The 226,189-nt window shown below is 73.5% G+C and carries 205 protein-coding genes and 1 riboswitch (2 of these 206 only partly in view); of the genes, 82 read left to right on the top strand and 123 right to left on the bottom strand.

Translation table 11 applies throughout. The features are described 5' to 3' along the window. Together ACH4OW_RS05510 and ACH4OW_RS05505 are read left to right on the top strand one after the other, a co-directional pair. Positions 1–26, top strand: partial view of a hypothetical protein gene (locus ACH4OW_RS05510; protein ID WP_360138262.1) — the 3' portion only. The gene continues 415 nt to the left of window position 1, outside the view; 26 of the gene's 441 nt are visible here — the last part of the coding sequence; the start codon falls outside the window, past its left edge; its stop codon occupies positions 24–26. After that, positions 19–1,083 carry a bile acid:sodium symporter family protein gene (locus ACH4OW_RS05505; RefSeq protein ID WP_398025156.1) on the top strand — a complete coding sequence of 355 codons (1,065 nt, stop codon included), beginning with the start codon at positions 19–21 and terminating at the stop codon, positions 1,081–1,083. The genes ACH4OW_RS05510 and ACH4OW_RS05505 overlap by 8 nt, the downstream gene beginning before the upstream one ends. On the opposite strand, the gene ACH4OW_RS05500 is transcribed toward ACH4OW_RS05505, so the two are convergent. Beyond that, positions 965–1,930 (bottom strand): LysR family transcriptional regulator, encoded by a 966-nt coding sequence (locus tag ACH4OW_RS05500; protein ID WP_398025155.1) that lies wholly within the window; start codon positions 1,928–1,930, stop codon positions 965–967. The genes ACH4OW_RS05505 and ACH4OW_RS05500 overlap by 119 nt on opposite strands. A 143-nt stretch (positions 1,931–2,073) precedes the next feature. Between ACH4OW_RS05500 and ACH4OW_RS05495 the strand changes: the two genes are divergently transcribed. Next, positions 2,074–3,318, top strand: coding sequence for an MFS transporter (locus ACH4OW_RS05495; RefSeq protein ID WP_398025153.1), 1,245 nt, complete (start codon positions 2,074–2,076; stop codon positions 3,316–3,318). A 21-nt stretch (positions 3,319–3,339) separates the two neighbouring features. On the opposite strand, the gene ACH4OW_RS05490 is transcribed toward ACH4OW_RS05495, so the two are convergent. From ACH4OW_RS05490 to ACH4OW_RS05480, 3 genes are all read right to left on the bottom strand, one after another. Continuing rightward, positions 3,340–4,581, bottom strand: a complete 1,242-nt coding sequence (locus ACH4OW_RS05490; RefSeq protein ID WP_398025151.1) for a glycosyltransferase — start codon at positions 4,579–4,581, stop codon at positions 3,340–3,342. After that, positions 4,578–5,705: a glycosyltransferase family 1 protein gene (locus tag ACH4OW_RS05485; protein ID WP_360138246.1), complete on the bottom strand. Its 1,128-nt coding sequence runs from the start codon at positions 5,703–5,705 to the stop codon at positions 4,578–4,580. Before ACH4OW_RS05485 ends, ACH4OW_RS05490 begins: the two co-directional genes overlap by 4 nt. Positions 5,706–5,837: 132 nt before the next feature. Beyond that, a complete protein-coding gene (locus ACH4OW_RS05480) occupies positions 5,838–7,262 on the bottom strand; it encodes a HEAT repeat domain-containing protein (RefSeq protein WP_398025149.1) in 1,425 nt (474 codons plus the stop codon). A gap of 323 nt (positions 7,263–7,585) precedes the next feature. Between ACH4OW_RS05480 and ACH4OW_RS05475 the strand changes: the two genes are divergently transcribed. Next, entirely contained in the window at positions 7,586–9,067 is a 1,482-nt protein-coding gene (locus ACH4OW_RS05475) for a SpoIIE family protein phosphatase (RefSeq protein WP_360137930.1), read from the top strand. An 89-nt stretch (positions 9,068–9,156) separates the two neighbouring features. Here the strand turns inward: ACH4OW_RS05475 and ACH4OW_RS05470 are convergent, their stop codons facing one another. Further along, positions 9,157–10,665: a hypothetical protein gene (locus tag ACH4OW_RS05470; protein ID WP_360137927.1), complete on the bottom strand. Its 1,509-nt coding sequence runs from the start codon at positions 10,663–10,665 to the stop codon at positions 9,157–9,159. Between the two features lie 260 nt (positions 10,666–10,925). Between ACH4OW_RS05470 and ACH4OW_RS05465 the strand changes: the two genes are divergently transcribed. Continuing rightward, a complete protein-coding gene (locus tag ACH4OW_RS05465; RefSeq protein ID WP_398025146.1) occupies positions 10,926–12,059 on the top strand; it encodes an aminoglycoside phosphotransferase family protein in 1,134 nt (377 codons plus the stop codon). A gap of 247 nt (positions 12,060–12,306) precedes the next feature. After that, the gene (locus ACH4OW_RS05460; protein ID WP_398025144.1) at positions 12,307–14,310 is read left to right on the top strand and encodes an N-acetylmuramoyl-L-alanine amidase; all 2,004 of its coding nucleotides are present in this window, start codon (positions 12,307–12,309) and stop codon (positions 14,308–14,310) included. A gap of 52 nt (positions 14,311–14,362) precedes the next feature. Here the strand turns inward: ACH4OW_RS05460 and ACH4OW_RS05455 are convergent, their stop codons facing one another. From ACH4OW_RS05455 to ACH4OW_RS05435, 5 genes are all read right to left on the bottom strand, one after another. Continuing rightward, positions 14,363–14,863 carry a hypothetical protein gene (locus ACH4OW_RS05455; RefSeq protein ID WP_360137918.1) on the bottom strand — a complete coding sequence of 167 codons (501 nt, stop codon included), beginning with the start codon at positions 14,861–14,863 and terminating at the stop codon, positions 14,363–14,365. Positions 14,864–14,905: 42 nt separating this feature from the next. Beyond that, positions 14,906–17,830 carry an AAA family ATPase gene (locus tag ACH4OW_RS05450; protein WP_360137915.1) on the bottom strand — a complete coding sequence of 975 codons (2,925 nt, stop codon included), beginning with the start codon at positions 17,828–17,830 and terminating at the stop codon, positions 14,906–14,908. Between the two features lie 264 nt (positions 17,831–18,094). After that, the gene (locus tag ACH4OW_RS05445) at positions 18,095–19,471 is read right to left on the bottom strand and encodes an NAD(P)/FAD-dependent oxidoreductase (protein WP_360137912.1); all 1,377 of its coding nucleotides are present in this window, start codon (positions 19,469–19,471) and stop codon (positions 18,095–18,097) included. A gap of 148 nt (positions 19,472–19,619) precedes the next feature. Further along, on the bottom strand, positions 19,620–20,804 hold the full coding sequence (locus tag ACH4OW_RS05440; protein ID WP_398025141.1) for a terpene synthase family protein: 1,185 nt from the start codon (positions 20,802–20,804) through the stop codon (positions 19,620–19,622). A 16-nt stretch (positions 20,805–20,820) separates the two neighbouring features. Next, complete coding sequence (locus ACH4OW_RS05435) at positions 20,821–22,362, bottom strand: cytochrome P450 (RefSeq protein WP_398025139.1); 1,542 nt, start codon at positions 22,360–22,362, stop codon at positions 20,821–20,823. A 485-nt stretch (positions 22,363–22,847) separates the two neighbouring features. Between ACH4OW_RS05435 and ACH4OW_RS05430 the strand changes: the two genes are divergently transcribed. The 5 genes from ACH4OW_RS05430 to ACH4OW_RS05410 all read left to right on the top strand — a co-directional run bounded on the left by ACH4OW_RS05430 (position 22,848) and on the right by ACH4OW_RS05410 (position 27,302). After that, entirely contained in the window at positions 22,848–23,102 is a 255-nt protein-coding gene (locus tag ACH4OW_RS05430; protein WP_398025137.1) for a hypothetical protein, read from the top strand. A gap of 94 nt (positions 23,103–23,196) precedes the next feature. Then, positions 23,197–23,958 carry a DUF2637 domain-containing protein gene (locus ACH4OW_RS05425; RefSeq protein ID WP_360137900.1) on the top strand — a complete coding sequence of 254 codons (762 nt, stop codon included), beginning with the start codon at positions 23,197–23,199 and terminating at the stop codon, positions 23,956–23,958. A gap of 380 nt (positions 23,959–24,338) precedes the next feature. Beyond that, positions 24,339–25,022, top strand: a complete 684-nt coding sequence (locus ACH4OW_RS05420; protein WP_398025134.1) for a hypothetical protein — start codon at positions 24,339–24,341, stop codon at positions 25,020–25,022. A 236-nt stretch (positions 25,023–25,258) separates the two neighbouring features. Next, positions 25,259–26,473 carry an RICIN domain-containing protein gene (locus ACH4OW_RS05415; RefSeq protein ID WP_360137894.1) on the top strand — a complete coding sequence of 405 codons (1,215 nt, stop codon included), beginning with the start codon at positions 25,259–25,261 and terminating at the stop codon, positions 26,471–26,473. A gap of 91 nt (positions 26,474–26,564) precedes the next feature. Next, a complete protein-coding gene (locus tag ACH4OW_RS05410) occupies positions 26,565–27,302 on the top strand; it encodes a leucine-rich repeat domain-containing protein (protein WP_360137891.1) in 738 nt (245 codons plus the stop codon). A 27-nt stretch (positions 27,303–27,329) separates the two neighbouring features. On the opposite strand, the gene ACH4OW_RS05405 is transcribed toward ACH4OW_RS05410, so the two are convergent. The 5 genes from ACH4OW_RS05405 to ACH4OW_RS05385 all read right to left on the bottom strand — a co-directional run bounded on the left by ACH4OW_RS05405 (position 27,330) and on the right by ACH4OW_RS05385 (position 31,676). Next, entirely contained in the window at positions 27,330–27,569 is a 240-nt protein-coding gene (locus ACH4OW_RS05405) for a DUF397 domain-containing protein (RefSeq protein ID WP_360137888.1), read from the bottom strand. 81 nt (positions 27,570–27,650) lie between these two features. Then, positions 27,651–28,832, bottom strand: coding sequence for a thiolase domain-containing protein (locus ACH4OW_RS05400; protein WP_360137885.1), 1,182 nt, complete (start codon positions 28,830–28,832; stop codon positions 27,651–27,653). Beyond that, positions 28,829–29,875 carry a thiolase domain-containing protein gene (locus ACH4OW_RS05395; protein ID WP_398025131.1) on the bottom strand — a complete coding sequence of 349 codons (1,047 nt, stop codon included), beginning with the start codon at positions 29,873–29,875 and terminating at the stop codon, positions 28,829–28,831. The genes ACH4OW_RS05400 and ACH4OW_RS05395 overlap by 4 nt, the downstream gene beginning before the upstream one ends. Further along, positions 29,875–30,849 carry a Zn-ribbon domain-containing OB-fold protein gene (locus tag ACH4OW_RS05390; RefSeq protein ID WP_398025129.1) on the bottom strand — a complete coding sequence of 325 codons (975 nt, stop codon included), beginning with the start codon at positions 30,847–30,849 and terminating at the stop codon, positions 29,875–29,877. Before ACH4OW_RS05390 ends, ACH4OW_RS05395 begins: the two co-directional genes overlap by 1 nt. Before the next feature lie 26 nt (positions 30,850–30,875). Continuing rightward, positions 30,876–31,676 carry a crotonase/enoyl-CoA hydratase family protein gene (locus tag ACH4OW_RS05385; protein WP_360137876.1) on the bottom strand — a complete coding sequence of 267 codons (801 nt, stop codon included), beginning with the start codon at positions 31,674–31,676 and terminating at the stop codon, positions 30,876–30,878. A 214-nt stretch (positions 31,677–31,890) separates the two neighbouring features. On the opposite strand from ACH4OW_RS05385, the gene ACH4OW_RS05380 reads away from it, so the two are divergent. Further along, entirely contained in the window at positions 31,891–33,522 is a 1,632-nt protein-coding gene (locus ACH4OW_RS05380) for an acyl-CoA synthetase (RefSeq protein WP_398025126.1), read from the top strand. Between the two features lie 353 nt (positions 33,523–33,875). Continuing rightward, positions 33,876–35,144, top strand: coding sequence for a cytochrome P450 (locus ACH4OW_RS05375; RefSeq protein ID WP_398025124.1), 1,269 nt, complete (start codon positions 33,876–33,878; stop codon positions 35,142–35,144). Positions 35,145–35,201: 57 nt separating this feature from the next. On the opposite strand, the gene ACH4OW_RS05370 is transcribed toward ACH4OW_RS05375, so the two are convergent. The 5 genes from ACH4OW_RS05370 to ACH4OW_RS05350 form a co-directional block, all read right to left on the bottom strand. Continuing rightward, positions 35,202–36,815, bottom strand: coding sequence for an adenosine deaminase (locus ACH4OW_RS05370; protein WP_398025242.1), 1,614 nt, complete (start codon positions 36,813–36,815; stop codon positions 35,202–35,204). Between the two features lie 144 nt (positions 36,816–36,959). Then, complete coding sequence (locus ACH4OW_RS05365) at positions 36,960–37,409, bottom strand: hypothetical protein (protein WP_398025122.1); 450 nt, start codon at positions 37,407–37,409, stop codon at positions 36,960–36,962. Positions 37,410–37,496: 87 nt separating this feature from the next. Next, positions 37,497–38,561 carry an RNA polymerase subunit sigma-70 gene (locus ACH4OW_RS05360; protein ID WP_398025120.1) on the bottom strand — a complete coding sequence of 355 codons (1,065 nt, stop codon included), beginning with the start codon at positions 38,559–38,561 and terminating at the stop codon, positions 37,497–37,499. 103 nt (positions 38,562–38,664) lie between these two features. After that, positions 38,665–38,901 (bottom strand): hypothetical protein, encoded by a 237-nt coding sequence (locus tag ACH4OW_RS05355; RefSeq protein ID WP_360137858.1) that lies wholly within the window; start codon positions 38,899–38,901, stop codon positions 38,665–38,667. 158 nt (positions 38,902–39,059) lie between these two features. Then, a complete protein-coding gene (locus ACH4OW_RS05350) occupies positions 39,060–39,758 on the bottom strand; it encodes an alpha/beta fold hydrolase (RefSeq protein WP_398025118.1) in 699 nt (232 codons plus the stop codon). A gap of 119 nt (positions 39,759–39,877) precedes the next feature. On the opposite strand from ACH4OW_RS05350, the gene paaK reads away from it, so the two are divergent. Next, a complete protein-coding gene (gene paaK, locus ACH4OW_RS05345) occupies positions 39,878–41,236 on the top strand; it encodes a phenylacetate--CoA ligase PaaK (RefSeq protein WP_398025115.1) in 1,359 nt (452 codons plus the stop codon). Between the two features lie 159 nt (positions 41,237–41,395). On the opposite strand, the gene ACH4OW_RS05340 is transcribed toward paaK, so the two are convergent. The 5 genes from ACH4OW_RS05340 to ACH4OW_RS05320 all read right to left on the bottom strand — a co-directional run bounded on the left by ACH4OW_RS05340 (position 41,396) and on the right by ACH4OW_RS05320 (position 48,328). Next, a complete protein-coding gene (locus ACH4OW_RS05340) occupies positions 41,396–42,190 on the bottom strand; it encodes a VOC family protein (protein WP_398025113.1) in 795 nt (264 codons plus the stop codon). Positions 42,191–42,358: 168 nt separating this feature from the next. Continuing rightward, positions 42,359–43,903, bottom strand: a complete 1,545-nt coding sequence (locus ACH4OW_RS05335) for a fatty acyl-CoA synthetase (protein WP_398025111.1) — start codon at positions 43,901–43,903, stop codon at positions 42,359–42,361. Positions 43,904–43,968: 65 nt separating this feature from the next. Beyond that, complete coding sequence (locus ACH4OW_RS05330) at positions 43,969–45,534, bottom strand: acyl-CoA synthetase (RefSeq protein WP_398025108.1); 1,566 nt, start codon at positions 45,532–45,534, stop codon at positions 43,969–43,971. Between the two features lie 16 nt (positions 45,535–45,550). Beyond that, positions 45,551–46,654, bottom strand: a complete 1,104-nt coding sequence (locus tag ACH4OW_RS05325) for a nitronate monooxygenase family protein (protein ID WP_360137843.1) — start codon at positions 46,652–46,654, stop codon at positions 45,551–45,553. Positions 46,655–46,771: 117 nt separating this feature from the next. Next, complete coding sequence (locus ACH4OW_RS05320; protein ID WP_398025105.1) at positions 46,772–48,328, bottom strand: phytoene desaturase family protein; 1,557 nt, start codon at positions 48,326–48,328, stop codon at positions 46,772–46,774. 168 nt (positions 48,329–48,496) lie between these two features. Here ACH4OW_RS05320 and ACH4OW_RS05315 point away from each other — a divergent pair, with 168 nt between their 5' ends. Beyond that, positions 48,497–49,807 (top strand): glycoside hydrolase family 27 protein, encoded by a 1,311-nt coding sequence (locus ACH4OW_RS05315; RefSeq protein WP_398025103.1) that lies wholly within the window; start codon positions 48,497–48,499, stop codon positions 49,805–49,807. A gap of 12 nt (positions 49,808–49,819) precedes the next feature. Here ACH4OW_RS05315 and ACH4OW_RS05310 read toward each other — a convergent pair whose 3' ends face one another. The 9 genes from ACH4OW_RS05310 to ACH4OW_RS05270 all read right to left on the bottom strand — a co-directional run bounded on the left by ACH4OW_RS05310 (position 49,820) and on the right by ACH4OW_RS05270 (position 62,058). Then, complete coding sequence (locus ACH4OW_RS05310) at positions 49,820–52,072, bottom strand: tetratricopeptide repeat protein (RefSeq protein ID WP_398025100.1); 2,253 nt, start codon at positions 52,070–52,072, stop codon at positions 49,820–49,822. 120 nt (positions 52,073–52,192) lie between these two features. Beyond that, complete coding sequence (locus ACH4OW_RS05305; protein ID WP_398025098.1) at positions 52,193–53,404, bottom strand: acyl-CoA dehydrogenase family protein; 1,212 nt, start codon at positions 53,402–53,404, stop codon at positions 52,193–52,195. 174 nt (positions 53,405–53,578) lie between these two features. Beyond that, on the bottom strand, positions 53,579–54,730 hold the full coding sequence (locus ACH4OW_RS05300; RefSeq protein WP_398025096.1) for an FAD-dependent monooxygenase: 1,152 nt from the start codon (positions 54,728–54,730) through the stop codon (positions 53,579–53,581). Between the two features lie 172 nt (positions 54,731–54,902). Next, positions 54,903–55,334, bottom strand: a complete 432-nt coding sequence (locus tag ACH4OW_RS05295; RefSeq protein ID WP_398025093.1) for a MarR family winged helix-turn-helix transcriptional regulator — start codon at positions 55,332–55,334, stop codon at positions 54,903–54,905. A 29-nt stretch (positions 55,335–55,363) separates the two neighbouring features. Then, a complete protein-coding gene (gene asnB / locus ACH4OW_RS05290) occupies positions 55,364–57,208 on the bottom strand; it encodes an asparagine synthase (glutamine-hydrolyzing) (RefSeq protein ID WP_398025091.1) in 1,845 nt (614 codons plus the stop codon). Between the two features lie 380 nt (positions 57,209–57,588). After that, entirely contained in the window at positions 57,589–58,350 is a 762-nt protein-coding gene (locus tag ACH4OW_RS05285) for a hypothetical protein (protein ID WP_398025089.1), read from the bottom strand. A gap of 126 nt (positions 58,351–58,476) precedes the next feature. Further along, on the bottom strand, positions 58,477–58,995 hold the full coding sequence (locus ACH4OW_RS05280) for a DinB family protein (RefSeq protein ID WP_398025086.1): 519 nt from the start codon (positions 58,993–58,995) through the stop codon (positions 58,477–58,479). Between the two features lie 104 nt (positions 58,996–59,099). Continuing rightward, positions 59,100–61,541: a SpoIIE family protein phosphatase gene (locus ACH4OW_RS05275; protein ID WP_398025084.1), complete on the bottom strand. Its 2,442-nt coding sequence runs from the start codon at positions 61,539–61,541 to the stop codon at positions 59,100–59,102. Positions 61,542–61,884: 343 nt separating this feature from the next. Further along, positions 61,885–62,058, bottom strand: coding sequence for a CsbD family protein (locus ACH4OW_RS05270; RefSeq protein WP_360137810.1), 174 nt, complete (start codon positions 62,056–62,058; stop codon positions 61,885–61,887). A gap of 156 nt (positions 62,059–62,214) precedes the next feature. Here ACH4OW_RS05270 and ACH4OW_RS05265 point away from each other — a divergent pair, with 156 nt between their 5' ends. After that, positions 62,215–62,385: a hydrophobic protein gene (locus tag ACH4OW_RS05265; protein WP_360137807.1), complete on the top strand. Its 171-nt coding sequence runs from the start codon at positions 62,215–62,217 to the stop codon at positions 62,383–62,385. A gap of 204 nt (positions 62,386–62,589) precedes the next feature. Here ACH4OW_RS05265 and ACH4OW_RS05260 read toward each other — a convergent pair whose 3' ends face one another. The 3 genes from ACH4OW_RS05260 to ACH4OW_RS05250 form a co-directional block, all read right to left on the bottom strand. After that, positions 62,590–63,843 carry an aromatic acid exporter family protein gene (locus ACH4OW_RS05260; protein ID WP_360138090.1) on the bottom strand — a complete coding sequence of 418 codons (1,254 nt, stop codon included), beginning with the start codon at positions 63,841–63,843 and terminating at the stop codon, positions 62,590–62,592. Positions 63,844–63,966: 123 nt separating this feature from the next. Beyond that, positions 63,967–64,794 carry a SigB/SigF/SigG family RNA polymerase sigma factor gene (locus ACH4OW_RS05255; protein WP_398025081.1) on the bottom strand — a complete coding sequence of 276 codons (828 nt, stop codon included), beginning with the start codon at positions 64,792–64,794 and terminating at the stop codon, positions 63,967–63,969. 187 nt (positions 64,795–64,981) lie between these two features. Then, positions 64,982–66,370, bottom strand: a complete 1,389-nt coding sequence (locus ACH4OW_RS05250; RefSeq protein WP_398025079.1) for a glycosyltransferase — start codon at positions 66,368–66,370, stop codon at positions 64,982–64,984. Between the two features lie 784 nt (positions 66,371–67,154). Here ACH4OW_RS05250 and wecB point away from each other — a divergent pair. From wecB to ACH4OW_RS05215, 7 genes are all read left to right on the top strand, one after another. After that, positions 67,155–68,351 carry a non-hydrolyzing UDP-N-acetylglucosamine 2-epimerase gene (wecB, locus tag ACH4OW_RS05245; RefSeq protein WP_398025077.1) on the top strand — a complete coding sequence of 399 codons (1,197 nt, stop codon included), beginning with the start codon at positions 67,155–67,157 and terminating at the stop codon, positions 68,349–68,351. Then, positions 68,348–70,615, top strand: a complete 2,268-nt coding sequence (locus tag ACH4OW_RS05240; RefSeq protein WP_398025075.1) for an NHL repeat-containing protein — start codon at positions 68,348–68,350, stop codon at positions 70,613–70,615. The genes wecB and ACH4OW_RS05240 overlap by 4 nt, the downstream gene beginning before the upstream one ends. A gap of 21 nt (positions 70,616–70,636) precedes the next feature. Further along, positions 70,637–72,943 carry an NHL repeat-containing protein gene (locus tag ACH4OW_RS05235; protein ID WP_398025072.1) on the top strand — a complete coding sequence of 769 codons (2,307 nt, stop codon included), beginning with the start codon at positions 70,637–70,639 and terminating at the stop codon, positions 72,941–72,943. A 17-nt stretch (positions 72,944–72,960) separates the two neighbouring features. Then, complete coding sequence (locus ACH4OW_RS05230) at positions 72,961–75,267, top strand: hypothetical protein (RefSeq protein ID WP_398025070.1); 2,307 nt, start codon at positions 72,961–72,963, stop codon at positions 75,265–75,267. Between the two features lie 224 nt (positions 75,268–75,491). Further along, entirely contained in the window at positions 75,492–76,484 is a 993-nt protein-coding gene (gene dhaK / locus ACH4OW_RS05225; protein ID WP_398025068.1) for a dihydroxyacetone kinase subunit DhaK, read from the top strand. 62 nt (positions 76,485–76,546) lie between these two features. Then, positions 76,547–77,170, top strand: a complete 624-nt coding sequence (dhaL, locus tag ACH4OW_RS05220) for a dihydroxyacetone kinase subunit DhaL (protein WP_398025066.1) — start codon at positions 76,547–76,549, stop codon at positions 77,168–77,170. Next, on the top strand, positions 77,167–77,580 hold the full coding sequence (locus tag ACH4OW_RS05215; RefSeq protein WP_398025064.1) for a PTS-dependent dihydroxyacetone kinase phosphotransferase subunit DhaM: 414 nt from the start codon (positions 77,167–77,169) through the stop codon (positions 77,578–77,580). Before dhaL ends, ACH4OW_RS05215 begins: the two co-directional genes overlap by 4 nt. A gap of 41 nt (positions 77,581–77,621) precedes the next feature. On the opposite strand, the gene ACH4OW_RS05210 is transcribed toward ACH4OW_RS05215, so the two are convergent. From ACH4OW_RS05210 to ACH4OW_RS05180, 7 genes are all read right to left on the bottom strand, one after another. Continuing rightward, a complete protein-coding gene (locus tag ACH4OW_RS05210; RefSeq protein WP_398025240.1) occupies positions 77,622–79,466 on the bottom strand; it encodes a complex I subunit 5 family protein in 1,845 nt (614 codons plus the stop codon). A gap of 38 nt (positions 79,467–79,504) precedes the next feature. After that, positions 79,505–79,852, bottom strand: a complete 348-nt coding sequence (locus ACH4OW_RS05205; protein WP_360138123.1) for a cation:proton antiporter subunit C — start codon at positions 79,850–79,852, stop codon at positions 79,505–79,507. Next, positions 79,849–80,625, bottom strand: coding sequence for a hydrogen gas-evolving membrane-bound hydrogenase subunit E (mbhE, locus tag ACH4OW_RS05200; RefSeq protein WP_398025062.1), 777 nt, complete (start codon positions 80,623–80,625; stop codon positions 79,849–79,851). The genes ACH4OW_RS05205 and mbhE overlap by 4 nt, the downstream gene beginning before the upstream one ends. Further along, positions 80,622–80,915, bottom strand: a complete 294-nt coding sequence (locus ACH4OW_RS05195; RefSeq protein ID WP_360138129.1) for a DUF4040 domain-containing protein — start codon at positions 80,913–80,915, stop codon at positions 80,622–80,624. Before ACH4OW_RS05195 ends, mbhE begins: the two co-directional genes overlap by 4 nt. Then, entirely contained in the window at positions 80,908–81,381 is a 474-nt protein-coding gene (locus tag ACH4OW_RS05190; RefSeq protein WP_398025058.1) for an MrpF/PhaF family protein, read from the bottom strand. The genes ACH4OW_RS05195 and ACH4OW_RS05190 overlap by 8 nt, the downstream gene beginning before the upstream one ends. Next, positions 81,378–81,623: a hypothetical protein gene (locus tag ACH4OW_RS05185; RefSeq protein ID WP_398025056.1), complete on the bottom strand. Its 246-nt coding sequence runs from the start codon at positions 81,621–81,623 to the stop codon at positions 81,378–81,380. The genes ACH4OW_RS05190 and ACH4OW_RS05185 overlap by 4 nt, the downstream gene beginning before the upstream one ends. A 101-nt stretch (positions 81,624–81,724) precedes the next feature. Then, the gene (locus ACH4OW_RS05180) at positions 81,725–82,072 is read right to left on the bottom strand and encodes an ArsR/SmtB family transcription factor (RefSeq protein ID WP_398025054.1); all 348 of its coding nucleotides are present in this window, start codon (positions 82,070–82,072) and stop codon (positions 81,725–81,727) included. Between the two features lie 158 nt (positions 82,073–82,230). Between ACH4OW_RS05180 and ACH4OW_RS05175 the strand changes: the two genes are divergently transcribed. Continuing rightward, positions 82,231–82,617, top strand: coding sequence for a nuclear transport factor 2 family protein (locus tag ACH4OW_RS05175; RefSeq protein ID WP_360138138.1), 387 nt, complete (start codon positions 82,231–82,233; stop codon positions 82,615–82,617). Here ACH4OW_RS05175 and ACH4OW_RS05170 read toward each other — a convergent pair. After that, complete coding sequence (locus ACH4OW_RS05170; RefSeq protein ID WP_398025052.1) at positions 82,575–84,254, bottom strand: CocE/NonD family hydrolase; 1,680 nt, start codon at positions 84,252–84,254, stop codon at positions 82,575–82,577. The genes ACH4OW_RS05175 and ACH4OW_RS05170 overlap by 43 nt on opposite strands. 97 nt (positions 84,255–84,351) lie before the next feature. Between ACH4OW_RS05170 and ACH4OW_RS05165 the strand changes: the two genes are divergently transcribed. The 8 genes from ACH4OW_RS05165 to ACH4OW_RS05130 all read left to right on the top strand — a co-directional run bounded on the left by ACH4OW_RS05165 (position 84,352) and on the right by ACH4OW_RS05130 (position 90,519). Then, positions 84,352–85,080: a TetR/AcrR family transcriptional regulator gene (locus ACH4OW_RS05165; protein ID WP_398025049.1), complete on the top strand. Its 729-nt coding sequence runs from the start codon at positions 84,352–84,354 to the stop codon at positions 85,078–85,080. Positions 85,081–85,163: 83 nt separating this feature from the next. Next, complete coding sequence (locus ACH4OW_RS05160; protein WP_398025046.1) at positions 85,164–85,589, top strand: DUF4118 domain-containing protein; 426 nt, start codon at positions 85,164–85,166, stop codon at positions 85,587–85,589. 466 nt (positions 85,590–86,055) lie between these two features. After that, complete coding sequence (locus tag ACH4OW_RS05155) at positions 86,056–87,324, top strand: MFS transporter (protein WP_398025044.1); 1,269 nt, start codon at positions 86,056–86,058, stop codon at positions 87,322–87,324. 203 nt (positions 87,325–87,527) lie between these two features. Next, positions 87,528–88,148 (top strand): hypothetical protein, encoded by a 621-nt coding sequence (locus tag ACH4OW_RS05150; RefSeq protein ID WP_398025042.1) that lies wholly within the window; start codon positions 87,528–87,530, stop codon positions 88,146–88,148. A 206-nt stretch (positions 88,149–88,354) separates the two neighbouring features. Beyond that, a complete protein-coding gene (locus ACH4OW_RS05145) occupies positions 88,355–88,942 on the top strand; it encodes an AAA family ATPase (protein ID WP_398025040.1) in 588 nt (195 codons plus the stop codon). 191 nt (positions 88,943–89,133) lie between these two features. Next, positions 89,134–89,646 carry a DUF5949 family protein gene (locus ACH4OW_RS05140; RefSeq protein WP_360138152.1) on the top strand — a complete coding sequence of 171 codons (513 nt, stop codon included), beginning with the start codon at positions 89,134–89,136 and terminating at the stop codon, positions 89,644–89,646. Positions 89,647–89,742: 96 nt separating this feature from the next. Beyond that, positions 89,743–89,937: an antitoxin gene (locus ACH4OW_RS05135; RefSeq protein WP_360138155.1), complete on the top strand. Its 195-nt coding sequence runs from the start codon at positions 89,743–89,745 to the stop codon at positions 89,935–89,937. A gap of 228 nt (positions 89,938–90,165) precedes the next feature. Beyond that, positions 90,166–90,519 carry an STAS domain-containing protein gene (locus tag ACH4OW_RS05130; RefSeq protein ID WP_360138158.1) on the top strand — a complete coding sequence of 118 codons (354 nt, stop codon included), beginning with the start codon at positions 90,166–90,168 and terminating at the stop codon, positions 90,517–90,519. A gap of 39 nt (positions 90,520–90,558) precedes the next feature. Here the strand turns inward: ACH4OW_RS05130 and ACH4OW_RS05125 are convergent, their stop codons facing one another. The 5 genes from ACH4OW_RS05125 to ACH4OW_RS05105 are packed head-to-tail and all read right to left on the bottom strand — an operon-like array spanning position 90,559 to position 96,139. After that, complete coding sequence (locus tag ACH4OW_RS05125; protein WP_398025038.1) at positions 90,559–92,094, bottom strand: aldehyde dehydrogenase family protein; 1,536 nt, start codon at positions 92,092–92,094, stop codon at positions 90,559–90,561. Beyond that, complete coding sequence (locus ACH4OW_RS05120; protein WP_398025035.1) at positions 92,091–93,545, bottom strand: 2-oxoadipate dioxygenase/decarboxylase family protein; 1,455 nt, start codon at positions 93,543–93,545, stop codon at positions 92,091–92,093. Before ACH4OW_RS05120 ends, ACH4OW_RS05125 begins: the two co-directional genes overlap by 4 nt. 36 nt (positions 93,546–93,581) lie before the next feature. After that, positions 93,582–94,793, bottom strand: coding sequence for an NAD(P)/FAD-dependent oxidoreductase (locus ACH4OW_RS05115; protein ID WP_398025033.1), 1,212 nt, complete (start codon positions 94,791–94,793; stop codon positions 93,582–93,584). 41 nt (positions 94,794–94,834) lie between these two features. After that, positions 94,835–95,557, bottom strand: a complete 723-nt coding sequence (locus ACH4OW_RS05110) for a hypothetical protein (RefSeq protein WP_360138170.1) — start codon at positions 95,555–95,557, stop codon at positions 94,835–94,837. Between the two features lie 3 nt (positions 95,558–95,560). Further along, the gene (locus ACH4OW_RS05105) at positions 95,561–96,139 is read right to left on the bottom strand and encodes an RNA polymerase sigma factor (RefSeq protein WP_360138173.1); all 579 of its coding nucleotides are present in this window, start codon (positions 96,137–96,139) and stop codon (positions 95,561–95,563) included. A 349-nt stretch (positions 96,140–96,488) separates the two neighbouring features. Between ACH4OW_RS05105 and ACH4OW_RS05100 the strand changes: the two genes are divergently transcribed. Next, the gene (locus ACH4OW_RS05100; protein WP_360138176.1) at positions 96,489–97,313 is read left to right on the top strand and encodes an SAM-dependent methyltransferase; all 825 of its coding nucleotides are present in this window, start codon (positions 96,489–96,491) and stop codon (positions 97,311–97,313) included. 11 nt (positions 97,314–97,324) lie between these two features. Here ACH4OW_RS05100 and ACH4OW_RS05095 read toward each other — a convergent pair whose 3' ends face one another. Together ACH4OW_RS05095 and ACH4OW_RS05090 are read right to left on the bottom strand one after the other, a co-directional pair. Next, positions 97,325–97,525, bottom strand: coding sequence for a hypothetical protein (locus tag ACH4OW_RS05095; protein WP_360138179.1), 201 nt, complete (start codon positions 97,523–97,525; stop codon positions 97,325–97,327). 114 nt (positions 97,526–97,639) lie between these two features. Then, positions 97,640–97,837 carry a CsbD family protein gene (locus tag ACH4OW_RS05090; RefSeq protein WP_360138181.1) on the bottom strand — a complete coding sequence of 66 codons (198 nt, stop codon included), beginning with the start codon at positions 97,835–97,837 and terminating at the stop codon, positions 97,640–97,642. Between the two features lie 218 nt (positions 97,838–98,055). Here ACH4OW_RS05090 and ACH4OW_RS05085 point away from each other — a divergent pair, with 218 nt between their 5' ends. Then, on the top strand, positions 98,056–98,667 hold the full coding sequence (locus ACH4OW_RS05085) for a hypothetical protein (RefSeq protein WP_360138183.1): 612 nt from the start codon (positions 98,056–98,058) through the stop codon (positions 98,665–98,667). 33 nt (positions 98,668–98,700) lie between these two features. Here ACH4OW_RS05085 and ACH4OW_RS05080 read toward each other — a convergent pair whose 3' ends face one another. From ACH4OW_RS05080 to ACH4OW_RS05070, 3 genes are all read right to left on the bottom strand, one after another. Continuing rightward, entirely contained in the window at positions 98,701–99,180 is a 480-nt protein-coding gene (locus ACH4OW_RS05080) for an NUDIX domain-containing protein (protein WP_360138186.1), read from the bottom strand. Positions 99,181–99,253: 73 nt separating this feature from the next. Further along, a complete protein-coding gene (locus ACH4OW_RS05075; RefSeq protein WP_360138189.1) occupies positions 99,254–99,883 on the bottom strand; it encodes a hypothetical protein in 630 nt (209 codons plus the stop codon). A 59-nt stretch (positions 99,884–99,942) separates the two neighbouring features. Next, the gene (locus tag ACH4OW_RS05070) at positions 99,943–100,731 is read right to left on the bottom strand and encodes a glutamate racemase (protein WP_398025029.1); all 789 of its coding nucleotides are present in this window, start codon (positions 100,729–100,731) and stop codon (positions 99,943–99,945) included. A gap of 121 nt (positions 100,732–100,852) precedes the next feature. Here ACH4OW_RS05070 and ACH4OW_RS05065 point away from each other — a divergent pair, with 121 nt between their 5' ends. Then, on the top strand, positions 100,853–102,019 hold the full coding sequence (locus tag ACH4OW_RS05065; RefSeq protein WP_398025027.1) for a glycosyltransferase: 1,167 nt from the start codon (positions 100,853–100,855) through the stop codon (positions 102,017–102,019). Positions 102,020–102,026: 7 nt separating this feature from the next. On the opposite strand, the gene ACH4OW_RS05060 is transcribed toward ACH4OW_RS05065, so the two are convergent. Continuing rightward, positions 102,027–103,325, bottom strand: a complete 1,299-nt coding sequence (locus ACH4OW_RS05060; protein ID WP_398025025.1) for a TerD family protein — start codon at positions 103,323–103,325, stop codon at positions 102,027–102,029. 258 nt (positions 103,326–103,583) lie between these two features. Here ACH4OW_RS05060 and ACH4OW_RS05055 point away from each other — a divergent pair, with 258 nt between their 5' ends. The 4 genes from ACH4OW_RS05055 to ACH4OW_RS05040 all read left to right on the top strand — a co-directional run bounded on the left by ACH4OW_RS05055 (position 103,584) and on the right by ACH4OW_RS05040 (position 106,477). Further along, complete coding sequence (locus tag ACH4OW_RS05055) at positions 103,584–104,042, top strand: DUF6643 family protein (RefSeq protein ID WP_360138200.1); 459 nt, start codon at positions 103,584–103,586, stop codon at positions 104,040–104,042. A 96-nt stretch (positions 104,043–104,138) separates the two neighbouring features. Further along, positions 104,139–104,978 (top strand): MOSC N-terminal beta barrel domain-containing protein, encoded by an 840-nt coding sequence (locus ACH4OW_RS05050; protein ID WP_360138203.1) that lies wholly within the window; start codon positions 104,139–104,141, stop codon positions 104,976–104,978. Between the two features lie 225 nt (positions 104,979–105,203). Next, positions 105,204–106,022 (top strand): MEDS domain-containing protein, encoded by an 819-nt coding sequence (locus ACH4OW_RS05045; RefSeq protein ID WP_360138206.1) that lies wholly within the window; start codon positions 105,204–105,206, stop codon positions 106,020–106,022. Next, the gene (locus ACH4OW_RS05040; protein ID WP_398025021.1) at positions 106,016–106,477 is read left to right on the top strand and encodes an ATP-binding protein; all 462 of its coding nucleotides are present in this window, start codon (positions 106,016–106,018) and stop codon (positions 106,475–106,477) included. The genes ACH4OW_RS05045 and ACH4OW_RS05040 overlap by 7 nt, the downstream gene beginning before the upstream one ends. A 48-nt stretch (positions 106,478–106,525) precedes the next feature. On the opposite strand, the gene ACH4OW_RS05035 is transcribed toward ACH4OW_RS05040, so the two are convergent. After that, positions 106,526–107,251, bottom strand: coding sequence for a CBS domain-containing protein (locus tag ACH4OW_RS05035; protein ID WP_398025019.1), 726 nt, complete (start codon positions 107,249–107,251; stop codon positions 106,526–106,528). A 250-nt stretch (positions 107,252–107,501) separates the two neighbouring features. Here ACH4OW_RS05035 and ACH4OW_RS05030 point away from each other — a divergent pair, with 250 nt between their 5' ends. Both ACH4OW_RS05030 and ACH4OW_RS05025 read left to right on the top strand, forming a co-directional pair. After that, complete coding sequence (locus ACH4OW_RS05030) at positions 107,502–108,107, top strand: hypothetical protein (RefSeq protein ID WP_360138212.1); 606 nt, start codon at positions 107,502–107,504, stop codon at positions 108,105–108,107. Between the two features lie 193 nt (positions 108,108–108,300). Next, positions 108,301–110,751 carry a right-handed parallel beta-helix repeat-containing protein gene (locus ACH4OW_RS05025; RefSeq protein ID WP_360138215.1) on the top strand — a complete coding sequence of 817 codons (2,451 nt, stop codon included), beginning with the start codon at positions 108,301–108,303 and terminating at the stop codon, positions 110,749–110,751. A gap of 7 nt (positions 110,752–110,758) precedes the next feature. On the opposite strand, the gene ACH4OW_RS05020 is transcribed toward ACH4OW_RS05025, so the two are convergent. After that, positions 110,759–113,200, bottom strand: a complete 2,442-nt coding sequence (locus ACH4OW_RS05020; protein ID WP_398025017.1) for a hypothetical protein — start codon at positions 113,198–113,200, stop codon at positions 110,759–110,761. Between the two features lie 241 nt (positions 113,201–113,441). Between ACH4OW_RS05020 and ACH4OW_RS05015 the strand changes: the two genes are divergently transcribed. Further along, on the top strand, positions 113,442–114,287 hold the full coding sequence (locus tag ACH4OW_RS05015; protein WP_360138218.1) for a DeoR/GlpR family DNA-binding transcription regulator: 846 nt from the start codon (positions 113,442–113,444) through the stop codon (positions 114,285–114,287). A gap of 33 nt (positions 114,288–114,320) precedes the next feature. Here the strand turns inward: ACH4OW_RS05015 and ACH4OW_RS05010 are convergent, their stop codons facing one another. Next, positions 114,321–115,418, bottom strand: coding sequence for a PLP-dependent cysteine synthase family protein (locus ACH4OW_RS05010; protein ID WP_398025239.1), 1,098 nt, complete (start codon positions 115,416–115,418; stop codon positions 114,321–114,323). Between the two features lie 305 nt (positions 115,419–115,723). Between ACH4OW_RS05010 and ACH4OW_RS05005 the strand changes: the two genes are divergently transcribed. After that, positions 115,724–116,014 carry a hypothetical protein gene (locus tag ACH4OW_RS05005; RefSeq protein WP_360138221.1) on the top strand — a complete coding sequence of 97 codons (291 nt, stop codon included), beginning with the start codon at positions 115,724–115,726 and terminating at the stop codon, positions 116,012–116,014. Between the two features lie 171 nt (positions 116,015–116,185). Further along, entirely contained in the window at positions 116,186–116,722 is a 537-nt protein-coding gene (locus ACH4OW_RS05000; RefSeq protein ID WP_398025014.1) for an ATP-binding protein, read from the top strand. A gap of 100 nt (positions 116,723–116,822) precedes the next feature. On the opposite strand, the gene ACH4OW_RS04995 is transcribed toward ACH4OW_RS05000, so the two are convergent. After that, the gene (locus ACH4OW_RS04995) at positions 116,823–117,140 is read right to left on the bottom strand and encodes an SHOCT domain-containing protein (RefSeq protein WP_398025012.1); all 318 of its coding nucleotides are present in this window, start codon (positions 117,138–117,140) and stop codon (positions 116,823–116,825) included. A gap of 263 nt (positions 117,141–117,403) precedes the next feature. Between ACH4OW_RS04995 and ACH4OW_RS04990 the strand changes: the two genes are divergently transcribed. Genes ACH4OW_RS04990 through ACH4OW_RS04970 form a run of 5 tightly spaced genes read left to right on the top strand, consistent with a single transcriptional unit; the run spans position 117,404 to position 120,842 of the window. Then, a complete protein-coding gene (locus ACH4OW_RS04990; RefSeq protein ID WP_398025011.1) occupies positions 117,404–117,985 on the top strand; it encodes a TetR/AcrR family transcriptional regulator in 582 nt (193 codons plus the stop codon). A 48-nt stretch (positions 117,986–118,033) separates the two neighbouring features. Continuing rightward, positions 118,034–118,429, top strand: coding sequence for a cupin domain-containing protein (locus ACH4OW_RS04985; RefSeq protein ID WP_398025009.1), 396 nt, complete (start codon positions 118,034–118,036; stop codon positions 118,427–118,429). A 32-nt stretch (positions 118,430–118,461) separates the two neighbouring features. Then, positions 118,462–119,046, top strand: a complete 585-nt coding sequence (locus ACH4OW_RS04980; RefSeq protein ID WP_398025007.1) for a DUF4865 family protein — start codon at positions 118,462–118,464, stop codon at positions 119,044–119,046. Then, positions 119,043–120,056, top strand: coding sequence for a phosphotriesterase (locus ACH4OW_RS04975; protein WP_398025005.1), 1,014 nt, complete (start codon positions 119,043–119,045; stop codon positions 120,054–120,056). Before ACH4OW_RS04980 ends, ACH4OW_RS04975 begins: the two co-directional genes overlap by 4 nt. A gap of 57 nt (positions 120,057–120,113) precedes the next feature. After that, entirely contained in the window at positions 120,114–120,842 is a 729-nt protein-coding gene (locus ACH4OW_RS04970; RefSeq protein WP_360132698.1) for an amino acid racemase, read from the top strand. Positions 120,843–120,863: 21 nt separating this feature from the next. Here ACH4OW_RS04970 and ACH4OW_RS04965 read toward each other — a convergent pair whose 3' ends face one another. Then, complete coding sequence (locus tag ACH4OW_RS04965; protein WP_398025003.1) at positions 120,864–122,084, bottom strand: ROK family protein; 1,221 nt, start codon at positions 122,082–122,084, stop codon at positions 120,864–120,866. Positions 122,085–122,439: 355 nt separating this feature from the next. Between ACH4OW_RS04965 and ACH4OW_RS04960 the strand changes: the two genes are divergently transcribed. The 4 genes from ACH4OW_RS04960 (at position 122,440) to ACH4OW_RS04945 (ending at position 124,262) form a co-directional block, all read left to right on the top strand. After that, entirely contained in the window at positions 122,440–122,823 is a 384-nt protein-coding gene (locus ACH4OW_RS04960; protein WP_398025001.1) for an SCO4225 family membrane protein, read from the top strand. Then, positions 122,810–123,565 carry a maleylpyruvate isomerase family mycothiol-dependent enzyme gene (locus ACH4OW_RS04955; protein WP_398024998.1) on the top strand — a complete coding sequence of 252 codons (756 nt, stop codon included), beginning with the start codon at positions 122,810–122,812 and terminating at the stop codon, positions 123,563–123,565. Before ACH4OW_RS04960 ends, ACH4OW_RS04955 begins: the two co-directional genes overlap by 14 nt. A 73-nt stretch (positions 123,566–123,638) precedes the next feature. Then, positions 123,639–123,884, top strand: coding sequence for a DUF6332 family protein (locus ACH4OW_RS04950; protein WP_360132709.1), 246 nt, complete (start codon positions 123,639–123,641; stop codon positions 123,882–123,884). 30 nt (positions 123,885–123,914) lie between these two features. Then, positions 123,915–124,262 carry a VOC family protein gene (locus tag ACH4OW_RS04945; RefSeq protein ID WP_360132712.1) on the top strand — a complete coding sequence of 116 codons (348 nt, stop codon included), beginning with the start codon at positions 123,915–123,917 and terminating at the stop codon, positions 124,260–124,262. 84 nt (positions 124,263–124,346) lie between these two features. On the opposite strand, the gene ACH4OW_RS04940 is transcribed toward ACH4OW_RS04945, so the two are convergent. The 3 genes from ACH4OW_RS04940 to ACH4OW_RS04930 form a co-directional block, all read right to left on the bottom strand. Then, the gene (locus tag ACH4OW_RS04940; RefSeq protein ID WP_360132715.1) at positions 124,347–125,012 is read right to left on the bottom strand and encodes a response regulator transcription factor; all 666 of its coding nucleotides are present in this window, start codon (positions 125,010–125,012) and stop codon (positions 124,347–124,349) included. Next, positions 125,009–126,334, bottom strand: coding sequence for a sensor histidine kinase (locus ACH4OW_RS04935; protein WP_360132718.1), 1,326 nt, complete (start codon positions 126,332–126,334; stop codon positions 125,009–125,011). The genes ACH4OW_RS04940 and ACH4OW_RS04935 overlap by 4 nt, the downstream gene beginning before the upstream one ends. Before the next feature lie 164 nt (positions 126,335–126,498). Then, the gene (locus tag ACH4OW_RS04930) at positions 126,499–127,704 is read right to left on the bottom strand and encodes a geranylgeranyl reductase family protein (RefSeq protein ID WP_398024994.1); all 1,206 of its coding nucleotides are present in this window, start codon (positions 127,702–127,704) and stop codon (positions 126,499–126,501) included. Positions 127,705–127,894: 190 nt separating this feature from the next. On the opposite strand from ACH4OW_RS04930, the gene ACH4OW_RS04925 reads away from it, so the two are divergent. After that, a complete protein-coding gene (locus tag ACH4OW_RS04925; RefSeq protein ID WP_360132723.1) occupies positions 127,895–129,268 on the top strand; it encodes a dipeptidase in 1,374 nt (457 codons plus the stop codon). 56 nt (positions 129,269–129,324) lie between these two features. On the opposite strand, the gene ACH4OW_RS04920 is transcribed toward ACH4OW_RS04925, so the two are convergent. The 5 genes from ACH4OW_RS04920 to ACH4OW_RS04900 form a co-directional block, all read right to left on the bottom strand. Continuing rightward, positions 129,325–130,338, bottom strand: a complete 1,014-nt coding sequence (locus ACH4OW_RS04920; protein ID WP_360132726.1) for an NUDIX domain-containing protein — start codon at positions 130,336–130,338, stop codon at positions 129,325–129,327. A 72-nt stretch (positions 130,339–130,410) separates the two neighbouring features. Continuing rightward, a complete protein-coding gene (locus ACH4OW_RS04915; RefSeq protein WP_360132729.1) occupies positions 130,411–130,704 on the bottom strand; it encodes a hypothetical protein in 294 nt (97 codons plus the stop codon). A 113-nt stretch (positions 130,705–130,817) separates the two neighbouring features. After that, positions 130,818–131,747 (bottom strand): carbohydrate ABC transporter permease, encoded by a 930-nt coding sequence (locus ACH4OW_RS04910; RefSeq protein ID WP_398024991.1) that lies wholly within the window; start codon positions 131,745–131,747, stop codon positions 130,818–130,820. Beyond that, a complete protein-coding gene (locus ACH4OW_RS04905) occupies positions 131,744–132,658 on the bottom strand; it encodes a carbohydrate ABC transporter permease (RefSeq protein WP_398024989.1) in 915 nt (304 codons plus the stop codon). The genes ACH4OW_RS04910 and ACH4OW_RS04905 overlap by 4 nt, the downstream gene beginning before the upstream one ends. Before the next feature lie 59 nt (positions 132,659–132,717). Then, positions 132,718–134,034 carry an ABC transporter substrate-binding protein gene (locus ACH4OW_RS04900; RefSeq protein ID WP_398024987.1) on the bottom strand — a complete coding sequence of 439 codons (1,317 nt, stop codon included), beginning with the start codon at positions 134,032–134,034 and terminating at the stop codon, positions 132,718–132,720. Positions 134,035–134,247: 213 nt separating this feature from the next. Between ACH4OW_RS04900 and ACH4OW_RS04895 the strand changes: the two genes are divergently transcribed. After that, the gene (locus ACH4OW_RS04895) at positions 134,248–136,329 is read left to right on the top strand and encodes an NPCBM/NEW2 domain-containing protein (protein ID WP_398024985.1); all 2,082 of its coding nucleotides are present in this window, start codon (positions 134,248–134,250) and stop codon (positions 136,327–136,329) included. Between the two features lie 9 nt (positions 136,330–136,338). On the opposite strand, the gene ACH4OW_RS04890 is transcribed toward ACH4OW_RS04895, so the two are convergent. Both ACH4OW_RS04890 and ACH4OW_RS04885 read right to left on the bottom strand, forming a co-directional pair. After that, positions 136,339–138,216 (bottom strand): serine/threonine-protein kinase, encoded by a 1,878-nt coding sequence (locus ACH4OW_RS04890; protein WP_398024983.1) that lies wholly within the window; start codon positions 138,214–138,216, stop codon positions 136,339–136,341. 79 nt (positions 138,217–138,295) lie between these two features. After that, positions 138,296–139,249, bottom strand: coding sequence for an ROK family protein (locus tag ACH4OW_RS04885; protein ID WP_360132744.1), 954 nt, complete (start codon positions 139,247–139,249; stop codon positions 138,296–138,298). A gap of 313 nt (positions 139,250–139,562) precedes the next feature. Here ACH4OW_RS04885 and ACH4OW_RS04880 point away from each other — a divergent pair, with 313 nt between their 5' ends. Further along, complete coding sequence (locus tag ACH4OW_RS04880; protein ID WP_398024981.1) at positions 139,563–140,606, top strand: LacI family DNA-binding transcriptional regulator; 1,044 nt, start codon at positions 139,563–139,565, stop codon at positions 140,604–140,606. Positions 140,607–140,629: 23 nt separating this feature from the next. On the opposite strand, the gene ACH4OW_RS04875 is transcribed toward ACH4OW_RS04880, so the two are convergent. Further along, positions 140,630–141,907 (bottom strand): DUF6986 family protein, encoded by a 1,278-nt coding sequence (locus ACH4OW_RS04875; protein ID WP_398024980.1) that lies wholly within the window; start codon positions 141,905–141,907, stop codon positions 140,630–140,632. Between the two features lie 320 nt (positions 141,908–142,227). Here ACH4OW_RS04875 and ACH4OW_RS04870 point away from each other — a divergent pair, with 320 nt between their 5' ends. The 3 genes from ACH4OW_RS04870 to ACH4OW_RS04860 all read left to right on the top strand — a co-directional run bounded on the left by ACH4OW_RS04870 (position 142,228) and on the right by ACH4OW_RS04860 (position 147,012). Next, complete coding sequence (locus ACH4OW_RS04870) at positions 142,228–146,034, top strand: helix-turn-helix domain-containing protein (RefSeq protein ID WP_398024978.1); 3,807 nt, start codon at positions 142,228–142,230, stop codon at positions 146,032–146,034. Positions 146,035–146,115: 81 nt separating this feature from the next. Then, complete coding sequence (locus ACH4OW_RS04865; protein WP_360132756.1) at positions 146,116–146,634, top strand: DinB family protein; 519 nt, start codon at positions 146,116–146,118, stop codon at positions 146,632–146,634. 156 nt (positions 146,635–146,790) lie between these two features. Then, positions 146,791–147,012, top strand: coding sequence for a DUF5133 domain-containing protein (locus ACH4OW_RS04860; protein WP_398024976.1), 222 nt, complete (start codon positions 146,791–146,793; stop codon positions 147,010–147,012). Between the two features lie 76 nt (positions 147,013–147,088). Here the strand turns inward: ACH4OW_RS04860 and ACH4OW_RS04855 are convergent, their stop codons facing one another. The 5 genes from ACH4OW_RS04855 to ACH4OW_RS04835 form a co-directional block, all read right to left on the bottom strand. Continuing rightward, positions 147,089–147,958, bottom strand: a complete 870-nt coding sequence (locus ACH4OW_RS04855; protein ID WP_398024974.1) for a SigB/SigF/SigG family RNA polymerase sigma factor — start codon at positions 147,956–147,958, stop codon at positions 147,089–147,091. Positions 147,959–148,145: 187 nt separating this feature from the next. Further along, positions 148,146–149,108, bottom strand: coding sequence for an electron transfer flavoprotein subunit alpha/FixB family protein (locus tag ACH4OW_RS04850; protein ID WP_360132765.1), 963 nt, complete (start codon positions 149,106–149,108; stop codon positions 148,146–148,148). A gap of 57 nt (positions 149,109–149,165) precedes the next feature. Further along, on the bottom strand, positions 149,166–149,951 hold the full coding sequence (locus ACH4OW_RS04845) for an electron transfer flavoprotein subunit beta/FixA family protein (RefSeq protein WP_360132768.1): 786 nt from the start codon (positions 149,949–149,951) through the stop codon (positions 149,166–149,168). Positions 149,952–150,211: 260 nt separating this feature from the next. Then, positions 150,212–150,736: a flavin reductase family protein gene (locus ACH4OW_RS04840; protein WP_398025237.1), complete on the bottom strand. Its 525-nt coding sequence runs from the start codon at positions 150,734–150,736 to the stop codon at positions 150,212–150,214. Positions 150,737–150,946: 210 nt separating this feature from the next. After that, positions 150,947–151,312, bottom strand: coding sequence for a thioredoxin family protein (locus ACH4OW_RS04835; protein ID WP_398024971.1), 366 nt, complete (start codon positions 151,310–151,312; stop codon positions 150,947–150,949). 298 nt (positions 151,313–151,610) lie between these two features. On the opposite strand from ACH4OW_RS04835, the gene ACH4OW_RS04830 reads away from it, so the two are divergent. Continuing rightward, the gene (locus ACH4OW_RS04830; protein ID WP_398024969.1) at positions 151,611–152,324 is read left to right on the top strand and encodes a lysophospholipid acyltransferase family protein; all 714 of its coding nucleotides are present in this window, start codon (positions 151,611–151,613) and stop codon (positions 152,322–152,324) included. A 19-nt stretch (positions 152,325–152,343) separates the two neighbouring features. Here the strand turns inward: ACH4OW_RS04830 and ACH4OW_RS04825 are convergent, their stop codons facing one another. The 4 genes from ACH4OW_RS04825 to ACH4OW_RS04810 all read right to left on the bottom strand — a co-directional run bounded on the left by ACH4OW_RS04825 (position 152,344) and on the right by ACH4OW_RS04810 (position 156,610). Further along, complete coding sequence (locus tag ACH4OW_RS04825) at positions 152,344–153,045, bottom strand: B3/4 domain-containing protein (RefSeq protein ID WP_398024966.1); 702 nt, start codon at positions 153,043–153,045, stop codon at positions 152,344–152,346. 291 nt (positions 153,046–153,336) lie between these two features. Beyond that, a complete protein-coding gene (locus ACH4OW_RS04820; protein ID WP_398024964.1) occupies positions 153,337–154,407 on the bottom strand; it encodes a threonine aldolase family protein in 1,071 nt (356 codons plus the stop codon). Next, on the bottom strand, positions 154,404–155,165 hold the full coding sequence (locus ACH4OW_RS04815; RefSeq protein ID WP_398024962.1) for an SDR family NAD(P)-dependent oxidoreductase: 762 nt from the start codon (positions 155,163–155,165) through the stop codon (positions 154,404–154,406). Before ACH4OW_RS04815 ends, ACH4OW_RS04820 begins: the two co-directional genes overlap by 4 nt. 47 nt (positions 155,166–155,212) lie before the next feature. Beyond that, positions 155,213–156,610, bottom strand: coding sequence for a DUF6421 family protein (locus ACH4OW_RS04810; RefSeq protein WP_360132783.1), 1,398 nt, complete (start codon positions 156,608–156,610; stop codon positions 155,213–155,215). Positions 156,611–157,208: 598 nt separating this feature from the next. On the opposite strand from ACH4OW_RS04810, the gene ACH4OW_RS04805 reads away from it, so the two are divergent. After that, on the top strand, positions 157,209–157,892 hold the full coding sequence (locus tag ACH4OW_RS04805) for a glycerophosphodiester phosphodiesterase family protein (RefSeq protein WP_360132786.1): 684 nt from the start codon (positions 157,209–157,211) through the stop codon (positions 157,890–157,892). A 49-nt stretch (positions 157,893–157,941) separates the two neighbouring features. On the opposite strand, the gene ACH4OW_RS04800 is transcribed toward ACH4OW_RS04805, so the two are convergent. Further along, entirely contained in the window at positions 157,942–158,475 is a 534-nt protein-coding gene (locus ACH4OW_RS04800; RefSeq protein ID WP_398024959.1) for a GNAT family N-acetyltransferase, read from the bottom strand. 131 nt (positions 158,476–158,606) lie between these two features. Between ACH4OW_RS04800 and ACH4OW_RS04795 the strand changes: the two genes are divergently transcribed. From ACH4OW_RS04795 to ACH4OW_RS04775, 5 genes are all read left to right on the top strand, one after another. After that, positions 158,607–158,999 carry a glyoxalase superfamily protein gene (locus ACH4OW_RS04795; protein ID WP_398024957.1) on the top strand — a complete coding sequence of 131 codons (393 nt, stop codon included), beginning with the start codon at positions 158,607–158,609 and terminating at the stop codon, positions 158,997–158,999. Positions 159,000–159,163: 164 nt separating this feature from the next. Then, the gene (locus ACH4OW_RS04790) at positions 159,164–159,724 is read left to right on the top strand and encodes a DUF5134 domain-containing protein (protein ID WP_398024955.1); all 561 of its coding nucleotides are present in this window, start codon (positions 159,164–159,166) and stop codon (positions 159,722–159,724) included. Between the two features lie 172 nt (positions 159,725–159,896). Beyond that, positions 159,897–160,835: a M56 family metallopeptidase gene (locus ACH4OW_RS04785; protein ID WP_398024953.1), complete on the top strand. Its 939-nt coding sequence runs from the start codon at positions 159,897–159,899 to the stop codon at positions 160,833–160,835. A 185-nt stretch (positions 160,836–161,020) separates the two neighbouring features. Further along, positions 161,021–161,731, top strand: a complete 711-nt coding sequence (locus ACH4OW_RS04780; RefSeq protein ID WP_398024951.1) for a phosphatase PAP2 family protein — start codon at positions 161,021–161,023, stop codon at positions 161,729–161,731. Positions 161,732–161,832: 101 nt separating this feature from the next. Further along, entirely contained in the window at positions 161,833–162,528 is a 696-nt protein-coding gene (locus tag ACH4OW_RS04775) for an HAD-IA family hydrolase (RefSeq protein WP_360132804.1), read from the top strand. 34 nt (positions 162,529–162,562) lie between these two features. Here ACH4OW_RS04775 and ACH4OW_RS04770 read toward each other — a convergent pair whose 3' ends face one another. After that, on the bottom strand, positions 162,563–163,921 hold the full coding sequence (locus tag ACH4OW_RS04770; RefSeq protein ID WP_360132807.1) for a peptidase C39 family protein: 1,359 nt from the start codon (positions 163,919–163,921) through the stop codon (positions 162,563–162,565). 225 nt (positions 163,922–164,146) lie between these two features. On the opposite strand from ACH4OW_RS04770, the gene ACH4OW_RS04765 reads away from it, so the two are divergent. The 3 genes from ACH4OW_RS04765 to ACH4OW_RS04755 all read left to right on the top strand — a co-directional run bounded on the left by ACH4OW_RS04765 (position 164,147) and on the right by ACH4OW_RS04755 (position 168,710). Beyond that, complete coding sequence (locus tag ACH4OW_RS04765; protein WP_398024948.1) at positions 164,147–165,661, top strand: flavin-containing monooxygenase; 1,515 nt, start codon at positions 164,147–164,149, stop codon at positions 165,659–165,661. Positions 165,662–165,755: 94 nt separating this feature from the next. Beyond that, positions 165,756–166,364, top strand: a complete 609-nt coding sequence (locus ACH4OW_RS04760) for a uridine kinase (RefSeq protein WP_398024947.1) — start codon at positions 165,756–165,758, stop codon at positions 166,362–166,364. A gap of 438 nt (positions 166,365–166,802) precedes the next feature. Beyond that, complete coding sequence (locus ACH4OW_RS04755) at positions 166,803–168,710, top strand: AAA family ATPase (RefSeq protein WP_360132813.1); 1,908 nt, start codon at positions 166,803–166,805, stop codon at positions 168,708–168,710. 58 nt (positions 168,711–168,768) lie between these two features. Here the strand turns inward: ACH4OW_RS04755 and ACH4OW_RS04750 are convergent, their stop codons facing one another. From ACH4OW_RS04750 to ribD, 11 genes are all read right to left on the bottom strand, one after another. Continuing rightward, positions 168,769–169,428, bottom strand: coding sequence for a TetR/AcrR family transcriptional regulator C-terminal domain-containing protein (locus tag ACH4OW_RS04750; RefSeq protein WP_398024945.1), 660 nt, complete (start codon positions 169,426–169,428; stop codon positions 168,769–168,771). After that, positions 169,428–170,573: a hemolysin family protein gene (locus ACH4OW_RS04745; protein ID WP_398024943.1), complete on the bottom strand. Its 1,146-nt coding sequence runs from the start codon at positions 170,571–170,573 to the stop codon at positions 169,428–169,430. The genes ACH4OW_RS04750 and ACH4OW_RS04745 overlap by 1 nt, the downstream gene beginning before the upstream one ends. Beyond that, the gene (locus ACH4OW_RS04740; protein ID WP_360132823.1) at positions 170,570–171,916 is read right to left on the bottom strand and encodes a hemolysin family protein; all 1,347 of its coding nucleotides are present in this window, start codon (positions 171,914–171,916) and stop codon (positions 170,570–170,572) included. Before ACH4OW_RS04740 ends, ACH4OW_RS04745 begins: the two co-directional genes overlap by 4 nt. A 229-nt stretch (positions 171,917–172,145) precedes the next feature. Continuing rightward, positions 172,146–172,610 carry a PH domain-containing protein gene (locus ACH4OW_RS04735; protein ID WP_360132826.1) on the bottom strand — a complete coding sequence of 155 codons (465 nt, stop codon included), beginning with the start codon at positions 172,608–172,610 and terminating at the stop codon, positions 172,146–172,148. A gap of 85 nt (positions 172,611–172,695) precedes the next feature. Further along, positions 172,696–173,544: an ATP phosphoribosyltransferase gene (gene hisG / locus ACH4OW_RS04730; protein WP_360132829.1), complete on the bottom strand. Its 849-nt coding sequence runs from the start codon at positions 173,542–173,544 to the stop codon at positions 172,696–172,698. 81 nt (positions 173,545–173,625) lie between these two features. Then, entirely contained in the window at positions 173,626–173,898 is a 273-nt protein-coding gene (locus tag ACH4OW_RS04725) for a phosphoribosyl-ATP diphosphatase (RefSeq protein ID WP_360132832.1), read from the bottom strand. 35 nt (positions 173,899–173,933) lie between these two features. Then, positions 173,934–174,419: a 6,7-dimethyl-8-ribityllumazine synthase gene (ribH, locus tag ACH4OW_RS04720; RefSeq protein WP_003986918.1), complete on the bottom strand. Its 486-nt coding sequence runs from the start codon at positions 174,417–174,419 to the stop codon at positions 173,934–173,936. Between the two features lie 60 nt (positions 174,420–174,479). Continuing rightward, entirely contained in the window at positions 174,480–175,781 is a 1,302-nt protein-coding gene (locus tag ACH4OW_RS04715; protein ID WP_398024939.1) for a bifunctional 3,4-dihydroxy-2-butanone-4-phosphate synthase/GTP cyclohydrolase II, read from the bottom strand. Beyond that, positions 175,778–176,431 (bottom strand): nicotinamide riboside transporter PnuC, encoded by a 654-nt coding sequence (locus tag ACH4OW_RS04710; RefSeq protein WP_398024937.1) that lies wholly within the window; start codon positions 176,429–176,431, stop codon positions 175,778–175,780. Before ACH4OW_RS04710 ends, ACH4OW_RS04715 begins: the two co-directional genes overlap by 4 nt. Next, on the bottom strand, positions 176,428–177,063 hold the full coding sequence (locus tag ACH4OW_RS04705; RefSeq protein WP_398024935.1) for a riboflavin synthase: 636 nt from the start codon (positions 177,061–177,063) through the stop codon (positions 176,428–176,430). The genes ACH4OW_RS04710 and ACH4OW_RS04705 overlap by 4 nt, the downstream gene beginning before the upstream one ends. Before the next feature lies 1 nt (position 177,064). Next, positions 177,065–178,192, bottom strand: coding sequence for a bifunctional diaminohydroxyphosphoribosylaminopyrimidine deaminase/5-amino-6-(5-phosphoribosylamino)uracil reductase RibD (gene ribD / locus ACH4OW_RS04700; RefSeq protein ID WP_398024934.1), 1,128 nt, complete (start codon positions 178,190–178,192; stop codon positions 177,065–177,067). Positions 178,193–178,344: 152 nt separating this feature from the next. Then, positions 178,345–178,475, bottom strand: a riboswitch (FMN riboswitch). 190 nt (positions 178,476–178,665) lie between these two features. On the opposite strand from ribD, the gene ACH4OW_RS04695 reads away from it, so the two are divergent. Beyond that, positions 178,666–179,448 carry an SDR family oxidoreductase gene (locus ACH4OW_RS04695; protein WP_398024932.1) on the top strand — a complete coding sequence of 261 codons (783 nt, stop codon included), beginning with the start codon at positions 178,666–178,668 and terminating at the stop codon, positions 179,446–179,448. 4 nt (positions 179,449–179,452) lie between these two features. Here the strand turns inward: ACH4OW_RS04695 and ACH4OW_RS04690 are convergent, their stop codons facing one another. Then, positions 179,453–180,718: an ROK family transcriptional regulator gene (locus tag ACH4OW_RS04690; protein WP_398024930.1), complete on the bottom strand. Its 1,266-nt coding sequence runs from the start codon at positions 180,716–180,718 to the stop codon at positions 179,453–179,455. Between the two features lie 94 nt (positions 180,719–180,812). On the opposite strand from ACH4OW_RS04690, the gene ACH4OW_RS04685 reads away from it, so the two are divergent. Next, positions 180,813–182,069, top strand: coding sequence for an MFS transporter (locus tag ACH4OW_RS04685; RefSeq protein WP_360135889.1), 1,257 nt, complete (start codon positions 180,813–180,815; stop codon positions 182,067–182,069). A gap of 25 nt (positions 182,070–182,094) precedes the next feature. Here the strand turns inward: ACH4OW_RS04685 and ACH4OW_RS04680 are convergent, their stop codons facing one another. Beyond that, the gene (locus tag ACH4OW_RS04680) at positions 182,095–182,565 is read right to left on the bottom strand and encodes a hotdog domain-containing protein (RefSeq protein ID WP_360135887.1); all 471 of its coding nucleotides are present in this window, start codon (positions 182,563–182,565) and stop codon (positions 182,095–182,097) included. 215 nt (positions 182,566–182,780) lie between these two features. Here ACH4OW_RS04680 and ACH4OW_RS04675 point away from each other — a divergent pair, with 215 nt between their 5' ends. Next, positions 182,781–184,199: a uracil-xanthine permease family protein gene (locus ACH4OW_RS04675; protein ID WP_398024927.1), complete on the top strand. Its 1,419-nt coding sequence runs from the start codon at positions 182,781–182,783 to the stop codon at positions 184,197–184,199. A 10-nt stretch (positions 184,200–184,209) separates the two neighbouring features. On the opposite strand, the gene ACH4OW_RS04670 is transcribed toward ACH4OW_RS04675, so the two are convergent. Next, positions 184,210–184,662 carry a phospholipase gene (locus ACH4OW_RS04670; protein ID WP_398024925.1) on the bottom strand — a complete coding sequence of 151 codons (453 nt, stop codon included), beginning with the start codon at positions 184,660–184,662 and terminating at the stop codon, positions 184,210–184,212. Positions 184,663–184,880: 218 nt separating this feature from the next. On the opposite strand from ACH4OW_RS04670, the gene ACH4OW_RS04665 reads away from it, so the two are divergent. After that, a complete protein-coding gene (locus ACH4OW_RS04665; RefSeq protein ID WP_360135883.1) occupies positions 184,881–185,579 on the top strand; it encodes a DUF5995 family protein in 699 nt (232 codons plus the stop codon). A 115-nt stretch (positions 185,580–185,694) separates the two neighbouring features. On the opposite strand, the gene ACH4OW_RS04660 is transcribed toward ACH4OW_RS04665, so the two are convergent. After that, positions 185,695–187,380, bottom strand: a complete 1,686-nt coding sequence (locus ACH4OW_RS04660) for an NAD(P)/FAD-dependent oxidoreductase (protein ID WP_360135881.1) — start codon at positions 187,378–187,380, stop codon at positions 185,695–185,697. A 135-nt stretch (positions 187,381–187,515) separates the two neighbouring features. Further along, positions 187,516–188,313 carry a carbon-nitrogen hydrolase family protein gene (locus ACH4OW_RS04655; protein WP_398024923.1) on the bottom strand — a complete coding sequence of 266 codons (798 nt, stop codon included), beginning with the start codon at positions 188,311–188,313 and terminating at the stop codon, positions 187,516–187,518. Between the two features lie 407 nt (positions 188,314–188,720). Here ACH4OW_RS04655 and ACH4OW_RS04650 point away from each other — a divergent pair, with 407 nt between their 5' ends. Together ACH4OW_RS04650 and ACH4OW_RS04645 are read left to right on the top strand one after the other, a co-directional pair. Next, positions 188,721–189,341 (top strand): hypothetical protein, encoded by a 621-nt coding sequence (locus tag ACH4OW_RS04650; protein WP_398024920.1) that lies wholly within the window; start codon positions 188,721–188,723, stop codon positions 189,339–189,341. A gap of 113 nt (positions 189,342–189,454) precedes the next feature. Continuing rightward, positions 189,455–190,459 (top strand): YdcF family protein, encoded by a 1,005-nt coding sequence (locus ACH4OW_RS04645; RefSeq protein WP_360135875.1) that lies wholly within the window; start codon positions 189,455–189,457, stop codon positions 190,457–190,459. Between the two features lie 40 nt (positions 190,460–190,499). Here the strand turns inward: ACH4OW_RS04645 and ACH4OW_RS04640 are convergent, their stop codons facing one another. The 3 genes from ACH4OW_RS04640 to ACH4OW_RS04630 form a co-directional block, all read right to left on the bottom strand. Then, complete coding sequence (locus ACH4OW_RS04640; RefSeq protein WP_398024918.1) at positions 190,500–190,949, bottom strand: Lrp/AsnC family transcriptional regulator; 450 nt, start codon at positions 190,947–190,949, stop codon at positions 190,500–190,502. 19 nt (positions 190,950–190,968) lie between these two features. Beyond that, positions 190,969–192,444 carry an amino acid permease gene (locus ACH4OW_RS04635; protein ID WP_398024915.1) on the bottom strand — a complete coding sequence of 492 codons (1,476 nt, stop codon included), beginning with the start codon at positions 192,442–192,444 and terminating at the stop codon, positions 190,969–190,971. Between the two features lie 357 nt (positions 192,445–192,801). After that, complete coding sequence (locus tag ACH4OW_RS04630; RefSeq protein WP_360135869.1) at positions 192,802–194,241, bottom strand: GuaB1 family IMP dehydrogenase-related protein; 1,440 nt, start codon at positions 194,239–194,241, stop codon at positions 192,802–192,804. 460 nt (positions 194,242–194,701) lie between these two features. Here ACH4OW_RS04630 and ACH4OW_RS04625 point away from each other — a divergent pair, with 460 nt between their 5' ends. Next, positions 194,702–195,844 (top strand): PP2C family protein-serine/threonine phosphatase, encoded by a 1,143-nt coding sequence (locus ACH4OW_RS04625; RefSeq protein WP_398024912.1) that lies wholly within the window; start codon positions 194,702–194,704, stop codon positions 195,842–195,844. A gap of 18 nt (positions 195,845–195,862) precedes the next feature. Further along, entirely contained in the window at positions 195,863–197,437 is a 1,575-nt protein-coding gene (locus tag ACH4OW_RS04620; RefSeq protein ID WP_398025235.1) for an FMN-binding glutamate synthase family protein, read from the top strand. Here ACH4OW_RS04620 and ACH4OW_RS04615 read toward each other — a convergent pair. The 10 genes from ACH4OW_RS04615 to fmt all read right to left on the bottom strand — a co-directional run bounded on the left by ACH4OW_RS04615 (position 197,427) and on the right by fmt (position 206,381). Next, positions 197,427–198,506 carry a hemolysin family protein gene (locus tag ACH4OW_RS04615; RefSeq protein ID WP_398024910.1) on the bottom strand — a complete coding sequence of 360 codons (1,080 nt, stop codon included), beginning with the start codon at positions 198,504–198,506 and terminating at the stop codon, positions 197,427–197,429. The genes ACH4OW_RS04620 and ACH4OW_RS04615 overlap by 11 nt on opposite strands. After that, the gene (locus ACH4OW_RS04610) at positions 198,503–199,843 is read right to left on the bottom strand and encodes a hemolysin family protein (RefSeq protein ID WP_398024908.1); all 1,341 of its coding nucleotides are present in this window, start codon (positions 199,841–199,843) and stop codon (positions 198,503–198,505) included. Before ACH4OW_RS04610 ends, ACH4OW_RS04615 begins: the two co-directional genes overlap by 4 nt. An 87-nt stretch (positions 199,844–199,930) precedes the next feature. Further along, positions 199,931–200,356: a DUF2809 domain-containing protein gene (locus tag ACH4OW_RS04605; protein WP_398024906.1), complete on the bottom strand. Its 426-nt coding sequence runs from the start codon at positions 200,354–200,356 to the stop codon at positions 199,931–199,933. After that, a complete protein-coding gene (locus ACH4OW_RS04600) occupies positions 200,353–200,808 on the bottom strand; it encodes a barstar family protein (RefSeq protein WP_398024904.1) in 456 nt (151 codons plus the stop codon). The genes ACH4OW_RS04605 and ACH4OW_RS04600 overlap by 4 nt, the downstream gene beginning before the upstream one ends. Then, positions 200,805–201,251: a ribonuclease domain-containing protein gene (locus ACH4OW_RS04595; RefSeq protein WP_398024902.1), complete on the bottom strand. Its 447-nt coding sequence runs from the start codon at positions 201,249–201,251 to the stop codon at positions 200,805–200,807. Before ACH4OW_RS04595 ends, ACH4OW_RS04600 begins: the two co-directional genes overlap by 4 nt. A 78-nt stretch (positions 201,252–201,329) precedes the next feature. Further along, positions 201,330–202,319, bottom strand: coding sequence for a sugar-binding transcriptional regulator (locus tag ACH4OW_RS04590; protein ID WP_398025234.1), 990 nt, complete (start codon positions 202,317–202,319; stop codon positions 201,330–201,332). Between the two features lie 237 nt (positions 202,320–202,556). After that, positions 202,557–203,240, bottom strand: a complete 684-nt coding sequence (gene rpe / locus ACH4OW_RS04585) for a ribulose-phosphate 3-epimerase (RefSeq protein WP_360135855.1) — start codon at positions 203,238–203,240, stop codon at positions 202,557–202,559. A gap of 70 nt (positions 203,241–203,310) precedes the next feature. Further along, a complete protein-coding gene (locus tag ACH4OW_RS04580; RefSeq protein WP_398024899.1) occupies positions 203,311–203,892 on the bottom strand; it encodes a hypothetical protein in 582 nt (193 codons plus the stop codon). A gap of 10 nt (positions 203,893–203,902) precedes the next feature. Then, positions 203,903–205,333, bottom strand: coding sequence for a transcription antitermination factor NusB (locus ACH4OW_RS04575; RefSeq protein ID WP_360135851.1), 1,431 nt, complete (start codon positions 205,331–205,333; stop codon positions 203,903–203,905). Between the two features lie 115 nt (positions 205,334–205,448). Continuing rightward, positions 205,449–206,381, bottom strand: coding sequence for a methionyl-tRNA formyltransferase (fmt, locus tag ACH4OW_RS04570; protein WP_398024896.1), 933 nt, complete (start codon positions 206,379–206,381; stop codon positions 205,449–205,451). Positions 206,382–206,627: 246 nt separating this feature from the next. Between fmt and ACH4OW_RS04565 the strand changes: the two genes are divergently transcribed. Beyond that, a complete protein-coding gene (locus ACH4OW_RS04565) occupies positions 206,628–207,170 on the top strand; it encodes a hypothetical protein (RefSeq protein ID WP_398024894.1) in 543 nt (180 codons plus the stop codon). Positions 207,171–207,271: 101 nt separating this feature from the next. Here the strand turns inward: ACH4OW_RS04565 and ACH4OW_RS04560 are convergent, their stop codons facing one another. Next, positions 207,272–209,395, bottom strand: coding sequence for a primosomal protein N' (locus ACH4OW_RS04560; RefSeq protein WP_398024893.1), 2,124 nt, complete (start codon positions 209,393–209,395; stop codon positions 207,272–207,274). 202 nt (positions 209,396–209,597) lie between these two features. On the opposite strand from ACH4OW_RS04560, the gene ACH4OW_RS04555 reads away from it, so the two are divergent. From ACH4OW_RS04555 to ACH4OW_RS04540, 4 genes are all read left to right on the top strand, one after another. Next, a complete protein-coding gene (locus ACH4OW_RS04555; protein WP_398024891.1) occupies positions 209,598–210,887 on the top strand; it encodes a helix-turn-helix domain-containing protein in 1,290 nt (429 codons plus the stop codon). A gap of 76 nt (positions 210,888–210,963) precedes the next feature. After that, complete coding sequence (locus ACH4OW_RS04550) at positions 210,964–211,740, top strand: toll/interleukin-1 receptor domain-containing protein (protein WP_398024889.1); 777 nt, start codon at positions 210,964–210,966, stop codon at positions 211,738–211,740. Beyond that, a complete protein-coding gene (locus ACH4OW_RS04545; protein ID WP_398024887.1) occupies positions 211,737–213,695 on the top strand; it encodes an ABC transporter substrate-binding protein in 1,959 nt (652 codons plus the stop codon). The genes ACH4OW_RS04550 and ACH4OW_RS04545 overlap by 4 nt, the downstream gene beginning before the upstream one ends. A gap of 19 nt (positions 213,696–213,714) precedes the next feature. Further along, complete coding sequence (locus ACH4OW_RS04540; RefSeq protein WP_398024885.1) at positions 213,715–214,896, top strand: hypothetical protein; 1,182 nt, start codon at positions 213,715–213,717, stop codon at positions 214,894–214,896. Between the two features lie 111 nt (positions 214,897–215,007). Here the strand turns inward: ACH4OW_RS04540 and metK are convergent, their stop codons facing one another. From metK to ACH4OW_RS04490, 10 genes are all read right to left on the bottom strand, one after another. Continuing rightward, positions 215,008–216,216, bottom strand: a complete 1,209-nt coding sequence (gene metK / locus ACH4OW_RS04535; RefSeq protein WP_360135835.1) for a methionine adenosyltransferase — start codon at positions 216,214–216,216, stop codon at positions 215,008–215,010. Positions 216,217–216,446: 230 nt separating this feature from the next. Continuing rightward, positions 216,447–217,700 carry a bifunctional phosphopantothenoylcysteine decarboxylase/phosphopantothenate--cysteine ligase CoaBC gene (gene coaBC / locus ACH4OW_RS04530; protein ID WP_398024883.1) on the bottom strand — a complete coding sequence of 418 codons (1,254 nt, stop codon included), beginning with the start codon at positions 217,698–217,700 and terminating at the stop codon, positions 216,447–216,449. Positions 217,701–217,863: 163 nt separating this feature from the next. Then, a complete protein-coding gene (rpoZ, locus tag ACH4OW_RS04525; RefSeq protein ID WP_003982715.1) occupies positions 217,864–218,136 on the bottom strand; it encodes a DNA-directed RNA polymerase subunit omega in 273 nt (90 codons plus the stop codon). 38 nt (positions 218,137–218,174) lie between these two features. Continuing rightward, on the bottom strand, positions 218,175–218,768 hold the full coding sequence (gene gmk / locus ACH4OW_RS04520) for a guanylate kinase (protein ID WP_398024880.1): 594 nt from the start codon (positions 218,766–218,768) through the stop codon (positions 218,175–218,177). Positions 218,769–218,806: 38 nt separating this feature from the next. Next, the gene (locus ACH4OW_RS04515) at positions 218,807–219,130 is read right to left on the bottom strand and encodes an integration host factor (protein ID WP_030999380.1); all 324 of its coding nucleotides are present in this window, start codon (positions 219,128–219,130) and stop codon (positions 218,807–218,809) included. A gap of 192 nt (positions 219,131–219,322) precedes the next feature. Further along, the gene (gene pyrF / locus ACH4OW_RS04510; RefSeq protein ID WP_398024878.1) at positions 219,323–220,180 is read right to left on the bottom strand and encodes an orotidine-5'-phosphate decarboxylase; all 858 of its coding nucleotides are present in this window, start codon (positions 220,178–220,180) and stop codon (positions 219,323–219,325) included. Beyond that, on the bottom strand, positions 220,177–221,289 hold the full coding sequence (locus ACH4OW_RS04505) for a quinone-dependent dihydroorotate dehydrogenase (RefSeq protein ID WP_398024876.1): 1,113 nt from the start codon (positions 221,287–221,289) through the stop codon (positions 220,177–220,179). The genes pyrF and ACH4OW_RS04505 overlap by 4 nt, the downstream gene beginning before the upstream one ends. Before the next feature lie 89 nt (positions 221,290–221,378). After that, the gene (gene carB, locus ACH4OW_RS04500; RefSeq protein ID WP_360135825.1) at positions 221,379–224,690 is read right to left on the bottom strand and encodes a carbamoyl-phosphate synthase large subunit; all 3,312 of its coding nucleotides are present in this window, start codon (positions 224,688–224,690) and stop codon (positions 221,379–221,381) included. Next, positions 224,683–225,864 carry a glutamine-hydrolyzing carbamoyl-phosphate synthase small subunit gene (gene carA / locus ACH4OW_RS04495; RefSeq protein ID WP_398024874.1) on the bottom strand — a complete coding sequence of 394 codons (1,182 nt, stop codon included), beginning with the start codon at positions 225,862–225,864 and terminating at the stop codon, positions 224,683–224,685. The genes carB and carA overlap by 8 nt, the downstream gene beginning before the upstream one ends. Continuing rightward, positions 225,861–226,189 carry the 3' portion of a hypothetical protein gene (locus tag ACH4OW_RS04490; RefSeq protein WP_398024872.1) on the bottom strand. It continues 253 nt past the right edge of the window, so the window shows 329 of its 582 coding nt (coding positions 254–582); its start codon lies beyond the right edge, outside the window; its stop codon occupies positions 225,861–225,863. Before ACH4OW_RS04490 ends, carA begins: the two co-directional genes overlap by 4 nt.

Raw genomic sequence — 226,189 nt, 5'->3', positions numbered from 1 at the left:
CCTGGCAGACCGGCGACGATGAGTGACACGGCGCCGGGCACCCGGCCGGCGAGCCGGCCGAACCGGCTGAGGCGGGCGGCCGACCCCTACGTCGCCGCCCTCCTCGGCACGGTCCTGCTCGCCACTCTGCTGCCCGCCACCGGACGGGGCGCCGCGGCCGCGGGCCGTGCCGCCGACCTCGCCATCGGCCTGCTGTTCCTCCTGTACGGCGCGCGACTGTCCACCCGCGAAGCGGTGCACGGGCTACGGCAGTGGAAGCTGCACCTGCTGACCGGCGCGAGCACCTTCGTGCTCTTCCCGCTCCTGGGCCTGGCCGCCGGCTGCCTCGCCCCGCTCCTGCTCACCGACCGGCTCTACACCGGCCTCCTGTTCCTGTGCGTCGTCCCCTCGACCGTGCAGTCGTCCATCGCCCTGACCTCCACGGCCCGCGGCAACGTACCGGCCGCGATCTGCGCCGGCACGTACTCCAGCCTGGCGGGCATGGCGGCCACCCCGCTGCTCGCGGCCTGGCTGATCGGCTCCGCCCCCGGCTTCTCGGTGACCGGCCTGCTGTCCATCGCCACCCACCTGCTGCTGCCCTTCGCCGCGGGCCAGTTCCTGCGCCCCTGGACCGGCGCCTTCCTCACCCGCCACAAGAAACCGCTCGGCCTCCTGGACCGCGCCTCCATCCTCCTCGTCGTCTACACCGCTTTCAGCAAGGGCATGAACGAAGGGATCTGGCACCAGGTCACCCCGGCCCGGCTGCTCGCCCTGCTGTCCCTGACCGCGGCCCTGCTGGCCCTGGCCCTCGCCGCGACCTCACTGGCGGCGCGGCGGCTGGGGTTCGGCGAGGCGGACCGCATCACCATCGTCTTCTGCGGCTCCAACAAGAGCCTCGCCACGGGACTGCCCATGGCGTCGGTCCTCTTCGGCAGTTCGGCCGGCCTGGTCGTCCTGCCGCTGATGCTCTACCACCAACTCCAGCTCATGGTCTGCGCGGTCCTCGCGGCCCGCTGGGCCCGCCGGCCGCCCACCGCGGTACCCACGTCCCGGCGTCCGGACCGCCGGCCCGCGGGGTGCCGAGATGGGCGCGGAGCGCGGTGAGCGCCGGGTGCGGGTTGCCGGCTTGCCAGACCAGCGAGTGCGGGTAGACCGGGGTCGGTCCGTGCACGGTGATGCGCCGCAGGTCGTGTCCCGCCGGCCAGACGAGCCGGGTCTGCTCGCCGACGAAGGTCGCCAACTCGGTCGAGTCGGCGATCGCGTCCAGCAGGGGTTCGATGCCGAAGTCCGGGCCGATCGTGTCGATGGTGAGCCCGAAGGTCTCGGCGAGGTCTTCGTAGTACGCGCCCCACTCGGTTCCGGTGACGACACCGGGCATCCAGATGCGGTGCCCGGCGAGCCGGTCGAGGGTGACCGCGCGCGCGTTGGCGAACGCGTGGGCCGGCCCGGTGAGGAGTTGGAGAGGCTCGTCGAACACCCGGGCGGCCTCGACGCCGTCGGGGAGCTGCCGCGCGGGCAGGGTGAGGGCACGGAAGGACGCGTCGATCGTGCCGGACCGGACTGCGGCGATGGCCTCGTCGGCGTCGAAGAGCGTCACGACGTCCAGCTCGGTGTGCGGGTGCGCGCGGTGGAAGTCGCGCAGCAGGCCCGCCGGTGCGAGCTGCCGGCCGATCACGTCGACGCGCAGCGCGCGGCTGCCGGGCCGTACGGAGGCGGCGGCCCGCTCCTCGGCCTGGAGGAGGGCGCGGGCGTGCGGCAGGAACGCCTGACCGTCGACGGTGAGCCGGGCGCCGCGTGCCGTACGGGCGAACAGCAGCACGCCGAGTTCCTGCTCCAGCCCGGCGATGCGCTTGGAGACCGCCTGCTGGGTGACCGACAGCTCGGCTGCGGCGTCCTGGAACCGGCCCGCGTCGGCGGCGGTGACGAAAGTACGCACGGCATCGAGATTCACGTCGGCCGACTCTAGCCGCACCCCGCACAACGGATCGTTGAGCCCGTACGCCCGGCGGTTGTTTGACCTGCCGAGGAGCTGCCCGCTTTGATCTCGTCGGTCAACAGGGGGATGTCCGGCAGGGAAGCGGGGGTGCGCAGCGCGTGGTGGCGGGGCGGTCGCTGGGGCGGCGGTTCGGGTGGCTGTGGGCGGCGTACGGGGTCAGCGCGTTCGGCACCCGGCTCGCGTTCGACGCGTTTCCCTTGATCGCGGTCCTCGTGCTGCACGCCGGGACGACCGAGGTGGCGCTGCTGGCGGCGGCGGGGACGGCGGTCGGCGCGGTGGTGGCGGTGCCGCTCGGCCCGTGGGTGGAGTTCCGCCGCAAGCGGCCGGTGATGATCGCCATGGACCTGGTGCGGTGCGCCGCGCTGCTGACCGTGCCCGTCGCGTTCGCGCTCGGCCGGCTCGGCTTCGCCCACCTCCTGGTGGTGTCCGTCGTCGTGGCCGCGGCCGACATCGCCTTCACCGCGGCCAGCGGCGCGCACTTGAAGGCGCTCGTACCGCCGGAGGACCTGCTCGCCGCCAACGGGCGCTTCGAGTCCACCACGTGGACCGCCACCATCCTCGGACCGCCGCTCGGCGGCGCCGCGGTCGGGCTGTTCGGCCCGGTGCTGACCGTGGCGGCCGACGCGGTCAGCTATCTGCTCTCGGCAGCGGGGATCCGCGCGATCGGCGGCGGCGAGCCGCGCCCGGTGCGCACCGGCGCACCGCGGCTGCGGGCCCGTGACCTGCTCGCCGGGTGGCGGTACGTGCTGGCCCACCCGGCGCTGCGCCTGCTGTTGCTGAACAGCGTCCTGGTCAACGCCCTGATCATGGCGGCCTCGCCGCTGCTCGTCGTCCTGATGGTCGACCGGCTCGGGTTCGCGCCCTGGCAGTACGGCCTCGCCTTCGCGGTGCCCTGCCTCGGCGGCCTCGTCGGCTCGCGGCTGGCCCGCCCGCTCGTCGCGCGGTTCGGCCGGCACACGGTCCTGCGCACCGCGGGGGCGCTGCGCGCGTGCTGGTCGGTGGGGCTGGCCTGCGTCCCTTCCGGCACCGCCGGGCTGGTGCTCGTCATGGCCGTCGAGTTCGGGCTGATCACGTGCATGGGCGTGTTCACGCCGGTGCTCGCCACCTGCCGGCTCGACCTGGCCGACACGGACCTGGTCGCCCGCACCCTGGCCGCGTGGTCGGTCACCGGCAAGGTCACCACTGCCGCCGTGACCGCCCTGTGGGGTCTGCTGGCCGGCTTCACGGGGCCGCGCACCGCGATCGCGCTGGCCGGTGTCCTCCTGCTGGCCACACCGCTCCTGCTTCCCCGGCGCGCCCGTCTGCCACGGCGCGGACGGGAGCCGGAGCCGAGCGGCGTGTGACGCGGGGGCCCGGCCGCCGCTTCACCTCCCGGCCTGCCCCGCCCCGTACGGCTGTTCCGTGGCCTGGTTCGTGGGCAAGGGCGTGGCGACGGCGTCGTGGGCGGCCAGGAACGCGGCGACGGCGGGCTGCCATCCGTAGCGTTCCGCGCGGCGCCGGGCGGCGGAGCGGCGGTGGGCTTCGGGGCGGGCGAGGACGCGCAGGACCGCGTCGGCGTAGGAGGCGCCGTCGTCCAGGGCGGTGTCGCCGCCGGTGCCGACCAGGCCGGCGAGGGCCGATGCCGCGTCGGCGACGACCGGGGTGCCGCAGGCGAGGGCTTCCACGGCCGCCAGACCGAACGTTTCCGCGGGGCCGGGGGCCACGGCCACGTCCGCGGCGGCCTGGAGGGCGGCCAGTTCGGTCTGGTCGGCGACGTGCCCCAGGAAGGCCACCGGCAGCCGCTCGGCCCGCGCGCGGGCCGTCAGGCGGGCCCGTAGCGGCCCGTCCCCCGCCACCACCAGCGCCGCGTCGACGCCCCGCCACCGCAGCTCCGCCAGCGCGTCCAGCGCGCGTCCAGGCCGCTTCTCCGGTGACAGCCGCGAGCAGAGGAGCAGCAGCACATCGGCGCCGCCCGCGCACCGCCGCCGCAGCTCCGGACTGCGCGCGGCCGGGTGCCGCGCCGTGAGATCGACGCCCAGCGGCGCGCGCACGACGTTGCGCGCGCCGGTCCGCAGGAACTCGGCCGCCGCCCATTCCGTCGTGCAGACCACCTTGCTGTACGCGTGCGCGGTCCGCGCGTTGGCCCGGTCGGCCGCGCCGCGCGCCAGGCCGCACGGTACGCCCCAGGTCCGCAGCACACCGTCCACGCTCTCGTGCGACACCATCACCGCCGGGACGCGGGCCCGCCGCGCCCACTCGCCCGTCCACCGCAGCGTCGTACGGTCCGAGACCTCCAGCCGGTCGGGGGCCAGCGCCTCCAGGAGGCGGCGGACGCGGCGCCGGTCGGCCAGCACCCGGTAGCCGCCCGTGCCCGGCAGGACCGGACCCGGCAGGGTGATCACCCGCCCCTGGTCGGTGGCCTCGTCCCGCGCGGCGGGTCCGGGCACGATCAGGACCGGTTCGTGCCCCGCGGCCCGGTACCCGGCGCCGAGCGCGCGCAGCGCGGTGCGCAGTCCGCCCGACTGAGGGGTGACGAAGTTCGCGAGCCGTACGATGCGCAGCCCGGCGCCCTCGTACCTGGTCTCGTCGAGGACGTACCGCCCCGAAGTGCATGTTTCCGCCGTCATGCCGCCACCGCCGTCCGGTCCGTGAGCACGTCCTCGTAATGGCCCAGCAGTTCGTCGCCGACGACCTCCCAGGTCCGGTGTTCGACCGCCCTGCGGCCTGCCGCGCCCAGCCGGGCACGCAGGGCCCGGTCCCCGGCCAGCAGCCCCACCGCGTCGCGCACCGCCGCCCCGTCCCCCGGCGGCACCAGCAGCCCGGTACGGCCGTGTGCCACGAGATCCAGCGGGCCGCCCGCCGCGGGCGCCACGACCGGCACGCCGCCCGCCATCGCCTCCTGGACGGCCTGGCAGAAGGTGTCGTAGCGGCCCGTGTGCACGAACACGTCCAACGACGCCACCAGGCGCGCCAGTTCGTCGCCCGTACGGCGTCCCAGGAAGCGCACTCCGGGGAGCGCCGCGCGCAGGCCGGGGGCGCTCGGGCCGTCCCCGATCACCACGGTCCGCACGCCGGGCAGCCGCGAGGCCGCGGCGAGCAGCCGCACCTCCTTGTCGGGCGCCAGCCGCCCCACGTACCCCACCAGCAGCTCCCGGCCCGCCGCGAGCGAGCTGCGCAGCACCTCGTCACGCCGGGCGGGGTGGAACCGTGCGGAGTCGACGCCGCGCGGCCACAGGCGCACCCTGGGCACGCCGTGCGCGGCCAGGTCCCGCAGGGCGGAACGGGACGGCGCGAGGGTGCGGTCGGCCGCGGCGTGCACCGCCCGGATGCGCCGCCAGGCCGTGCCGCCGCCGGCTCCCAGGTAGGCGCGGGCGTAGCGGCCCAGGTCGGTCTGGTAGACCGCGACGACGGGCACGCGGCGCCGCGCGGCGGCCGTCATACCGCGCGCGCCGAGGACGAAAGGGCTGGCCAGGTGTACGACGTCGGGGCGGTGGCCGTCCAGCGCCGCGGCCAGCCTGCGGCCGGGCAGAGCCAGCCGGACCTGCGGGTAGCCCGGCAGCGGCACGGAGGGCACGCGGACGACGGGGCAGGGCCCGGCGCGCCCGCCGTCCGGGCTCCCGTCGGCACCGAGCGGGGCGACGACGAGCGCGTCGTGACCGCGGCGTACCAGGTGCCGGGCGGTTTCGAGGGCGCAGTGGGCGACGCCGTTGACGTCGGGCGGGAAGGACTCGGTGACGATGACAACACGCATACGGCTGTTGTCGGCCCACCGGACGTGGCCCCGGCCACGTGGATCTTTCCAGCCGGGAAACGTCCCATGAGCGTTGGCGGCGGCGCCGGGAGCCCGGCCCGGCGGGCCGGTCCCGGCGCCGCACGCCGCGGATCAGACGGCCGAGGCGTCCGGCCCGAAGCGGCTGCGCACCGCCGTCTGCACCTCGGCCTCCTCGGCCGGGTCGGCGGCCAGCCGGCGCAGCTGCTCCACGACGCGCGCGTCACCCGTGGCAGCGTGCCGGGCGGCCAGTTCCCTGGTGGTCTCCTCGCAGTCCCACAGGCACTCGACGGCGAAGCCCGCCGGGAAGCCGGGGTCGGTGACGGCCAGCGCTCCCGCGGCGCGGCCTCTGAGGTGGGAGGAGGAGGTCTCGCGGTAGATGTGGCGCAAAACGGGTGCCGCGCAGGCCACGCCGAGGCGTCCCGCCCCGTCGACCAGCTCCCACAGCCCGCAGGCGTCCGGGCCCTCGGTCCGCACCGTGCGGCGCAGCGCGGCCAGTACCAGGTCGGCGTCGGAGCGGCTGCCGCGGCGGGCCAGCATCGTGGCGCCGGCCGCGCCCAGGCCGTCCGGGCGCGGGGCCCACTGCCGGGCCCGCTCGATCGCGGCCACACTGCGCATGCGTTCGAAGGCGGCGAGCGCGGCCTCGGCGAGCGGCCGGCTGGAGAAGGGGTCGGCGGCCGCGGCCTCGATGAGGTCGAGGGCGTCCGGGTCGTCGCGTTCGGCGAGGTGGCGCAGCGCGGCGGCGCGGGCCGCTTCCGGTCCGGTGCGCGCGGCGCGCAGCAGCTCGGGGCGGTCCTCCGGGCCCGCGACGGCCGCGAGGCAACGCGCGGCCGGGACTTGCCGCCACTCTTCCGGGTGAAGTTCCAGGCCCTGCTGGGCCCAGGCCAGTACCTCGGTGACGCTCCAGCCGGGGCGCGGCCCGCTGGGCCGCAGCTGGCGCTGCCAGCGGTCGAAGCAGCCCTGTTCCTGCGCGGCGCGGATGCGCTCGCCGTAGCGGGGGTCGTCGGCCCACAGCCGCCACGGGCGGGGCTCGAAGGCGTCCCGGACGGCGGTGGCCAGCTCGGCGTCGCCCTCGCGGGTACGGGGGAAGCGGGCCAGGACGGCGGGGGCGAGGGTGGCCAGGCCCGCGTCGTCGTCGCGCAGCGCGAGCTCGTCGAGGGCCCAGCGCCAGTTGCTGCCGGCGGCGGCGTAGCTGCGCAGCAGCAGGAGGGCGGCGTCCCTGCCGTACGCGGCGAGGTGGCCGAGTACGGCGAGGGCGAGGCCGGTGCGCTCCTCACCGGGGTCGGTGAGGTCGTCGGGGTGGAAGAGGTGCCGTTCGATCTCTTCGAGTCCGCCGTCGAGCTGTATGTACAGCCGCGCGTAGTACAGGGAGCGGTTCTCGACCTGCCAGTCGCGGCGGGGGTCGCGCAGCACGCTGTCGTTGAGTGCCGCGAGCGCCTCGGCCCGCGGCGCCGCGAGGGCATGCAGGGTCCCGTCGCCGCGGCCTCGCTGCAGGAGGCCGAGCAGGGTGCCACTGGGCGCTATGTCTGGATCGAACATGAGGTCAGCATCCGGTGCGGGGGACAGGCTGGCAACGGGATTTCCGCTGACCGGCATTCTTGCCGGTGTCCACGGGTCGTATGCGTCGTTCCCACCATGGATCGGTGGGGGCGTGCGCGCTACGGCGGCCGCAGCCTAGCCTGGAACGCTCCATTCCGCCGATTCGGCCGAGGGTTGCGCCAGGGAGGCCAGGGGCATATGCCGAATGCACCACCGTATCGGGTAATGCCAAATCCCTTACGGGCGGTCGCAGCCTGTGCAACAGTCGTTACCGGCCCTTCCATCAGACCTGGCCCCGGCGCCGCCTGATAACGGAGTACGTCATGCCGTCCCCCCTCTTCGCGGACCGACCAGCCGCCCAGCCCCCCGAGCGCGACGTGGTCGAGGCGCTGATCACGCAGGCCCGCCGGCTGCGGGGCGGCCTCGACGCCGTACGCCGCGAGACCTCGGCAGCCGACGACGAACCCGCCGACGCCCGGCTGCGCTGGCAGCGCGCGCTGTGCGACCTCGCCGTCCACCACCTCGACGACCTCGGCGGACACCTGGACCAGCTCCGGGACGGCCTGCCCGCCGACCCCGAGACGGCCGCGGACGCGCCGGACGACGGCCTCCCGCATGCCGGGCTGCCCGTGGCACCGCCCGAGGACGCGCCCCCGGCCGGCTCGCTGCTCAGCCGGGTCGGCAGCGCCGAGTGGAACCTGCTCACCGACGAGGTGAGCTGGTCGGAGGAGCTGTTCGGGATCTTCGGCCGGGAGCCGGCGGACGGGCCGCTGACCCTGGACGAGCTGCCCTCCCTGGTTTTCAGCGAGGACCAGCAGCTGCTGACCACGATGGTCACGGACTGCCTGGTCGACGGCCGTCCGATCGACGGCGAATTCCGCATCGTGCGCACCGACCAGAGCGTGCGCACGGTGCACATGGTGGGCGAGCCGGTGCTCGAAGCCGACGGAAGCACCGCATGCATGTGGGCCGTGCTGCGGGACGTCAGCGAGCTGCGTCGCAGCCAGCGGGCGGTGCGCGAGACCCGTGACTCGCTGCAGCGCCAACGGCATCAGGCGCGGACCGAGCACCGGCTTGCGGTCGAACTGCAGGAAGCCGTGCTGCCGCCGTGGCGCGGCTCCCTGCGGTTCCCGCAAGGCGGGCCCGTCGCACTCGACCTCGCCGCGCGCTACCTCCCTTCCGGCACCAGCGCCCTGATCGGCGGCGACTGGTACGACGCCCTGCAACTCCCGGACGGCAGAACACTGTTGAGCGTCGGCGACCTCACCGGCCACGGCGCCACCGCCACCTCGGCCATGGCCATGGTGCTCGGCGCGCTGCGCGGCATGGCGGTGTCGGGGCAGGACCCGGGCCCGCTGATGGGCCACCTCAACCAGCTGCTCGACGTCTCCGCGCAGCCCGCCCTCGGCAGCGCGGTGTGCTGCCGCTTCGACCCCGCCACCCGCCGGCTGGTCTGGGCCCAGGCCGGGCATCCCGCCCCGCTGCTGTTCCGCGGCGGCACGGGAAGCCCGCTGTCCCCACCGGAGGGCGTCCTGCTCGGCGCCACCACCGGCGCCCGTTACACCCAGCGCACGGAGCAGTTGGCGCCGGGCGACCTGCTGGTGCTGCACACCGACGGACTGGTGCCGCGCCGGTCGCACGGCACGCTCGCGCCCCACGAGGGGACCGAGCGCCTCCTGTCGCTGGCACCGCGGTTCGCCGCGGCCCGTAACGCGCAGGACTGTGTCCGCGTCGTCGCCGAGGAGTTCGGCAGCGCCGAACGCGAGGACGACGCGTGTGTGCTGATCGCCAGGGTGAGCGGGTGACGGAGAGCGGCGTGGTCCGGGCCGCCCGTTGGTCTGCCGTCTTCCGGTTTCCGTCGTAGGGAACCTGCGTACGCCGTCGTACGCGGGTGTCAGATCCGCAGGCTCTTGCCCACCGGGCCCAGCCCGGGACCGAGCCCCTTGGACTTGGCCTTCGGCATGACGCGCTGGATCTCCTCCCGCAGGTCCTGGATCTGGCCGTAGTCCGAGTACTGGCCGGTGAGCCGGTACATCTCACGCAGCCGATCCCAGGTGCGGTGCGAGGAGTTCTCCTTGATGGACACCAGTGCCAGCCGGGCGTACCGGTCGGCCTGTTCGGGGTCGTTGCCGATGAAGCACGCCGAGGCCAGGGAGAGGTAGTCGAAGATCTGCGACCGCTGCCGGCCGTTGTCGCGCAGCCGCAGCGCCTCCTTGGCGTGGAGCTGGGCGACCTTCGCCGCCCGCGGGTCGTGCTCGGCGAGCGTGCGGAAGGCCAGGGCCTGCATGCCGTGCATGTCCGCCTCGTCGAACATCTGCATCCAGCTCGGCGGTGGCACGTCGCCCCGGTCGGAGACGAACAGCTCCTCCGCCTCGCCGAGGGTCCGGCGCATGGCCTGGCCGTTGCCCTTGGTCGCCTGGGCCCACGCCTCGATGGTGAACAGCATCGCGCGGGTCCGCGGCAGGGTCTCGCCCCCGGAGCCGGACTTGGCCAGCTTCATCAGGTCCAGGGCGTCGTCGGGGCGGCCCAGGTGCACCATCTGGCGGGCCGCCCTGGACAGCGCCTCGCCCGCGCGCGGGCGGTCGCCGCCCTCGCGCGCCGCGTGGGCCGCGATGACGAAGTACTTCTGGGCGGTGGGCTCCAGCCCCACGTCGTGGGACATCCAGCCCGCCAGGACGGCGAGGTTGGCCGCCACCCCCCACAGTCTGCGCTGGAGGTGCTCGGGGTGGCGGTAGGCGAGCATCCCGCCCACCTCGTTGAGCTGGCCCACCACGGCCTTGCGCTGGAGCCCGCCGCCGCGGGCCGCGTCCCAGGCGCGGAAGACCTCGACCGAACGCTCCAGGGCGTCGATCTCCTGCGACCCCACGGGGGCCGCCTCGTAGCGGTCGAAACCGATCTGGTCGATGGTGTTGTCGGCAAACGGGTCGTCGAATCGGGGGGCGTCGGCTGCCAGCGCCGGATCGGTGTGCAGCCAGTCGTGCATGGCGCTGCTGAGCGCTGAGCCGGCGGCGAGTGCCGCGCCCGCGCCCACCAAGCCGCGTCGGTTGAGCATGAGGTCCATTCCCGTGAATTCCGTGAGGACCGCCGCCGTCCGCTCGGGCGGCCACGGGAGACCGTCCGTGGCCTGCTTCTTCCCCGCGCGCCCGGAACGACCGAACCCGAGGTCCTCGATGGTTACGACACGGCCGAGACGCTCGGTGAACAGGGCTGCCAGCACCTTGGGAACCGGGTCGCGCGGGGTCTCCCCCGTGTCGATCCAGCGCCGGACCCGCGAGGTGTCGGTCGCCAGCTGCGGATGCCCCATGGCGGCCGCCTGCCGGTTGACCAGTCTCGCGAGTTCTCCCTTGGACCAGCCGGCCAGGCCGAAAAGGTCCGCGAGACGGGTGTTCGGCTCCCTGTCCACGTCAAGCCCCCAGGTTCCTCGACTGACTTGACAGTAACGGCCCGTCCCGGACGCTTGCGAGCATTCGCCAGGGTTCGCCAGGGTCCGCCAGATGGTCTGCCACCCGCGCCCGCGTGTTCTGTAGAAGTGCAGCCCCCGGCCCGGTGTCGGTACCGCATTCCCCAGGGTGCGGACACCGGAATCGGGCCCTTTCGGGGACCCGTTCATCGGGCCGGGAGCCGCTCGCAACTCGTCGGCGCACGAAGGGATCTGTCTCACCCATGTACGCAGCATCGTCCGCCGTGAGCGCCCCGAACCGGCCGTACCGTCCGCAGCCTCCGGGAAGCGGACCGTATCTCGACCCCTCCCAGTCTCCGGGGGCGGTCTCCGGCCTCTCCGGCGGCCGCAACCGGCGGGCGCAAGGGGGGGGTGCCCAACCGCTCAGCGGGAGACTCGACTTGTCCGGCCCCCAGGGCGCCCAGCTGCGCGCCGCGGTCGCCTCCGTGCACCGCATCTGCCCCGAGTTCCATCCGGTCCAGGTGCTGCGCCGGAGCGGCAAGTCGGTCCTCCTGGTGGGCACCACCGGCCGCACGACCGCGGTCGCCAAGTGTTTACTGGACCACTCCTCCGCATGGGCCGAGCGGTTCCGGCACGAAATAGCTGCTTATCGGGCCTTCGTACGCCACCGCCCCCCGGTGCGCGTACCCAGGCTGGTCGCCGCGGATCCCGAGAACTGCACCCTGGTCGTCGAGCGGATGCCCGGCCGGGTCGCCTCCCTCCAACGGCATCCGACCGAAGCACCACCGCGCGCGGACGTACGGGCCGCGCTCGGCGCGATCTGCCGGGTCAACCTCTGGCGGCCGCCCGCCGGGATGTTCGACGCGCCGCTGGACTACGCGGGCCGCATCGGGCGCTTCCACGACCTCGGCCTGCTGACCGACCGGGACCTGGGCGACCTGCAGAAGCTGCTGCACGGCCTCGCCCACACCCAGGGCCAGTTCTGCCACGGCGACGCGCTGCTGAACAACGTCCTGCTCTCCCCCGCCGGTCCGGTGCTGCTCGACTGGGACCACGCCGGCTGGTACCTGCCGGGCTACGACCTCGCCACGCTGTGGTCGGTGCTCGGCGACGCCCCCGTGGCGCGCCGTCAGATCAGCCAGCTCGCGCAGGCCGCCGGGCCGGCCGCGCGGGACGCCTTCCTGGTCAATCTGATGCTGGTGCTCACCCGCGAAATACGGCGTTACGAGACCGCCGTACAGCGCACCATGCGCGAGCCCACGCCGACGGGCACGCCGGGTCCGGGACAGCCCGGTGCGCTGGCGGCGGGCGAGGAGCAGCGGCTGCTCCTGCGCCGGCTGCACGACGACTGCCAGATGGCACGCCGTGCGGTGCGGGCGGCGGTCGGCACCCGCTGATCCGCCAAGGGGGGTATGAGCGGCGCGTCCGGATGCGGGCGCGCCGCTCACGTGTGCCCGCGTGCGACCGCTCCTCGAATGCGGCTCCGGTACGCGTGCTGACATGCGAAACCCTTGTGGCGCACGGTGATTGACGGATCGTCGGCCAGGCGATAGCTGTATTCGACAAGTCCGGTCCCGCGCACGGCCGTATGCACACCATCCGTCACACGCCCCGGCTCGGCCCGGTCGGCCAGAGGAGGCTGCATTGCGAGGATCCGCCCCGGAAGACGAGAAGAGAACCTCCCGTTCCAGAGCGCGCAGGGCCGCCACCGCCACCGCGGCGGCGGCCCTGTTGCTGCCCCTGGTCTCGGCCGCGCCGTCCGCCGACACGGGGCCGCCCCGCGCCACGGCGCGGCAGCAGGACGCCGGCGCCCTCCAGCGGGCGTTCGCCGACGCCTCCGCGCGCTACGGCGTGCCGGAGGGCGTCCTGCTGGCCGTCGCGTACATGGAGTCGCGCTGGGACGGGCACGGCGGCGCGCCCAGCGTGACCGGCGGCTACGGCCCCATGCACCTGACCGACGCCCGTACGGCGCTGGCCGAGCGGCCGCACCACGGCGAGGGCGGCGAGGACCCGCGCGGCGACGGCTCGCGCCCCCGCAAGCAGGTCAGCGCCCAGCCGCCGGCCACCACCCCGCTCCCGGCGCGCCTGCGGACCCTGGACCGGGCGGCCGCGCTGACCGGGCTGCCGGCCGAGCGGCTGCGCGAGGACCCGGCGGCCAACATCGGCGGCGGAGCGGCGCTGCTCGCCGCCGAACAGCGCCGCCTCGGGCTGCGCACCGCCGACCCCGCCCGCTGGTACGGCGCCGTCGCGCGCTATTCGGGCGCGGACGACGCCCGGACCGCGGCGGGTTTCGCCGACGACGTGTACGACGTGCTCCGGCACGGCGAGTCCCGTACGACCGACTCGGGCCAGCGGGTGACGCTGCCCGCCGCGCCCGGGGTGACGGCCGACCGGGCGCAGGCCGGGCGCCTGGGCCTGCGGGCCGCCGCGCCGGCCGGGGCCCGCCTGGAATGCCCGCGTACGGTCTCCTGCATCTCCGTGCCGGCGCCGTACGAGGAGTTCGGCGACGGCGACTACGGCAACCACGACAAGGCGGACCGGCCCGAGGACCAGAGTGTCGACGCCATCGTCGTCCACGACACCGAGGGGTCGTGGGAGACGACGCTCAAGCTCATCAAGGACCCGACGTACGTGTCGTGGCACTACACGATCCGGTCGGCGGACGGGCTGATCGCCCAGCACGTGCCGACGAAGGACGTCGCCTGGCACGCGGGCAACTGGTACGTCAACGCGCACTCCGTGGGCATCGAGCACGAAGGGTTCCTCGCGGCTCCGGACGCCTGGTACACGGAAGCGATGTACCGGGCCTCGGCACGGCTGGTGCGGTACCTGGCACACAAGTACGACCTGCCGCTGGACCGGCAGCACATCATCGGCCACGACAACGTGCCGGGCACGACGCCCGCCACGATCAAGGGGATGCACACCGACCCGGGCCCCTACTGGGACTGGGCGCACTACTTCCGGCTGCTGGGCAAGCCGTTCGTGCGTACGGCGGGCCCCAAGGGCGGCCTGGTGACCATCCGCCCCGACTACGACCGGCACCGGCCCGTCTACACGGACTGCGTCAAGCCGGGCGAGCCGTGCGCGCCGCACGGCTCCACCGCCGTCCGGCTGCACACCGCGCCCGATGTGAGCGCGCCGCTGGTCAAGGACATCGGGCTGCGCCCCGACGGCAGCCCCTCGACGACCGGCGTCAACGACACCGGTGCCCGCGCCACCACCGGCCAGCGGTACGCGGTCGCGGAGCGCCGGGGCGAGTGGACCGCCATCTGGTACCTCGGCCAGAAAGCGTGGTTCCACAATCCGGCGGCGCAGCCGACGGCGGTCGACGCGGAGGGCCCGGTGGCCACGCCGAAGGCCGGCCGCGCGGACATCCCGGTGTACGGACGGGCGTACCCGGAGCCGGCGGCCTACCCGCCCGGGGTGCCGGTGCAGGCCGTCACGCCGCTGCCGTACAAGCTCCTGGCCGGGCAGCGGTACGCCGTCGGCAACCGGGTGCACGGCGAGTACTTCTACGCGCCGACGTTCGACGTCTCCGGGCACACGGTCGTGCGCGGCGAGGACGTCTACTACGAGATCCAGGTGGGGCACCGGGTGGGGTACGTACGGGCAGCGGACGTCGACGTCCGCCCGTCGCACCGGTAAGCGGCATGCCGCGCCCGGCCGCCGGCCGGGCGCGGTCCTTCCGGCGCGGGCCTCAGCCCTGCTGGAACATCTCCGCGGGCAGCGGCTTCAGCAGGGCGTACAGGTCGTCGGTGATCGGCCGGTCCCAGCTGGCGATGGTCACCAGCACGCCGTCGCTGCGGTCGAACTGCGCGCAGGAGATCCGGCCCTCCGAGCACTTGATGCGCTTGACGATCAGCAGGTTGTCGTCGTGCATGACCGGGGTGTCCTCGGTCTCGACGACGGTGACCGGCTCGTCGTTGCCGAGGGCGGCGAGCAGCTGCGCCACCTCGAACGGCACCTCGCCCTCGCCCGGCTCGCGCGCCGGGGAGCCTTCCGGGAGGTTGCCGATGACCATCGCGGGTCCGCGGCCGCCGAACAGGTCGTAGCGGAGGAAGACCCCCTGGCAGCTGCCGTCGGGGGCGGGCAGCAGCCCCGCTCCGAGGTTGCCGGGCCAGTCCCCGGGGTCCATGGCGAGGACGTCGAAGTCAGGCCCGGCGGGCGTGGCTGCGCTGCGGCGGCGGAGGAAGGACATACCGCCATCGTACGTGGCTGCCGCCGGCCGGCGGGCCCCGCGTCAACCCCGCGGCGGCCCGGCCGGTCCGGTGGCCGCCGCCGAGGTTTCCAGCAGCCGGGGCAGCCCGGCGTAGTCCGTGCCCATTTTGCGGCAGACGCTGGACAGCAGGCGCGTCACGACGGCCTCCGGGGCGGCCAGCTCCTCGGCGATGCGGCGGGTGGACCAGCCGAGGGCGAGCCGTTCGGCCGCCGCCCGCTCCTGCGCGGTGAGCGCGTCGGTGCCGGTGGTGTGGAGCTGGCGGGGGCGCAGCCCGGCGGCGGACAGCTCGTCGCGGGCGCGGGACGCCAGGCCGTCGGCCCCGCAGTGCACGGCGCCTTCCAGGCCGCGGTAGAGGTGCTCGGCGGCGTCGTGGGGCAGTCCGGCGCGGCGCAGGGCGGCGCCGTGGTCGACCAGGGCCTCGGCCAGCGCGTATCCGGCGGGTGAGTGCTCCAGCTCCCGTACGGCTTCGGCGAGCAGCTTGAGTGCCTGCCCGCCGCCGATCACGGTGGCGGCGCAGTGCAGTGCCTCGCCGATCGCCGTCGGGGTGCCGAACCTGCGGGCCCGCCGTACGCCTTCCTCGGCCAGTTCGACGGCGCGCGGGCTGTCGGTGAGCGCCGTGGCGCGGGCGAGGTGCAGCTGCCAGGGGCACCAGGCCGGGTTGCGCATGCCGCGCGCCTCCAGCCGCCGGCCGACCGCCTTGAGGTGGTGCTCGGCGTGCCGGTGCAGGCCGCGGGCCAGCAGCAGCTCGCTGTAGACGGTGCGGGAGTCGGGGTAGACGACGGCGTTGGGCACCAGGTCGCCGTAGCCGAAGCGGTCGGCGAGGTCCTGCGCGTCCTGGACGCGGCCGCGGGCGAGCAGGATCTCGATGAGGATGCCGATGGCGTACCACTGGGCGGGCACCGCGCCGCCGACGCGTTCGGCGATCCGCAGCCCCTCGCGCACCAGTGCCTCGGCTTCGGCCAGCGCGCCGCGGCGGTAGCGGATGTAGCCGAGCAGGGCGTGGCCGAAGGCCAGGTGGGCGCCGCGCCAGCCCTTGCGCTCGCACTCGGCCATGCCGCGGTTGAACAGTTCCTCGGCGCGGCCCGGCTGGTCGCAGTACATGAACGTCATGGCGACGGCGACCGGTACCTCGAAGCCGCGGTTGTCCTCGGTCCAGCTCAGCCCGCCGACCAGCGCGGCTTCGGCGTAGCGCAGGGCGGTGGCCGCGGGCTCGCCGTGCACCACGCAGTCCCAGGCGCGCAGGCCCAGGATGCAGCGCTCGGCGAGGCCGTCGCCGGCCAGGTGGTCGGCGAGCCTGGCCAGCCTGCGGGAGCGGGCGGCCGAGTCCGGTTCGTCGGCCCGGAAGGCGCTCCAGACGAAGTTCTCGGCCTGCATCCGCAGCCGGGTGCCGGGCACGCTGGTGCGCCGGGCCTCCTCGGCGGCGACCGCCGCGGCCTCGGCTACCTGGTCGGTGTGGGCGAGCGCCTGGGCCAGCCGGTAGGTGACGGCCTCGCGCAGCCCGGGGTCGATGTCCGGTTCGTCGAGGGCTTCGCGCAGGTAGTTGACGGTGACGTCGGGTGCGGTGAGGAAGGTGGCGGCGCCCAGCTCGAAGAGGACGGCGGCGCGGTGTTCGGGCGAGGGGGGCTCCCGCAGGGCGCGGGCCAGGAAGCGGCGGGCGGCGTCGGGCGCCCCGGCCCGTACGTATTCGCGTGCGGCCTGGCGCAGCCGCTGGACGACCCAGTCGTCGCCCTGGCAGGGCACCTCCAGCAGGTGCCGGGCGGCGACCGTCGGCCCGAGTCCGGCCTCCACGACGGCTTCGGCGGCCATGTTGTGCATGCCGACGCGCAGCGCGGTGGGGATGGCCCGGTGGACGGCGGTGGCGATCAGCGGGTGGACGAACTGCAGGGTGCCGTCCGGTCCTTCGGCCGGGGCGAGGATGCGGGCCTCGCGCAGCTGGGCGACGATGTCGACCGCCGACTCGCTGCCCAGTGCGGCGACGCCGGCGGTCACGTCGAGGGTGGCCGAGGTGCCCAGTACGGCGGTGGCCCAGGCGAGCCGTACGGCCGCGCCGCCGAGCCGGTCCAGCCGGTCGACCAGGCCCTTTCCCTTGACCGCGGAGGCCAGTTCGCGCAGTGCGGGCAGGTCGTCGCGGCTGCCCTTGACGCCGCGTTCGCTCAGTCCTGCGGCGAGTTCGACGGTCTCGAAGGGGTTGCCGTCGGTGACCGTCCAGCATTCGGTGCAGAACTTGTCCTCGACCTCGTCGCCGAGTGCCTCGCGCACGATGCTGGCGACCGCGTCGCAGGTGAGCGGGGTGAGGGGGAAGGGCCGGGAGGCGTGGCGCTCGGCCAGCCGCCGGAAGGGGCCGGCGCCGCGGGTCAGTTCCTCGGGCCGGTAGGCGACCACCACGAGCATGGGGAGGTCCTCGGCCCGCGGCGCGAAGGCGGTCAGCCAGCTCAGGGATTCCTGGTCGGCCCAGTGGGCGTCGTCCAGGACGAGCACGGTGGGCGCCTGCTGTACGGCGAAGCGGGTCAGCAGCCAGTCCAGGCCGTCGCGGACGCCGGTGGGGTCGGGGATGCTGCCGCCCGCGTCGGCGACGAGGCCGACGGCGGGTGCGACGATGTCGTACCAACTGCCCAGTACGGTGCGGTAGTCGTCGTCGTAGGCGGCCAGTACCGGCTGCACGAGCTGGCGCACGACGTGGAACGCCATGCCCTGTTCCTGCTCGCCGCCGCGTGCCGAGAGCACGGTGCAGCCGTAGGCCGTGGCGCGGGCGCGCACCTCGGCGAGCAGCGCGGTCTTGCCCATGCCGGCCGGTCCCGCGAAGGAGAGCAGGCCGCCGCGCCGGGCGGCGGCCGGTCCGTCCCCCGGCCCGCAGAGCCGGGTCAGGGCCGCGTCCAGGGCGCCGAGTTCGGTGTTCCTTTCGAGCAGACCCCGCCGTACGTCCCGCACGTGTTCCCACCCAGCCATGACCGAATCCGTTCGCCTCGCCGGCTTGTCCCGCCCGCCGTGAGCGCGGGCCGCTTGGGTCGCACTCTGCCTGCGGATAGCGCAGAGCGTACGCCGATACGGACCCGCGGTAACCAGGATGGGCGACATGCGGCACATCGGGGTGCCGGCCGTGCTATGCGCGCCCGCACGTACCGTTTCGCGCACGCTCGATCCACCCGCGAGGTGTCACTCTCACGGGTGAATCGGGGTGGCGTGGGGCCGGTTCAGGCCACCTCGGGCGGGTCAGCGGCGCGTCGGCGTGAGCGCCCCTTCCGTACGCAGCCGGTCCAGGAGGTTCCTGGCGGCCTGTTCCCCGGAACACACGCTGCTGTTGGTGGTCGAGTGGCCCAGGTAGTCGCCGCCCGCGAGCTGGACGCGGCCGTCGGCGCCGAACCCCGCCGCGAACCGGGCGATGGCCCGGTAGTCCCCCGGCCGGCGTCCGATGAGGCACGGCGAGACGCGCCAGATGTGCGTCATCGTGGTGTGGCGTTCCAGCTCGGGCAGGATGCCGAGCCGCCGGACGCCCGCCAGGACGTGGTCGACCACCTTGTCGTCCCCCAGGTCCCAGTTGCGGTCCGACCACGCGCCGCGCAGGTGGGTCATGACCAGCCCGGTCCCCTCCGGCACGCGCCGCGGGGAGAGGTTGTGCTCCAGCACGAAGGCGCAGAGGTCGGGGTGTTCGACGCGGGACGCCTGCACCAGCATCGCCCGTTCCGCCGTGGGCCGGTCCAGTCCGAAGGCGACGTGGACGCTGCGCGCGTACGGGGCGTCTGCCAGGAACTCGCGTTGTTCGGCGGTGAGTTGTGCGTACAGCTGCGGTACCTGCGGCGGCGGTACGGCCAGCACGCAGGCGGCCGCGGTCTCCAGGTGCTCCGGCTCGCCCGGCCGGTGCCAGGTGACGGCCACCTCGTCGCCGCGGTCCTCGACCGAGGTGACCCGCGCGCGGTACTCGACGGTGAGCTGCCTGGCCAGGCCCTTGGGCAGGAAGCCCACGCCCTCGCGCGAGGTGAAGAAGCCGCCGCCGCACAGGATGACGTCGATGAAGACGAACGGCATCGCGGCCGAGACCTCTTCGGGCTCGCCCAGGCACAGGCCCGAGACCAGCGGGTCGAGCAGGTACTCCAGCGTCTCGGGGCGCAGGCCGCGGCGGGTCGCGTACTGGTGTACGGACTCGAAGTCGGCCGCGGCCATCGCGGACATGTCGTGCGGCGTCAGCAAGGGGCGGACGCGGCGGTAGTCCCGCAGCAGCTTGGCGACGTCGCCCAGGGGGAAGCTGGTCAGCAGCCCGCCGGTGGCGAGCTGCCGGCGGGAGCCGAGGCGGACCCGGTCCACCCGGCCGCCGCGCACCAGGCCGAACAGGTCGGCCCCCGGCACCACCTCGCCCGCCAGGCCGGCCGCCGCGATCAGGCGTATCAGCTCGCGGTAGCTGTTGATGAGGATGGTCGCCGCCCGGTTGACGGCGAACCCCGAGACGTCGACGGTGGCCATCCGGCCGCCGACCGCCTCGGGTCCCGCGCTCTCCAGGACGACGGCTTCACATCCGGCCCGCTGGAGCCGGAAGGCCGCGGACAGGCCGGCGATACCGCCGCCCACCACGACGACACGGGGCTTTGCACTCACACCGGTTCACCCTTCCTGCCGGTACGGGCGCCGGGCCCGCGAGGGGACGCCGGCGCCGCGGGTACCAAAGAGGTTCGACGGGCCGCGGGGGCCGGGAAGACCCGCCGGGGCCCTGGGGGCCACGGCGACGGCGGATGCCGCCGGCGCCTCACACCGCGGGGCTCAGCTGGTCCCACCACCACGCGACGGGGCGCAGCGGCAGCGGTTCGAGGCTCCCATCACAGGGCGAGTCCGCCCATACACCGAAGGCGGGCGCCGGGTCGGGGACGGCGCTCGGGTCGGTCCGGTAGCGCGGGGTGACGGCGCTGTAGTCCAGGTTGCCGCGGATGAAGTGGTCCAGCTGCCCCAGGTAGCAGCGGATTTCGGGGGCGGCGCGGCAGGCGGTCCGGTCCCGCAGGGTGACGTACAGGCACATCAGCCGGTCGTGCAGCGCCGCGGCCCTGGCCATGGCGTCCTGGGGCGGCACGCGCAGCTCGTGCTCCAGGACGCCGACGAGGTTGGACTCCAGCGACTGCTCCTTGACCTCGCGGTGGTAGGAGTAGACGTCGTTGGCGAAGGTCACCAGGGCCGACGCGATCTGGGTCAGGGCCCGTATCCGCGGTGTCTCCGCCGCCTCGTTGGGCAGTGAGGTGCCCTCCGCCATCTCGATGACGGCGATGGACGCCTTGGTGCCGCGGTCCCGCGGCCCGATGACGAAGTACTCCGCCAGGGTCGGCACGGTGCCCGAAGCCCGCTGGGCCAGGCCCACCGACGCCGCCAGAAACCATTCGGCAACGCCGTCGATCCACCGTCGTACGACCGTGCCGGAGGCGTGCCTGCGGTAGCGGTGCGAGACCTCGCCGAAAGCCGCGGTGTACGGGTCGGCCGTCTTGTCGTCGGTGGTCTCGGGGTGGTCGGCGCCGTGGATGACCTGGACGGCCATCGGGAGGAACCGTTCCGGGTGCCGGCTGTAGAGGCCGCCGTCCAGGTACACGTCGTCCAGCAGCAGGCCCAGACAGGACCAGTCGGCGCCGATCTGCAGCGGGTCGGCCGTGCCGCCGGGGGCGATCCGGCACGCCCACTCGGCGGTGCGGTTGGCGATGACCTGGGCGTGGTGGAAGTCGTCGTCGCAGAATCCGAACTGCGCCATCCAGTCCACCACGCGCCGTTCGATCGCGGCGGTCTCGTGGTGCGGTGCTGCCGGGATGGGGCAGAACAGCGGGGGGATCTCGACGGCGGAACGCGCCGCCGTGCCGTCCGGTTCGCCGTCCGCCCGGTCTCGCGCCAGTCGGACCTGGCCCCACCCGGCGGCGGGCAGGTCGAATTCCGGGACGCCGTAGCCTGTTGCCTGCATGGTTCTCTCTCCATGTTCACGGTGCTTCAGTTGGCGCGGCCGGCGCTCCGGCACCCGGGCGGCTGCCGCGTGGCTCGCAGACCATGGGCAGCGGGCCCGGGCTCAGCACGGCCGCCGGGACCGGTCGTACGGTCCCGGCGGACAGCGGGCGCAGACGCCAGCGCGCGGCGATGGCGGCAAGGGCGAGCACGGCTTCGGTCATCGCGAAGTGGTCGCCGATGCACTTGCGGTTGCCTGCGGCGAACGGGAGCATCGCACCGCTCGGAACGCTTCCTGCCCGTTCCGGCAACCATCGGTCGGGGTCGAACAGTTGGGGGTCGGGGAAGGCGACCGGGTCCTGGTGCAGCACGTAGGCGCTGTACAGGACCGTGCTTCCCCGGGCCAGCCGCCGGCCGGCCAGGGTGGTCTCGGTGGTGGTCACGCGGGTCAGGGCCCAGCCGGGGGGATACATGCGCAGGGCTTCGGTGACCACGCGCCGGGCGTGGCCGAGCCTGGGCAGGTCGCCGGGGCCCGGCGGGCGGCCGGCGAGCACGCTGTCGGCCTCGGCGTGCAGCCGGCGTTCTTCCTCGGGGTGCCGCGACAGGAGGTGAAACGTCCATGCGAGCGCCAGCGCGGTGGTCTCGATCCCGGCCACCAGGAAGGTCATCAGCTGGTCGTGGGCCTCTTGGTCGGTGAGCGGTTCCTTGGCGTCGGTGGCCTCCTTGGCGGTGGGTGGTGGTGCGGGGCGGTCGCGGGTGTGGTCCACCGGGCAGCGGCCGCCGGCGCTCCGGCCGGCGTCGTCGTCCTCCCGGCCGTCGTCGGTGGCCGCCAGGAGGGTGGCCAGCAGGTCGTCGTGCGCGTCCGGGGCGGCGCGGCGCTCGGCGATGATGGCGTCGATGATGCCGTGCAGCCTGGCCAGCGCCCGGTCGAAGCGGCGGTTGCCCGGGGTGGGGAGCTTGTAGAGGGGGCCGAGGGGGACGACGGCGCGGAGCAGCACGCCGCGCATGACGGTGCCCAGGCAGCCGCGTACGTCGGCCGCGAGGCCCGGGTCGAGGGAGGTGGACATGAGCACGCCGGTGGTCACCCGGGCCGAGAGGTCCATCATCGCGTCGGTGACGTCCAGGGTCTGCCCGGGCCGCCACTCCCCGACGGCGGCGCCTATCTCGGCGCTCATCACTTCCGCGTAGTCGGCGATCCGGGACGGGCGGAAGCAGGGCTGGGCGAGCCGGCGCTGCCTGCGGTGTACGCCCTGGGTGCAGGTGACCAGCCCGTTGCCGAGCACCATGCGCATCGTGTCGTACAGCGGTCCGCCCTTGTCGTACGTGCGCGGGTCCATGAGGATCTGCTGCACCAGGGCCGGGTCGCAGGCCAGCCAGACGCGTTGCGGCCCGAGGCGGATCGCCACCAGGTCGCCGTGGTCGGGCAGTGCGGCGAGGAAGTCGAGGGGGCGCCGCCACAGCGGGAGCGCGTGCCCCAGCAGGGGTATGCCGCCGGGCGCCGCCGACACGGTCCAGGCGTTCTGCGTGTGCGCCGCGCCGCGCGGTGTGCGGACGCCGGTCTCGCCGTGGATTGCCTTCACGGGGCACCTCGCTCGGCTGGTGTCCCGGGCTGCCGCGAACGGCTGCCCGGTCGGGGGCGGTTGGGGGAGTCGCCCCATTACCTACCCGGGCCGACCGGCCGGTCTCCTGGTCATACTTTCTTCGGGGGGCGCGTCGGAGTGGGGGTCGGCTCACCGGTGCGGCCTACGCTGAAACGGTCCGCCGCGCGCCGGAGCCGCCCCCGTGTCGGCAGTAACGTTCCGCTGTCGAGGTGAGCGCGTCGGGGCGGACAACCGTTCGCGGCGGCGGGACGACGCGCCGGGGCCGCCGGCGGTAAACGCGCAGCCGAATGCCCTGATGACGCGGGGCGGGGCCCGGTGGTATAGGGACCGGCCGCGGCCGATCCGGAACCCGCGGGAAACAACCATTCTTTCCGATCACCCCCTCTTCGCACCCTCCACGTCTACTTGAGTTCAGTAGGGCCGCATACCCGTCCCTTCGAGTCGGCCCTATTCGTTCCGCATGTATGCCTGACACTCCTCTCCCCCTCCAGCAGCCGGCACGGCGTATCGGACGGCGGTTCTTCAAGCCCGAGTGTGTCCCCGCCCCTGCCGCCGGCGACCGTGCGCAGGCCGAGCCGGAAAGCGAAAGGGAATACGTACGCCCGCAGCACTCCGACGATCTGCTGGAACGCCTCGGCGCGGAACTCGACCGGATCAGGACCGCGTTGTGGTCACAGCAGGCCGAAGCCGAATACGGCCCGGAACCCCGCCGGTGCTGAGAGCGGACCGCACCACCTGACCGACCGGGACCACCGCCGCCGCACCGCCCGCAGGGAAGTTGCCGTGTACGATCCCCCCAGTCTTCATCTCCTGATGCCGTCCACCGCCGACGGGTACCGGATCCCCGCCCAAGCCACCCACGAGCCCGACCTCTCCTACGCGTTCGGGCTCGCCGACGGCCCCCTCTTCCGCGACCAGCCCGCCCACGAGAGCCTGGCCGACGCCTACGCCTACGACGCGGCCCGGCTGGTGCCCGACGACCTCGACGCCGAGCTGGCCCAGCTCCTGGACACCGCCGAACAGCCCCGCGTGGGCGACGCGTTGCCGGCGACCGAGCCCCACAGCCACCGCAAGCCGTCCTTCGTGCGCGCCGCCCGCAACCCGGCGCGCGGCGGCACCCGGTCCTGGCGCCGCACGCTCAGCGTGGTCACCGTGGTCCTGACGGCCGTGATCGTGGTGGCGGTCGGGCTGCTGGCCGCGGTGGCTTCCTACCCGCCGCTGCGTGCGCTGGCCGGCGAGGCCACCTCACCGCACATCGCCCAGGTGTGGCCGCTCCTGGTCTACGGCCCGTGGGTCGCGGCCATCCTGTCCATCCTGCGGGCCCGCGCCCACCGGCGCCGCACCGCCCACTCGTGGTGCGTGGTCATCTTCTTCGCCGCCGTCGCCACGGTGCTGTGCATCGCCAAGGCCCCCACGACGCCGGCCGGCATCACCGTCGCGGGGCTGCCGCCGGTCACCGTGCTGCTCTGCTTCCACCAGCTCATCCGCCAGCTCGAACCGGGCCCGGCGCCGGCGCCCGCGACGCGGCACGCGCAGACGAAGAGCGGCGCCCGCCGCCACCGCTCCGCCCGCTGACCTCCCGGCGGCCGCCGCGGGTCCCGGGCGGCCGCCGCACATCGCGTCCGGGACGCGGCGGTCAACGGCCGTACGCTGCCCGGTATTGCCCAAGCCCCGGCCCTCGCCCTACGTTTCGGGAAACTTCGCTCGCGTTTCCTCGGCCGAGCCGGAAATCGGGTGTACGGTCCGTCGTACGGAAAATACCCGAAACCGGCCGACCGCTCCTTTTTTATGTGCCCGGGAGGGCGCAATACGCCCCCCGAATGCGCCCGGCTGTCCGGAGGAAACAGCGCAGCAGAAACGGTTGCTTGACCAGAGCGAGCGTATCCGTGATTTCCGTGATTCGTTGGTGGGGATGTGAGCCGTTGCGTCAGCAGCCGATAGAGGAGTGAGTATTGATGGCCGTGAGCTGGGCGAAAAGGATCGCCGTCACGGAACCCGCACCAAAACCCGTCCGCTACGCCCGTTACCTGGCGCCCCATTGGCAAGGGCTCCTCCGGGTGGACAGCGAGAACGGGATCGGCATCGTTCCGGCCTGCGCGTTCTTCGGCGTAATCGCTTCGGTCCTCTTCGGTGCGGGCGGCGCGGGCGTGGCCCTGCTCGTCGACGTGGTCATCGACCGCGACCAACTGGCACGCGTCTGGATGGCGTTCGACCTCACGATGGCCGTGGCCCTGTCCGTCTCCTACTGGCTCGTCGCCCGGTACGGTCTGCGGTTCTACGACACCGACCCGGCCACCAACGACCTGTGGCGGCTGATCACCGTCGCCAACACCGCCTGGCGGTCGCTGCCCCGGGCCCACCGGACGGCCCAGAGGCCCCGGCTGCGCGCGGTCAACACCGCCGCCCGCATCCTGCTCGCGGACCCCGAGGACACCAGGACCCACCAGATGCTCCACGCGCACGCCGACGTGCTGCGGCACCTGGCGACCACCGTCCTCGCCGACACCCAGCAGACCCAGTCCCCGGAGCCCGCCACCGCGTACGCGACGCGCGCCGCCGAACTCGGTCCCCGCGGCGACCACGGCCCCGTACCGCCGACCTCGCTCGAAGCGGCGCCCACCATCCCCGCGCAGCAGTGACCCCAGCCTCCCGCGCCCGGTCCTGCGTGCTGTTCCGGTCGTTGCTGACGCGTGGAGCCGGAACGGCGGGACCGCGGGCGGCGGGAATCCGGCCTTGTGGACGGTGCGTACGCGGGCCGGAACCGGCACGTGACCTTGGCCGGGTCTGATGGCCGTACCGTCGCGCCCCGGGGTCCTGGCTCCTAGGGTGGAGCGCCGGAATCGGAAATATTTCCGTCCGCTCCCAGGAGGTTCCCGTGAGCGTCAGCGCCAAGGGCACGTACCTGATCAAGAACGCGAGCAGCGGTCTCTACCTGACCGCCAAGGGCAACAGCAAACAGGTTCCCACGGACATCGTCCAGGAGAGGCTGCACGACTGGCCGCAGCGGGCGGCGCAGGCGTGGCGGCTGGAGTCCGCGCCGGGAGGCGAGAACACCTTCCGGCTGCAGAACCAGAACAGCGGCGGGTACCTCCAGGTCCGCAGGTGCAGCAAGGACAAGGGCGCGCCCCTGGTCCAGGAGCACTTGGAGGAGAACACTCCCGCCTACCGCAGCCAGTCCTGGCAGCTCGTCGACGAGGACCCGTACCGGATCTCCAACCTGCACAGCGGCCTGTGGGCGAACGTCCGCGACAACGCCGCCGCCGTGGGCGCGGCCGTCGACCAGTCCACGGAGAACACCGGCGCCTACCGCGGCGCCCAGCAGTGGAGCTTCGAGCCGGTCGAAGCGCTCGGCGGCGACACGGTGTTCGACGCGCTGTCCGGTCTGCTGGTGGAGCCGGGCGGCGGCATCGTCTCCACCGTCGCGCACGTCTTCAAGGCATCCCTGGAGGCCGCCGGCGGGGTCTTCGGCACCGTCGCCAAGTACGTGCCGGGCGACACCACGCCGTTCGTCCGCTTCGACGGCTTCCGCGGCGACGAGGTCGTCCGGTTCTCCTCGCGCAACCGCGTCGAGGCGGGACCGCGCAAGATCAGCACCCAGTTCCCGCACCTGCCCAAGGAGTTCCACGGCGGCTTCGACTTCGTCACCCGGGCACCGCGGCACAGCGACCGGACGTACCTGGGCGTCAAGGGCGATCTGACCGTCGCCTTCTCCGACAAGGGCAACGACGGCATCGACCGGAGCGAGGAGTACTTCCCGTCCCGGGAGCTGGAGCCGTACGGGCGGGTCCTGGAGGCGGCGCCGGCCAGGCCCGACGACTCCCAGTACCTGCTCTTCTGCGAGCAGGGCACGGCGCTGATCGACGGCCGGTTCCGCGCGCCGGACATCCGCGAGGTGCAGCCGATACGGCTGGGCCAGCTGCCCAAGGGCTGGGAGAAGCCGGACGCGGTCGCCTCCGCCACCGTCGGCGACGAGGTCCACTTCTTCGCCGCCAAGGGCACCGAATACGCCGTCTTCACCCTGCGCGACCTCATCCAGGGGCCCGCGCCGGTGCTGAACGCCTACCCCTTCCTGCTGGGGCTCTGGGCATAGCGGTGCCCGCCCGCGTGACCGGGTGGCCGTCTCCGTCCGGCCGCCCGGCTCCGCGCGCCCCGGTCCGCGAGGCGTCCTTTAACCTGCGTGCATGACCACTGCTCCCGGCTCCGCGCAGGTGCTCGACCACTGGAAGGCGGGCCTGCGTTCGGTGCCCGCCGAGGTCTGGGCGCGTACCGGGCTGCGGGTGCTGATCCTCGCCGGCAACGAGCTGACCGCGCTCCCGCCCGAACTCGGCCGGCTGCGGGCGCTGCACACGCTCGACCTCGGCCACAACGCCCTGACGGATCTTCCCGAACAGATCGGGGACCTGACCGGCCTCACCCGCTTTCTCTACCTGCACGACAACCGGCTCACCGCGCTGCCCGCCGCCCTCGGCAAGCTGGAGCGGCTCGGCTATCTCAACGTCGGGGAGAACCCGCTCGGCCTGCTGCCCGCGTCGCTCGGCGACATGGCGGGGCTGCACGAACTCCGCGCGCAGCACGCGTCCCTCACGGACCTGCCGGCCTCCCTCGGCCGCCTCGCGCGCCTGCGGGAGCTGTGGCTGCGCGGCAACCACCTGAGGGGGCTGCCCGCCGCCCTGAGCGGCCTCCAGGCGCTGCGCGAGCTGGAGCTGCGGGAGAACGCCCTGCCCGAGGTCCCGGAGGCCCTGCGCGGGCTTCCGTTGCTGCGCCGGCTCGACCTGCGCGGCAACGCCCTGCGCGGCGTGCCGGATTGGCTGGCCGACTTGCCCCGTCTGGAGAAGCTGGACCTGCGCTGGAACTTTGTGGACCACGACGCGGCGCCGCTGCGCGCGCTGCGCGAACGCGGCTGCTTCGTCCTGGTCTGACGCCTCGGGGCCCGGCTCCGTGGGACGTCAGGTGAGGTCGAATTCCCCGTGCCGGGCGCCGAGGACGAAGCCGCGCCACTCGGCCGGTGTGAAGACCAGCGCGGGCACGTCCGGTGTGCGCCGGTTGCGCATCGCGATGTACCCCTCGACGAAGGCGACCTGGACGTCGCCCACCCCCTGGCTGCTCGACTGCCAGGCGGCGCCGGTCAGATCCAGCTCCGGTACGGCCCCGTTCGCGAGCCGCTGCTCGGTGATGCCCTCGGCCACGTCGCTGCTCCTCCCGGTTCGGCGGTGCGGTCAGCCTAGCCATCGCGCCCGGTGACCGACAGACCACGGTGCACGCCCGTGTCACGTGGTGGGCGGTTCCGCGCCCACCAGCCACATCGAGAAGAACTGGGAGCCGCCCCCGTACGCGTGCCCCAGGGCGCGCCGCGCGCCGGGGACCTGGTGCTCGCCCGCCTGCCCGCGCACCTGGAGTGCCGCCTCGGCGAAGCGGATCATGCCGGAGGCGCCGATGGGGTTGGCGGACAGCACCCCGCCGGACGGGTTGACGGGCAGGTCGCCGTCGAGTTCCGTCACCCCGGCCTCGGTGAGCTGCCAGCCCTCGCCGGGCGCGGCGAAGCCCAGGTTCTCCAGCCACATCGGCTCGTACCAGCTGAACGGTACGTACATTTCGACCGCGTCGGTCTCCCGGCGCGGGTCGGTGATCCCGGCCCGCCGGTACACCGCGGCGGCGCAGTCCTTGCCCGCCTGCGGGGAGACGAAGTCCTTGCCGGCGAAGAGGGTCGGTTCGCTGCGCATCGCCCCGCCGTGCACCCAGGCCGCCGGGCGCGGCGCCCGCCGCGCGCCCGCGCGGTCGGTGAGGACCATCGCGCAGGCGCCGTCGGAGGACGGGCAGGTCTCGGAGAAGCGGATCGGGTCCCAGAGCATCGGGGACGCCTGCACCTTCTCCAGGGTGATGTCGTGCTCGTGGAGGTGGGCGTAGGGGTTTTTCAGCGCGTTGCGGCGGTCCTTGTACGCGACGAGGGAGCCGACCGTGGCGGGGGCGCCCGTACGCCGGATGTACGCGCGCACGTGCGGGGCGAAGAAGCCGCCCGCCCCGGCGAGCAGCGGCTGCTGGAACGGGACCGGGAGCGACAGGCCCCACATGGCGTTGGACTCGGACTGCTTTTCGAAGGCGAGGGTCAGCACGGTGCGGTGTACGCGGGCGGCGACGAGGTCGGCCGCGACCAGGGCGGTCGAGCCGCCGACCGAGCCGGCGGTGTGCACGCGCAGCATCGGTTTGCCGACGGCGCCGAGCGCGTCGGCGAGGTACAGCTCGGGCATCATGACGCCCTCGAAGAAGTCGGGGGCCTTGCCGATGACGACGGCGTCGACGTCCTGCCAGCCCAGCCCGGCGTCCTCCAGCGCCCGCAGCGCGGCCTCGCGCACGAGTCCGGCGATGGAGACGTCGCGGCGGGCCGCGACGTGCCGGGTCTGCCCGACGCCGGTGACGGCGACGGGCTCCTTCGCGACTGCGGCCCCGCTCATCGCGGCTCCCCTTCCAGTACGGCGACCAGGTTGTGCTGGAGGCAGGGCCCGGAGGTGGCGTGGGCCAGCGCCCGCCGCGACTCCCCGCGCCGTATCCGGTCCGCCGCCTCGCCGATCCGGACGAGTCCCGCGGCCATCACGGGGTTGGCGGCGAGCGCCCCGCCGGACGGGTTGACCCGTACCGCGTCGTCCAGCCGGAGCGCCTTGCGGAGCACGACCTCCTGCGCGGTGAAGGGCGCGTGCAGTTCGGCGGTGTCCACCGGCTGTTCGAAGGCGCCGGCGCGCTCGGCGGCCAGCCGGGCGGACGGCGAGTCGGTGAGGTCCCGTACGCCGAGTGCGTGTGCCTCGATGCGGTGGTCGATGCCGCGGATCCAGGCGGGGCGCTCGCACAGCCGCCGCGCGGTGTCCCCGGCCGCGAGGACGACGGCGGCGGCGCCGTCGGTCACGGGCGGGCAGTCGCCGGTCCGGAGCGGCCGTACGACGTAGGAGCCGCGCGGCACGGGGCCGCTGAGCTGCGCGTGCGGGTTGGCCACCGCGTCGGCGCGGCTGCGGGCCGCGATGCCGGCGAGCGCCCGTTCGTCCGTGTCGCCGGCGTCGATCAGGGCCTGGGCCTGGAGGGCCGCCAGGGAGACGGAGTCGGGCCACAGCGGCGCGAGGTAGTAGGGGTCCAGCTGGCGGGTGAGCACGTCGCGCACCTCGCCGGGCGAGGTCTTGCCGTACGCGTACACGAGCGCGGTTTCGGCCTCGCCGGTCAGCAGCTTGACCCACGCCTCGTACAGCGCCCAGGCGCCGTCCGCCTCCACGTGCGACTCGGCGATGGGCGGCCAGGCGCCGACGCTGTCGAGTGCCATGGTGAAGGAGAAGGCCCGCCCGGCCAGGTAGTCCGACGACCCCGAGCAGGTGAAGTCGATCTCGCCGGTCCGCAGCCCCGCCTGGGCCAGTGCGTCCTGGAGGACCGGCAGCAGCAGTTCGGCCTCGGAGACCTCGGAGGTGTCGCGGGTGTGGTCGCTCTGTGCGAAGGCGACGACCGCGATCTCACGCATCAGACCAGCTCCTTGTAGCTGTCGTAGCCGGCGTCGGGTTCGCCGGACGGCCGGTAGTGGTCGGGGAAGCGGCCGTCGTCGCTCCACACCGGCTCCACCCGCAGCCCCATGCGTACCTGGTCGTACGGGATGCCGCCGATGCGCGCGTGCAGGGCCAGGTCGGCGCCGTCCAGGGCGATGTGCGCGTAGACGTACGGCACCTCGATGTCGAGGTTCTTGGCCTTGATGTTCACGATGCAGAAGGTGGTGACCGTGCCTCCGGGGCCGACCTCGACCTGCTCCCGAGTGGCGACGCCGCAGGTGGGGCAGGCACCGCGGGGCGGCACGTAGACCTTGCGGCAGGACGGGCAGCGTTCGCCGACGGTGCGGCGGCCGGCGAGGGCGGTCAAGTAGCGGGTCTGGGCGCGCCCCGGCGAGTAGGTGTAGTCGAGGCGGGCGGGGGTGGTGATGCCGGTGACGGGGTCGGCGAACCCGCCGCTGTGCGGGACGGCTTCCCCTGCCGCGCCGCCCCCTGCGTACGGTTCGAAGCACGCGATGTCGGTGATCGCGCCGGTACGCTCCCGCGCCCACCGCACGCGCACCCGCATCCCGGTGCGCACGGCCTCGGGCCCTGGCGCGTCCAGGGCGTGCAGCAGGGCCGTGTCGGCGCCGTCGAGGCGGACCAGCACCCAGGCGAACGGCGTGTCCAGCGGCTGGCAGCGGCGCGGGGCCGGGTTCCAGGCCCAGGTGGTGACCGCACCGGTGCTGCCGACCTCGACGAGGTCGCGCAGCTCCTCGGCGGTGCCGGGGTCGTACTCGACGGGCGGCACCAGCACCCGGCCCTCGCCGGTGCGTACGCCGAGGACGACGCGCTCGCGCAGCCCGGTGAGGAAGGCGCTCTGCACGGGGCCGAGCGACCGGGTGAAGGGGAACTCCACGACGAGCGGCGCGGTGAGCGCTTCGGGTGTGCCGGCGGTGCGGGAGGTCTGGGACATACGGGCTCCTCGCTCGCGTACGGGGGTCAGGCGCGCCGGAAGACGGGCGGGCGCTTCTCCGCGAAGGCCCGGGAGCCCTCTTTCGCGTCGGCGGTGGCGAAGACGGGCCAACCGCGTTCCATTTCCGCTTTCAGCCCGTCCTCCTCGGTCATGGAGGCGGTCTCGTAGACGGACGCCTTGACGGCCTCGACGGCGAGCGGGCCGCACGCGTTGATCTGCCCGGCGATCTCCAGCGCCTTGGCGAGCGCGCCGCCGTCCGGCACGACGTGCCCGATCAGCCCGATCCGCTCGGCTTCCTCCGCGGTGTACGGACGGCCGGTGAGCAGCATTTCCAGTGCGTGGGTGCGCGGGATCTGGCGGGCGAGGCGGACGGTGGAGCCGCCGATGGGGAAGAGCCCGCGCCGTACCTCGAAGAGGCCGAAGGTGGCGCTGCGGGCGGCCACCCTGATGTCCGTGCCCTGGAGGATCTCCGTGCCGCCCGCGACGCAGGGGCCTTCGACGGCGGCGACGACCGGCTTGCGGGGGCGGTACTGGCGCAGCATCGCCTTCCAGTGGAGCTCGGGGTCGGCTTCGAGGCGGTCGCGGTACCGCTCGCCCGCCATGCCCTGGCCGGCCAGCGCCTTGAGGTCCATGCCCGCGCAGAACGCGCCGCCGGCCCCGGTGAGCACGACCGAGCGGACGGCGTCGTCCTCGTCGGCCGCGGTCCAGCCGTCGTACAGGCCCACCAGCATCGGCAGGGAGAGCGCGTTCCTCGCCTCCGGCCGGTTGAGGGTGAGCACCAGGGTCGCGCCCTCGCGTGTCACGGTCAGATGTTCGGTCCCGCCCATGCGTCCTCCTGTCCGTACGGCCGCGTGCCGTGCCCGCCGCCGTCCGTGAGCCGCCCGTACGCCCCGGAACGTAGAACAGGTTGCAGTAGCGGGGGGCCGACTTCAAGGGTTTTCTGACAGGCAGTCAGATTCCGTGGTCGCGCCCCTTCCCCCGTCCGCCGCGCGGCGCTCTAATGACCGCCAGACCGACGCCGCCGCCCGCCCTGGAGGAGACGTGGAATACAACCTCGCCGATCTGTTCGAGTCGGTCGTCGACACGGTTCCCGGGCGCGAGGCGCTGGTCCACCTCGACCACCCGGGCACGGGCGCGGCGCGCCGGCTGACCTACGCGGAGCTGGACCGGGCCGCCAACCGGCTCGCCCACCACCTGCGCGCCCGCGGAGTCGCCCCCGGCGCACACGTCGGCCTGCACCTCTACAACGGCGTCGAGTACCTCCAGACCGTCTACGCCTGCCTGAAGATCCGCGCCGTCCCGGTCAACGTCAACTACCGCTACGTCGAGGACGAGCTGGCGTACCTCTACCGGGACGCCGACCTCGCCGCGCTGGTCTTCGACGCGGAGTTCACCGGCCGAGTCGCGGCCGCGCTGCCGCGCACCGGCGGGCCACACCACCTGATACGGGTCGGCACGCCGCCACCGCACGCCCCCGAGCCCGCCGTCCGGCCCGTGCCGTTCGTGGACGCCGAGGCGTCCGGCTCGCCCGAGCGCGGCTTCGGGCCGCGCTCCCCCGACGACCAGTTCATCATCTACACCGGCGGCACCACCGGCATGCCCAAGGGCGTGATGTGGCGCCACGAGGACCTGTTCTTCTCCGGCATGGGCGGCGGGGCGCCGACCGGCGAGCCCGTACGGCGCCCGGAGGAGCTGGCCGAACGCGTCGCCGCCGGCGGGGAAGGGCTGGTCTTCTTCCCCACTCCCCCGCTGATGCACGGCACGTCCACCCTCACCGCCTTCATCGCGTTCCACTTCGGCCAGAAAGTGGTCCTGCACCGCAAGTTCGTACCGGAGGAGGTGCTGCGCACCGTCGAACGCGAGCGGGTCACCAGCATCTCGCTGGTCGGCGACGCGATGCTCCGCCCGCTCGCGGACGCGCTGGCGGGCCCGCTCAAGGGCACCGACTGCTCCTCGCTGTTCAGCGTCAGCAGCTCGGGCGCGATCCTCTCGGAGACCGTACGGGCCCAGTTCGCGGCCCTCGTGCCGGACGCCTTGCTGCTCAACAACTTCGGCTCATCCGAGTCGGGCTTCAACGGCACCGCCACCGAGGACTCAGGGCCGGACAAGGGCTTCCGGCTACGCGTCAACGCGCACACGGCGGTGGTCGACGCGGCCTCCCCCGCGCACCGGCCGGTGGCGGCCGGCGAGGTGGGCCGGCTCGCGCTGCGCGGGCACGTACCGCTCGGCTACTACAACGACCCGCGCAAGACCGCCGAGACGTTCTTCGAGGCGAACGGCGACCGGTGGGTGCTGCTCGGCGACATGGCCACCGTCGACGAGGAGGGCGTCGTCACCGTCCTCGGGCGGGGCTCGCAGTGCATCAACTCCGGCGGCGAGAAGGTCTACCCGGAGGAGGTCGAGCAGGCGCTGAAAGCACATCCCGACGTGTACGACGCGCTGGTGGCCGGCGTACCTGACCAGCGGTGGGGCAGCCGGGTCGCCGCCGTCGTCCAGCTGCGCGACGGCGCGTCCCCGGTGGACGCGGCCGACTTGCAGGCCCACTGCCGGGCGCGGCTGGCCGGCTACAAGGTTCCCCGTTCGGTCGTCTTCACCGACCGCATCCAGCGCTCCCCGAGCGGCAAGGCGGACTACCGGTGGGCGAAGACGGTGGTCTCCGGGGCCGCCCCGTAGGGGCCGTCCGCGCAGGGCCCCGGTCACCGGCCGGGCTCCGGCCGCCGCCCCGACGGCGGCCGGAGTCCCTGACCGGCAGTTCAGGTGGTGCGGCGCTGGCGGCGGCGCGGCCGACACACCCGCGAGGGGGTGTGCGCCGCGCCGGGCCGGGCTATGACGGCGAGGATCTCGGACATACGGTTCTCCTGTGTGGGAGGAAGGGGACACCCGCACGGTTGCCCCGCGCCTCCAGGTGGGTCAACTTCCTGTTACGGCGCTTCACCCGCTTGGCACACGCCGCGCCGCCCGAATGCAGCAAGCCGTGGCCCGCGCCAAGGGTGGGAAGCGGCCCGGCAACGGCTCTACGCTGAAGCATGGACTTCGACAGCGTGGGGTTCGAAGGCACCCGTTCCGGTTCGCACGACCTCCGGGTCAGGCTCGACCCCGCGGAGCACGACCCGCGCTCGGACACGGCCGCGCTCTGCGCCGCGGGGCCGGTCGTCCCCGTCGTGCTGCCCGGCGGGGTGGCGGCCTGGCTGGTGACCCGCCATCAGGCCGGACGGGCGGTGCTGGCCGACAGCCGCTTCGTCAAGGACATCGGCGCGTGGCGTGCCTGGCGCAGCGGGGAGGTCCCGCGCTCCTGGCCGCTGGCGCCGCTGCTGACCGTCGCCAACATGACCACCGCGACGGCGGGCGACCACACCCGGCTGCGCGCGCCGCTGGCCCGGGCGTTCACCGTGTGCCGCGTGGAGCGGCTGCGGCCGCGCGTCGAGGAGCTGACCGGCCTGCTGCTGGACGGCCTCGCCGCCGGCCCGGCCACGGAGCCGGTCGAGCTGCGGGAGCGGTTCGCGCACCCGCTGCCGGTCAACGTGATCTGCGAGCTGTTCGGCGTGCCCGGCGGCCGCCGCGACCGGCTGCGGTCGCTGTGCGCCGCCCTGTTCGGCACCCCGGCCGCCCCGGTCGGCCCGGCCGAGATCCTGGCCACCCACCGGGCGCTGCGCGCCGCGCTCGGCGGGCTGCTCGAAGAGAAACGGGCCAGGCCGGGGGACGATCTCACGAGCGCGCTGGTGGCCTCCGGAGAGGGGGCGCTGAGCCCGACCGAGCTGGTCGACACGCTGCTCCTGATGATCGTCGCAGGCCATGAGACGACCGTGAACCTCCTGGTCAACGCCGTGTACGCGCTGCTCGCCCATCCGCGTCAGCTGGCGCTCGCCCGCAGCGGGCAGGTCGCGTGGAACGCGGTGGTCGAGGAGGTGCTGCGCTGGGACCCGCCGGTCGCCAACTTCCCGTTCCGCTACGCGCTGTGCGACGTGGACCTGGCCGGCCACACCATCCGCGCCGGCGACCCGGTGATGCTCTCGTACACCGCGTTCGGCCGCGATCCCGAGCAGCACGGGCCCGGCGCGGCGAGCTTCGACATCACCCGGGAGCCCACCCGCCACCTCGCCTTCGGCCACGGCATCCACCACTGCCTCGGCGCTCCGCTCGCCCGGCTCGAAGCGGCCGTCGCCCTGCCCGCCCTCTTCGAGCGCTTTACCGAACTGGCCCTGTACGAGCCGGAACGGCCGCCGCAGCGCCGTCCCGGCCTGGTCTTCAACGGCCTGCGGGAACTGCCGGTCGTCCTGGCCCCGCGCGGCGCCTGACGACGCCCGGCCCGGCGGACTCCCGGGCCGGAGCGGGCGCCTGTCGTCAGGCCCCGTTCAGAGCCGCGTGTGCAGAACGCGGTGCTCGAAGCGGGCGAAGGCGACCTCCTGGCGCCATTCCAGAGCCGCCTTCTGGTTCCCGGCGAGGAATCGTGCGCACGCCGCGCGCGGTGGGCGGCCCTGGCCGGGACGTTCGAATCGGCAGGGGCGCGAAAGCCCGTACACACGGCGCCCGTTGCCCCGCTCGCCCCACAGGCCGCGCCCGGGCAGGAAGGCGTGCTCCAGCGAGGCGCGGGCCAGGTTCTTCAACTCCCCGTACCGCAGACCGTAGGCGGCGGCCGCGTACTGGTAGTCGCGGCTGATGTCGCTGCGCGAGATCCCCGGGTCGTCGGTGGCCAGCACGACCGGCACGCCGTAGCGCCGGTAGAGCGGGAAGGGGTGGTCGGCGGCGGTGACGCCGAGGATCTGCCGGTTACTGGTGAACGGCACCTCCACGGCGGTGTTCCGCCGGGCCATGGTGCGCAGGAGCGCGGGCGCGCCGTCCTCGTGCGCCACGTCCACGCCGTGGCCGATACGCTCCGCGTGCCCGGTGCGCACCGCCTCGTCGATGTGGAAGCGGAGGTGCTCGGGCTTGACGAGACCGGGGACGAGTTCACCGGCGTGCAGGGTGATGTGGGCGCGCGGGTAGACGCCGTGCAGGTAGTCCAGCATCCGCATGTGGAGCCGGTAGTTGCGCAGCGCGTTCTCCTCGTCCTCCGGCTGCACGAGGTTCACCGCGACGAACCGGCGGTCGCGCTCGGCGAGCCGCATGCCGACGGCCATCTGCGTGAAGACCCGCGCGGGCGAAGCGCCGCGCGACACCTGGGAGATGTACCGGACCGGCAGCCGGCAGCCGGGCTCCGGACGGGCGGTGCCGCAGCCCGCCGCCTTGCGGAACTGCGCCTGGCTCGCGTCCGTGTCGCGTCCGGCCTCGCGTACGAGCTTGCCCAGCCTGCCGCCGGACGCCAGCAGCCGGTGCATCCTGCGCAGGTCCGCGTGGTAGCCGATCCGGTCCGCCAGCTTCTTGCCGCTCTCGGAGGCGGGCGTCAGCATCGTCTCCAGGTAGAACTGGTTCTGCCGGGCTGCGGAGTTGGCCACTTCGGCCAGCAGCTTGCCGTTGTTGGGCCAGGTGACCGCACCGAACTTGCCGAAGGCCGCGAAGAAATGATCGTGCCCGGACTCGCCGGACGCCGACGAGAAGTCCTGCATCGACCAGGCCCGCAGGATCCGCCGGTGGAAGGCGCGGTCGGTGCGGGCCTGCACCGCCGGCCGCGTGCCGGGGCCGCACGGCCCCGGCTTGGCCGTCGTCGTCCTGTTGTCGATGCACAGCCCGCCGTCGCCCGCCAGCTTGATCAGCAGTTCGGTCGAAGCCGCGCCCGAGAGGTGGTTGTGCAGGTCGGCGCCCTTGGGCAGCGCACGGAAGAAGGCGCGTAGCGCCGCCGGCCGGTTCTTGATCCTGGCGAGGTGGGCGGCGACCCGCTGCTCGGTGTCGGCGGGGGCGGCGGCCACGCCCGGCTCCGGCGGCGCGGCGAGCGCCGAGGAGGGCAGCAGCGACAGTACGGCGGTACAGCTCACGCCGAGGACGAGCGGGGCGGACCGGCGGTGCCGCCGGCGACGGTGGGGGAAGGTGATCACTCGCTCATCTTGGCGAGTCCGGCGGGCGGGACGGCAACGGCAGGCGGGGCTGCGTCCTCTCGGGTGAACAAAAATCCACCCGAACTACGCGGCAGCGGTGCGCCGGAACCGGCGCACCGCTGCCGCCGCACCTGCCGCCGCTCAGCCGACCCGGGTCATCGTGGACTCGTAGCCCCCGCCGCCCGGATAGACCCACGCGCCGGCGAGACTGTCCCCGTCCGCGGCGAAGGTGCCCCGGAAATACGCGGGCGAGCCCTTCTCGCCGCCCCAGATCGTCAGGACGTCCCCTTCCAGTTCGTACACGTAGTCGAGGGTGTGCCCCTCGTTGCCGTAGAAACGGGACCTGATGTCCTCCCCCGGCTCCTCAGCGCCGAAGGGCTTCTCCCGGCCGACCACCTCCATGCCGGTGACCGGCCGCCCGTGCTGCTCCAACTCGACGTCCTGCACCAGGAAGAAACCCCCGTCGAGCAACCGGAAGGTGACCGTGCCCGTCGCCCCGCCGTCGACCCGCCAGCGGCCCACGAGCCGCCCCAGCCCCCCGACCGCCTCGTCCGGCCGCGCCGCCACCTCGTTCTCCGCCCGCTGCGTCATGCCCGTTCCTCCCTTTCCTGTGACGTCCTGTCGCTCATACGACCGGCGGGCCCGCGGAAAGGAATCGACGGCCGGGAGTGACCCGCGTCACTCCTCGTCCGCGCCGCCCCGCACGTCGGCGGGCGTCAGGACGGAGGCGAGGCCGAGGGCGGGCAGGATCTCCGGCGCGAAGGTGGTGATCTCCGCGATCCGGCCGTCCTCGACGCGGAGCACGTCGATGTTGACCGCCGTGTACACCGGGGAACCGGGGCGCCGTACGTAGTTCACGGCGGCCGGCTGCCGGTTCACGGCGACCGGTACGGCGTGCCAGTCGCCCCACACCTGGTCGCCTTCCAGGACCGGCGCCCACATGCCCAGGACGGCCGCGCGCCCCTCGAACACCAGGTGGGCGGGCGGCATGGTCTGCCGGACGTCCTCGCGCAGCAAGGCGGCCAGCGCGGGCACGTCGGCCGCCCGGGAGGCGGCGGTGAAGCGCTGGAGGAGGGCACGTTCGGCGTCGCTCGGGCCCGTCGCCCGCGCCCAGTCGGCGCGCCGCTCGGGCAGTTGCTCGCGCAGGGTGGCGCGGGCGCGTTGCAGCGCGCTCTTGACCGCGGCCACGGTCAGCTCAAGCGCCTCGGCCGTCTCGGCGGCGGGCAGGCCGACGACGTCGCGCAGGACCAGCACGGCCCGCTGCCGCGGCGGCAGGTGCTGGACGGCCGCCAGGAAGGCCAGTTCGACGGTTTCCCTGGCGATCGCCACCGCTTCCGGGCCGCCGTCGGCCGGTGCCGCCAGGTCCAGCAGGGTGTCCGGGTAAGGCTGTAGCCAGGTCACCTCGGCCGGCGCGGAACGCACCGTGCCGCCCGCGCTGTCGACCGCCACCGCGATCTCCCGGCTGCGGGCGGGGCCGGCCAGCGCGTCCAGACAGGCGTTGGTGGCGATCCGGTACAGCCAGGCCCGGAAGGTCGCCCGCCCCTCGAAGGTCGCCCTCTTGCGCCAGGCCCGCAGCAGCGCTTCCTGTACGAGGTCCTCCGCGTCGTCGAAGGAGCCGAGCATCCGGTAGCAGTGCACCCGTAATTCGTGGCGGTAGCGCTCGGCGAGCCGCGCGAACGCCCGCTCGTCCCCCTCCCGGACCGCGGCTTCCGCCCGCTCGTCCGCCCCTCCCTGCCCCCGCATGCCCTCAACCGCCCCCTCGCGCACGCCGGGGACCCGGCCGCGTCACGGCCGGGTCGGCAACGTTGCCGGTGGCACCTGCGGGTGTGCAGGCACCACCGGGAGACTAGTCTCGGTCGGAGACGCTGGTGACACCCACGTTGGCGTTGTCGGCGAGCCCGGTCAGCCCGAGGGGGTACGGCGTCCCGGTCTTGGACGGGGAGTCGGCTCTGCCGGTACGGCCTGCGGTGGCCTGGGAGGCGGAGTCGTCGTCCGAGTCGGCTCGGGCCACGGCGGGCAGGGCGGCGCTGAGCAGCGCGGCCGCGGCGAGGAGACCGGCGGTGGTACGGAAAGACGCACGCATGATGATCCTTTCTACGGTTGCGCGGTCAGCGCACCACGGAACGCGGGCAGGACCCCGGCATTGGGCCGGACGTGGGCCGGGCCCCGGCATCGGGCCGGACGTGGGCGGGCCCGCGCGGCCCCTCGGCGGGGGCCGGCGGGCCCCGGAACCGCCGGCGCTCAGGGCCGGGGGACGAGGAACGCCCGGACCGCGTCGAGGAACTCCAAGGGGCGCTCCTCGTGGACGAGGTGGCCGGCGCCCTCGACGGTGACGAGCCGGCAGTCCGGGATGCGCTCGGCCATGTCCTGGAGTTGCTGCTGCGGGATGTGGCTGGTGGGGCCGCCGGCGATCACCAGGGTCGGCGCGGTGATCTTGGCCAGGCCGTCCCACCACCCGGGGTCCGGCGCGTTGCGCTGCGCCACCACGGCCACCTTGGCCTGCCAGTCGAACCCCAGCGGGCCCGGCGGCGGGTCGGTGACCTCCTGTGGCGGATCGCCCTGGACGGGCGGTGCCGCCTCCTCCAGCACCAGCCGTTCCACCAGCTCCGGCCGGTCGGCGGCCAGCAGCAGCGCGGCGATCGCGCCGACGGAGTGGCCGATGAGCGCCACGGGCCCCAGCCGCAGCTCCCGGAGGAACCCGGCCACGTCGTCACGCCAGCGCTCGAAGCCGTACTCGCCCGGCCAGTCGCTGCGGCCGTGGCCCCTCAGGTCCAGCGCGTACACCCGGTGGGTGGTGGCGAGTTGGCCGACCACGCCGCGCCAGTCCTCGCCGTCCTCGCCGAGGCAGTGGAGCAGCACCGCAGGGGGCGCGTCCGCCTCGCCCCAGCACCGGTATGCCAGTTGGACGTCACCGACCTGGACCTTCTGTACGTCGCTCATGCGCTCGAAGCTACCCACGCGGGACCCGGTCACGCCCCTTGACGCGTTCGCCACCCGCTGATTACTTGGACCGCGTTCAGCAACCGAATGATCGGTCGGCACACGGAACGGTGAAGCAGATGCCGGATGCACGCAGCAGGAGCGGGGAGCCGGGCGCGGGTACGGGCACGGGGGCCGGTGCGGGCGCCTCGGTGGCGGACGCGGCCGACGCGGTACGGCGGCTCACCGCCGAGGAGCTGCGGTCGCGGCAACTGGAACGGCTGCGTGCCTCGTTGCGGCACGCGTACGAGAACGTCCCGTTCTACCGGCAGTCCTTCGACCGGGCCGGAGTGCGCCCGGAGGACTGCCGGTCGCTCGCCGACCTGGCCCGCTTCCCCTTCACCGCCAAGGACGACCTGCGGGCCAACTACCCCTTCGGCATGTTCGCCGTGCCGCAGGACGAGATCCGCCGCATCCACGCCTCCAGCGGCACGACGGGCCGCCCGACGGTCGTCGGCTACACCGAGCGCGACCTGTCCGTCTGGGCCGACGTCGTCGCCCGTTCGATCCACGCGGCGGGCGGCCGCCCCGGCCACAAGGTCCACATCGCCTACGGCTACGGCCTGTTCACCGGCGGCCTCGGCGCGCACTACGGCGCCGAACGCCTCGGCTGCACGGTCGTCCCCGCCTCCGGCGGCATGACCGCCCGGCAGGTGCAGATCATCCGGGACTTCCGGCCCGAGGTCATCATGGTGACGCCGACCTACATGCTCACCCTCCTCGACGAGTTCGAACGGCAGGGCGTCGATCCGCGTACCACCTCCCTCAAGGTCGGTATTTTCGGCGCGGAGCCGTGGACGGAGGAAATGCGCCGGGAGATCGAGGAGCGCTTCGCGATCGACGCGGTCGACATATACGGCCTTTCTGAGGTGATGGGCCCCGGCGTGGCCCAGGAGTGCGTGGAGACGAAGGACGGGCTGCACATCTGGGAGGACCACTTCTATCCGGAGGTGGTCGACCCGATCACCGGCGCCCCGCTGCCGGACGGTGCGCACGGGGAGCTGGTGTTCACCTCGCTGACCAAGGAGGCCATGCCGGTGGTGCGGTACCGGACGCGGGACCTGACCCGGCTGCTGCCCGGCACCGCCTGCCCGGCCTTCCGCCGCATGGAGAAGGTCACCGGGCGCTGCGACGACATGATCATCCTGCGCGGGGTGAACCTCTTCCCCGCCCAGGTCGAGGAGATCGTGCTGCGCACGCCCGGCGTCGCGCCGCACTTTCAGTTGCGGCTGACCCGCGAGGGCCGGATGGACCACCTGACCGTACGGGCGGAGGCCCGGCCGGACGCGACTCCGGAGGCGCGGACGGCGGCCGTCGGCCTGATCGCCCGTGGGGTCAAGGACGGCATCGGCGTCTCGGTCGCGGTGGAGATCGTCGATCCGGAGTCGCTGGAACGCTCCGTCGGCAAACTCAAGCGCATCGTCGACGCCCGTGGCTGACCGCCCCGCCCGCCCCGCCGCGCATCATCGACGCCCGCGGCTGACCGCCCCCGCCCGCCCCTCCGGTGTTCCTCCCGTGTCCCTCCCGGGTTCCTCCGATGCCCCTCCCGTCGTCCTCCGGCACTCCCCTGCTACTTGGGGCCTGCTACCCGCGCCCTGCTACCTGGGGCTCGGCGTGATCAACGCGAACGGGGCGCCGAACGGGTCCAGGAGCTTGGCCAGCCTGCCTATGCCCTCGGCGTCCTCGGGAGGAATGACGACCGTCGCCCCGCGCTCGGTGGCCGCGGCGACCGTCGCGTCGCAGTCGGCCACGCCGAAGTACGGGTGCCACTCCGACGCCGAGCCCGCCGCGCGCGCCTCCTCGGGAAGCTGCATGAGGCCGCTGTGCCCGGCGTCGCCCGCCGGGTCGGTGCCGGCCGGCGAGGCGACCGTGTAGACGAAGTCGTCGCCCATCTCGTTGTCCACGGTCTCCCAGCCGAAGACCGAGCGGTAGAACGTCTTCGCGGCGGCAGCGTCGGTGGTGTACAGCTCGGTCCAGGCGAGCGAGCCGGGCCCGGCGACGACTTCCAGGCCGGGCGTCTCGCGGGGCTGCCAGACGGCGAACTCGGCGCCGGTCGGGTCGGTGAACCCGGCCAGCCGGCCGGCGGTGAAGACGTCGCACGGGCCGAAGCGGACCACGCCGCCGGCCTGCTCCACCGCTTTGGCCAGGGCGTCCACGTCCGTGCTGTGGAAGTGGACCGTCCAGGCCGCGCTTGCCCCCTCCTCCGTCAGCGGGCCCACCCCGGCGACGGTCTTGCCGCCGAGCTGGAAGAAGCCGTACCCGCCGGCGTCGGGCCCGGCCGACTCGGCGGTCCAGCCGAACACGCCGCCGTAGAAAGCGGCGGCCGCTTCGGTGTCGGTGACCCCGAGGTCGAGCCAGTTCGGCGCGCCCGGGACGTACTGGGTCGTCAGCATGATCTTCTCCTCCGGCGTCCTGTCGGGTCACGACGCGGGCGGCCGCAGAACGAGCACGAACGCCCTCGCCACCGGGAATTCGCGGTGCTTTTCCCCGGCACTTTCAGCATGGCAGGGGGGTCTGACAATCTCCCCCCGCCGGTGCCCCACCCGCCCTGTGTGCGCAGTTCACGGCAGGTCCCGGCCGTAGCGCTCGCGGAGTTCGCGCTTGAGGATCTTGCCGCTGGCGTTGCGCGGCAGCGCGTCGGCGAACAGCACGCGCTTGGGCACCTGGAACCCGGCCAGCCGCTCCCGGGCGACCGCGATCAGCTCCGCCTCGTCCGGCGCCGCCCCCGCCCGCGGCACGACGACGGCGGTCACCGCCTCGATCCAGCGCTCGTCCGGCAGCCCGATCACCGCGGCCTCGGCGACCCCCGGGTGCGCGTACAGCGCGTCCTCCACCCGGCGCGAGGTCACCAGCACGCCACCGGAGTTGATGACGTCCTTGACCCGGTCCACGATCGTGAAGTACCCGTCCGCGTCCCGGACCGCCAGGTCGCCGGAGCGGAACCAGCCGCGGTCGAACGCCGCCGCGGTCTCCTCCGGCTTGTCCCAGTAGCCCGAGCACAGCTGGGGCGAGCGGTAGACGATCTCCCCCGGCGAGCCGTCGGGCACGTCGATGCCCTTCCCGTCCACCACCCGGGCCTCCACGAACAGCACCGGCCGGCCGCAGGAGTCCATCCGGCCTTCGTGCTCGTCCGGCCCCAGGACCGTGGCCAGCGGGCCGATTTCGCTCTGCCCGAAGCAGTTGTAGAAGGCCAGTCCCGGCAGCCGGGCGCGCAGCTTTTCCAGTACGGGTACCGGCATGACGGACGCGCCGTAGTACGCCTTGCGCAGGCCGCCGAGGTCGCGGTTGGCGAATCCGGGGTGCCGTGTGAGGCCGATCCAGACGGTGGGCGGGGCGAAGAGGCTGTCGGCCCTGCCCGCCTCCACCAGGTCGAAGATCCGGTACGGGTCGGGGGCGTCGAGGATGACGTTCTCGGCGCCCACGGCGAGGTAGGGCATCAGGAAGACGTGCAGCTGCGCCGAGTGGTAGAGCGGCAGGCTGTGCACGGGCCGGTCGGTCTCCTTGAGGTCCAGCGCGGCGATGGCGGACGCGTACGCGTGGACCAGCGCGCCGTGCGTCATCATCGCGCCCTTGGGCAGCCCGGTGGTGCCGGACGTGTAGAGGAGCTGGACCAGTTCGTCGGACCGCGAGCCGTACGGGCCGCCCGTACCGCCCGTCACGAGGCGAAACGTCCCCTGGGGCAGTCCCTCTCTCGCACGTTCCAGCAGCGAGCCGGTGGCGTCGCGCAGCGGCATGGTGCGGACGGTGTCCGGCAGCCGGTGCTCCAGGGCCGGGTCGGTGAGGACGAGCGTGCTGCCCGACTGCTCGATGACGTACCGCAGTTCGTCGCCGGCGAGGTTGTGGTTGACGGGCACGTGCACCAGCCCGGCCCGCGCGCAGGCCAGGAAGGCGATCAGGTACGCGTCGGAGTTGTGCCCGTACGCGGCGACCCGGTCGCCCGGCGCCGGCCCGGCGTCCAGCAGGGCCGTCACGGCGGCCGTCACCGCGTCGTCCAGCTCGCGGTAGGTCCAGGCCCGGTCCCCGTACCGTACCGCCGTACGCCCTGGCACCCGCCCCGCGCTGCGCCGCAGGACTCCGTCGACCGTGTTCGCGCGCACTCCCGTCATGGCGCGATCCTGTGCCCCGGCTCCACCCGGGTCAAGGGCGCGGCGCGGCCCCGGAGGCGGCATCGCTACACGGCGCGCTCCCGCCCCTGCCAGTAGGGATCGCGGAGGCGCCGCTTGTAGAGCTTGCCGTTGGGGTCGCGCGGCATGGCCGCGACGAAGTCGACCGTTCTCGGGCGCTTGTAGCCGGCCAGCCGTTCGGCGCAGTGGGCCAGGATCGCGTCGGCGAGGGCCGGTCCCGGCGGGTACCCCGCCGCGGGTTCGACGACGGCCTTGACCTCCTCGCCCCAGTCGTCGTGCGGGATGCCGAAGGCCGCGGCGTCGGCGACGGCGGGGTGGGCGAGCAGGGCGGACTCGATCTCGGCGGGGTAGATGTTGACCCCGCCCGAGATGATCATGTCGATCTTGCGGTCGCGGAGGAAGAGGTAGCCGTCCTCGTCGAGGTGGCCGAGGTCGCCGACGGTGAAGAAGTCGCCGATGCGGTTCTTCCGCGTCTTGGTCTCGTCCTTGTGGTAGCTGAAGCCGCCGGTGGTCATCTTCATGTAGACGGTGCCGAGTTCGCCGGGCGGCAGGCGGTTCCCGTCGTCGTCGAAGACCGCCAGTTCGCTGATCGGCCAGGCCCTGCCCACCGTCCCCGGCTTCTTGAGCCAGTCCTCGGCCGTGGCGAAGGCGCCGCCGCCCTCGCTCGCCGCGTAGTACTCCTCGACGCAGCTCCCCCACCAGTCGATCATCGACCGTTTGACGTGGTCGGGGCAGGGCGCGGCGCCGTGGACGGCGTGCCGCATCGACGACACGTCGTAGCGCGCCCGCACCTCGGCGGGCAGGGCGAGCAGGCGGTGGAACTGCGTGGGCACCATGTGTGTGTGGGTGCAGCGGTAGGTGTCGATCAGGCGCAGCATCTCCTCGGGCGTCCACTTGTCCATCAGGACGATCCGGTGCCCGAGGTGCAGGGAAGCGCCCGCGAACTGGAGTACGGCGGTGTGGTAGAGCGGCGAGCACACCAGGTGCACGTTGCCGTCGAAGGGCCGGATGCCGAAGATGCCGAGGAAGCCGCCGAGATGGGACTCCTCGGGGAGCCGCCCGGTCAGCGGGCGGCGGATGCCGCGGGGCCGCCCGGTGGTACCCGAGGTGTAGTTCATGACCCAGCCGAGCGTGCGTCCTTCGGGCGGGGCCTCCGGCTGCCCGTCCAGGAGCGCGTCGTACGGCCGGAACCCGTCCACCGCGCCGACGGCGTAGCGCCGCTCCGGCGGCAGCCCGGCCTCGTCGGCGGCGGCCCTGGCGGCGTCGGCGAACCGTTCGTGCGCGATCAGCACCTTCGCGCCCGAGTCGGCGGCGATCCAGGCGATCTCCGGGCCGACGAGGTGGTGGTTGACCGGTACGAGGTACAGGCCCGCCTGCGCGGCGGCCAGGTAGGCGGTGAAGAACTCGACGCCGTTCGGAAGGACGACCGCGAAGGCGTCGCCACGCTCCACGCCCGCGGCGCGCAGCCCGTGCACCAGGCGGTTGCAGGCGGCGTGCAGCCGGGCGGCGGTCCACTCCGCGCCGTCCGGGGCGACCAGGACCGTACGCGCCGGATCGGCGGCGGCCTGCGCCCAGAAGCCGTTGGGGGTCGATGACGCCATGGATGCCGACATGCTGGTCCTCCTCGGCTCAGCCGCGCCCGGCGATACGGTTGACACGGTCGACGGCCCGCTCGAACCCGCGGGTCAGTTCGTCGAAGACCGCCTGCACACTGCGCTCGGAGTTCATCTGCCCGACGATCTGGCCGACCGGCGTGCCGAGCAGCGGCTCGATCTCGTATTTCTGGATACGGGAGACGGCGTCGGCGACCAGCAGCCCCTGGAGGGGCATGGGCAGCGGCCCGGGGCCCGCCGGGTCGTCCCAGGCGTCGGTCCACGCCGTGCGCAGCTGGCGGGCGGGCTTCCCGGTCAGGGCGCGGGACCGTACGGTGTCGCCGCAGCCCGCCGCGAGCAGCTTCTCGGTGAGCCGCCGGGAGTGCAGCGCCGCCTCCTCGGTGGTCAGCCAGACGGAGCCGAGCCAGACGCCCTGCGCGCCCAGCGCCAGCCCGGCGGCGATCTGCTCGCCGGTGCCGATGCCGCCGGCCGCGAGCACCGGCAGCGGGTCCACCGCGCGGACGACCTCGGGTGTCAGCACCATGGTGGCGATCTCGCCGGTGTGGCCGCCGGCCTCGTAGCCCTGGGCGACGACGACGTCGATCCCGGCGTCCCGGTGGTGCCGGGCGTGCCGTGGGCTGCCGGCCAGGGCCGCGACGAGGATGCCGCGCGCGTGGGCGCGTTCGACGACGTCGGGGGGTGGTGAGCCGAGCGCGTTGGCCAGCAGCTTCACGGGGTAGTCGAAGGCGACGTCGAGCTGCGAGCGGGCGACCTGCTCCAGCCAGCCCGTGATCCGCCAGCCGGACGCCTCGCCCGCGGGCAGTTCGGGCACGCCGTGCTTGGCGAGGGTCTCCTCGACGAAGCGCCGGTGCTCGGGTGGGATCATCGCCTCGATGTCGGCCTCCGTGACGCCCGCGACCTGCCGGGCGGGCATGACCACGTCGAGGCCGTACGGTTTGCCGTCGGTGTGCTGCTGCATCCAGTCGAGGTCGCGGGCGAGGTCACCGGCCGCCGCGTAGCGGACCGCGCCCAGCACGCCGAAGCCCCCGGCCCGGGTGATCGCGGCGGCCACGGCCGGGAACGGGGTGAACCCGAAGACGGCGTGCTCGACTCCCAGTTGGTTGCTCAGCTCCGTCTGCATGGGCGCAGGATGCCGCAGGGCGCCGCCCGAGGGAAGAGACTTTCTGATGCAGCGTCAGCAAAAGCGTTGACGCACATCCCGCTTTCCGGCGGTGCCGATCGGCCGCCCGGGGCGGCCTCAGCTCTGTTCGAGCACCGCCATGGCCGCGTTGTGGCCGGCGATGCCGCTCACTCCGCCGCCCCGGACCGCGCCCGCTCCGCATAGCAGCACGTTGGCGTGGGCGGTCCGCACGCCCCACCGGGCCGCGGCGTCGTCCTCGTCCGCCTCTTCGGCGTACGGGAAGGCCAGGTCGCGGTGGAAGATGTGGCCGCCCGGCAGGCCCAGGTCGCGTTCGAGGTCGAGCGGGCTTCTGGCCTCGATGCACGGCCGGCCGTCCGCGTCGGCCGCCAGGCAGTCGGTGAGCGGCTCGGCCAGCACCGCGTCCACCTGGGCGAGCGTGGCCGCGAGGAGGCGTTCGCGGGTGGCGTCGTGGTCCTCGGCGAAGAGTCGGGCGGGGGCGTGCAGGCCGAAGAGGGTGAGCGTCTGGTAGCCCTGGCGTACGAGGTCGGGGCCGAGGATGGAGGGGTCCGTGAGGGAGTGGCAGTAGATCTCCGAGGGCGGCGCCGCGGGCAGTCCGCCGGCGGCCGCCTGCCGGTGTGCGGCCGCCAACTGTTCGTAGCCCTCGGCGACGTGGAAGGTTCCGGAGAAGGCCAGGCGCGGGTCGACGCCGGTGTCGCGCAGCCACGGCAGCCGGGTGAGCAGCATGTTGACCTTGAGCTGGGCGCCCTCGGCGGGTTCCGGGGGCTGTTCTCCGAGGAGTCCGGCGAGGGTGTGCGGGGCCGCGTTGACGAGGACGTGGCGGGCCCCGAACGTCCCCTTCGAGCAGGTGACCTCGGCCGTGCGGCCGTCCGTGGCGATGCCGGTCACCGGGCAGCCGGTGACGATCTCGGCGCCGGCCTTGCGGGCGGCGTCGGCCAGTTCGTCGGTCAGTGCGCCCATGCCGCCGATCGGCACGTCCCAGTCCCCGGTGCCGCCGCCGATGACGTGATAGAGGAAGCAACGATTCTGCACCAGCGTCGGGTCGTGGGAGTCCGCGAACGTGCCGATCAGCCCGTCCGTGAGCACCACACCGCGTACGAGGTCGTCGGCGAACGCCGCCTCCACCGCCTCGCCGAGCGGGCGCTCGAACAAGGCTTCCCAGGCGACTTCGTCGTCGACGCGGGCGCGCAGCGCGGCGCGCGTCGGCAGCGGTTCCGTGAGCGTGGGGAAGACCCGCTCGGCGACCCGCCGGGTCATCCCGTGGAAGCGGCGCCAGGACGCGTACTCCCGGTCCGAGCCGGTGATCCGGGCGAACGAGGCGCGGGTGACGGCCTCGTCCGAGCCGACGAACAGCCCGGTGGCGCGGCCGCCGCGCACCGCCGGCGTGTAGGAGGAGACCGAGCGCTTGCGCACCGCGAAGCGCAGGCCGAGGTCGCGTACGATCCGCGGCGGCAGCAGGCTGACGAGGTAGGAGTAGCGGGACAGCCGCGCGTCCACGCCACGGAAGGCACGGGCGGAGACCGCGGCGCCGCCGGTGTGGTCCAGCCGCTCCAGCACCAGCACGCTGCGCCCGGCCCGCGCGAGATAGGCGGCGGCGACCAGACCGTTGTGCCCGCCGCCGACGATGACCGCGTCGTACGAAGTCCGTTCCGGCATGCCTCTTGGTAGCACGAGGTGATCGCCGCCGCCAGGTACGGACGGCTGAATTCCGGGAAGCGGACCGCGCGGCTCCTTGCTCTCTTCCTCCTACGTTCCTACCGTCCGACGATGCGTCAGATCGGCCTGCCCCGTCCCCCCGTGAGGTGCCCTTTGCGCGTTTCGCCGGTGCCGCGTCCCCCGAGGCGCGTCCTGATCGTCCTGAGCGCCGCCGCCCTGTGTGCGACCGGCGCTCTTTCCGCCTCCGCCGCGGCCCCGGCGGCGGCCCTGCCTACCGCGCCGGGCCCGGCGGAACCCCCCGGGGGCGCGCGCACCGCGGCGGCCTACCCGAACCTCACCCCGAAACCCCCGATGGGCTGGAACAACTGGTCGTACTACATGTGCGACATCAACGAAAAGGTCGTCCTCGGCAACGCGCGGGCCCTGGTGAGGTCGGGCCTCGCGGCCAAGGGCTACGACACGGTGACCGTCGACGACTGCTGGATGCTCAAGAAGCGCGACGCCAAGGGCAACCTCGTACCCGACCCGGCCAGGTTCCCGCACGGCATGGAACACGTGGGCCGCCAACTGCACCGGATGGGACTCAAGTTCGGTATCTACGAGGATGTCGGCAACCTGACCTGCGAGAAGTACCCGGGCAGCCTCGGCCACTACCAGCAGGACGCCGACCTCTTCGCGAAGTGGAAGGTCGACTACCTCAAGATGGACGGGTGCAACCTGCCCACCACGCCCGGCAAGACCAAGGAGCGCACCTACCACGACGCCTACCGGGCGGTCGGCCGGGCGCTCGTGAAGACCGGCCGGCCCATCGTCTTCTCGGTCTCGGCGCCCGCCTACTTCCAGTACGACGGCGACCGCGTCTGGCACCAGGTGATCCGCTGGTCCTCCGAGGCCGGCAACCTGTGGCGGGAGGGCCGGGACATCGCGGTGGAGAAGCACGGCGGCGCCAAGAAGTGGGCCTCGATCACGTACAACTACGCGTACAACGCCAAGCTGGCGCACTTCCAGCGCCCGGGCCGGTGGAACGACCCCGACTTCCTGCTCGCCGGCGACTCGGGCCTGTCGGCGCAGGAGATCCAGAGCCAGATGTCGCTGTGGGCCGTGATGGCCGCGCCGCTGATCTCCAGCACCGACCTGACGAAGCTCTCGCCGGCCGCGCTCAAGGTGCTCGGCAACCGCGACGTCATCGCGGTGGACCAGGACGCCAAGGGCGTACAGGGCCGCGTCGTGCAGCAGGGCGCGGGGTACGACGTGCTCTCCAAGCCGCTGGAGAACGGCGACCGGGCGGTCGCGCTCTTCAACGCGGGCGACTCCGCACGGACGCTGACCACCACCGCCAGGACGGCCGGGCTGCCGAAGGCCCGCTCGTACGAACTGCGCGACCTGGTCACCAAGCGCGTCTCCCGCACCACGGGGAAGATCTCGGCACGCGTGCCGGCCCACGGGACGGTGCTGTACCGGGTGCGTCCGCGGCGGTGACGGGCGGCGGCCTCAGCGGCCGGGCCCCGCGCGCCGCTGCCGCAGCGCGGCGACCCGCCGGTACAGCGCCACCGCCTCGGCCGAGCGCCCGAGCTGTTCCAGGCACTGGGCCTCGTCGCCGCGGCTGGCGAGGGTGTCGGGGTGGTCGGCGCCCAGCACCCGTTCGCGGGCCGCGGCGACCTGCCGGTAGACGGCCAGCGCGTCGGGCCAGCGGCCCAGCCAGCCCAGCGCGACCGCGATCTCCCGGCGGCTGACCAGCGTGTCGGGGTGGTCGGCGCCCAGCACCTGTTCGCGGAGCGCGGCCACCGAACGGGCCTCGGCCAGTGCCTCTTCCCAGCGGCCGAGGCGGCCGAGGTTGACGCCGAGGCCGTGCCGGGCGCGCAGCGTCTCCGGGTCGGCGGGGCCCTGCGCGGCCGTACGGGCGTCGACGAGGTCCCGGTACAGCTCCAGCGCTTCGGCGCTGCACCCGAGCCGGCCCAGGCTTATCCCCACCTCGTAGCGGGCCGCGAGGGTGTCGGGGTGGCCGGGCCCGAGCGCCTGGACCCGGTCGGCGGCCACCTGCCGGTAGGTCTGCAACGCCTCCGTCCACTTGCCCAACTGGCCCAGCAGGTAGGCGACCTCGTACCGGGTGACGAGGGTGTCCGGGTGCTGCGGGCCGAGCACCCGGGCGCGCGCCGAGGCCACGTCGCGCGCCATCCGGTACGCGTCCTCCAGGCGGCCGAGGCGGCTGAGGTTGAAGGCGAGGTTGTGCCGGCAGCGCAGCGCGTCGGGGTGCTCGGGCCCCATGGTGCGCTCCCGGGCCGCGAGGACGGCCACGTACACCTGGTGGGCCTCGAAGTGCCGGCCGAGCCTGCCCAGCGCGTAGGCCGTCTCCTGGCGGGCGGCGAGGGTGTCCACGTGGTCGGCGCCCAGCGCCCGTTCCCGCCCGGCGGCCACCGCCTCGTATTCGCGCAGCGCGTCGGCGGGCCGCCCGGATCTGGCGAGGGTGAAGGCCACTTCGAAGCGGCTGGCGAGGGTGTCGGGGTGGTCGGGGCCCAGCGCGTGTTCCCGTTCCGCGGCGACCGCGCGGTGCACCTCCCCCGCCTCCGTCCAGCGGCCGAGCCGCCCCAGGCTGAGCCCGGCGTTGTGCCGGGCGGCCAGCGCGGCGAGGTGTTCCGGCGAGGGCACGGGCCGCCCGCTGTGGGCGGGTTCGGTGGTGTCGCGGCTCAGCGGCGGCAGGCCGCTCGTCCACGCGCCGGTGAGCCCGGCGGCACGGTCACTGCCGCCACCCCGCGGCGGGCGGGGCCCGGCGGCCGGGAATCCGCTGGTCATCCCCTGCGTCCAGGCCGGCATCCGGTGTGCGGGGCGGGTGGCCGCCGCACCGTTTCGGCCCGCCGGGGGCGCGGGCCCGCAGGGCTGCGTGGGCCCCTCCTGGGCCCGGCGGGCCGAGACGAGGCGTTTCACCAGCTCGGCGGCGTCGCGCGGCCGGTCCTCCGGGGCCTTGGCCAGCAGGTCCAGCACGATCTGCTCGTACGCCCCCGGCAGGTCGGGCCGGTGGCCGCGCGGCGGCTCCGGCGCGGTGTCGCGGTGGCCGACGAGGACCGCCCAGGCGTCGTCGAGGTCGAACGGCGGCACCCCGGTCGCCAGTTCGTACAGGACGCACCCGAGTGAATACAGGTCGCTCCGGTGGTCGACCGTACCGGCGCCGATCTGTTCGGGCGACATGTAGTGCGGCGTGCCCATCGCTATGCCGGTGCCCGTCAGCCGGGCGGTGAAGCCGATGTCGTGGCCCAGCCTGGCGATGCCGAAGTCGCAGATCTTGACCGTGCCGTCGGCGAGCCGCACGATGTTCGCCGGCTTGAGGTCGCGGTGCACGACGGACTGCTCGTGGGTGTACGCGAGGGCCGCCGCGACCTGCTCGGCGATGTCCGCGAAGTCCGGTACGGGCAGCGGGTCGTGCCGGTTGTCCTCCAGCAGCTGGCTGAGATTGCGGCCGTCCAGCAGCTCCATCACCAGGAAGAGGACGCCGTCGTCCTCGCCGAAGTCGTGGACCACCGTGATGCCGCGGTGCTGGAGCGCCGCGGCCACCCGCGCCTCGCGCCGGAAGCGCTCGCGCAGCACGCGCGTGAAGGACGGGTCGTGCTGCGGCCCGAGCGGCTTGAGGCACTTGACGGCGACCTGCCGCCCGAGGGACTCGTCGCGCGCCCGCCACACCTCCCCCATGCCGCCCCGCCCGATCAGGTCGAGCATGCGGTAACGCCCCTGTACCAGCCTGCTCTCCGCCATCGCCCGCCCGCGCCCCCGTCCCGCGGTTCCCCTGAGTGCTCCGCCCGCCCAGTATGGCGGCGCGACGGCGCACCTTGTAGGGCGCTGAGGGGGCACCGCGGGGGCGGTCCGGGAGGCGGCCTACCGCCGCACCCGTGGCATTCCGAGGCCGATCCAGGAGATGATCTCGCGCTGGATCTCGTTGTTGCCGCCGCCGAAGGTGAAGATGACCGCGGAGCGGTAGCCGCGTTCGAGTTCGCCGTTCAGGACTGCGCCTGCCGAGCCGTCCTTCAAGGGGCCGGCCGCCGCGACGATCTCCATCAGCCAGGCGTACGCGTCGCGCCGCGCCTCCGAGCCGTAGACCTTGGCCGCGGAGGCGTCCTGTGGGGTGAGCGTGCCGCGCTGGAGGGCGTCCACCATCTGCCAGTTCAGCAGTTTCATCGCGTCGAGCCTGGCGTGTGTACGGGCCAGCCGGCCGCGTACCCAGCCGAGGTCGGCGACGCGCCGGCCGTCGGCCAGCTTGGTGCCGGCGGCCCAGCGCTGGACGTCGTGCAGGGCGCGGACGGCCATGGTGCCGTGTGCCGCGAGGGTGACCCGTTCGTGATTGAGCTGGTTGGTGATGATCCGCCAGCCCTGGTTCTCCTCGCCGACGCGGCGGGTGAGGGGGACGCGGATGTTCTCGTAGTGGCTGGCGGTGGTGTCGTGCGAGGCGAGGGTGTTGATGCGGGTGCAGGAGTAGCCGGGGTCGGAGGTCGGCACCAGGAGGAGGCTGATGCCCTTGTGGGGTGGCACGCCGTCCTCCACGGGGGCGGTGCGTACGGCGAGCCACACCCAGTCGGCCGTGTCGCCGTTGGTGGTCCAGATCTTCTGCCCGTTGACGAGGTAGGCGTCGCCGTCGCGTACGGCCCGGGTCTTCAGCGACGCGAGGTCCGTGCCGGCCTCCGGTTCGCTGTACCCGATCGCGAAGTCGATCTCCCCGGAGAGGATCTTGGGCAGGAAGTACTCCTTCTGCTCGTCCGTGCCGTACCGCATGATCGTCGGCCCCACGGTGTTCAGTGCCATCAGCGGCAGCGGGACGCCCGCCTGCGCCGCCTCGTCGAAGAAGACGAACTGCTCCATCGGCGTCATGCCCCGGCCGCCGTACTCCTCGGGCCAGCCGACCCCCAGCCAGCCGTCCCCGCCGAGCCGCCGGACGGTCGCGCGGTAGAACCGCTTCTGCGCGGTGGGCCCGGCACCGGACGGCCCGCCGGGTTCCCGGAAGCGGGTGTACGCGCCGTCCGGCACCAAGGCGGCGAAGTACTCCCGCAGTTCGGACCGCAGCCGCTGCTGTTCGGGGGTGTATTCGAGGTGCACGGCCCCTCCTGGTCTGACGGGCCCGGCTCGCGCGTGGCGCGTGCGCTCCCCGACGCGCCGGTGGCGCGGCCGGCAGCGTTTCTGACGGGCCGTCGGGTAACGGGTCGAGGGCACACTAGAACGTGTTCCATTGATACGGAAGGGCGCGGACCCGGGCCGCCCGCGCGCGGTGCGCTACAGCGGCAGCGGCAGGAGCCGCAGGGACAGCGGGCGGGTGAGGGGGTTGCGGGACAGGCGGATCGCCGCGCGGCGGGCGCGGGCCGCCGCGGGGCCGGCGGGCAGGAACAGGTGCCGCATGCGGCACGCCTGGTCGGCGTGGTAGCCGGCCGTGGGGCGCGTCCGCCGTTCCCACTGGGCGACGGCCCGGTCGAGCGGGCGGCCGGTCCGGATCGCGTCCGCGAGGCCCGCCGCGGCCTCGACCGCGAGACAGGCGCCGTACGCGGAGTACAGGCTCAGGCTCCACGCCGCGTCGCCCATCAGGACGACGCGGCGGTTGGTCCACCGGGGCATGCGGATCTGGCCGACCCGGTCGAAGCGGACGGTGCCGGCGCGGTCGGCCGCGTCGAGGAGTCCGGGCATCAGCGGGCCCGGACAGTCGCCGAAGACCCGGCGCAGGGCGGCACCCGCCGGCTCGCGCGGCTCCGCCGCGGGGTCGTCGCCGCGGTACAGGAAGTACGCCACGGGCCCGCGGTCGCGGAAGCCCGCCACCCACGCGGCGCGCCCCGCGTCGGCCATGACGGCGGTGTCGCCCGCTGCCAGCCCCGCCAAGGGGGTGCCGAGCAGGCACGCGGCGGCGACGTGCCCGAAGTCGTGACGGAAGTGCCCGTCAGGACCGAAGGCCAGGCGGCGTACGGCCGAGTGGCTGCCGTCCGCGCCGATGAGCAGGTCGGAGCGGATCTCGGTGGCGTCGTCGAGGGTGGTCAGCACGTGGTGCGGGGTCTGGGTGACGGCCACCGGCGAGCGGCCGTACCGTACGGCGACGTCGTCGGGCAGGCAGTGGTGGAGCGCGGTCTCGACGTCGCTGCGCAGCAGCGCCAGGGGGCGGCGCGCACCGGCCGGGAGGCGCAGGCCGGGGAGCGTGCGCCCGCGTGCGTCGATCTCGAACCACCGGCCGTCCGGGCCCAGCCGGTCGCTCAGGTGGTCGGCGAGCCCGAGCCGGCGGGCCGCGCGGTAGCCGTCGCCGCGGAGGAAGACCAGGTGATCGCCCGTACGGCGGGCCGGGGCCCGCTCGACGACCGTCGCGTCCCAGCCGGCGGCGCGCAGGGCCAGGGCCGCCGCCAGGCCCGCGATACCGGCACCGGCGACGAGAGCGTGGGGACGTGCCATGGAAACGGGCATCGGCTAACGGTCCTTGAGAGGCGGCCAGGGGGACCTGTGTACCCGGCCGGATCGCGTCCATGCGCCGCGGTCCGGAAGGGGGCGCGTGTGGCGGGGCGGGAGGGCCGGCGGTGGCGCCCGTTGCTCAGCCCGCCCCCGCCGCTCAGCCCGCCCCCGCCGCTCAGTCCCCCGCCTCCGCGAGGCGGCGCAGCAGCGGCGCCGCCTCGGCGAGCAGGCGGACCTCGTGGGGCCGCAGCGAGGCGAGGCGCTTGGAGAGCACCTCGGCCTCGCCGCGCGCGAGGTCGGCGAACGCGGCCCTGCCCCGCTCGGTGGCCAGGACCCGGCTGGCCCGCCCGTCCGTGGGGTCGGGCTCGCGGCGGACCATGCCCGCCGACTCCAGCCCCAGTACGGCGGCGGTGGCGGTCGGCTGCGAGCAGGGCACCCAGGCCGCGATCTCACCGATCCTGGACGGGCCCTGCTGCCGGCTCAGCAGGGCCAGGACGGCGAGCTGCGTCGGCTGGATGCCGCCCGCCGAGGCAGCCCTGCGCAGGCTGCGGGTGAGCCGGTTCAAGGAGATCACCAGTTGCAGTGCCGCGTCGTCGCCGATTGTCATCGCTCGCCCATCGTGCCGCCCGGTCCGGGTCAGGAAAGCGTAAGGCGGGGGCGGTACATGTCCAACCACAGGGCCAGGTCCAGCGTCTTCTCGAGGCCGCGCCGGGACGCCTGGGTGATCTGCGGCGCGTCGTGGTCGGCCGCCTGCTTGAGCCAGTTGCGGTCCACGATGTCGAAGATCTGGTGCGAGGAGCGCGCGAGCAGGTCCTTGGCGTGCTGCTGGAGCGCGACCGCGTACTTGGGGTCCTGCGTCGACGGGTACGGGCTCTTGACCCTGTCGTACACGGACTTCGGCAGGACGTCGGCGGTGGCCTCGCGCAGCAGGCTCTTCTCGCGCCCGTCGAAGGACTTCAGCGCCCACGGCGTGTTGTAGACGTACTCGACCAGCCGGTGGTCGCAGAACGGCACCCGCACCTCCAGGCCGACGGCCATGCTCGCGCGGTCCTTGCGGTCGAGCAGGATGCGGACGAACCGGGTCAGGTGCAGATAGCAGACCTTGCGCATCCGGAACTCGAAGTCGCTCTCCCCCTCCAGCCGCTGTACGTCCTTGATCGCGGCCCGGTAGCCGTCCCGGACGTAGGAGTCCAGGGCGAGGGCGTCGGCGAGGCCGGGGTCGAGGATGCTGCTGTCGTCGCCGAAGTGCTCGGCCCAGCGCACCAGCCAGGGGAAGGTGTCGGCCCGGCGGGCCTCCTCGTCGAAGAACTGCTTGTAGCCGCCGAAGACCTCGTCGGCCGACTCGCCGGACAGGGCGACGGTCGACTGCTCCCGTATCGCCTTGAAGAGGAGGTAGAGGGAGGCGTCCATGTCGCCGAGGCCCATCGGTATGTCCCGCGCCCGTATGACTTTCGCGCGCACCTCGGGGTCGGCCAGGGCGTCGGAGTCCAGCACGATGTCCTGGTGCTCGGTGCCGGAGAGGCGGGCCACGTCGTGGACGTACGGCGTGTCGGGGGTGGCGCGCAGGTCGTCGGCGACGAAGTGCTCGGTCTGGCCGACGAAGTCGACGGCGAAGCTGCGTACGGTCTCGCCCTCCTCGCCCAGTTGGCGGGCGGCCAGCGCGGTCATCGCGGAGGAGTCGAGGCCGCCGGAGAGCAGGGTGCAGCGCGGTACGTCGGACACGAGCTGGCGGCGGACGATGTCGTCGAGCAGGGTGCGGACGTGGGCGACGGAGGTGTCCCGGTCGTCCTGGTGGGCGCGGGTCTGCAACGACCAGTAGACGTGCCGGCGCAGGCCGCCGCGGTCGACGGTGACCACCGTGCCCGGCTCGACCTCGTACATGCCCTCCCACACGGCGTGGCCGGGCGTCTTGACGAGGGCGAAGAGTTCGCGCATGCCGTCGAGGCCGACGGTGCGCCGGGCGAGCGGGTTGGCGAGGATCGCCTTGGGCTCGGAGCCGAACAGCACGCCGTCGGGCGTCTCGTAGTAGTAGAACGGCTTGATGCCCATCCGGTCGCGGATCATGACCAGCCGCTGGCGCTGCTCGTCCCAGACGGCGAACGCGTACATGCCGTTGAGCCGTTCGGCGACCGCCTCGCCCCACTCCAGGTAGCCGCGCAGCACGACCTCGGTGTCGGAGTCGGTGGTGAACCGGTGCCCCCTGGCGGCCAGTTCCTCGCGCAGCTCGCCGAAGTTGTACGTCTCGCCGGAGTACACGACGGCGACCGGGCTGCCGTCCGCCTTCTCGGCGGCCATCGGCTGCCGGCCGCCCGGGAGGTCGATGATCGCGAGGCGGCGGTGGCCGAGGGCCGCGGGCCCCTGCACCCACGTGCCGCGGTCGTCGGGTCCGCGGCAGGACATCGTCTCGGTCATCGCGTCCACGGTCTCCTGCTCGGAGCGCAGGTCACGGTCGAAGGAAATCCAGCCGGTGATGCCACACATGCCAAGTCCTCCTGATCCGGCCCGGGGAGGCGGTCCGCCGCGCGCCGGGGAGCCGTACGCGGGCACGGCGGTGCCCGGCGGCCCGGCACCCCCCACAGGTCAGTTGTATCGAGCACCTATGTAACGAGGGTGTTCCTCACGAGGACGCTCCGTCAACCTCGCCGTCACCGCGCCGAAACCGCCCAACCCCTCGTGCCAGGCCCGGAGATGGGCGGCCGACACGCCTCTGAGCTGCGGCTTCACGCGGCCGCGCGGGCAGCGGGGAGCCCCGCCTGATGGCACACGGCTTACGACACCGTGAACAAGGCTTTACCCGTGCACGGGGCCTGTCCGGGCCTGTCGGGGCCTGTGTCGTCTGAGGGGTGGGGCCACGCGTGGGGCTACCTGCGGAACCCGCGGAACATTCCGCTCAGCACGCCGCCCACCCGGCGCAGGAGCCCGCGGCGCCGGCGGCGTCCCGGCAGGGTGACGTCGCCGGCGGCGCGCCAGTCGGCCGCCTGCGCCACCATCGCGGTCAGGCTCCGGTAGAAGGGCGAGCGGCGGTCGGCCCCGTCCAGGTCGCACCACGTCAGCACGTGCGAGAGGACCCCGTCGTACTCGTGGTACGGGCGGGCGCGCAGGTGGTCGGTGAGCTTGGTCCGTATCGCCCGCTGCCGGTCGGCGGGCAGCCCGGACCCGGGCAGTTCCTCCAGCAGCCGCCGGACGTTGCCGACGACCAGGTCCACGAAGGCGTCGCGGCGCCGGGCGTCCAGCCGCCCCAGGCGGGCGTTCTGGAAGTCCTCCTCGCGCCCCGGTGTCTCGTCGCGCACCCGGTCGGCCTCCGCCGGCGCGAGCGCGGGCACCCGGATGTTGAGCATCTGGGAGTCGTACGCCTGGTTGACCGCGACGTGGGTGAGCTCGTGGACCAGCACGGCGAGGTGGTCGTTGCGGGACATGGCCGGCGTATGGGCGTAGGAGACGGCGTACCGCCCCTGGCCCAGGTCCCGGGTGTTGCCGCCGCCCGCGCCCGCCGTCCGTGCGAAGTCCGCGCGGTTGACGTGCCCGAGCAGCTCGCCCAGCAGCCGCTGGACGTACGGGTCGCGGGTCTCGCGCGAGTAGGCGTGCAGGAGTTGCCGGTCCTGGGCCGTCGAGTCGTCTGCCACGGTGCCCTCCGCTCGGATGTGTCCCGCGGTGCGGTCGGTGGCGCCAGTCTCCTCAGCCCGCCCGGCACGCGGAATACGTAAACCCGCCGTGCCGGGCCCCGCCCCTCCCTCCTCCCGTGCCGGTGGTCAGACGCCCGTGCTGCCGTCGATGCGCTCGCGGACGAGGTCGGCGTGGCCGCAGTGGCGGGCGTATTCGGCGATCATGTGGGTGTAGATCCAGCGCAGGGTCACCTGCCCGCCCATGAACGGGCTGGTGTCGCCGAGCGCGCGGGCGGCGCAGTTCTCCCGGGCGCGCTCCGTCTCGGCCTGCCATATGAGCCGCGCCTTCTCGTAGGTGGCCCCCTCGGCGAGCTCGAACCCGCCGTCGGCGGCCCCGCTGCCGGCGTCGGTGCCGTCGGTGAAGATCGGCGGGGCGTCCTCCTGGGCCAGGACCCGGCGGAACCAGTTCCGCTCGACCTCCGCCATGTGCTGGACGAGGCCGAGCAGGGTGATCTGCGAGGGCGCCGCCGACGCCGCGCGGAGCTGCTGCTCGGTCAGCCCGTCGCACTTCTGGGCGAGGGTGGTGCGGTAGAAGTCGAGCCAGCTCTCCAGCGAGGCCCGCTCGTCGGCGTCCAGGGGAGGCATGGCACGTTCGGGAGTGCTCATGGACGTCATCGTGGCACGGGGGTCTGACAACGCGGCCCGGAGCGTGCCGCCGCCACCCGCACCACCGGCCCCCGCACCACCGGCATCCGCACCACCGGCGCTGCTCAGCCCGGCGCGGCGACGGGCAGGAGGAGTTCCGTCCAGACGGTTTTGCCGTCGCGTGTGTGGCGGGCGCCCCAGCGCTCCGTGAGCTGGGCGACCAGGAGCAGGCCGCGGCCGCCCTCGTCCGTGCTGTGCGCGCGCCTGAGGTGCGGGGCGGTGCTGCTGGGGTCGGAGACCTCGCAGATCAGCGAACGGTCGCGGATGAGCCGCAGCGTGATCGGCGTACCGCCGTACCGGTAGGCGTTGGTGACCAGTTCGCTCACGACCAGTTCGGCGGTGAACGCCAGCTCCTCCAGGCCCCATTCGGTGAGCGTGGCCGCCGTGACCTCCCGTGCCTGTGCCGCGGCGGCCGGTTCCGCGGGCAGTTCCCACGAGGCGACGCTCTCCGAGGGCAGTGCGCGCGTACGGGCGAGGAGCAGCGCGACGTCGTCGCGCGGGTGGACGGGCAGCAGCGCGTCCACCGCCGCTTCGCACAGCTCCTCCAGAGGGCGTTGAGGCTGTTCGAGCGCTTCGCCCAGCAGCGCCAGCCCCTCGTCGATGTCCCTGCTGTGGGCCTCCAGCAGCCCGTCGGTGTACAGCGCCAGCAGGCTGCCTTCGGCGAGTTCGAGTTCCGCGGTCTCGAACGGCAGGCCGCCCAGCCCGAGCGGCGGCCCGGCGGGCAGGTCGGGCAGGCTCATTCCGCCGTCCGGGCCCACCACGGCGGGCGGCAGGTGGCCGGCGCGGGCCAGGGTGCACCGCCGGGAGACCGGGTCGTAGACCGCGTACAGGCAGGTCGCGCCGATGACCTGCGGGCTCTGCGGGCCGCCGGCGGCCGACTCCTGCTCCTCGGCCAGGCGGTTGACGAGGTCGTCCAGATGGGAGAGGACCTCGTCGGGCGCGAGGTCGAGGGCGGCCAGCGTGTGCACCGCGGTGCGCAGCCGGCCCATGGTGGCCGCGGCGTGCAGCCCGTGTCCGACGACATCGCCGACGACGAGGGCCACGCGCGCGCTGGAGACCGGGATGACGTCGAACCAGTCGCCGCCGACGCCCGCGGCGGGGTCGGCGGGCAGGTAGCGGTGGGCGGCCTCGACGGCCAGCTGCCGGGGCAGCTCCCGCGGCAGCAGGCTCTCCTGGAGGGTCAGTGCCCCGTGGTGCTCCTGGGTGTAGCGGCGGGCGTTGTCGATGCAGACGGCGGCGCGGGCGGCAAAGTCCTGGGCCAGTACGAGGTCGTCCTCCTCGAACGGCTCGGACCGTTCCGCCCGCCACAGGCTGACCAGGCCCAGCGCCTGGCCGCGGGCCGCCAGCGGCACGACGATCAGCGAGTGCGCGCCCAGGCGGAGGGCGGCCTTCGACCGCTCGGGGTCCTGGATGTGCCAGCCGGTGCTGCCCGTCAGGTCCGGTTCCAGTACCGGCTGCCGCTCGGCGAGGCACCGGGCCTGCGGCGTGCCCGCCTCGAACCGGAACGCCTCGCCGACGGGGTACATCACCTCCAGGGCGGCCGTCACGACGGACCTGACGGCCGCGCGGCACACCCCCACGGGCGTGCCCCTGGCGGGGTCCTGGCCGTGGACGACCGGCTCCAGCAGGTCCACGGAGACGGCGTCGGCGAGGTCGGGGACCGCGACCTCGGCGAGTTCCCCCGCGGTCTGGTCCACGTCCAGGGTGGTGCCGATACGGGCGCTCGCCCGGTTGAGGACGGCGAGCCGCCGCTGGGCCCGGTGCCGGTCGGTGACGTCTTCGACCAGTTGGGTGACGCCGAGCACCGTGCCGGAGCGGTCCTGCATCCGGAACGCGGACACGGACACCACCCGCTCGTGCCCCGGGTCGAGGCGGAGCCGGCACGGCTGCTCGGTGAAGATCAGCGGCTCGCCCGTCCGGAGTACCCGGCGCAGCCGCTCCTCGATGGTCGCCACGTCGGGACCGATCAGGAAGTCCTCCATGCGCAGGCCCCGGTGCGCGGCGGCGGGGCGCCGGCTGATGCCCGCGATCGCCCGGTTGATACGGAGGATGCTCAGGTCGGGCGCGTGCACGGCCAGCCCGATGGGGGAACGCCGGAACAGGCCGTCCAGGACGGAGCGGTCGATCTCCCACTGGACCACCTCGGCCGCGGGCGCTGCGGCGACGAACCACTCGCGCGCGGCGTCGCCGCGCGTGACGGCACGGACCCGGAAGCCCAGCTCGACGCGCCGCCCGTCGCGGTGCAGCAGCGGCAGGATGCCGGACCAGCCCGCGTCACGCCGGGCCGCCGCGACGGCGTCCGCCACGGCGCCCCGGTCGTCCCGGGGGACCAGGAACGCGTCCGCCCGCCGCCCGAGCACCTCCTGCGACGGGTGCCCGAGCAGGGCCTCGGCGCGCTCGCTCCAGCCCACGACCCCGCCCTGGTCGTCGAGCATCGCCGAGGCGGCGCGGTGCAGCGCGAACGGGTCTTCCGGCCGCTCGGTGAAGTCCGGCACCGGTGCGTCCATCGCTTCGCCCCTTCGACTCGCCGAGCGGGCCCCGCACCGTCGTCCCTGCGGCGACTCCTCCGGGCGACCCGAGATAGTGAATTTGAGCAGGTGTGCCCCAGTATCGTGTCGGCCCGCGCGACCCGCGCCCCGGGCCGGGGGCCCCGGGCCGCTCACTCCGCCGGGCGGAGCACACGACGGCCGGTAGTACGGCCGGTTCCCGGCCACCCGTTCAATCGCACCCGTATCGGCTTGGGGCAACGTGCACGCACTGCCCGAATTCCGGGGAAGAAACGGCGACGACGCACGTGGGGCCACAACCCGGAAGATTGTGGCCCCACGTGCGCGTCATGCTCGCCGTGATTCACTTCTTGAAAGCGTCCTTGGCCTTTTCCTTGGCCTCTCGGAGGCTGCCCTTCGTCTTGTCGCCCTGGCCTTCGGCGGCCGCCTGATCGTTGTCGGCCGCGCGGCCGGTTTCCTTCTTGATCTTACCCTTGACCTGCTCGGCCTTGGCCTTGGCCTTTTCGCTCGCGCTCATGGCGTCCTCCCCTTCGGCAGTCGTTGGTCGACATCGCGAGTGCCCGGCTGCCGGTCGCGCAAACAAGCCGCCGGAGGCACTTCGCGGGAACGACGGAAAACGTAGGTGTGTGAAAGCGAAAGCGCGGGGCACACGACGCTCCGGAGGTTGATAATCATGGTTCCCTTGCTACTCGTTCTGCTTCTCGCGCTTATCCTGTTCGGCGCCGGATTCGCCCTCAAGGCCCTATGGTGGGTGGCCGTCGTCGTACTCGTGGTCTGGCTTCTCGGCTTCGTCCTGCGCTCCGCCGGAGCGGGCGGCCGCCGAGGGCGCTGGTACCGATGGTGAGGTAGCACACCGCGCACCGGCTGCGGGCCCGCCCGGATCTTTGTGATCCGGGCGGGCCCGCAGCCGTTTTCCGGAACCGTCCGTACCCGTTTTTCCGAATCGGGATCACCGAATCGGGTAGTCGGTGCCGTAGCCGGGGCGGGCCAGGGCTCGCGCTGGGAACCGCGCGCAACCTCCAGCCCGGCCCGTCCCGGCCCGCCGGCGTCACTGTGCGTCGACGTAGTGCTGGAGCACGTCGCAGGTGTACTGGAACTCGTCCATCAACCGGGTGGCCTCCACGACGAGTACGCCGTACGGGCGGGCCGGGTCGGTCAGCGGCAGGCCGTCCTGCTCGGCCTGTTCGGTCACCCGGCGGCAGCACTCCTGCGCCTCGTCGGCGAGCCCGCAGAGCTGCCGGGCCTGCTCGTGCAGCGAGTCCTCGTCCACTTCGCCGAGGGTCCGGGTGATGCGGGAGACGGATTCGAGGAAGTCGGCGTAGCCGCGCAGGAAGCGCCGGTCCCGTTCGTCGCCGTCCTCGCGCCACTGGTCGAGGCTGCGGGTGAGCGAGGCCATCTGGTACAGCGTCCGCTCCAGCGCCTGGAGCACCGCGCCGTACCCTTCGAACCCCGTACGGCCGCGGTGGCGGCCCAGCCGGCTGCGGGGGTTGTAGTAGAGGCTCTCGCGCGCCGTCCGCAACCCGTTCTCGGCCTGGGTGATCAGCCCTCCGGTCTGCTCGGCGCGGCTGCGCCAGTGGCTGATGCGCTCCTCGTCCAGCTCGCCCTCCCGCATGGCCGGGTACATGTCGCTGACCAGGTCGCACAGTGCGCGGGCGAGGGTGTGGACGGAGTGTTCGGCGCTGCGGTAGCGCAGGGGCGGCACCACGAGCACGTTGACGAGGACGCCGATGCCGCAGCCGATGAGAACCAGCAGGACGATCTGCCCGAGGTGGGTGATCTTGCCGATGCCCGGCGGGGCCGTCACGTAGGTGGAGAAGGCGAAGAACGCCGCCGTCGCCACCTGTGAGCCCTGCGAGCCCAGGGCCGGCCACCGCCCGATGACCAGGGCCACCACCGCCACGAGCGCGAAGGTCAGCACGTCGGGGCCGGCCAGCGCGCCGAGAGCGGCCTGTACGGCCACCCCGGTCGCCACGGCGCCCACGTAGCGCAGTGACTGCAACAGCGACTGGTACACCGTCACCTGCATGATCAGCACCGCGGAGAACGGCGCGAACGCCGGCGACTGCGCGTTGAGCAGGTTGTAGGAGCACACCCAGGCGGCCGTGGCGGCGAGCGTGCTCTTGCCGATCAGCAGCAGCGTGTGGCGTTCGTGCCCCGCCGACCCCCAGGCGCGGCTCCACCACTGCCGCAACCGGGCCGCCCGGCCCTGCGCCGCGGGCGACTCCCGGCGTTGTGCCTCCGAGGGCTCACGCCGCGTCTGCCCTCTCTCCCGGGGAGCCCGCTCCCCCGTCCGTCCGGTCATGCACGCTCCGTTCCTCATCCGGTCCGCACCTGACAGCGGACCGATCGCTTTCACTCGGTACCCCGCCGGGACGACCGCACCCCAGCTCTCCCGCCGCACTGAGCCACCTGCACCACAGACGGCTCAGGCAGCCTTGCGGTACTCCTCCGCCGGCCCCTTCGACACCTCGGCGCGCACCCGGGCCAGCGCCCGGCTGAGCAGACGGGAGACGTGCATCTGCGTGATGCCCAACCGGGCGGCGATCGCGCTCTGCGTCAGGTCCTCGAAGAACCGCAGGTACAGGATGCGGCGGTCGCGCTCGGGCAGCCCGGCCAGGAACGGCTTGGCCGCCGCACGGTCCTCGACGAGCCCGAAGGCGTCTTCGGGCTCGCCCAGGACGTCCACGAGCGCGTGGCCGTCACCGCCGTCGCCACCGTGGTCGAGTGCCGCTTCCAGCGACAGCGAACGGTAGGTCCCCAGCGCCTTCAGCCCGAGGGCGGCGTCCTGCTCGGTCAGCCGGGCGTGGGCGGCGACCTGCGCCGCGGTGGGCGTGCGCCCGTCCGGGGAGGTGCTCAGTTCCTGGACCGCGGTACGGACCTTGGTACGCAGGTCCTGGATGCGGCGCGGCACGTGCACATGCCAGGTGTGGTCGCGGAAGTGCCGCTTGAGTTCCCCGGTGATGGTGGGGACGGCGAACTGCTCGAACGCCTCGGCACGGTCGGGGTCGAAGCGGTCGACGGCCTTGACCAGGCCGAGGGCGGCGACCTGCTTGAGGTCGTCGAGGTGTTCGCCGCGCTCCCGCAGCCGGTACGCCAGCCGGTGCGCCATCGGCAGCCACGCGGTGATGATCCGTTGGCGGATCTGCGCCTTGACCGGCCCGTCCTCCAACGTGGCCAGCAGCCGGAACTCGTCGCTGGTGTCGACATCGCGGGCACCGCGCCCCTGGGCGTGCGCGGTAGCGGGGGTGGCCATCGCCGGCTCTCCTTAGACGATCCGCGGACGCGTCCGCGGGCAGGCGAGGGGCCATGACCGGAAAACGGCAGCCGAACCCCTCGACGAGAAAAGGGAAGGGTGCCTACCGTTTCGAAGCACTCCCGCTCTTCTGTCCCGCCCGGCTCCCCTTACACCCGGCATTCACCACTTTCTGTTGTGGCGTGCGTCACGGTCCGTACGGGCGCGGTGCCTGCTGCGCCTCCGCCTCGCGGGTCGTCTTGGTCCACCCCGTCTGTCCGCGCAGCATGCGGAACAGGGCCCGCCAGGCGCAGAGGAACGACATGTAGTTCATGACGACGAAGGAGTGGCCCAGGAGCAGGGCGCGGGGCAGGCCGACGGTCTTGTCCCGGCGCAGGTAGGTCCAGGAGGTGGCCAGGGCGGGTGCGAAAGCCAGCAGGTACCAGGCGAGGACGTTGAGGGGAAGGCGGAGCCGGGTGCCGTTGACGGCGGCGGCCGGTCTGCCCCGCAGGACCAGGACGTCGGGGCTGCGCAGGAACCAGTACAGGCAGTACTGGAAGAGGATCGACCACGGCAGGTCGAGGACCCAGGGCACCAGCAGGTAGGCGAACATCTCCAGGGCTGCCAGGTGCCCCATGCGCGGGGCGCGCCAGATCTCGCCCATGCGCCCGATCGCGGTCATGTGGCCCTGGTACCAGCGGGTGCGCTGGCGGATGAGGCGCCGCAGGTCGCTGACGCCCTGCTGGTCGACGGAGGCGTGGGCGGTGGTGCGCAGGCGCCAGCCGCGCGCGGCGAGGCTGATGGCCAGATCCAGGTCTTCGGTCAGGGACTGGGACCAGGGGCGTTCGCCGAGGCCGTCGAGGGCGGAGAGGCGGGTGAACTGGCCGTTGCCGCCGAGGCTGACGGTCTTGGTGAGGTTGCGGCCGAACTGGGTGACGGCGGCCATCGCCCAGAACTGGTAGTCCTGGAACCAGGTCAGGAAGTTGGCGCGGCGGTTGCGTATACGGACGCCGAGTTGGACCCCGCCGACCCGCGGATCGCCGAAGAGCGGCATGACGTGGGACAGCGCCCGGTCGGAGAGGCGGCCGTCGGCGTCCATGACGCACACCACGGTCCGTCCGGGGTCCTGCCCGAGAGCCGCGACGCGCTCGCGCACCACGCGGATGGCGTGGTTGAGGGCCTCGCCCTTGCCCTGCCGGGCGTGCGGCAGCTCCCGCCGCAACACGGTCACCTCCCCCTGCTGCCCGGCCGCGCGGGCCGCCGCGCCCGCCTGCTCGGCGGCGGCACCGGTGGCGTCGTCCGAGCCGTCGTCGACGACCACGACGGTGGTGCGCGGGCCCATGAGGCCGCTGACCGTCGTGCCGATCACCGACTCCTCGTTGAGGCAGGGGACGAGGACGTAGAGGTGGTGGCGGTCGTGGCGGCCGAGGTGCGGGCGGCCGTAGGAGGTGTCGCCCTGCGCCCGTAGCCTCGCTTTCTGGCGGCGCAGTTCGAGCAGGCCGGCGCCCATGGCGAGGGCGAGGTAGCCGGCGGACAGCCCGATGACGGTGCTGCCGACGGTGTCAACGGTCTTGAGCAGGGCGTTTTTCACCAGCACGTCCCCCCTTGCGACGTCGGGCCCCGGCGGCTCTGCTGGGCACGGAGGGCGCCGGCCGGGTGCGGATCGGCGCGTCCGGGCGGCCTGGCCGGGGCAGGTGCGCGGGCACGGCCCGGCCGCCGCCCAGCCTGCGCTGGATCTCCCGCCCCAGGACGAACCCCAGCGGTACCACGGCCGCACCGATGGCGGCTGTGAGGACACCACGCCCACCGGATGTTCCGGCACGTGCCGCCGCCATGCCGCCTGCCAGCGGCCAGGTGGGTCCCAGGTACATGGAAAGGCGGCACCTCCGGGCGGCAGGACGTGAAGTGCGCAGGCCAGCGGGTGCGCAGGGCAGGCAGCGGGACGGGTGGCGGGGCGGGCCGTGACCACTGTGAACCACCGGGCGGGTGATGGCCAGACCACGCCGTAACGTTCCGGCGGTGCCCGGTGACCGGCGGCGGCGGTTTTGCGTCGATGGTCCGGGCACGGGAAATCCCCTATGCCCGTGGGCACCTGGGCTTTCTCCTTTTCTCAGCAGGCACGTTGTTCCGATCCGGCCAATCACGTGACGCGGGAACCATTGCCCGCGTTATGTCCCGACGCCTAGCGTCAGCGGACGCGAAGGGTTGCCGGACCACACCTGCATTCTCTCGCCATCACCCGCCTCAGATGTAACACGTCGCATGTTCAACGTCTGCGGGCCGCCTCGCCCCTACGCGGACTTGTCGTATACCGACGCGATGAACGGTGTCTCTATGCGCCTGACTTCTTTTCCTGCCTCCGCCACGAAAAAGGCCCGGCATTGAGCGGCCGGCAGCGCATCGTCATTGTCGTGGGCACCCGCCCGGAAGCCATCAAACTCGCCCCGGTCGTCCGGGAATTGCAGCGAACGCGCTGGGCCGCACCGGTCCTGCTCACCACCGGCCAGCACGGCCCGGTGGTCCGCAGCACCCTCGCCTGCTTCGGGCTGCGCCCCGAGGCCGAACTGGCCCCGCCCGCCGGCGCCGGCGGCACGGCCGGCACGGGGCCGGTCACCGAGCTGACGGCCGGTCTGCTCAGCGCACTCGGCGACCGGCTGCGCGCGCCCGCCGTACACGCGGTGCTCGTCCAGGGCGACACCTCGTCCGCGCTCGCCGGGGCGATGGCCGCCTTCTTCGCCAAGATCCCCGTCGTGCACGTGGAGGCGGGGCTGCGCTCCGGCGACGTGCGCAGTCCGTTTCCGGAGGAGGCCCATCGCCGGATGATCGCCGAGCTGAGCGATCTCCACCTGGCGCCCACGCGCGCCGCCCGCCGGAACCTGCTCGCCGAGGGGGTGGCGGCCGACCGGATCGTGGTGACGGGCAACACCGTGATCGACGCCGTCGTCGCCGCGAGCCGCAGCCCGCGTCCCCGCACCGTATCCGGACTCCGCGGAATCGCGGCGGATTCCGCTCCGCTGGTCGTCGTGACCGCACACCGGCGGGAGAACTGGGGTGCGCCGATCCGGCGGGTGGGCCGTGCGGTGGCGACGCTGAGCCGTCAATATCCCGACGTGACGTTCGTCGTCGCCGCGCACATGAACCCCTCGGTCCGTACCGCGATCGAGGAATCGCTGCGGGGCCTGCCCAACGTTCATTTGCCGGGGCCGATTCCGTACGACGCCTTCGCCCGCCTCCTGTCCCGGTCCGTGCTGGCCATCACCGACTCCGGCGGAATTCAGGAGGAGGCGGCGGCCTTCGGCCTGCCGATTCTGGTGACCCGGGACAACACCGAGCGGACCGAAGGGATCGATTCCGGGCTGGCCCGGCTCGTCGGCACGGACGAGACGGAGATCGTGGCGGCGGCCGAAAAGGAATTCGCCCGCGAGGGCGTGCTGGACGCCGGAAAACCGGTCCTGCCTTTTCCCCGGCCCAATCCGTACGGCGACGGACGGGCCGCCCGGCGCTGCGCGGCCGCCTGCGGCTGGCTGCTGGGGCTGGCTCCCAGGCCGTCCGACATCACTGACCAGGAGACGCGATGACCACTCCCGCCAGCGTGCCCACCGGCACGATCACCACGGTCGCCGGCACCGGCGCGGCCGGCTCCGACGGGGACGGCGGACCCGCGGTCCAGGCCGAACTCCACGGCCCGCGGATCGCCTTGGACCGGTCAGGGAACCTCTATGTCTCAGAGGTCGGCAACCACCGCGTCCGCAAGGTCGGCACCGACGGAGTCATCAGCACGATCGCGGGAACCGGCACGGCCGGTTTCGGCGGTGACGGGGGTCCCGCCACCGCCGCCCGGCTCAACCAGCCGCTGGGCATCGCGGCGGACGACACCGGGAACGTCTACGTGGCGGAGTGGAACAACTGCCGGGTGCGCAAGGTGACGCCGCAGGGTGTCATCACCACCGTGGCGGGCGGCGGGTCGGGCGGGGACGGCGGGCGCGCCGTGGACGCCTCGCTCGACTATCCCTTCGCCGTGGCCGTGGACACGGCCGGGAACCTGTATGTCACCGAGCGGTACGGCCAGCGCGTACGCAAGATCACGCCGGACGGGACCATCCACACGGTCGCCGGCTCCGGAACGGCCGGCTTCGGCGGGGACGGCGGGCCGGCCACCGCCGCCTCGCTCAACAGCCCCAAGGGGCTGGGCGTGGACAGCGCAGGCAACCTCTACATCGGCGACCAGGACAACCACCGGATACGCAAGGTCGATACGCACGGCGTCATCACCACCGTCGCGGGCAACGGGTCACCCGGCTACGTCCGGGACGGCGGCCCGGCCACCGACACGCGGCTGAACGGCGCCGAGGGCTCGGTGGTGGACGACGCCGGCAACCTCTACATCGCGGACTGCGGCAACCACCGCATCCGCAAGATCCGCACCGACGGCACCATCATCACCATCGCGGGCAACGGCACGGGCGGCTACGAGCGGGACGACGTACCCGCCGACACCACCACGCTCTACTTCCCCACCACGCTGGCGCTGGACGACGCAGGCGACCTGTACGTGGCCGACGGCGGCAACCAGCGCATCCGCAAGATCGCGGGAGCGACCCGGTACGACCCCGCCGCGCCCGCGGTCGCCGACCTCTTCGGCGAGGTCGTCAGCCCGCACACCGTCCAGCGCGGCCAGGAGTTCGACCTCGGCGCCCGGATCAAGAACCGGGGACCGTCCACCGTCGAGGGGCAGCAGGTCACGGTCGTCCTCACCCTGGCCGACGGGCTGGTCGCCGGCCCCGGTGCCACCGGGCAGCGCCTGACCCGCACCTTCCCCGGCGCCCGGATCATTCCCCAGTACGCCTCGCTGGACGGGGTGTTCCGGGTCACCGCGCCCGAGACCACACCCCCCGGTGCGTACGAATCCACCCTGGAGATCCAGTACGCGGGCGAACTCAACCTCAAGGACAACACCTTCACCCTGCCCGTCGTGGTCGTCGCGCCGGCTCCGGTGACGGACGAGACCGCGTTGGAAATCCGCCAGGAGAGCGTCCCACAGGCGGCGGCAGGACAGACCACCAAGTTCAACGTCGTCTTCAACTCGCCCACCGGCGAGCCGGTCAACCCCGGGGACATCGTCCAGCGGTTCTCCGCGCCCACCGGGTTCGCCTTCACCGGCCAGCCGTCGTACGGCTACTACAACACCATCCACGGTGTGATCGCCGGAAACCTGCCGTACGAGATCGAGGACGCCGGCCGTACCCTGGTCGTCACGGCCAACCCGCACGTCAACACCACGTCCAGCGACACCGGCCCGCTCGTCTACACGCTCGGCATCCAGGCACTGGCCGACGCCCGGCCGGGCATCCGGCGCGACGGCAGCGCCAGTGTCGGCAAGCACGCCCCCGTACAGATCTCGGCCGAGATCACCGGCGACTCCCAGGACGAGCCGGCGCTGCGCCTGGCCCAGGAGAGCGTGCCCGAGGCGAAGCCGGGCGACACCGTCTCGTTCAACGTCGAGATCCGGTCGCTGAACAACCAGCCGGTCAACCCGGGCACGCTGACCCAGCGCTTCACCGCACCCACCGGCTTCGCGTTCACCGGCGGCGCCTCGTACGGCTATTACTACGTGCAGCCCGCCGTGACCGGGAACCTCCAAACGCGCCTCGAAGACGGCGACAGGACGCTGGTCGTCACCTCCGACCCGCACCTGAACACCGGCACCACCGACCGGACCGCGCTGCTCTACACGATCGGCATCCGCGCCCTGCCCGACGCGGCACCCGGCTCGCGGCCCACCGACGGCAGCGCCGTCCTCGGGCGCCTGGCGCCCGTACCGCTCTCCGCCCACGTCCTCTGACCCACGACAGGAGCAGCAACCATGACCACCGCTTCCAGCACGGGAACCGGCCCGCAGCCCGCGGGCCTGCTCGACGGCTCGATCGCCACCGTCGCGGGCAACGGCGTGGCCGGATTCATCTCCGACGGGGGGCACGGCGCGCTGACCCGGGTCCATTACCCCCAAGGGGTGACCGTCGACAAGAACGGCAACCTGTTCATCGCCGACCGCTACAACCACCGCATCCGCAAGGTCACCCCGAACGGCACCATCACCACCATCGCCGGGGACGGCAACGCCGGATACGTCTCCGACGGCGGCCCCGCGCTCGCCACCCGGCTCCACTACCCCGCGGACGTGGCCGTGGACGACGCGGGCAACCTCTTCATCGCGGACACCAACAACCACCGCGTACGCAAGATCACCCCGAACGGCATCATCACCACCGTCGCGGGCAACGGCGAGGCCGGGTACATCTCCGACGGCGGACCCGCCATCGCCACCCGGCTCCACTACCCGCACGCGCTGACCGTCGACCGCTCGGGCAACCTCTACATCGCGGACCATCACAACCACCGCGTACGCAAGGTCACCCCCAACGGCATCATCACCACCGTCGCAGGCAACGGCGAGGCCGGGTACATCTCCGACGGCGGACCCGCGATCTCGACCCGGCTCTACCACCCCATGGGCCTGGTGGTGGACGCCGAAGGCAGCCTGTACATCGCCGACCGCTACAACCACCGCATCCGCAAGGTGACTCCCAACGGCCTGATCACCACCGTCGCGGGCAACGGCACCGCCGGGTACGTCTCCGACGGCGGACCCGCCCTCGGCACCCGGCTCCACTACCCGTGGGGCCTGGCGCTGGACGAGGCAGGGAGCCTGTACATCGGCGACGGGCACAACCACCGCATCCGCAAGGTCACCTCGGACGGCATCATCACCACCGTCGCGGGCAACGGCACCGCCGGATACGTGGACGACGGCGGGCCCGCCGCCGGCACCCGGCTCTTCTACCCCTCCAGCATCGCCCTGGACCAGGGCGGCAACCTGTACATCGCGGACTGCAACAACCACCGCGTGCGCGGCGTGACGGCCGTGGCGCAGATGACGCCGCCGCCCCCGCCTGCCGCCGACCTGTACGGCGAGGTCATCAGCCCCTACCGCGTACAGCGCGACCAGGAATTCGACCTCGGCGCGCGCATCCGCAACCGCGGCCCCAACCCGGCCGACGGGCAGTACGTCACGGTCGTACTGAACCTGGCCGACGGCCTGGTCGGCGGCCCCGGAACCAGCGGCAGGCGGCTCACCCGTACCTTCTCCGGGCAGCAGCTGCTGCCCCAACAGGGCACGTTCGACGGCGTGTTCCGGATCAGCGCACCAGCCACCACCCCGCCCGGCACGTACCTCTCCACGCTGGAGATCCAGTACGGCGGCGACCTCAACCTCAAGGACAACGCGTACACCCTGCCCGTCACGGTCGTGGTGCCCGACCCCGTGGCGGACGAGACCGCACTGACGATCTTCCAGGACACCGTCCCGCAGGTCGCGCCGGGCCAGCGCAGCACCTTCAATCTCCGGTACACCTCGCCCGCCGGACAGCCGGTCAACCCCGGCACGATCGTCCAGCGCTTCACCGCACCGACCGGGTTCGTCTTCACCGGCCAGCCCACCTACGCGTACTACGAGACCATCCACGGCGTCATCTCGGGGAACCTGAGCCACAGTGTCCTGGACGAGGGGCGGACGCTGCTCATCACCGCCAACCCGCACGTCAACACCACCACCAGCGACACCGGTTCGGTGATCTACACCATCCCGGTACAGGCCCGCGCCGACGCCGCGCCCGGACGGTACGACAACGGCTCGGCGAGCATCGGCCGGCACACCCCGGTGCAGCTCTCCGGCGTCGTCTCGGGGACCGCGCAGGACGAGACGGCGCTGCGGGTGGTGCAGGAATCGGTGCCCGCGGCAGCGCCGGGCCAGCACACCACGTTCAACCTGGAGCTGCGGTCGCTGGGCAACCAGCCGGTCAACCCCGGCACCATCGGGCAGCGCTTCACCGCACCCACCGGCTTCACCTTCACCGGAAGCGCCTCGTACGGCTACTACTTCGTGACGCCGTACGTGACCGGCAACCTGGACGGTCAGTTGGAGGACGGCGGCAAGACCCTCGTCATCTCCTCCAACCCGCACCTGAACACCGGGACCACCGACAAGACGGCACTGATCTACACCATCGGCATCCGTGCCCTGCCCAACGCGACACCCGGCGCACAGCCCAACGACGGCCAGGCCGTCATCGGCCGCCTCGCGCCCGTACCGCTGTCCGCCCGCGTGCTCTGACCACGGAAGGAGTTCCCATGACAACCACGAGCAGTCCGGGACGCGGGCCGCAGCCCGCGGGCATCGCACAAGGCTGCATCGCCACGGTGGCGGGCAACGGCACCGCCGGGTACCTCTCCGACGGCGGACCCGCGACCCTCACCCAGCTCAACTGGCCGCACGGCGTGGCCCTGGACAAGAACGGCAACCTCTACATCGCCGAGCGGGGCAACCACCGGGTCCGCAGGGTGACTCCGCAAGGCATCATCACCACCGTCGCAGGCAACGGCCAGGCCGGATACGTCTCCGACGGCGGACCCGCCACCGCCACCAAGCTCTACAGCCCCTCGGCCGTGGCGGTCGACGACGCGGGCAACCTGTACATCGCGGATCTCGACAACCACCGCATCCGCAAGGTGGACACGGCCGGCGTCATCACCACCGTCGCGGGCAACGGCACCGCCGGATATATCTCCGACGGCGGACCCGCCACCGCCACCCCGATCAACACCCCGACCGGAGTGGCGGTCGACCTCCAGGGGAACCTGTACTTCGCCGAGTGGAACAACCACCGCGTCCGCAAGGTGGACACCCGCGGCATCATCACCACCGCCGCCGGGAACGGCCAGGCCGGATACGTCTCGGACGGCGGGCCCGCCACCGCGACCAAGCTCTACCATCCCGCGGGTCTGAGGGCGGACGCCAACGGAAACCTCTACATCGCGGACAACAGTAACCACCGGGTCCGCAAGGTGGACACCCGCGGCATCATCACCACCGTCGCGGGCAACGGCACCGCTGGTTACGTCTCCGACGGCGGACCCGCCACCGCCACATCGCTCAACGGCCCCTTGGACGTGTGCCTGGACGACGCGGGCCACCTCTATATCGCGGAGAGCGACAACCACCGCATCCGCACGGTCGCTTCGGACGGCACCATCGCCACCGTGGCGGGCAACGGCACCGCCGGATACGTCGACGACGGCGGACCGGCCGCCTCCACCCGTTTGTACTACCCCCGGTCGGTCGCGCTGGACCGTGCCGGGAACCTCTACATCGCCGACGGCAGCAACCACCGCGTCCGCGGCGTCACCGCCGTCGCCACCATGACCCCGCCGCCCCCGCCCACCGCCGACCTGTACGGCGAGGTCGTCAGCTCCCCCTCCGTCCAGACCGGCCAGGAGTTCGACCTCGGTGCCCGGATCAAGAACCGCGGCCCCAACCCGGCCGACGGCCAGTACGTCACCGTCGTCCTCACCCTCGCCGACGGGCTGCGCGGCCCTGCCGGGACCACCGGCAACCGCCTGTCCCGCACGTTCCCCGGACAGCTGCTCCAGCCCCAGCAGGGCTCGCTCGACGGCGTGTTCCGCATCACCGTCCCCGGCGACACGCCCCCCGGCCAGTACACCTCCACCCTGGAGATCCAGTACGGCGGCGACCTCAACCTCAAGGACAACACCTACACGCTGCCAGTGATCGTCGTCGTCGCGCCGCCGCCCACCGACGAGCGGGCGCTGACCATCACGCAGGACACGATTCCGCAGGTGGCTCCCGGTCAGCGCACCGCGTTCAACGTCAAGTACGACTCGGCCGGCGGGCAGCCCGTCAGCCCCGGCGACATCGTCCAGCGCTTCACCGCCCCGAGCGGCTTCGTCTTCCCCGGCCAGCCCACCTACGCCTACTACAACACCGCCCAGGGCGTGATCTCGGGCAACCTGGACTACCGCATCGAGGACGGCGGCCGGGCCCTGATCATCACGGCCAACCCGCACGTCAACACCACCATCAGCGACACCGGGCCGCTGTACTACACCATCCCGATCCAGGCCCGCCCGAACGCCACGGCCGGCACCTTCCAGAACGGCTCGGCCAGCGTCGGCAGGCACACCCCCGTCCAGCTCACCGGCACCGTCACCGGTTCCGCGCAGAACGAGACCGCGCTGCGCGCCGCCCAGGAAAGCGTGCCGCAGGCCGCCCCCGGCCAGTCCACCACCTTCAACCTGGAAATCCGCTCCCTGAACGACCAGCCGGTCAACCCCGGCACCATCGAGCAGCGCTTCACCGCACCCACCGGCTTCGCGTTCACCGGCGGCGCCTCGTACGGCTACTACTACGTCCAGCCCGCCGTCACCGGAAACCTCGACACCCGCCTGGAGAATGGCGACAAGACGCTGATCATCTCCTCCAACCCGCACGTCAACACCGGAACCACGGACAAGACCGCACTGATCTACACCATCGGCATCCGCGCACTGGCCGACGCGAAGCCCGGCACGCAGTCCGACGACGGCGCCGCCGCCCTCGGCCGCCTGACGCCCGTACCGCTGAGCGCCCGCGTCGTCTGACCTCACCTCCACCGCACCCGAGGGCCCCGACCGCAGCGCGGTCGGGGCCCTCGGGCTGACGCCGGACGGACAGACCTTGCGCCACCTCCGGCACTGCCGCCTATCCTGAGTTCGTCACGCTGAGTAACCCACCAGGTGGCTGACGCGCCGCCGGGAGGCTCAGCGCGAGGACAACGCCCATATCTGCGGAATTCGCCGCCCTTCGAGCAGCCGAGGAGCCCCGCATGAAAATGCTCATCAACGTCCCCGAGACCGTGGTCGCCGACGCGTTGCGCGGTATGGCGGCGGCGCATCCCGAGTTGGTGGTGGACGTCGACAACCGGGTGATCGTGCGGCGGGACGCGCCGGTGGCCGGGAAGGTGGGGCTGGTGTCCGGCGGCGGGAGCGGGCACGAGCCGTTGCACGGCGGGTTCGTCGGGCCGGGGATGCTGGATGCCGCGTGCCCCGGGGAAATCTTCACGTCGCCCGTTCCGGACCAGATGGTGCGGGCCGCCGCAGCCGTGGACAGCGGCGAGGGTGTGCTGTTCGTGGTGAAGAACTACACCGGTGACGTGCTGAACTTCCAGATGGCCGCCGAGCTGGCGGAGGACGAGGGGGTGCGGGTCGACAGCGTGCTGGTCAACGACGACGTGGCGGTGACCGACTCGCTCTTCACCGCCGGGCGGCGCGGCACCGGCGCCACGCTCTTCGTGGAGAAGATCGCGGGCGCGGCGGCCGAGGAGGGCGCGCCGCTGGACCGGGTGGCGGCGCTGGCCCGCCGGGTCGTGGACTCCTCGCGCAGCTTCGGCGTGGCGCTGAGCCCCTGTACGACGCCCGCCAAGGGCGGCCCGACCTTCGACCTGCCCGCCGGCGAACTGGAGCTGGGGGTCGGCATCCACGGCGAGCCGGGGCGGGAGCGGCGCCCGATGATGACCGCCGGCGAGATCGCGGACTACGCGGTGGACGCGGTACTGGCGGACCTGCGCCCCAGGCAGCCGGTGCTGGCGCTGGTGAACGGCATGGGCGGGACCCCGCTGGCGGAGCTGTACGGCTTCGGTGGCGAGGTGCACCGGGTGCTCGCCGAGCGGGGGGTACCGGTCGCTCGTACGCTGGTCGGCAACTACGTCACCTCGCTCGACATGGCCGGCTGCTCGGTGACGCTGTGCCAGGCCGACGAGGAGCTGCTGCGCCTGTGGGACGCGCCGGTGCAGACGGCCGGGCTGCGGTGGGGGCGGTGAGCGGTGCGCGTCCGCCGGTCCGTGACCGCGGGCGGGAACAAGTACGAGCAAAGGAGCGGTTTGTGTCGGAAACGTCCCTGGACGCCGGGTTCTTCGTCCGCTGGCTGACGGCGGCAGCGGCCTCCGTCGAGCGGGAGGCGGACCGGCTCACCGAGCTGGATTCCGCGATCGGCGACGCCGACCACGGCAGCAACCTGCGGCGCGGCTTCGCGGCCGTCGCCGGGACGCTCGAAGGGGAGCCGCCGGGGACGCCCGGCGCCGTGCTGGCCGCGGCAGGGCGGCAGTTGATCTCCACGGTGGGCGGCGCGTCGGGTCCGCTGTACGGGACGCTGCTGCGGCGTACCGGCAAGGCGCTCGGCGACGCGGACCGGGTCACGGCCGAGGACCTGCGCGCGGCGCTGCGGGCCGGGGTGGACGGGGTGGCCCAGCTGGGCGGTTCGGCGCCCGGCGACAAGACGATGCTCGACGCGCTCGACCCCGCGGTCGAGGCCCTGGGCGGGTCGTTCCGCGCCGCCGCCGAGGCTGCCGCGCAGGGAGCGCTGGCGACCGTGCCGCTGCGGGCCCGCAAGGGCCGGGCGAGCTATCTCGGCGAACGCAGCATCGGCCACCAGGACCCGGGCGCCGCCTCGTCGGCGCTGCTGTTCGCGGCGCTGGCGGAGACGGCGGAGAAGGAGGGCGCCGAGTGAGCGGCGGCGAGGCGCTCGTGGGCATCGTGCTGGTGTCGCACAGCGGGCCGGTGGCCGAGTCGGTGGCGCGGCTGGCGGCCGGGCTCGCGGGCGGCGGCGTCCAGGCGCCGCTGGCGGCCGCGGGCGGGACCCCGGACGGCGGCCTCGGTACGAGTGCGGAGCTGATCACGGAGGCGGCGCGGAAGGTGGACCGCGGTGCGGGTGTCGCGGTCCTCGTGGACCTGGGCAGCGCCGTGCTGACCGTCAAGGCGCTGCTCGCCGAGGGCGACGAACTGCCGGAGGGCACGCGGCTGGTGGACGCGCCGTTCGTCGAGGGCGCGGTGGCCGCCGTGGTCACCGCCTCGGCCGGCGCGGATCTGGACGCGGTCGCGGCGGCGGCCGGGGAGGCGTACTCCTACCGGAAGGAGTGAGGAGCGAGGAGAGAGGGGCCGGGAGCGAGGAGCGGGGGCGCTTACCGGAGGGCGGGTAGCAGGAGGGCCGCTACCAGCACCATTCCCGCCAGCACCCAGGCCACGTAGTCGCCGATGTGCCCGGAGTGCAGGCGGCGCAGCGGCGCCGCCCAGCGGGCCGGTTCGACCGGTCCCCCCGGCCTGCGTACGGCCCACCAGGCCAGGACGCAGGCCAGGGCGGCGGACAGCAGCCCCAAGCCGGCGCCCACCATGGACCAGTGCGGTCCGGGCGTCGGCACGGGGGCGGCCGAGGGCGTGCCGAGGACGGCGGCCGCGTAACCCGCCCGGTCGGTGAAGGCGTCCGCCGCCCGGCCGGCCGCCGCGTGCAGGCCCGGTAGGAGGCCGACGGCCAGCGTGCCCGCCAGCAGGGCGACCGGTACGGCCAGCATGGTGTCGGGGATGCGGCTCAGCGGGCCCGCGGTCTCGGGCTGTTCGTCCTTGCCGCTGGTCTCGTCCGGGCAGTTCCCCTCGGGGACGGCGTCGTCGGGTCGTACGCCCAGCCCCAGGAAGACCCGTGCCCCGGCGCGCAGCACCGCTCCCCCGGTGACCGCCGAGACCAGCACGAACACGGCGGCCGGCCAGCCTCCCACCGCTTCCTCGGCGACGGCCTTGCCCAGTCCGGTGCCGAAGGGCGGCAGTCCGGCCAGGGCGAGCCCGCCCGTGGCGTAGACCACGCCGATCAGGGGGAGTTCCCGGCCGCGGGCGTACAGTTCGAGTTCGTCGACGCTGCGGAAGCGGTCGAGGAGGATGCCGGTGGCCGCGAACAGCGCGGCCTTCACACCCGCGTGCCCGAGGACGTACAGGGCCGTGCCGCCGGTGCCTTCCGGTGTCATGGCGGCGAGCCCGATCAGGAACAGGCCGGTGTGCGCGACGGTCGAGAAGGCCAGCAGCCGCTTGAGGTGGCGTTGCTGCCAGCACATGAGCGCGCCGGCGAGGGCGGTGAGCGTGCCGAGGGCCAGGAGCATCCGGTGCGCGTCGGCCGTGGGGATGCCGCCGGGACCCGCGAAGACGGTCCAGTAGACGCGGGCCGTGCCGTACACGCCGAGTTCGACCATGACGCCGGACAGCAGCATGCACACGGGGGTGGGCGCGACGGCGTGCGCGTCCGGGAGCCAGAAGTGGAAGGGCACCACCGCCGCCTTGACGAGCAGGCCGGTCAGCACGAGGACGAAGGCGGTCAGGACGAGCGCGTCCGGCCCGCCGGGGTGGGCGTCCAGGCGGCTGCCGATCTGGGCGAAGCCGAGTTCGCCGGTGCGTCCGTACAGCAGGCCGACGCCGAGCAGGGTCGCGTAGCCGCCGAGGGAGTTGACGACGCCGAAGGTGAGCGCGCCCTGCACGGCGCGCTTCTCCTCGACGCGGTAGCCGGTGAGCGCGTACGCGACGACGCCCATCAGCTCGAAGAAGACGAACGCGTTGAAGAGGTCGCCGGTGAGCGCGAAGCCGCACATGCCCGCCTGGAAGATGAGGACGAGGGCGGGGAAGGTGCCGGCCTGGCGGTGCGGCGGCTCGTCGAAGTACCGCCAGGAGTAGGCGAGTACGGCCACGACGAGCAGGGAGGTGACGGTGGCCAGGCCGGCGCCGGTCCGGTCGCCGACCAGGACGATGCCGACGCCCGCGCCGCCGTGCGGGTGCCAGCCGCCCAGCCATTCGACGGCGTGCGCGCCCGGGCTGTCCGCCGCCGGGCTGCGCAGCAGTACGGACAGGGCCAGCGCCGCCGTGCCCGCCGCGCAGCCGGTGCCCGCGATCTCGGCGGCCCGGCGCGGCATCCGGCGGCCCGCCGCCACCAGGAAGGCGGCGCCGAGCAGCGGGAGGGCCACGACGAGGGGCAGGGTGGCGGCGGGGGTCAGGGTCACGGCCGCCGAGCCGGTGACGGCGCCGGTCGCGGTCACCCGCGCAGCTCCGAGAGTTCGTCCGGGTCGACGGTCCCGTGCCGCTTGCCCACCTGGACGACGAGGGCGAGCAGCAGCGCGGTGACCGTCGCGCCCACGACCACGTCGGTGAGCGTCAGCGCCTGGACGACGGGGTCGACGACCGGGCGGGTGCCGGGATCCAGGTCGGAGAAGACCGGCGCGGTGCCGCCGTCCCGGTAGCCGATGGCGAGCAGCAGGACGTACGTGGCTGCCTGGCAGACCGCCAGGCAGCCGACAGCGTGGATGAGGTTGCGGCTGGTGGCCAGGCCGTAACAGCCGATCAGGAAGATCCAGCCGGCGACGAGATACGGCAGCACGCTCATGCCGGCTCCTTCCCGGGCGGGGTGCCGCGGCCGCGGGTGCCCCCGCCGCCGTCGGTGATCTCGACGGCCTGGTCGAGGAAGGAGGCCAGCAGGACCACGACGCCGCCGGCGACCTCCACCCCGACGGCGGCGTTGAGCAGGGGGACCGTGCCGCCGGAGGCGAGGGTGTTGAAGGTGCCGTACGGGAGGAAGTTCGCCAGGTAGGCGGTGCCCGCGAGCAGGCCGGCGGCGCCCAGCAGGAGGTAGGCGGCCTCCCCCGCCGCGTCCGCCACCGCGTACAGGCCGACCGGCCTGATGCGTTCCAGCGCCCGGTAGTCCACGGCGACGTAGAGCAGGTGCAGGGCCGTGGCGATCACCACGCCGCCCTGGAAGCCGCCGCCGGGGCTGAGCTGGCCGTGGGCGACGACGTACAGGCCGATGAGCAGGGTCACCGGGAGCGCGACGAGCGCGTACCGGCGTACGGGCGGGGAGACGCGCGCCGGTTCGGGCCGTACGCGGTGTTCGTCGCGCGTCTGGCGGAGCAGCACGACGGTGCCGAGCGCCGCGCAGAAGAGGATCGATTCCTCGCCCAGGGTGTCGAAGGCCCGCTGGTCGAAGTTGACGGCCGAGACGACGTTGGAGGTGTGCCGGGCGAGGGCGGCCTGTACGGCGCGGACGCCGTACGGATGCCGGTCGCCGCCGAACTCCGGCAGCCCCAGGCTCGCGGCGGCCAGCAGCGCGGCCAGGCCCAGGACGCCGATCGCCAGTACCCACATCCGGGTCCGCCTGCTCACTGCCGCCCCTCCCCACGCCGGCCCCGGGCCGCTTCGCTGCTGCCGCCCGCGCGGCCCCTGCGCCGTACCTTCCGTACGGCGAGCAGCAGCATCAGCGGGGTGAGCGCGGAGCCGACGGCGAGTTGGGAGAGGGCGACGTCCGGCGCCTGGAGGACGGCGAAGAGGATGGCGAGGGAGAGTCCGAGGAGCGCCAGCACGGTGGACTGCCGGACCGGGTCGCGTGCCAGTACGGCGGCGGTGGCGGCCGCCGCGACCAGCGCCAGGGACAGCACGATCAGCGCGTCACCCATGGGCAGCGCCACCCCCTTCGCGCGACAGCGCGCGCGTGGAGACGATGTTCCCTCCGACTAGTAGCACCCCGATGGCCAGGAGTTTCACCATCGCCCTGCCCGGCCCGGCCGCCACGCACAGCGGCAGCACCACCAGCGGGACGGCGACCGCGGCGAGCGGTGTCATGGCGCGTTCGAGGGCGCGTACGACACGGTCGTGCGCGGGCCGCTCGGTCAGTTCGTCGGCGAGCAGCCGGGCGTAGACGAGCGTTCCCGCGGGCCCGAGGACCGCGAGGACGAGGGCCAGGTCCACGTACGCGGGCCGCTCGTAGCCCTGGGCGAGCAGCAGCACGACCAGGCAAGCGGCCAGGGTCGCGAGGTTCTGCGCCATGACCCGCCGCCGTACGGGGCCGCCGGCCGCGCCCCACACCGTGGGCGCGAAGCCGACGAGGAGCAGAAGTGCGGCGGCGAACAGCCAGCCGTTCATCGGGGCCGCCCCTCCCCCGGGCCGGCGTGCGGCCGGCGGCCGGTGGCGGCGGCCCGGCGTGCGGCGCGGGCGGCGAAGGCGCCGAGCAGGGCGGCTGCCGCGCCGACGGCGCACTCCAGCGTGTCCAGGCTGCTGACCAGCACCAGCCACAGCCCGGCCAGCGCGGCCCACCAGACGGCCAGTTCCACGGCCGCCGCAGCGGTCGGTCTCACCACACCGGACATGTGCTCACCACCGGACATGCGCTCACCTCCGGCCTCGCGTACCCGGCCGTCAGGTTCTCATGCGACGCACCGTCACCGGACAAACCGCGCCGAACGGGCCATCCGGACGGGGCACCGCACTAACGCGCCCCGGCCGCCCCCGCCTCGGCCACCACCTCGGGATCCTCCGCCGCGGCGGCCAGCACCACGTCCAGCAGCCCGGGGAAGCGCGCCTCCAGGTCCTCGCGCCGCAGGTGCATCAGCAGGCGGCGCCCTTCGCGCCGTTGGTGCAGGACGCCGCTCTCGCGCAGCACGCGCCAGTGATGGCTGGCGGTGGACTTCGACACCTCGGGCAGGAGCTCGCCGCAGGATCGCTCGGCGCCGTGCGCGAGCCGGTGCACGATGCGCAGCCGGATCGGGTGCGCGAACGCCTCCAGGACGTCCGCGATGCGTAGTTCGGCACGGTCGGGGTGACTCAGTACAGCCATGCTCCGAGCGTACGCGGACGGACGGACACCCGGCCGCGGCCGGACCTGCCTCCGCACCGCCGGACACCCCAAGTGCTACAGTTCTAGTACATACGAACTGACGAACTGACACCCGACCCGAACCCGAACCGAACCCGACACGAAGGAGCACCACCCTCATGACGATCTACGAGGACAACTACTCCCTCGGCAAGCAGTTCCACGCCGCGCTCGCCACCGGCGACTGGGACCTGATCCGCTCGCTCCTGCACGAGGACGCGACCTGGGAGCTGCCCGGCTCGAACACGATCTCCGGTACGGCGCACGGCGCGGACGCGGTCGTCGAGCGCGCCCGGAAGATCGCCGGGTACGGCCTGAACTTCGCCCTGCTCCACATCCTGGTGAGCCCGCGCAACATGGCGCTGTCCCTGCACAACACCGCCCAGCGCGGCGACGTGGTCCTGGACGAGCACCTCTCGACGGTGTGCACCGTGCGCGACGGCCGGATCGCGGCCATCGAGACCTACCTCTCCGACGTGGACGGCATGAACGCCTTCTTCGTCTGAGGCAGGACCAGCACCGACGGGTGGTGGAGCGCCACTTCCGTGGGCACGAGCCGGGTGGCGGCCGCCGGCGGCTCGTCCGTACCGGTGTTGCGGGCGAAGCGCGGATGGGCGCCGCCGCTGACCTGGAGCCTGATGCGGTGTCCGGCCGCGAAGGTGTACGCGGTGGGGCTCGTCGTCACCGTGACGGCGGCCGGTCCCGGCCCGGCGGGCCGCAGCCGCCGCAGCCCGTCGCAGACGTTCGTCGAGCGGCCCCGCGCGTCGACGTCGCAGAGCCGGACGAAGACGTCGGCGTGACCGGTGTCCGCGCCCACCCGGAGTTCCACGCCGGCCGCTCCCAGGACGTCGACCGGCTCGGTGAGCGGCGCGGTGGTGAAGGTCAGCACGTCGTCCCTGGCCTCCAGGGACGCGTTGTCCTGGGGTCCGGCCTTTCCCGACAGCAGCGGCCCGCCGACCGAGGGCGTCGGGTCGGCCGGGTCGTAACGGAAGGCCAGCGGCGGCGCGGCCGCGGGAGCCCGGTCGCCCAGTGTGCCGTCATCGGCGAGATACCAGCGGCGGTCCGCCGCGGCCGGCGGCCAGTCGGCGAGGTCGCGCCACTCCCGGCGGCCGCCGACGTGCACCCGCACCCTCGCCTCCCGCAGCCCGGACGGGTCGCCGCACAGGTGGGCCCGCAGCCAGGCGAGGCTGTCGGCGAAGACCTCGGGCCAGCCTTCCTGCATCGCGGAGTTGTGCGTCCAGGGACCGACGAGCAGGGTGGCGTCGCAGCCGGCGCCGCGCAGTCTTTCGTACTGCCGCAGCGTCTGGTCGAGGAAGACGTCGTGCCAGCCGGTGACCAGGCTGGTCGGTACGGACAGCCGCTCGGCCGCGGCCCCGGCGTCCGCCCCGTGCCAGTGCGCGTCGGCCGCGTCGGGGTGGGCCATGGCCGCGTCCAGGAAGGGCACCCGGCCGCCCATGCCGGGCACGTACGCCTCACCGAGGGGAAGCGTGTGCGTGGCCTTCCCGAGGTGGCGTCGCAGCCGTAGCGCGGCCCGCAGGAAGTTCGCCGTGCCCCGCCCGTAGTGCAGTCGGCCCATGGCGGAGACCAGGGCGTTTTCCAGGGCGAAGGCGCCGGACGAGTGGAAGAAGCCGTGCACGTCGTGCAGGCCGACCTGGATCACCATCGCGCGCAACTCGGGCGGCGGGTCCAGGGCCAGGGCCCACTGGGCGTAGCCGAGGGCGCTGGGGCCGGTCGTCCCCAGGACGCCGGTGAACCAGGGCTGCTCGCGCAGCCACGCGACGGTGGCCTGGCCGTCGGCGGCTTCGTGCTGCCACAGCGCGTACTCCCCGCCGGAGCCGCCGGTGCCGCGGCAGCTCTGCAGGACGACGTGGAAGCCCTGCTCGGCGAGGAGTACGCCGTACATGGGCGCCCACGGGATGCCCCGGCCGTAGGGCGAGCGCACCAGGACCGTGGGGAAGTCGCCGCCGGCCAGGGGGAAGTAGTGGTCGGTCAGCAGCGGGCTGCCGTCGGCGGCGGGCACCACGAGACCGGGCTCGTACGCGGCGTCGTGGCGCTTGGGGGGCATGCCGCGCAGGGTGCGCCGCAGGGCGCGGGTGCGCAGGGGTGGCTTCTTCGCCGAGGGGTGGTACGTCGCCGTCGTCACGGTGCCTCGATTCCTGGTGCGGGACCGGCTTATTTCTCGTACTGCGTACGAGAATAGCGGATGATTGGATGGCGGCCACCAGCAGAGAGAGGTTGCCGTGACCCGTACAGGCCCGTCCGGCCGCAGCGCCGGGGTGGATCCCGAAGCGCTCTGGGCACCCGCCGAACGCCCGCGGCGCGGGCGGCCGCCGGCCCACAGCCGCGCCGCGATCACCACGGCGGCCGTCGCCCTCGCCGACGCCGAGGGGCTCGCCGCCGTCACGATGCGCGCGGTCGCCGCCCGGATCGGGGCCGGCACGATGTCCCTCTACAGCTACGTCCCCAACAAGGAGACGCTGCTGGAGCTGATGATCGACCACGTGAGCGGCGACCACCGGCTGCCGCCGGAACCCTCCGGCGACTGGCGTGCGGACCTGCGGCAGTTCGCCCACGAACAGCGCGCGATCATGCGGCGGCACCCCTGGCTGCCGGCGGCACTGCCCGCGCGGCAGACATTCGGCCCGAACACCCTCGCCGCATTGGAGTACGCGCTCGCCGCACTCGCACCCGCGGGCCTGGGCGGCCAGGCCGGGCTGGAGATCTTCAGCCTGCTCTCCAACTTCGTGGCCGGCCACGTCACGCACGAGCTCGCCCAGGAGGAGGCCGCGGGCCACAGCACCCGCGAGTTCCACGACGCACAGGCCCGCTACCTGCGGTCCGCCGCCGTCGCCGAGACGTATCCGTTGGTTGCCGGGGCCCTGACGGCACCGGACGACGCCCCGGGACACGACGCCACGTTCGGCCGCCTCCTCGACCGCATGATCAACGGGCTGACGGCGTCCGGCTGAGCAACGGGCCCCGCGAACCCGCAGTTTGGGCCGGCCGGGCCGCGGAGATTGACCGTGGGAGGCGCCATAAGGAGGCGGTCACCATGGCCCCGAAGGTCCCCACGGCCCGGCCGACCGACACGTTCGCCCTGCCGGTCGCCGGTGTCGCGTCGGCCCTGCTCGTCATCGGCCTGATGCTCGGCGGCGGACGGGCACACCCGGCGCTCTCGGCCGCCGCCTTCGCCGCCCTGGCAGCCGCGGTCGCGGCCCTGTCCCGGCCGGGCAGGGCCCTGGCCGCCGCCGTGGTGTGCTGGCTGTTCCTCGACGGGTTCCTCGTCAACCGCGGCGGCGACCTGGCGTGGCACGCGGCCGACCGCGTGGACCTGACCGTCGTACTGCTCTCGGGCCTGGCGGGCACCGCGGCCACCGCCTGCGCCCGCGCGCTCGCCCCCGGCTCGGCGGCCCGCACCGCCTGGTCCTGGCTACGCACCCGGCGCCCAAGGGACGCCGCCCGCACCCACGCCACCTGAGCCCACACCACCCGAACCCGCCGACGACCTGCGCGCGGACCGCGCCGAAACACCACCCGCGACCCAACTCCCGCGCCCCGCCGGACCTATACCCGCCACTCTTTGGCAAGTTCTATACAGGCAGCGGTAGTTGAGGTCATCAGCGTGTTGCTCTTGGTGCGCGTGCAGCTTAGAGTTACGCGAAGGCTGTTGACTGAAAGGAGTCAAGATGGCACTGATTCACGCTCCGGTGGGAAGTGGTGACGAGGGTCTCCTCATGGCGTGGTTCATTTCCTGATTCTCCTGGCGCTAATTTCGACATGGTGGCACGCATCATCAGCGCATCCCGAGAATTCAATTCGGGCAGCACAATCAGGACCGTTCCGTGGCCGGCACTGGTGCGGGGCGAAGACCTCACGGGTGACTGCTGCGGGTTCGGCTACGGACAGTTGACGGATTCCGCGACCGCTACCCCGGTCGGCTGAGCATGGCCGACCGGAAAACGAAATTCACCGGGCGCCTGGCCGACAGCGCCATGGGAGTGCGCGGGTTCCGATTCCTCTGGGCCGGGCAAGCGGTCAGCGCCGTGGGTGACCAGTTCTTCACCATCGCCGTGTCTCTCCGGGTGATCGAGGTTGGCGGTGACGCCGGCGATGTCGGGCTGGTGATCGGCGGCCGGATGCTCGCCACGGTCCTCTTCGCGCTCCTCGGCGGTGTGTGGGCAGATCGTGTGCCCCGGCGGTGGGCGATGACGGCCGCCGACGGATTCCGGCTGGCGGCCATCACCGTGGTGGTACTGGGAGCGTTCGACACGGCAACGCTCTCGCTCGCCGTGATGACCTTCCTGGTGGGCAGCGGCGAGGCGTTCTTCCGCCCCGCGTACGGCGGTCTGGTGCCCTCGCTCGTTCCCGAGGACCGCCTGCTCAGCGCCAACGTGTGGCGCAGCGGCATGGAGAGCGCCGCAGCCGTGGTGGGGCCGGCGCTCGGCGGTCTGCTGGTGGCCACTGCCGGTACCCGGGTGGCCTTCGCCGTCAACGCGGCCTCCTTCGCGGTCAGCCTGCTGTGCGTTCTCGCGGTCACCGAACCGCCGATGAAGCAGCCGGAAGCCCGCTCGTCCGTCATCCGGGAAACCCGGGAAGGGCTGTCGGCGGTGCGCCGCGTCCGCTGGGCGTCGGCCATTCTCGCCATGACCGCGGTCCAGACCATGTTCGTCGTCGCGCCTCACATGGTCCTCCTGCCGATCATCACGCAGGAAAAGTTCTCCGGGGCGTCTTCCTACGGCCTGGTGCTCGCCATGTTCAGCGTGAGCGGCCTCATCGGCACCATCGTCATCGGACGCGTCCGGCTGAAGCGCCCCGGAACGAGCGCGATGATTTTCAACGCGCTCTTCACCACCGTTCCCCTCGTCCTGCTCGCTCCCTTCTCACTGTGGTGGCTGGTGGGCGGCTACGTCATCGCCGGACTCGCGATGATGCCTTTCAACGCCCTTCTGCACACCGCACTGCAACGCCAGTTCCCCCCGGAACTTCTCGGCCGGGTCAGCTCGGTCGACTGGCTGTGCAGCCTCGCCCTGTTGCCAGTCGGCCTCGCTTGCACCGGGCCGCTGGCAGACGCGCTGGGTCGCACGACCGTACTTGCCGCCGCCGCGGTCGTACAGCTCACCACCTCGCTGCTGGTGCTGCTTGTGCCCGGGGTGCGTGATTTCCACCAGGATGAACAGCCGGTGGGCGAATACGCGGAGGTAAGCGATGGGTGATGACGCGGCTCACGCTTCCGGGACCACGGCGGAGCCCGCACGTATCGCAGACCTGATGCGCAGTGTGGACACTGCCGGGTCCATGCCTCCGCTTGCGCACATCGCATTCGACGGGCCGCCGCGGCACAGACCTGGGAGAACTCGGAGTTTCAGATCGCACTGCCGCCCCTCCCGAGCGCCGGCGTCCTTCTAAAGTGCTGCTCATGGACATGGGAGCGGCACTGATCGCGATAGTCGGGGTTGCAGGGACCCTTGGGGGCGCGTTGCTCACTCAGCGGGGTGCCGACCGGACCAAGCGGCGCGAGCTGGAACTGAGCCGCGCTATCCAGGAGGCGCGCGAGGATCGCGAGCTGCGCCGCAGGAACTACACCGACCTGCACCGAGATGCTCGGCAGTTCGCCACGGCTCTCAGCCGGCACCTCTACGTCATACGGGACCGTGCGGTCGCGGACGAGGACGTGCGGGCGCTGGAGGGAGCCAAGGACGCTCAGCGGAACGGCTGGTCCGAGGCCATCATGATCGCCCCTGGTGCGGTGCTCGCGGCGGCCCGGGAGGTGAACGGGGCATTGACCCGTGTCCATGGGCAGGTGAAGCGTCTGGAGCAGGGGAACCCGCGACCGGGCGAGACGCTGCAAACGGCCGCAGAAGCGCAGCAGGCGCTCTGGCCACTGATCCACGCCATGGGGGACGCCATGCGTCACGACCTCGGAATTCCCGGCGGGATAGAAGCCACGTTGCGAGACGCGGAGACACGTCACCCGGGGGTGCAAGACGACATGCCCGGTGCCGCCCGGACAGGCACCGGCCGGACGACTCGGGAGTAGTTGTCCGGGGTCGTCCGAGGCCGAAGCCGGGGGACGGCGGGTGGCCGTGCTCGGTGGCCGTGTCCGCGATCTGCCGCCAAGTCCCCGAGGGGGCGTCAGCTGCCGGGCGGAATCCGCCCCGGCGATAGGATGCCCCGGCGGAGCGCCCCGGTGACCGCCGCGCCCGTGTCCCGTACGGCCCCACCTGCGGAAAGGCAGTCGACCCCATGACGGCACACTTCACCGGCAGCGCGTCCTTCGAGCCGCGGGGGCCGTGGCTCGGGCCGGGGGTGGTGGTGCTGACGGGCATTCAGGCGGCCGGGAAGTCCACCGTGGCGCAGGCGCTCTCGGAGCGGCTGGCGCGGTCGGTGCACCTGCGCGGCGACACGTTCCGGCGCATGGTCGTCCGGGGCCGGGCCGAGATGACGCCGGACGCCGGCGAGGCGGCCGTCGCCCAGTTGCGCCTGCGGCACCGGCTGACCGCCGTCTGCGCCGACCAGTACGCGCAGGCGGGGTTCACCGTCGTCGCCCAGGACATCCTGCTCGGCGAGCACCTCACCGAGATGGCCGAGCACATCAGGACCCGCCCGCTGGCGGTGATCGTGCTGGCCCCGAGCCCGGCGGTGGTCGAGGCGCGGGAGGCGGGCCGGGCGAAGAGCGCCTACGGCCCCGCGTTCGGCGTGCGCGACCTCGATACGGCGCTGCGCGAGGGCACCCCGCGGATCGGGTTGTGGCTGGACACCTCGGACCAGACCGTGGACCAGACCGTGAACGAGATCCTGGCCCGCGCCTGGACCGAGGGCGCCATCGCCTGAGCGAGGGCAGCGGGCACGGGCCCCGCTCCCCCGGCAGGCCCCGCGGCCGCCGCCCTGCCGCCGTACGGGAGCGGTGTGGTCGCCGGTACGGGTGAGTGGCCGGTACCCGTTCGGCTTGGATGTCGGCGAGGCTCCTCCGACCGGGTGAAGCGTGCGCACGAGGGGTCGTGGAGGTCACTAAGGTGCCCGCCATGACCACATCCCAGGCCTCAACCGGCAACCTCCCGCTCAACCAGCTGGGCACGCTCATGATGATCGGGTGGAGCGGCGCGCACCCCGAGGACGGTCACGATGTCCCCTTCCTGCTCGCCTACTCCCTCGGAGACGGCAAGGACGGCCCCGAGGCCGGGTCGGAGGCCATGGGCAAGATGCTCGGCCAGGCCGGGCTGCTGGTCGGCGGCGAGCTCCAGGACGCGTCCCGCACCCCTTCCCTTCCGCTGACGCTGATCGTCGAGGCCGGCCGGGCGGTGCTGACGATGCCGGTCTTCAGCGCGCAGTGCCTGGTGCCGCCGGAGTGGCTGGCGGCGGCCGACTACCGCGGGCAGGTGTACGGCATGTTCGCCACCCGGCCGTGGCCCGAGGCGCGGCCCGGCGGCCCGGTCAGCGAGGACATGCTGCGGGCCTTCGCCGGCGACGAGTCCGTGATCAAGAGTTCCGCGCACTGCCTGATTCCCGTGCGCAGCCTGCAGGGCAAGTCGGCGTAGGGCGTCGCCCGCGGCCCCGCGCCGCCCCGGATGCGGAACCGGCCGGACGCGGTGACCCTGGAAGGGTGGGGGCGTCAGCGGTGAGGAGGACGACTCATGTCCGTGATGGACAAGCTCAAGCAGATGCTCAAGGGCCACGAGGACCAGGCCGGCAAGGGCATCGACAAGGCCGGCGATTTCGTCGACGACAAGAGCCAGGGCAAGTACAGCGGCCAGGTCGACACGGCCCAGGACAAGCTCAAGAGCCAGTTCGGCAGGGATCAGGGCCAGGACCAGCCGCCGCAGTCCTGATCGCGCGCCGTCCCGGGCCGGACCCCGTCCGACGGGGCCCGGCCCGGGACGTTCGCGTGCCCGGAACGTCACGTCAAGAGAAATCGCTCGACTTCACCCGTTCGAGCGATACGTGCTTGCCTGATCGATTCTCCTCTTGCGCCTCCGGCTACGGTTTTTCCGCACCCCGGTCCCCGGTGCCACCAGCCAGCAGCCGCTTTGCGGCCCGCGCATCCGGTAGGGGGCGACATGGCGGAACGCACCGTCGACGGGGCCTTGCACACGTATACGGTCGGCGACCAGTTCGTACTCGCGTTCCGAGGCGAACTCGACCTCGCTCTGGCGCTGGCACTGCAGCCCGGCATAGACGACTCCCTGCCGTCCCGCCCGGAGACCGTGGTCGTCAATCTGTGCCAGGTCGGCTTCATGGACTGCAGCGGGCTGGCCCTGCTCTGCCGCCTCCGCGAGCGGGTGACCGAGCGCGGCGGCCGGCTGGTGCTGCTGGGTCCGCGCCCGATAGTGCGCCGGCTGCTGCGCCTCGCGCCGCTCGACGAGCGGTTCGTCGTGATCGAGCGGCTGCTGCCCGCCCGCACGCTCAACTGACGCCGCGGACGGGCGCGCCTCCGGGCCGCCTCCCCGCGCCTACAGGAAGTCGACTCCCTGGGCGAGCGGCAGGGAGTCCGAGTAGTTGACCGTGGTGGTGACCCGGCGCATGTACGAACGCCAGGCGTCGGAGCCGGACTCCCGGCCGCCGCCGGTCTCCTTCTCGCCGCCGAACGCGCCGCCGATCTCCGCGCCCGAGGTGCCGATGTTGACGTTGGCGATGCCGCAGTCGGAGCCGTCGGCGGCCAGGAAGCGTTCGGCCTCCCGCTGGTCGCGGGTGAAGATGCCGGACGACAGGCCCTGGGGCACGTCGTTGTGCAGCGCGACGGCCTCGTCGAAGGTGCGGTAGGTCAGGACGTACAGGATCGGTGCGAAGGTCTCCGCGCGGACGACGGCGGTCTGCGCGGGCATCCGCACCACCGCGGGCCTGGCGTAGGCGGCGCCCGGCGCCTGTTCCGCCAGCCGCAGGTCGCCGCCGGTGAGCACGGTGCCGCCGTCCGACCTGGCGGCGTCCAGGGCCTTGGTCATGGCGGCGTGGGAGCCGGGGCCGATCAGCGGCCCGACGAGGGTCGCGTCGTCGAAGGGGTTGCCGACGGGCAGCCGCTCGTAGGCGTGCACGATCCGCTCCGTCAGCCGGTCCGCGACGTCCTCGTGGACGATCAGGCGGCGCAGGGTCGTGCAGCGCTGGCCCGCGGTACCGGCGGCGGAGAACACGATGCCCCGTACGGCGAGCTCCAGGTCGGCGGACGGCGTGACGACGACGGCGTTGTTGCCGCCGAGTTCGAGCAGGCAGCGGCCGAAGCGGGCGGCCACCCGCGGCGCCACCTCGCGGCCCATCGGCACCGAACCGGTGGCGCTGACCAGGGCGATCCGCGGGTCGTCGACGAGGAGCGCGCCCGTGTCCCGGCCGCCGAGCAGCAGCCGGTGCAGCGCGCCCGGCGCGCCCGTGTCGGCGATCGCGCGGGCGAGCAGGGCGTCGCAGGCCAGCGCGGTGAGCGGGGTCCGCTCGGAGGGCTTCCACACCACCGGGTCGCCGCAGACCAGGGCGATGGCGGTGTTCCACGACCAGACGGCGACGGGGAAGTTGAACGCGGAGAGCACCGCGGCCACGCCGAGCGGGTGCCAGGTTTCCGCGAGGCGGTGGCCCGGCCGTTCGCTGGTCATGGTGCGCCCGTAGAGCTGCCGGGACAGCCCGACGGCGAAGTCGCAGATGTCGATCATTTCGCGGACCTCGCCCAGCGCCTCGGAACGGATCTTGCCGGCCTCGATGGTGACCAGGTCGGCGAGATCGTCCTGATGGGCGGTGAGGAGTTCGCCGAGGCGCTTGACCAGCGCGCCGCGCCGGGGCGCCGGGACGGTGCGCCACTCGCGGAACGCCGCTTCGGCGGCGGTGATCGCGGCGTCGGCCGCCTCGGCGGTGGCGGCGGGCAGCCGGTACAGGACGCCGCCGGTGACGGGCGTACGGGCGGTGATGCCGACGCCCTCAGGGACGGCTGCCACGCCGCAGCGGAGCAGCCGTCGCGCGGCCCGGTCGCGGAGTTCCTCGGTGCTGGGGAGCTGGGTGCGGGTGCTCACGGGGCGGCTCCTTCGGTACGGGGCGGCGGGGAGGGGCGCGGGGCGGTCGCGCGGGACGCGAGGGCGCGGCGGGCGTCGTCCGCGCCCAGGGCCTCCAGTGCGTGCCGCAGGGCGGCGTACTGCTGGGCGGCGTAGATCTCGAAGGGGTCGTGCACGGGGCGTTCGAGGATCGCGGAGAGCCGGTGCTCGTCGTAGGGCGTGCCGGTGCGGGCGGCGTCCCGGGTGCCCTGGCCGGTGAGGTTGGAGCGGAAGATACCGGCGGCCGAGCGGGGCAGGAAGTCCTCGTAGACGATCGGGTGGGCGGTCAGCCAGCCGTGGTCCAGCAGCCCGGCGAGGTCCGCGGGCGGCCGCCGCCCGTCGCGCGGGCGCGCTGCCGCCGGGCGGAAGGTGAAGAAGGCCAGTTCCCCGGTGGCGAGCAGGCGTTCCTCTCGCGGGAAGCCGGCCTCCCACACCTCGCGGGCCACGTCCTGGCGGGCGGCCCGGCCGTCCTCGGCGAGCCGCCGGTCCGTCTCCGCGCAGAGCGCGTCGTACCGGGCGCGGCCCGCGCGGCTCAGTGCGACGCCGCGCGCCTCGACCTCGCCGAAGCGGACCCGCAGCGAGCCGGTGGTCACGCTGCCGTCCGGTTCGCGGAACCTGCGGAGCTCGTCCAGGGCGCGGAACGAGGTCTGCCGCAGCAGGACGTCGGGCCCGTCCCAGCGCGGCGGGCCCTGGATCTCGTCGATCATCGTGACGCCCCGGTCCGCCATCCGCCGGTACAGCGCGTCGATGTCCAGCACCCGCGGCGTGAGGTGGTTGACGTGGGTACGGGTCACCCCGCCGATGTCGGCGGCGACCGCGGAGACGCGGGCGAGTTCGGCGTACCAGGCGCGGTCGACCGGCTCAGGGGAGAGCTTGAAGGCGGCGACCGCCAGGGTGAGGAAGCGTTCCGCCTCCTCCGGTGCGAGGCCGTGCTCCCGCTCGGCGCGGGCGGCGAGCGGGAGCAGTTCCGGCGGGAAGAGGGTGCGGCGGGACAGGAACGCCTCCAGCCGGGCCTGGAGCCCGGCGTCGAAGAACCGGCGGTCCGCCGTGGTGAGCAGGGAGGTGAAGACGCGGAAGGGGTTGCGGGCGAGTTCGCCGGGTTCGACCGGCCGGAACGCGGTGGAGACTACCGGTACCGCGCTGCCGGTCGCGTCCCGCAGGTCGTAGAAGCCCACCGGGCGCATGCCCAGGGCGGCGAAGACCTGGGCGGCCTGGCGCAGTTCCCGCGGCGTGCCGACGCGGATGGCGCCGTGCCGCTCGGCGGTGACCCGTTCGAGGCCGCCCAGCCGCCCCGCGTCCGGGTTCCGGCGCGCCACCTCGTCGTTCACCTCGCCCGTCACGTCCAGAAGGGTGGTGTACGCGGGGACCTCGGTGCCGTACAGGGCGGAGAGCCGGCGGGCGAAGGCGGCGCGCAGCCGCCAGGTGGGGATCATGCGGACCTCCCGGTTGGTGGGCCGGTTGCCGGTGCGTCAGATGATGTGCGCTTCCGGGCGGCCGCCCCGAGGCCCGCCGCCCGCCGTGTCCCCCTTGCCCGCCCGGCCTTCGAACCGGGTGGCGGCCAGCGGCCCGACGTCGAGGAACGGCTCCCGGCCCAGGTAGAGGTCGCGGACCAACTCCCCCACCGCGGGCGCCTGGAGGAAGCCGTGGCCGGAGAAGCCGGTGGCGTACAGGAACCGGCCGGCGTCCGCCGACTCGCCGATGAGCGCGTTGTTGTCGGGCGTGGTCTCGTACAGGCCGGCCCAGCCGTGGCTGACCGGCACCGCGGCCAGGGCGGGCGCCCGCCGTGCGACGGCCGTACGGAAGGGTTCCAGCCACTCCCGGCTGAACTCCCGGCCGAAGCCCGGTTTCTGGCGCGGGTCCGACATGCCCAGCAGCAGCCCGTCCGCGCCGTCGTTGTGGAAGTAGGCGGTCGTGGCGAAGTCGAGGGTGAACGGGATACGGGGCGGCGCCGGGTGGAGCGGCCCGGTGAACGCGATCTGCCGGCGTACCGGGGTGACGGGCAGCCGTACGCCGGCCATCGCGCCGACCTCCGCCGACCAGGCGCCCGCACAGCAGATCACCGCGCCGGTGCGCACCGTGCCGTGCGGGGTGCGGACGGCGCGCACGGTGCCGCCCGACGTCTCGATCGCGGTGACGGGGCAGTGCGTACGGACGGCCGCGCCCCGCCGTACGGCCGCGCGCAGGTAGCCGGTCACCGCCGCCCCCGGCAGTGCGTAGCCGTCGGTGGGGCAGTACGCGGCGGCGAGGATGCGGTCCGGGTCGAGGTAGGGGCACAGCGCGGCGGCCTCGGCAGGACCGATGAGCCGGCTCGGCACGCCGAGCGCGTTCTGCGCCGCCACCCCCGCCGCGAACAGGCCGCGTTCGGTGGCGTCGCCGAGCAGGAAGAGGTAGCCGACGCTCGCCAGGCCGATGTCGGCGCCGGGCCGCTCGCCGAACGCCCGCCACGCCTCCAGGCTGCGCCGGCCGATCCGGATGTTGAGCGGGTCGGAGAACTGGGCGCGTACGCCGCCGATGGGCTTGCCCGAGGAGCCGGCGGCGGGCCGGTCGCGCTCCAGCAGGAGCACGCCCGCGACGCCGGCCTCGGCCAGGTGGAACGCGATGCTCGCCCCGAGCACGCCGCCGCCGACGATCACGACGGCGGCGCGTGCGGGGACGGGCGCGGAAGCCGTGCTGGGGTGCATGCGGACACCTTTCCTTCGGCGCGCCGGGCGAGCCGCGCCGGTCACCGGCGCAGGTCGTCCACGAGCGTAGGCGACGGGCGGGGGATCTCGCCGAAGTCCTCGTCGTCGCCGGCGACGGTGAGGCGGTTGATGACGCTCTCCAGGGCGGCGGGCAGGGTCGGCGCCAGGCCGCTGTGCCACTGGACGAGCAGGGCGTGCCGGGCGGCGTCGGGCAGCAAGTGCTGTGCGTCGAAGGCGGCGGGCGGCGGCGGTTCCTCGTCGGGGTCGTGCGCGGCCTGCGTGCGCCAGTAGGCGGCGTCGCGGAACTCGCCGCGCCGGCGGTGGGAGAGGTACAGGCAGTAGGCGGCGGTGCGGCTGCCGCCGCCGGCGCCGAACCGCCACCAGAAGTCGGCGGCCTCGGCGCGTCCGGTGATGTGCAGCAGACAGCCGAAGACCAGGGCCCCTTCGGGGTCGATGCGGTGGTCGTCGACCAGCCGGGCGAGGCTGTCCGCTGCCGCGGCCGCGTTGACCACCAGGGCGCAGGCCAGGTCGAGTTCGTGGGTGGCCTCGTCGTGGGCGCTCGGGTAGGCGGTGGGCGCCGGGGCGTCCGGGCGCGGCGCGGCCGGGTAGGCGGCCCCGGTGTGCGCGTCGGCGCCGGTGTCGCGGGTGAGCCGGTCGCGTGCCGCCGCGGTGTCGTAGGAGCCGTAGGAATCGGCGAGGACGTCGGCGGCTGCTGCCAGCAGGGACTCGATGGTCTCCCGGCCGGCCTGGCGGGTGTGCGGCATGGGTCACTTCCCCTTCGTGGGGCCCGGTTCGATGCCGAGTGCGGCGGCGAGCCGGCGTTTGCCGCGGCTCGCGTGGGAGCGGACGGTGGCCTCGTCGACACCGAGCAGGGCGGCTATCTGGTCGTCGGAGTACCCGACGACATGGCGCAGCACGATCACGTCGCACTGCCGTTCGGGCAGGCGTGCGATCGCCTCGTACAGGCCCAACTGGCTCTCCAGGAGGGCGAACTGCTGCTGGCACTCGCGCAGCAGGGCGCGGGTGACGACGGCGAAGGCCGCGCTCTCGGTCAGCGCGGTGGCCCGCCCGTGCCGGCAGAGCCAGTCCACGACGGACTCCTTGAGGACGGCCCAGGCGTAGGCGTCGACCGAGGACTGCTTGAGCGCGTACGGCCAGCACAGCCGTAAGCGCTGGTAGGCGGTGCCGGTGACCTCCAGAGCCGCGTCCTCGGTGCCGGTGTGCAGGTAGGAGTAGGCAAGCCATTTGCGGTAGTGCGTCTCGTGGAACGCCTCGAAGGCGACGGCCAGGCGCCGGCCGGCCTGTCGCAGCTGTTCGCCGGCCGGTGGCGGCGGGCGGTGGGTCACGGGTGCCCCTGTCCGCCGTCACGGCCGGCGCCGGGCACGCGGGCGGTGACGGGCAGCGGGAGGAGGGCGTACCGGTACGTACTCACGTGAAGTCCTCGTTCCGTTCGCCGCGGTCCGGGAGTCCGGCGGGCCCCGGCATCAGCGGGAGGGCGCGGCGGCCCTCCCTTCCAATGAACCGGAAAACCCGCCCCGTTGTGGCACCGACCGCCAAGAAATCTCGCCGTACGCGTTCATGTGATTACTTGGGGCGGCGCGGCCCGGCCCGCGTCGCCCCCGGGCGAATGACCGGGGACACGCAGGGTAGTGCTCTGGCGGCAGCCCGGCAGCCGTACAGGGGAGGCGGACCGCGATGAGCGAGCAGCACGGCGAACCGGTGGTGGACCTGCAACTGGACCGCGCCCACTCGGCCCGCATCTACGACTACCTGCTCGGCGGCAAGACCAACTTCCTCGCCGACCGCACCGCCGCCGGCAGCGTGCTCGCCGTCTTCCCCGCGGCGCTGGTCGCCGCGCGGGTCAACCGGGAGTTCATGCACCGCACCACCCGCGTCTTCGCGCGGGCGGGCCTGCGCCAGTTCCTGGACGTCGGTACCGGCATCCCCACCCCGCCCAACCTGCACGAGATCGCCCAGGACATCGCGCCGGACGCCCGTGTCGTCTACACGGACAACGACCCCATCGTGCTGGCCCACGCCGCCGCGCTGCTGCGCAGTACGCCGGAGGGCCGTACGGCCTACCTCCAGGCCGACGTCACCGACCCGGCCGCCATCGTCACCGCGCCCCGGGTCCGCGAGACCCTCGACCTCGCCCGCCCGGTCGCGCTGAGCCTCAACGCCCTCATGCACTTCGTGCCGGACGGCGGGCAGGACCGGGCGCACCGGGTCGTCGAACACCTCAAGGCGGCCCTGCCCAGCGGCAGCATGCTGGCGATGACCCATGGCACCGCCGACTTCGCCCCCGAGGCGATGGGCCGGATCCTGGAGATCTACGCCGCTGCGGGAACGTCGGTGCAATACCGTACGGAGGCCGAGTTCACCCGCTTCTTCGACGGCTGGGAGCTGCTGGAGCCCGGTGTCACCCTGTCCCACCAGTGGCGCCCCGACGACCCCGGCGACGCCACGCACGTCACGGACGCGGAGGCCGCCAGTTACGCGGCGGTCGCGCGCAAACCCTGACGGCGGGCGCCCTACGCGCCGTTGCCCTGCTGGTAGGAGAACCCGGGCGGTGGCCGCAGCCCCTGGATGCTCGGGAGGTGGAAGAGGAGTTCCGTCGTCGTCTGGGTGGTCGTGTGGAGCGCTTCCGGGATTCCCGCGGCCTCCGCGGTGGTCTGGGCCGTGGAGACGACCGAGCCCGCCAGGAGGGCCGCTGCGGCGATTTTCTTGATCATGCCCTGCACAACGAGCGTCCCGGCGCGCGGGTCACCCCGCCGCCCGCACCGGTGTGCGGAAGGCGGGGTGCGGGCGGGATGCCGGGCGACGGCCCGGCGGGCGTCCGTAGCCGTTCAGGACTCGCGGTCGCCCTTGTTCTTGAGGGAGTCCCGCATACCCTGGAGGTTGCCCTTGGCCTCGTCCGCCGCGTCCTTGGCCTTGCCCTTGGCCTGGTCGGTCCGGCCCTCGCCCTTCATCCGGTCGTTGCCGGTGACCTTGCCCGTCATCTCCTTGGCCTTGCCCTTGGCCTTGTCCATGGCGCTCTCGCCCATGACGTACTCCCTACGGTCCGCTGGTGGGACCCCCCACGCTGCCGCAGCCGGGCGGCGGGCGCATCCGGAGGCGGCTACCGGTAGCGCGCGGGGCCGGCGGCCGGCGGCCCCGCCGTTCACCCGTTCGCCCGTTCCGGATCGCAGCCCGCACGCGGGGCTCCTAGCGTCCGTACGGCGGAGCGTCTTGCCTGCGTGACCCGCGGCCGAAGGAGTTCGACATGCGCCGGCTCATCGCCGTACCGACCGCACTGCTCGCCCTCGCCGTCGCGGGGTGCGGCGGCAGCGGCCCCGACGACACCGCGGCGTCCCCCGCCGCCACCGGCTCCGCGCCGGGCGCGAGCCCCACCAAGAGCCTCACCGCAAGCCCGTCGGGGGACCCGGGAGCCACCGGCGGCCCCGGCCCGTCCGGCTCCGGCACGGCCGTCCCGGGGCAGCCGCTGGACTGCGGGGCGCTGCCGGACGCCATGGGCGAGGGCCTGACCGCACACCTGTTCTCCGGGCCCGGCGCCGGGCCGACGGCCGGCTGCGCCGAGGCGCGGAGCGTGATGGCCGAGTTCTTCCGCAAGGCCGACGCCGGCCGGCCCTCGCTGACCGTACGGGGCTGGGAGTGCCAGTACGAGAACGGGCCCACCGGCACCTGGCTGAGCAGCTGCCGCAAGGACGGCGGCCGGCAGCAGATGCACACGGAGGAGGCGGACCGCTCGGCGCCGCCGGACGGGCCGGGGCAGTCGCCGGGCGACCCCGGCGCGCCCGGGGAGCCCGGCGCCCCCGGCCTGCCGGGCGGCGAGGAGTCCCAGACCTCGATCCGCCTCCCGTGGGCACCGGTGTGAGCGGCGGCCGCCGGTACGGCGGGCGAGCGGGCGCTAAGCCCTTTCGATCCCCTCGAACCACGCCGGGCCGTCGTCCAGGGCCATCTTGATCCGGGCCACCGCGAACTCCTCCAGCTCCGGCAGGGCGTCCAGCGCGAACCAGCCCACCTCCAGCGACTCGTCGTCGTTGACGGCGGCCTCGCCGCCGACCGCGCGGCAGCGCAGCGAGACGTCCATGAACTGGCACTCGTCGCCGTTGGGGTACCGGACCCGCTGCAGCGCCTCGACGAGGATCACCCGCTCGGGCACGACGTGCACCGCGGTCTCCTCGAACACCTCGCGGACCGCGGTCTGCGCCGGCTGCTCCCCCGGCTCCGGGATTCCGCCGATGATCGACCACATACCGTTATCGGCTCTGCGGCCCAGCAGGACCCGGCCGCGGTCGTCGAAGACCACGGCGCTCACGCCCGGCAGCCACAGGAGCTGATGGCCGATGCCGGCCCTGATGTCACGGATGAAGTCGGGTGTCGCCATACCCGGCACCCTAACGACCACCGGTTAACGGGAGCGTTGCGTGCCCGCCGCGCGCAGGTGGGCGCTTACGGGCTCAGGCGCCCGCCGCGCGGCCCTTGTCCGTCCCGCACCTGCCGCGGATGCAGCGCACCGCGTTCTCCGCGTCGTCCACCGTGATCGTGAAGCTGCGGCCGTCGCCGAGCCGGAGCACCACCGCCTCGCCCCGCCTCACGACCACGGCCGTGCCCTGTTCGGGGCGCCAGCGGTAGCCCCAGCCGCCCCAGTGGCGCGGGGTGACCCGGGGCGCGAAATCCGCGCCGACGACGTGCTCCAGCGGGATCCGGCGGCGGGGCAGGCCCATGTGCCCGCACCGCACCTCCAGGCAGTCCTTGTCGACCCGGACGGCCACGTGGACGAAGGCGAGGGTGCCGAAGAGCACCAGCAGACCGGCCAGGACGCAGCCCACCACCGACATCAGCAGCGGTGCCAGTCCTGAGGTCCAGGCGCTGTCGACGGCCAGTTCGATGCCGAGCGCCATGCAGGCCGCACCGATGCCGGCCAGCAGCCACTGCACGCGGTTGGTGGCACGTCCGTGCCACACCTCGGGGACGTCAGCGGGGCCCGGGGGGTCGGGGTGACTGCCGGAGCCCCCGCCGTTGCCGTCACCGACGGGGCTGCCGTGCTTGCCGGGGGCTGCTGCCCCCTCGTGGGGGTGGTCCCTCATACGACGCAGCGTACGCGCCTTTGCCCGCCCTGGCAGCGTGTCGCGCGCCTTGGGGGGCTTCAGTGGCGGACGGGTTCGCCGGCAGCCAGGAGCCGCCCCTCGGCGTAGGCGAGCGCGGCCTCGGGGAGCCGCCCGGGGCGGCCGCTGAGAAGCACGGTGACGCTGCCGGCCGGTTCGGCCGAGGGCGCCGGGTCGGCGCCGATCCGGCGCAGGGCCTGGGCGGCGACCGCCTCGGCGGAGCCGAGCAGGACGAGCGCGGGAGCGCCCGGCTGCTGGAGGGCGGCGCGGATGCGCTCGGCGACCAGCTCGTAGTGGGTGCAGCCGAGGACGACGGTGCGGACGTCCCGCGGCGTGTGCGCGGCGGCGGCCGCGACGGCGGCGTCGATCGCGGCCTCGTCGGCGCTCTCGACGGCGTCGGCCAGGCCGGGGCAGGGCACGCCGGTGACCTCGACGCCTGAGGCGAACCGTTCGATCAGGTCCCGCTGGTACGGGCTGCCGGTGGTGGCCGGCGTGGCCCAGATGGCGACGGGCCCGCCGGTGGCGGCGGCGGGCTTGATGGCCGGGACGGTGCCGATGACCGGCAGTCCGGGCTCCAGCTCGGCGCGCAGGGCGGGCAGGGCGTGCACGGAGGCGGTGTTGCAGGCGACGATCAGGGCGTCCGGGCGGTGCGCGGCGGCGGCGCGCGCGACGGCGAGCGCGTGTGCCGCGATGTCGTGCGGCGGGCGCGGGCCCCAGGGCATGCCGTCCGGGTCGGAGGAGATGACCAGGTCCGCGTCGGGCCGCAGCCGCCGTACCGCGGCGGCCGCCGCGAGCAGGCCGGTACCGGAGTCCATGAGCGCGATCTTCACCCGGACACTTTACGCCGGGCCGCCCGGTACTTGTCATACCGGTGATCGCCGTCCGCGGCGTCCGCGGGGCCGCCGGGCGGGTTCCGGCCGCGGCGCGCGCCGGTGCGGCAGACTGCGGCCCGTGGGAGCGACGGAGTGGATCGGTGCGGGGACGCTGGCGGCCTGGGTGTGGCTGGCGCTGGGGCAGGGCTTCTTCTGGCGGACGGACGTACGGCTGCCCGCGCGCACGGACCCGGAGCGGTGGCCGCCGGTCGCCGTGGTGGTCCCTGCGCGCGACGAGGCCGCGGTGCTGCCGGAGAGCCTGCCGTCCCTGCTGGCGCAGAAGTATCCCGGCCGGGCCGAGGTGTTCCTCGTCGACGACGGCAGTACGGACGGGACGGGCGAGCTGGCCCGGGAGCTGGCGGACGGGCGGGGCGGGCTGCCGCTGACCGTCGCCCGGCCCGGCGAGCCGGAGCCGGGCTGGACGGGCAAGCTGTGGGCCGTACGGCACGGCATGGCGCTGGCCAGGGAGCGCGGCGGCGCGGAGTACCTGCTGCTGACGGACGCGGACATCGCCCACGAGCCGGACAGCCTGCGGGAGTTGGTGGCGGCGGCGCACTCGGCCGGTCTGGACCTGGTGTCGCAGATGGCGCGGCTGCGGGTGGTGACGTTCTGGGAGCGGCTGATCGTCCCGGCGTTCGTGTACTTCTTCGGGCAGCTGTATCCCTTCCGGTGGGTCAACCGGCCCCGGGCGCGTACCGCCGCCGCGGCCGGGGGCTGTGTGCTGCTGCGGTGTGCGGCGGCGGAGCGCGCGGGGGTGCCGGACAGCATCCGGCACGCGGTGATCGACGACGTGACGCTGGCGCGGGCGGTGCAGCGGACGGGCGGCCGTATCTGGCTGGGGCTGGCCGACCGGGTGGACAGCGTGCGCCCGTACGCGGGGCTGGGGCAGCTGTGGCGGATGGTCTCGCGCAGCGCGTATGCCCAACTGCTGCACAGTCCCCTGCTGCTGGCGGGGACGGTGGCCGGGCTGGCGCTGGTCTACCTGGCGCCGCCCGCCGCGCTGGCCGCCGGACTGGCGGGCGGCAGCGCGACGGCGGCAGCGCTGGGCGGGGCGGCGTGGGCCGTGATGACCGGTACGTACCTGCCGATGCTGCGCTACTACCGGCAGCCACTGTGGCTCGCGCCCCTGCTTCCGTTCACCGCGCTGCTCTACCTGCTGATGACGGTCGACTCCGCCGTCCAGCACTACCGGGGGCGCGGGGCCGCCTGGAAGGGCCGGACGTACGGGGCGCCGGGGGCGTCCTGAGGGGCGCTCACTTGCTGGCCGGGGACCAGTTCAGGCCCCAGCCGTAGGCCGCGTCGACGGTGCGCTGAGGGCTGACGCCCGGTGCGGGCACGAGGTAGCGGGCCTCGCGCTGCACGACCAGTTCGCTGCCGGTGTTGGTGATCAGGGCGAGGGCGCAGACGTTGGACGGGACGGTGCACTCGTCGAGCGAGAAGTCGACGGGGGCCCCGAACTGGGGCTGGAGCGTGACCGTGGCGTGCAGCCCCTCGAAGCTCCGGGCGCCCGCGTAGACCGTCACGAAAACGAGGATGCGCCGGATCAGGTGCTGGTGGTCGAGGTTGACCGTCAGGTTCTCGCCCGCCGCGACCGCGCCGGTGCGGTCGTCCTGGTCGAGCTGGATGTACGGCGGGGCGTGCAGCGCGCCGAAGTTGCCGCCGATGGGGTGCACGACGCCCGCGCTGCCGTCGGCGAGTTCGTACAGCGCGCACAGGTCGAGGTCCAGGTCTCCCGACTGGGGCAGCAGGGCCCCGCGGGCGCCCAGCGCCTCCATGGTCTTGCGGCCCAGCTTCTTGCCGAGGCGCTTGGCCGGGGTGCCGGACCGCCAGTTCAGGTTGACCCGGAGGGCTCCCGAGGTACCGCCCTGCTTCGTCAAGGAGACGGCCGGTGCCTCCTTCGTGAGGGTGACCTTCGACAGGCTCACGGGCGGGGCGGCGGCAGGCGCCGGCACGGGCGCGGGCGGGGCCGGAGCGGCGGCGGGCCGGGGCGGAGCGGCCGGCGGGGCCGGAGCCGCGGCAGGCGGCTCCTCCTCGACGCTGATGCCGAAGTCGGTGGCCAGCCCGGCGAGCCCGGTGTCGTACCCCTGGCCCACGGCGCGGAACTTCCAGGCGCCCTGCCTGCGGTACAGCTCCCCGAGGACGAAGGCCGTCTCGGCGGTGGCGTCCTGGCTGTCGAAGCGGGCCAGTTCGGCGCCGCTGCCCGCGTCGAGCACCCGGATGTGCAGCCCTGGTACCCGGCCGAAGGCGCCGCCGTCGGCCGAGGCCGCGAGCACCACCCTCTCGACGGCCGCCTCCAGCCGCTCCAGGTCGACGGACAGGGTGTCGGTCGTCGTGTCCCCCGCGGGCCGCTTGCCCTCGTGGCGGACGGCGCCCGAGGCGTGCACGGCCTGGTTGTAGAAGACGAAGTCCGCGTCGTCGCGGACCTTTCCGGCAGCGGTCAGCAGCAGCGCCGAGGCGTCCACGTCGGGGACGCCGGGCCCCGCGCGCCAGCCCAGCTCGATCCGTACCGACGGTGCCGGTACCGCTACGTTGCTCCCCTTGGGCATCGGCATCGTGGCGCCTCCCTCTCGCTTCGCTCGCCGGGCCGCCGCGCGGCGGCCTCCCTCCACGGTGGCAGCCTCCAACCTACTTGCCGAAAAATGTCCGGCGTTCATCTGTCGTGGACGCGTCCTTTACACGATCCCTACGGGCGATCGCGACCGATTTTGCCAAGTTCGCTCACATTGTGGACCAGAAGCTCCACACGACACGTGAAACAACCCTCTTTTCAGGCTCCCCAACCGGCACATCGTGGGCTTAACTTAAGAGGTATGACCTCCCCCCGCTCTACCTACGGCGGCGGCTACTACGCTTCGCCGTCCTTCCCGGACACCCCGATCTACGACTCCCTCGTCGCCGAACGCGGTACCCCGCAGATCGCCCCGATCCGGGTCGAGTCCCCCTATGACACGGGCTCGTCGTACTTGCCGGCTCTGCCGTCGGCACTGCCCGCGCTGCCCGCCGCCCCGTCACCGCAGTATTCCGGCCACGGCTACCCGGGGGCCGCCGCGCAGCCGGTGGCGCCGCTCCAGAGCACGCCGGCCCCGTACATCCCCCAGCAGACGGGGCCCCGCGGGCACCCCGCCCAGCAGCCGCAGCAGTACCAGCGGCCCGCCGGGAACACCGGCACGGGATACGAGTCGATGCGCCCGGCCGGGCCCGTCGCCCCGCGCCCCGCGCCCGCCCCGTACGACGATCAGTACGGCCGCCAGTACCCGCGGGGTTACTGACCCCGCGACGGAACTGCCGGGGCGGGAGAAGCCGGTGCCGCACCGCGGGGCGGCACCGGTCGCCGGGGCACCGTGGGCGCCTGGCAGGATGGGGGCGTGCAGAACCCTTTCCTCCAAGCTGTCCACCGGTACCCGGTCAAATCCGTGGCGGGGTGCGCCCCCGGCGAGGCGGTCGTGGAACCGTGGGGGCTCGCCGGGGACCGGCGCTGGATGCTGGTCGACGCCGAGCGCCGGTTCGTCACCCAGCGCGGCCGGCCGCGGCTGGCGTCGGCCGCCGCGGCGGAACTGCCGGGCGGCGCGGTCCGCCTGACGGCGCCGGGCATGGCACCGCTGACCGTCGAGGTGCCGGAGCCGGGCGCGACGGTCACGGTCGAGGTGTGGCGGGACAAGGTCGAGGCGGTGCCGGCGGCGGATGCCGCCGCCGAGTGGTTCAGCACGTATCTGGGCGTCCCGGTGGAGCTGGTGCACCTGGACGACCCTGCCGGGCGGCGGCCCGCCGACCCGGCGTACGCGAAGCCGGGCGAGACCGTGAGCTTCGCCGACGGCTTCCCCCTTCTCCTGACCGCCACCGCCTCGCTCGACGCCCTCAACTCCCTGGTCGCCCAGGGCGGCCGTGCCGAGGAGGGGCCGCTGCCGATGGACCGCTTCCGGCCGAATGTCGTCGTGGCGGGCACCGCGCCCTGGGACGAGGACGACTGGCGGCGGATACGGATCGGCGAGGTCACCTTCCGCGTGGTCAAGCCGTGCGGCCGGTGCGTGATCACCACCACCGACCAGCGGACCGGGCAGCGCGGCAAGGAGCCGCTGCGCACGCTGGCCCGCCACCGCCGCATCGGTGACCAGCTCGTCTTCGGCCAGAATCTGATCCCGGAGGGCACCGGAACGATCAGGGTCGGCGACTCCTTCGAGGTGCTCGCCCGCGCCCCGCGCTCCTGAGCCCCTCGTAGGCCCGGCGCCTGACGCCCCGTCCGGCCCGGAGCCCGGTACCGGCCACCGCGGTCCGGCGCCGCATTGCGGGCGCGTGTCCGGCTGCCTACAGTGAGCGCACGGCGATGCCGACAGCGGAAGCCGTTGGGAGTCCACGTGCCGATGCCGTCCGGGCAGGTGCCCGGAGACCATCTCATTCCCGTACAGCACATGCGTCCCGGGGATCACGCCTTTGTGAGCTACGACGATGACGAGGTGCGCTGGGAGGTCATGACCGCCTTCGTACGGCTCGGCCTGGCCCAGGGCGAGAAGGTCATCCTCTTCCCCGACCCGTGGCTCCCGGAGGCCGAGGTGCTGGCCCGGCTCGACTTCACCGGCCGCAGCACCGCCACCGCCCGCGAACGGGGGCAGTTGCTGCTGAGCAGCATGCGGGGCCTGATCCGGCCGGACCTGCGGTTCACCCCCGAGCGGCAGATCGGGCGGCTGCGCTCGGAGACGGCCCGCGCCGCCGACGAGGGGTTCACCGGCCTGCGGACCTTCATCGACATGCGGTGGGTGCCCGACCTCGACGCGGACGTACGGGTGATGATGCACCGCGAGACCCACGCGGACACGCTGTTCGACGGCCGGCCGTACAGCGAGATCTGCGCCTACGACCGCCGGTGGTTCGGGCGCGACGTGCTGCACGCCATGGACCGGGCGCACCCGCGCAGCCTCCTGGAACGGCTCGGCAGCCTGCGGACGGTGCGCGGCGGGGACGGCAGCGTGCGCTTCGTCGGCGAGGCGGACTCCGCCGCCCGCCGCGCCTTCACCACCGCGCTGGAACTGGCGCTCTCCGGCAGCACCGGCGCGCGCCGGCTCGTGGTCGATCTGACGCAGCTGCACTTCCTGTCGGTGGCCTGCGCCACCGCACTGCTCAAGCTCGCCGACCGGGCCGCCGGGCACGACCTGGTCGAGGTCCGCTGCGACCGCGTACAGGCGCGGACGCTGCTGCGGCTCGGCGCCGCGACGGTGCCGCGGCTGCGCACGACGGAGGTGGTGCGGCCGTGCTGACCCCGGAACCGGCCATGTCCGAGGACGGGCCGGCGGACACGCAGGTGGCCACGTGCCTGTTGCAGCGCCGTTTCACCGCGCGCCTGCTGCCGCAGTTGCGGCTGCTGGTGGAGGAGTGCGCCGTCCGCGAGGGCCTGGCGGAGCCGCGGCGGGGCGAGTTCGTGCTGGCCGTCGACGAGATCGCGGGCAACGCCGTGGAGCACGCGGGCGGCTCGGGGCGGCTGCTGCTGCGCCGCGTCGGTGACGAACTGGAGTGCCGTATCAGCGATTCGGGTCCCGGCTTCAGCGAGACCGTGATTCCCGAACTGCTGCCGGGGCTCGACGGAGCACACAACGGGCGCGGACTGTGGCTCGCACGCCTGGTGGCGGACCGGTTCGCGGTACGGGCGGCGAACGGCACGGGGGCGTCCGGGACCCGGGGCGCCGAGGTCACCCTGGCGATCCGGGTGCAGTGAAGCGGCCGGGGGCCGGCCACCGGCGTGCGGCCCCGTGCCGTGCGCCTCTCACAACCCGCGCAGCCACTCCTGCGCCCGGTCGCGCAGCGTCTGCTCGTCCCGCTGCTCGGCCGCGTCGTCGTGCTCGTAGTGCAGCTCGTCGACCACCGCGACCACCCCGTCGACCCGGCCCGCCAGCCGCACCGCGAGCGTCACCTCGCTGCTGCGCCCCAGCCGCCCGGACAGCGTGACCACACCCGCCCCTACGGACACGCCGACCGCGCCGGGCTTGAGACCGAGGGTGCGCACCAGGACCTCGGTGATCAGTTCCTCGCGGATCTCCTCGTCCGGGCGCAGGAAGACTTTCAGCAGGTCGCTGCGGGTCACCAGCCCGCACAACCGGCCCTCCGCGTCGACGACCGGCAACCGGTCCAGCTTCCCGGCCACCATCAGCCGGGCGGCCTCGGCGACGGTCTGGTGGGGGCCGATCGTCACCGGCGGCGAGGTCATCAGCTGGCCCGCCCGCAGGCTGCGCTGCCTGGCGCGGGCCGCGCGGGCGCTGCCGGTGAGCCGGCGGCGGTTGTACCAGCGGTTCTGCAGCATGTCCTGGGCGGCCTGGCGGAACATCAGGTCCGTCTCGGAGATCACGCCGAGGACCTTGTTGTCGGCGTCGACGACGGGCAGCCCCGTCTTGCGGTGCTTGCTCAGCAGGTTGACGACTTCCCTGAACGGCGTGCCGGAACGGGCCTTGACGACCTCGGTGTTCATGAGCCTGCCGACCAGTCGGTGATCCATCGCGGGCCTCCCTGTGCCGGGGAACAGTTTCGGCCGCGCCGGGGGCCGTTGAAGGCCGCACACCGGGCGATACGGCACGCGCCCCGCAGGTGAGGGAGCGCCACGGGGGCCCGGGACCGTACCCGGACCGGAGCGCCCGCCCACCGGTGCCGGGTTTGCGCCGCCCCCAGTGAATTTGCGCGCCGTTCGCGCCGTTCACGCATGACGCGCGCCGGACGAGGTACCTACGGACACGGAGAGGAGGCACGAAGTGGTACGAGTCATCGCGGGACTGTGGCGCTGGCGGCGCAGCCCGCTGCGCCGGACGACCGATCTCCTGGAGGCGTGGGTGGCGCTGGCCGCCGCCGTGCTGATCGCGGTGGGCGGCGCGGGTACGGCCTGGGTCGTGGGCGGCGCCGCGCACGACGCGCTGCTGCGGTCCGTCCGTGCCCAGCACCAGGAACGGCACCAGGTCTGGGCGACGGCGGAGCGCGCCGCGCAGCGCGCCCGCGTGGACCAGGGCCCCGAGACCTCCTCCGACCGGGACGCGCACCGCCGGGTGAACGCCCGCTGGACCGCGCCGGACGGCACCGCGCGCAGCGGCCTGGTCGCCGCGCCGCACGCCGTGCGGCCGGGCGACCGGTTCCGGATCTGGACCGACGACGGCGGCCTGGTCGTGCCCCGGCCGCTGGACGAGAGCAACGCCAGGGCACACGCGGCGCTGGGCGGCCTGGGCGCCGCGGCCTTGGTGGTGGCGGCCGTCGAAGGCGGCCGGCGGCTGGTGGTGCGGCGGATGCTGGCGCGCCGGTACCGGCGCTGGGACCAGGAGTGGGAGCGCGCGGGGCAGGACTGGGGGCGGGCCGGGGCGGGCAGCTGAACGGCCGGGTCGCCGAGGGCTTTCGAAGCCTCCCGGACATACAGGCTGACCATGTCATCCGGTGCCCGCCGGGCGCGCTACGGTGGAGCGGCCAGCCTCCCGGCTGGGGTTCCGGGCACGCGTACGCGGACATACACGGACGTACAACTGCCGGGCCGGTAACAGCCGCACGAGGTGGGGACAGAACAGCGCCATGGCACAGGGCTCCGTCCAGGTGACGCATTCGGGCACGTCGCGGTGGCGGCGCCGCACGGGCGAGTACAGCTCGCTGGCGGCGGCCCTGGATGCCGCGGGGGACGGCGACGTGCTGACCGTGGGCGCCGGTACGTACCGCGAGAACCTGGTGCTGGTGCGCGCGGTGACGCTGCGCGGGCCCGAGGGGGCGCGCGGATCGGTGCGGATAGCGCCCGCCGACGGCGTCGCGCTGACCGTGCGCGCCTCCGCCACCGTGCAGGACCTCCGGCTGGAAGGGCAGGACCCCACCGCGCCCGCCGTGCTGGTGGAGGACGGGGCCCCGGAGCTGGACGGGCTGCGGGTGATGACGCGTTCGGCGTCCGGCATCGAGGTGCGCGGCGGCGCCCGCCCGACCGTGCGCCGCTGCTCGGTCGACAACCCGGGCGGGGTGGGCATCAGCGTGCTGGACGGCGCGGGCGGGACCTTCGAGGAGTGCGAGGTGGTGGCCGCCGGGCAGGCCGGGGTGGCGGTGCGCGGCGGCGCGCACCCGCGGCTGGAGAACTGCCGGGTGCACCACGTCTCCGGTGCGGGCCTGTCGGTCAACGGCGAGGGCAGCGGCGTCGAGGCGTTCGGCTGCGAGCTGTACGAGATCAAGGGCGCGGGCGTGCAGATCGCCTCGCGCGCGAGCGGCCAGCTGACCGACTGCAAGGTGCACCGGACCTCCGCCGACGGCGTCACCCTGGACACCGACGCGGTGCTCACCCTCGCCGACTGCGACATCCACGACATCCCGGAGAACGCCGTGGACCTGCGGTCCAGGTCGGTGCTGACGCTGACCCGCAGCACGGTGCGCCGCTTCGGCCGCAACGGGCTGTCCGTGTGGGACCCGGGCACCCGGGTGGACGCCAACCGGTGCGAGATCCACGACAGTACGGGCGACTACCCGGCGGTGTGGGTCAGCGACGGGGCGACCGCCGTACTGGACTCGACGCGGGTGCACGACGTGCCGGACGCGCTGTTCGTGCTGGACCGGGGTTCGCGCGCCGACGTGGTGGACTCCGACCTGTCCCAGGTGCGCAACACGGCGGTGTCGGTGAGCGACGGCGCGACCGTGCAACTCGACGACTGCCGGATCCGGGAGGCGGCGACCGGCGCCTGGTTCCGCGACCACGGCAGCGGCGGCACGCTCGCCAACTGCACGATCGACGCGGCGCAGACCGGCGTGATCGTGACCAAGGGCGCCGACCCCACCGTCGAGCGCTGCACGGTCGACTCGCCGGCCGAGGCCGGCTTCTACGTCTCGGCGCAGGGCCGCGGCACGTTCGACGGCTGCCGGGTGACCGGCAGTGCCGGGTACGGCTTCCACGTCATCGACGGCTGCCGTACGACGCTGACGCGCTGCCGCACCGAGCGGTGCGCGCGCGGCGGGTACGAGTTCGCGGACGGCTCCGCCGCCCGCGGCGAGGGGTACGCGGGCGGGCCCGTCGTCGAGGACTGCACCAGCGACGAGAGCCGGGCGGCCGGCGAGCCGCTGCTGCCCGCCGCGGCGCTACGGGCGCCGGCGGCCGTCCCCGCGACCCAGCCGGCCGGGCTGCTCGGTGCCGTACCGGCGCAGAGCGCGCAGCCGGCCCCGGACGCCGCCGGGCCCGCCGCCGCGAGCCGGCCGTCCGGCGAGGTGCTCGGCGAACTGGACCGGCTGGTCGGCCTGGAGAGCGTCAAGCGCGAGGTGCGCAGCCTGATCAACATGATCGAGGTGGGGCGCCGGCGGCAGGAGGCCGGGCTCAAGGCCGCCTCCGTCCGCCGCCACCTGGTCTTCACCGGCTCCCCCGGCACCGGCAAGACCACGGTCGCCCGCCTCTACGGCGAGATCCTGGCCGCGCTGGACGTGCTGGAGCGCGGGCACCTGGTGGAGGTGTCCAGGGTGGACCTGGTCGGCGAGCACATCGGGTCGACGGCGATCCGTACGCAGGAGGCGTTCGACCGGGCGCGCGGCGGGGTGCTGTTCATCGACGAGGCGTACGCGCTCTCGCCGGAGGACTCCGGGCGGGACTTCGGGCGTGAGGCGATCGACACGCTGGTGAAGCTGATGGAGGACCACCGGGAGGCGGTGGTGGTGATCGTGGCCGGGTACACGGCCGAGATGGAGCGCTTCCTCGCCGTCAACCCCGGTGTGGCGTCCCGCTTCTCACGGACCATCACCTTCGGTGACTACACGCCGGAGGACCTGCTGCGCATCGTCGAGCAGCAGGGCGAGGAGCACGAGTACCGGCTGGCCGAGGGCGCCGGCGAGGCGCTGCTCAAGTACTTCACCGCGCTCCCCAAAGGTCCCTCGTTCGGCAACGGGCGGACCGCGCGGCAGACGTTCGAGGCGATGGTCGAGCGGCACGCGGGCCGGGTCGCCCAGCTGGCCGACCCGGACACCGACGCGCTGACGCTGCTGTACGCGGAGGACCTGCCCGACCTGCCCTGACGCGGCATCAGCAGCCCTGCCGGGGAATCTCTTTCCCGCTCGGCCGCGGCGCGCACGCGCCGAGCCGGGCGATCAGCTCGGCGCGGGCTTCCTCGAACACCGGGTCGGACTGGTAGTCGCCGTGCCCCAGGATCTGGGCGGGCAGCGGGTACTGGAGCGTCCGCCCGAAGGTGAGCGGGTCGCGCAGCGGGCCGAGGTCCACGGCCGCGCCGTCCTCGCGGGTGAGCCGCACCGGCCCGCCGATGGGGTCGGTCAGCCGCCACAGGTTGCGCCAGTCGTCCATCTCCCGGTGCAGCCCGGTCAGCGCCTCCGGGCCGAAGCAGGCGGGGAACCACCGCCCGTACAGGCGCTCCAGCGGCGACCCGTAGGTGAGCAGCGCGACCCGGCTGCGGGTGACCAGGTCCAGCTGCCAGACGGCGGCCGCCGCCAGCACGCTGCCCTGGGAGTGTCCCGAGATGACCAGGCGGCCGTCGTTGTTCTCGGTCCAGGTGGCCATCCGCCAGGTCAGGTCGGGCACGGCGCGCTCCGCGTAGCAGGGCGGCGCGAAGGGGTGCGCGGCGCGCGGCCAGAACGTGCCGACGTCCCACAGGATGCCGATGGTGCGGCGGGTGGAGCGGTCGCGGTAGGCGCGCCAGCCCATGACCGCGAGCACCAGGACCCCGGCGCCCATCAGCCACGAACCGAGGGCCTCCGCCGTCGCGGCCGCCGAGTGCACGAGCAGCGGCGCCTCCTCGGTGGCCCGGCCGGGAGCCCGGTCGGCCAGCCAGGCACCGGCCACCGCGCCGGCGCCCAGGACGAGCGTGACCAGGCAGACCGCGCCGACCAGGACGGGCGCGGAGTCGGTGAGGCCGGCGCGGGCGATGGTGCCGGCGATGCGGCGGGTGCGCTCCTCGTCGGGCCGCTCCTGCGCGTCGTAGCCCCCGGCGATGTCCGAGGTGATCCTGCGGCGTACGAGCACCACCCGGATGCCCGCCAGGACCGCGAAGACCGCCACGACCACCAGGAGCACCGGGAGCACCGACGCCTGCCAGGACAGCAGGACGGGCGGCCCCGCCATCGGGGCGTCCGTCTGGCCGGGGACCGCCCCGCGGTCCAGCCAGTCCCCCAGCCGCTGGGCCATGCCCCCGGTCAGCGCGCCGCCCAGCGCGCACGCCAGCAGGGCGACGGCGGCGCCGTGCATGCCTTTCAGCGCCGCGCGGCCGTCGCCGCGCCCGTGGCGGGCCGCGGCGTGCTGGAGGAAGCAGGCCGTGCCGAGCAGGCCGAGGACCAGCAGGCCCTGGGAGACGGCGATGCCGCCGAAGGCGCCGGTGCCCGGCAGCCGGTCGCCGCCGGCCCAGCCGGGCCGCTCCCAGGCGGTGTAGACGGCGGACAGGACGAGCGCCACGAGCGCGCCGAAGGGCAGCGCCTTGACCAGGAAGCGGTCCCGGTTCTCGTCCGGTTCCGCCTCGCAGCGGGCGGTGCGGCACACGATCCAGACGGTGAACGCCCCCAGGAGCGCGACCAGTGCGCTCAGTACGCGGCCCACGGCCGGCAGCGCTCCGCCGCCCGTCCTGATGTCGTGGTCCACGGCGCCCACGAGCAGCGCGGCGGCGATGGTCAGCACCCCGGCGGCGGTGTGCGCGGCACGCAGCCTGGCCACCACCCGGCGGCCGTACCAGAAGCCGCGGTGGGTGAGCGCGGGGCGCTGTTCGGGCGGTACGTCGCGGGAGGTGCCGGGGCGGCGCGGTGGCGGCGAGGCGGATTCGTACGCGCTCCAGGTGCGCTGCGAGAGCCACCACAGGAATCCGACGACCAGCAGCGGCACCACGGCGGCGACCACGACGCGGCGGCCGGGGCCGCTCCACGCGCCGCCCTGGTCCGGGCTGAGGAAGCCCAGCCAGGACTTGTCCGCGACGCAGGCGGCACTGCCCGCGCACTGCCAGGCCGTCAGGTCCAGCGCCACTTCGCAGACCGCGGCGGCCAGCAGGACGGTGAGGCTGAGCGCGAGGACGCGCACGAGGACGTCGTACACGCGGTGGCCCCGGTGTGCCGCGGGTGCGGCGGGGCGCATCCAGTGGGCGAGGTTGGCGACCATGAAGGGCAGCAGGACGAGCCACAGGGCGCGGGCTCCGTTGCCGGAGGTGAGGTTGCACCAGCAGTACGCCTCGCGGATCGGTTCGGCGCGGTAGTCCCCGGGGCGCTGCTCGGCGTCGGCGTCGGCGGCGCGGCGGTAGACGGCCGCGGTGTCGTCGCCGGTGACCAGGACGGTGCGCGGGTCGCCGAGCATGCGCTCGGGCGTGGTGCCGCCGACGCCGTGCACGAGGAGTTCCAGGGCGAGTTGCCCGGTGTCCTGCGGCGGCCCTTCCTGTGGCGGCCTTTCTCGCGGCGGCCCTTCCTGTGGTGTGCCCGGCCCGTCCGGTGTGGTCGGCGCGTCCGGTGCGGCCGGTTCCGTGCTGCTCGCGGTGTCCACGTGTGCTTCCCCCGATGTCCGTGCTGTGCCGGTGGGCGCCGCACGGTACCCGGCGGCGGCACCCTCTGTCATGCCATGTTCAAACGAGCGTCCGCGCCGCCGCCCGCGGCCCACCCGTACCGTCCGCCTCCCTCCTTCCCTGTTCCGCGGCCCCACACCCCACCCGGCGGGGCGGATGCGCCCGGCCGCGCGTGCGAGGATGAGGACCCAGACGGCAGCCGGGCGGAAGGGAAAAGCCGGGGTGAGCGACAACCAGAACCTCCTCGCGGAGCAGCGGCGCGCCCTGATCCTCGACGAGGTCAGACGGCGCGGGGGCGTCCGCGTGAACGAGCTGACCCGCAGGCTCAACGTGTCCGACATGACGGTCCGGCGCGACCTGGACGCGCTCGCCCGGCAGGGCATGGTGGAGAAGGTGCACGGCGGCGCCGTACCGGTCAGCGAGCCCAGCACCCACGAGCCGGGCTTCGAGGCCAAGTCGGGCCTCGAACTGAGCGCCAAGGAGGACATCGCCAAGGCCGCGGCCCGGATGGCGGCGCCCGGCGGCGCCATCGCGCTGGCCGGCGGCACGACCGCGTTCGCGCTGGCCCAGCAGCTGCTGGAGGTGCCGGACCTGACGGTCGTCACCAATTCCGTACGGGTGGCCGACGTGTTCTACAACGCGCAGCGGGCGGCGGCCGGCAGCGGCTCCGCGCCCCGCGCCGGCGCGGCCACGGTCGTCCTGACCGGCGGGGTCCGCACGCCCTCGGACACCCTGGTGGGGCCGGTGGCGGACGCCGCGATCCGCAACCTCCACTTCGACGTGCTGTTCCTGGGCGTGCACGGCATATCGGTGGAAGCCGGGCTGTCCACGCCCAACCTCGCCGAGGCGGAGACCAACCGCCACTTCGTCCGGTCCGCGCGCCGCGTCGTGGTGGTCGCCGACCACACCAAGTGGGGCACGGTGGGGCTCGGTTCCTTCGCCACGCTGGACGACGTGGACGTGCTGGTGACCGACCGCGGGCTGCCGGCGCAGGCGCGCGAGGAGATCGCGGAGCTGCCGCCGGAGCTGGTGGTGGCGGGCGAACCGGGCGACGGCGCGGACCTCTGACGCAGCGGCGGGCCGGGCTTCACACGCGGCCCGTCAGCCGGGCCAGACGCCGGTCTCCAGGAATCCGTCGATGTCCGCCGCGTACGGCGCGATGTCCAGGCCCTGGTCCTCCAGCCAGCTGTCCGAGTAGTACTTGTCCAGGTAGCGGTCGCCGGGGTCGCAGAGCAGGGTGACGACGGAGCCGGTACGGCCCTCCGCGACCATCTCCGCGACGATCTTCAGCGCGCTCCACAGGCCGGTGCCCGTCGAGCCGCCCGCCTTGCGGCCGACGGCCCGCTCCAGGGCCCGTACGGCCGCCACGCTCGCCGCGTCCGGGACCTTCATCATCCGGTCGATGGCGCCGGGCACGAAGCTGGGCTCCATGCGCGGCCTGCCGATGCCCTCGATGCGCGAGGCGGTCGCGCAGTCCGTCTCCGCGTCGCCGGTGCGCCAGCCGTCGAAGAAACAGGAGTTCTCCGGGTCGGGCACGCAGATACGGGTGTCGTACTGCATGTAGTGCACGTAGCGGGCGATGGTCGCCGAGGTGCCGCCGGTGCCGGCCGTGGCGACGATCCAGGCGGGTTCCGGGTACCGCTCCAGGCGCAGCTGCTGGTAGATCGACTCGGCGATGTTGTTGTTGCCGCGCCAGTCGGTCGCCCGTTCGGCGTAGGTGAACTGGTCCATGTAGTGCCCGCCGGACTCCGCGGCCAGCTCGGCGGAGACCGCGTACACGGTCCGCGGGTCGTCCACGAGGTGGCACCTGCCGCCGTGGAACTCGATCAGCCGGGTCTTCTCGCGGCTGGTCGTGGCCGGCATCACCGCGATGAAGGGCACGCCGATCAGGCTCGCGAAGTACGCCTCGGAGACGGCCGTGGAGCCGCTGGACGCCTCGATGACGGGCTTGCCGGGCCGGATCCAGCCGTTGCACAGCCCGTAGAGGAACAGCGAACGGGCCAGGCGGTGCTTGAGGCTGCCGGTGGGGTGGGTCGACTCGTCCTTGAGGTACAGGTCGATGCCCCACCGCTCGGGCAGCGGGAAGCGCAGCAAATGGGTGTCGGCCGTCCGGTTGGCGTCCGCCTGCACCTTGCGGACGGCCTCTTTCAGCCAGGCGCGGTAGACCGGATCGCTGCGGTCGACGTCCACGGTCGGCATCGGACCGCCGCTCCCGGGCACCCGGTCCGCGTGCTGCTGTGGTTGCTGGGCGGTGCTCATTCGACGCGCTCCCGAGGTCGGACACAGCCCGCGCGGAACGCCGGGCCGGTTTCGACTATAGCCACCCGTCACACGCTTCTCACCTGCATAAACAACCCTTTGGGCAACCCCAAGCACCGCCTGGGAGCAGGCTGGTGACGAGCTTTGGCCAAGGGGTACTGGTGCACGGGGCACGACGCAGGCAGACTGCGCACCATGAGGGCGGGTGGAGACCACACGCCCGTCGTGCGGAGGAGGTGGTCGCCATGGCGGAGCCCGAATTCAACGCCACCGGTGTACGCATCGAGCGTTGGCTTCTCAGGTCGCTGACCCGGGCGGGCCAGGTCGTGATCAAGGACGGCAGGCTGGCCCTGCTGACGAGTTACGGCACCGAGATAGACAGCGCGCCGGTCCAGGCCGTCCAGGCGCACAAACCGCTGTTCGCGGCCCGTGACCGGGCGCTGGCCACACTGAACGGGCACCGCTACGCGCTGACGCTGGGCACCCCGGACCGCTTCCTGGACGCCGTGCGCGCGGCGCGTTCCGCACGCGCTTGACAGGGTCCCGCGGGGGACGGTGCGGTTGCGGGAGCGCACTGGTGGGATGACCCTGGACTCGTATCACTGAGGGTTCACCAGCGGTGACACTGTGGTGGATGGCGGCATCGCTGGATCCGATCTTCGCCCCCGTCGTACGAGGGCGCCCGACCTCATCAGGGAGTCGCGGTCGTGATCAGGCAGCCCAGCAGACACTGCACGGTGGAGCTCCAGGCCCTTCCGGCACGGATCGGCCAGGTGCGCAGAATCGTATCGGCGCAGCTCCGTTACTGGCGTCTCGACGCCTTGATAGACCCGGCCGCGCTCGGCGTCACCGAGCTGCTGGCCAACGTGCACCAGCACGCCGCGCCCAGCAAGCAGTGCACCGTGGAACTGCTGGTCCTGCTGGACCAGCTGACGGTCTCGGTACGCGACCTGGACCCGCGCCTGCCCCGGGTGCAGGCGGCCGGCTCCCTCGACACGGAGGGCCGCGGGCTGTCACTGATCGCCGCGCTCAGCGAGAGTTGGGGGGTGCGCCCCGACGGCGGCGGCAAGGTGGTCTGGTTCACGCTGCCCGCGCTGACGCTCGCGCCCGAGGAGGCGGTACGCCGCACCTCGGCGGGACGGTCGTCGTGCACCCGGGGAGTGACGGCGCACGCACCGGCCGAACCGCCGCTGCGCACACCGGTGGAGACCCGGCCGCGGGTGCGGGGCGCCGGGGTCGGCTGACCGCGCACCGGCGGGCCGGGCACGGCGTCGGCGGGTTGCGGCCGGCGGCGTACGCCGCAGAGGCGTACGCCGCCGACCGGTGCCCCGTCGGCGCGCGCCCTCACACCGCGCCGCCCTTCGCCCCCGTACCGAACCGGTCCTCCAGGACGGAGAGCCGGCGCCAGTACTCGTCCTCGTCGATCTCCCCCGCCGCGAACCGCCGGGCCAGCAGGTCGACGGGGGACGGTCCGGCGGCGGAAGCCGGTCGCCGGGCGGCGTCGTCCGGGCCCCCGAAGCGCGCCCAAGGGCCGCGCCCGCGCCACACGGTGCGCCGCAGCAGCGCGACGGCGCCGAGCACGACGGCCGCCCAGAAGAGCGGGAAGAGCAGGAACCAGGGACCGGGGCCGCCACCGGCCCACGGGTGTGCCAGGTCGAACATGGGAGGTCAGCTCCTTTTCGGCGGGGCCGCGCGAACTCCGCGCAGGCCCGGGTGTGCTGTCCCTGCCGAGCCTGGCCCGCCGGGGCCCGCACGTCGTCGTACGGCCGGCGGGACCGCACGTACCACCAGGGAAGTACCCGGCGGCCCCGGCGGCGGCCGTGCGCACCGCCCGGACCTCTGCGCACCGCCCGGCCGCTGCGTGCCGGAAGATCCGTGGCCTTCCGGCCTCGACTTCTGTAACTACTAGTATGTACAGTACGATCATGACCACCTCCGAACGGCTCATCGAGAGCACCAGGGAACTCCTGTGGGAGCGGGGCTTCACCGGCACCAGCCCGAAGGCGATCCTCCAGCGCGCCGGCGTCGGCCAGGGCAGCATGTACCACCACTTCTCCGGCAAGTCCGACCTGGCGCTCGCCGCCATCCGCCGCACCGCGGAGAGCATGCGGGCCACCGCCGCCACCGCCCTGTCCGCCGACGGCAGCGCGTACGACCGGGTGCGCGCCTACCTGCTGCGCGAGCGTGACGTCCTGCGCGGCTGCCCGGTGGGCCGGCTGACCATGGACCCCGACGTCATCGCCGACCCCGTGCTGCGGCAGCCGGTGTTCGAGACCCTCGACTGGGTGCGCGGCCGGATCGCCGCGATTCTCCGGGAGGGGCTGGAGCGCGGCGAGTTCGACGCCGAGCTGGACCCGGAGGGGACCGCCGCCGCCGTCGTCGCGACCGTGCAGGGCGGCTACGTACTGGCGCGCGCCGCCGAGTCGCCCGCCCCCTTCGACACCGCCGTGCGCGGCGTGCTGGCCCTCCTCACGGCCCGCACCACCGGCCGGAACCACTCCGCCTGACGCACCGCCAAGCCGCCCGCCCCACCCGCCCGAAAGGCCCCACCGCTCATGGAGATCACCCGCACCCGCCCGGACAGCCAGGCCGGCCCCGCCGAACACTTCACCGGCACGGTGTGGCTGGACGAGGTCGCGGCCCCGCCCGCCCCGTCCCGGCTGCGGATGTTCAGCGTCCACTTCGCGCCCGGCGCCCGCACCGCCTGGCACCGGCACCCGCACGGCCAGGTCCTGCACATCACCGAGGGCGTCGGCCTGGTGCAGCGCAGGGGCGGCCCGGTCGAACGGGTCAAGGCCGGCGACACCGTGTGGACCGGCCCGGGCGAATGGCACTGGCACGGCGCCGCGCCCGGCGCGTTCATGACCCACCTCGCCGTGGTGGAGGCGGCCGCCGACGGCACTACCGCCGACTGGGGCTGCCTGGTCGACGACGACACCCACTCCGCGTAATCGCACCCCTATCCCACCTCACAGGAGCCCCCTTGCACGCCCTCCAATACGCCGTCACCCTGCCCGCCGACTACGACATGGGCATCATCCGCGACCGGGTACGGACCCGCGGCCACCTCCTCGACGACTTCGACGGGCTCGGGATCAAGGCGTACGGCATACGCGAACGCGGCGTCGACGGTTCGCCCGTCAATCAATATGCGCCGTTCTACCTCTGGGCCGACCCCCGGGCCATGAACCGCTTCCTGCTCGGCGACGGCTTCCGCGGCGTCATCCGCGACTTCGGCCGCCCCGAGGTACAGCACTGGATGGGCGTCCATCACGAGCGCGGACCTGCGTCCGGCACGGCTCCGCGGTCCTTCGTCCGCCGTACGGAGACCCTCTCCGAGGGGGCGGATCCGGCCACCGCCGTAGCGGAAGCCGTGGCGGAACAGCAGCGGCTCGCCCGTACGGACGGCGTGCACACCACCGCGCTGGCCGTCGACCCCCGGCACTGGGAGCTGACGCACTTCACCCTCTGGGCGGCCGACGCGCCAGAGGGCGAAGGCGACCGCTTCCAGGTGCTGCACCTGTCCGCGCCGGGCGCCGGGCGGCTGCCGACGGGAGAGCAGTGGTGAGCGGACAGCCGGAGGCAACCGTCCGTACGGTCACCGGGGACGTCTCCCCCGCCGTTCTGGGCGTCTGCGACGCGCACGACCACCTGTTCCTGCGCAGCCCGGTACTGGCCGGGCAGGAGCTGGCCGACGCCGGTGCCGCCGCGGCCGAACTGCGGGCCTTCCGGGAGGCGGGCGGCAACACGGTGATCCAGTGGACGCCGTACGGGATGGGGCGGCACGCCGGGGAACTGCCGCGCCTCGCGCGCGAGTCGGGGGTACGGATCGTGGCGGCCACGGGGCTGCACCAGGCGGTCCACTACGCGCCCGAGGTGCTGGAGCGGTTCACGGGGCACGCCGGTGGCTCCGGGGCCCTGGCGGAGCTGTTCGTGGCGGAGCTGACGACGGGGATCGAGAGCCGCGCTGGGGCCCCGGGCACCGAGGAAACCTCCGCCGCTGCCACCGGCGGTCCCGCCGGACGGCCGCGCGCCGGGATGATCAAAGTGGCCGGCGGCTTCCACGGCCTCGACGCGCACGCCCGGCACACCATGGCCGCAGCGGCCGAGGCCCATCACGCCACCGGCGCCGCCATCGGCGTCCACCTGGAGCAGGGAACCGGCGCAGCGGACGTACTCGACCTGCTGTGCGGCACGCTCGACGTGCCGCCGGAGCGGGTGATCCTCGGGCACCTCAACCGCTTTCCCGACCTCACCGTCCACCGGGAGGCCGCGGCCGCCGGGGCCTACCTGGCCTTCGACGGGCCCTCGCGGGCGCACCACGCGACGGACTGGCGGCTGCCGGACGCGCTGGCCGCGCTCGCGGACGCCGGATACGGGGACCGGCTGCTCCTCGGCGGGGACACGACGACGGCGGCGGCCCGTTCGGTGAACGGCGGGCCCGGCATGCCCTTCCTCCTGCGCCGCCTGCGCCCGCGCCTCGAACTCGCCCTGGGCGAGGAGCTGGTGCACCGCGTCCTCACGGCGAACCCGGCCCGCGCTTTCGCGGCCGCGTGGAAGCCGGTGGCGGGCGCCTGAGAGAGGGCGCGGGGTGACAATGGCCGGACAAAGCCGCCGGCCTTGGGAGGCGTCGCCATGCAGCACCTGGGCATCCTCGCGCACAGCGCCGAAGGCGCCGCGCTGTGTTTCCGGGCCTTCTGCCAGGAGGGCTCCGCCGAACTGGGCCCTTACGAGCACCCGGACGTGACGCTGGACTGCGTGAGCATGGCGCGCAGCATGCCCGCCTGGGAGGCCGGCGACCACCAGGCGATCCGGCGCACACTGTCCGGCAGCGTGGCGCGGCTCGCCCGGGCGGGCGCGGACTTCTTCGTCTGCCCGGACAACACCGCCCACCTGGCGCTCGGGCTGCCCGGCGCGGAACTGCCGCTGCCAGGGCTGCACATCGCCGAGGTGGTGGCCGAACGCGCCGCCCGTGACGGCCGCCGGCGCGTCGGCGTCCTGGGCACCGCGTACACGATGCGAGGCCCCCTCTACGAGGACGCGCTGGGCCGCCGGGGCATCGCGGCCGCGGTGCCGGCCGAGGCCGACCGCCGTACCGTGCACGAGATCATCTTTGGCGAGCTGGTGAACGGCGTGTTCACCGACGCGGCGCGCCGGGAGTACGTACGCGTCATCGAACGGCTGGCGGCGCGCGGCTGCGACGCGGTCGCCCTGGTCTGCACGGAGATCCCGCTCCTGGTCACGCCCGAGGTGTCGCCGCTGCCGGCGCTGGACTCGACACGGTTGCTGGCGCGCGCCGCGTTCGAGACCGCCGTCGGCCGGCGGACCGCGCCGGTGTGGCGCGGCGGCCCGGTCGGGCGCTGACCCGGGGCCGGGCGCGGGCCCTCAGTCGTCCAGGATCACCAGCGGGTCGTCCAGGACCGGCTGCCACGCCAGCTCCGCCGCGCCGACGAGGCTGTTGTGGTCGAGCGTGCACGGCAGAATCGGTACGCCGCCGCTGCGACCCCACAGGCTGCGGTCGGCGACCACCGCCCGCAGCCGCTCCGGGTCGGCGCCCAGGAGTTCGCGGTGCAGGCCGCCGAGGATGATGCGGTCGGGGTTGAGGATGTTGACGAGTCCGGCGATCCCGAGGCCCAGCCGGTCGATCAGCAGCTCGGCGGCGGCCCGTACGGCCGGGTCCTGGTAGTCCTCCCTGATCAGGTCGGTGGCCTGCCGGAGCAGCGAGCCCTCCGGGCCCGGCGCGCGGCCCGCCGCGCCGAGGAAGGCGAGCGGGTCCGCCTCGACGTCCAGGCAGCCGCGGCTGCCGCAGTGGCAGGGCGCGCCCTCGGGGTTGACGGTCAGGTGGCCGACCTCCAGGGCCAGGCCCGAACTGCCGCTGTGCAGGCGGCCGTCCAGGACCAGCGCGCCGCCGACGCCCCGGTGCCCGGAGGCGACGCACAGCAGGTCGCGGGCGCCGCGGCCGGCGCCGTGCCGGTGTTCGGCCAGGGCGACGAGGTTGACATCGTTGCCCGTGAAGCCGATCCCCGCGGTGACCCCGGGGATACGGGCCTCGGCGAGCGCGCGCCGGAACAGGCGGCGCACGGGGGCGCCCGTGGGCCAGGCCAGGTGCAGCGGGTTGAGCGCCTCGCCGTCGGGTTCGGCGACGGCGGACGGGATGGCGAGCGCCGCGCCGAGGCAGCGCCGCCCGGTCCGTTCGAGCATCCCGGCCCCGGAGGCCACGACTTCGGCAAGTACCCGGGCAGGGTCGGCGGGGATGGTGCCGCAGCCGCTCTCGGTGGCCACGATCCGCCCGCCGAGGCCGACCAGCGCGGTGCGGTAGCCGTCGGCGTGGATCTGCCCGGCGAGCACGACGGGGCCGTCCTCGTTGACGAACAGCCGGTGCGAGGGGCGCCCTTGGGAGCCCGCCGAGGCGGTCGGGCGGGAGTCGACGGTGATCAGGCCGAGCGCTTCCAGTTCCGCCGCCACCGCGCCCGCGGTCGCCCGGGTCACGCCGAGCTCCGAGGTGAGGACGGCGCGGGTGGGCGCGCGTCCGGTGTGTACGAGCTCCAGTGCGGGTCCGAGGGCGCTGCGGCCCCGCTCCAACCTGGTTGTCCGAGTCTGGGTCACGTGCCCATTCTGGCTTTGTACCGACGGTAAACAAAATAGGGGCGGGCCGTCCGGGCGGGCCGTCCGGGCGGGCCGGCCCGGCAGGTCACGACGGCCGCGGCGGACACGGCCTACGGCTGCGGCGGTACCGGCCGTACCGGCGGCGGCCGGTACGGGTACCGCACGGTGCCGACCGCCGCGTACGCGGGAGTCGATACCCGGACGCCGGGTACCCGGCCTGCCGCAAGGGACCGGTTGCCGACCATAATGGGTGGCTCGGTCACGGATTCGGCCGGGGCGCCCGGCCGGGAAGCCCCAGCGTGCGGGTCCCGCACGCCCGGCGCCCACCGGCCGCCCCGGCACATTGGGGGCTGCGATGGACACCACACCCCGGCTGCGCGGCCTCGCGCGGCTGATGTTCGGCAATCCGGTCTCGCTGGTCTACCTCGCCCTGGTCGTCGCGGCGGCGCTCTTCGCCCTCGTGGACATGGCTTTCGTCCGGCACGAGGACGCCTCGTTCTCCGGCGTCTGGGTCGTGCTGCTGACGGCTCCGGCGGTCTTCCCGCTGTGGCTCGCCGGTGACGCGATGTGGGCCGACTCCGGCTCCCCGCAGTGGTATTCGATCGCGGCGGTGGTCGTGGCCGCCCTGGTCAACGCGCTGCTGCTCGGGCTGGCCCACCGGGGTCTGCGGGGCCAGCCGGCCCCGCACGGCGCCGTTGTCAGTGGTCACCGGCACACTCATCGGCATGGACATCGCTGAGTTCACCGAGTCCCTGCGCCGGGACGGACAACTGCTCGCGGACGCCGCGGAGAAGGCCGGGGCACACGCCCCGGTACCGACCTGCCCGCAGTGGCGGGTGCGGGACCTGCTCATCCACATGGGGCAGGTGCACCGCTGGGCCACGGGCTTCGTCGAGCACGGCCGCCAGGAGCCGGCCCCGCTCCCCGAGGCCCCCCGCCTGCCCGACGACGCGCTCGCCGACTGGCTGCGCGACGGCTGCCGGAAGCTCGTGGAGACGCTGCGCGCGGCCCCGGCCGACCTCTCGTGCTGGACCTTCCTGCCCGCGCCCTCCCCGCCGGCCTTCTGGGCGCGGCGGCAGGCCCACGAGACGGCGGTGCACCGCGCCGACGCGGAGGCCGCGCTCGGCGCCGGCCACACCGCCGCCGACCCGGCCTTCGCCGCCGACGGCATCGACGAGTTGCTCGTCGGCATACACGCCCGGGAGCGCAGCCCGATGCGTACGGAAATGCCGAAGACGCTCCTGATACGGGCGACCGGCGCGGCCGGAGCGGCGTGGAAGGTGGCCCTCTCGGACGCTCCGCCGCGCGCCGAGCGCATACCGCTCACCGCTGCGACGGGCGGCGACGCGGCGGACTGCGTGCTGGAAGGAGCGGCCTCCGACCTGTACTTCGCCCTGTGGAACCGCCGGCCGCTGGACGGCATCACGGTCACGGGCGAGGTCTCCTTGGCCCGCCTGTGGCAGGAGCGCTCCGGCATCTGAGGCGCCGGGCGAGGGGGCGGGCGGCAGGGCGGACCACCACGAAATCCAGGGCATCACATGACAGACTGTCACCATGTCTCCGACCCGTTCCCAGGCCGAGCGCGACGCGATGACCGTCGAGATCGGTTTCGCCCTGCTGACCGGCGTGTTAGCGGCCGGTGCCGCCTTCGGCGTCGTGGTGAGCCCCCTGCTGTTCACGGACCCGGGCCGGGGCTGGACCGGCGCGCTCCTGGCGGCGGCCGGGTGCGCGGCGGGCGTCGCGTTCGTCTGGCGGGTGGTGCGGGTCCTGCGCCGCTTCACCGGGCGGCGTACGAGCTGAAGCGCGGAAACACTTCCCTTGGAGTTGCCGATGGCCGTTCGCCGTGTCGTGCCCAACGTCGAGACCGAAGCCGTGCGGGAGAGCCGGGACTTCTACGGCTTGCTGGGCTTCGAGGAAGTCATGAACCACGGCTGGATCATGACGCTCGCCTCCCCGTCCCACCCGGCGGCGCAGGTCAGCTTCATGGCCGCCGACAAGACGGCGCCGTGCACCCCCGACATGAGCGTGGAGGTGGACGACGTGGACGCGGTCTACGCGCTCGTACGGGAGAGTGGCGCGGAGATCGTGCACCCGTTGCAGGACGAGGAGTGGGGCGTGCGGCGCTTCTTCGTCCGGGACCCCGGCGGCCGGGTGGTCAACGTGCTGGGACATCGCTGACGCCGCGTCCGCGCGGGCGGACGACCCTGACGACCGTCGGCCACCGGCCACCGGCTCCGGCTCCGGCTCCGGCTCCGGCTCCGGCTACCCCAGCCACCCCGGGCGGACGAGCCCCGTCTCGTAGGCCAGCACGACCAGTTGGGCGCGGTCCCGGGCGCCCAGCTTGACCATCGTGCGGCTGACGTGGGTCTTGGCGGTCAGCGGGCTGACGACCAGGCGGCGGGCGATCTCCTCGTTGGACAGCCCGATGCCGACCAGCGCCATCACCTCCCGCTCCCGCTCGGTGAGCCCGGAGAGCGTGTCCGCGGCGGCCGGCTCCTTGGACCGGGCGGCGAACTCGGCGATCAGCCGGCGGGTGACGCCCGGCGAGAGCAGCGCGTCACCCTCGACCACGGCGCGCACCGCCCGTACCAGCTCCTCCGGTTCGGTGTCCTTGACCAGGAAGCCGGAGGCGCCGGAGCGGATCGCCTCGAAGACGTACTCGTCCAGCTCGAAGGTGGTGAGCATGACGACCTTCACCGCCGCCAGCCGGGGATCCTCGGTGATCTGGCGGGTGGCGGCGAGGCCGTCCAGCACCGGCATCCGGATGTCCATCAGGACGATGTCGGGCCGCAGTTCGCGGACGGCGATCAGCGCCTCCTCGCCGTCCGCCGCCTCGGCGACGACCTCGATGCCGGGCTGGGCGTCCAGCAGGGCCCGGAATCCGGCGCGGACCAGCAGCTGGTCGTCGGCGAGCAGTACCCGGGTCACGACTCCTCCTCGGTGGCGGTGGGGATCACCGTATCCGCAGTGCGGGCGCCGCCGGGGCGGTGCGGCGCCGGTGTGCCGGGCGGTGCCGTGGCCCTCAGGGGGATGCGGGCCCGCACCCGGAAGCCGCCGTCCGGGCGTGGCCCCGCCTCGACGGTGCCGCCGAGGGCGGCGGCCCGCTCCCGCATGCCGACCAGCCCGTTGCCGCCCCCGGACACGTCCCCGGCGCCACCGCCGGCGGTCGCGGGGCCGTCGTCGTCGACCGTGATCTCCAGCTCGCCGGGCCGGTGCGCGAGCCGGACGCGGGCGGTACGGGACCCGGAGTGCCGGACGACGTTGGTCAGCGCCTCCTGGACGATCCGGAAGGCCGCGAGGTCGGCGCCCGGGGCGAGCCCCGCCGGCCGGCCCCGCCCGGTGACCTCCACCGTCAGGCCGGCACCCGCGGCCTGCTCGCAGAGTTCGGGCAGCCGGTCCAGGCCGGGCGCCGGAGAGCGCGGCGCGTCGCCCGGCGAGCGCAGGGTGTCCAGGACCTGCCGTACTTCGCCCAGCGCTTCCTTGCTGGCGGCCTTGATGGTGGTCAGGGCCGTGCGCGCCTGCTCGGGGTCGTCGTCCAGGAGGGCGAGGCCGACGCCCGCCTGGACGTTGATGACGGAGATGCTGTGCGCGAGCACGTCGTGCAACTCGCGGGCGATCCGCAGCCGCTCCTCGTCGGCCCGCCGCCGTTCGGCGGCCGCCCGTTCCGCGCGCGCCTTCGCGAACTGCTCACGCCGTACGCGCGCCAGCTCGGAAACCGCCACCACCGCCACCACCAGGACCGTGACGAACAGCTGCTCCCCCCAGGGCGCGGGCCCGTCACCCTCGGGCGGGAGCCAGCGGTAGAGCCAGTGGCCGACCAGGAGGTGGCTGACCCACACCAGGCCGACGGCGGTCCAGGCGGCCCGGCGCCGCCCCGCGACGATGCTCGCGGAGCAGCCGAAGGCGATGGTGAGCAGGACCGGGCCGTACGGATATCCGGCGGCGAGGTAGGCGGCGGAGGTGAGCGCGGTGCCGAGGGCGACCGTGCGCGGGAAGCGGTGCCGCAGGAGCAGCAGCGCAGCGCCGGTGACCAGCAGCAGGTACGCGAGCGGGTCGAGGTCGGCGCGGGCGGACTGGCTCTTCCCGGCGAATCGCGAGCCCACGAGCACGAACACGGTGAAGCAGAGGGTCGAGATCCAGGGCAGCCGCGCGCCGGGCCGGCCGGCGGGGCGGTCGCCGTCCGCCGGCCACCACCGGCCGGGGCGCGGTCCCCGGCAGGGCCGCGCCCACGGCGGCCGTCCCTTGTCCATGCCGGCACGCTAGACCGGCACACCGTACGGTGGCGTCAGCCCGGCGCGGTGATCAGGGGTACTCCCGGGGGAGTATCCGGCGGGGGAGGTGCACCGGGGCGTCCGTTGCGGGAGGCCGCCCGGGGCCCGCCCCCGCCGTACGGCGAGCCCGGCCGCCCGCTTCCCTACTGCCGGTCCATCGCCCCCAGCGCCCGCCGCGCGACCGGGTGGGTGCGGACGATCTCGGCCAGCGTCGTCGTGCCACGGACGATCTTCGCGAAGGCGTGCCAGGCCGGGCGGAAGCCGGTGAGCGCCGCGTGGATCATGCCGGGGCGGCGGGAGAAGAGCGTGAGCATGCGGCGGCCGACGCCCATCTCCACGCCCAGTCCCGCCTTGATGGCGAAGGCGTAGTTCAGGGCCTGGCGCCGCGCGTCCACCGCGTCGTGCGCCTCCGAGACGCGCACCGCCCACTCCCCCGCGAGCCGCCCGGACCGCAGCGCGAAGGAGATGCCCTCGCGGGTCCACGGCTCCAGGAGCCCGGCGGCGTCCCCGCACACCAGGACCCGGCCGCGGGAGAGCGGCGAGTCGTCGGCGCGGCAGCGGGTCAGGTGGCCGGAGGAGATGTCCGGCTCGAAGCCCGCGAGGCCGAGCCGGCCGATGAAGTCGTCCAGGTAGCGCTTGGTCGCGGCGCCCTCGCCGCGGGCCGAGATGACGCCGACGGTGAGGGTGTCGCCCTTGGGGAAGACCCAGCCGTAGCTGCCCGGCATCGGCCCCCAGTCGACGAGCACCCGCCCCGCCCAGTCCTCGGCGACCGTCGGCGGCACCGGGATCTCGGCCTCCAGCCCCAGGTCGACCTGGTCCATCTTCACGCCGACGTGGGCGCCTATGCGGCTGGCGCTGCCGTCCGCGCCGACCACCGCGCGGGCGAGCACCACCTCGCCGTCGCCGAGCACCACGGCGACGGTCCGCCGGTCGGGCACCGCCGAGCCGTGCTGCTCGACCCGGGAGACCGTGGCGCCGGTGCGCAGCTCGGCCCCGGCGTCCTGGGCGGTCTTGACCAGCCGGGCGTCGAACTCGGGGCGGTTGATGAGCCCGAACAGCATGTTCTTGGAACGGCGGGTGCGGGTCATCCTGCCGTTGAGGGAGAACGTCACCGCGTGGACCCGGTCGCGCAGCGGCAGGTCGAAGCCGGGCGGCAACGCGTCGCGGGACGGTCCGATGATGCCGCCGCCGCATGTCTTGTAGCGGGGCAGTTCGGCTTTCTCCAGGAGCAGCACCCGGCGTCCCGTACACGCCGCGGCGTAGGCGGCCGAGGCGCCGGCGGGCCCCGCCCCCACCACCACGACGTCCCACACCTGCTGGTTCTCCTCGGCTGCGCTCTCGCTGCTCACCTGTGCTTCTGCTCCCGTTCGATGCCTTGCTGCGCGTACCGCCCGCATCCTACGGCGCGCCGTCGGGCGCTCCTCCTGTGGGAAGATCGGCCACACAATCGCCCGTACGTACGGTTGGTCCGGCGCGAAGGCCGGACGGACCCGCATGTGTACAACACGTGTACAACGCCGCGCCCACAAGGAGCGTTCCATGCCTGACAGCCCGCTCGCGCAAACCGTCGCCTCCCTGCAGCCCCGGGCCAGGGCCGAGCTGACCGAGTTGGTGGCCTTCAGGTCGGTCGCGGACCCGGCGCAGTTCCCCCGGAGCGAGTGCGAGGCCGCCGCCGAGTGGGTCGCGGGCGCGCTGCGGGCCGAGGGCTTCACGGATGTGGCGCTGCTGGACACCCCGGACGGCACCCAGTCGGTCTACGGCTACCTGCCGGGCCCGGCCGGTGCGCCGACCGTGCTGCTGTACGCGCACTACGACGTGCAGCCGCCGCTGGACGAGGCCGCCTGGATATCGCCTCCGTTCGAGCTGACCGAGCGGGACGGGCGCTGGTACGGACGCGGCGCCGCCGACTGCAAGGGCGGCCTGATCATGCACCTGACGGCACTGCGGGCGCTCAAGGAGCACGGCGGCGTCCCGGTCGGCGTCAAGATGATCGTGGAGGGCTCGGAGGAGCAGAGCACCGGCGGCCTGGAGCAGTACGCCGAGGCCCACCCCGAGCTGCTGGCCGCCGACGCCATCGTCATCGGCGACACCGGCAACTTCCGCGTCGGCCTGCCGACGGTGACCGCGACGCTGCGCGGCATGACGGCGCTGCGCGTCCAGGTGGACACCCTGGAGGGCAATCTGCACTCCGGCCAGTTCGGCGGGGCCGCCCCCGACGCGTTGGCGGCGCTGATCCGGATCCTGGACTCGCTGCGGGCCGAGGACGGCTCGACGGCGGTCGACGGGCTGGCGGCGGACGCGCGCTGGGAGGGCCTGCAGTATCCGGAGGAGGAGTTCCGCAAGGACGCCAAGGTGCTCGACGGTGTCGGCCTGACCGGCAGCGGCACGGTCGCCGACCGCCTGTGGGCCCGGCCCGCCGTCACCGTCCTCGGCATCGACTGCCCGCCGGTGGTCGGTGCCACGCCGTCCGTGCACGCCGGCGCGCGGGCGCTGGTGAGCCTGCGGGTGCCGCCGGGCACGGACGCCGCGGCGGCGACCAAGCTGCTCACCGCGCACCTGGAGAAGGCCGCCCCGTGGGGGGCGCGGGTCACGGTCGAGCAGATCGGGCAGGGCCAGCCGTTCCGTGCGGACACCAACAGCCCGGCGTACGCGTCGATGGCGTCGGCGATGCGGGAGGCGTACGACGGCACGGAGATGCAGACGTCCGGTATGGGCGGGTCGATCCCGCTGTGCAACACCCTGGCCGCCCTCTACCCGCAGGCCGAGATCCTGCTCATCGGCCTCAGCGAGCCCGACGCGCAGATCCACGCGGTCAACGAGAGCGTCTCGCCGGAGGAGCTGGAGCGCCTCTCGCTCGCCGAGGCGCTGTTCCTCCAGCAGTACGCCCGGCAGTACGAGCCCGCCGGCAGCTGATCACCGGGATGCCGGTGCCGGCCGGGGGCCTCCCGCCGCCCCCGGCCGGCACCGCCTCATCCCACAGGAACGCCCGCCTCAAGATTCAGCGGGCGTCCCTGTTCGCGTGCGCGCAAGGCCCAGCGCAGCCGGTTCCAGCGCACCGGGGGCAGCATGTCCGCCGCCTCCGCCTCGGTGGCGAACCGCCAGTCCCGCAGTTCCGGGCCCGGCAGCAGCAGGTCGCGTATCTGCTCCCCCGCCAGCCGCCCGCCGTCGAAGAGCATCCGCAGCCCGCCGAACCCGGGCGGTTTCGGCGCTTCCCAGTCCAGTACCAGCAGCCGGGGGGCGCTGTGCAGCCGGATGCCCAGTTCCTCGCTCACCTCGCGGAGCCCGGCCTGCGCCGGCGCCTCGCCCGGCTCCACGACGCCGCCGGGGAACTCCCACCCCGGCTTGTACGTCGGGTCCACCAGCAGCACCCGGTCGGCGTCGTCGAAGAGCAGCACGCCCGCGGCCAGGGTCTCCGCTGTGGGCTGCGGTGTCTGCACGATGTCGCAGGCCCCGGCCCCGGAGCGGACCGCCTCCGCGACCCGCTCGGCGGTCTCCCGTGACGTCAGCCGGGCGGTGTCGATGACGTGCGCGTCCTGCTTGAGCCAGCCGAGCGCCTCCCCGTACGCCTCCAGGTGCGCCCGGCACCGGTCCGGTGCGGCCCCGTCGGCACCGGCGCGGCCCGCGCGCTCGCGGAGGATCGTTTCCTCCGCGTGCAGCAGCACATGGCGCACGGGCACCCGGCGCGAGGCGAGGCCGCCGAATATCTCGTCCCGGTACTCCTGGCGCAGCAGCGGCATCGGCGTGATGAGCGGTCCCGGCACCTCGTCGAGCAGCGCCGCCGCCGTGTCCACCACGAGGCGGCGCCAGGACGGCAGGTCCTGGTAGCCGTCGACCTCCGCCAGCCGCGCGGCCGGCAGCAGCCGCCGCAACTCGCTGCCGACCAGCTCGGGGTCGTAGAGCGTGCTCCCGGGAAGCAGGTCCAGCAGGTGCCGGGCCGCGGTGGCCTTTCCCGCACCGAACGCGCCGTTCAGCCAGACGATCACATTGCCCCCTTGTCCCTAGACCCCAGTGAGTTGCCCGTAACACCCTGCCACGGAAACTTTGGGGGGACGGGGCTATCCCCGCGCGGCCGGAGACGTGGCCCTTTCCACCTTCGGCGCGATACCGGAAGGTTTGAAGACCCCCTTGTACGCGCTGATCGCGGCGACGGCGGCGACAAGGATGCTGGTCACCACGGACTTTCCGGCGAAGTCCCCGGCGAAGAGCGCGCTCCCGAGCCCCACCAGCACCGAGACCACCACCTGTACCGCGGTTCTGGCGGCCGGCGACCATTGCGGCTGATTGACGACGGAGATGAACAACGGCGAGGCGAATCCCACGATCAGCGCCCACATCTGAGCGTTCGTCATGACGCTCTCCTTTCCCGTGCGGGATGTAGCCGGAGCGTCGCCGCCCCTGCCGTACCCGGCAAGAGTCCGCGCACCTGTTTTCCCGCGCGTGTACGGGGCCGGGGCGCCGCGCTTCATCCCTTGTTCGCGCCCAGGGTCAGGCCCGCGATGAAGTGCCGTTGCAGGAGCAGGAAGACGACGATCGTGGGGAGGGCGACGATGACCGATCCCGCCGCGAGCAGGTTGTAGTCGGTGAAGAACTGGCCGCGCAGGTTGTTCAGGGCCGAGGTGACCGGGAGTTTGTCCCCGGTGGAGAGGAAGACCAGGCCCCAGAGGAAGTCGTTGTACATCCAGGTGAATTGCAGGGTGCCCAGCGCGGCGAGCGCGGGGCGGCACAGCGGCAGTGTCACGTGCCGGTACCGGGTCCACACGCCCGCCCCGTCGACGATCGCGGCCTCCAGGATTTCCTGCGGCAGGGTCCGCATGAAATTCGCCAGGACGAAGACGCAGAAGCCGAGCTGGAAGGCGATCTGTACGGCGAGCACGGCCCACAGCGAGTCGTACAGCGTCATCGAGTCGGACATCCAGTACGGCAGCGGCACCTTGTTGAAGAGCACGTAGAGCGGGGTGACGATGACCTGTTGGGGCAGCAGGTTCCCGGCCGTGAAGACCATCAGCAGGACCATGGAGCCGCGCAGCCGCAGCCGGGCCACGGCGAAGGCCGTGAAGGACGCCAGGAAGAGGGTGACCAGTACGCCCGGCACCGCGATCAGCAGGGAGTTCAGGAAGTACCTGGCCATGCCGGAATCGCTGAACGCCTGCCGGTAATAGTCGAGGGAAAGCCGGCTCGGCAGCGAGAAATAGCCGTCCCTGGTGGTCTCCTCGTACGGGCGCAGCGAGGCGTAGACCGCCAGCAGCAGCGGCGCGAGGAAGGCCAGGGAGACGGCGAGGAGAAAGGCGTGCACCCCGAAACGCCCCCGGCGGCGGCCCGGCGCGCCGCCCGCGGGGCGCGTGGGATGCGCGGGGTGTGCCGGGCGCGTGACCCGGTCGGCGGAAACGGTCATCGCCGCTGTTCCCCCCTCAGTTCCTGGACGAGATAGGTGATGATGAATCCGAGGGAGACCAGCAGCAGGACGACGGCGATGGCCGAGCCGAACCCGATGCGGCTCGCCTCGCCGATGATGTTGTCGGTCACCAGGACGGACAGCAGTTCCAGCCCGTTGCGGCCCTTGTTGACGGCGTAGACGATGTCGAAGGCGCGCAGCGCTTCGATGACGGTGATGACGCCGACGATGACGTTCACCGGGCGCAGTGCCGGCAGCACCACCCGGAAGAACGCCTGCCGTTCGCTCGCGCCGTCGATCGCGGCGGCCTCCTTGAGCGTCGGATCGACGGATTTCAGGCCCGCGAGATAGAGGATCATGACGTAGCCGGTGTGCCGCCAGCAGGCGGCCAGCAGGACCATCCAGATGTTGAGGTCCGGGTCGCCGAGCCAGTCGACGGGATTCTTCTCGTTGCCCAGCAGGGCGTTGAGCGCTCCCTGGTCCCGGGACAGGACGAGCTGCGCGATGAAGCCGACGACGGCGAGCGAGAGCACCACCGGCATGTAGAGCGTGGACTGGTAGAAGCGGCTGAACCGTACGCCGCGGTCGATGAGGACGGCGAGCAGCAGCCCGAAGGGCGTCGCGAGCAGTCCCAGTGCGGCCAGCCAGAGGAGGTTGTTGCGCACCGCGGGCCAGAATTGCGGGTAATCGGAGAAGAGGTTCGCGTAATTGCGGACGCCGGCCCACTCGATGTCGCCGACGCCGTCCCAGGTGGTGAAGGACAGGAGGACGGAGGCCAGCGTCGGGCCCCAGATCAGGGCGAGGTCGAGCAGGATCGGCAGGCCCAGCAGCACGCTCAGTACGGCGAGGTCGCGGCGGGTGTGGCGCCGCGGGCCCCGGTGCCCGGCGCGCCGGGCTGCGGTCTTCGGCACGGTGGTCGGCCCCCCGTCGGTCGTACGGTGCACGGTGTTCGCGGCGCCGGAGCGGGCTCTCAGTCCGCGGCGAAAATCTGTTTCTTCTGCCGTTCGATGTCGTTCACCAGGCCGTCGATGTCGTCCGGGTTGCCGATGAACTGCTGGATCGCCTGGATCAGTACGGTCGAGGCGAAGTCCGGGCGGGTGTCGCGGTCCATGAACTGCGATATCTGCCGGGCGCCGGACACCAGCAGGACGGCCTTCTTCTGGAGGGCGTCGTAGCCCTGCGTGCCGGCCCGGTTGTTGACCGCGACGTTGTTCGGGTCCCGCTTCAGGTAGATCAGTTCGGCCTGCGGCGTCGCGAGGTATTTCAGCAGGTCCTTGGCGCCGTCCTTGTTCTTCGCCTTCTTCGCCATCAGGAACCCGTCCACCGGCGCTTCGACCGCGTCCTGCCCGAAAGCCGGATCGATCTCGGGGAAGGGAAAGAAGTCCAGGTCCTCGCGGTTGGCGGGGGTGAACTGCTGGCCGGGGTGCGGCAGTCCGAGCACCGTCATGCCGGTCTTCTTCTGCTGGAGCGACTGGGCGGCCTCCTGCCAGGTCCGGCCGTTCGCCCCTTTCTGGTGGTACGGCAGCAGCCCTTTCCAGAGGTCGAACACCTGTCGCACCTGGGGGCTGGTCCAGGATTTCTCCCCCCGCATCAGCGCGATGTGGAAGTCGTAGCCGTTGGCCCGCATGTCGAGGTAGTCGAAGGTGCCCATGGCGGGCCAGCCCTCCTTGTCGCCGAAGGCGAATGGAGTGAGGCCGTCCTTCTGCATCTGCTGGGCGAGCGCCCGGTATTGATCGAAGTTCTGCGGGACCTCGTATCCCCTCGTCCTGAAAACGCTCTTCCGGTGGAAGACCGCCCACGGGTAGTAGTAGTACGGCACGAAGTACTGCTTGCCGTCCTCGCCCGTGGACTGTTTCCGCACCGCGTCGGAGAACCCGTCGAACTCCCTCCAGAGGTCGCTGATGTCGGCGAGCAGCCCCTTCCGCGCGAAGTACTGCATGCGGTATCCGGCGAACCACGTGAAGACGTCATCGGGCGTGCCCTGGAGGTAACGGTTGATGTTCTCCTGGAAGTTCTCGTGGTTGACGGTATTGACGTCCACCGTCTTCTTCGCCTTCTTCCCGTACGCCGCGAAGGCTTCGGCGTACGCCTTTTTCGGCACGGCGTCGGAGGCGTTGGACCCCACGGTGACGCCGCCGCCGGGTCCGCCGCCGCAGGCGGCGAGCAGCGCAGGCGCCGCGACCGCCCCCGCACCGGCCGCGGCGCCGCGCAACAGGGACCGCCGGGACACCGCGCGTGCCGCCCGGTGCCCGTACCCGCCTGGACCATTGCCCGCTGACTGGACCATGTCTCCCCCTCCCCAGGGGTGGAACCGAACAGAACCGAACGCGAGTGCTGGGATCTCACTCCCAACGAGGGTCTCAGTCAAGGCTTTTGGCGGGCATGGGCAGGAACGCCGACCTCCGCCTTCCAACACACTTCAACAAGCCTTACCGTAAACACTCCCGATTGACCGGTACATGACTTCACTGCACTCTCCTTCGAACGGAGGACGCGAATCATGCGCCCGCACTCCCCCCTCACCCCGCCACGCGCCCGGCGAAGAATGGCCGGCGCGCTTTCCGCGGCCCTTCTGTGTACGGCCGGACTGACGGCCGGTCCGGCCGCGGCCCGCACGGCCGAAGCCGCCGCCGGAACCGGGCCGGCCGCCGCACCGGCCCGGGGCCCGGCCGCCCCCCACGCGCCGCGGCTGCCCGACGGCCTGGCCAAGACCCCGCCCATGGGCTTCAACAACTGGAACTCCACCCACTGCCGGGCCGACTTCAACGAGGCGATGATCAAAGGGATCGCCGACCTCTTCGTCGAGAAGGGGCTCAAGGCCGCGGGCTACGAGTACGTCAACCTCGACGACTGCTGGGCCGAGCCCGAGCGCGACGCGAACGGCAAGCTCGTCCCGAACGCGGCCCGCTTCCCGAACGGCATCAAGGCCGTGGCCGACTACGTCCACTCCAAGGGCTTGAAGTTCGGCATCTACACCAGTGCCGGCACCAGGACCTGTGCGCAGGCCATGCCCGGCGCGCTGGGCCATGAGTACTCCGACGCCCGGCAGTTCGCCGACTGGGGAGTGGACTACCTCAAATACGACAACTGCAACAACCAGGGGGTGGACGCGAAGCAGCGCTACATCACCATGCGCGACGCCCTCAAGGCGACGGGCCGGCCCATCGTCTACAGCATCTGCGAGTGGGGCGAGAACAAGCCGTGGGAGTGGGCGGCGGACGTCGGGCACCTGTGGCGCACCACCGGCGACATCAGTGACGTCTGGGAAAGCATGCTGACGATCTTCAAGGCGAACGCGCCGCTGGCCCGGTACGCCGGGCCCGGCCACTGGAACGACCCGGACATGCTGGAGGTCGGCAACGGCGGCATGACGGACACCGAGTACCGCAGCCACTTCTCGCTGTGGTCGATGATGGCCGCGCCCCTGCTCATCGGCACCGACCTGCGCAAGGCGACCCCGGCGACGTACGAGATCCTCGCAAACCGCGAGGTCCTGGCGGTCGACCAGGACGCGCTCGGCAAGCAGGCCGAGGTCCTCGCGTCCGAGGGCGGCCGGTGGGTGCTGAGCAAGCCGCTGGCCGGCGGCGACCGGGCCGTGGCGCTGTTCAACGAGTCCGACCGGCCGCAGCGCATCGCCACCACGGCCAAGGACGCCGGCCTGCCGCAGGCGGGCGGCTACCGGCTGCGCGACCTGTGGAAGCACCGGGACACCCACACCGGGGGCGAGATCGCCGCGACCGTGCCGGCCCGCGGCACGCTCGTCTACCGCGTCTCCGCCGACCGGCAGTGGCCGCAGTACCCGCCGGCCGTCGAGACCGGCATCGCCCGCGACCCGGCGCCGGTCGAGATCGGCACGGAGGCCCGGCTCGGCACCCTCACCCGCAACCTGGGCCAGGCCCCCGCGCTGGACGTGAAGATCGGACTCAAGGGCCCGCAGGGCTGGCGCGTCGAGCCGGTCACGCCCACCGAGGACGCGGCGCTGCCGCCGGGCAGGACCCTGGCCACCGCGTGGAAGTTCGCGCCGGCGGCCGGGGCGAAACCCGGCGCGTACGAACTGACCCTGACCACCGACTACCGCTCGCCCCGCGGCCAGCGGGTGACCGACGCCCTGGCGGTCCCGGTGTACGCCGTCGTACCGCCGCCCGCGGGCACCTCGTACGCCAGCGACCTGACCCCGGTCACCGCCACCAACGGCTGGGGGCCGGTCGAGCGGGACATGAGCGTGGGCGGCCCCCAGGCCGGTGACGGGGTGCCGCTCCGCATCGGCGGCGTGCCGTTCGCCAAGGGGCTGGGCGCCCACGCGCCCAGCGACATCACCTACTACACGGGCGGCCGGTGCTCGGCGTTCGCCGCGCAGGTCGGCGTCGACGACGAGACGGGCGACCGGGGCTCGGTCAGCTTCGAGGTGTGGGCCGACGGGCAGCGGGTCGCCGACAGCGGCAGGCTGACCGGCACCGACCCGGCGAAGACCGTCAGCGCCTCGGTCGCCGGGGCGGGCACCGTACGGCTGGTCGTGCTCGACGGCGGTGACGGTGTCCAGTTCGACCATGCGGACTGGGCCGACGCCAGGTTCAGCTGCTGACGCCGCGGGTCAGCAGGTCGGCAGGCCGGGCACCGGGGCGTCGTTCTCGCCGCCCTTGAGGTAGACGACGCTGACGTAGACCCCGGAGTTGCCGCTGTCGTCGTCCGTCTTCGCCCACCAGACGTTGGTCCACCTGCCGGAGGTCTCGCGGCGACCCAGATTCGCCTGGCAGTAGAAGTAGTTGGTGCCCGCGTTCAAGGTGCCGGCCCGCTGGAAGGAGCCGGTGTACGAGGCGGCGGCGCGCCAGACCTGGCAGTTGGTCTTGCCGCCGCCGATGGGCGCGCAGGAGCCGGGCCTTGGAGCGCCGCCGGAGCCCCCGGTGGCGCCGCCTCCCGGGGCGGTGCCACCGGAAGGGGGGCCGCTCGCACCGCCACCGCCCGGAGCGGCACCGCCGTTACCGCCCTTGCCGGCGTCGCCGCCACCGCCGGGCCCTGGCTTGCCGGATGCGGCGCCGCGCGGCGGCTCGCCCGAGGCCGAAGGCGAAGCGCTCCGCACCCCCTCGCCCTTCCCCGCCTCCTTCTGCGTCCCCTTACCGCCGGCCTTCCCGTCCCTGTCGCCTTCCGGCGTGCCCGACGCGCCGGCCCGCGCGGACCGCTCGCCGGGGGACGCGGCGGTCGGCCGCTCCGCGACGGTACGGCCGGAGTCCCGGCCCATCAGCGCGTACGTCACCCCGCCGCCCGCCACCAGGACCGCTGCCGCGGCGGCGGCCAGCACGGCGGTGCGGCGCCCGCGCCCGGCCGGACGTGCGGCGTCCACGGGCCGTACGGCGGCCGTCTCCCGGTCGCCGAGGCCACCCGACGGCACCGGCGCCCCGGCGGGCACGGGCGGCCCCGCGGGTGCCGCCGGACCGGCGGGCGCCGCCGGTGGCGGAGGCGGCGACCCCGCCAGCACGTCCGGTGCGGTGGGCGACCACGACGGCCCGGGCGCCGCCCCCGCCGGGCCGCGCCCCTCGGCCACCGCCGTCAGCAGCGCCCGCGCCTCGGCGGCGCTGGGCCGGGCGGCCGGGTCCTTGGCCATCAGCGCGTGCAGGACGGGCGTCAGCGGCCCGGCCCGTACCGGCTCGGGCAGCGGTTCGGAGACGATCGCCGTCAGGGTCGACCAGACCGAGGTACGGCGGAACGGCGCGCCGCCGCCCTCCACGGCCGCGTACAGCGTCATGCCCAGCGACCAGATGTCCGAGGCGGGCGAGGGCGGCTGCCCCTGGGCGCGCTCCGGCGGCAGGTAGTCGAGGGAACCCACCAGCTCGCCGCTGCGGGTGAGGTGAGTGGACGCGCCGTCGTCCGGCGCCTCGATGCTGGCGATGCCGAAGTCGGTGAGCACCACCCGGCCGTCCCAGGAGCCCGCACCGCCGGGGCGGTGCTCCCAGCCCTCCAGCAGCACGTTGCCCGGCTTGACGTCCCGGTGCAGCACACCCGCCTGGTGGGCCGCGGCCAGCGCGTCCATCACCTTGGCGCCGACCGCGGCGATCTCGCGCGGGTCCATCGCGCCGTGCCGGTCGAGCGCGTCGTCCAGCGACGGCCCTTCGACCAGCTCCATGACGATGACCGGCCGCCCGTCCTCGTCGAGCACGTCGTGCACGGTGACCACGCCGGAGTGCCGGACGCGGGCCGCGGCCCGCGCCTCGCGCTGCATCCGGGTCCGCAGGTCGGCCAGCTCCGGCGCGGACGCGTCGGTGTAGGCGCGCAGCACCTTGACGGCGACCTCCCGGCCCAGCACCTCGTCCACCGCCCGGCACACGACGCCCATGCCGCCGCGCCCGATCCGGCCGGTCACCCGGTAGCGCCCGCCGAGCAGCCGCCCGGCCAGCTCCCCGCCCGCCGCGCCTCCTGCGCCGCCACCGCTGTTGCCGTTGCCTGCCACGCCGTCCGGCCCGTCCACGCCATCCACGCCGCTCGCCCCGTTCGCCCCACTCGTCCCCTGTCAGGTCGGCAACAGCCTAGAGGGCCCGGGAGCGCCCCATCCCCCCTCAGACCGTGGGCACGAAGGCATCGAGACACGACTGTTGTGCGGCGGCCGCGGCGCCCACCACCCCGGCGTCCGTGCCCATTTGGGCCGGTACGACCTCGATGTCGCGGACGAAGGAGAGCGTGGCGTAGTCGCGCAGCGCGCGGCGCAGGGGCGCGAAGAGGATCTCGCCGGCGCCTGCCACGCCGCCGCCGACGACCGCGATCTCGATCTCGACGAGCGCGGCGGTGGCCGCGATGCCGGCGGCCAGGGCCTGGGCGGCCCGCTCGAACGAGTGACGGGCCACCGGGTCCCCCGCGCGGGCCGCCGCGGCCACCGCGGCGGCGCTGGCGTCCCCGTCGGGCCCCGGCCGCCAGCCGCGTTCCAGGGCCCGGCGGGCGATGTTGGGGCCGCTGGCGATGCGTTCGACGCAGCCGCGGGCGCCGCACGGGCAGGGGTCGCCGTCGAGGTCCACGCTGATGTGACCGATGTGGCCGGCGTTGCCGGTGGGGCCCGGGTGCAGCCGGCCGTCGAGGACCAGGCCGCCGCCGACGCCGGTGGAGACCACCATGCACAGGGCGTTCGCACGGCCGCGCGCCGCGCCCTGCCAGTGTTCGGCCGCGGTCATCGCCGCGCCGTCGCCCACCAGGACGACCGGGCGCCGGCCGGTCAGCGCCCGTACCTCGGCGACGACGGGGAAGTCCCGCCAGCCGGGGATGTTGACCGGGCTGACCGTGCCGTGCCGGGCGTCCACCGGACCCGCGCTGCCGATGCCGACGGCCGCCACCCGGTCCCACTCGGGGCGCGCGGCCAGCTCCGCCACGACCTCGGCCAGGGCCCCGAGGACGGTGGCGCCGTCCTGGTCGGCGGGGGTGGGCCGGGTGGCCCTGGCGAGCAGCCTGCCGCGGTCGTCCACCAGCGCACCGGCGATCTTGGTGCCGCCGATGTCCAGTGCTGCGCTGAGGTTCGTCTGCATCGGTGTCGAATCTCCTGGTGGGCGCCTGGGCCGGGGTGCGTGGGCCCGGCAGGGGAACGCCAGTCTCATGTCATTTGACAACGTTGTCCAGAGGCTATGCTCGGTGCCGTACCGCGCACCGCCGGACGGCCCCGGCCGGTCGGCCACGCACTCCGGCCGCTCGGGCACCGCCGCCTCCATCATCCGCGTACCGGCCGGGGAACCGCCACACCCGCCCCGTCCGTCTCACCTCCCACAGCCGAACACGCCACCCGGAGCGACCGGGCCCGGCGACCCACGCCCACCGCAGCCGACAGAACGAGGACCGCGCACCGTGACCGACACCGCCCGGGGCACCTCCCGCCGCTACGGCAGCCGGCCCACGATGAAGGACGTCGCGGCCCGGGCCGGCGTCGGCCTCAAGACGGTTTCCCGGGTGGTCAACGGCGAACCCGGCGTCACGCCGGACACCGAGCGCCGCGTCCGGGACGCCATCACCGCCCTCGGCTTCCGGCGCAACGACTCGGCCCGCATCCTGCGCAAGGGCCGCACGGCCAGCATCGGCCTGGTCCTCGAAGACCTCGCCGACCCCTTCTACGGCCCGCTCAGCCGCGCCGTCGAGGAGATCGCCAGGGACCACGGCGCGCTGCTCATCAACGGGTCCAGCGCCGAGGACCCGGCGCGCGAGCAGGAGCTGGTGCTCGCCCTGTGCGCGCGGCGGGTGGACGGGCTGGTGATCATCCCGGCCGCCGACGACCACCGCTACCTGGAACCGGAGATCGCGGCCGGCGTCGCCACCGTCTTCGTGGACCGCCCGGCGGGCCGGATCGAGGCGGACGCGGTGCTGTCCGACAGCTTCGGCGGCGCGCGCGACGCGGTGGCCCACCTCATCGCGCACGGCCACCGCAGCATCGGCTTCATCGGCGACCAGCCCCGCATCCACACCGCCGTGGAGCGGCTGCGCGGCTACCGCGCCGCGATGGCCGGGGCGGGCCTGCCCGTCGACGAGGCATGGGTGTCCCTCGGGTCGACCGCCCCGGACCGCGTACGCTTCGCGGCCACCGCCATGCTGGACGGGCCGCGGCCGGTCACCGCGCTGTTCGCGGGCAACAACCGGGTCACCGTCACAGCGGTGCGGGTGCTCGCCGAACGGCCGCGCCCGGTCGCCCTCGTGGGCTTCGACGACTTCGAGCTGGCCGACCTGGTCTCCCCCGCGATCACCGTCGTCGCGCAGGACGCGGCGCGCCTCGGCCGTACCGCCGCCACGATGCTCTTCCGCCGCCTCGACGGCACCGAGGAGCCCCCGCAGCGCCAGGAGATCCCCACCCGTCTGATCCCGCGCGGCTCGGGCGAACTGCCGCCGCCCGCGGGCGGCTGACCGCCGCGCCGCGGGCGCCTGCGTCAGACGGCGGGCCGGCCCGCCAGGGCGTCGAGGTCGGCGCGGGTGAGCCCGGTCAGGCGGGCGACCTCGGCGGTGTCGACGGCGCCGCAGTCCAGGCCGCGCAGCAGGTAGCCGCTGAGGGCCTTGGCGGTCGCGGGCTCGTCCAGCACGTCGCCGCCGGCCTTGGCCACGTACGCGGCCAGCCGGGCTGCGGCCTGCTCCAGGCCCTCGCGGTAGAAGGCGTAGACGGCGGCGTAGCGGGTGGGCAGGTGGGCGGGGTGCATGTCCCAGCCCTGGTAGTACGCGCGGGCCAGCGAGCGGCGGACGAGGCCGTAGTGCAGCCGCCAGGCGTCGTGGACCCGGGTGGTCGCGCCGACCGGCAGGACGTTGGTCGAGCCGTCCGACAGGCGTACGCCGGTGCCCGCCGCGGCGACCTGCATCACGGCCTTGGCGTGGTCGGCCGCCGGGTGGTCGGGCGACTGGTGTGCGGCGCTGACGCCGCAGGAGGCGCTGTAGTCGAAGGTGCCGTAGTGCAGGGAGGTGGCGCGGCCCCCGGCGGCCTCGATCATGCGGGCGACGGTGGCGCGGCCGTCGGCGCCCAGGATGGACTGGGTGGTCTCGATCTGGATCTCGAACCCGATGCGCCCGGCCGGCAGCCCGTGCGTCTTCTCGAACGCCTCCAGCAGTCGCGCCATCGCGGTGACCTGCTCGGCGTAGGTGACCTTGGGCAGGGTCAGCACCAGGCCGTCCGGGAGGCCGCCGGCCGCTATCAGGCCGGTCAGGAAGATGTCCAGGGTGCGGATGCCGCGGTCGCGGACGGCGGCCTCCATGCACTTCATGCGGATGCCCGTGTACGGCGCGGCGGTGCCGTCCCGGTGGGCGGCGGCGACGAGGGCGGCGGCGCGGGCGGCCGCGGCGTCCTCCTCGGCGTCCGGGCGCGGGCCGTAGCCGTCCTCGAAGTCGATGCGCAGGTCCTCGACGGGCTCGCGCTCCAGCTTGGCCCGCACCCGCTCGTACACCGGCCCGGCCAGTTCGCCGGGAAGGCCCAGGACGCCGGCGAACGCCTCCGCGTCCGGGGCGTGTTCGTCGAGCGCGTCGAGGGCGGCGTCGCCCCATTCACGGAGGGTGCCGGCAGTGAACACGTCGCCGGGGACGTAGACCGTGTGGACCGGCTGCCGGGTGCCGGGGTCGCCCGGGTAGCGCCGCGCGAGGTCCGCGTCGACCTCGGCCAGAGCGGTCCCGATCTCCTCGCGTACGGTGTGCGCGAGGCTTGTCGCCACCGTCTCGTGCTGCCCCATCCGGCACCCTCCCAGTGATCGCGCCCACCTCGTGAGCGCTTGCGCCTTTTCCGCTGTACGGAATCAACAATCCGTAGAGCGAAGCTATCCGGGCCGAGATCGCAGGTCAACACCCTCCAGGCACCGGGCCGTCGGGTGCGGCCCATGGGGAGCGTTCCCCACGGCGCGCGCCGCGCGCCCGCGCGCCGGACACCCCGTTTCATCCCTTTCGGTGCTTCCTCCCCGGTACGGCGGCGGGCCCCGGCCGCCCGTGCGTAGCATCACCGGCGCGATGCGGACGGCCGGGCGGCCGGGCGGCCGCACGAGGCGCAGGGGGCCGGATGCCGGAGGACTTCGGGGACGCACTGCGGCGGCTGCGGCGGGAGAAGGAGGTCTCGCTCCGGAGCCTGGCGGAGCTGGTGCACTACAGCAAGGGCTACCTCAGCAAGATCGAGAACGGCGAGAAGCCGCCGACCGCCGACGTCGCCCGCCGCTGCGACGCGGCACTGACCGGGAACGGCGCCCTCGCCCGGCTGCTGGCCGCCCGCGTCCCCGGCGACCGCTGCCCGTACCCGGGGCTGGCCAGCTACACGGCCGAGGACGCCCCCTGGTTCTTCGGCCGCGAGCGCGCCACCGCCGCACTGGTCGGCCGCCTCGCCGAACGCGTGGACGCGGCCGAGCCGCTGATCGTCGCGGCCCCGTCCGGCGCCGGCAAGTCCTCCCTCCTCAGGGCCGGGCTGCTGCCCGCCCTGCGCTCCGGCGCCCTCCCCGGATCCCGGCACTGGCCGGCCCGCGTGCTGACGCCCGGACCGCACCCCCTCGCCGAACTCGCCGGAACGCTGGCCGGGCTGGCGGAGACCCCGCCGGACCCGGCGGCGCCGAGCGCGCGCACCACCGCCGGGGAACTGGCCGAGGCGCCCGGCCGGTTCGCGGACGCCGTCCGCGCCGCCCTCGGCCCCGGCAGGCGCCTGGTCCTCGTCGTCGACCAGTTCGAGGAGGTCTTCACCGCCTGCGAGGACTCCCGCGAGCGGCGCGCGTTCGTCACGGCGCTGTGCGCGGCCGCCCGGCACGCCCCGTGCGCGGTGGTCCTCGGCGTACGCGCCGACTTCTACGGCCAGTGCATGGACCACCCCGCCCTCGTACGGGCCCTGTCCTCCGGCGTGTTCGCGCTGCGGCCGATGTCCGTACCGGAAGTGCGCGCGGCGATCACCCGGCCGGCGCGGGAGGCGGCCCTCGAACTGGAAGCGGGCCTGGAGGAACTGCTCCTGGCGGACCTGGGCATCGGCGAGGACGACGAACCGGCCGCCGGCGCCCTGCCCCTGCTGGCCCACGCCCTGCTCGCCACCTGGCAGCAGCGCACCGGCCGCACCCTCACCGTCGCCGGCTACCGGCTGACCGGCGGCCTGCACGGCGCCGTCGCCACCACCGCCGAACGGGTGTACGCCGGACTGGACTCCGCCGAGCGGCACACGGCGCGGCAGGTGCTGCTGCGGCTCGTCCAGGTCGGCGAGATCGCGGGCGAGACGCGCCGCCGCGTGCCGCACGACCGGCTCCTGGACCATCTGCCGGAGCCGGAGAAGACCGCCGCCGTCATCGACGTCTTCGTCCGCGCCCGGCTGCTGACCCTCGACGCGGACACGGTGGAGATCGCCCACGAGGCGCTGCTGCGGGCCTGGCCGCGGCTGCGCGGCTGGATCCGCGCCGACCGGGCCGGGCTCGTCGTCCACCAGCGGCTCTCGGAGGCGGCGGGCGCATGGAAGCGGGAGGGCCGGGACGCGGCGGCGCTGTACCGGGGGACGCGGCTGGCGGTGGCCCGCGAATGGGCCGGGCAGCAGGGGGAGAGCGCCGGGCTCAGCCCGCTGGAGGCGGAGTTCCTGCACGCCTCGCAGGCGGGCGAGGAGGCCGCTGCCCGGGCCGGACGCCGCCGGGTGCGCCGCCGCCGCAGGCTCGCCGGGACCCTTGCCGTGCTGCTCGTCCTCGCCGTGTGCGCGGGGGCGCTGGCGCTCCAGCAGTGGCGCACTGCGGAGGCCGGACGCCGGGACGCGTACGCCGGTGAACTGGCCGCCCGCTCCGCCCAGGTGGCCACCGGCCAGCCCGAGGCGGCCATACTGCTCGCCGCCGAGGCGTACCGCCTGAACCCCTCCCCCGCCTCCCGCAGCGCGCTGCTCAGCACCCAGGCCAGGCCGTTCGCCGGGCGCCTGACAGGCCATCAAGGGCCGGTCAACGGAGCCGCGTTCAGCCCCGACGGGCGCGTCCTGGCCGGCGGCGGTTCGGACGGCACGGTCCGGCTGTGGGACCCCGCCACCCGCCGCCCGCTGGGCCCGGCCCTCAAGGCGGGCACGGCGCGCGTCCGCGGTGTCGCCTACAGCCCGGACGGCCGGCTGCTGGCGGCCGGTGACGCGGACGGCGTGGCCCGCCTGTGGGCCACCGGCCGCCGCGCCCCGGCCACCGTCGTACCCGGCGACGGGCCGGGCGGCGAGGTGGCCTTCGCGCTGGGCGGCTCCGGCGGGCAGGACGGCGCGAACCCCCCTGCCGGCACCGCCCGGCACGCCGTCCTCGCCGTCACCGGCCCCGGCGGCAGCGTGTGCCTGTGGGACGTGCCCCGGATGCGGCCGATCGCCCGCCTGCCGGGGCGCGGGGGCGCCGCTACCGGCAAGGTGGCGTTCAGTCCCGACGGGCGGCTGCTGGCCCGCGGGGACGGCAACGGCCGGCTGCGCGTGTGGCGGCTGCCGCCCGGCCTGACCGCGCCCGGCCCCGGCACCGCGCCCGGCATCACCACCGGCCCCGCCTCTCCCACCGTCCGCGCCGACCGCACCGGACACGGCAACGGCGCGGTGGCGGTGGCGTTCAGCCCCGACAGCACGACGCTGGCCGTCGGCGGCACGGACCGCACCGTCACGCTCTACGACACCCGCCGGATGGCCGTCACCGGCCGGCTCGGCGGCCACAACGACGACATCAACGCACTGGCGTTCAGCCCCGACGGCAACACCCTCGCGTCCGCGTCGGGCGACGGCTCCGCGCGCCTGTGGGAGGTCGCCACCCGCCGCCCCGTCGCCTCCTTCACCGGGCACAGCGACTACGTGCTCGCCGTCGCCTTCTCCCCCGACGGCCGCACCCTCGCCACCGGCAGCTTCGACCGGACGCTCGCCCTGTGGGACCCGGCCGGCGCCGCCCTGACCGCCCGGCCGGTCTCGGGCCGGTCCGCCGTCGCCTTCGCGCCCGGCGGCCGGCGCCTGGCCACCGCGGGCGCCGACGGCTCGGTGCACCGCTGGGACGTGCCCTCCCGTACGCAGCTGGGCCCGCCCCTGTGGAGCCACCGCGGCCCGGTGCGGGGACTGGCCTACAGTCGGGACGGGCGGACGTTCGCCACCGCGGGCGCCGACGGGACGGTACGGCTGTGGGACGCGGCGAGCGGTGCCCGCCGGGGCGTGCTGAAAGGCCCGCAGGGCTCGGTGTTCGCGGTCGCCTTCGCCCCGCGCGGGCGGCTGCTGGCGGGGGCGAGCGAGGACGGCACGGTACGGCTGTGGGACGTCGCCCGGCGCCGGTCCGCCGTCCTGAACGGGCACGACGACTTCGTCAACGCCGTGGCGTTCAGCCCGGACGGGCGGCTGCTGGCCAGCGCGAGCGACGACCGTACGGTACGGCTGTGGGACGTCGCCACGCACCGCCCGGTCGCCGTGCTGCGCGGGCACACGGGCGCGGTGTGGGCGGTGGCGTTCAGCCCGGACGGACGCACGCTCGCCTCGGCGGGCAACGACCGGACGGTGCGCCTGTGGGACACCCGCGGGCTGCGGGCCGCCGGCGTGCTCCGCGGCCACACGGGCTCGGTGCGCGGCATCGCCTTCCGGCCCAGCGGGCGGCAGTTGGCGACGGTCGGCTTCGACCACACCGTACGGATCTGGGACACGGCCGCCCGCGCGCCGGTCGCCACACTGACCGGGCACACCGACGCGGTGTGGGCGGTGGCCTACGCCCCGGACGGCAGGACGCTGGCGAGCACCGGCGCGGACGGCGCGGTGCGCCTGTGGGACCTGGACGCGGGCCGGGTGGCCGGACGCATCTGCCCGCTGCTGGGCAGGACCGGGCCCGCGCGCTGGCGGGAGGTGCTGCCCGACGTTCCGTACGACCCGCTCTGCGGCCGCTGACGCACGGCGGCACCAAGGGCCCGGCTGCGCTGCGGAAATAACCCATGGCGCTGCCGGCCGCGCCGGGTGACACTCTCCCGCATGACATGGACTGCACCACAGGTTGACCGCCGCACCGAGCCCTACGTGGCGGACGAACGCACGATGCTGCAAGGCTGGCTGGACCTGCACCGCGACACCCTGCTGGCCAAGTGCGCGGGCCTCACCCCGGAACAGCTCGTCCAGGCGAGCGCCGCACCGTCGAACCTGACGCTCCTCGGCCTCGTCCAGCACATGGCCGAAGTGGAGCGCGTCTGGTTCCGGCACCGGGTGGCGGGCCAGAAGGTGGCGCCGCTGCACTACACCGAGGAGCAGCCGGACGCGGACTTCGAGGTCCTGGACACCGCCACCGCCGAAACCCGGTTCGCCGAACTGCGCGCCGAGATCGCCGCCGCCGACCAGGCCGTGGCCCACCGGAGCCTGGACGACACCTTCGAGACGGCGGACGGCCGGACGATCAGCCTGCGGTGGGTGTACGTCCACATGATCGAGGAGTACGCGCGGCACAACGGCCATGCCGACCTGCTGCGCGAGCGGATCGACGGCGTCACCGGGGAGTGACGTCCTGCTCGGAACCCCTCCCCGACCAGTGCCATTCGGCAGCGGCGGGAGGGCGGAAGTCCCGTCCGCCCGGGACCATGTGCCCGCCGCCCGCCGCCTCCGCCGGGGCACGTCGAAAGGCGTCGGGAAGACGGCTTCCAGCGAAAGGGACGCGCCATGCGGCTGATCAATTACCAGGTGCTGCGGGACCTCGTACAGGAACACCAGCGGATTACCCGTGCCGGTCACGGGCCGGACGGCGGCCCGGAACCCGTACGCCTCGGCGACGTGTCCTACACCCTGGGCGTCTACACCGGCCACCGGGACCCCGCCGCCGCGCTCCGCGAGGCGCGGCGGCTGCTGCGGGCGCACGACGCCGAATACCGCAGGGCGGCCTGACGCGAGAGAAACGGCGTGTGTCCCGCCTTCTGCCGGAAACGGCGGGAGGCGGGACACACCCGTCACGGGGGCCGGGTCAGTTTTCTTCCAGCATTCCCGCACGGAGGCTCGCCAGGATGCGGGTCAAGAGCCGGGACACCTGCATCTGGGAGAGCCCGAGCGCCGTTGCGATCTGCGTCTGGGTCATTTCCTCGCCGAACCGCAGGTGCAGAATCCGCCGGTCCCGCTCCTCCAGACCCTCCAGCAGCGGTTTGAGCGCCTGCACGTTCTCCGCCTTCTCCAGGCCGGGGTCCTCGTGCCCGAGGCGTGCGGCCACCGCGCCGCCCGACGGCCGGGCCTCGTCCTCCTCCGCCGGGGCGTCCAGGGAATCGGCGGAGTACCCGTTGCACGCGTACAGCCCCTCGACGACCTCTTCCCGGTCCAGTTCCAGGTACTGGGCCAGTTCGGAAGGGGTGGGCGCGCGGTTCAGGTCGTGGGCGAGCCGCTCCCCCGCCCTGGCCAGGTCGATACGGAGTTCCTGGAGCCGGCGCGGTACGTGTACCGCCCAGCTGGTGTCCCGGAAGAACCGCTTGATCTCCCCCACGACGTACGGGATGGCGAAGGCGCTGAACCGCACGCCGCGGGCGGGCTCGAACCGGTCGATCGCCTTGATCAGCCCGACGGTGCCGACCTGGACCATGTCCTCCATGTCGGCGGCCCGGCCGCGGAACCTGCGGGCCGCGTAGTGGACCAGGGACAGGTTCATCTCGACCAGGCAGGTGCGCGTGTACTGATGCTCCGGGCCGCCTTCCGGCAAGGCGGCCAGCCGCTCGAAGAGGACCGGCGTCAGCTCGCGGGCGTCCTGGGGCGTGATCGCACGCACGTCCGCAGGCCGCGGCAGCCCGGCGGGCACGGTGCCGGGCAGGGCGTCCGCCGGCGCGTCGGTGACGGATTCGGTCTGGGGCATGGTGCGGGCCTTTCCTTCGGGATCCGGCACCCTCGGTCATGCCCGCCGGAATCCGCGGAACCCGGGGCTTACGTCCCCGCCCGAAGGCCAGTAGGCCCCGTCTCGCATACGGCCAAGGGCCCGTACGCGGTGCGTACGGGCCCTTGGCGCGTCACTCGTGCGGCACGGGCGGGCCGTGCCCGGCGGGTCAGCCCTTGCGGGTCTTGACCTCGTCGGTGAGGGCCGGGACGACCTCGAACAGGTCGCCGACCACGCCGTAGTCGACCAGGTCGAAGATCGGCGCCTCGGCGTCCTTGTTGATGGCGACGATGGTCTTCGAGGTCTGCATGCCGGCGCGGTGCTGGATCGCGCCGGAGATGCCGGCCGCGATGTACAGCTGCGGCGAGACGGACTTGCCGGTCTGGCCGACCTGGTTGGTGTGCGGGTACCAGCCGGCGTCCACCGCGGCGCGCGAGGCGCCGACGGCCGCGCCGAGCGAGTCGGCGAGCGCCTCGATGACCGGGAAGTTCTCGGCGCCGTTGACGCCGCGGCCACCGGAGACCACGATCGCGGCCTCGGTCAGGTCCGGGCGGCCGGTGGACTCGCGCGGGGTGCGCGAGACGACCTTGGTGCCCTTGGAGGCGTCGGCCACGGTCACCGCGAGCTGCTCGACCGTACCGGCGGCCGGCGCGGCCTCCGGCGCGGCGGAGTTGGGCTTGACGGTGATGACCGGGGTGCCCTTGGTGATGCGGGACTTGGTGGTGTACGAGGCCGCGAAGACGGACTGGGTGGCCACCGGGCCCTCGTCGCCGGCCTCCAGGTCGACGGCGTCGGTGATGATGCCGGAGCCGATGCGGACCGCGAGGCGGGCGCCGATCTCCTTGCCCTCCGTGGAGGACGGCAGCAGGACGGCGGCCGGGGAGACGGCCTCGTACGCGGCCTGGAGCGCGTCGACCTTCGGCGCGACCAGGTAGTCGGCGAACTCCGGCGCGTCGGCGGCCAGGACCTTCACCGCGCCGTGCTCGGCGAGCGTGGCGGCGGCGGTGTCGGCGCCGGGGCCGAGGTGGACGGCGACCGGCTCGCCGATGCGGCGGGCGAGGGCGAGCAGTTCGAGGGTGGGCTTGCGGACGGCGCCGTCCACGTGGTCGACGTAGACAAGGACTTCAGCCATGGGATTGCTCTCCTGCGGGAAAAATGAGGGCGGTTGGGCGGACGGGGGTTCCGGGGCTCAGATGAACTTCTGGCCCGCGAGGAACTCGGCGAGCTGCTTGCCGCCCTCGCCCTCGTCCTTGACGATCGTGCCCGCGGTGCGGGCCGGGCGCTCGGCCGCTTCCTCGACCTTGGTCCAGGCGCCCTCCAGGCCGACCTCGTCCGCCTCGATGTCCAGGTCCTCCAGGTCCAGGGACTCCACCGGCTTCTTCTTGGCGGCCATGATGCCCTTGAAGGAGGGGTAACGGGCCTCGCCGGACTGGTCGGTGACCGACACGACGGCCGGCAGCGACGCCTCCAGGTGCTCGGTGGCAGTGTCGCCGTCCCGGCGGCCCTTGACGACGCCGTCCTCGACGGAGACCTCGGACAGCTGGGTCACCTGCGGTACGCCCAGGCGCTCGGCGAGCAGCGCGGGGAGCACGCCCATGGTGCCGTCGGTGGAGGCCATGCCGCAGACGACCAGGTCGTAGCCGGTCTTCTCGATGGCCTTGGCGAGCACGAGGGAGGTGCCGAGCGCGTCGGTGCCGTGCAGGTCGTCGTCCTCGACGTGTACGCCCTGGTCGGCGCCCATCGACAGGGCCTTGCGCAGCGCGTCGCTCGCGTCCTCGGGGCCGACGGTCAGGACCGTGATCTCCGCGTCGTCGGCAGCTTCCTTGATCTGAAGGGCCTGCTCGACCGCGTACTCGTCGAGCTCCGAGAGCAGGCCGTCCACGTCGTCGCGGTCGACGGTCAGGTCCTCGGCGAAGTGCCGGTCGCCGGTGGCGTCGGGCACGTACTTCACACAGACAACGATCCTCAGGCTCACGCCGGCTCTCCTACCTGCTTCGAATCTTCAGAACTGCCTTGTGCTGGCAGCATAGGCGCCTGTTGGGGCGGCTTTTCGATCGGATACGTTCCCCGCGCCGACCGAAATATTACCCGCCAGTACATCCACCCCATTCCCCGGAAGCAAGGCCGTTGAACTGTGACGTTGCCAACGGATACGAGAGAGGCCGAAGTGCCGGCGGCACGGAACCGACGGCCCGCGCGAAGCGTTGGGAACGGCCGGGCCGCGCCGCCGGATACTCAGTCGCGCAGCGCGTTGAAGCGGCCCTGGTGGTAGAGGAGCGGCCGGCTCTGCCCGGCCGGGCCCGGATGCACCTCCGGGTCGCCCTCGACGACCCGGCCGAGCACGATGCGGTGGTCCCCGGCGGGCACCCGGGCCACCACCTCGCAGACCAGCCAGGCCAACACGCCGTCCAGCACCGGTACGCCGTACGGACCGGAGCGCCAGGAGGTCGGAGCGGCGAACCGGTCGGCGCCGCTCCGCGCGAAGGTGGCGGCCAGCTCCTGCTGGTGCTCGCCGAGTATGTGGACGCCGATGTGGCCGGCCTCGGAGACCGCGGGCCAGCTGGAGGCGCCGGTGCTGATGCCGAAGGAGAGCAGCGGCGGATCGGCGGCCACCGAGGTCAGGGAGGTGGCGGTGAAACCGGCGGGCCGGGTTCCGGGCGCGGTGATCACCGCGACGCCGGCGGCGTGCTGCCGGAAGACGGAGCGCAGGAGGTCGGGGGCGGCGGAGCGGGAGGTGCCGAGGCCGGTCGGTGCCGTCATGGAGTTGTCCTTCTGCCGTGGTGTGCGGGCCGGAGCGGCGCCGTTGCCGGAGCCGCTGGAGTCGTCGCTGCTCACGCGCCCGGACAGCGCGCGCCGGCGGTGCGCAGAAGGTCCACGTACACGCGTCCGCAAAGAAGGAAGCCTGACCGCATGACGTCACCCTGACGACGCGTGAGCCGGGCAGTCAAGCGGCGCCGGGTTTCTGGGAGATCAATCACGGACGGCGTCCCCCAGAGCGGCGATGACGCCGGCCTTGCGCGGCTGACCGGCCGCGCGGCGCACCACCGCGCCGTCGGCGTCGAGCACCAGGACGGTGGGCGTGCGCCGGATCGCCAGCGTCCGCACCAGGCCGAGATGCGCCTCGGCGTCGATCTCGACGTGGGCGACCCCGTCGACCATGCCCGCCACCTCGGCCAGGGTGCGCCGGGTGGCCCGGCAGGGCTGGCAGAAGGCGCTGGAGAACTGGACCAGCGTGGCCCGCCTCCCCAGTTCGGCGCCCACTTCCGCGGCGCCCAGCCGCGTCCCCACGTCCCGCCCTCGCACCGTCAGCCTCCCGTCGCGGCAGGTGCGCAGCACGGTGCGCACCGAAGTCCAGTCGTCGACGGGTGCAGCGTCCCCGGTCCTCCAATCATTCCCGGTGCGGCTCCGGAAGGGCGTACCCGGTTACGCTCCGGGACACGAGGTGTACCTTCTGCTGCGGGGGGCAACCGCACGAGGTGACCACCACGTGACGAGAATCTCCCGGCAGCGCGGGCCCGCACGGTAGCCGCCGCGGCGCTGATCGGGCACGATCTCCCGAAAGCCGCATACTTACGGCTGCGTAACTTCTTCGCCGGGAGTACCCTCCCCAGGCACAGAAAAGGGGTCCCCCGACATGGCAGAGCTCGTCTATCCGCCCGTCATCGGCGCCGCCCGCACGGTCTTCAAGGCGCTCGACCTCAAGTTCGACATCGCCGGGGCCGACCACATCCCCCGGCGCGGCGGCGCGGTCCTGGTGAGCAACCACATCGGATACCTGGACTTCGTCTTCTGCGGGCTGGCGGCCCGGCCCGCCAAGCGCCTGGTGCGCTTCATGGCCAAGGAATCGGTTTTCCGGCACAAGGTGTCCGGGCCGCTGATGCGCGCCATGAAGCACATCCCGGTGGACCGCGCGCAGGGCGTGCACGCCTACAAGCACGCGCTGAGCGCGCTGCGCGGCGGCGAGATCATCGGGGTCTTCCCGGAGGCGACGATCTCGGAGTCCTTCACGCTGAAGACCTTCAAGTCGGGCGCGGCCCGGCTGGCGCAGGAGGCCGGGGTGCCGCTGCTGCCGATGGCGCTGTGGGGCACCCAGCGCCTGTGGACCAAGGGCCACAAGCGGGACCTGGGCCGCAACCACTTCCCCATCACCATCCGGGTCGGCGAGCCGGTGGAGGCGTCGCCGGACGAGCAGGCCGAGAAGATCACCGACCGGCTGCGCTCCCGCGTACAGGACCTGCTGGAGGCGGCACAGCGCGCCTACCCCGTACGCCCCAAGGGCCCGGACGACACCTGGTGGGTACCGGCCCACCTCGGCGGCACGGCACCGGCGCCCGGCGCGACGGCCTGAGTCCGCGGGGGCTCGCGGCTCAGTCGAAGAGCCGCGGCTCCCCCACCTCGACGCGGGCGCCGGGGCAGGTCTTCTCCAGCGCCTCGGCGAGTTCGGCGGCCGCCGCGGTCAGCTCCGCGACGCTCATCGGCGCCATCCGCTCCAGCAGGAACAGCGCGTTCACCGAGGAGTCGGTCAGCCGCGTCCGCACGCCCTGGCGCCAGTTCCAGCGGCGGCAGGTCACGCCCTCGTCGTCGCACCAGACCACCTCGCCGGGCTCCGGGTGCTCGACGACCTGCTCGCCGCCGGCCGCGGTCGCGAAGGGCTCCGCGCCGGTGGCCCGCACCAGTCGCATGCCGCCCCGGATGTGGTCCAGGTCCTCGCCGCCGACCGGGATCAGGTGGGCCACGCTGATGGCGTTGTAGAGGTCGACGAGGCGGTTGATGCGGGGCAGCCCGCCGTCCGCCAGGGCGCGCTTGGCCAGGGCCTCGGCGGAGTTGCGGGTGCGGGACGGCTTGCTGCCGAAGGCGGTGTACGCGGCGCGCCAGGCGGCGATGTGCGGGTCGTCCTGCGGGGCGCGGCCGTCCAGCCGCTCCGCGAGCCGTCGGGCGGCCGCGTCCAGGAGGGCCGAACCGGCCTCGTCGCTGGGCCCGTTGGCCAGGCCGTACGCCTCGACGGCGACATAGCCGAAGCCGGGCGCCAGGGCGCGTACCTCGTCGGAGACGTGCAGGGGGAAAGTCATGGTGCGCGTGCCTCGGAATCGCGGGGGTGGATGAGTGGTGCGTGGGGCCGCCAGCATTGGAGCACAGCCGGGCATGGTTCAGCAAACAGCACCAGCCGGTTCACTGCATTGCACCATGTGCGCGTGCGGCGCACACAGCGGTGGGGGGGGGGGGGGGGCCCCGGGGGGCCCCGCCGGCGGCCCCCCCCCGCCCCCCGCCCCCCCCCGCGCCCCCCCCCCCGCCGCCCCCCCCCCCCCCCCCCCCCCCCCCCCCCCCCCCCCCCCACGGCCACGCACCCGCAAGCGGTCGGCCTACCGGCCCATCTCCTCGCGCAGCGCCGCCACCAGGCCGTCCACATCCTCTTCGGTCGTGTCGAAGGAGCACATCCAGCGGACGTCGCCCGCCGCCTCGTCCCAGAAGTAGAAGCGGTAGCGCTTCTGGAGGCGCTCGGTGACGTCGTGTGGCAGCCGGGCGAAGACCGCGTTGGCCTGGACGGGGTAGAGGATCTCCACGCCGTCGACCTCGCGGACGCCGGCGGCGAGCCGCCGGGCCATGCTGTTGGCGTGCCGGGCGTTGCGCAGCCACAGGTCGCGCGCGAGCAGCGCCTCGAACTGCACGGATATGAAGCGCATCTTCGAGGCCAGCTGCATGGACATCTTGCGTACGTGCTTCATCGCCCGCACCGCGTCCGGGTTGACGACCACCACGGCCTCGCCGAACAGCGCGCCGTTCTTCGTCCCCCCGAAGGAGAGCACGTCCACGCCGACCGCGTTCGTGAACGCCCGCATCGGCACGTCCAGCGACGCCGCCGCGTTGGCGATCCGTGCCCCGTCCAGGTGCACGAGCATGCCGCGTTCGTGGGCGTGCTCGCAGATCGCCCGCACCTCGTCGGGGGTGTAGACCGTGCCCAGCTCGGTGTTCTGGGTGATCGAGACGACCTGCGGCGTGGCGCGGTGCTCGTCGTCCCAGCCGTACGCCTGGCGGTCGATGAGCTCGGGCGTGAGCTTGCCGTCCTCGGTCGGCACGGTCAGCAGCTTCAACCCGCCGACCCGCTCCGGGGCGCCGCACTCGTCGACGTGTATGTGCGCGCTCTCGGCGCAGATCACCGCGCCCCAGCGGTCGGTCATCGCCTGGAGGGCGACGACGTTGGCGCCGGTGCCGTTGAAGACCGGGAACGCCTCGGCGGTCTGCCCGAAGTGGCTCCGGATCACCCGCTGGAGGTGCTCGGTGTACTGGTCCTCGCCGTAGGCGACCTGGTGTCCCCCGTTGGCGAGGGCGATGGCCGCCAGCACCTCCGGGTGGGCTCCGGCGTAGTTGTCGCTGGCGAAGCCGCGCACCGCCAGGTCGTGGCGCCGCTGCGCGTCGGTCCGCCGTTCGGTCACGCTTCGGGGGTCAGCCACAGACGCTGTCCATTCACTTCCCGGGCGGGCCGCTCCCAGACGCCGCTGATGGCCTGGGCCAGGTCCTTGACGTCCGTGAAGCCCGCGAACTTGGCATTCGGGCGTTCGGCGCGCATCTGGTCGTTGACGAGCGCCTTGACCACCAGGATGGCAGCCGCGGCCCTGGGCCCGTCCGCGCCCCCGGCCTTGCGGAAGGCGTCGCCGAGGGCCAGCGTCCACGCCTCGGCGGCCGCCTTGGACGCGGCGTACGCGGCGTTCCCCGCGGTCGGCTTGCTCGCGCCCGCCGCGCTGATCAGCAGGAAGCGGCCGTTCCCCGAGCGCTCCAGCGCTCCCTGGAACGCGAGCGAGGTGTGCTGGACCGTGCGGATGAGCAGCTTCTCCAGCAGGTCCCAGTCGGCGAGGTCGGTCTCGGCGAACGACGCCGAGCCGCGCCAGCCGCCGACCAGGTGCACCAGGCCGTCGATCCGGCCGAACTCCTTCTCCGTGCGGTCCGCCCAGGCCCGGGTCGCGGCCAGGTCCAGCAGGTCCACGGTGTCGCCGGTGACGGTGGCGCCGCCGTGCGCGTACCGGGCGGCGTCCACGGCCTCCGCCAGTCGCGCGGCGTCAGCGTCCGACGCCACGACGGTCGCGCCGGCCTCCGCCAGCCGCAGCAGTGCGGCCCGCCCCGCGGGGCCCGCGGCGCCGGCCACCGCGATGACCGCGCCTTCCAGTGGCCCCTGGCCGTTCGTCGCAGTACTCATGTCCCTCGTCTCCTCGTGCTCCCGCCGGCCGGGTACGCCGCCGGTGCTCACACCGTCACCGGTACGTCACGCTCGGCCGTGATGCCCTTGGTGGAGGCAATCACGCCGCGCAGTTTCTTGGCGAGGGCCTCGTAGAACATGCTGAGCGGAAATTCGTCCGGCAGGACGTCGTCGACCAGCTTGCGCGGCGGCTTGTCGAGGTCGAGGGCGTCCGGCCCCTTCGCCCAGACGGAGCCGGGGTGCGGGGCGAGGTAGGTCGAGACGAGGTCGTAGGCGGCGAACCAGTGGACCAGCTTGGGCCGGTCGATGCCGTCCCGGTACAGCTTCTCGATCTCGCCGCACAGCTGGTTGGTGACCTGCGGGGCCCGCTCCCAGTCGATGTGCAGGGTGTTGTCCGTCCAGCGTACGACGTCGTGCCGGTGCAGGTAGGCGAAGAGCAGCTGGCCGCCGAGGCCGTCGTAGTTGCGCACCCGGTCGCCGGTGACGGGGAAGCGGAACATCCGGTCGAAGATCACCGCGTACTGCACGTCGCGGGCCTGGCGGAAACCCTCCGCCTCCAGCTTGACGGCCTCCCTGAAGGCGGTCAGGTCGCAGCGCAGCTCCTCCAGGCCGTACATCCAGAACGGCTGCCGCTGCTTGATCATGAAGGGGTCGAAGGGCAGGTCGCCGTGGCTGTGGGTGCGGTCGTGGACCATGTCCCAGAGCACGAAGGCCTGCTGGCAGCGGTCCTGGTCGGCGAGCATCTCCCGGAGGTCCGCCGGCAGTTCGACGCCCAGCGTCCGGACGGCGGCCTCGCTGACCCGGCGGAAGCGGGCGGCCTCACGGTCGCAGAAGATGCCGCCCCAGGTGAAGCGCTCGGGCGCCTCGCGCACCGCGATGGTCTCCGGGAAGAGGACCGCGGAGTTGGTGTCGTACCCGGCGGTGAAGTCCTCGAAGGTGATGCCGCAGAACAGCGGGTTGTCGTAGCGGGTGCGCTCCAGCTCGGCCAGCCAGTCGGGCCAGACCATGCGCAGCACGACCGCCTCGAAGTTGCGGTCCGGGTTGCCGTTCTGCGTGTACATGGGGAAGACGACCAGGTGCTGGAGGCCGTCGGACCGCTGCCGCGCGGGCTGGAAGGCCAGCAGGGAGTCGAGGAAGTCCGGCACCGCGAAGCCGCCGTCGGCCCAGCCGCGCAGGTCCGCCACGAGGGCCCGGTGGTAGGCGGCGTCGTGCGGGAGCAGCGGCGCCAGCGCCTCGATGGCCGCGATGGCGCGCTCGACCTCGTGCCGGACGATGTCGGCGGGGGGCGCGCCCTCGGCGTCCAGGTCGACCGAGCCGTCCTTGGACTGCCATGGGCGGATGGTCTCGATGGCGTCCTTGAGCACCGGCCACGCCGGGTGCGCGACCACACGCTCTGCGGTCGCGGCGCCCCCTGGGGCATCCACAGGCGAAAGAATTTCCGTCATGACTACCCTCCGGCAGGAGATCCTGTTGTGCGGACACGGTAACCAGGAGACCTTCGCCTTCTCAAGAGCAGCAGAGGAAATTGTTCTGCTAAACCCCCATGGTCACGGATTTTTTTCCCGTCCGATGAAGCGGAGGCAGCAGTTTCTCTCACCCTGACGCACACCAGCCGCGCTTCCTCCAGCACGTACCCCGAGGCGCCCGGCCCATACGGGCGGGCCGGGCGGCACCGCGCGTGCCAGGGCCCGGATCCGGTCGAATCCCGTCCGCCCGGCGGACGGCGCGCCCCCCGCGCCACGGGCCGCGGCTGACCGGTTCCGTCCACCGGGGCCCGCCGGGAAGCCACGCCGGACCGGCTCTCCCGGCCCTTCGCGTCAGTGCGCGGAGGACTCGCCCACGTACGAGTGAGCCGATTCCTGATTCCGCGGCACCGACGGGTCCGGCCACGGGCCTGGCAAGTCCCCGTTCCGGCCACGTGAGAGGGCTGTCCGACATCGGATCCGCCACTTCGACGCCCCGTTAGGCTGTGCGCCGTTTCGAGCAGCCGTGGACCACGGTCGGCACGCATCGGTTAGCACCCCCGACAGAAACGAGGCAGCCTTGTCCTTTCTCACCATCGGACACCGCGGGTTGATGGGCGTCGAGCCGGAGAACACCCTGCGCTCGTTCGTCCGCGCCGAACGCGAGGGGCTCGACGTCATCGAGCTGGACCTGCACCTGAGCAAGGACGGCGCGCTCGTGGTGATGCACGACGCAGACGTGGACCGCACGACCGACGGCACCGGCCCGGTCGCCGACCGCACGCTGGCCGAGCTGCGCGAACTGGACGCCGGCGACGGCGAGCGCGTCCCGGTGTTCGAGGAGATCGTGGACGCGGTGCGGGCGCCGCTCCAGGCGGAGATCAAGGACGCGGCCGCCGCCCGGGTGCTCGCGGACGTGCTGCGCGCCCGCGACCTGACCGGCCGGGTCCAGGTGATCTCCTTCCACGACGAGGCGCTGGCCACCGTCGCCAGGCTGCTGCCCGGCGTACGGACCGCGCTGGTCGCCGAGGAGTACGGCACCGAGGTGGTGGACCGGGCACGGGCCGTCGGCGCCGCGATGCTCTCCCTCGACATCCGGCGGCTCACCCTGGAGCTGGCGGACCTGGCGCACAGCGCGGGCCTGGACGTCGTCGGCTGGACCGTCAACACCCACGACCAGCTCCGGCTGAGCCGCGGGCTGGGGCTGGACGGCGTGGTGACCGACTTCCCCGAGATCCGGCGGGCGGTGCGGTTCACGGCCTGAGGCGGGACCGCCCGGCCGCACCGCGGCCGGGCGCCCCCGGAGGCCGGAGCTAGTCGAGCGTCTTGACCAGCAGCTCGAACTCCAGGTCGGCACGCTGCGGGATGCCGAACCGCTCGTCGCCGTACGGGAACGGCGTCATCCGGCCGGTACGGCGGTAGCCGCGGCGCTCGTACCAGGCGATCAGGTCGGCACGCTGCCGGATGACGGTCATCCGCATCTCGGCCGCGCCCCATTCGGCGCGGGCGGTGCGCTCTGCCTCGGCCATCACGACCTTCCCGAAGCCGCCGCCCTGGAGCTTCGGCCGGACCGCGAACATCCCGAAGTACACGTGATCACCGCGGTGTTCGAGCTGGCAGCAGGCGACGGTCTCCCCCGCGATCTCGGCGAGCAGCAGCCGGCCGTCCGCGTGGCGCACGACGGCCGCGACACCCTCCGGGTCGGTGCGCTGCCCCTCCAGCAGGTCCGCCTCGGTGGTCCACCCGGCCCGGCTCGCGTCGCCCCGGTAGGCCGACTCGACCAGCTCGACGACCGCCGGGACGTCGGCCTCGGTGGCGGCTCTGAAGGTCAGCTCGGCGGTCGTCATGGGCGGGCATCCTCTCCGGTGGCGTACGGGGCGCGGCGGTACGGGCCGCGGGCGCCGTGGCGGACGGTGCGCCCGCACCGGAGGCTAACAAGACCCCCGGGCCCGCCGCCCGACGGCGTAGGGTCCGCAACATGGTTCATGTACTGAGCAGCAGGGTGCTGGTGCGGCCGTCCGACCCGGAACGGTCGCGGGAGTTCTACGGCAGCGCGCTGGGCCTGGAGGTCTACCGCGAATTCGGTACGGGCCCGGAGCGCGGCACGGTCTTCTTCCTCGGCGGCGGCTTCCTGGAGGTCTCCGGCCGCTCCCAGGAGTCCCCTACGGCCACGCTCCAACTGTGGCTCCAGGTCGCCGATGCCGCCGCCGCGCACAAGGAACTGGCCGCGCGCGGCGTGGAAGTGCTGCGTCCGCCGGTGCAGGAGCCGTGGGGCCTGATCGAGATGTGGATCGCCGACCCCGACGGCCACCGGATCGTGCTGACGGAGGTCCCCGCGGACCACCCGCTGCGCTACCGCCCCGGCATCTGAGCCCCCGGCCCGGCGGAACCCCACCGGCCCCACCGGCGCCCTCCCCGGGCATGCTCCCCTTTTGCGTCCGTGCGCTCCCGGTTCCCGGTGCACGGCGGGGGTCCGCGCGCCCTCGGCGGGGCACCATGCGGCTGTACCGGTACGGGTTCTCGGGGAGGTACACCGTGCACGGACCGGCATGGGTCGGCTGGCTGCTGGTGCTGCTGTGTGCCGGGGCGGGCGCGTACTGCCTGTCGAGCGTGCGCCGCGGTACGGCCGCGCAGCGGCGGGAGGCGCGCGGTGAGGCGCTGATGGGGCTGGGCATGGCGGCGATGGCGCTGCCCGCCTCGGCGGTGGCGCCGCCGTCCTGGTGGCCGTGGGTGTTCGCGGCCGTCTTCGGCGCGGTGGGCCTGTGGGCGCTGCGGCGGCGGCATCCGCACCACGCGGTGGGAGCGGCGGCGATGGTCTACATGTCCCTGGCGATGCCGGCCGTGGGCGGCGGGCACGCGGGGCACCACCTGGGCGCCGCGGGGCCGGGCGGGCTGCCGGTGCTCACGGGGCTGCTGCTGGCGTACTACGCCGTGTACATCGTCGCCGCCGGTGTGCGGCTCGCACCGGCGGGCGCCTGGCGCCCGGCAGGCGCCCCCGGCCCGGCCGACCGGGCGCGGGCCGCGTGGCCGGAGGTGGTGGGCGCGTGCCGGGTGACGATGGGCATCGGCATGTTCGCGATGCTGCTGACCCTCTGACCGGCGATCACGAAACGGCCGCCCCGCGAGCACCACGAGCACCACTGGCCTCGCGAAGACGACAGCCCCCACGAACACCCTTGACCACCACCCGTCACGGCAGTCGGTGGTATACGTCACTTCCAAGCGGGAACCTACCTACGCGTAGCCGCCCGCTCATAGGCTGACGTCCATGATGGTCCCGCTCGCGCTGATGATGCTCGGCGCGCTGGCTGCGGCGATGGCGCCGCGCCTGATGGCCCGCGCCGACTGGCCCGACCGCGAACCGGTGCTCGCCCTCTGGGTGTGGCAGTGCGTGGTCGCCGCCGTCCTGCTGTGCTGTGTGCTCGCGATGTCGCTCAGCGGCGCCGCCGCGTGGGAAGCCGTACGCAGCCACCTCTTCGGCCACGCGCCGCGCGTCGTCGTCGAGGCGTACGCGCTCAAGGCGTACGGCCCCTGGTCCGGCGTACTGGCCGCGGTACTGGCGTGCGGCGGCGCGTGGACGGCCGTCATGCTCACCCGCGAGGTACGCGGCGCCCGCGCCCGCCGCCGGCAGCGACGTGCCGACCTGCTGCGCCGCTCCCCGCTGCTGCCCGGCGAGGAGCGCACCGGCGACCGGCTCGTCGTACTGGAGGGCGACCGGCCCGAGGCGTGGTGGCTGCACGGCGCCGCGCCCCAACTGGTCGTCACCACCTCGGCGTTGCGTCGCTTGAAAGGCCGTCAGCTGGACGCGCTGATCGCGCACGAGCAGGGCCACGCACGGGCCCGCCACGACGTCCTCCTGCACTGCGCCTCGGCGCTCGCGGCCGGCTTCCCGCAGGTCCCGGTCTTCGCCGCGTTCCGCGACCAGGTGCACCGGCTGGTGGAACTGGCCGCCGACGACGTGGCCTCGCACCGCTTCGGGCGGCTGACGATCGCCCTGGCCCTGGTCGAACTCAACGAGGACCGCGGAGTGTTCGGCCCGTGCCCCACCCAGCGCACCCAGCTCCCGCACCGGGTGGACCGGCTGCTGGCCCCCGCACCGCGCTTCACACCCGGCCGCCGGCTGCGCATGACGGCGTTCGCGGCCCTGGTCCCGGCGGTGCCGCTGCTGGTGGCGTTCGTACCGGGGCTGAGCGCGCTGACGTACTGACGCACCGGCGCTGCACGGGACGTACTGACGCACGGATGTATGTACGGACGTACGGTCATGCCAACTTACCCACATACCGACGTACCGACATACGGGTACGGCGCGGCCGACGCCGTGCGGGCGCACGGAAGCGTTCGCTCCGGCGGCACTGGCCCCGCCCCGGCCCCCTCGGCGAGGATTCGCCCATGGCACCCAGTCCGCCCTCCTCCCCGCCCACCACCGGACCACCGAACCCGGCAGACACCCACACCGGCCGCCCGTCCCTCCCCCTCCCCTTCCTCGTCCCCCTCCTCACCCTCCCCTTCATCACCCTCCTCACCCTCGTCGCCGCCCACTGGAGCCCGCTGCTCGCCTTCGACCGGGCCATCGCGGCAACCCTGCACCGCACGGCCGTCGCAGACCCCGGCCTGACCCAGGCCAACAAGGTCTTCTCGGACTGGATCTGGGATCCGTGGACCTTCCGGGCCCTGCTGGCCGTCGTGGTCATCGCCCTGCTGCGACGCAAGCAATGGACACTCGGCTGCTGGGTCGCCGGCACCGCGGCCGCGGGCACGGCACTCCAGCAGGTGCTGAAAGCCGTCGTAGGGCGGCACCGCCCCGTGTGGCCCGACCCGGTGGACTCCGCGCAGTACGCGGCCTTCCCCTCCGGACACGCGATGACGGCGGCGGTCGCTGGCGGCCTCGCCCTGTGGCTGCTGCGCCTGTACGGCACGCGCCGGCGGTGGCTGTGGTGCGCCGCGTCCCTGACCGCCGTGTCCGTCGCGGGCGTCGGCTTCACCCGCGTCTACCTCGGGGTCCACTGGGCCACCGACGTGCTCGGCGGCTGGCTCCTGGGCGCGGCCCTCGTGGGCATCGCGGCGATCACGTACTCGCGCCGGTACGGAACCCGCCGATAGCCGTACGGCGCCCGTCGGCACGCGAGCCGCGCCCCGGCGCTCCCGGACGCGCCGCGGGCGCCCTCTTGGAAGCGGGCCGTGCGGCGGTCCAGGATGGCGGCATGACGATCAAGGGAGTGCTGTTCGACTTCTCCGGGACGCTCGCGCGGATCGAGTCGCCGGAGACCTGGTTGCGTACGGTGCTGGAGGAGACCGGAACGCGGGTGGCGGAGGAGGAGATCGTCCGCCTCGCCGCGGAACTGAGCCGCGCCGGCGCGCTGCCCGGCGGCTCCTCACCGGTGCACCTGCCATCCGAGCTGGCCGCCCTCTGGGACGTCCGCGACCGCAGCGCCGACCGGCACCGCGAGCTGTACACCGGCCTGGCCCGGCAGGTGCCGCTCCCCGACGACGCCCTGTACGACGCGCTGTACGAGCGCCACATGACGCCCGCCGCGTGGGCGCCGTACCCCGACGCCGCCGAGGTGCTCGGCGAACTGCGGCGACGCGGCCTGCGCGTCGGCGTGGTCAGCAACATCGGCTGGGACCTGCGCCCGGTGCTCCGCGCCCACGGCCTCGACCACCTCGTCGACCGGTACGTCCTGTCGTACGAGCACGGCATCCAGAAACCGGACCCGCGGCTGTTCGAAATCGCCTGCGAGGAACTGGGTTTGGACCCCGCGGACGTCCTGATGGTGGGCGACGACCGGGAGGCCGACGGCGGCGCCACCGCACTCGGCTGCACCTACCTGCCCGTAGACCACCTCCCAGTACACCAACGCCCCAACGGCCTGCGCCCCACCCTCACCTTGGCGGGCTGACCATCACGGACACGCGTACCCCACGCCCGGCGGTTCAGCGGATGCCTACTGCTTCCAGAGCCTCTCGTTGGGGGGTGGAGATGTCGGTGGGGAAGTAGATGTAGCAGATGCCGCCGGTGCCGCTGACTACCTTGCCTTCGGCGTTCTTGCGTTTGGTGCGGAGCCAGATGTTCTCGAATTCGCGGCGCTTGTAGACGCGTCGGACGGCGGCGTTGGTCGGGGAGTTGGGGTCGTTGGCGACGACGTCGCCGGTGCGGGTGAAGCCGATGACGGTCATCAGGTGGCCGGCCGTGCCGTAGCCCGCGCCGGTCAGTTCGGACGCCATGAAGGACTGGGAGGTGATGACGGGGATGCCGGCGCGGATCAGGGTCTCGGCGTCGGAGAGGGTGCGGAGCCGGGTGACGGCGCTTTCCATGTTCCGGTACGTGGCCGCGTAGGCGGTGTTGAAGGGCCAGTTGCCGCAGCCGGCGTACTGGTAGTCGTAGGTGTACCGGGCGGCGTGGCAGACCTGGGGGTCGGCGTAGGCGGGGTTGACCCAGGCCAGGTCGGCGGCGGTGGGTTTGCGGCCCCAGTACTCGATGATCATCTGGGAGGAGGTGGGGCTGCACCAGGCCTCGCCGCCGTTGTCGTACTCCGGGTACTGGCCCTTGTGGGTTTCCTGCGAGTAGCGCGGCACGGTCAGTTCACGGCCGGTGGCGGCGCCCGGCTTGGTGGCGGGCACGTCGAAGCGGTCGGGCACGTCGGACCCCATGAGGCCCAGGCGCCAGACGGTGGGGGTGAGGGTGGTGCCGGGCTTGCGGTAGAGCGTGGCCCGCAGTTCGTACGCGCTCAGCCGCAGGCCGCTCGCGGGGTTGTCGATCGCGAAGGTGTCGGTGGAGATGTTGCTCTTGCCGTCCTTCTGGCCGTCGACGGAGGTGCGGCGGATGTCGCCGTCCCCCGCGGCCCAGCGGCCCATCACGTACCAGGGCGTCGTACTGCCGTCGCTGTACGTGCCGCGCAGTTCCACGGCGATCCAGGTGCCGGCCGGCGTGTGGGCGTTCCAGGAGGCGACGGCTTCCGTCGACGGCACCTTGAGCGTACGGAGGGGGGAGGTCCAGACCGCGTACTCCCAGGTGGCGGTCGTACCGGTGTGCGGGTCCCGGTAGTCGGCCGAGCCGGCCGGGGTGCCGATGGCCACCCCTGGGCGTCCTCCGTTCACCACGCGGGTGCCGTTGGCGGCGCCCTGGTTGAAGTCGGCGGCGGTGTGCCAGGCTCGGTAGTCCACGAGACGCTTCGCCTTCGGTGCGGCGGACGGTGCGGAAGGGGAGGCGGCGTGCGCCAGCGGGGTGGCGGCGCCGGCCGCGACGGCGAGGGCGGCGGCCAGGACGGTACGCCGGGGCGTGGGTCTGCTCATGGTGGAGGTCCCCCAGTCGGATGCGATGGGATGAGCCAGGAGAGCGGTGGGGCGGGACGGGCGGGGTGGCAGGGGCGGGTACGGCCGCCCGGCGGCCGTGGCTCAACTATTGCTCCTGGACCCGCCCTTCGGCCAGCGGTTCGCCGCGCGTCGCGACAGGGATCAGCAGGATGCGGCAGCAGGGGCCGCCACCGCGGCCCCGCGTGAGGGAGAGAGGACGGGTCCGTGGATGCTGCGGAGCACGTCGACGTCGTCATCGTCGGGGCCGGCCTGTCCGGCATCGGCGCCGCCTGCCACCTGCGGCGCGCCTTTCCCGGCCGGACCTTCGCGATCCTGGAGGGGCGGGACGCCATCGGCGGGACGTGGGACCTGTTCCGCTACCCGGGCGTGCGCTCGGATTCGGACATGTACACGCTCGGGTACGCGTTCCGGCCGTGGCGGGGCCCCGAGTCCCTCGCCGGCGGTGCCGCCATCCGCGACTACATCCGCGCCACGGCGCAGGAGCACGGGGTGGACCGGGCCGTCCGCTTCGGCCACCGGGTGGTGCAGGCGTCGTGGTCGTCCGCACGGGCCCGGTGGACCGTGGAGGCCCGCACGGGCCGGGGCGGGGAGCCGCCCGACGACCGGCCGGCCGGCGCCTCGGACGTCCGCCTGACCTGCTCGTTCCTCTTCATGTGCACGGGCTACTACCGCTACGACGAGGGGTACACCCCCGATTTCCCCGGCATCGGCGACTTCGCGGGCCGGGTCGTGCACCCGCAGCACTGGCCCGCCGGCCTCGACCACACCGGCCGCCGCGTCGTGGTGATCGGCAGCGGCGCGACGGCGGTCACCCTGGTGCCGGCGCTCGCCGAACGGGCCGGGCACGTGACCATGCTCCAGCGCTCGCCGAGCTACGTGCTCTCCCTGCCGTCCCGGGACCCGGTCGCCCAGGGCCTGCTGCGGGCCCTGCCGGTGCGGGTGGCCGCCCCCGCCGTCCGCTGGAAGAACGTGCTGCTGAGCCTCGCGTTCTTCCAGTTCAGCCGCCGCGCCCCGGAAGCCGCCAAGGCGCTGCTGCGCAGGGGCGTGACCCGCCGGCTGCCGCCGGGGTACGACGTCGGCACGCACTTCACCCCGGCGTACGACCCGTGGGACCAGCGGCTGAGCCTCGTGCAGGACGGCGATCTGTTCGCGGCGCTGCGCGAGGGGCGGGCGTCGGTCGTGACCGACCGCATCGAGACCTTCACGGCGTCGGGCCTGCGGCTGGCGTCGGGCGGCCGTCTCGACGCGGACCTGGTCGTGACCGCCACGGGACTGAACCTGCTCGCCCTCGGCGGCGCCCGGCTGGTGGTCGACGGCGCGGAGACCGTCCCCGCCGACACCGTCGCCTACAAGGGCATGATGCTGTCCGGCGTGCCGAACCTGGCGTTCACCATCGGCTACGTCAACGCCTCCTGGACCCTGCGCGCCGACCTCGTCGCCCGGTACGTGTGCCGGCTGCTCCGCCACATGGACGCGCACGGCTACGACGTCTGCACACCGCGCTCCCCCGACCGTTCCCTGCCGCTGGGCCCGCTGCTCGACCTGACGTCCGGCTACGTGCGGCGCGGCCTCGGCGCCCTGCCCAAGCAGGGGCCGGCCGCGCCCTGGCGGGTGCCGCAGAACTACCCGCGCGACGCGTACCGGATGCGCCGCGGGCCCGTCGCCGACCAGGGCGTACGGTTCGGCCGGGCCGCGGGTCCCGGGGGCTGGATACGCTGATCGCGGTCCCCGGCCCCGTCAGACAGGCAGCAGCGTGAGTCAAGAACCGATCCGGCCGTTGCCGTCCCGTCCGGCGGCGCGGTCCGTGTCTCCCGTGTCCGCGCCGGCCGGCCTCGCCGACCGGTTGCGCGCGCTGCCCCCGTCCTGTGGTCCCGTGCGTCTGATCGCGGTGGACGGGCACGCCGGGTCCGGCAAGAGCACCTTCGCGCGGCACCTGGCCGCGGCGCTCGGCGGCGCCCCGGTCGTCCATCTGGACGACATCGCCACCCATGACGCGTTGTTCGCCTGGACGGACCGGTTCCGGGCCGAGGTGCTGGAACCACTGTCCCGGGGGGAGCGCGCGCGGTACCGGGTGTACGACTGGGAGCGCAGGGAGTTCACCGCGCGCCGGGAGCTGGCACCGGCGCACGCCGTCATCGTGGAGGGCGTCGGCGCGGGCCGCCGCGCCCTGCGCCCGTACCTGGCGTGCCTGCTGTGGATGGAACTGACGGCCGGTCACTCTTGGGACAGGGGACGGCTCCGGGACGGTCCGGACCTCTCCGCGTTCTGGAATGACTGGATTCCGGCGGAGCGCGCCCATTTCGCGGCGGACCCCTCGCGTCCGCACGCCGATCTGCTGGTACACGCGCTGAACGAGGGCTACGAGGTGCTGCCGGGGCCCGGTGGTGCGGGTGGTGCGCTCCGGAATCCTCACCGTACGTGACGGACCACAGCCGGTACGCAGATCGTCGCCGTGCGGGTACCGCCGACTGCCTCAACTCGGCTTGACCTGGGGGGCGTACAGGACTTACGTTCTCAATGTGCGGTTCTGACGGACCGCCCGCAGACGCGAAGCCCCCGGTTGTTCCCCCGTGATCGGGGGCTTCGTTCTGTGCCGGGCGCTCATCGCGCGCCGCACGGCACTCGCCCTCCTCACCCTATGTCACCGCATTCTTCGCGCCGCGGAGCCTCGCCTTCCCTCGTACCGCCCTCTTCGGCCTGCACCGATACCGCAGGTACGATGCGAGTCCGTGCCACCGAAGGACGCACGCGATGAGCCCGGGCGGCGAGCAATTCCCGTCCACAGCACAGCGGTTCGAACACGCTGCGGCCTGGCACTCGCCCGGCGGCACACCACGGGGGACGTTTTGTGGGGGACGTGATGGAATTCGGCACGCAGGGCACACACGCCCCGGCCGAACTCGCCTGGCTGCGCGCGGTAGACGCCTACACCGTAGGCGCGTACCCGCAGGCCGAGGAGGAGTTCCGGGCCGCGGTGCGGATGGATCCGACGATGGCCGACGGATGGCTCGGCCTGCACGCACTGCGTGCGGACACCTCGACCGCGCTGCTGCGCATGCACCGGCACCGCGACCGCTTCGGCGAACAGCGGGCCCGGCACCGGCGCACACTCAATTCCTGGTACTGGCTCGGCTGGTGGGTGCAGCCCGTGCTGGAGACCGGCCGCGACCTGCTGCTGGCGCACGCCTCGCACTGGCTCGACGGCCGCCATGTCGGCGAGCTGGACCAGGCGTTGGCCGGCTGCCCGCCGGTCGACACCGACCCGCAGGTGCGCTTTCTGCACGCCTGCCGCGCCTACCTCGTCAAGGACTGGGACCAGCTCGTACGGCACACCGAACCGCTGCTCGACGACCCGCTGCTCGGCATCGAGTCCGGGCTGTTCGGCGGCATGGCACGGGTGCGCCAGGAGATGTACGGGCAGGCCGAGCCGCTGCTGTCGGCCGCCCTGATGCGCTGCCGCAGCGAGCAGCCGCAGCGCAAGGAGCTGCGGTACTGGCTCGCCCGCGCCCACGAGGGCACCGGGCGCAGCGCGGCCGCGCTGCCGCTGTACCGCTCGGTGCACCGGGTCGACCCGGCGTTCATGGACACCTCGGCGCGGCTCGCGGCCATCGCCGAGGGCGACGGCCTGGAGGAGGGCACGGACCTGGCGGCCGTCTCCGCCGCCGGCTTCGGCCAGGAGGCGGGCGGCGACCTCGATCCGCTGTCCCCGCTCGACCCGGTGGACGGGCGGGAGCTGCTGGCCGCGACCGAGCCGGAGGGCCCGGACGGCGACCTGGCGGGCGGCTCGCCCGGGGACGCCGGGCCGGCCGTACGGGAGAAGGCCGCACCGGGCGGCCCGCGCGGGGCCGAGCAGCTGCCCGCCGGGCCGCCCGACCCGGTGCTGCTGGAGAAGGCCCTGGCCGAGCTGGAACGCATGGTCGGGCTGGAACCGGTGAAGCGTCAGGTGCGGGCGCTGTCGGCGCAGTTGCGCATGGCGCGGCTGCGGGCGGGGCAGGGCCTGCCGGTGCAGCCGCCGAAACGACACTTCGTGTTCTCGGGGCCCTCCGGCACCGGAAAGACCACCGTGGCCCGGATACTCGGCCGGGTGTTCTACGCCCTCGGGCTGCTCGGCGGCGACCACCTCGTCGAGGCGCAACGGGCGGACCTGGTCGGCGAGTTCCTCGGCCAGACCGCCGTGAAGGCGAACGAGCTGATCGACTCGGCGCTGGGCGGGGTGCTGTTCGTCGACGAGGCGTACAGCCTGTCCAACTCGGCGTACAGCAAGGGCGACGCGTACGGCGACGAGGCGCTGCAGGTGCTCCTCAAGCGCGCCGAGGACAACCGCGACCGCCTCGTCGTCATCCTCGCCGGCTACCCGGAGGGCATGGACCGCCTGCTGGCCGCCAACCCCGGTCTGTCCTCGCGCTTCACCTCGCGCGTCGACTTCCCGAGCTACCGGCCGCCCGAACTGACGGCCATCGGCGAGGTACTGGCCGCCGAGAACGGCGACCACTGGGACGAGGAGTCCTTGGAGGAGCTGCGCAGCATCAGCGCGCACGTCGTCGACCAGGGCTGGATCGACGAACTCGGCAACGGCCGCTTCCTGCGCACCCTGTACGAGAAGAGCTGCGCCTACCGTGACCTGCGGCTGTCCACCTGGTCCTGCACCCCGGCCCGGGACGACCTGGCCACCCTGCGGCTGCCCGACCTGATGCAGGCGTACGGCGAGGTCCTGTCCGGCCGCGGCCCGGCCACCGGCCCCGGCCCGGAGGCCCCGCCGCCGCTCTGACCGCACCAGCCGCACCGGCCGTACCGGGGGCGCCCGGCTCGAACGGGCGCCCCCGGCGCTAGCGCGGCGCGGCGTCGAAGCCCGCCAGCAGGGCCCGGACGGCGTGGCGGAAGCGCGCCGCGTCGTCGGTTCCGTGGCCGCCCCGGCCGGCCTCCGCGAGGAGCGGGAAGCGGCCGGTGTCCAACTGCGCGAGATACGCGGCCGAGCCGGGCGCCCCCTGCTCGTCGGCGCGCGCGGTGGCGGCCTCGACGGCGGTGTGCCCGACGGCGAACACGGTGAGCGAGTTCAGTACGTCCAGCGCCCTGCCGAGCGGGAAGCCCGCGTCGCGCAGCATCCGCAGGCCGTGTTCCACGGCGTCCAGGGTCTGCGGCGACAGGGCGGGGCGGCTCATCGCGAGCGGCAGCACGCCGGGGTGGCGCAGCAGGGTCTGCCGGAGGGAAGCGGCGTACTCCTCCAGCGCCGCCCGCCAGCGCCCGCCGTCGGCGGTGAGCGGAGCCGCCTGTTCGAACACCCGCTCCACCAGGCCGTCCAGCAACGCGTCCTTGTTCGGGACGTAGTGGTACAGCGTCATGGCCTCGACGCCGAGTTCGGCGCCGAGGCGGCGCATCGAGAGGGCGGCGAGCCCGTCGCGGTCGGCCAGCGCGAGCGCCGCGTCCAGCACCCGGGCGCGGCTGAGCCCCGCCCGCTCGCCGCGCGCCCGCTTGCGCCCCTTGGCCATCAACCCGCCATCGCCCGGTCCTCCCTGGCCGGGTCCGGTTCGCCGCGCGGGCCGGAGACCCGGTCGCCCGGCGCCCCGGCGGCCCGGCCGCCCACCTGCGCGAGCCGCGGCAGCTCCTGGCGGTGCGCCGGGTCGCGCACCTCCCCCACCAGCTTCTCCAGTACGTCCTCCAGCGCGACCAGGCCCAGTACCCGGCCGGACGCGTCGGCCACCGCGGCCAGGTGGGAGGCGGCCCGGCGCATGGCGGTCAGGGCGTCGTCCAGCGGGAGTTCGGCGCGCAGCGTCGCCATCGGGTGCCAGATGTGCTGCGGTACCGCGCGGTCGCCCTCCTCCAGATCCAGTACGTCCTTGACGTGCAGGTAGCCCATGTACGCGCCGCCGGGCGCGGACACCGGGAAGCGGGAGTAACCGGTCTTGACGGTCAGCTCCTCGACCTGGCGCGGGGTGACGGCCGGATCGACGGTGACCAGCCCGGCCGGGTCCAGGAGGACGTCGGTGACCGGCCGGCTGCCCAGTTCCAGCGCGTCGGACAGGCGCTCCTGCTCGGCGGGGGCCAGCAGGCCCGCCTGCTTGGAGTCCGCCACGAGGTCGGTGAGCTGCTGGCTGGTGAAGACCGCCTCGACCTCGTCCTTCGGCTCGACGCCGAACAGGCGCAGCACGCCGCGCGCGCACGCCCCGAGGAGGGCGGTGACCGGGCGGCACAGCCGGGCGAAGGCGACCAGGCCCGGGCTGAACCACAGCGCGGTCTTCTCCGGCGCGGCCATCGCCAGGTTCTTCGGGACCATCTCGCCGATGACCAGGTGGAGGAAGACCACCGCGGCCAGGGCTATGACGTAGCCGAGCGGGTGGACCAGCGGTTCGGGCAGGTGCGCCGCGTGGAAGAGGGGCTCCAGGAGGCGGGCGACGGTCGGTTCGGCGACCGCGCCGAGCGTCAGGGAGCAGACGGTGATGCCGAACTGGGCCGCCGCCATCATCTGCGGCAGGTTCTCCAGGCCGTGCAACACCTTGCGGGCCCGTTTGGAGCCCGCGGTGGCCAGCGGTTCGACCTGGCTGCGGCGCACCGAGACCAGTGCGAACTCCGCGCCCACGAAGAAGCCGTTGACCAGGACCAGGAAGGCGGCGAAGAGCAGTTGCAGGAAACTCACCGGGTCACCTCCGCGAGGAGCGGGGCCGGCGCCGCCGCGCTCGTGGTCCGTATGATCCGGACGCGTTCGGCGCGGTGGTGGGACACCAGCCGCACCCGCAGCCGCCAGCCGTCCAGTTCGGCGGTGTCGCCGGGGGCGGGGACCCGCCCGAGTATGTGGGCCAGCAGGCCCGCCACGGTCTCGTACGGGCCGTCGGGCGCGTCCAGGCCGATCCGCAGCAGGGTGTCCACCCGGCAGCCGCCGTCGGCGTCCCAGGCGGGCCGGCCGTCCTCGGGCGGCGCCTGGGCCAGTTCGGGCAGGTCGATCCGGTCGTGCTCGTCGCGGACCTCGCCGACCAGTTCCTCGACGATGTCCTCCAGGGTGACGACACCGGCCGTGCCGCCGTACTCGTCGACCACCACGGCGATCGGCTGTTCGCTGCGCAGCCGCTCCAGCAGCGGCTGCACCGGCAGCGTCGCGGGAACCAGCAGCGGCGGTACGGCGATCCGGGCGGCCGGGGTGCGCAGCCGCTCGTGCTCGGGCACCGCGAGGGCGTCCTTGAGGTGCACCATGCCCACGACCTCGTCGAGCCGGGTGTGGTAGACGGGGAAGCGGGACAGGCCGGTGGCGCGGGTGAGGTTGAGGACGTCCTCGGCGGTCGCGGACGCCTGGAGGGCGCTGACCCGTACCCGCGGGGTCATGACGTTCTCGGCGGTCAGCCCGCCGAGGGAGAGGGTCCGTACGAACAGGTCGGCGGTGTCCTGCTCGATCGCGCCCGCCTGTGCCGAGTGGCGGGCGAGGGAGACCAGCTCGCCGGGGGTGCGGGCGGAGGCCAGCTCGTCGGTCGGCTCCACGCCCAGGGCCCGTACGAGCCGGTTGGCGACCGTGTTCAGCAGGGAGATCACCGGGCGGAAGAAGCGGGAGAAGGCGCCCTGCGGGCCCGCGACGAAGCGGGCCACCTGGAGCGGCCTGGAGACCGCCCAGTTCTTGGGCACCAGTTCGCCGAGGACCATCTGCACGGCGGAGGCCAGCAGCATGCCGATCACGACGGCGATACCGGGTACGGCGCCGGCCGGCAGCCCGGTGCCGGCCAGCGGCCCGGACAGCAGGTGGGCGAGGGCGGGCTCGGCGAGCATGCCGACCACCAGGGAGGTGATGGTGATGCCGAGCTGGGTGCCGGAGAGCTGGAAGGAGAGTTCGCGCAGGGCGCCGACGACGGTGCGGGCGCGCCGGTCGCCTTCCTGCGCGGCCCGTTCGGCCTCGGCTTTCTCCACGGTCACCAGGCCGAATTCGGCGGCGACGAAGAAGCCGTTGGCGAGGATCAGGACGAGTGCCGCCGCGAGCAGCAGCAGACTGGCGGTCATGCCGCCGCCTCCGGGATGCGGGGGAACTCCCGTGGATGCGGGGGTTCCGGTGGAGGGGCGGCGCAGGTACTACCGGACGATCCGTCCATTGCTGGAGGGAGTCACTCCTCAGGTCGCAGTGGCCCGCTGACGGGGCGGGGCGCGGTGCGCGCCCTGGGCACCAGGGTAATCAGCAGGGCAGGGGTGCGGGCAGGGTCGGCGCCGGTGTCCCGGGGGCGGGCGCGGGTTCTCAGCGGTCCGAGTGGTCGCCGGAGCCGTGCTCCTCGGCGAGGGCGCGCAGGGTGCGGGCGTCCCGGATGGCCTGGTCGCGGGCGATGCCGGGCTGGATGCCCATCGCCGGGAGGCTGGTGCCGTCCGCGAGGTCGAGGTGGACCCACGGGTCGCCCTGGCGGAGGTTGACGCGCAGCACCTGGGCCCAGGCCAGCTCGCGCTTGGTGGTCAGGTTGACGACCGTGATGCCCTCCTGGCGGGCGACCACCTTGGGGCGGGCCAGCAGCAGGAGCACGCCGAGGACGATCAGGCCGGTGAACACGAAGCTGATCCGCTCGCCGCCGCCGAGCTTCGGCAGCAGCACGGCGATCACCGTCAGGACGGCGAGCTGGGCGATGCCGACGCCGTACAGGACGGCCCGGGTGCGGGCCGGCCGGAAGGTCACCGGGAGGGCGGGCAGGGGCGCGGATGCGGGCGCGGACACGTCGCTGGGCTCTTTCGTACGGGCCGCCGGCGCGGGCCGGGGGCGGGTGTGGCCGCCGCCCGTCGGCGGCGGCCGGATCGCCGGGTCAGAGGCGGCAGGCGTGGATGCCGGTGGTCAGGATGGCGCGGGCGCCCAGCTCGTAGAGCTCGTCCATGATGCGCTGGGCGTCCTTGGAGGGGACCATCGAGCGGACCGCGACCCAGCCCTCGTGGTGCAGCGGGGAGACGGTCGGCGACTCCAAGCCCGGGGTGAGGGCGACGGCCTTCTCGACGTGCTCCACGCGGATGTCGTAGTCCATCATCACGTAGCGCCGGGCGACCAGGACGCCCTGCATGCGCCGCAGGAACTGGCGGACCTTCGGGTCGTCCTCGGGGGCGCCCTTGCCGCGGATGACGACCGCCTCGGACTTGAGGATCGGCTCGCCGATGATCTCCAGCCCGGCGTTGCGCAGGGTGGTGCCGGTCTCCACGACGTCGGCGATGATCTCGGCGACGCCGAGCTGGATGGCCGTCTCCACGGCGCCGTCCAGGTGCACGACGGAGGCGTGCACGCCGTTGTCCGCGAGGTGCTGGGTGACCAGCCCGGAGAAGGACGTGGCGACCGTCATGCCGCCGAAGTCGGTGACCTCCTTGGCCGTGCCGGGGCGGGTGGCGTAGCGGAAGGTCGAGCCGGCGAAGCCGAGCTGCATGATCTCCTCGGCCTGCGCGCCGGAGTCGAGCAGCAGGTCGCGGCCGGTGATGCCGATGTCCAGCTTGCCGGAGCCGACGTAGACCGCGATGTCGCGCGGGCGCAGGAAGAAGAACTCGACCTCGTTCTCCGCGTCGACCAGGACCAGTTCCCTGCGGTCCTTGCGCTGGCGGTAGCCGGCCTCATGGAGCATCGCCGACGCAGGCTCGGACAGTGAACCCTTGTTCGGGACGGCGATGCGCAGCATGAGAGCGACTTCCTTTGTGCGAGAGGGGGAGAGGAGGGAGGGGGAAGGGGGGGTGCGGTCGTACGGGGGCCGGGCGACGGCTCAGAGATGGGCGTAGACGTCGTCGAGGGAGATCCCCTTGGCGACCATCATCACCTGGAGGTGGTAGAGGAGCTGGGAGATCTCCTCGGCGGCGGCCTCGTCGGACTCGTACTCCGCGGCCATCCAGACCTCGGCGGCCTCCTCGACGACCTTCTTGCCGATCGCATGCACGCCGGACCGGACCAGCTCGGCGGTGCGGGAGGTGGCGGGGTCGCCGGTGGCGGCCTTCTGCTGGAGCTCGGCGAAGAGCTCCTCGAACGTCTTCTTGGACATGATGTGCCCCACCCTACGCGGTCGCCCGGCTCCGCTCAGCGCCAGGGCTCGGCGACGGTACGCAGCGTCGCGGCGGTGGCGACGGCCGCGGTCACCGCCTCGTGGCCCTTGTCCTCGGTGGAGCCGAAGATCCCGGCCCGGTCCAGGGCCTGCTCCTCGGTGTCGCAGGTCAGCACGCCGAACCCGATGGGTACGCCGGTGTCGACGCTGACCTGCGTCAGGCCCTGGGTGACGCCCTGGCACACGTAGTCGAAGTGCGGGGTGCCGCCGCGGATGACGACGCCGAGCGCCACGATCGCGTCGTAGCCGCGGCCCGCCAGGACCTTGGCGACCACCGGCAGCTCGAAGCTGCCCGGCACGCGCAGCAGCGTCGGCTCGTCGATGCCCAGCTCGGACAGGGCGCGCAGGGCGCCGTCCACCAGGCCGTCCATCACCTTCTCGTGCCACTGGGCCGCGATGACGGCCACCCGCAGGTCGCCACAGTTCTTCACGGACAGTTCGGGTGCGCCCTTGCCGCTCACGGTTCTCCTCGTGGTGTTCGTGTACGTAACGGGTGGGACGGCCGGGGTCCGGCCGCGGTGCTACTGGTTGCCGCAGGCCGACGCGCGCTCCGCGTCGAGCCAGGGCAGGTCGTGCCCCATCCGGTCCCGCTTGGTGCGCAGGTACCGCAGGTTGTGCTCGCCCGCCTGTACGGGCATCGGCTCCCGGCCGGTGACCTTGAGGCCGTGCCGGACCAGCGCCTCGGTCTTCTCCGGGTTGTTGGTCATCAGGCGCAGCGACCGTACGCCCAGATCGGCCAGGACCTGGGCGCCGGCGCCGTAGTCGCGGGCGTCGGCGGGCAGGCCCAGCTCCAGGTTGGCGTCCAGGGTGTCGCGGCCGCGCTCCTGGAGTTCGTAGGCGCGCAGCTTGGACATCAGGCCGATGCCGCGCCCCTCGTGGCCGCGCAGGTAGATCACCACGCCGCGGCCCGCCTCCGAGATCCGCCGCAGCGACTCCTCCAGCTGGGGGCCGCAGTCGCAGCGCAGCGAGTGGAAGATGTCGCCGGTCAGGCACTCGGAGTGGACCCGTACGAGGACGTCCTCGCCGTCGCCGATCTCGCCCGCCACCAGCGCGATGTGCTCGACGCCGTCCACGGTGGAGCGGTAGCCGTACGCGGTGAACTCGCCGTGGCGGGTCGGCAGCCGGGTCTCCGCCTCGCGCCGCACGGTGGGCTCGGAGCTCAGCCGGTAGGCGATCAGGTCCTCGATGGAGATGATCGACAGGCCGTGCTTGCGGGCGAACGGGACCAGCTCGGGCAGCCGCAGCATCGTGCCGTCCTCGCCGGCGATCTCCACGATGGCGGCGGCGGGCCGCAGCCCGGCCAGCCGGGCCAGGTCCACGCCCGCCTCGGTGTGGCCGTTGCGCACCAGCACGCCGCCCTCGCGGGCGCGCAGCGGGAAGACGTGTCCCGGGCGCACGAAGTCGCCGGGGGCGGCCTCGCCGGAGGCGAGCAGACGCAGGGTGGTGGCGCGGTCGGCGGCCGAGATGCCGGTGCTGACGCCGTGTGCCGCGGTGGCGTCGACGGAGACGGTGAACGCGGTGCGCATCGACTCGGTGTTGTGCTCGACCATCTGCGGCAGGGCGAGGCGGTCCAGTTCGGCGCCCTCCATGGGGGCGCAGATCAGGCCGCGGCACTCGCTCATCATGAAGGCGAGGATTTCGGGGGTGGCCCGTTCGGCGGCGACGACGAGGTCGCCCTCGTTCTCCCGGTTCTCGTCGTCGACGACCACGACCGGGCGCCCGGCGGCGATGTCGGCGACGGCCTGCTCGACGGGGTCCAGGACCAGGACGGGTTCGCGGGCCCCGGTGTCCTCGGGGTCGTACCAGCTCTGCAGTGCGGTCATGCCGCCGCTCCTTCCAGGACGGGCTGCGGATTCGTACGGGAGCGCAGCCACCAGTCGCGCAGGCCCCACAGGACGAGGCCGAGGTAGACGACGTAGACCAGGCCGGAGAAGGCCAGGCCGCTGCTGAAGGCGAGGGGGACGCCGACGAGGTCGACGAGCAGCCAGGCGAACCAGAACTCGACCAGGCCGCGGGCCTGGGCGACCATCGCCGCCAGGGTGCCGACGAAGATGTACGCGTCGGGCCAGGGGTTCCAGGACAGCTGCGGCACGAGGGCGAACAGCGAGCCGACGGCGGCGGTGCCCACGGCGGTGCCGGCGGCGAGCAGGCCGCGCTCGCGCCAGGTGGCGAAGCGCACCGCGATGGAGCCGTCCTGCGCCTGCTGCCGGCCGCGCTGCCACTGCCGCCAGCCCCACAGCGCCACGCCGATGACCAGGAGCTGCTTGCCGACGCCGCCGCTGAGGTGGGCGTAGGCGTACGCGGAGACGAGGATCAGGCCGGACAGGAACTGGGCGGGCCAGGTCCAGATGGAGCGCCGCCAGCCGAAGGCCAGGGCGGCCAGGCCGACGGTGTTGCCGATCATGTCGGACCAGATGACGTGCTGGCCGAGGACGGCGAACGCCTCGTCGTTCAGCCGGCCGAGGACGTTCACCGCAGGCTCTCTTCCACGGCCGCGGCGGCCGCCGTCGTGCCCTGCCCCTGCCCGAGGAGCCGTTCGACGTACTTCGCGAGCACGTCGACCTCCAGGTTGACCGGGTCGCCGGGCTGTTTGGTCCCGAGGGTGGTCAGGGCGAGGGTGGTGGGGATCAGGCTGACGGTGAAGTGGTCGTCCGCCGCCTCGACGACGGTGAGGCTGACGCCGTCGACGGTGATGGAGCCCTTCTCCACGACGTAGCGGGCGAGCCCGGCGGGCAGCGAGATCCCGACGATCTCCCAGTGCTCGCCGGGGGTGCGCGCGACGATGGTGCCGGTGCCGTCCACGTGGCCCTGGACGAGGTGGCCGCCGAGGCGTCCGCCGAGGGCCATCGGGCGTTCCAGGTTGACGCGCGAGCCGGCGGTCAGGGCGCCCAGGCTGGAGCGGTGGAGCGTTTCGGCCATCACGTCGGCGGTGAACGTGCCGTCACGGGTGTCCACGACGGTCAGGCAGACGCCGTTGACGGCGATCGAGTCGCCGTGCTTGGCGTCCTCGGTCACCAGGGGGCCGCGCAGGGTGAACCGGGAGCTGTCGCCGAGGTTCTCGACGGCGGCGACCTCGCCCAGTTCTTCGACGATTCCGGTGAACACGTCAGTTCTCCTCGTTCGGGGCGTGGCGGGTCGGGGTGGCGGTGATGCGCAGGTCGGGCCCGAGCCGGGCGGTGGCGGTCACATCGAGGCGCAACGCTTCGGCGATGGTGCCGATTCCGGCGTCGCCGAGGGCGGCCGGGCCGGCGCCGAGCAGGACGGGCGCGAGGTAGCCGACGACCTTGTCGACGGCGTGCGCGGCGAGGAAGGACCCGGCCAGGGTCGGGCCGCCTTCCAGGAGCACGGAGCGCACGTCGCGCTCGTACAGGGCCTTGAGCAGGGCGGGGATGTGCAGCCCGGTGCCGCCGGCGCCGCGCGGCAGCCGGACGATCGGGGCGAGTCCTTCGAGGTGGCGGGCGTCGGCGTCCGCGGCGACCGCGATCAGGGTGGGCGCGGTGCCGTCCAGGACGCGGGCGCCGGGCTTGACGACGGCGGCGCCGGTGTCGACCACGACCCGCAGCGGCTGGCTGACCTCGGCGTCGGCCAGGCCCGCGAGCCGGGCGCCCAGGTGCGGGTCGTCCGCGCGGGCGGTGCCGGAGCCGACGATGACGGCGTCGGCCTGGGCGCGCAGCCGGTGGACGTCGGCGCGGGACTCGGCGGAGGTGATCCAGCGGCTGGTGCCGTCGGCGGCGGCGATCCGGCCGTCGAGCGTGGCGGCGTACTTCCACAGGACGAAGGGGCGGCGGCGCAGTACGGCGGTCAGCCATGCCTCGTTGCCCGCGGCGGCCTCGTCGGCGAGCAGGCCGCCCTCGACCTCGATGCCGGCTTCGGCCAGGGTGGCGGAGCCGCCGGTGGCGGTGGGGTTCGGGTCGGCGACGGCGTAGTGGACGCGGGCGATGCCGGCGTCGATGAGGGCCTGGGCACAGGGGCCGGTGCGGCCGGTGTGGTTACAGGGCTCCAGGGTGACGTACGCGGTGCCGCCGCGGGCCCGGTCCCCGGCCGCGCGCAGCGCGTTGACCTCGGCGTGCGGGCCGCCGGCCCGCTCGTGCCAGCCCTCCCCCACGACGTGTCCGCGCGCGTCCGTGACGACGCAGCCGACGACGGGATTGGGACTGGTGTGCCCGAGGCCGCGGGCGGCAAGCTCGATGGCTCGGCGCATCGCCGCGGTCTGCGCGGGGGCTGAGGTGGCCACCGGGTCCTCCTGCCTCTCAGGGCACGGACTCCGGGGCTGTCACGACGACAGGAAAAACGGGAACGGGACAACGACACACCGAGGCCGGAAAGAGAGACCGCCCCCTTGAACGCGAGGACGACCGCCGGCGGCGGCGTACCGATGCTCGCCCGCCGCGCACTGCCTCCCATCCGGACTTTAACCGTCGGTGCAGGAATTCCACCTGCTCAACCGGCCGCTGGCGGCGGACGGGTCGCGGACTATTACCGCCGGTTCGGACTTTCACCGACCCCGGAGTGCGCTGCGTATGTCATTTCAGTACGGCTTCAGTCTGCCACGTCTGATCGTCGGCCGGGCGGGCGGCGGGCTGTGGGCTGTCTCACAGAACGCGCTCGCCGTGTCACAGTCCGGGCCGCCGCCCCGTCCCAGCGGCGACTGGCCGTGCCGGACACGCGCGCACGCCTTCCCTCCCCTACTTCCGAGGACTGATCTCGATGACGACGATTCTGGTGACCGGCGGCACGGGCACGCTCGGCCGGGCCCTGATCCCCCGGCTGCTCGACGCGGGCCACGACGTACGCGCCCTCAGCCGCCGCCCGGACACCGGCGCCGGCCGGCCGCGGCCGGCCTCGTACGCGGTCGACCTGCGCGACGGCACGGGGCTGGCCGAAGCGGTGGCGGGCGTCGACACGGTCGTGCACTGCGCCTCGGCGCCGAAGGGCGACACCGAGGCGGCCGGGCGGCTCGTCGAGGCGGCGCGGGCGGCCGGGGTGCGGCACCTGGTCTACATCTCCATCGTCGGCGTGGACCGCATCCCGCTGGGCTACTACCGGACGAAGCACGAGGTGGAGGGGCTGATCGCGGAGTCCGGGCTCGGCTGGACCGTGCTGCGCACGACCCAGTTCCACGACCTGGTGCTGCGAGCGGTCAAGGCCGGGGCGCGGCTGCCGGTGCTGCCGGTGCCGACCGGGGTGCGGTTCCAGCCGGTGGACGTGGGCGAGGTCGCCGGCCGGCTGGCCGCGCTGGCGTCCGGCGCACCGGCGGGCCGGGTCGCGGACATGGGCGGCCCCGAGGTGCTCGCCGCCCGCGATCTCGTACGGGACACGCTGCGGGCCGGCGGGCGGCGGCGTCTGCTCGTACCGCTGTGGCTGCCGGGCGGGCTGTTCGGCGCGCTGCGGCGGGGCGAGAACGTGACCCCGCAGCACGCGGACGGCACGGTGCGCTACGCGGACTTCCTCGCGCGGCGGAGCGGCGGCAAGGCGGCGGCCGCGCGGTAGGCGCTCAGGCGGCGGGCCCGAACAGGTCGTGCTGCGCGGCGTCCATGGCGGCGAGCACCGCGCCGCGCAGGACGGCCCGGCCGCCGACCGTGCCCGCGCGCACCTCGGTGCGCAGCGGCGACATCCGCGCGAGGTGCGCGGCGACCCGCCCGGCCAGCGCGTCGCCGCCCGCGCGGCCCGTCTCGCCGCCGAGGACGACGCAGCCGGGGTCCAGTACGGCGCACACGGCCGCCGCGCCGATGGCGACGCGGGCGGCCAGCGCGTCGAGGAAGGGGGCGCCGGCGTCGCCCGCGCGGACGGCGGCGCGCACCAGCGCTTCGGCGGCGGGCGCGGCGTCGTCGTCCGGCCCTGCGGCGTCGGGCGCGTCCGCGCGGATGCCGTGCTCGGCGGCGAGCGCGCAGACCGCGGCGGAGCCCGCCAGCGAGTGGAAACCGCCGTCGCAGCCCGCGGCCGTGGGCAGCGCGCCGGTGCCGGGTACGGGCAGGAAGCCGATCTCGCCGGTGCCGCCCGAGGCGCCGCGGCGCAGCCGGCCGTCCAGGACGACGGCGGCGCCGGTGCCGTGGCCGAGCCAGAGCAGGACGTAGGTGTCGCGGTCCCGCGCGGCGCCGTCGCGCTGTTCCGCGATGGCGGCGAGGTTGACCTCGTTCTCCAGCAGGACCGGCGCGGCGGGCCGGTCGCCGAGCGCCGTGACCAGCGCGGCGTGCCAGGCGGGCACCCATTCGGTGCCGCCGAACCGGCCGGTGGCCGGGTCGACCAGGCCGGGGGCGCCGACCGCGACGGCGTGCGGCCGTCCGGCACCGGCCTCGCCGAGCAGCTTCTCCAGGACGGCGACGCCGTGCGCGGCCGCCCGGTCGGGGGCCGTGCCGGGGTTCACCGGGACGGTGGCCTCGGCGAGTACGCGGCCGAGCAGGTCGGCGACCGCGACGGTGGCGCCGTGGGTGCGCAGGTCCACGGCGGCGAGGTGGGCCCGGTCGGCGACGATCGCGTACAGCCGGGCGTTGGGACCGCGCCGCCGGGCGCCGGACTCGCCGACCACCGCGATCAGTCCGGCGGCCCGGAGGCGTTCGACGAGGTCGGCGACGGTGGGCCGGGACAGTCCGGTGGCCGCTTTCAGCTCGCCGGCCGTCAGCGGCCCCTCGGCCTGGAGAAGTTGCAGGGCCAGGCGGTCGTTGATGGCCCGCGCGGTGCTCGGCGAGGCGGTGCGCGGGGTGGCGTGCGCGGTGGTCGGTGCGGCGGTACGGCCGGGGGCGGCTCCGCGCGTCTCTTCCATGCCCGGATCCTTCCAGACCCCCTGGTCCGGAGGTCGCGACGGCAGCTCGGCAACTCCTCTTATTATCAGGCAGGCTTCCTGATAATTTGACGCCATGGATGGCACAGGCGTCCCCGACGCGGCTCCCCCACCTTCGCAACCACCCTCCACACCGCGCTTCGCCCCGGCCCGGCTGCGCCGCGCCCGCTGGTCCGTCGCCGTGGTCTTCCTCGTCCACGGCTCGGTGACCGGCGGCTTCGCCACCCGCGTCCCCTGGATCCAGGACCACGCGCACCTCAGCGCCGGACAGCTCGGCCTCGCCCTCGCCTTCCCCGCGATCGGCGCCTCGCTCGCCATGCCGCTGGCCGGCCGGATCAGCCACCGTCTCGGCGCCCGCGCCGCGCTGCGCCTGCTGCTCGCCCTGTGGACCCTCTCGCTCGCCCTGCCCGCCCTCTCCCCCAACCTGTACGGGCTGTGCGGCGCCCTGCTGGCGTACGGCGCCACCTCCGGCATGGCGGACGTGGCGATGAACGCGCTCGGCGTGGAGACCGAGGACCGGCTCGGCAAGCCGATCATGTCGGGCCTGCACGGCATGTGGAGCGTGGGCGCCCTGCTCGGCTCGGGGGCCGGCACCGCTGCGGCGCACGCGGCCACCGACGCCCGGCTCCACCTGGCCGTCGCCGCCGCGGTGTCGACCGTCCTGGGCGCCATCGCCTGCCAGGGCGTGCTGGACCTGCGCAGCACGCCCGACGAGCACCCGCCGCCGCGCTTCGCGCTGCCCCCGAAGTCCGCGCTGATCATCGGCGCGGTCGGGTTCTGCGCGGTCTTCGCGGAGGGCGCCAGCCTGGACTGGTCGGCGGTCTACCTGCGCGACGCGCTGGGCACCGACGCGGGCCTGGCGGCCGCCTCGACCACGGCCTTCGCGTGCACCATGGCGGTCGCCCGGCTGGCGGGCGACCGGGTGGTGGCCCGCTTCGGGCCGGTACGCACCGTGCGGGCGAGCGGGCTGCTGGCGACGGCCGGCGGCGTCCTGATCGTGGCGGCCCGGCACCCGGCCATGGCGCTGGCGGGGTTCGCGCTGATCGGGCTGGGCATCGCCGTGGTGGTGCCGCTGGCGTTCGCGGCGGCGGGGCGCAGCGGCCCGGCGCCCAGCCAGGCCATCGCGGGCGTCGCCACCATCACGTACACCTCGGGGCTGATCGCCCCGTCCGCCATCGGCTCGATCGCCCAGGCCACCTCGCTGACCGGCTCCTTCGTCCTGGTGACGGTGCTGGCCTGCGGGCTGGTCCTGGGCGCCGGGGTACTGCGGGTGCCGGGCCGCGGCACCACCGGGCGCGACTCCGTGCCGGCCGGCGGCCTGGAGCGGTCCTGAGCCGGGGCGCCCGCGAGCGGCCGGCTCAGGCGGACTGCGCCTCGGGGCGCAGCATTTCGGCCGCTATCCCGCGGGCGTGGTCGGACCAGGGGGCGGGCCGCAGCGCCTGCGGGTCGACGCGCACCAGCACGCGGTGGCCGCGCGCGTAGGTCTGCTCGCCGTCGGCGGAGCAGATCCGGAAGCCGTACGTCAGGGAGGTGCGGCCCAGCTTCTCGACCCACAGGTGGGCGGCGTAGTAGCCGGGCCGGGTGACCGGCTGCTCGTAGGAGACCTTCATCTCCTTGATGACGTTGCACATGTCGCCGGCCGCCGCCCAGTCGCCGTCGAAGCCGAAGCCGCGGCCGTGCCAGAACTCGGCCCAGGCGCGCTCGGCCAGCAGCGGGTAGCGCGAGTTGTGCAGCATGCCGAGTGCGTCGAGGTCGTCGAAGTGCACGGTGACGGGGACCAGCTGTCCGTAGGGGACGGCGGGGGCGGCCTCAAGGGCTTCGACGCTCACGGGTTGGTGCTCCTGCTTCTGTGCTGTTGACTGTTCAAGGAATGAATCCAGCCATCGTAAGCGGCTGCTTAGAATGCTCCGGCCGCGGGGGCGCGCAGCACCGTGCCGCAGGCCGTCCGCGCGCCGCGGACGGCCTTATGCCGACTTAACATGTCCCGGCCGGACCCTCGAAGCCGGCCGACCCCCTGCGACGTACGTGAAGAAGTGGAGCACTCATGGGCCTCGGTGTGCGCTGGACCGTGCACGGCGACGGGCGCACCCCCGCCCCCGGAGCCGTCGTCAGACCGGACGAACGGCTGTCCTGGCCGCGTACCGCCGGCCTCGGGGCACAGCACGTGGTGGCCATGTTCGGCGCGAGTTTCGTCGCCCCGGTCCTGATGGGACTGGACCCGAACCTCGCCATCATGATGTCGGGCGTCTCGACCGTCATCTTCCTGCTGGCGACCCGCGGCCGGGTGCCGTCCTACCTCGGCTGCTCGCTCTCCTTCGTCGGCGTCGCCGCCGTGATCCACGCGCAGGGCGGCACCAGTGCCACCGTGACCGGCGCGGTCCTCGTCGTCGGCGTCGCGCTCTTCCTGGTCGGCGTCGCCGTCCAGCGGTTCGGCGCGCGGATCATCCACGCGGCGATGCCGCCGGTGGTCACCGGCGCGGTCGTCATGCTCATCGGCTTCAACCTGGCGCCGGTGACGGCGAGCACGTACTGGCCGCAGGACCAGTGGGTGGCGCTGCTGACCATGCTCTTCACCGGGCTGGCCGTTGTCTGCCTGCGCGGTTTCTGGTCCCGGATCGCGATCTTCCTCGGGCTGGTCTTCGGGTACGGCATCTCCTGGGTCCTCGACCTGGTCTTCGGGAAGATCCACTCGGCGAACGGCGCCGGGCAGGTCACCGACCACTGGCGGCTGGACCTGTCGGCCGTCGGCAAGGCCGAGTGGATCGGCCTGCCGTCCTTCCACGCGCCCGCCTTCCAGTGGTCCGCGATCCTGGTCGCGCTGCCCGTGGTGATCGCGCTGGTCGCCGAGAACGCCGGCCACGTCAAGGCGGTCGGCGAGATGACCGGCGACCCGCTCGACGACAAGCTGGGCACCGCGATCTCCGCCGACGGCGTCGGCTCGGTGCTCTCCACCGCGCTCGGCGGCCCGCCCAACACGACGTACTCCGAGAACATCGGCGTGATGGCGGCGACCCGCGTCTACTCCACCGCGGCCTACTGGGCGGCGGCCGGTTTCGCGCTGCTCTTCGGCCTGTGCCCCAAGTTCGGCGCCGTGGTCGCCGCGATCCCCGGCGGCGTGCTGGGCGGCATCACCGTCATCCTGTACGGCATGATCGGCCTGCTCGGCGCGCAGATCTGGGTGCACAACAAGGTGGACCTGCGCAATCCGCTGAACCTGGTGCCGGTGGCCGCGGGCGTCATCATCGGCATCGGCGGCGTCAGCCTGAAGATCAGCGAGAACTTCGAGCTGGGCGGCATCGCGCTCGGCACGATCGTGGTGCTCTCCGGCTACCACGTGCTGCGCGCGCTGGCCCCCGCGCACCTGAAGGAGCAGGGGCCGCTGCTGGACGAGGGCACCAGCGCGTACGACGCGGACGCGCCGGAGAACCCGGAGCGGCCGGGAGGGCAGGAGCCGAAGGCGTGACCCGCGCGCCTCAGCCGAGCTTCTTGACCGCCTCGTAGTAGGTCCACGCGAGCGCGGTGCACGAGGTCTTCTTCGCGCCGGTGTACTTCCCGCAGACCCTCTTGAGGTCTTCGTAGAGAGCGCTGTCCAGGCGCGGCTTGTTCGTGCCGAACGTCCCGGCCTTCTTGTAGTTGCGGTAGCCGAAGTCGTGGCGCGCGCAGGAGGTCTCGAAGGGGAAACCGAACGGGTTGTCGGGCGACTTGGAGCAGTGGTCGGTGGTCCAGTCGAACCCGTACGCCGCCCACCTCGCCTGGTCGGCGCGGGCCGCGAGCCAGTTGCCGTAGCTGCTCGCGGCGGTCTGCGTCCAGCCGGCCAGTACCCGGGACCTGTCGGCGGGCGCGGCCTGAACCGGAGCGGCGCCCGCCACCAGCAAGGTCACGGCCACGGCCGGGGCGGACAGGGCGGCGGCAAGTCTTCGGGACACGCGTCAACCTCCGGTGCAGAGCGGCCCGCCGGCAGGACGGGCCGATTCGTCGGAGGCTGAAAATAGCCACTCAGGACGACCGGCGGTGGAGTTTTGGCTGAACAGTGATCGCCGGTGGGAGTACGCCCGGACAAGGGGGCGCGCCGGGAATTACCCCGATCCGGTCATCCGCCCGCCAGGCAGCTCTGCGGTGGGTGCCCGGCTGTCACGCTGTGCCCATGACGACGACTCGGCACGTCACGGCCGCTGCGGTGCCCGCTCCCGTGGCCGCGGTCCTGGCACGGCTGCGCGCACTGGACGCCACGCTCCCGCCCTCCGACGGCATCGCGGTGTTCAACCGGGTGTACCTCTCGGTCACCGAGGAGGTCGTACGGCGGCTCGGCGCGGGCGCCTTCCAGGACCCGGCGGCCGCGGGCGAGCTGGACGCGGTGTTCGCCCGGCGCTACCTCGCCGCGGTGGACGCCGCCGGCGCCGGCCTGACCGTACCGGCCTGCTGGCGCCCGGTGTTCCAACTGCGCCGCCACCCTGGGGTGCGCCCGCTGCAATTCGCGCTGGCGGGCATCAACGCGCACATCGGGCACGACCTGGCGCTGGCCGTCGTGGACACCTGCCGGGCCCTGGAGTGCGAACCGGCCGCCCTCGTGGCGGACTTCGAACGCGTCGGTGACCTCCTGGCCGGGCTGGAGGAGCGCATCCGGGAGAGCCTGATGCCGGGGCCCGACCTGCTGGACGTCGCCGACCCGCTCACCCACCTCGCCGGTTCCTGGAGCCTGGAGATGGCCAGGGACGGCGCGTGGGCGGCGGCGCGGGTGCTGTGGGGCCTGCGCGGCCTGCCCGAGACGGCGCAGGAGTTCGCCGAGCGGCTCGGTTCGGGCGTGGGCCTGGTGGGCCGCTGCCTGCTGACACCGCTGGGCTGAACCACGTATGCCGGGCCGACTTCGCCAGGCTGACTTCGCCGGGCCGAGACGTCTCCGGGTCGGCGAAGGGCCGCGTACGGCGTACCGTACGCGGCCCTCGTGCGCCCGCCCGCGCTCAGTCCTCCGGCAGCTCGACCGGCGCGATCTCGTCGTACACGTCGCCGGGGCCGGGGTTGGTCCGGTCGGTGCTGCCGCCGAAGTGCGTCATCACGCCCCACACCGCGTTCAGCGCGGTCTGCACGGCGCCCTCGGCCCAGCCCGCCGTCCAGGAGATGTCGTCGCCGGCCAGGAAGACCCCGCGCTTGTCCTCGGGCAGCCGGTCCTGCATGAAGTGGGTGAACAGCCGCCGCTGGTAGCGGTAGTGGCCGGGCAGGTTGGCCTTGAACGCTCCCATGAAGTAGGGCTCGTTCTCCCAGGAGACGGTCACCGGGTTGCCGATGATGTGCTTCCTGATGTCGACCTTCGGGTAGATCTCCGAGAGCGACTTGAGCATGACCTCCATGCGGTCGTTGGCGTTCAGCGGCAGCCACTTGAGGCTGTCGTCGCACCACGTGTAGGAGAGGCAGATGACGGCCGGCTTGTCGGGGCCGTCGTCGAGCAGGTAGGTGCCGCGGGTCATCCGGTCGGTGAGCGTCATGCTCATCACGTCCCGGCCGGTCTCCTCGTCCTTGTCCAGCCAGAACGGCCGGTCGACCGGGACGAACAGCTTGGAGGACTCCATGTAGTGGGTGCGCTCCATCGCCGTCCAGTGGTCGATGGGGAACAGCGCGTCGTCACAGGCGATCTTGGAGAGCAGCATCCAGGACTGCGCGGTGAACACGGCCGCCTCGTACGTGCGGATGTCGCCGCTCGCGTCGGTGACGGTGACGCGGTTGCCCGCCGTGCGGTCCATCCGGGTGACCGCCGGGCGCGGCGTGCCGTCGTGCAGCGAGGACAGCGAGGTGCCCGGCGCCCAGTGGACGATCTTCTGCGGCTCGCGCTCCCACAGGCGCAGCGGCAGCTGCTGGCTGCCGCCGACGATGCCGCGGTGGTGGTCGTCGGCCTCGGTGTAGACGACGCGCAGGATCTCCAGGATGGAGTTGGGGAAGTCGGTGTCCCAGCCGCCGGTGCCGAAGCCGACCTGGCCGAAGATCTCCCGGTGCCGGAAGGACTTGAAGGCGGTGGAGTCGCAGAGGTAGCCGTAGAAGGTCTGGTTGTCGAGCTTCTCCACCAGCCGCGCCCAGATCTCGCGGATCCGCGGGACGTCGCGCTCGCGGATGGCGCGGTTCATGTCGGAGAAGTCCGCGCCCTCCTCCAGGCAGGCGTTCCAGGCGTCCATGACCTGGGTGTAGACCTCGGGCAGGTCCTCGACGGTGCGCGCGTAGTGCGACTCGCCCTTGAGGTCGACGACGGTCGACGGGGTGCCGGGCGCGAGCGGGTTGGGGAACGGCTTGGTCTCCAGGCCCACCAGGTCGATGTAGTGCTGGAGGGCGGTGGAGGACGGCGGGAAGCGCATCGCGCCCATCTCCGCGGTCAGCCCCGGGTCGCAGCCCTCGAAGCCGACGGTGCGCAGCCGGCCGCCTATCTGGTCCGCCTCGTAGACGACGGGCTTGAGACCCATCTTCATCAGCTCGTAGGCGGTGATGATGCCGGACAGGCCGCCGCCGATGACGGCGACCTCCTTGCCGTGCTCGGTCGCCGGCACCTGGCCGAGGCCCGCCGGGTGGGCGAGGAAGTCGTCGTACGCGTACGGGAAGTCCGGTCCGAACATGGTGATGGGCGGCTGGGCGTCCGCGTGGTGGGCGGCGGTGGGCACGGTCATCGGTTCGGGCTCCTTGCAAGCAGGTACATGAGGGGGGTGTGGGGTGTGGGGGCGCGCGGGCAGGCGTCCGGGCGGCGCGGTGGCGCCGCTGTGGGGGTGGTTCGGGCGGTGCCGGAAGCGGTTCCGGTGCCGGGGTCAGGTGAGCGAGCCGTAGAGTCCGGGGCGCCGGTCGGCGAGGTACGGGTTGTCCTCGCGCGACCGCTTGAGGAGACCGGCGTCGACGTCGGCGAACACCAGCTCCTCGGCGCGTCCGGCGCGGGCGCGTACGGTGCCGTCGGGACCCGCCAGGCAGCTCAGGCCGACGAACTCGAACTCGCCCTCCGGGCCGACCCGGTTGACGTAGGCGATGTAGAGCTGGCTCTCGAAGGCCCGCACCGGTACGAGCGACTCGGCGACGAACTGGAAGGGGTGCAGCTGGGCGGTGGGCACCAGCAGCAGGTCGGTGCCGGCGAGCGCGTGGGCGCGGACGTTCTCGGGGAACTCCACGTCGTAGCAGATCATCAGGCCGATGCGCAGCCCGGCCAGCTCGGCCTGGACGACCGGCTCGTCGCCCGGGGTGAACCAGTCGCGCTCGAAACAGCCGAAGAGGTGGGTCTTGCGGTAGTTGGCGAGCGGCTGGCCGTCGGGGCCGATGAGCTGCGCCGAGTTGTAGACCGCCGCGCCGTCGCGCTCGGGGTAGCCGTAGAGCACCGCGATGCCGTGCTCGGCGGCTGTTCGGGCCGCCCTCCGGGCGGCCGGGCCGTCGGCGGGCTCGGCGAGCTTGTGCAGGTCCGCACCGATGGCGTAGCCGGTCAGGAACAGCTCCGGGCAGACCAGCAGCCCGGCACCGCCCGCCGCCGCCTCGCGCGCCGCGTCCCCGACGGCCCGCAGGTTGTACGCGACGTCGCCGGGCCGTCCCGAACTTTGGAGCAGGGCGGTGCGCAGCGACGACATGGGACCCCTCGGGAGACGTGCGGACGGCCGGGCGGCCGGGCGGGTGCTTGGGCTCCGCGGCGGCCCGGATCGGTCGGACGCCTAGACGGTACGGTTTGCCGATCCCCCCGGACAAGGCACCACCATTGCGTCCCTCCGGGATATTCGTTGCGTGTTGTACGGCCGGTACGGCGATTCGTTGCGCTCCGCGTTCCGGCACGTGGCGCGGGCCCTTGTCACGCGATGAACGTACGGCGGCCGCGCACTCCGGTACGCCCGCGGTCGCACGGCTCCGGCGGCGGATACGCCCATATGGCCAAGGGAGGTCACCCCCGGGTCCGATGCGGCGCGGGCGGTCGGGTCGGCATCGTATGAGGCACCCGGGAAGCCGGGGAACGCTCACGCATCCTGACGGGGGAGAGTCCGAGATGAACCGTTCTGTCCGCACCCGCAACGCCGACCGCACCCGCCCGACCGCCCGCAGACGCCGCATCCTCGCCCTCTCCGCGGCAGCCCTGCTGGCCGCGGGAGCCACGTCCTCCGCGCTCGCCGCGAGCCCGGCAGACGCCGCCCACCCGGTGCGGGCCGCCGGCGGGGCGAGCGCCGCCGGCGGGAATACCGAAGACCCGCGGCTGACCGGGTCGGCGAAGCTCCGCCGCGCCGACGGCGACGACGTCCGCTTCTCCTTCGACGCCCGCTTCCGCAAGGACCAGACGCCCTTCGACGCCCGCGGCACGTTCGCCTTCCGGCACGTGGGCGCCACGGAGAGCGGCTGGGCCAAGGGCCGTATCGACTGCCTGGTGACGGGCGGCAAGGTGGCGGTGACCAGCGGCATCGTCACCGAGACCGACATACCCGGACTCAAGGGCAAGCGCGTCGGCTTCTCCGTGCACGACCGGGGCCGCAACGACCGGCTCGGCTACAGCTGGGCCGCCACCGCGGGGCCCTGGGAAACCAAGGACCTCCCCAAGTGCGTCAGTTCGGCGCCGTTCGAGACGGTGGAGAGCGGCGGCTTCACGGTCGTCCCGTGGGAGCGGCCGGAGGGCTGACGGCGTCCGCCACCACTTCGCGCACGAGACCGCGCGACCGGACGACAAGGTGGCCGGTAGGGCCAAAACGCAAGCGGTGCCGGGCATATGATCAGCCCGCCTACGATGTGCGCATGCTCGCGTATGCCCTACCGGCTTTCTTCTTCGCCCTGTTCGTTATCGGTGTGCTGCGCGACCGGCGCCGCTTCAGCAACGCCGTGTACCTGGGCCTCACCGTCTTCTTCCTCGTGCCGGCCATGCTGCTGCAGCTCCAGCGGTCCCCGTCGGTGGCGGCGGACGTGGTGACCGTGCTGATCCTCCTGCTGCCCGCGCTGGGCACCCTCGTCCTGGGGGTCTTCCTGATCCTCAACGGCGTCACGATGCTCCGCAAGGAGGGCCGGAGCCTGGCGAACCTGCTGTCGCTGCTGGCCGGACTGGGGATCTTCGGCGTCGTCGCACTGCTGATCACCGCCGTGAGCGCCGGGTCGCGCGGCCTGCTCGTCATCGCCGGCACGACGCTGCTCGTCGTCAGCTACGTCGCCTTCCTCTTCCTGTGCTTCGTCGGCTACGCGTTCCTGTACGGGCGGCTGCGGGTGCGCCGCCACGCGGACTTCGTGGTGGTGCTGGGCTCCGGGCTGCTCGGCGGTACGCGCGTACCGCCGCTGCTCGCCAGTCGGCTGGAGCGGGGGCGCGCGGTGTACGAGCGCCAGGCGCGGCGCGGCCGCCCGCCGGTGCTGCTCGCCTCCGGCGGCCAGGGTCCCGACGAGCAGCTTCCCGAGTCCCGGGCGATGGCCGCCTACCTCGTCGAGCGCGGTTTCCCCGCGGAACACGTCCTGTGCGAGGAGAAGTCCCGGACGACGGAGGAGAACCTGGCGTTCAGCAAGCAGATCATGGAGGCGTCGGTGCCGGGCTACCGCTGCGTGATCGTGACCAACAACTACCACGTCCTGCGCGCCGCCCTCCTGGCCCGCCAGGCCGGCGTCAACGGCCAGGTGGTCGGCGCACCCACCGCCGCGTACTTCTGGCCCAGCGCCACCATCCGCGAGTTCGCCGCGGTGTTCCTCTCCTACAAGGCGGTCAACCTCGGCGTCTGCGCCCTGCTGCTCCTGTGCGGAGCGCTGGCCTGGTGGAGTCTCTGACCTGGTGGAGCGCCCGAGAGCGGCGGCCGGGCCGCGGGGGTCAGCCCGGTGATCCCGAGCTGAACCGCCGCAGGAGCGGCGAGAGGACCAGTACCGACTTCGTCCGTTCCACGAACGGCTCCCCCGCGATGCGCTCCAGCACCCGTTCGAAGTGGCGCATGTCGGAGGCGAAGACCTGGACGATGGCGTCCGCCTCACCGGTGACGGTGGAGGCGGACGCCACTTCCGGGTAGCGCGACAGGCCGCGGTGGATGGACTCGGGGGAGGTGTTGCGGCGGCAGAACAACTCGATGAACCCCTCGGTCTCCCAGCCGAGCGCCGCCGGGTCCACCCGTACGGTGAAGCCGGTGATGGCGCCCTCGGCGCGCAGCCGGTCCACCCGGCGTTTGACCGCCGGGGCGGAGAGTCCGACCTCCGCCCCGATGTCGGCGTAGGAACGCCGGGCGTCCGCTGCCAGGGCGTGGACGATGCGTTGGTCGAGTTCGTTCATCTGTCGCACTGCGGGTGGATCACTTCTCTGCGGTGGCCAATCGGGAGCGGCGCATGCCGTAGACGAAGTACACCACGAGCCCGACGACCAGCCAGACACCGAAGACGACCCAGGTGACGACTTCGAGGCTGTACATCATGTACAGGCACATCAGCAGGCCGAGCGCCGGGAAGACCGGCGACAGCGGCGTGCGGAAGCTGCGCGGCATGTCCGGGCGGGTGAACCGCAGCACGATCACCGCGATGTTGACGAGCGCGAAGGCGAAGAGGGTGCCGATGCTGGTGGCGTCGGCGAGCTGGCCGAGCGGGACGGCGGCGGCCAGGACGCCGCAGAACAGCGAGACCATCACGGTGTTGGCGCGCGGCACGCCGCTCTTCGGGTGGACCTTGGCGAACACCTTCGGAACCAGGCCGTCGCGGGACATCGCGAACAGGATGCGGGTCTGCCCGTACAGCACTGTCAGGACGACGCTGGCGATGGCGATGACGGCGCCGGCGGCCAGCAGTACGGCCCAGAAGCTCTGGCCGGTGACGTCCTTCATGATGCCGGCGAGCGCCGCCTCCGAGCCCTCGAAGTTCTTCCAGGGCTTGGCGCCCACGGCGACCGCGGCGACCAGGCAGTAGAGCGCGGTCACGATGATCAGCGACAGCATGATGGCGCGCGGCAGGTCGCGCTGCGGGTTCTTGGCCTCCTCACCGGCGGTGGACGCGGCGTCGAAGCCGATGTAGGAGAAGAAGAGGGTGGCTCCGGCGCCGCTGACGCCGGCGATGCCCAGCGGCATGAAGTTGGCGTAGTTGCCGGAGGAGATGCCCTGCACGGCGACGCCGCAGAACAGCAGCAGCGCGATGATCTTGACGGTCACCATGATGGCGTTGGCGCGGGCGCTCTCCTTGGCGCCGCCCAGCAGGAAGACCATGGCGAGCAGGACGACGATCAGCGCCGGGAGGTTGAAGACGCCGCCGTCGCCGGGCGGCGCGGACAGCGCGGCCGGGAGGGTGACGCCGATCGTGCCGGACAGCAGCTCGTTGAGGTACTCGCCCCAGCCGACGGCGACGGCCGCCACGGAGACGCCGTACTCCAGGATCAGGCACCAGCCGCAGACCCAGGCGACCAGCTCGCCGAGGGTCGCGTAGGCGTAGGAGTACGAGGAGCCGGAGACCGGGATGGAGCCGGCCAGCTCCGCGTAGGACAGCGCGGAGAACAGGGCCGTGATGCCGGCGATGACGAACGAGACGATGACGGCCGGGCCGGCCTTGGGCACCGCGTCACCGAGGACGACGAAGATGCCGGTGCCCAGTGTGGCACCGATGCTGATCATGGTCAGCTGCCACATGCCCATCGAGCGGCGGAGGGTACCGCCCTCGCCCTGGCCGCCCTCGGCCACCAGCCGCTCGACCGGCTTGCGCCGCATCAGCCGGGCGCCGAGGCCCCCGGAGGAAGAGGGGGGCCGGGGGTCGCTGCCCGCCGAGGGCGGGGCTGCGCCGTGCTCCAACACAGGGGTGGCTCCTTCATCGCTGCCGGTCAAGGTGGCGGACGACCGACAGCGGTCCCCGTGCGCGGGTACGCCGAAACAACCCACGGAAAAGAAGGGGGGACCGTTGAGCCGGCGGTCCCCGCCACTCCACGTACAGCGCATGACTGTACGGGTCGGGTGCGAGCCGCCGTAATGCAGGATCCTTGCGCAAGCGTGAATATTTGTTGCGCACCTGATCGAGGCCCGGTCGTTTGTTGCGCACAAACGACAAATCTCACCGCTTGGACGGTACCGACGGGTTCGTCCCGAACGCGAACGGCCCCGTACCGAAGCGTTTCGGTACGGGGCCGCGCAGGCGATGCCCTGACGGGCGGCGGATCAGCTCCAGCTGGCGTGCAGCGGCTTGCCCTCCGCGTAGCCCGCGGCGCTCTGCACGCCGACGACGGCCTTCTCGGCGAACTCCTCCAGGGAGGCCGCGCCCGCGTACGTGCAGGAGCTGCGGACGCCCGCGATGATCGAGTCGATCAGGTCCTCGACGCCCGGGCGCGCCGGGTCGACGAACATCCGCGAGGTGGAGATGCCCTCCTCGAACAGGCCCTTGCGCGCCCGGTCGTACGCGGATTCCTCACTCGTACGGTTGCGGACCGCACGCGCCGAGGCCATGCCGAAGCTCTCCTTGTACGGACGGCCGTCGGCGGTGTGCTGGAGGTCGCCGGGCGACTCGTACGTACCGGCGAACCAGGAGCCGATCATGACGTTGGACGCGCCGGCGGCCAGCGCCATCGCCACGTCGCGCGGGTGGCGCACGCCGCCGTCGGCCCAGACGTGCTTGCCGAACTTCTTCGCCTCGGCGGCGCACTCCAGGACGGCGGAGAACTGCGGGCGGCCCACGCCGGTCATCATGCGGGTGGTGCACATCGCGCCCGGGCCCACGCCGACCTTGATGATGTCGGCACCGGCCTCGATCAGGTCGCGCACGCCCGCGGCGGCGACGATGTTGCCGGCCACGATCGGGACCTGGGGGTCCAGCGCCCGCACGGCCTTGACCGCGCTGATCATCGACTCCTGGTGGCCGTGCGCGGTGTCCACCACGAGGGTGTCCACACCGGCCGCGAGCAGCGCCTTGGCCTTGCCGGCCACGTCGCCGTTGATGCCCACGGCGGCGGCGATGCGCAGCTTGCCTTCGGCGTCCGTGGCGGGCTTGTACAGGGTCGCGCGGAGCGCGCCCTTGCGGGTCAGGATGCCGGCCAGCATGCCGTCCGCGTCGACCGCAGGGGCCAGCTTGCGGTTGGCCGCGTCGAGCTGGTTGAACGCCTCGCGCGGGTCGATGTCCGCGTCCAGGACCAGGAGGTCCTTGGACATGACCTCGGAGACCTGGGTGAAGCGGTCCACGCCGGCCAGGTCGTGCTCGGTGACGATGCCGACGGGGCGGCCGCCCTCGACGACGATTCCGGCGCCGTGCGCCCGCTTGGGCAGCAGCGACAGGGCGTCGGCGACCGTGGAGACCGGGGACAGCACGATCGGCGTGTCCAGCACCAGGTGGCGGCGCTTGACCCAGCCGACGACGTCGGTGACGACCTCGATCGGGATGTCCTGCGGGATGACGACCAGGCCGCCGCGGCGGGCGACCGTCTCGGCCATCCGGCGGCCGGCGATCGCGGTCATGTTGGCGACCACCAGGGGGATGGTCGTGCCGGTGCCGTCCGGCGAGGACAGGTCCACGCCCTGACGGGAGCCCACCGCGGAGCGGCCGGGCACCATGAACACGTCGTCGTACGTCAGGTCGTACGGCGGCTTGGCATCGTTCAGAAACTTCATACTGGCTCTCTCACCTGCGAATTCACTGCTCGGGCGGGTGGGGAGTCAGCTCCGAACCGGCACCGGTCAGGATGCGGCTCCTAGGACATCATCCCTGATGAGTGCGGTCCGGGGCGAACCGGTGTTCCCCGGGCCCCGCCGCACCGCCCCCGGCGGAGGGCTCTCACCGTCCGCAACACGGTGACTCTGCGTAGCCATCCTGGCCGGTCTTCGATGGCCCGGACGGCCGGATACCTGCGGTTCCACGCCGATCCGACCATATGACCGCCCGAGAGGTTCTCGCTGGCCAACGGGTGGGTAGAACCGTGTACAGGCCGTCTCGGGTGTCGATCCGCGGCGGCCGCCGGGCCACCGGGAGTCCGGGCGAGCACTTCGCAGTTCAATACGTACAGTAACCGCGTCGCGCGGGGAGCCCGGCCGTCCGGGCGCCGCCGCCTCGACCGTGGGGGAAGGGGAGGACATGCGCGGAGTCCGACAGGGTGCCCTGCTGCTGCTCACGGCCGTGGCGTCGGCCGCCATCGCCGCCTGCGACCTGGCCCTGGGGCCCGGCGTCAGCCTGGCCGGGCTGCTGCTGATCGGTCCGCTGGTGGCCGCGACGAGACTCGAAGGAGCCTGTACGGCGGCGGTCTCCTTCACCGCCCTGTTCCTCGGCCTGGCCGTCGCCTGGCACGAGCGGACGCTGGGCCGCACCGACCAGCTGCTGACCCTGACCGTGCTCGCCGCCGCCGCGGCCTACGCGACCTGGGCCTCCGACCGGCAGGCCGTCCTGGACAGCCAGCTCGCCGGAGTCGCCGCCACCGCCCAGCGCGCCATCCTGCGGCCGACCTCCTTCCGGGTCAGCGGCGCCTCGGTCTGCGCCCGCTACCGCTCAGCGGCGCCGCGCGCCGTCATCGGCGGCGACCTGTACGCCTTCGCCGACACCCCCAGCGGGCTGCGGGTGCTGATCGGCGACGTACGCGGCAAGGGCCTGGAGGCGGTCCGCCTGTCCGCCGCCGCGATAGGGCACTTCCGCGACTGCGCCTACACCCGCGCCAACCTCGCCGAGGTGGTCGAGGAGACCGACCGGCGGCTGATCGACGACCTCGGCCCCGAGGACTTCATCACCGCCGTGATCGCCGAGATCTCCCCCGGCCGCCTCCGGCTGGCCAACTGCGGCCACCACCCGCCGCTGCACCTGCCCGTCGCGGGCCCGCCCGTCCTGCTCACCCCCGCCGAGCCGACCACGCCCATCGGGCTGCACCCGGTGCCGCGCGTACAGGAAGTGGAGCTGGTTCCCGGGGACCGGCTGCTGCTCTACACCGACGGCCTCGCCGAGGCCCGCGACCCCGACGGCACGATGCTCGACCTGGCCGGCCTGCTGCCGGCCTGCTCGATGCCGGACCTGAACGACGCGATCGAGACGGTGCTGGCGACGATGTGCCGGCACACCCACGGCGCCCAGGACGACGACGTGGCCCTGGTCCTCGTCGAGCTGGAGCCCAGCCTGCCCCGGCAGTACCGCAGCCACGCGCCGCCCACCGCCGTCCGCACCCGCGCCGAGCACCCCGGCCGCGGCCACGACCAGGCATGTCGCCCTTCCCGTTCCGCCGCGGTATCCGATTGACTCGTGGGTGTGCTGCGACTGTCGGTTGTCCTCGTCCCCGCCCTGATCGGCGCCGCCCTGGCGGTGCTCGCCCTGCTCGTCTCGCCCTGGTGGTGGGCGGCCGCCGGCCCCGTGCTGGCGCTCGCCGCCCTGGGCGTGCACGACGCCTTCCAGCGCCGGCACTCGGTGCTGCGCAACTATCCGCTGATCGGCCGGCTGCGCTATCTCCTGGAGAGCGTGCGGCCCGAGATGCAGCAGTACTTCGTCGAGCGCAACTACGACGGCCGCCCCTACGACCGCGACGTACGCAACATCGTCTACGAGCGTGCCAAGGGCACCGAGGACGAGGCGCCGTTCGGCAGCGAGCGGGACATGTACGGCGGCGGGTACGAGTTCCTGGTCCCGTCCATGGCGCCGAAGCCGGTGCCGGACGAGCCGCCGGCCGTGCGCATCGGCGGCCCCGACTGCACCCGGCCGTACGACATGGCGCTGCTCAACGTCTCGGCGATGAGCTTCGGCTCGCTCTCGGGCAACGCGATCCTGGCCCTCAACCGCGGCGCAGCGCTGGGCGGTTTCGCGCAGGACACCGGCGAGGGCGGGCTGTCGGAGTACCACTTGCGGCACGGCGGCGACCTCGTGTGGGAGATCGGCACCGGCTACTTCGGCTGCCGCACCCGCGACGGGGACTTCGACGCGCGCGAGTTCGCCGACAAGGCCGCGCACGACCAGGTCAAGTGCGTGTCACTGAAGCTGTCGCAGGGCGCCAAGCCGGGCCTGGGCGGCGTGCTGCCCGGCGGGAAGGTCAACGCCGAGATCGCCCGGGTGCGCGAGGTGCCGGAGGGCGAGACGGTCGTCTCGCCGCCGTACCACCGGGCGTTCGGCACGCCGCGCGAACTGGTCGGCTTCCTGGCCCGGATGCGCGAGCTGGCGGACGGCAAACCGGTGGGGTTCAAGCTGTGCGTCGGCTCCCGGCAGCAGTTCCTTGCGGTGTGCAAGGCGATGCGGGCCGAGGGCGTCACCCCGGACTTCATCATCGTGGACGGCGCGGAGGGCGGCACCGGCGCGGCGCCGCTGGAGTTCGCCGACCATCTGGGCAGCCCGCTGACCGAGGGTCTGATCACGGTGCACAACGCGCTGGTGGGCAGCGGCCTGCGGGACCGTATCAAGATCGGCGCGAGCGGGAAGGTCGCCGCCGGCAGCGACATCGTCAAGCGCATCGCGCAGGGCGCGGACTACACCAACGCGGCCCGCGCGATGATGTTCGCGGTCGGCTGCATCCAGGCGCAGCGCTGCCACACCAACCGCTGCCCGGTCGGCGTCACGACGCAGGACCCGCGGCGCACCCGCGCGCTGGTCGTCGGCGACAAGTCGGAGCGCGTGCACCGCTATCAGCGGGCGACGGTCCGCAGCGCCCTGCAGATCATGGCGGCGATGGGCGTGCGGGAGCCGGGCGAGCTGCGCCCGCACATGCTGCGCAGCCGTGTCGGGCCCGACACGGTCAGGTCGTACGCCGAGCTGTACAGCTGGCTGGAGCCCGGGCAGCTGCTCGACGGGCCGCCCGAGGACTGGGCGGCGGACTGGGCGGCGGCGGACCCGGACCGGTTCACGGTGTGACGTCCGGGCCGCCGGTGCCGGCGCCGGTGCTGCCGTGCCGGGGCCTGTCCCGGCGGGCCGGGGCGGGCCCCACCAGCTCCCCCAGCACGTCGGTCATGGTGACGAAGCCGAGCACCACGCCCTGCTCGTCGCCGACGGCGGCCAGTTGCGTCCCGCTCGCCCGCATCGTGGTCAGCGTGTCGTCCAGCGGCGTGTCGCAGCGGACCCTGGGCACCGGGCGCAGCGCGTCGCGGGGGAACGGCCGGTCGCGGTCGATGACGCCGAGAGTGTCCTTGACGTGCAGGTAGCCCAGCACCGTACCGTTCGGCCCGGTGACCGGCAGCCGGGAGAAGCCGGCGGCGGTCGCGGCGCGTTCGAGCTGGTCGGGGGTGACGTCCCGGTCGACGGTGACCATCTTCGGCAGCGGCACGAGGAGCTTGCCGACGGGCCGCTGCCCGAGCTCCAGCGCGTCCCGCAGCCGCTCGCCGCCGGTGTCGGAGAGCAGCCCGGCGTGCCGGGACTCCTGGACGATGCGGGCGAGTTCCTCGTCCGTGAAGGCGGCGGCGACCTCGTTTTTGGGCTCGGTCCTGGCGAGCCGCAGCAGGGCGTTGGCGAGCGCGTTGATGCTGACGACGACGGGGCGCAGCGCGCGGGTGAGGGCCACCAGCGGCGGCCCCAGCAGCAGTGCGGTGCGTTCGGGGGCGGCCAGGGCGATGTTCTTGGGCACCATCTCGCCGACGAGCATGTGCAGGTACGTGGCGAGGGTCAGCGCGAGCACGAACGCGATCGGGTGGACGAGTCCGTGCGGCACGTGCACCGCGCCGAAGACCGGCTCCGCGAGGTGCGCGATGGCGGGTTCGGCCATCGCGCCGAGCAGCAACGAGGAGGCGGTGACGCCCAGTTGGGCGGTGGCGAGCACCTCGGAGAGGTGTTCCAGGCCCCACAGTACCCGGGCGGCCCGGCGGTCCCCTGCCCTGGCACGCGGGTCGATCTGGCTGCGCCGCACGGAGATCATCGCGAATTCGCCGCCGACGAAGAAGGCGTTGCTCAGCAGGGTCAGCGCGGCGACCGCCAGTCGGAGTGCGGTCACGGCCGCCCCCTCCCGCCGTCGCCCGACCGGGCTCCCGTCGCCGGCGAGCCGTCCGGCGCGGTCACCCGCACCCGCTCCGCCCGGTGCCGCCGCACTTTCAGCACGGTCAGCGCCCAGCCCTCCACCGGCACCTCGTCGCCGTTCTCCGGAATCCGGCCCAGCCGGGTCGCGAGCAGTCCGGCGAGCGTCTCGTACGGCCCTTCGGGCACCTCCAGGCCGATCCCGGCCAGCCCGTCCAGGCGCACCCCGCCGTCCGCCTCCCAGCTCCGCGCCCCGGTCCGCAGCAGGTCCGGGCCCTCCTCCGGGTCGTGCTCGTCCCGTACGTCGCCGACGATCTCCTCGACGATGTCCTCCAGGGTGACGATGCCGGCCGTACCGCCGTACTCGTCGACCACCACGGCCATCGTGCGGACCGTGCGCAGCCGGTCCAGCAGCCGGTCGACGGGCAGCGTCTCCGGTACGAGCACGGGCTCGGCCGCCAGCTCGGCGACGCCGGTGGCGGCCCGCTCGTCCGGGGCGAGGGCGAGCACGTCCCTGATGTGGACGGTGCCGACGACCTCGTCCAGGCTGCCGCGGTAGACGGGGAAGCGGGAGAGCCCGGTGGCCAGGGTCAGCGTGGCCGCGTCGGCGGCCGTGGCGCGCGTCTCCAGGGCCCGTACGGCGACCCGCGGCGTCATGACGTTCTGCGCGGTCAGCTCGCCCAGGTGCAGGGTCCGTACGAAGAGTTCCGCCGAGTCGGCCGGCAGCGCGCCTTCCTGTGCCGAATACCGGGCCAGCGACACCAGTTCGGCCGGGCTGCGAGAGGAGGCCAGTTCCTCGGCCGGCTCCAGGCCGAGGCGCCGCACCAGCCGGTTGGCGGAGTGGTTCAGATGGCGGATGAACGGCGCGAAGGCGGCGCTGAAGGCCCGCTGCGGGCCCGCCACCACGCGGGCCACCGCCAGCGGCCGGGAAATCGCCCAGTTCTTGGGCACCAGTTCGCCGACGACCATCAGCACCACCGTGGACACGCCGACGCCCAGTGCCGACGCGACGCCGGGGGCCACCGTCCGCGGCAGCCCGGCCGCCGCCAGCGGGCCGCGCAGCAGCGCCGCGAGCGAGGGTTCGGCCAGCATGCCGATGACCAGCGAGGTCACGGTGATGCCCAGTTGGGCCCCGGACAGCTGGAACGCGAGCGCGCGCACGGCGCTCAGCACACTGTCGGCACCGCGCTCCCCCGCCTCCGCGGCCCGCTCCACCTCGCTGCGCTCGACCGTCGTCAGCGAGAACTCCGCGGCCACGAACACGGCACAGGCCAGCGTGAGCGCCAACGCCACCAACAGGAGCAGTACCTCGGCCACCGCCTCACCTCCCGCCGCACCTCGGTGCCCGGCGGCGGGCAGGTGAAACATCCCGCCGGCCTGTCCGGTCCTGGGCACGGGCCCGGCTCACGCCAGGGCCGGGCCGCGCCGCGCCCTCCCCCACGCGTGCACCGCCCAGGCGCCCGCGGCACCCACCGCGTACCAGAACAGGTCCGGCGCGTTGAAGGTCGTCCCGAGCACCAGACGGGCCACCACGCTGTGCCGGGAAAGCTTCGCCGGTACGTCGCTGAGCTGCGCGAACTCCACCGCCCAGCTGATCGCCAGCGCACTCACGGCCGCGGTCGCCGGGCGGACGCGGGGCGCGGCCAGCACCACCAGCGTCTGTACGAGCACGGTGTACAGCGCGTCGCCCGCGTACTTGGCGACGTCGCCGCCGAGCCCCGCGCGGGCGGCGCCGGCCCGGATGCCCAGCCCCGCGGCGACCGTCAGGACGGCCGCCCCGCACGCCGCCAGGCGCGTCCCCGTCGTGCCCGGCCGCTCCCCCTTCGTCACCCCGCCGCGTCCCCTGCCTCCGGCGACCGGCCGCTCGCCAGCACGACCACCAGCCCGGTGTCCGTGTCGCGCCAGAACGCCACCGCGTCCGCGACGATCTCCTCCACGGTGCCCCAGTCGTCCGGCGCGGCCGCCGCGTACCCCTGCCAGCCGCTCACGACCAGCACCCGGCCGCGGTCCGGCGGGCACCACGACAGGTCGGTCAGGCAGTCCGCGAGCGCGTCCCAGTTGCGTCCGAACCAGTCGGGCAGCCGCAGCGCCCGCGCGCAGCGGTCCATGAAACCCGCCTTGTCCGCGACCCCCCGGAGGTCGAGCAGCGCGCCGTGCCAGCCGGCCGCGCGCGCCGCGTCCAGGGCTTCGTCCACGGGCCGGTCGGGCGGCCAGGGCACCACCCCCGGGGGTGTACTGCCGTCGAGCACCGCCGCGAGCGGCCGGGGCACGGGAGCCGTCATCGGAGCACCGCCTTGAAGGTCCGGTAGTGGTCTTCGGTGTAGTACGTCTCGTGGCGGTCACCGGTGACGATGCGCCGCGCGCCGCGGTCCTTCGAACCCGGGGTGCGCACCGTGTACTCGTGGTAGTAGCCGCGCTGCTGCTTGGGCAGCTGCCGCTCGTGGTTGCCGAAGACCGTGCCGTCCTTCGGGTAAGGGAACGGGCCGTGCGCGTCGATCAGGCGCAGCGTGTCGCGGGCCTGCTCGGGCAGCTTCCCGGCCGGTACGGTCGCCATGCCGGCGGCCCAGCCCGGCGCGGTGGCGCCCGCCGACGGCGCCCCGCTCGTGGGCTTCGCGCCCCCCTTGCCGCCACCGCCTCCGGAACAGCCGGACACCAACAGCAGAAGGCAGGCCACCAGCGCAGCGAGTACGCCGGCGGCCGCGCGCGGAGCGGAGCGGATCACCATGCGCCGATGCTGTCACAGCGCCGCACGGGGTGCGCGCCCGCACCCCGTACAAGATCACTTCCCTGGCGGGCCGGTGCCTCAGGCGCCGTCGGGGTCCGCCCGCTCCAGCGCGGGACGCGGGCCGGGACCGGTCTCCAGCAGCAGGTGGTCGGCGGCGGCCGTGTCCGTCACCAGGCTGGTCACCAGCCCGGAGCGCAGCACCGCGCCGATCGCCGCCGCCTTCTGTCGGCCGCCCGCGATGGCCACGACCTCGGGGATGCGCCGCAGCCGGTCCGCCTCGACCGTGATGCACCGCTCGCCCAGGTCCCGCCCGATGCGGCGGCCCTCGGCGTCGAAGAGGTGCGCGGACATCTCGGCGGCGGCCCCCAGCGAGGCGTAGTGCTCCCGCTCCTGCTCCGAGAGCATGTCGTAGACGGTGGAGATGCCCGGCGCCCAGGACCCGATGGAGACACAGGCGACGGTGACCTTGTCGAAGTACTCGAACGCGCGGGCGATGCCGGTCTGGCCGCGCAGCGCGGCGGCGGTCGCCGAGTCGGGCAGCAGCATCGGCGCGTAGATGGGGTGCGCCTCGCCGCCGGCGACGTCGGCCGCCCTGCGCACCGCCTCGACCGAGCCGCGGTCCGCGGTGCCCGCGTCGTACACGCCGGTCAGCTGCACGACCGTGCACGGCGGGAGCCGGTGCAGCGCGGCCGCCATGTGGATGGTCGACCGGCCCCAGGCCAGCCCGAGCACGTCGCCCTCGGTGACCAGTTCGCCGAGCAGGTCGGCCGCGACCTCGCCGAGGTTCTCCGGGTCCGGCGCGTCGTCGGCGGCGTCGGCGGGCGACTCCACGACGACCGCGTGGCGCAGGCCGTAGCGGGCCCGCAGCGCGTCGGACCGTTCGGCGTCCAGCTCGGCGGGGACCCGGATCTCGATCCGCACGAGGTCACGCTCCAGCGCCGTCTCCAGCACCCGGGCGACCTTGAAGCGGCTGACGCCGAACTCCTCGGCGATCTGGATCTTGGACTTCCCCTCCAGATAGAAGCGGCGGGCCATGGCCGCGGCCTGCACCAGCTCGGCGGGGCCCATTGCGGACTGCGGGCGGCTGGCAACCACGAGATTCTCCCCTTGTGCGCACCTGATCGAGTCTTTGCTCATCCTTGCAGAAACCCGAGGTGGTCGGGGACCATCACCGCTCCCGCCGTCGTGAACGCTCGGTTGCGGCAACGCCAAGAAACACCGGCGGGCGGGGATCCGTGCGCGCGGTCCCGGCCCGCCCCGTGCGGCGCCCGGCACCCGCGGTCGCTTCCCGCGGGCGCCCCGGCATCAGTGGGCGCAGCCCCGGCCCGCCCCGGCCGTCGCGGACTCGGCCTGCGCGCGCAGCTCGCGCACCGCCTTGGCCGGGTCGTCCGCGCCGTACACCGCCGAGCCCGCCACGAACACGTCCGCGCCGGCCTCCGCGCACCGCTCGATCGTGGCCGCCGAGACGCCGCCGTCCACCTGGAGCCACATCTCCAGGCCGTGCTTGGAGATCAGCTCCCGGGTGCGGCGGATCTTCGGCAGCATGATGTCCAGGAACGCCTGGCCGCCGAAGCCCGGCTCCACGGTCATGATCAGCAGCATGTCCAGCTCGGGCAGCAGGTCCTCGTACGGCTCGACCGGCGTGGCCGGCTTGAGCGCCATCGACGCCCGCGCGCCCTTGGCCCTGATCTCCCGGGCCAGGCGTACGGGCGCGGCCGCCGCCTCCGCGTGGAAGGTCACCGACCCGGCTCCCGCCTCGATGTACTGCGGCGCCCAGCGGTCCGGGTCCTCGATCATCAGGTGCAGGTCGAGCGGGGTGTCCGTCGCCTTGCTCAGCGCCTCGACGACCGGGGCGCCCAGCGTCAGGTTCGGCACGAAGTGGTTGTCCATCACGTCGACGTGCAGCCAGTCGGCGCCCTCGACGGCCTTCGCCTCCTCGGCGAGCCGGGCGAAGTCTGCGGACAGGATGCTGGGGTTGATCAAGGCCATGCCTCCAGTATGTCCTGCCCGGCCCCGCACGCCGAAGCGGGTGGGGCGGGGCGCGGGTCAGGGGCGGGGGTCAGGGCCGGGGGCGGGGCGGGGCCGCGCCACCGGCCAGCCGCCGGGCCGCGGCCACGAGGGCGTCCCGCTGCTCCCGGCTCGCGGGAACGTCACCGCGGCCCTCGTCCCACAGTTCCCCCAGGACGTCCCCGAAGGGCGCGAACACTTCCGGGCGCGGACCCTCCAGCTCGCACGCCGCCCGGTCCAGGATCAGCCGGGCACCGTCCACCGCGTCCAGGTTCCCGCGCACGATCCGGCCGGCCCACCACCGGGCCATCGTCCAGCGGGCCGCCGCGACGCTCTCCGGAGTCAGCGGGACCAGTCCCAGTTCCTCCAGCACGCTGTCGAACAGCTCGTCCACCGCGTCGAGTTCGTTGCGCCCGAGGCCGGCCAGGCGCCCGAGGGAAGGGGAGTCGACGCCCGCGAGCAGGGCGTCCAGCACCGCCCTGACGCACTCGGCCCTGGTCCCGTACCACCCGGCGAACCCGTCTTCCCCGAAGCTCCGGTCGGCCGCCAGGCACCGGAGCGCCCCGAGGGCGACGTCCGCCGTCACCGGCGGCCCGCCGCCCGGCGCTCCCGCACCCGGCGGAGCCGCCACCACGCCCCGCTCCCTACGCCGTGCGCCGCAGCAGCGCCAGGTACATCGCGTCCGTGCCGTGCAGGTGCGGCCACAGCTGTACGTCCGGGCCGTCGCCGAGTGCGGGGACGCCCTCCATCAGAGGCCGGGCGTCGATCCACTCCGCCGTCACGTCAGCGCCGGCCCGGCCCTTGAGGACGTCGTCCACGACGGCGCGCGTCTCGGCCGGGTGCGGCGAGCAGGTCGCGTAGCCGACGACGCCGCCGACGCGTACCGACAGCAGCGCCTGGCGCAGCAGCTCCCGCTGGAGCGGCGCGAAGCCGTCCAGGTCCTCCGGGCGGCGGCGCCAGCGCGCTTCGGGGCGGCGGCGCAGCGCGCCCAGCCCGGTGCACGGCACGTCCATCAGCACGCGGTCGAAGGAGCCGGGCCGCCAGGGCGGGCGGGTGCCGTCGGCGGCGATGACCTCGTACGGGCCCGGGTTGCCCGCCAGCGACCGTGCCACCAGACGCGCGCGGTGCGGCTGCTTCTCGGAGGCGAGCAGCCGGGCCCCGCGCTGCGCCGCGAGCGCGCCCAGCAGCGCGGCCTTGCCGCCCGGACCGGCGCAGCCGTCCAGCCAGGTGCGGTCGGTGCCCTCGACGGGGGCGTTGGCCAGGGCGATCGCGACGAGCTGGCTGCCCTCGTCCTGCACACCGGCGCGGCCCTCGCGCACCGCGTCCAGGGCGCCGGGCTCGCCGCCCTCGGCGAGCCGTACCGCGTACGGGGACCAGCGGCCCGGCAGGGCGCTCTCCTCCCCCACGGCCTCGATCAGTTCGCCGGTGGTGGACCGTCCCGGCCGGGCCACGAGCGTCACCTCGGGCCGCTCGTTGTCGGCCTCCAGCAGGTCCTCTATGCCGGCGCGCCCGCCGCCGAGCGCGTCCCAGAGCGAGGAGACGATCCACCGCGGGTGCGCGTGCACGATGCCGAGGTGCTCCTCGGGGTCGTCGTCGTACTCCGGCGCGACCCGCTCCAGCCACCCGTCCAGGTCGTCCGCGGCGACCTTGCGCAGCACCGCGTTGACGAACTTGGCGCGCCCGTCACCCAGGACCACACGGGCCAGCTCCACGCTCGCGCTCACGGCGGCGTGCGTCGGGATGCGGGTGCCGAGCAGCTGGTGCGCGCCGAGCGTCAGCACGTCCAGCACCGGCGGGTCGACCTCCCGCAGCGGCCGGTCCACGCACCGCGCGATGATCGCGTCGTACGTGCCCTGCCGCCGCAGCGTGCCGTACACCAGCTCGGTGGCCAGCGCCGCGTCCCGCCCGTCGAAGTCGCCGTTCTCCCGCGCCTTGCGCAGCAGCGGCGGCAGCACCAGGTTCGCGTACGCGTCCCGTTCGTCGACGGCCCGCAGCGCCTCGAAGGCGAGTATCCGCACCGGGTCCTTCTGGGGGCGGCGGTAGGGCTTGCTGGGACGACGCGACTGACCACTCACGAGAAATGTGCTCCGCAGTACGAGATGGGATTCGCCCCCAAGCGTACGTGGGAGGGCGGCGGCGCGGCGGGCCGGGCCGGGACGGCAGTGCCGCCCCGGCGCCCGCCGCCCGTCCTCAGTCCCCCAGCCGCTCCCCGTCGGCGATCCGCACGCCGCGCGCCCAGTCCGCGCCGCGCATCGGCTTCTTGCCCTGCGGCTGCACCCACAGCAGTTCCACCGCGTGGCTGCCCGTGCCCGCGTACACCGCCTTCTTGGTGACGGCGAGTTCGCCGGGGGCCAGGTCCGTACGGTCCCGGACCAGCCCGACCGTCATCAGCTTCAGCCGCTCGCCCCGGAAGAGGGTCCAGGCGCCGGGCGCGGGCGCGCACCCGCGCACGACCCGGTCCACGCGCAGCGCGGGCGCGGCCCAGTCCACCTTGGCGTCCTCGACCTCGATCTTCGGCGCGAGGGTGACGCCCTCGGCCGGCTGCGGCACCGGCTGCAGGGTGCCGTCCTCGATGCCGTCCATCGTGGCGGCCAGCAGTCCCGCGCCGGCGAGGGCCAGCCGGGTCAGCAGGTCGCCGCTGGTGTCGGCCGGCCGTACCTCCTCCGTGACCACCCCGAACACGGGCCCGGAGTCCAGCCCCTGTTCGATGAGGAACGTGGAGGCGCCGGTCACCTCGTCGCCGGCCAGCACCGCGTGCTGCACGGGGGCCGCGCCGCGCCACGCGGGCAGCAGCGAGAAGTGCAGGTTGACCCAGCCGCGCGCGGGGATCTCCAGGGCCGCCTTCGGCAGCAGCGCGCCGTAGGCCACCACCGGGCAGCAGTCCGGCGCGATCTCCCGCAGCCGGGCGAGGAAGTCCTCGTCGCGCGGCTTGGCGGGCTTGAGCACCTCGATGCCGGCCTCCTCGGCCCGCTCGGCGACCGGGCTGGCGACCAGCCTGCGGCCGCGCCCGGCGGGGGCGTCCGGCCGGGTGACGACCGCGACGACCTCGTGCCGGTCCGAGGCGATCAGGGCATCCAGGGCGGGTACGGCGACCTCGGGGGTGCCGGCGAAGACGAGCCTCATGGGTGGCGTACTACCTCTCACACGCTGCGGAACGGCGCACCAGTCTATGGGCCACACCTTCGGGGGGCGTGCGAACAGACGCGCGCCCCGCGTTGAAGCCCGTACGCCCCCATACCGTGACCAGAGCCGCTGCTGTCGCGTTGGTCAAGCAGCATTGACCGACCCGGGCCGCCCTCGCGGCCCGCTCGTTTTCACCTGCTTGTCACGTTCCTATGCACATCCAACGCCGGTTCGAGAGGCTTGTTCATGGCCGACCACGCAACCCACGACGCCCAGGCGCGCGCCAGCCTGCACCTACTGGTACGGGACATCGAGCGGGTCCGCCGACAGGTGGACGCCCTGCGTACCCTGACCGCTCAGCTCGGCAACGTCTACCGGCCGCGGCGCACCGGCCCGTCGGCCGGCTTCGTCGTCTACGGGCGCGCCCCCGCACCGACCGTCCGTCTCGCCCAGGAGCTGCGCGACAGCGTCGAGACCCTCGTGACGGCCGCGGTGGACTTCGACCGTTCGCTGGGCTTCTCCTGGGACGCGGTGGGTTCCGCCCTGGGCGTCACCAAGCAGGCCGTGCACCGCCGCTACGGCGCCCGCCGCACCGCCGCCCAGCCCGGCGCCGACACCGGCGAGGCGGTCCGTACGCCGGAGCCGTCCGCCGCCCGGAGCATGGCCGTGCCCCCCGGCCTGCCGAGCGCGCCGGCCGTCCCCGCCGCGCGTAGCCTCCCGGGCCAGTCCACCGTCCCCTCCAGGGAAGAGGCCCGCCCCGGCGCCTTCCCCGGCCCCCGCAACGGCTGACCGGCAGCCGGCCGACGGCCGGCCACGACCGACCGCACGCCGCATACCGCCCCGGCCCTTCCCCGGGGCGGCAGGCCGGCGCCACTACCGCGGCATCCCCCTCACCCCAGGTCGGGCGGGTCGATCCGCACCCGGACTGCGTCCCCCTCCCGCTTCACCAACCGCGCCGCCTGAGCCGTCCTGAGGGCAGCCGCCAGCTCCGCGCCCTGGCCGGGCCGTACCCGTACCAGCGCCCTGTCCCACGCCTCGCCGGGCGGCGGATCCCCCGGGCGGCGCGGCCGCCCGGCATCGGGCACCGGCACCTGTACGGGACCCAGCACCTGCGCCCCCTCCGGAAGCGCGGCCGCCGCCAGCAGCTCCGCGACATCCTCCGGACGGCCGGTCACCGACGCCATCCGGGACACCGGCGGGAAGCCCAGCTCGGCCCGCTCCGCAAGCTCCCGCACCGCGTGCCCGACCGGGTCCCAGCGCACCAGCGCCTGCACCGGGCGCAGCGTCGCCTCCGCGATGACCGCGACCGTGCCGCCCTCGGCGTGGCCCCGCACCAACGACGCGGCCTCCAACCAGCGCCGCAACGCCTCCTCCCCGGCCCGCAGGTCGGGGCGGCTCAGCAGCGCCCAGCCGTCCAGCAGCAACGCGGCGGCGTAACCGCCCTCGGCGACCGGCTCCGCCCCCGGCGTACTCACCACCAGGGACGGAACTCCGGGCACCGTGTCCAGCACATGATCACGCCCCGACGTACGCACCGGCACGGCCGGAAACGCCCGCCCCAACTCCTCCGCCGTCCGCCGCGCCCCCACGATCTGCGCCCGCAGCCGCACGCCCCCGCACTCCCCGCAGCGCCAGTCGCCCTCCTCGCGCCCGCACCAGCCGCATCGCAGCTCACCCGCGTCCCGCGCCTCCAAGGGCCCCGCGCACGCCCGGCACCGCGCGGGCTCCCGGCACCGCTCACACGCCAGCCGCGGCACATACCCCCGCCGGGGCACCTGCACCAGCACCGGCCCGTGCTTGAGCCCCTCGCGCACCACCTGCCACGCCAGCGTCGGCAGCCGCGCCGCCCGCGCGGCCGCGTCCCGCGCCTCGTCGGCGTCACCGACCGTACGCACCAGGGGCGCCGCGGCCCGCACCTGCTCCCGCTCGGCCGTCAGCGGGCGCGCCCAGCCCGTCTCCACCAGCTGCGCCGCCTCGACCGTGCAGCTCAGCCCGCCCAGCAGAAAACCGGCCTGCTCGTTCACCGCCCGCTGCAACAGCACTTCCCGCGCATGCGGCTGCGGCGCGTGCGGATCACTGTGACTACCGTCCCCGTCATCCCAGATAGCCACCAGCCCCAGATCCCTCACCGGCGCGAACATCGCCGCCCGCGTCCCGATCACCGCCCGCACCGCGCCCCGGCTGACCGCCAGCCACCGCCGGTAACGCTCCTCGGGCCCGGCGTCGGCACTCAGCACCACATGCCGCCCCTCACCGACGAGCTCCCGCAGCGCCGCGTCCACCCGCGCCGCAGCCCGCCCGTCCGGCAGCACGGCCAAGGCCCCGCGCCCGGACGCCAGCGCGGCAGCCACCGCCCGCGCCAGCTCCTGCGGCCAGTACGGCCCCGGCAGCGCCGTCCACACGGCCCGCGGCGCGTCCCCCCGCCCCAACGCCTCCAAGAACCCCGGCCCCGCCGGATACCGCCCCCAACTCCCCGGTTCCGGCATCGCGTTGGGCGGCAGCGGAGCCCCGCTCCCCTGCCCCTCCACCTTCGCCCGCCGCGGCGGCACCGCCAGCTGCACCACGTCCGCCAGCGTCCCCGCATACCGGTCGGCAACGGCCCGGCACAGCCCCAGCAACTCCGGCGACAACACCGGCTCGGGCGACAACACCTGCGCGATCGGCGCGAGCACCCCCCGGAACTCGCTCTCCGCCACCCGCTCCACCACGAACCCGTTGACCAGCTTCCCCCCTTCCCGCCGGCCCCCCTTCTCCCCGGCCCCGAACCGCACCCGCACCCGCACCCCGGGCTGCGCCTCCGCGTCCATCGCGGCCGGCACCGCGTAGTCGAAATACCGGTCGAGATGCACCAGCCCCTTGTCCACCAGCACCCGCGCCACTGGCAGCCGCTCCGCCAGCTCGGCCCCCCGCCACGTCCGCGGCTTCGCCCGCGCCGCCTTCGTCCCCCGCACCGCCTCCCGAATCAACGCAAGCTGCTCCGGCCCCGCACCCTGCCCCTCGTCTTCCCTGCTCACAGCACCAGTCTTAGCAGACCGGACTGACAGACCCGCCGCCACCGATGCTGCCCCCTGCCGTCTCGACAGCCGCCACCGCATCCGATTCGCTCCCAGGTGGAAACGGGAAACGGTCCCGTTCGCCTTGTTCCTCCGCGCCGCCTGCCGCACGCTGACACGCAACGCCCGCCGGCTGCCCGGACGAACAGTTACGGAGGATGCAGTGCTTCCGCAGCAGCCCTGTGCGTTCGGACAAGAACTCCACAGACGCCGCCTGGCAGCGAACCTCTCGCTCGACCGGTTGGGCCGACGGGTCCACTACAGCAAAGGGCAGCTGAGCAAGGTGGAACGGGGACTCAAGCCCCCGACCCCGCAGCTCGCCCGGCTCTGCGACGAAGAACTTGGTGCACGAGGGGCACTGGCCGGCCTGGTGCCGGCGCCCGCACCGGTAAAGGGCATTCCGCCGACGAGTCACGAAGGTGAGGTGTGGTTGATGCACTTGGACAAGGACGGATCCGGATCGTTCCAGCCGGTGGGCCGCCGGCGCGTAATCAGCGCCGGAGCGGCCTCGGTCCTGGGGATCGGGGTGGGCGGCATGAACGTCACCACCGGTACCGGGGCCACGACGCTGGTCGACGCTTCACGGGCGCTGTTCGGCCAGTACCGGCGGCTCGGACAGGTGTCGGGTCCCGGCGCGTTATTACCGCAGCTGATCTCCCAGACCCACAGCCTGCAACAACTGGCCGCCCGCAGCGGCACCCGCACCCGTCAGGCACTTCTGGTACTCGCGTCCCGGTTCGCCGAGTACACGGGCTGGATGGCCCAGGAATCGGGGAACGACGACGCCGCACTGTGGTGGACCGACCGCGCCGTGGAACTCGCGGAGGCGGGCAACGACGACAGCCTGGCCGCGTACGCACTGGCCCGCCGTTCGCTCATCAGCCTCTTCCGAGGAGACACGGACGGCGCCGTCGACCTGGCCACCCACGCGCTCGACAGCCACGCCCCGCCACGGATCAAGGGCCTGGCCGCACAGAAACTGGCCCAGTGCCAAGCCGTCAAGGGCGACTACGACGCCTGCATGCGCAGCCTCGACCGGTCCCGGAACCTCCTCGCACTCGAACGCCGCGACCCGCACGAACCCGTCATCGGCGCCTCCCACCTGCCCGACGTGGTGGCGATGTTCACCGGCTGGTGCCTCTACGAACTGGGCCGGCCGCGGCAGGCCGCGGAAATCCTCGGCAGGGAGACCGCGCGGCTGCCCGGTCACGCACTGCGCACCCGCTCCCGCTACGAACTCCGGCGCGCCCTCGCGCACGCCGCCGCTGGCGAGATCGAACTCGCCTGTGACGTGACCCGAGACCTGCTCCCCACCATCAGCCTCGTCCAGTCCGCGACGATCACCGCCGACCTGCGACGGCTGGCCCGCACCTTGGGGCGCCACCCCCGCAACGCGTCCGTACGGGAACTCAGCCCGGAGCTCTCCACGACGCTGGCCTCGGCCCCCCGGTAGGAACCGCCCGCCGCCCCGCGGCCGGCCACACGTCATCCCGGCTCATCCACCTGCAACTCAGGAAGGTCACTCAGCCATGCCCGAAATCTTCATCAACTACCGCACCGGCGACGGCAAGGACACCGCACAACGGCTCAAGGAGGCGCTGTCCGCCCGCTTCGGGAAGGACAGCACCTTCCTCGCCGGGGCATCGATCCCTCTCGGCGCGCGCTACGAACGTGACATCGTCAACGCCGTCCGGCGAAGCTGCGTCCTCCTCGCTCTCATAGGCGAACGCTGGCTGGACGCCCCCGACCGGCAACGTCCGGACCGGCGGGCGCTGGACAACGAGGACGACTGGGTACGCCGTGAGATCGAGGAGGCGCTCACCTGCGGGGTCCTGGTCGTGCCGCTGCTGCTGGGCCGGCGTGTGGAACAACTCGACCCGAAGTCGCTGCCGTCCTCTCTCGCCGAGCTCGCCGAGTGCCAGTACGAGCGGCTGTGGCTGCGGGACGGCGGTGAAAGGGAGATCGCGCGGCTCGGTGACCGGCTCGTCGCGCAGGTACCCGAGCTGGCGCCGCTGGACACGGCAGCGCCGTCCACGGAACGCGCTCGCCAAGAAGCGCCCCACGAGCCCGTCCCGTCGGTGCGCAACGAGGGGCAGCGTGGCGGCATCGGAAACCTGCGCGGCACCGTCGGCACCTTCGTCAACGAGTCCAACGCGCCGATGCACACGGGGTCCGGCGACCAGGTCGGGGCCGGCGGAACAAAGATCAACGGCGATGGGACGACGCAGGTTTCCGGCGACTACGCCCACGTGCCGATCAGCCACCAATTCGGTTCGTCTCCCCGCCGCCGGGACGGCGAGCGATGACCGAGCGCGTCGCAGGCCATTTCGGCTCCTACGTCCACCAGGCACACGCCCCGCTGAGCACCGGGGAAGGCCCCCAGTACAACTTCTACGTTCACGAAGCCGTTTCACGCCTGGCCACAAGGGTGCGGACGTCCCTCGCCATCGCGGAGGACGACCGCCGCTGGCTCTACCAACGATTCGTCTACCCGTCTGGTTTCCGCCGGGCGCGGAGCCTGTTGCACGACCACGGCACCGTCCTGATCGCCGGGCAGCCCGGCAGCGGCCGGCGGGCCGCCGCGCTGATACTGCTGCACGAACTCTCCGAGGGCGCGGGCAACTTCCACGAGCTTCCCGACACCCAGGACGACACCACGGACCGGGCTCTCGACACCGCGCTGATCGGCGAGCACGACCGGATGCTGCTGGATCTGTCGAACAGCGACGCCGAGCGTTACAACGCCGTACAGGCCGAGCTCTCCGACTTCCGGTCCGTGGTCGCGACCCGCTCGGCACGGCTCGTCGTCGTCCTGCCCCAACAATTCGACCACCTGCAACGCCAGGACCTGCACTGGCTCACGGCCGAGATCGAACGCCCGGATGGCGGCAGGCTGCTGATGCGGTACCTCCGCCGGGACGGCATCCGCCCGGACCCCGCCGACCTCGCCACCCCGCAGCTGACCCAGTACACGGCAGACGCCACGATGGAGGACCTCGCCAAACTCGCCGGCCAGATCCGCCGCGCCCGGGACGCGGACGGCGCGGCCGGCGATTTCCGCCGCTGGTGCGACCGGGCGATGGCCGAGCGGGCCGACAGCCGCAAGCCCCGGGTGGCCGACTTCATGGCGCAGCTCACCGGCCGCCAACGCGCCCTCGCCCTCTCCCTGGCGATGTTCCACGGGCGTGACCCCGCCGTCGTGCTGCGGGCTGCCAACGCCCTGCAGGACATCCTCGGCCATCCCGGTGACGACCGCCCCCGCCTCGACCACACCGACCTCGCGGCCGAGTTCAAGGCCGTCGAAGCCGGTACGGGCAAGGACGGCGGTGTCCGGTTCCGCGTCCTGGGGTACGACGCGGCGATCCGCGCCCATTTCTGGACGTACTTCTCGGACCTTCGCCGGCAGTTCCGTGACTGGGTGCGGGACTGTGTCACCTGGCACGATCTGCCCCAGGAGACCCGGAAGGAGCTGATCGGCTGGTTCGCGGAACAGTGTCTGGCCAGTGGGCGCCCCCAGGATCTGTGGTGGCTGGCCGAGCAGTGGGCCGGGCGCCACGCCGGACGGCTGCTCGCCGACATCTCCCAAGCGCTGACGGAGGGCCTGAATCACGACGGCTTCGGCCGCGCGTTCCGCCAGCGGATCTACGAGTGGTCTCTCGTGGCGGGCCTGCCCAGGGATCTGCGCCAAGCGCTCGTCGTGGTCTGTTCCCGGGTCATGGCCGTGCGGCACCCGGACCAGGCGTTGGTACGGCTGCATCACCTGGCGCGGGCGTCCGGCTCCGGCGACGACCAGGCGTTCGAAGCGCTGCTCGGCCTCGCGCGCAAGGGCGGCCGGCTCTTCCGGATGCTGCTGGGCCGGCTGCAACCGGAACGGTGGCCGACCGACGCGGCGCTCCTGCTGGCCATGGCGGCGGTGGCGGTCCGCACCCGCGGTCTGTTCCGCAGTGCGGCGGTCCGGGAGCGGTTGGCCGCCGGCTGGGCCGCCGTGCTGCGTCATCGCCCGTACGAGGAGTGGCGCGAGCCTCTGGCGGACTGGCTGACGGCGGCGCTGGCCACCGGGCCGCACCTGGAGTCACTGCTCGATGTCGTGGTGGACGCCGCCGCCCGGGCTCCTGGCGTCCTCGCCCGCCTGCACACCGTCGCCCGCGACTGGGTTCCGGCCGTGCCCGCCGAGGTGGCGGAGCGCCGGGCGCTGTTCGCGGCGCTCGAGTGCCGGATCGACGCCGCGCACGGTATCGAGCCGCCCGTTCCCAGCCTGTGACCCGCTTCCGGAGATCGTCATGAGTTCTGGCCACAAGACCGCCACGGTCTTCCTCACCGTCATCTGCGCTCTGCTCCTGGTCATCGCCGGGCTGAGCCTGCAGTGGCCCGTCTGGGCCTGGCCCGCGTCGGCGGCCGTCCTGGTCGCCGGCTCGGCCGCGGCCTTCTGGTCCGGTTCCCGGCGCCGGCCCTCCGGGCCGTGGGAGTATCCCGCTCACCCGGATCTCCCGGTCCCGCCCGTCGAGCGCTGGGAGAGGACCGTGGCGGGGGTGGCGCTTCCCAGTTCCGTGCCGGACTACGACTTCCTGTTCTCCGCCACGATCCGCTGGCGTCCGCTCGGCGCCGCGGTGGACGCCCCTCGGGTGAACGCGGGCGGGCTGGCGGTCGACGCCGTCCTGGCCCGGGCGCGGGCCGTCACCGCGCGGCAGAATCCGCACCACAGCACGTTGGCCCAGCACCAGCTGGACGGGGCACTGGGCACCATGGAGCCCGATGTGACGGACCGGGTCGAGGCGATGGCCGAGAACGTCACGCTCCAGCTGTCCGACGCGGACCGGGAACGTCTCACCAAGCTCTCGACGGTCCGCAAGGACGAGGACGTCTGGGAGCACGAACGCAACTACGAACGCAGCAAGCGCACGTATCTGGGCAACGAGGTACTGAAGGACACCGGCAGTGCCGTGGTCTGGTGGATGGCCAAGCACGACGACCGGATCGAGAAGACCGTGGACCTCATAGGTCCGTTGGCGCAGCTGTCCTCTGCCGCCAACAACCAGGAGGTGCCGGAGCTGTTCCGGCACCTGGTCGCACGCCCCGGCGCGCCCGGAGAGCCGGTGAACGGAGAGTCGGTGAACGGCGCCACCGCACCGCACGGCGCGTACTTCTCGTCGTTCGCCGCCCCGGACGGGCAGCCGTTCCGGGACGGTGACGGTGAGCGGGAACCGGAGGAGCCGGATGTCCCCACGGCGCTGGGGTCGTTCATGGATGACGCCGGGCTGGCCGGTGACGCGTACGTACGGGCTCTGTTCGCCCGCCGGATCGCGGACTGCCTGGCCGCCGAGGGGTGCGAGGAAGCGGCGTCGGCCATCCGCCGGCGGTTCGACTCCCCCGGGTCCGCCGAAGACGAATCCGCCGGAGACTCCGACGAGGAGGCGCCGGGCGAAGCAGGCGGAGCTGGTTACGGGACGTCTGAGGAGGGGTGACGCTCCCGGAGCGGAGGTGAGGTGGACGCGCTCGCGCGTCGTGCACGCAAAAGCCCCGGCCCCGGCCCGCCGAAGCGGACCGGGGCCGGGGCCTTCAAGCACAACGCAGGACTACAGCCCCACAACCTTCCGCAGTGCCTCCACGCGGTCCGTGCGCTCCCAGGTGAAGTCGTCCAGCTCGCGGCCGAAGTGGCCGTAGGCGGCGGTCTGGGAGTAGATGGGGCGCAGGAGGTCGAGGTCGCGGATGATGGCGGCCGGGCGGAGGTCGAAGACCTCGGCGATGGCGGTTTCGATCTTGTCGACGTCGACCGTGGCGGTGCCGAAGGTCTCGACGAACAGGCCCACCGGCTCGGCCTTGCCGATGGCGTAGGCGACCTGGACCTCGCAGCGGGCGGCCAGCCCGGCCGCTACGACGTTCTTGGCGACCCAGCGCATGGCGTAGGCGGCGGAGCGGTCGACCTTGGACGGGTCCTTGCCGGAGAAGGCGCCGCCGCCGTGGCGGGCCATGCCGCCGTAGGTGTCGATGATGATCTTGCGGCCGGTCAGGCCGGCGTCGCCCATCGGGCCGCCGATCTCGAAGCGGCCGGTGGGGTTGACCAGCAGGCGGTAGCCGTCGGTGTCCAGCTTGATGCCGTCCTCGACGAGCTGGTTGAGGACGTGCTCGACGACGAACTCGCGGATGTCGGGGGCGAGGAGCGAGTCGAGGTCGATGTCCGAGGCGTGCTGGGAGGAGACGACGACCGTGTCGAGGCGGACGGCCTTGTGGCCGTCGTACTCGATGGTGACCTGGGTCTTGCCGTCGGGGCGCAGGTAGGGGATGGTCCCGTTCTTGCGGACCTCGGACAGGCGCTTGGACAGGCGGTGCGCGAGGTTGATCGGGAGCGGCATCAGCTCCGGGGTCTCGTCGCAGGCGTAGCCGAACATCAGGCCCTGGTCGCCGGCGCCCTGCTTGTCCAGCTCGTCCTCGTCGCCCTCGACGCGCTTCTCGTAAGCGGTGTCGACACCCTGGGCGATGTCCGGGGACTGCGCGCCGATGGAGACGGAGACGCCGCAGGAGGCGCCGTCGAAGCCCTTCTTGGACGAGTCGTAGCCGATCTCCAGGACCTTGTTGCGCACGAGGTTGGGGATGTCGGCGTACGCCTTCGTCGTCACCTCGCCGGCCACGTGGACCAGGCCGGTGGTGATCAACGTCTCGACGGCGACCCGGGAGGTCGGGTCCTCCTTGAGGAGGGCGTCGAGGATGGTGTCGCTGATCTGGTCAGCGATCTTGTCGGGGTGACCCTCGGTCACGGACTCCGAGGTGAACAGACGGCGGGACACATCGCTCCCTGGGGTTGCAGCGGCTGCTGGCTGATCATGGTCGGAAAGGCCGAGAGCTGCGCTCGGCGCGATCCGGGGCCAGTTTATCGGTCATGAGAGGCGTTCGGGCACGCAGTCTCGATTTATGGACCCCTCGTGACCTGGGACACCTCGCCGGAGAGGGGAACGCCCCGGTCCGCTGCGGGCCCGGGCGGGGCGTCCTGATCAGGGGGAGAGAGGGGCGGACGGGGTCAGGGGGCGGGGTGGGGAGCCGCCAGGCGGGGCGCCACCAGGTCCCACACCGTGTCCGAAAGACCTTCCTTCGGTCCGTACGGTACGGGGGTCTCGGCGCCGTCGGCGGCCAGGATCACCGCTTCGTTCTCGGCCGCCCCGAAAGCCTTGTGATCGCCCACTTCGTTGACCACGAGCAGGTCGCAGCCCTTGCGGGCCAGCTTGGCGCGGCCGTTAGCGAGGACGTCGTCGGTTTCGGCGGCGAAACCGACGATCACCTGGCCGGGCCGGGGGCGGTTGGCCGAGATTTCCGCCAGGATGTCCGGGTTGCGGACCAGGGCCACCGGCTCGGGCTCCTGGCCGTCCTTCTTCTTGATCTTCCCGGTGGCGTACACGGCGGGGCGGAAATCGGCCACGGCGGCCGCCATGACCACCGCGTCGGCGTCCGCCGCCGCCCGCACCACGGCCTCGCGCAGCTGGCGGGCCGTACCGATGTGGACCACGTCCACCCCGGCCGGGTCGGGCAGCTCGCTGTTGCCGGCGACGAGCGTGACGCGGGCGCCGCGGGCCACCGCGGTGCGGGCGAGCGCGTACCCCTGCTTGCCGGAGGAGCGGTTGCCCAGGAAGCGGACCGGGTCCAGGGGCTCGCGGGTGCCGCCGGCGCTGATCACGACGTGCCGCCCGGCCAGGTCCCGGGCGAGCCCCTGCGGGCCGCGGGCCAGTACGCGGCGGCACGTCTCGAAGATCTCGGCGGGGTCGGGGAAGCGGCCCTTTCCGGTGTCCACGCCGGTCAGGCGGCCGACGGCGGGCTCGATGACCACGGCGCCGCGGCGGCGCAGGGTGGCGACGTTCTCCTGGGTGGCCGGGTGCTCCCACATCTCGGTGTGCATCGCCGGGGCGAGGACCACGGGACAGCGCGCGGTGAGGAGGGTGTTGGTGAGCAGGTCGTCCGCCAGGCCGTGGGCGGCCTTGGCCAGCATGTCGGCCGTACAGGGGGCCACCACGACCAGGTCGGCGGTCTGGCCGATGCGGACGTGCGGGACCTCATGGACCGATTCCCACACCTCGGTGGAGGCCGGGTTGCCGGAGAGCGCCGCCCAGGTGGCCTCGCCGACGAAGTGCAGGGACGCCGCGGTCGGCACGACCCGGACGTCGTGCCCCGACTCGGTGAGCCGCCGCAGCAGCTCGCACGCCTTGTAGGCGGCGATGCCGCCGCTGACGCCGAGGACGACCCTGGGCCGCCCGGCGGGCTCCGACTGTGCCGGCTTGTCCATCGCGTTCTCTCCCCACGCCGTGGGTTCCGTCCCGTGCGGGTGCGGACCCGGTTGGTTGCCTACCCCATGACACACCAAGGGCCCGGCAGCGGCGCTGCCGGGCCCTTGGTGAAGGCGCCGTGGCGGGGTCCTCGGGACTCCGTACCACTCGACGCCGTACTGCTTACTGAGCCGGGCCCTCGACGGCCTCGGAGGTCAGCAGGCCCGCGTTGATCTCGCGAAGCGCGATGGAGAGGGGCTTCTCGTGGACGTGGGTGTCGACCAGCGGGCCGACGTACTCCAGCAGGCCCTCGCCGAGCTGCGAGTAGTACGCGTTGATCTGGCGCGCGCGCTTGGCGGCGTAGATCACGAGGCTGTACTTCGAGTCGGTGGCCTCGAGAAGCTCATCAATCGGCGGGTTGATGATGCCCTCGGGCGCGGTGATGGAAGAGGACACTCTCTGCCTTCCGAAGGGGGTGAAAACCGGTGTAAAGATCAAAGAACCTTCATCAAGGCTAGCAGCTCACGGCTGACCGCCTCGACGGAGGTGTTGACCAGGGTCACGTCGAACTCGGTCTCGGCGGCCAGCTCGACCTTGGCGGCCGCCAGACGGCGCTCGATGACCTCGGGCGCCTCGGTGCCCCGGCCGGTGAGCCGGCGCACCAGCTCTTCCCAGCTCGGCGGAGCCAGGAAGACCAGCTGGGCGTCCTTCATGGACTCGCGGACCTGCCGGGCGCCCTGGAGGTCGATCTCCAGGAGGACCGGCTCGCCCGCCTCCAGGCGGTCCTGGACCGCCCTGCGCGGGGTGCCGTAGCGGTTGCCCGCGAACTCGGCCCACTCCAGCAGTTCGCCGTTGGCGACGAGCTTGTCGAATTCCTCGTCGTCCACGAAGAAGTACTGGACGCCGTGCCGCTCCCCGGGGCGCGGCTTGCGCGTGGTGGCCGACACCGAGAGCCAGACCTCGGGGTGGACCTTGCGCATATGGGCGACGACCGTGCTCTTGCCGACCCCCGAGGGGCCGGAGAGCACGGTCAGCCGCGGACGGGCGTCCGGGGATACGGGGGACGTGCCCCGGGGTGTTACAGCCATGTGGCGATTATTCCAGTTCCCCGGCGGTGCCAGAAAACTCAGCCGGCCTTGCTGCCGAACTCTCGCTCCAGGGCGGCGATCTGGTTGGTGCCGAGACCGCGCACCCGGCGGCTCTCGGAGATCCCCAGCCGCTCCATGATCTGCTTGGCGCGGACCTTGCCCACGCCGGGCATGGACTCCAGGAGAGCGGAGACCTTCATCTTGCCGATGACGTCGTTCTCCTGGCCCTGCTTGATGACGTCGTGAAGGGAAGCGCCGGAGTTTTTGAGCCGATTCTTGACCTCGGCGCGCTCCCGGCGAGCCGCGGCGGCCTTTTCGAGCGCGGCTGCGCGCTGTTCAGGGGTAAGGGGCGGAAGAGCCACGCCTACGTCACCTCGGATGTAGAACTGTCGGATACGGACCGGTGTGGAACCTAGTCGCCCCGCATCTGCGGAGCAACGAGCAACGCGCTTACGTGCACTGCTCTCGTCGGAGACTAGCGGCCAAGGCGCTCGGAGTCAGCGAGAACAGACGAAAAGTCCTGGTCAGACTCTGCTGACCGGGACATAACGGGACTAAAGTCCCTGCCGTTCGACCGCTGTCCGCACCTCTTCGGCACTTTGCAGGGCCGCCTCGCGAAGTGCGGCGACGTCCGGACCGTGCCGCAGCACCCCCCGGCTGACGCTCGGCACGACGTTGCGGACCGCGTCCCCGAAGACCGCGGGGAGGTCCGCCGGGGTCGCTCCCTGGGCACCGATACCGGGCGCGAGCAGCGGCCCGCCGACGGCCAGGTCGTACGCGGACAGGTCGCCGAGCGTCGCGCCGACGACGGCCCCGTACGAGCCCAGCTCACCGCGGGCGGCGGCCTCGGCGTTCGCTGCCTTCAGGTGGCCGAGCACGGTCGCGGCGACGGTACGGCCGTCGGCCCGTACCGCGTGCTGGACCTCCTGCCCTTCCGGGTTCGAGGTCAGCGCGAGGGCGAACAGGCCGCAGCCGTTCTCCCCGGCCAGGTCGACGGCCGGGGCGAGCGACCCGAAGCCCAGGTACGGGCTGACCGTGACCGCGTCCGAGAACAGCGGCGAGGCCGGGTCCAGGTAGGTGGCGGCGTAGGCGGCCATGGTGGAACCGATGTCGCCGCGCTTGGCGTCCATCAGGACCAGGGCACCGGCCTGCCGGGCCGCCGCGACGGTCTCCTCCAGGACGGCGATGCCGCGCGAGCCGAACCGCTCGAAGAAGGCGGACTGCGGCTTGAGGACGGCGACGCGGTCGGCCAGCGCCTCGACGACGGTGCGCGAGAAGGCCGCCAGGCCCTGTACGTCGTCGCTCAGGCCCCAGTCGGCCAGCAGCGAGGCGTGCGGGTCGATGCCGACGCAGAGCGGGCCGCGCTCGTCCATGGCGGCCCGCAGGCGGGCGCCGAAGGGTACGGGGCTCACGAAGAGGTCACCTTCCTGTGCTCGGCGCCGACGGCGTCGGCGAGGGTGGCGTACGGGCTGTTGCGCAGGCGGGCGGCGAGGCCCTTGTGGATGGCGCGGGCGTAGAACGGGCCCTCGTAGATGAAGGCGCTGTAGCCCTGTACGAGGGTGGCGCCGGCGAGGATGCGCTGCCAGGCGTCCTCGGCGGTCTCGACGCCGCCGACACCGATCAGGGTGACGCGGTCGCCGACGCGGGCGTACAGGCGGCGCAGCACCTCCAGGGAGCGCGCCTTGACGGGGGCGCCGGACAGGCCGCCGGTCTCCCGGACCAGGGCCGGTTCTGAGGCCAGGCCGAGGCTCTCGCGGGCGATGGTGGTGTTGGTGGCGATGATGCCGTCCAGGCCCAGCTCCACGGCGAGGTCGGCGACCGCGTCCACGTCCTCGTCGGCCAGGTCCGGAGCGATCTTGACCAGCAGCGGGACGCGCCGCCCGGTGACGGTGCGGTCGGCCGCCTCGCGGACCGCGCTGAGCAGCGGGCGCAGGTGGTCGACGGCCTGGAGGTTGCGCAGGCCCGGGGTGTTCGGCGAGGAGACGTTGACGACCAGGTAGTCGGCGTGTCCGGCGAGGCGCTCCGTGGAGGTCACGTAGTCGGCGATCGCCTCGTCCTCGGGGACGACCTTGGTCTTGCCGATGTTGACGCCCAGCGTCGTGCGGAAGACCGGGTTGCGGGCCGCCAGACGGGCCGCCACGGCTGCCGAACCGTCGTTGTTGAAGCCCATCCGGTTGATGAGCGCGCGGTCCGGCACGAGGCGGAACAGGCGCTTCTTGGGGTTGCCCGGCTGCGGCTCGGCGGTGACCGTGCCGATCTCGACGTGGTCGAAGCCGAGCATGGCCATGCCGTCGATCGCGACGGCGTTCTTGTCGAAGCCGGCGGCCAGCCCGAAGGGGCCGTGCATCCGGCGGCCCAGGGCCTCGGTGCGCAGCTCCTTGTAGCGGGGGGCCAGGACGGCCGCGGCGAAGGTGCGCAGCACCGGGACGCGCGCGGCCAGCCGGATCCAGCGGAAGGCCAGGTGGTGGGCCTTCTCGGGGTCCATGCGGCGGAAGATCAGGTTGAAGAAGAGGGAGTACACGGGCGGGCGGGCCTTCCGCAGTTCGAAGGGGCGGGGGTCGGGGCTCGTGAAGAGGGGGACACCGCGGCGGTGTCCCCCTCCTGGTGGCCCTACTCCTCGCGGGCCGCGGTCAGCTGTCGCGCGTGTTCCTGGAGGGAGCGCACGCCCACGTCGCCGCGGGACAGGGCCTCGATGCCCTGGACGGCGGCGGCCAGCGCCTGGACCGTGGTCAGGCAGGGCACGGCGCGGGCGACGGCCGCGGTGCGGATGTCGTAGCCGTCGAGGCGGCCGCCGGTGCCGTACGGCGTGTTGACGATGAGGTCGACCTCGCCGTCGTGGATGAGCTGGACGATGGTCTTCTCGCCGTTGGGGCCCTCGCCCTCGCTCTTCTTGCGCACGACGGTGGCGTTGATGCCGTTGCGGCGCAGCACCTCGGCGGTGCCGGAGGTGGCGAGCAGCTCGAAGCCGTGCGCGACCAGCTCGCGCGCCGGGAAGATCATCGCCCGCTTGTCGCGGTTGGCGACGGAGACGAACGCCCGGCCCTTGGTGGGCAGCGCGCCGTACGCGCCGGCCTGCGACTTGGCGTACGCCGTGCCGAAGACCGAGTCGATGCCCATGACCTCGCCGGTGGAGCGCATCTCCGGGCCCAGCACGGTGTCCACGCCCTGCCCGGTGACGTCGCGGAAGCGCGACCAGGGCAGGACGGCCTCCTTGACGGAGATCGGCGAGTCCAGCGGCAGCGTGCCGCCGTCGCCGCTCCTGGGCAGCATGCCCTCGGCGCGCAGCTCGGCGATGGTGGCGCCCAGCGAGATGCGGGCGGCGGCCTTGGCCAGCGGTACCGCGGTCGCCTTCGAGGTGAAGGGGACCGTACGGGAGGCGCGCGGGTTGGCCTCCAGGACGTAGAGGATGTCGCCGGCCATCGCGAACTGGATGTTGATCAGGCCGCGGACGCCGACGCCCTTGGCGATGGCCTCGGTGGAGGCGCGCAGCCGCTTGATGTCGTAGCCGCCGAGCGTGATGGGCGGCAGGGCGCAGGCGGAGTCGCCGGAGTGGATGCCGGCTTCCTCGATGTGCTCCATGACGCCGCCGAGGTAGAGCTCGGTGCCGTCGTAGAGGGCGTCCACGTCGATCTCGATGGCGTCGTCCAGGAACCGGTCGATCAGGACCGGGTGCTGGTCGATGAGCCCGGCGTGCCGCTCCAGGTAGGCGCCGAGCGACGGCTCGTCGTAGACGATCTCCATGCCGCGGCCGCCCAGGACGTAGGAGGGCCGCACCATGACCGGGTAGCCGATCTCGGCGGCGATGCCCTTGGCCTGGTCGAAGGAGTAGGCGGTGCCGTACTTCGGCGCGGGCAGCCCGGCCTCGGTCAGCACCCGGCCGAACGCGCCGCGCTCCTCGGCCAGGTCGATGGCCTCCGGCGAGGTGCCGACGATCGGTACGCCGTTGTCCTTGAGCGCCTGCGCCAAGCCCAGCGGGGTCTGGCCGCCGAGCTGGACGACGACGCCGGCGACGGGGCCGGCCTGCTGCTCGGCGTGCACGATCTCCAAGACGTCCTCCAGGGTGAGCGGCTCGAAGTAGAGCCGGTCGGAGGTGTCGTAGTCGGTGGAGACGGTCTCCGGGTTGCAGTTGACCATGACGGTCTCGTAGCCCGCGTCGGACAGCGCGAAGGAGGCGTGGACGCAGGAGTAGTCGAACTCGATGCCCTGGCCGATGCGGTTCGGGCCGGAGCCCAGGATGATCACGGCGGGCTTCTCGCGCGGCGCGACCTCGCTCTCCTCGTCGTAGGACGAGTAGAAGTACGGGGTCTTCGCGGCGAACTCGGCGGCGCAGGTGTCCACCGTCTTGTAGACCGGGCGGACGCCGAGCGCGTGCCGGACCTCGCGGACGACGTCCTCGGTCAGGCCGCGGATCGCGGCGATCTGGGCGTCGGAGAAGCCGTGCCGCTTGGCGTACGCCAGGACCTCGGGGCCGAGCTGGTCGGCGGCCGCGATCTCGTCGGCGGTCTCGCGGAGCAGGAAGAGCTGGTCGACGAACCACGGGTCGATCTTCGTGGCGTCGAAGACCTCCTCGGGGGTGGCGCCGGCCCGGATGGCCTGCATGACGGTGTTGATCCGGCCGTCGGTCGGCATCTCGGCCTTGACCAGCAGCTCGGCCTTGTCGCCGGGGTCGCCGGTGAAGACGAACGGGCCGTCCTTCTTCTCCAGCGAGCGCAGCGCCTTGTTGAGCGCCTCGGTGAAGTTGCGGCCGATGGCCATGGCCTCGCCGACCGACTTCATGGTGGTGGTCAGCCGGGCGTCCGCCGCCGGGAACTTCTCGAACGCGAAGCGCGGCACCTTGACGACGACGTAGTCGAGCGTGGGCTCGAAGGACGCCGGAGTCTGCTCGGTGATGTCGTTGGGGATCTCGTCGAGCGTGTAGCCGACGGCCAGCCGGGCGGCGATCTTCGCGATCGGGAAGCCGGTGGCCTTGGAGGCGAGCGCCGAGGAGCGCGAGACGCGCGGGTTCATCTCGATGACGATGACCCGGCCGTCGACGGGGTTGACGGCGAACTGGATGTTGCAGCCGCCGGTGTCCACGCCGACCTCGCGGATCACGGCGATGCCGATGTCGCGCAGGGTCTGGTACTCGCGGTCGGTGAGCGTCATCGCCGGGGCGACGGTGATGGAGTCGCCGGTGTGCACGCCCATCGGGTCGAAGTTCTCGATGGAGCAGACGACCACGACGTTGTCGTTCTTGTCGCGCATCAGCTCCAGCTCGTACTCCTTCCAGCCGAGGATGGACTCCTCCAGGAGCACCTCGGTGGTCGGCGACAGGGCCAGGCCCTGGCCGGCGATGCGGCGCAGCTCCTCCTCGTCGTGGGCGAAGCCGGAGCCGGCGCCGCCCATGGTGAAGGAGGGGCGCACGACGACCGGGTAGCCGCCCAGCTCCTCGACGCCGTTCAGGACGTCGTCCATGGTGTGGCAGATGTAGGAGCGCGCGGACTCGCCGTGGCCGATCTTGCGGCGGACGGCCTCCACGACCTCCTTGAACAGGTCGCGGTCCTCGCCCTTGTTGATCGCCTCGACGTTGGCGCCGATCAGCTCGACGCCGTACTGCTCCAGGGTGCCGGACTCGTGCAGCGAGATCGCGGTGTTCAGCGCGGTCTGGCCGCCCAGGGTGGGCAGCAGCGCGTCCGGGCGCTCCTTGGCGATGATCTTCTCGACGAATTCCGGGGTGATCGGCTCGACGTAGGTGGCGTCGGCGATCTCCGGGTCGGTCATGATCGTGGCCGGGTTGGAGTTGACCAGGATGACCCGCAGGCCCTCGGCCTTGAGGACCCGGCACGCCTGCGTACCGGAGTAGTCGAACTCGGCTGCCTGGCCGATGACGATCGGGCCGGAGCCGATGACCAGGACGGACTGGATATCGGTGCGCTTAGGCACGCTGGCCCTCCATGAGCTGGACGAAGCGGTCGAACAGGTACGCCGCGTCGTGCGGACCCGCGGCGGCCTCGGGGTGGTACTGGACGCTGAAAGCCGGCCGGTCGAGGAGCTGGAGCCCCTCCACCACGTTGTCGTTGAGGCAGACGTGGGAGACCTCGGCGCGGCCGTAGGGGGTCTCGGAGACCTTGTCGAGCGGCGCGTCGACGGCGAAGCCGTGGTTGTGCGCGGTGACCTCGACCTTGCCGGTCGTGCGGTCCTGCACCGGCTGGTTGATGCCGCGGTGCCCGTACTTGAGCTTGTACGTGCCGAAGCCCAGCGCGCGGCCGAGGATCTGGTTGCCGAAGCAGATGCCGAACAGCGGCGTGCCGCGCTCCAGCACCGCCTGCATGACGGAGACCGGGTGGTCGGCGGTGGCCGGGTCGCCGGGCCCGTTGGAGAAGAACACGCCGTCGGGGTTGACGGCGTACACGTCCTCGGCGGTGGCGGTGGCGGGCAGCACGTGCACCTCGATGCCGCGCTCGGCCATGCGGTACGGGGTCATGCCCTTGATGCCCAGGTCGACGGCGGCGACGGTGAAGCGCTTGGTGCCCTGCGCGGGCACGACGTACGCCTCCTTGGTGGCGACCTCCGCGGACAGGTCGGCGCCCTTCATCTGCGGGGCCGACTGCACCTTGGCCAGCAGCGACGCCTCGTCGGCGAGGCCGGTGCCGGCCGGGCCGTCGAGCGCCGGGCCGGAGAAGATGCCGACCCGCATCGCGCCGCGCTCGCGCAGGTGGCGGGTGAGGGCGCGGGTGTCGACGCCGCTGATGCCGACGACGCCCTGGGCGGCCAGCTCGTCGTCGAGGGTGCGGGCCGAGCGCCAGTTGGACGGGGTGCGGGCGGGGTCGCGTACGACGAAGCCGGACACCCAGATGCGGGCGGACTCCGGGTCCTCGTCGTTGACGCCCGTGTTGCCGATGTGCGGGGCGGTCATGACGACGACCTGGCGGTGGTACGAGGGGTCGGTCAGGGTCTCCTGGTAGCCGGTCATGCCGGTGGAGAACACCGCCTCGCCGAAGGTCTCCCCCACGGCCCCGTAGGCGCGGCCGCGGAAGCTGCGGCCGTCCTCCAGGACGAGTATGGCGGGAGACGCCGCCCTCCTCTTCGAGGCGTTCCCCTGGATGGAGGTCGTCATCGTGCGCCTTCCGTTTCGGTGGTCTTGCTGTTCTTGCTGGTCAGTTCGGTGAGGGCGGCGACCCACGCGGAGTGCTCGGCGGCCTGGTCGGAGCGGAAACCGGAGTCGATCTCCTTGTCCCCGTGCGCCCAGGTGACCACCAGCAGGCCACCCTCGGGCAGGACCTTGCCGGCGATGCCCTTGTCCAGGCGGGCGCCGCGCAGCGCGGCGGCCGGGACGAAGAAGTCCTGCGCGCCGGGCCGTACGACGTCCAGGCCGGCGTCCGTGAGGGTCAGCTCCGCGCGGCTGCGGGTGCCCAGGCCGCGCGCGACGACGCGGTCCAGCC

The sequence above is a fragment of the Streptomyces sp. NPDC017056 genome (genome assembly GCF_044332485.1).
Lineage (GTDB): Bacteria > Actinomycetota > Actinomycetes > Streptomycetales > Streptomycetaceae > Streptomyces.
The sequence above is the reverse complement of the archived record's forward strand: the minus strand, read 5'-3'. Positions and strand labels throughout refer to the sequence as shown.

Excerpts from the sequence above, each read along its gene's own strand:
- ACH4OW_RS04810 (WP_360132783.1), bottom strand. The coding sequence starts at position 156,610 with ATGACGGAAATTCTTTCGCCTGTGGATGCCCCAGGGGGCGCCGCGACC.
- ACH4OW_RS04985 (WP_398025009.1), top strand. The coding sequence starts at position 118,034 with ATGGAGATCACCCGCACCCGCCCGGACAGCCAGGCCGGCCCCGCCGAA.
- ACH4OW_RS05360 (WP_398025120.1), bottom strand. The coding sequence starts at position 38,561 with ATGCGGGGGCAGGGAGGGGCGGACGAGCGGGCGGAAGCCGCGGTCCGG.
- ACH4OW_RS04770 (WP_360132807.1), bottom strand. The coding sequence starts at position 163,921 with ATGAGCAGACCCACGCCCCGGCGTACCGTCCTGGCCGCCGCCCTCGCC.
- ACH4OW_RS04840 (WP_398025237.1), bottom strand. The coding sequence starts at position 150,736 with ATGACGGCACCGACCGGCCTCGGCACCTCCCGCTCCGCCGCCCCCGAC.
- ACH4OW_RS05160 (WP_398025046.1), top strand. The coding sequence starts at position 85,164 with ATGGCCCCGAAGGTCCCCACGGCCCGGCCGACCGACACGTTCGCCCTG.
- ACH4OW_RS05275 (WP_398025084.1), bottom strand. The coding sequence starts at position 61,541 with ATGGACGCACCGGTGCCGGACTTCACCGAGCGGCCGGAAGACCCGTTC.
- ACH4OW_RS04690 (WP_398024930.1), bottom strand. The coding sequence starts at position 180,718 with ATGGAAGAGACGCGCGGAGCCGCCCCCGGCCGTACCGCCGCACCGACC.
- ACH4OW_RS05005 (WP_360138221.1), top strand. The coding sequence starts at position 115,724 with ATGGCGGAGCCCGAATTCAACGCCACCGGTGTACGCATCGAGCGTTGG.
- coaBC (WP_398024883.1), bottom strand. The coding sequence starts at position 217,700 with ATGGACAAGCCGGCACAGTCGGAGCCCGCCGGGCGGCCCAGGGTCGTC.
- ACH4OW_RS05230 (WP_398025070.1), top strand. The coding sequence starts at position 72,961 with ATGACAACCACGAGCAGTCCGGGACGCGGGCCGCAGCCCGCGGGCATC.
- ACH4OW_RS04655 (WP_398024923.1), bottom strand. The coding sequence starts at position 188,313 with ATGTCGTCGCTGCGCACCGCCCTGCTCCAAAGTTCGGGACGGCCCGGC.
- ACH4OW_RS04860 (WP_398024976.1), top strand. The coding sequence starts at position 146,791 with ATGCGGCTGATCAATTACCAGGTGCTGCGGGACCTCGTACAGGAACAC.
- ACH4OW_RS04645 (WP_360135875.1), top strand. The coding sequence starts at position 189,455 with ATGCTCGCGTATGCCCTACCGGCTTTCTTCTTCGCCCTGTTCGTTATC.
- ACH4OW_RS05080 (WP_360138186.1), bottom strand. The coding sequence starts at position 99,180 with ATGGCGACACCCGACTTCATCCGTGACATCAGGGCCGGCATCGGCCAT.
- ACH4OW_RS05090 (WP_360138181.1), bottom strand. The coding sequence starts at position 97,837 with ATGGGCGAGAGCGCCATGGACAAGGCCAAGGGCAAGGCCAAGGAGATG.
- ACH4OW_RS04925 (WP_360132723.1), top strand. The coding sequence starts at position 127,895 with ATGCCTGACAGCCCGCTCGCGCAAACCGTCGCCTCCCTGCAGCCCCGG.
- ACH4OW_RS04855 (WP_398024974.1), bottom strand. The coding sequence starts at position 147,958 with ATGCCCCAGACCGAATCCGTCACCGACGCGCCGGCGGACGCCCTGCCC.
- ACH4OW_RS04955 (WP_398024998.1), top strand. The coding sequence starts at position 122,810 with ATGGACATCGCTGAGTTCACCGAGTCCCTGCGCCGGGACGGACAACTG.
- ACH4OW_RS05235 (WP_398025072.1), top strand. The coding sequence starts at position 70,637 with ATGACCACCGCTTCCAGCACGGGAACCGGCCCGCAGCCCGCGGGCCTG.
- ACH4OW_RS05340 (WP_398025113.1), bottom strand. The coding sequence starts at position 42,190 with ATGCTGACGACCCAGTACGTCCCGGGCGCGCCGAACTGGCTCGACCTC.
- ACH4OW_RS04970 (WP_360132698.1), top strand. The coding sequence starts at position 120,114 with ATGCAGCACCTGGGCATCCTCGCGCACAGCGCCGAAGGCGCCGCGCTG.
- ACH4OW_RS05155 (WP_398025044.1), top strand. The coding sequence starts at position 86,056 with ATGGCCGACCGGAAAACGAAATTCACCGGGCGCCTGGCCGACAGCGCC.
- ACH4OW_RS04775 (WP_360132804.1), top strand. The coding sequence starts at position 161,833 with ATGACGATCAAGGGAGTGCTGTTCGACTTCTCCGGGACGCTCGCGCGG.
- ACH4OW_RS04630 (WP_360135869.1), bottom strand. The coding sequence starts at position 194,241 with ATGAAGTTTCTGAACGATGCCAAGCCGCCGTACGACCTGACGTACGAC.
- ACH4OW_RS04545 (WP_398024887.1), top strand. The coding sequence starts at position 211,737 with ATGACCGAGCGCGTCGCAGGCCATTTCGGCTCCTACGTCCACCAGGCA.
- ACH4OW_RS05175 (WP_360138138.1), top strand. The coding sequence starts at position 82,231 with ATGACGATCTACGAGGACAACTACTCCCTCGGCAAGCAGTTCCACGCC.
- ACH4OW_RS04625 (WP_398024912.1), top strand. The coding sequence starts at position 194,702 with ATGCGCGGAGTCCGACAGGGTGCCCTGCTGCTGCTCACGGCCGTGGCG.
- ACH4OW_RS04595 (WP_398024902.1), bottom strand. The coding sequence starts at position 201,251 with ATGGTGATCCGCTCCGCTCCGCGCGCGGCCGCCGGCGTACTCGCTGCG.
- ACH4OW_RS05465 (WP_398025146.1), top strand. The coding sequence starts at position 10,926 with ATGTACGCAGCATCGTCCGCCGTGAGCGCCCCGAACCGGCCGTACCGT.
- ACH4OW_RS04660 (WP_360135881.1), bottom strand. The coding sequence starts at position 187,380 with ATGACCGTGCCCACCGCCGCCCACCACGCGGACGCCCAGCCGCCCATC.
- ACH4OW_RS05135 (WP_360138155.1), top strand. The coding sequence starts at position 89,743 with ATGTCCGTGATGGACAAGCTCAAGCAGATGCTCAAGGGCCACGAGGAC.
- ACH4OW_RS04780 (WP_398024951.1), top strand. The coding sequence starts at position 161,021 with ATGGCACCCAGTCCGCCCTCCTCCCCGCCCACCACCGGACCACCGAAC.
- ACH4OW_RS05385 (WP_360137876.1), bottom strand. The coding sequence starts at position 31,676 with ATGGGCGGGACCGAACATCTGACCGTGACACGCGAGGGCGCGACCCTG.
- ACH4OW_RS04830 (WP_398024969.1), top strand. The coding sequence starts at position 151,611 with ATGGCAGAGCTCGTCTATCCGCCCGTCATCGGCGCCGCCCGCACGGTC.
- ACH4OW_RS05335 (WP_398025111.1), bottom strand. The coding sequence starts at position 43,903 with ATGACGGGAGTGCGCGCGAACACGGTCGACGGAGTCCTGCGGCGCAGC.
- ACH4OW_RS05325 (WP_360137843.1), bottom strand. The coding sequence starts at position 46,654 with ATGCAGACGGAGCTGAGCAACCAACTGGGAGTCGAGCACGCCGTCTTC.
- ACH4OW_RS04875 (WP_398024980.1), bottom strand. The coding sequence starts at position 141,907 with ATGGGGCAGCACGAGACGGTGGCGACAAGCCTCGCGCACACCGTACGC.
- ACH4OW_RS04910 (WP_398024991.1), bottom strand. The coding sequence starts at position 131,747 with ATGACCGTTTCCGCCGACCGGGTCACGCGCCCGGCACACCCCGCGCAT.
- ACH4OW_RS05195 (WP_360138129.1), bottom strand. The coding sequence starts at position 80,915 with ATGGGTGACGCGCTGATCGTGCTGTCCCTGGCGCTGGTCGCGGCGGCC.
- ACH4OW_RS04795 (WP_398024957.1), top strand. The coding sequence starts at position 158,607 with ATGGTTCATGTACTGAGCAGCAGGGTGCTGGTGCGGCCGTCCGACCCG.
- ACH4OW_RS05440 (WP_398025141.1), bottom strand. The coding sequence starts at position 20,804 with ATGCAGGCAACAGGCTACGGCGTCCCGGAATTCGACCTGCCCGCCGCC.
- asnB (WP_398025091.1), bottom strand. The coding sequence starts at position 57,208 with ATGTGTGGCATCACCGGCTGGATTTCCTTCGACCGTGACCTGCGCTCC.
- ACH4OW_RS04900 (WP_398024987.1), bottom strand. The coding sequence starts at position 134,034 with ATGGTCCAGTCAGCGGGCAATGGTCCAGGCGGGTACGGGCACCGGGCG.
- ACH4OW_RS05395 (WP_398025131.1), bottom strand. The coding sequence starts at position 29,875 with ATGCGTGAGATCGCGGTCGTCGCCTTCGCACAGAGCGACCACACCCGC.
- ACH4OW_RS05185 (WP_398025056.1), bottom strand. The coding sequence starts at position 81,623 with ATGTCCGGTGGTGAGCACATGTCCGGTGTGGTGAGACCGACCGCTGCG.
- ACH4OW_RS05505 (WP_398025156.1), top strand. The coding sequence starts at position 19 with ATGAGTGACACGGCGCCGGGCACCCGGCCGGCGAGCCGGCCGAACCGG.
- ACH4OW_RS04650 (WP_398024920.1), top strand. The coding sequence starts at position 188,721 with ATGAACCGTTCTGTCCGCACCCGCAACGCCGACCGCACCCGCCCGACC.
- ACH4OW_RS05110 (WP_360138170.1), bottom strand. The coding sequence starts at position 95,557 with ATGCCGCACACCCGCCAGGCCGGCCGGGAGACCATCGAGTCCCTGCTG.
- ACH4OW_RS05480 (WP_398025149.1), bottom strand. The coding sequence starts at position 7,262 with ATGTTCGATCCAGACATAGCGCCCAGTGGCACCCTGCTCGGCCTCCTG.
- ACH4OW_RS05255 (WP_398025081.1), bottom strand. The coding sequence starts at position 64,794 with ATGGCCACCCCCGCTACCGCGCACGCCCAGGGGCGCGGTGCCCGCGAT.
- paaK (WP_398025115.1), top strand. The coding sequence starts at position 39,878 with ATGCCGGATGCACGCAGCAGGAGCGGGGAGCCGGGCGCGGGTACGGGC.
- ACH4OW_RS05310 (WP_398025100.1), bottom strand. The coding sequence starts at position 52,072 with ATGGCGGAGAGCAGGCTGGTACAGGGGCGTTACCGCATGCTCGACCTG.
- ACH4OW_RS04935 (WP_360132718.1), bottom strand. The coding sequence starts at position 126,334 with ATGGACAAGGGACGGCCGCCGTGGGCGCGGCCCTGCCGGGGACCGCGC.
- ACH4OW_RS05180 (WP_398025054.1), bottom strand. The coding sequence starts at position 82,072 with ATGGCTGTACTGAGTCACCCCGACCGTGCCGAACTACGCATCGCGGAC.
- ACH4OW_RS04785 (WP_398024953.1), top strand. The coding sequence starts at position 159,897 with ATGATGGTCCCGCTCGCGCTGATGATGCTCGGCGCGCTGGCTGCGGCG.
- ACH4OW_RS04540 (WP_398024885.1), top strand. The coding sequence starts at position 213,715 with ATGAGTTCTGGCCACAAGACCGCCACGGTCTTCCTCACCGTCATCTGC.
- ACH4OW_RS05100 (WP_360138176.1), top strand. The coding sequence starts at position 96,489 with ATGAGCGAGCAGCACGGCGAACCGGTGGTGGACCTGCAACTGGACCGC.
- ACH4OW_RS05025 (WP_360138215.1), top strand. The coding sequence starts at position 108,301 with ATGGCACAGGGCTCCGTCCAGGTGACGCATTCGGGCACGTCGCGGTGG.
- ACH4OW_RS05300 (WP_398025096.1), bottom strand. The coding sequence starts at position 54,730 with ATGGCACGTCCCCACGCTCTCGTCGCCGGTGCCGGTATCGCGGGCCTG.
- hisG (WP_360132829.1), bottom strand. The coding sequence starts at position 173,544 with ATGCTGCGCATCGCCGTCCCGAACAAGGGTTCACTGTCCGAGCCTGCG.
- ACH4OW_RS04945 (WP_360132712.1), top strand. The coding sequence starts at position 123,915 with ATGGCCGTTCGCCGTGTCGTGCCCAACGTCGAGACCGAAGCCGTGCGG.
- ACH4OW_RS05455 (WP_360137918.1), bottom strand. The coding sequence starts at position 14,863 with ATGTCCTTCCTCCGCCGCCGCAGCGCAGCCACGCCCGCCGGGCCTGAC.
- fmt (WP_398024896.1), bottom strand. The coding sequence starts at position 206,381 with ATGAGGCTCGTCTTCGCCGGCACCCCCGAGGTCGCCGTACCCGCCCTG.
- ACH4OW_RS04695 (WP_398024932.1), top strand. The coding sequence starts at position 178,666 with ATGACGACGATTCTGGTGACCGGCGGCACGGGCACGCTCGGCCGGGCC.
- ACH4OW_RS05330 (WP_398025108.1), bottom strand. The coding sequence starts at position 45,534 with ATGTCGGCATCCATGGCGTCATCGACCCCCAACGGCTTCTGGGCGCAG.
- ACH4OW_RS04990 (WP_398025011.1), top strand. The coding sequence starts at position 117,404 with ATGACCACCTCCGAACGGCTCATCGAGAGCACCAGGGAACTCCTGTGG.
- ACH4OW_RS04825 (WP_398024966.1), bottom strand. The coding sequence starts at position 153,045 with ATGACTTTCCCCCTGCACGTCTCCGACGAGGTACGCGCCCTGGCGCCC.
- ACH4OW_RS05010 (WP_398025239.1), bottom strand. The coding sequence starts at position 115,418 with ATGCCGACCGTGGACGTCGACCGCAGCGATCCGGTCTACCGCGCCTGG.
- ACH4OW_RS04960 (WP_398025001.1), top strand. The coding sequence starts at position 122,440 with ATGGACACCACACCCCGGCTGCGCGGCCTCGCGCGGCTGATGTTCGGC.
- ACH4OW_RS05410 (WP_360137891.1), top strand. The coding sequence starts at position 26,565 with ATGACCACTGCTCCCGGCTCCGCGCAGGTGCTCGACCACTGGAAGGCG.
- ACH4OW_RS04675 (WP_398024927.1), top strand. The coding sequence starts at position 182,781 with ATGGGCCTCGGTGTGCGCTGGACCGTGCACGGCGACGGGCGCACCCCC.
- ACH4OW_RS04665 (WP_360135883.1), top strand. The coding sequence starts at position 184,881 with ATGACGACGACTCGGCACGTCACGGCCGCTGCGGTGCCCGCTCCCGTG.
- ACH4OW_RS05475 (WP_360137930.1), top strand. The coding sequence starts at position 7,586 with ATGCCGTCCCCCCTCTTCGCGGACCGACCAGCCGCCCAGCCCCCCGAG.
- ACH4OW_RS05150 (WP_398025042.1), top strand. The coding sequence starts at position 87,528 with ATGGACATGGGAGCGGCACTGATCGCGATAGTCGGGGTTGCAGGGACC.
- ACH4OW_RS04800 (WP_398024959.1), bottom strand. The coding sequence starts at position 158,475 with ATGACGACCGCCGAGCTGACCTTCAGAGCCGCCACCGAGGCCGACGTC.
- dhaK (WP_398025068.1), top strand. The coding sequence starts at position 75,492 with ATGAAAATGCTCATCAACGTCCCCGAGACCGTGGTCGCCGACGCGTTG.
- ACH4OW_RS05260 (WP_360138090.1), bottom strand. The coding sequence starts at position 63,843 with ATGACCGGACGGACGGGGGAGCGGGCTCCCCGGGAGAGAGGGCAGACG.
- carA (WP_398024874.1), bottom strand. The coding sequence starts at position 225,864 with ATGACGACCTCCATCCAGGGGAACGCCTCGAAGAGGAGGGCGGCGTCT.
- ACH4OW_RS05350 (WP_398025118.1), bottom strand. The coding sequence starts at position 39,758 with ATGAGCGACGTACAGAAGGTCCAGGTCGGTGACGTCCAACTGGCATAC.
- ACH4OW_RS05095 (WP_360138179.1), bottom strand. The coding sequence starts at position 97,525 with ATGATCAAGAAAATCGCCGCAGCGGCCCTCCTGGCGGGCTCGGTCGTC.
- ACH4OW_RS05485 (WP_360138246.1), bottom strand. The coding sequence starts at position 5,705 with ATGCGTGTTGTCATCGTCACCGAGTCCTTCCCGCCCGACGTCAACGGC.
- gmk (WP_398024880.1), bottom strand. The coding sequence starts at position 218,768 with ATGGCTGTAACACCCCGGGGCACGTCCCCCGTATCCCCGGACGCCCGT.
- ACH4OW_RS04715 (WP_398024939.1), bottom strand. The coding sequence starts at position 175,781 with ATGACCGCACTGCAGAGCTGGTACGACCCCGAGGACACCGGGGCCCGC.
- ACH4OW_RS04755 (WP_360132813.1), top strand. The coding sequence starts at position 166,803 with ATGGAATTCGGCACGCAGGGCACACACGCCCCGGCCGAACTCGCCTGG.
- ACH4OW_RS05190 (WP_398025058.1), bottom strand. The coding sequence starts at position 81,381 with ATGAACGGCTGGCTGTTCGCCGCCGCACTTCTGCTCCTCGTCGGCTTC.
- ACH4OW_RS05430 (WP_398025137.1), top strand. The coding sequence starts at position 22,848 with ATGCCTGACACTCCTCTCCCCCTCCAGCAGCCGGCACGGCGTATCGGA.
- ACH4OW_RS05060 (WP_398025025.1), bottom strand. The coding sequence starts at position 103,325 with ATGCCGATGCCCAAGGGGAGCAACGTAGCGGTACCGGCACCGTCGGTA.
- ACH4OW_RS05320 (WP_398025105.1), bottom strand. The coding sequence starts at position 48,328 with ATGCCGGAACGGACTTCGTACGACGCGGTCATCGTCGGCGGCGGGCAC.
- ACH4OW_RS05120 (WP_398025035.1), bottom strand. The coding sequence starts at position 93,545 with ATGATCCCCACCTGGCGGCTGCGCGCCGCCTTCGCCCGCCGGCTCTCC.
- ACH4OW_RS05205 (WP_360138123.1), bottom strand. The coding sequence starts at position 79,852 with ATGAGCGTGCTGCCGTATCTCGTCGCCGGCTGGATCTTCCTGATCGGC.
- ACH4OW_RS04850 (WP_360132765.1), bottom strand. The coding sequence starts at position 149,108 with ATGGCTGAAGTCCTTGTCTACGTCGACCACGTGGACGGCGCCGTCCGC.
- ACH4OW_RS04870 (WP_398024978.1), top strand. The coding sequence starts at position 142,228 with ATGCCGGAGGACTTCGGGGACGCACTGCGGCGGCTGCGGCGGGAGAAG.
- ACH4OW_RS04995 (WP_398025012.1), bottom strand. The coding sequence starts at position 117,140 with ATGTTCGACCTGGCACACCCGTGGGCCGGTGGCGGCCCCGGTCCCTGG.
- ACH4OW_RS05490 (WP_398025151.1), bottom strand. The coding sequence starts at position 4,581 with ATGACGGCGGAAACATGCACTTCGGGGCGGTACGTCCTCGACGAGACC.
- ACH4OW_RS04600 (WP_398024904.1), bottom strand. The coding sequence starts at position 200,808 with ATGACGGCTCCCGTGCCCCGGCCGCTCGCGGCGGTGCTCGACGGCAGT.
- ACH4OW_RS04865 (WP_360132756.1), top strand. The coding sequence starts at position 146,116 with ATGACATGGACTGCACCACAGGTTGACCGCCGCACCGAGCCCTACGTG.
- ACH4OW_RS05035 (WP_398025019.1), bottom strand. The coding sequence starts at position 107,251 with ATGGATCACCGACTGGTCGGCAGGCTCATGAACACCGAGGTCGTCAAG.
- ACH4OW_RS05295 (WP_398025093.1), bottom strand. The coding sequence starts at position 55,334 with ATGACAATCGGCGACGACGCGGCACTGCAACTGGTGATCTCCTTGAAC.
- ACH4OW_RS04740 (WP_360132823.1), bottom strand. The coding sequence starts at position 171,916 with ATGACCGCCAGTCTGCTGCTGCTCGCGGCGGCACTCGTCCTGATCCTC.
- ACH4OW_RS05390 (WP_398025129.1), bottom strand. The coding sequence starts at position 30,849 with ATGTCCCAGACCTCCCGCACCGCCGGCACACCCGAAGCGCTCACCGCG.
- ACH4OW_RS05365 (WP_398025122.1), bottom strand. The coding sequence starts at position 37,409 with ATGACGCAGCGGGCGGAGAACGAGGTGGCGGCGCGGCCGGACGAGGCG.
- ACH4OW_RS05130 (WP_360138158.1), top strand. The coding sequence starts at position 90,166 with ATGGCGGAACGCACCGTCGACGGGGCCTTGCACACGTATACGGTCGGC.
- ACH4OW_RS05055 (WP_360138200.1), top strand. The coding sequence starts at position 103,584 with ATGACCTCCCCCCGCTCTACCTACGGCGGCGGCTACTACGCTTCGCCG.
- ACH4OW_RS05450 (WP_360137915.1), bottom strand. The coding sequence starts at position 17,830 with ATGGCTGGGTGGGAACACGTGCGGGACGTACGGCGGGGTCTGCTCGAA.
- ACH4OW_RS04640 (WP_398024918.1), bottom strand. The coding sequence starts at position 190,949 with ATGAACGAACTCGACCAACGCATCGTCCACGCCCTGGCAGCGGACGCC.
- ACH4OW_RS04590 (WP_398025234.1), bottom strand. The coding sequence starts at position 202,319 with ATGGGCCCCGCCGAGCTGGTGCAGGCCGCGGCCATGGCCCGCCGCTTC.
- ACH4OW_RS04915 (WP_360132729.1), bottom strand. The coding sequence starts at position 130,704 with ATGACGAACGCTCAGATGTGGGCGCTGATCGTGGGATTCGCCTCGCCG.
- ACH4OW_RS04815 (WP_398024962.1), bottom strand. The coding sequence starts at position 155,165 with ATGAGTACTGCGACGAACGGCCAGGGGCCACTGGAAGGCGCGGTCATC.
- ACH4OW_RS04550 (WP_398024889.1), top strand. The coding sequence starts at position 210,964 with ATGCCCGAAATCTTCATCAACTACCGCACCGGCGACGGCAAGGACACC.
- ACH4OW_RS05145 (WP_398025040.1), top strand. The coding sequence starts at position 88,355 with ATGACGGCACACTTCACCGGCAGCGCGTCCTTCGAGCCGCGGGGGCCG.
- ACH4OW_RS04895 (WP_398024985.1), top strand. The coding sequence starts at position 134,248 with ATGCGCCCGCACTCCCCCCTCACCCCGCCACGCGCCCGGCGAAGAATG.
- ACH4OW_RS04565 (WP_398024894.1), top strand. The coding sequence starts at position 206,628 with ATGGCCGACCACGCAACCCACGACGCCCAGGCGCGCGCCAGCCTGCAC.
- ACH4OW_RS04950 (WP_360132709.1), top strand. The coding sequence starts at position 123,639 with ATGTCTCCGACCCGTTCCCAGGCCGAGCGCGACGCGATGACCGTCGAG.
- ACH4OW_RS05270 (WP_360137810.1), bottom strand. The coding sequence starts at position 62,058 with ATGAGCGCGAGCGAAAAGGCCAAGGCCAAGGCCGAGCAGGTCAAGGGT.
- ACH4OW_RS04725 (WP_360132832.1), bottom strand. The coding sequence starts at position 173,898 with ATGTCCAAGAAGACGTTCGAGGAGCTCTTCGCCGAGCTCCAGCAGAAG.
- ACH4OW_RS05075 (WP_360138189.1), bottom strand. The coding sequence starts at position 99,883 with ATGAGGGACCACCCCCACGAGGGGGCAGCAGCCCCCGGCAAGCACGGC.
- ACH4OW_RS04885 (WP_360132744.1), bottom strand. The coding sequence starts at position 139,249 with ATGCAGACGAACCTCAGCGCAGCACTGGACATCGGCGGCACCAAGATC.
- ACH4OW_RS04750 (WP_398024945.1), bottom strand. The coding sequence starts at position 169,428 with ATGGCCAAGGGGCGCAAGCGGGCGCGCGGCGAGCGGGCGGGGCTCAGC.
- ACH4OW_RS05085 (WP_360138183.1), top strand. The coding sequence starts at position 98,056 with ATGCGCCGGCTCATCGCCGTACCGACCGCACTGCTCGCCCTCGCCGTC.
- ACH4OW_RS05375 (WP_398025124.1), top strand. The coding sequence starts at position 33,876 with ATGGACTTCGACAGCGTGGGGTTCGAAGGCACCCGTTCCGGTTCGCAC.
- ACH4OW_RS05240 (WP_398025075.1), top strand. The coding sequence starts at position 68,348 with ATGACCACTCCCGCCAGCGTGCCCACCGGCACGATCACCACGGTCGCC.
- ACH4OW_RS05115 (WP_398025033.1), bottom strand. The coding sequence starts at position 94,793 with ATGCACCCCAGCACGGCTTCCGCGCCCGTCCCCGCACGCGCCGCCGTC.
- ACH4OW_RS05140 (WP_360138152.1), top strand. The coding sequence starts at position 89,134 with ATGACCACATCCCAGGCCTCAACCGGCAACCTCCCGCTCAACCAGCTG.
- ACH4OW_RS05420 (WP_398025134.1), top strand. The coding sequence starts at position 24,339 with ATGGCCGTGAGCTGGGCGAAAAGGATCGCCGTCACGGAACCCGCACCA.
- ACH4OW_RS04685 (WP_360135889.1), top strand. The coding sequence starts at position 180,813 with ATGGATGGCACAGGCGTCCCCGACGCGGCTCCCCCACCTTCGCAACCA.
- ACH4OW_RS05400 (WP_360137885.1), bottom strand. The coding sequence starts at position 28,832 with ATGAGCGGGGCCGCAGTCGCGAAGGAGCCCGTCGCCGTCACCGGCGTC.
- ACH4OW_RS05425 (WP_360137900.1), top strand. The coding sequence starts at position 23,197 with ATGCCGTCCACCGCCGACGGGTACCGGATCCCCGCCCAAGCCACCCAC.
- ACH4OW_RS05355 (WP_360137858.1), bottom strand. The coding sequence starts at position 38,901 with ATGCGTGCGTCTTTCCGTACCACCGCCGGTCTCCTCGCCGCGGCCGCG.
- ACH4OW_RS05265 (WP_360137807.1), top strand. The coding sequence starts at position 62,215 with ATGGTTCCCTTGCTACTCGTTCTGCTTCTCGCGCTTATCCTGTTCGGC.
- ACH4OW_RS05280 (WP_398025086.1), bottom strand. The coding sequence starts at position 58,995 with ATGAGCACTCCCGAACGTGCCATGCCTCCCCTGGACGCCGACGAGCGG.
- rpe (WP_360135855.1), bottom strand. The coding sequence starts at position 203,240 with ATGGCCTTGATCAACCCCAGCATCCTGTCCGCAGACTTCGCCCGGCTC.